Origin of the sequence: Halorubrum ezzemoulense (assembly GCF_004126515.1) — an archaeon.
GTDB lineage: Archaea > Halobacteriota > Halobacteria > Halobacteriales > Haloferacaceae > Halorubrum > Halorubrum ezzemoulense.
This window is the reverse complement of record NZ_CP034940.1, coordinates 1,510,592-1,733,699: the sequence shown is the minus strand read 5'-3', so window position 1 is coordinate 1,733,699 and position 223,108 is coordinate 1,510,592. Positions and strand designations below refer to the sequence as shown.

The 223,108-nt window shown below is 70.0% G+C and carries 224 protein-coding genes, 2 tRNA genes and 1 pseudogene (2 of these 227 cut by a window edge); 132 read left to right on the top strand and 95 right to left on the bottom strand.

What is annotated here, in order from left to right; translation table 11 throughout:
- Positions 1-183: the 3' end of a biotin--[acetyl-CoA-carboxylase] ligase gene (locus EO776_RS08640; protein ID WP_086215570.1), read on the top strand. The gene continues 807 nt to the left of window position 1, outside the view; the window shows 183 of its 990 coding nt (coding positions 808-990); the start codon falls outside the window, past its left edge; it ends in the stop codon at positions 181-183.
- A 120-nt stretch (positions 184-303) separates the two neighbouring features.
- Here EO776_RS08640 and EO776_RS08635 read toward each other — a convergent pair whose 3' ends face one another.
- On the bottom strand, positions 304-846 hold the full coding sequence (locus EO776_RS08635) for a universal stress protein (protein WP_049929361.1): 543 nt from the start codon (positions 844-846) through the stop codon (positions 304-306).
- 118 nt (positions 847-964) lie between these two features.
- Between EO776_RS08635 and EO776_RS08630 the strand changes: the two genes are divergently transcribed.
- Together EO776_RS08630 and EO776_RS08625 are read left to right on the top strand one after the other, a co-directional pair.
- Complete coding sequence (locus EO776_RS08630) at positions 965-1,222, top strand: DUF5789 family protein (protein ID WP_086220050.1); 258 nt, start codon at positions 965-967, stop codon at positions 1,220-1,222.
- Between the two features lie 107 nt (positions 1,223-1,329).
- A complete protein-coding gene (locus EO776_RS08625) occupies positions 1,330-2,532 on the top strand; it encodes a redox-regulated ATPase YchF (protein ID WP_049929363.1) in 1,203 nt (400 codons plus the stop codon).
- 65 nt (positions 2,533-2,597) lie between these two features.
- Here EO776_RS08625 and EO776_RS08620 read toward each other — a convergent pair whose 3' ends face one another.
- Positions 2,598-3,794, bottom strand: a complete 1,197-nt coding sequence (locus tag EO776_RS08620; RefSeq protein ID WP_094495298.1) for a threonine synthase — start codon at positions 3,792-3,794, stop codon at positions 2,598-2,600.
- Positions 3,795-3,906: 112 nt separating this feature from the next.
- On the opposite strand from EO776_RS08620, the gene trpB (EO776_RS08615) reads away from it, so the two are divergent.
- Positions 3,907-5,070, top strand: a complete 1,164-nt coding sequence (trpB, locus tag EO776_RS08615; protein WP_049929365.1) for a tryptophan synthase subunit beta — start codon at positions 3,907-3,909, stop codon at positions 5,068-5,070.
- A 55-nt stretch (positions 5,071-5,125) separates the two neighbouring features.
- On the opposite strand, the gene EO776_RS08610 is transcribed toward trpB (EO776_RS08615), so the two are convergent.
- Together EO776_RS08610 and EO776_RS19335 are read right to left on the bottom strand one after the other, a co-directional pair.
- Positions 5,126-5,722 carry a GNAT family N-acetyltransferase gene (locus tag EO776_RS08610; RefSeq protein WP_049929366.1) on the bottom strand — a complete coding sequence of 199 codons (597 nt, stop codon included), beginning with the start codon at positions 5,720-5,722 and terminating at the stop codon, positions 5,126-5,128.
- Between the two features lie 119 nt (positions 5,723-5,841).
- Positions 5,842-6,159, bottom strand: a complete 318-nt coding sequence (locus EO776_RS19335) for an MBL fold metallo-hydrolase (RefSeq protein ID WP_241897997.1) — start codon at positions 6,157-6,159, stop codon at positions 5,842-5,844.
- A gap of 66 nt (positions 6,160-6,225) precedes the next feature.
- On the opposite strand from EO776_RS19335, the gene EO776_RS19330 reads away from it, so the two are divergent.
- The gene (locus tag EO776_RS19330) at positions 6,226-6,468 is read left to right on the top strand and encodes a hypothetical protein (protein WP_241897996.1); all 243 of its coding nucleotides are present in this window, start codon (positions 6,226-6,228) and stop codon (positions 6,466-6,468) included.
- A gap of 82 nt (positions 6,469-6,550) precedes the next feature.
- Here the strand turns inward: EO776_RS19330 and EO776_RS08600 are convergent, their stop codons facing one another.
- Positions 6,551-7,162 carry a peptide-methionine (S)-S-oxide reductase MsrA gene (locus EO776_RS08600; protein WP_049930071.1) on the bottom strand — a complete coding sequence of 204 codons (612 nt, stop codon included), beginning with the start codon at positions 7,160-7,162 and terminating at the stop codon, positions 6,551-6,553.
- A gap of 162 nt (positions 7,163-7,324) precedes the next feature.
- Here EO776_RS08600 and EO776_RS08595 point away from each other — a divergent pair, with 162 nt between their 5' ends.
- Positions 7,325-8,329 (top strand): Gfo/Idh/MocA family protein, encoded by a 1,005-nt coding sequence (locus EO776_RS08595; RefSeq protein WP_129452387.1) that lies wholly within the window; start codon positions 7,325-7,327, stop codon positions 8,327-8,329.
- Positions 8,330-8,399: 70 nt separating this feature from the next.
- Here the strand turns inward: EO776_RS08595 and EO776_RS08590 are convergent, their stop codons facing one another.
- Complete coding sequence (locus tag EO776_RS08590; protein WP_089307559.1) at positions 8,400-9,131, bottom strand: hypothetical protein; 732 nt, start codon at positions 9,129-9,131, stop codon at positions 8,400-8,402.
- A gap of 102 nt (positions 9,132-9,233) precedes the next feature.
- On the opposite strand from EO776_RS08590, the gene EO776_RS08585 reads away from it, so the two are divergent.
- The 3 genes from EO776_RS08585 (at position 9,234) to EO776_RS08575 (ending at position 16,616) form a co-directional block, all read left to right on the top strand.
- Entirely contained in the window at positions 9,234-11,933 is a 2,700-nt protein-coding gene (locus EO776_RS08585) for a DNA methyltransferase (RefSeq protein ID WP_094521343.1), read from the top strand.
- A 121-nt stretch (positions 11,934-12,054) separates the two neighbouring features.
- Positions 12,055-13,938 (top strand): site-specific DNA-methyltransferase, encoded by a 1,884-nt coding sequence (locus EO776_RS08580; RefSeq protein WP_094521342.1) that lies wholly within the window; start codon positions 12,055-12,057, stop codon positions 13,936-13,938.
- Between the two features lie 2 nt (positions 13,939-13,940).
- Complete coding sequence (locus tag EO776_RS08575) at positions 13,941-16,616, top strand: restriction endonuclease (RefSeq protein ID WP_094494190.1); 2,676 nt, start codon at positions 13,941-13,943, stop codon at positions 16,614-16,616.
- 548 nt (positions 16,617-17,164) lie between these two features.
- Here the strand turns inward: EO776_RS08575 and EO776_RS08570 are convergent.
- Positions 17,165-17,238, bottom strand: a tRNA-Ile gene (locus tag EO776_RS08570).
- A 104-nt stretch (positions 17,239-17,342) separates the two neighbouring features.
- Positions 17,343-17,966, bottom strand: coding sequence for an FxsA family protein (locus EO776_RS08565; protein ID WP_086215581.1), 624 nt, complete (start codon positions 17,964-17,966; stop codon positions 17,343-17,345).
- A gap of 112 nt (positions 17,967-18,078) precedes the next feature.
- Between EO776_RS08565 and EO776_RS08560 the strand changes: the two genes are divergently transcribed.
- Together EO776_RS08560 and EO776_RS08555 are read left to right on the top strand one after the other, a co-directional pair.
- Positions 18,079-18,786: a DUF1405 domain-containing protein gene (locus tag EO776_RS08560; protein ID WP_049929373.1), complete on the top strand. Its 708-nt coding sequence runs from the start codon at positions 18,079-18,081 to the stop codon at positions 18,784-18,786.
- A 59-nt stretch (positions 18,787-18,845) separates the two neighbouring features.
- Positions 18,846-19,892, top strand: coding sequence for a hypothetical protein (locus EO776_RS08555; protein WP_094521341.1), 1,047 nt, complete (start codon positions 18,846-18,848; stop codon positions 19,890-19,892).
- 492 nt (positions 19,893-20,384) lie between these two features.
- Here the strand turns inward: EO776_RS08555 and engB are convergent, their stop codons facing one another.
- Entirely contained in the window at positions 20,385-21,005 is a 621-nt protein-coding gene (gene engB, locus EO776_RS08550) for a GTP-binding protein EngB (protein WP_049929379.1), read from the bottom strand.
- A gap of 53 nt (positions 21,006-21,058) precedes the next feature.
- Complete coding sequence (locus tag EO776_RS08545) at positions 21,059-21,754, bottom strand: DUF4013 domain-containing protein (protein ID WP_094520302.1); 696 nt, start codon at positions 21,752-21,754, stop codon at positions 21,059-21,061.
- Between the two features lie 86 nt (positions 21,755-21,840).
- Here EO776_RS08545 and EO776_RS08540 point away from each other — a divergent pair, with 86 nt between their 5' ends.
- Positions 21,841-22,590: a 5-formyltetrahydrofolate cyclo-ligase gene (locus EO776_RS08540; protein WP_094520303.1), complete on the top strand. Its 750-nt coding sequence runs from the start codon at positions 21,841-21,843 to the stop codon at positions 22,588-22,590.
- 27 nt (positions 22,591-22,617) lie between these two features.
- Here EO776_RS08540 and EO776_RS08535 read toward each other — a convergent pair whose 3' ends face one another.
- Positions 22,618-22,821, bottom strand: coding sequence for a hypothetical protein (locus tag EO776_RS08535; protein ID WP_086215585.1), 204 nt, complete (start codon positions 22,819-22,821; stop codon positions 22,618-22,620).
- 264 nt (positions 22,822-23,085) lie between these two features.
- Positions 23,086-24,180 (bottom strand): archaeosine biosynthesis radical SAM protein RaSEA, encoded by a 1,095-nt coding sequence (locus EO776_RS08530; protein ID WP_086215586.1) that lies wholly within the window; start codon positions 24,178-24,180, stop codon positions 23,086-23,088.
- A 275-nt stretch (positions 24,181-24,455) separates the two neighbouring features.
- Here EO776_RS08530 and EO776_RS08525 point away from each other — a divergent pair, with 275 nt between their 5' ends.
- Positions 24,456-26,348, top strand: coding sequence for a bifunctional metallophosphatase/5'-nucleotidase (locus tag EO776_RS08525; protein ID WP_094520307.1), 1,893 nt, complete (start codon positions 24,456-24,458; stop codon positions 26,346-26,348).
- A 12-nt stretch (positions 26,349-26,360) separates the two neighbouring features.
- On the opposite strand, the gene EO776_RS08520 is transcribed toward EO776_RS08525, so the two are convergent.
- The gene (locus EO776_RS08520) at positions 26,361-26,843 is read right to left on the bottom strand and encodes a VanZ family protein (protein ID WP_394338389.1); all 483 of its coding nucleotides are present in this window, start codon (positions 26,841-26,843) and stop codon (positions 26,361-26,363) included.
- Between the two features lie 278 nt (positions 26,844-27,121).
- On the opposite strand from EO776_RS08520, the gene EO776_RS08515 reads away from it, so the two are divergent.
- Together EO776_RS08515 and EO776_RS08510 are read left to right on the top strand one after the other, a co-directional pair.
- Positions 27,122-29,053 (top strand): aldehyde ferredoxin oxidoreductase family protein, encoded by a 1,932-nt coding sequence (locus tag EO776_RS08515; protein WP_049929384.1) that lies wholly within the window; start codon positions 27,122-27,124, stop codon positions 29,051-29,053.
- A gap of 99 nt (positions 29,054-29,152) precedes the next feature.
- Positions 29,153-29,485, top strand: a complete 333-nt coding sequence (locus tag EO776_RS08510) for a hypothetical protein (RefSeq protein WP_086215587.1) — start codon at positions 29,153-29,155, stop codon at positions 29,483-29,485.
- A gap of 32 nt (positions 29,486-29,517) precedes the next feature.
- Here the strand turns inward: EO776_RS08510 and EO776_RS08505 are convergent, their stop codons facing one another.
- The 4 genes from EO776_RS08505 to EO776_RS08490 are packed head-to-tail and all read right to left on the bottom strand — an operon-like array spanning position 29,518 to position 31,968.
- Positions 29,518-29,874: an AzlD domain-containing protein gene (locus EO776_RS08505; RefSeq protein WP_049929386.1), complete on the bottom strand. Its 357-nt coding sequence runs from the start codon at positions 29,872-29,874 to the stop codon at positions 29,518-29,520.
- Positions 29,871-30,560: an AzlC family ABC transporter permease gene (locus EO776_RS08500; protein ID WP_049929387.1), complete on the bottom strand. Its 690-nt coding sequence runs from the start codon at positions 30,558-30,560 to the stop codon at positions 29,871-29,873. The genes EO776_RS08505 and EO776_RS08500 overlap by 4 nt, the downstream gene beginning before the upstream one ends.
- Positions 30,561-30,562: 2 nt before the next feature.
- Positions 30,563-31,384, bottom strand: coding sequence for an RNA methyltransferase (locus tag EO776_RS08495; protein WP_094520304.1), 822 nt, complete (start codon positions 31,382-31,384; stop codon positions 30,563-30,565).
- Positions 31,381-31,968 carry a hypothetical protein gene (locus tag EO776_RS08490; RefSeq protein WP_094520305.1) on the bottom strand — a complete coding sequence of 196 codons (588 nt, stop codon included), beginning with the start codon at positions 31,966-31,968 and terminating at the stop codon, positions 31,381-31,383. The genes EO776_RS08495 and EO776_RS08490 overlap by 4 nt, the downstream gene beginning before the upstream one ends.
- A gap of 231 nt (positions 31,969-32,199) precedes the next feature.
- Between EO776_RS08490 and EO776_RS08485 the strand changes: the two genes are divergently transcribed.
- From EO776_RS08485 to EO776_RS08475, 3 genes are all read left to right on the top strand, one after another.
- Entirely contained in the window at positions 32,200-32,772 is a 573-nt protein-coding gene (locus EO776_RS08485) for a DUF192 domain-containing protein (protein ID WP_049929391.1), read from the top strand.
- Between the two features lie 405 nt (positions 32,773-33,177).
- The gene (folP, locus tag EO776_RS08480) at positions 33,178-34,440 is read left to right on the top strand and encodes a dihydropteroate synthase (RefSeq protein WP_176455025.1); all 1,263 of its coding nucleotides are present in this window, start codon (positions 33,178-33,180) and stop codon (positions 34,438-34,440) included.
- Between the two features lie 162 nt (positions 34,441-34,602).
- Complete coding sequence (locus tag EO776_RS08475) at positions 34,603-35,328, top strand: 6-hydroxymethylpterin diphosphokinase MptE-like protein (protein ID WP_049929392.1); 726 nt, start codon at positions 34,603-34,605, stop codon at positions 35,326-35,328.
- A gap of 6 nt (positions 35,329-35,334) precedes the next feature.
- On the opposite strand, the gene EO776_RS08470 is transcribed toward EO776_RS08475, so the two are convergent.
- Positions 35,335-36,117, bottom strand: coding sequence for a creatininase family protein (locus EO776_RS08470; RefSeq protein ID WP_099289296.1), 783 nt, complete (start codon positions 36,115-36,117; stop codon positions 35,335-35,337).
- 142 nt (positions 36,118-36,259) lie between these two features.
- Between EO776_RS08470 and EO776_RS08465 the strand changes: the two genes are divergently transcribed.
- The 4 genes from EO776_RS08465 (at position 36,260) to EO776_RS08450 (ending at position 39,768) form a co-directional block, all read left to right on the top strand.
- Complete coding sequence (locus EO776_RS08465; protein WP_049929393.1) at positions 36,260-36,670, top strand: nascent polypeptide-associated complex protein; 411 nt, start codon at positions 36,260-36,262, stop codon at positions 36,668-36,670.
- Positions 36,667-37,407, top strand: a complete 741-nt coding sequence (locus tag EO776_RS08460) for a tRNA (adenine-N1)-methyltransferase (protein ID WP_094520306.1) — start codon at positions 36,667-36,669, stop codon at positions 37,405-37,407. Before EO776_RS08465 ends, EO776_RS08460 begins: the two co-directional genes overlap by 4 nt.
- Before the next feature lie 75 nt (positions 37,408-37,482).
- Positions 37,483-38,562, top strand: coding sequence for a transcriptional regulator TbsP domain-containing protein (locus EO776_RS08455; RefSeq protein ID WP_099289295.1), 1,080 nt, complete (start codon positions 37,483-37,485; stop codon positions 38,560-38,562).
- Between the two features lie 84 nt (positions 38,563-38,646).
- Positions 38,647-39,768: a pyridoxal phosphate-dependent aminotransferase gene (locus tag EO776_RS08450; RefSeq protein WP_094521045.1), complete on the top strand. Its 1,122-nt coding sequence runs from the start codon at positions 38,647-38,649 to the stop codon at positions 39,766-39,768.
- A gap of 25 nt (positions 39,769-39,793) precedes the next feature.
- Here EO776_RS08450 and EO776_RS08445 read toward each other — a convergent pair whose 3' ends face one another.
- On the bottom strand, positions 39,794-40,801 hold the full coding sequence (locus EO776_RS08445) for a hypothetical protein (RefSeq protein ID WP_094521046.1): 1,008 nt from the start codon (positions 40,799-40,801) through the stop codon (positions 39,794-39,796).
- A 182-nt stretch (positions 40,802-40,983) separates the two neighbouring features.
- On the opposite strand from EO776_RS08445, the gene EO776_RS08440 reads away from it, so the two are divergent.
- Positions 40,984-42,186 (top strand): methionine adenosyltransferase, encoded by a 1,203-nt coding sequence (locus tag EO776_RS08440; RefSeq protein ID WP_094521047.1) that lies wholly within the window; start codon positions 40,984-40,986, stop codon positions 42,184-42,186.
- Positions 42,187-42,365: 179 nt separating this feature from the next.
- Positions 42,366-42,818, top strand: coding sequence for a DUF5804 family protein (locus tag EO776_RS08435; RefSeq protein ID WP_049929400.1), 453 nt, complete (start codon positions 42,366-42,368; stop codon positions 42,816-42,818).
- A 19-nt stretch (positions 42,819-42,837) separates the two neighbouring features.
- Here EO776_RS08435 and EO776_RS08430 read toward each other — a convergent pair whose 3' ends face one another.
- The 3 genes from EO776_RS08430 to EO776_RS08420 form a co-directional block, all read right to left on the bottom strand.
- Positions 42,838-43,362: a DUF7109 family protein gene (locus tag EO776_RS08430; protein WP_049929401.1), complete on the bottom strand. Its 525-nt coding sequence runs from the start codon at positions 43,360-43,362 to the stop codon at positions 42,838-42,840.
- A 2-nt stretch (positions 43,363-43,364) separates the two neighbouring features.
- Positions 43,365-44,549 (bottom strand): glycosyltransferase family protein, encoded by a 1,185-nt coding sequence (locus tag EO776_RS08425; RefSeq protein WP_049929402.1) that lies wholly within the window; start codon positions 44,547-44,549, stop codon positions 43,365-43,367.
- Between the two features lie 110 nt (positions 44,550-44,659).
- On the bottom strand, positions 44,660-45,844 hold the full coding sequence (locus EO776_RS08420) for an MFS transporter (protein ID WP_049929403.1): 1,185 nt from the start codon (positions 45,842-45,844) through the stop codon (positions 44,660-44,662).
- A 171-nt stretch (positions 45,845-46,015) separates the two neighbouring features.
- On the opposite strand from EO776_RS08420, the gene EO776_RS18955 reads away from it, so the two are divergent.
- Entirely contained in the window at positions 46,016-46,186 is a 171-nt protein-coding gene (locus tag EO776_RS18955) for an HVO_0758 family zinc finger protein (protein WP_167373059.1), read from the top strand.
- Positions 46,187-46,331: 145 nt separating this feature from the next.
- Here the strand turns inward: EO776_RS18955 and EO776_RS08415 are convergent, their stop codons facing one another.
- The 4 genes from EO776_RS08415 to EO776_RS08400 form a co-directional block, all read right to left on the bottom strand.
- Positions 46,332-47,684, bottom strand: coding sequence for a hypothetical protein (locus EO776_RS08415; RefSeq protein ID WP_094521048.1), 1,353 nt, complete (start codon positions 47,682-47,684; stop codon positions 46,332-46,334).
- Entirely contained in the window at positions 47,684-48,340 is a 657-nt protein-coding gene (locus EO776_RS08410; protein WP_094521049.1) for a hypothetical protein, read from the bottom strand. The genes EO776_RS08415 and EO776_RS08410 overlap by 1 nt, the downstream gene beginning before the upstream one ends.
- Positions 48,341-48,397: 57 nt before the next feature.
- Complete coding sequence (locus EO776_RS08405) at positions 48,398-49,510, bottom strand: aldo/keto reductase (protein WP_094521050.1); 1,113 nt, start codon at positions 49,508-49,510, stop codon at positions 48,398-48,400.
- A gap of 83 nt (positions 49,511-49,593) precedes the next feature.
- Entirely contained in the window at positions 49,594-50,214 is a 621-nt protein-coding gene (locus EO776_RS08400; RefSeq protein ID WP_049929407.1) for a class I SAM-dependent methyltransferase, read from the bottom strand.
- A 269-nt stretch (positions 50,215-50,483) separates the two neighbouring features.
- Here EO776_RS08400 and EO776_RS08395 point away from each other — a divergent pair, with 269 nt between their 5' ends.
- The 8 genes from EO776_RS08395 to EO776_RS08360 all read left to right on the top strand — a co-directional run bounded on the left by EO776_RS08395 (position 50,484) and on the right by EO776_RS08360 (position 60,080).
- The gene (locus EO776_RS08395) at positions 50,484-51,212 is read left to right on the top strand and encodes an SDR family NAD(P)-dependent oxidoreductase (protein ID WP_049929408.1); all 729 of its coding nucleotides are present in this window, start codon (positions 50,484-50,486) and stop codon (positions 51,210-51,212) included.
- A gap of 110 nt (positions 51,213-51,322) precedes the next feature.
- On the top strand, positions 51,323-52,948 hold the full coding sequence (locus tag EO776_RS08390; RefSeq protein WP_094592667.1) for a GMC family oxidoreductase: 1,626 nt from the start codon (positions 51,323-51,325) through the stop codon (positions 52,946-52,948).
- 152 nt (positions 52,949-53,100) lie between these two features.
- Positions 53,101-53,910, top strand: a complete 810-nt coding sequence (gene dacZ / locus EO776_RS08385; RefSeq protein ID WP_049929410.1) for a diadenylate cyclase DacZ — start codon at positions 53,101-53,103, stop codon at positions 53,908-53,910.
- A 3-nt stretch (positions 53,911-53,913) separates the two neighbouring features.
- Positions 53,914-54,702: a mechanosensitive ion channel domain-containing protein gene (locus EO776_RS08380; protein WP_094521051.1), complete on the top strand. Its 789-nt coding sequence runs from the start codon at positions 53,914-53,916 to the stop codon at positions 54,700-54,702.
- Positions 54,703-54,806: 104 nt separating this feature from the next.
- Positions 54,807-55,472 (top strand): GNAT family N-acetyltransferase, encoded by a 666-nt coding sequence (locus EO776_RS08375; protein WP_094495372.1) that lies wholly within the window; start codon positions 54,807-54,809, stop codon positions 55,470-55,472.
- Between the two features lie 123 nt (positions 55,473-55,595).
- Positions 55,596-58,040: a DEAD/DEAH box helicase gene (locus tag EO776_RS08370; RefSeq protein ID WP_089307583.1), complete on the top strand. Its 2,445-nt coding sequence runs from the start codon at positions 55,596-55,598 to the stop codon at positions 58,038-58,040.
- A gap of 71 nt (positions 58,041-58,111) precedes the next feature.
- Positions 58,112-59,662 (top strand): cryptochrome/photolyase family protein, encoded by a 1,551-nt coding sequence (locus EO776_RS08365; protein WP_094521052.1) that lies wholly within the window; start codon positions 58,112-58,114, stop codon positions 59,660-59,662.
- Positions 59,663-59,738: 76 nt separating this feature from the next.
- Entirely contained in the window at positions 59,739-60,080 is a 342-nt protein-coding gene (locus tag EO776_RS08360; RefSeq protein WP_089307585.1) for a DUF6176 family protein, read from the top strand.
- A gap of 27 nt (positions 60,081-60,107) precedes the next feature.
- Here EO776_RS08360 and EO776_RS08355 read toward each other — a convergent pair whose 3' ends face one another.
- Together EO776_RS08355 and mvaD are read right to left on the bottom strand one after the other, a co-directional pair.
- Entirely contained in the window at positions 60,108-60,467 is a 360-nt protein-coding gene (locus EO776_RS08355; protein ID WP_086216754.1) for a hypothetical protein, read from the bottom strand.
- Positions 60,468-60,548: 81 nt separating this feature from the next.
- Complete coding sequence (mvaD, locus tag EO776_RS08350) at positions 60,549-61,547, bottom strand: phosphomevalonate decarboxylase MvaD (RefSeq protein ID WP_049929418.1); 999 nt, start codon at positions 61,545-61,547, stop codon at positions 60,549-60,551.
- A 105-nt stretch (positions 61,548-61,652) separates the two neighbouring features.
- Here mvaD and EO776_RS08345 point away from each other — a divergent pair, with 105 nt between their 5' ends.
- Both EO776_RS08345 and EO776_RS08340 read left to right on the top strand, forming a co-directional pair.
- Positions 61,653-62,159 (top strand): hypothetical protein, encoded by a 507-nt coding sequence (locus tag EO776_RS08345; RefSeq protein WP_089307587.1) that lies wholly within the window; start codon positions 61,653-61,655, stop codon positions 62,157-62,159.
- An 82-nt stretch (positions 62,160-62,241) separates the two neighbouring features.
- A complete protein-coding gene (locus EO776_RS08340; protein WP_049929421.1) occupies positions 62,242-62,577 on the top strand; it encodes a 2Fe-2S iron-sulfur cluster-binding protein in 336 nt (111 codons plus the stop codon).
- 21 nt (positions 62,578-62,598) lie between these two features.
- On the opposite strand, the gene EO776_RS08335 is transcribed toward EO776_RS08340, so the two are convergent.
- Positions 62,599-62,916 carry an ASCH domain-containing protein gene (locus tag EO776_RS08335; protein WP_049929422.1) on the bottom strand — a complete coding sequence of 106 codons (318 nt, stop codon included), beginning with the start codon at positions 62,914-62,916 and terminating at the stop codon, positions 62,599-62,601.
- 210 nt (positions 62,917-63,126) lie between these two features.
- Here EO776_RS08335 and pyrB point away from each other — a divergent pair, with 210 nt between their 5' ends.
- The 3 genes from pyrB (at position 63,127) to EO776_RS08320 (ending at position 65,785) form a co-directional block, all read left to right on the top strand.
- Positions 63,127-64,074: an aspartate carbamoyltransferase gene (pyrB, locus tag EO776_RS08330; protein WP_086216721.1), complete on the top strand. Its 948-nt coding sequence runs from the start codon at positions 63,127-63,129 to the stop codon at positions 64,072-64,074.
- Positions 64,071-64,529, top strand: a complete 459-nt coding sequence (pyrI, locus tag EO776_RS08325) for an aspartate carbamoyltransferase regulatory subunit (RefSeq protein ID WP_049929424.1) — start codon at positions 64,071-64,073, stop codon at positions 64,527-64,529. Before pyrB ends, pyrI begins: the two co-directional genes overlap by 4 nt.
- Positions 64,530-64,924: 395 nt before the next feature.
- Positions 64,925-65,785: a hypothetical protein gene (locus EO776_RS08320; protein WP_094494224.1), complete on the top strand. Its 861-nt coding sequence runs from the start codon at positions 64,925-64,927 to the stop codon at positions 65,783-65,785.
- Positions 65,786-65,980: 195 nt separating this feature from the next.
- Here EO776_RS08320 and EO776_RS08315 read toward each other — a convergent pair whose 3' ends face one another.
- Positions 65,981-67,633, bottom strand: coding sequence for an NADH-quinone oxidoreductase subunit D (locus EO776_RS08315; protein ID WP_094520480.1), 1,653 nt, complete (start codon positions 67,631-67,633; stop codon positions 65,981-65,983).
- Positions 67,634-67,717: 84 nt separating this feature from the next.
- Between EO776_RS08315 and EO776_RS08310 the strand changes: the two genes are divergently transcribed.
- Entirely contained in the window at positions 67,718-68,386 is a 669-nt protein-coding gene (locus EO776_RS08310; protein ID WP_086216718.1) for a helix-turn-helix domain-containing protein, read from the top strand.
- Between the two features lie 151 nt (positions 68,387-68,537).
- Here EO776_RS08310 and EO776_RS08305 read toward each other — a convergent pair whose 3' ends face one another.
- Positions 68,538-69,281 (bottom strand): ThuA domain-containing protein, encoded by a 744-nt coding sequence (locus EO776_RS08305; RefSeq protein ID WP_049929428.1) that lies wholly within the window; start codon positions 69,279-69,281, stop codon positions 68,538-68,540.
- A 110-nt stretch (positions 69,282-69,391) separates the two neighbouring features.
- On the opposite strand from EO776_RS08305, the gene EO776_RS08300 reads away from it, so the two are divergent.
- Entirely contained in the window at positions 69,392-69,607 is a 216-nt protein-coding gene (locus EO776_RS08300; protein ID WP_049929429.1) for a hypothetical protein, read from the top strand.
- A gap of 27 nt (positions 69,608-69,634) precedes the next feature.
- Here EO776_RS08300 and EO776_RS08295 read toward each other — a convergent pair whose 3' ends face one another.
- Positions 69,635-70,021: a TlpA family protein disulfide reductase gene (locus tag EO776_RS08295; RefSeq protein ID WP_049929430.1), complete on the bottom strand. Its 387-nt coding sequence runs from the start codon at positions 70,019-70,021 to the stop codon at positions 69,635-69,637.
- Between the two features lie 218 nt (positions 70,022-70,239).
- Here EO776_RS08295 and EO776_RS08290 point away from each other — a divergent pair, with 218 nt between their 5' ends.
- The 6 genes from EO776_RS08290 (at position 70,240) to EO776_RS08265 (ending at position 75,332) form a co-directional block, all read left to right on the top strand.
- A complete protein-coding gene (locus EO776_RS08290) occupies positions 70,240-71,157 on the top strand; it encodes a PLP-dependent cysteine synthase family protein (protein ID WP_094494226.1) in 918 nt (305 codons plus the stop codon).
- 55 nt (positions 71,158-71,212) lie between these two features.
- The gene (locus tag EO776_RS08285; RefSeq protein WP_100050483.1) at positions 71,213-71,620 is read left to right on the top strand and encodes a hypothetical protein; all 408 of its coding nucleotides are present in this window, start codon (positions 71,213-71,215) and stop codon (positions 71,618-71,620) included.
- Positions 71,620-72,192, top strand: a complete 573-nt coding sequence (locus tag EO776_RS08280; RefSeq protein WP_094520478.1) for an MOSC domain-containing protein — start codon at positions 71,620-71,622, stop codon at positions 72,190-72,192. The genes EO776_RS08285 and EO776_RS08280 overlap by 1 nt, the downstream gene beginning before the upstream one ends.
- A gap of 103 nt (positions 72,193-72,295) precedes the next feature.
- Entirely contained in the window at positions 72,296-73,408 is a 1,113-nt protein-coding gene (locus EO776_RS08275) for a DUF3179 domain-containing protein (protein ID WP_094520477.1), read from the top strand.
- On the top strand, positions 73,398-74,033 hold the full coding sequence (locus EO776_RS08270; RefSeq protein ID WP_094520476.1) for a hypothetical protein: 636 nt from the start codon (positions 73,398-73,400) through the stop codon (positions 74,031-74,033). The genes EO776_RS08275 and EO776_RS08270 overlap by 11 nt, the downstream gene beginning before the upstream one ends.
- An 81-nt stretch (positions 74,034-74,114) precedes the next feature.
- Entirely contained in the window at positions 74,115-75,332 is a 1,218-nt protein-coding gene (locus tag EO776_RS08265) for an MFS transporter (protein WP_049929436.1), read from the top strand.
- A 48-nt stretch (positions 75,333-75,380) separates the two neighbouring features.
- Here the strand turns inward: EO776_RS08265 and EO776_RS08260 are convergent, their stop codons facing one another.
- Entirely contained in the window at positions 75,381-77,492 is a 2,112-nt protein-coding gene (locus EO776_RS08260) for a peroxidase family protein (protein WP_094520475.1), read from the bottom strand.
- Positions 77,493-77,672: 180 nt separating this feature from the next.
- On the opposite strand from EO776_RS08260, the gene EO776_RS08255 reads away from it, so the two are divergent.
- On the top strand, positions 77,673-78,458 hold the full coding sequence (locus EO776_RS08255) for a PHP domain-containing protein (RefSeq protein WP_049929439.1): 786 nt from the start codon (positions 77,673-77,675) through the stop codon (positions 78,456-78,458).
- Between the two features lie 225 nt (positions 78,459-78,683).
- Here the strand turns inward: EO776_RS08255 and EO776_RS08250 are convergent, their stop codons facing one another.
- Positions 78,684-79,922: a mandelate racemase/muconate lactonizing enzyme family protein gene (locus EO776_RS08250; protein ID WP_049929440.1), complete on the bottom strand. Its 1,239-nt coding sequence runs from the start codon at positions 79,920-79,922 to the stop codon at positions 78,684-78,686.
- A gap of 96 nt (positions 79,923-80,018) precedes the next feature.
- Between EO776_RS08250 and EO776_RS08245 the strand changes: the two genes are divergently transcribed.
- A complete protein-coding gene (locus EO776_RS08245) occupies positions 80,019-80,498 on the top strand; it encodes a TRAM domain-containing protein (protein WP_049929441.1) in 480 nt (159 codons plus the stop codon).
- A gap of 39 nt (positions 80,499-80,537) precedes the next feature.
- Here EO776_RS08245 and EO776_RS08240 read toward each other — a convergent pair whose 3' ends face one another.
- Complete coding sequence (locus EO776_RS08240; RefSeq protein ID WP_049929442.1) at positions 80,538-81,662, bottom strand: geranylgeranyl reductase family protein; 1,125 nt, start codon at positions 81,660-81,662, stop codon at positions 80,538-80,540.
- 58 nt (positions 81,663-81,720) lie between these two features.
- On the bottom strand, positions 81,721-83,967 hold the full coding sequence (locus tag EO776_RS08235; protein WP_100050481.1) for a thioredoxin domain-containing protein: 2,247 nt from the start codon (positions 83,965-83,967) through the stop codon (positions 81,721-81,723).
- A 141-nt stretch (positions 83,968-84,108) separates the two neighbouring features.
- Here EO776_RS08235 and purD point away from each other — a divergent pair, with 141 nt between their 5' ends.
- Positions 84,109-85,392, top strand: a complete 1,284-nt coding sequence (gene purD, locus EO776_RS08230; RefSeq protein ID WP_094520473.1) for a phosphoribosylamine--glycine ligase — start codon at positions 84,109-84,111, stop codon at positions 85,390-85,392.
- A 75-nt stretch (positions 85,393-85,467) separates the two neighbouring features.
- A complete protein-coding gene (locus tag EO776_RS08225; protein WP_049929445.1) occupies positions 85,468-86,016 on the top strand; it encodes an acyltransferase in 549 nt (182 codons plus the stop codon).
- Positions 86,017-86,039: 23 nt separating this feature from the next.
- Here EO776_RS08225 and EO776_RS08220 read toward each other — a convergent pair whose 3' ends face one another.
- Positions 86,040-86,339, bottom strand: a complete 300-nt coding sequence (locus EO776_RS08220; RefSeq protein WP_049929446.1) for a DUF5798 family protein — start codon at positions 86,337-86,339, stop codon at positions 86,040-86,042.
- A 127-nt stretch (positions 86,340-86,466) separates the two neighbouring features.
- Between EO776_RS08220 and surE the strand changes: the two genes are divergently transcribed.
- Positions 86,467-87,261, top strand: coding sequence for a 5'/3'-nucleotidase SurE (gene surE, locus EO776_RS08215; protein ID WP_049929447.1), 795 nt, complete (start codon positions 86,467-86,469; stop codon positions 87,259-87,261).
- A 13-nt stretch (positions 87,262-87,274) separates the two neighbouring features.
- On the opposite strand, the gene EO776_RS08210 is transcribed toward surE, so the two are convergent.
- Positions 87,275-87,952 carry a nucleotide exchange factor GrpE gene (locus EO776_RS08210; RefSeq protein ID WP_086216808.1) on the bottom strand — a complete coding sequence of 226 codons (678 nt, stop codon included), beginning with the start codon at positions 87,950-87,952 and terminating at the stop codon, positions 87,275-87,277.
- A 148-nt stretch (positions 87,953-88,100) separates the two neighbouring features.
- On the opposite strand from EO776_RS08210, the gene EO776_RS19625 reads away from it, so the two are divergent.
- The 4 genes from EO776_RS19625 to EO776_RS08190 all read left to right on the top strand — a co-directional run bounded on the left by EO776_RS19625 (position 88,101) and on the right by EO776_RS08190 (position 90,310).
- Positions 88,101-88,247, top strand: coding sequence for a TrmB family transcriptional regulator sugar-binding domain-containing protein (locus EO776_RS19625; RefSeq protein WP_303648461.1), 147 nt, complete (start codon positions 88,101-88,103; stop codon positions 88,245-88,247).
- 145 nt (positions 88,248-88,392) lie between these two features.
- Positions 88,393-89,331: a DUF1028 domain-containing protein gene (locus EO776_RS08200; RefSeq protein WP_100050480.1), complete on the top strand. Its 939-nt coding sequence runs from the start codon at positions 88,393-88,395 to the stop codon at positions 89,329-89,331.
- An 80-nt stretch (positions 89,332-89,411) separates the two neighbouring features.
- Positions 89,412-89,735, top strand: a complete 324-nt coding sequence (locus tag EO776_RS08195) for a BolA family protein (RefSeq protein ID WP_100050479.1) — start codon at positions 89,412-89,414, stop codon at positions 89,733-89,735.
- Positions 89,736-89,782: 47 nt separating this feature from the next.
- Positions 89,783-90,310 carry a hypothetical protein gene (locus EO776_RS08190; protein ID WP_094520472.1) on the top strand — a complete coding sequence of 176 codons (528 nt, stop codon included), beginning with the start codon at positions 89,783-89,785 and terminating at the stop codon, positions 90,308-90,310.
- A 24-nt stretch (positions 90,311-90,334) separates the two neighbouring features.
- Here EO776_RS08190 and EO776_RS08185 read toward each other — a convergent pair whose 3' ends face one another.
- Complete coding sequence (locus tag EO776_RS08185) at positions 90,335-90,967, bottom strand: hypothetical protein (RefSeq protein ID WP_094520471.1); 633 nt, start codon at positions 90,965-90,967, stop codon at positions 90,335-90,337.
- 283 nt (positions 90,968-91,250) lie between these two features.
- Here EO776_RS08185 and EO776_RS08180 point away from each other — a divergent pair, with 283 nt between their 5' ends.
- Positions 91,251-92,660 carry a class II fumarate hydratase gene (locus tag EO776_RS08180; protein WP_086216726.1) on the top strand — a complete coding sequence of 470 codons (1,410 nt, stop codon included), beginning with the start codon at positions 91,251-91,253 and terminating at the stop codon, positions 92,658-92,660.
- 18 nt (positions 92,661-92,678) lie between these two features.
- Here the strand turns inward: EO776_RS08180 and EO776_RS08175 are convergent, their stop codons facing one another.
- Positions 92,679-93,062 (bottom strand): ACT domain-containing protein, encoded by a 384-nt coding sequence (locus EO776_RS08175; protein WP_094520470.1) that lies wholly within the window; start codon positions 93,060-93,062, stop codon positions 92,679-92,681.
- 81 nt (positions 93,063-93,143) lie between these two features.
- Between EO776_RS08175 and sucC the strand changes: the two genes are divergently transcribed.
- From sucC to EO776_RS08150, 5 genes are all read left to right on the top strand, one after another.
- On the top strand, positions 93,144-94,289 hold the full coding sequence (sucC, locus tag EO776_RS08170; protein WP_086220948.1) for an ADP-forming succinate--CoA ligase subunit beta: 1,146 nt from the start codon (positions 93,144-93,146) through the stop codon (positions 94,287-94,289).
- Positions 94,286-95,155, top strand: a complete 870-nt coding sequence (gene sucD, locus EO776_RS08165; protein ID WP_049929456.1) for a succinate--CoA ligase subunit alpha — start codon at positions 94,286-94,288, stop codon at positions 95,153-95,155. The genes sucC and sucD overlap by 4 nt, the downstream gene beginning before the upstream one ends.
- A gap of 78 nt (positions 95,156-95,233) precedes the next feature.
- Entirely contained in the window at positions 95,234-97,780 is a 2,547-nt protein-coding gene (locus tag EO776_RS08160) for a hybrid sensor histidine kinase/response regulator (RefSeq protein ID WP_100050478.1), read from the top strand.
- 80 nt (positions 97,781-97,860) lie between these two features.
- On the top strand, positions 97,861-98,181 hold the full coding sequence (locus EO776_RS08155; protein ID WP_049929458.1) for a helix-turn-helix domain-containing protein: 321 nt from the start codon (positions 97,861-97,863) through the stop codon (positions 98,179-98,181).
- A gap of 84 nt (positions 98,182-98,265) precedes the next feature.
- Positions 98,266-99,588, top strand: coding sequence for a tRNA (N(6)-L-threonylcarbamoyladenosine(37)-C(2))-methylthiotransferase (locus tag EO776_RS08150; RefSeq protein WP_086220498.1), 1,323 nt, complete (start codon positions 98,266-98,268; stop codon positions 99,586-99,588).
- Positions 99,589-99,752: 164 nt separating this feature from the next.
- Here the strand turns inward: EO776_RS08150 and EO776_RS08145 are convergent, their stop codons facing one another.
- From EO776_RS08145 to EO776_RS08125, 5 genes are all read right to left on the bottom strand, one after another.
- The gene (locus EO776_RS08145) at positions 99,753-100,838 is read right to left on the bottom strand and encodes a sensor histidine kinase (protein ID WP_100050477.1); all 1,086 of its coding nucleotides are present in this window, start codon (positions 100,836-100,838) and stop codon (positions 99,753-99,755) included.
- A gap of 60 nt (positions 100,839-100,898) precedes the next feature.
- Positions 100,899-102,971 (bottom strand): AMP-dependent synthetase/ligase, encoded by a 2,073-nt coding sequence (locus EO776_RS08140; RefSeq protein ID WP_100050476.1) that lies wholly within the window; start codon positions 102,969-102,971, stop codon positions 100,899-100,901.
- Between the two features lie 77 nt (positions 102,972-103,048).
- Positions 103,049-104,038, bottom strand: a complete 990-nt coding sequence (locus tag EO776_RS08135) for a DUF7260 family protein (protein ID WP_129452386.1) — start codon at positions 104,036-104,038, stop codon at positions 103,049-103,051.
- Positions 104,039-104,128: 90 nt separating this feature from the next.
- Positions 104,129-104,971 (bottom strand): translation initiation factor eIF-2B, encoded by an 843-nt coding sequence (locus EO776_RS08130; protein ID WP_049929463.1) that lies wholly within the window; start codon positions 104,969-104,971, stop codon positions 104,129-104,131.
- Between the two features lie 79 nt (positions 104,972-105,050).
- Positions 105,051-105,785: a DUF726 domain-containing protein gene (locus EO776_RS08125; protein WP_094519386.1), complete on the bottom strand. Its 735-nt coding sequence runs from the start codon at positions 105,783-105,785 to the stop codon at positions 105,051-105,053.
- A gap of 261 nt (positions 105,786-106,046) precedes the next feature.
- Between EO776_RS08125 and EO776_RS08120 the strand changes: the two genes are divergently transcribed.
- The 5 genes from EO776_RS08120 to EO776_RS19620 all read left to right on the top strand — a co-directional run bounded on the left by EO776_RS08120 (position 106,047) and on the right by EO776_RS19620 (position 110,134).
- A complete protein-coding gene (locus tag EO776_RS08120; protein ID WP_049929465.1) occupies positions 106,047-106,523 on the top strand; it encodes a hypothetical protein in 477 nt (158 codons plus the stop codon).
- Between the two features lie 400 nt (positions 106,524-106,923).
- Positions 106,924-107,862: a methenyltetrahydromethanopterin cyclohydrolase gene (gene mch / locus EO776_RS08115; RefSeq protein WP_049929466.1), complete on the top strand. Its 939-nt coding sequence runs from the start codon at positions 106,924-106,926 to the stop codon at positions 107,860-107,862.
- 21 nt (positions 107,863-107,883) lie between these two features.
- The gene (locus tag EO776_RS08110; protein WP_094519387.1) at positions 107,884-108,411 is read left to right on the top strand and encodes a hypothetical protein; all 528 of its coding nucleotides are present in this window, start codon (positions 107,884-107,886) and stop codon (positions 108,409-108,411) included.
- 78 nt (positions 108,412-108,489) lie between these two features.
- Positions 108,490-109,683 carry a potassium channel family protein gene (locus tag EO776_RS08105; protein WP_049929468.1) on the top strand — a complete coding sequence of 398 codons (1,194 nt, stop codon included), beginning with the start codon at positions 108,490-108,492 and terminating at the stop codon, positions 109,681-109,683.
- A complete protein-coding gene (locus EO776_RS19620) occupies positions 109,667-110,134 on the top strand; it encodes a nuclear transport factor 2 family protein (RefSeq protein ID WP_049929469.1) in 468 nt (155 codons plus the stop codon). Before EO776_RS08105 ends, EO776_RS19620 begins: the two co-directional genes overlap by 17 nt.
- A 15-nt stretch (positions 110,135-110,149) precedes the next feature.
- Here EO776_RS19620 and EO776_RS08095 read toward each other — a convergent pair whose 3' ends face one another.
- Positions 110,150-111,361 carry an iron-containing alcohol dehydrogenase family protein gene (locus tag EO776_RS08095; RefSeq protein WP_049929470.1) on the bottom strand — a complete coding sequence of 404 codons (1,212 nt, stop codon included), beginning with the start codon at positions 111,359-111,361 and terminating at the stop codon, positions 110,150-110,152.
- A gap of 127 nt (positions 111,362-111,488) precedes the next feature.
- Here EO776_RS08095 and gyrB point away from each other — a divergent pair, with 127 nt between their 5' ends.
- The 3 genes from gyrB (at position 111,489) to EO776_RS08075 (ending at position 118,224) form a co-directional block, all read left to right on the top strand.
- Positions 111,489-113,405 (top strand): DNA topoisomerase (ATP-hydrolyzing) subunit B, encoded by a 1,917-nt coding sequence (gyrB, locus tag EO776_RS08090; RefSeq protein ID WP_094519389.1) that lies wholly within the window; start codon positions 111,489-111,491, stop codon positions 113,403-113,405.
- Entirely contained in the window at positions 113,402-115,897 is a 2,496-nt protein-coding gene (gene gyrA / locus EO776_RS08085; RefSeq protein ID WP_089307612.1) for a DNA gyrase subunit A, read from the top strand. Before gyrB ends, gyrA begins: the two co-directional genes overlap by 4 nt.
- Positions 115,898-116,193: 296 nt before the next feature.
- Complete coding sequence (locus EO776_RS08075) at positions 116,194-118,224, top strand: AMP-binding protein (protein WP_049929473.1); 2,031 nt, start codon at positions 116,194-116,196, stop codon at positions 118,222-118,224.
- A gap of 35 nt (positions 118,225-118,259) precedes the next feature.
- Here EO776_RS08075 and EO776_RS08070 read toward each other — a convergent pair whose 3' ends face one another.
- A complete protein-coding gene (locus EO776_RS08070; RefSeq protein WP_049929476.1) occupies positions 118,260-118,730 on the bottom strand; it encodes a redoxin domain-containing protein in 471 nt (156 codons plus the stop codon).
- 149 nt (positions 118,731-118,879) lie between these two features.
- On the opposite strand from EO776_RS08070, the gene EO776_RS08065 reads away from it, so the two are divergent.
- From EO776_RS08065 to EO776_RS08055, 3 genes are all read left to right on the top strand, one after another.
- On the top strand, positions 118,880-119,797 hold the full coding sequence (locus EO776_RS08065; RefSeq protein WP_094519391.1) for a hypothetical protein: 918 nt from the start codon (positions 118,880-118,882) through the stop codon (positions 119,795-119,797).
- Between the two features lie 154 nt (positions 119,798-119,951).
- Positions 119,952-120,227 carry a Sec-independent protein translocase subunit TatA/TatB gene (locus EO776_RS08060; protein WP_049929478.1) on the top strand — a complete coding sequence of 92 codons (276 nt, stop codon included), beginning with the start codon at positions 119,952-119,954 and terminating at the stop codon, positions 120,225-120,227.
- Between the two features lie 52 nt (positions 120,228-120,279).
- Positions 120,280-120,352, top strand: a tRNA-Arg gene (locus tag EO776_RS08055).
- A 163-nt stretch (positions 120,353-120,515) separates the two neighbouring features.
- Here the strand turns inward: EO776_RS08055 and EO776_RS08050 are convergent.
- Positions 120,516-121,214, bottom strand: coding sequence for a DUF1405 domain-containing protein (locus tag EO776_RS08050; protein ID WP_049929479.1), 699 nt, complete (start codon positions 121,212-121,214; stop codon positions 120,516-120,518).
- 108 nt (positions 121,215-121,322) lie between these two features.
- On the opposite strand from EO776_RS08050, the gene EO776_RS08045 reads away from it, so the two are divergent.
- The 8 genes from EO776_RS08045 (at position 121,323) to EO776_RS08015 (ending at position 131,111) form a co-directional block, all read left to right on the top strand.
- Positions 121,323-125,108: a type II/IV secretion system ATPase subunit gene (locus EO776_RS08045; protein WP_100050474.1), complete on the top strand. Its 3,786-nt coding sequence runs from the start codon at positions 121,323-121,325 to the stop codon at positions 125,106-125,108.
- A gap of 27 nt (positions 125,109-125,135) precedes the next feature.
- Positions 125,136-127,172 (top strand): type II secretion system F family protein, encoded by a 2,037-nt coding sequence (locus EO776_RS08040; RefSeq protein ID WP_100050473.1) that lies wholly within the window; start codon positions 125,136-125,138, stop codon positions 127,170-127,172.
- On the top strand, positions 127,162-127,323 hold the full coding sequence (locus tag EO776_RS18950; protein WP_155120022.1) for a hypothetical protein: 162 nt from the start codon (positions 127,162-127,164) through the stop codon (positions 127,321-127,323). Before EO776_RS08040 ends, EO776_RS18950 begins: the two co-directional genes overlap by 11 nt.
- 534 nt (positions 127,324-127,857) lie before the next feature.
- Positions 127,858-128,337, top strand: coding sequence for a DUF7287 family protein (locus tag EO776_RS08035; RefSeq protein ID WP_129452385.1), 480 nt, complete (start codon positions 127,858-127,860; stop codon positions 128,335-128,337).
- Positions 128,331-128,957: a DUF7288 family protein gene (locus tag EO776_RS08030; protein WP_143415417.1), complete on the top strand. Its 627-nt coding sequence runs from the start codon at positions 128,331-128,333 to the stop codon at positions 128,955-128,957. Before EO776_RS08035 ends, EO776_RS08030 begins: the two co-directional genes overlap by 7 nt.
- Positions 128,954-129,877: a DUF7261 family protein gene (locus tag EO776_RS08025; protein ID WP_086216498.1), complete on the top strand. Its 924-nt coding sequence runs from the start codon at positions 128,954-128,956 to the stop codon at positions 129,875-129,877. Before EO776_RS08030 ends, EO776_RS08025 begins: the two co-directional genes overlap by 4 nt.
- Positions 129,874-130,353, top strand: a complete 480-nt coding sequence (locus tag EO776_RS08020) for a DUF7266 family protein (RefSeq protein ID WP_086216497.1) — start codon at positions 129,874-129,876, stop codon at positions 130,351-130,353. The genes EO776_RS08025 and EO776_RS08020 overlap by 4 nt, the downstream gene beginning before the upstream one ends.
- Before the next feature lie 2 nt (positions 130,354-130,355).
- Positions 130,356-131,111: a DUF7289 family protein gene (locus EO776_RS08015; RefSeq protein ID WP_129452384.1), complete on the top strand. Its 756-nt coding sequence runs from the start codon at positions 130,356-130,358 to the stop codon at positions 131,109-131,111.
- A 71-nt stretch (positions 131,112-131,182) separates the two neighbouring features.
- Here EO776_RS08015 and EO776_RS08010 read toward each other — a convergent pair whose 3' ends face one another.
- Complete coding sequence (locus EO776_RS08010) at positions 131,183-132,694, bottom strand: DUF7289 family protein (protein WP_129452383.1); 1,512 nt, start codon at positions 132,692-132,694, stop codon at positions 131,183-131,185.
- Positions 132,695-133,028: 334 nt separating this feature from the next.
- Here EO776_RS08010 and EO776_RS08005 point away from each other — a divergent pair, with 334 nt between their 5' ends.
- The 3 genes from EO776_RS08005 (at position 133,029) to EO776_RS07995 (ending at position 134,869) form a co-directional block, all read left to right on the top strand.
- A complete protein-coding gene (locus EO776_RS08005; RefSeq protein ID WP_086216495.1) occupies positions 133,029-133,823 on the top strand; it encodes an alanyl-tRNA editing protein in 795 nt (264 codons plus the stop codon).
- A gap of 123 nt (positions 133,824-133,946) precedes the next feature.
- Complete coding sequence (locus tag EO776_RS08000; RefSeq protein ID WP_049929490.1) at positions 133,947-134,267, top strand: transcription factor S; 321 nt, start codon at positions 133,947-133,949, stop codon at positions 134,265-134,267.
- 71 nt (positions 134,268-134,338) lie between these two features.
- Positions 134,339-134,869 (top strand): hypothetical protein, encoded by a 531-nt coding sequence (locus tag EO776_RS07995; RefSeq protein ID WP_089307622.1) that lies wholly within the window; start codon positions 134,339-134,341, stop codon positions 134,867-134,869.
- A 7-nt stretch (positions 134,870-134,876) separates the two neighbouring features.
- Here the strand turns inward: EO776_RS07995 and EO776_RS07990 are convergent, their stop codons facing one another.
- The 4 genes from EO776_RS07990 to EO776_RS07980 form a co-directional block, all read right to left on the bottom strand.
- Positions 134,877-135,464 (bottom strand): DUF7332 family protein, encoded by a 588-nt coding sequence (locus tag EO776_RS07990; protein ID WP_094519395.1) that lies wholly within the window; start codon positions 135,462-135,464, stop codon positions 134,877-134,879.
- A 47-nt stretch (positions 135,465-135,511) separates the two neighbouring features.
- The gene (locus EO776_RS07985; protein WP_049929493.1) at positions 135,512-135,892 is read right to left on the bottom strand and encodes a methylglyoxal synthase; all 381 of its coding nucleotides are present in this window, start codon (positions 135,890-135,892) and stop codon (positions 135,512-135,514) included.
- A gap of 118 nt (positions 135,893-136,010) precedes the next feature.
- On the bottom strand, positions 136,011-136,187 hold the full coding sequence (locus tag EO776_RS18945; protein ID WP_176450695.1) for a hypothetical protein: 177 nt from the start codon (positions 136,185-136,187) through the stop codon (positions 136,011-136,013).
- A 67-nt stretch (positions 136,188-136,254) separates the two neighbouring features.
- Positions 136,255-138,180, bottom strand: coding sequence for a beta-CASP ribonuclease aCPSF1 (locus EO776_RS07980; protein WP_049929494.1), 1,926 nt, complete (start codon positions 138,178-138,180; stop codon positions 136,255-136,257).
- Positions 138,181-138,401: 221 nt separating this feature from the next.
- On the opposite strand from EO776_RS07980, the gene EO776_RS07975 reads away from it, so the two are divergent.
- Positions 138,402-138,917, top strand: a complete 516-nt coding sequence (locus EO776_RS07975; protein WP_086219613.1) for a hypothetical protein — start codon at positions 138,402-138,404, stop codon at positions 138,915-138,917.
- A gap of 31 nt (positions 138,918-138,948) precedes the next feature.
- Here the strand turns inward: EO776_RS07975 and EO776_RS07970 are convergent, their stop codons facing one another.
- From EO776_RS07970 to EO776_RS07940, 7 genes and pseudogenes are all read right to left on the bottom strand, one after another.
- The gene (locus EO776_RS07970; RefSeq protein WP_233127158.1) at positions 138,949-139,788 is read right to left on the bottom strand and encodes an SDR family oxidoreductase; all 840 of its coding nucleotides are present in this window, start codon (positions 139,786-139,788) and stop codon (positions 138,949-138,951) included.
- Positions 139,789-139,860: 72 nt separating this feature from the next.
- Positions 139,861-140,336, bottom strand: a pseudogene (locus EO776_RS07965) (GNAT family N-acetyltransferase).
- Positions 140,337-140,390: 54 nt separating this feature from the next.
- Positions 140,391-141,152 (bottom strand): archaeal proteasome endopeptidase complex subunit alpha, encoded by a 762-nt coding sequence (gene psmA / locus EO776_RS07960; protein ID WP_049929499.1) that lies wholly within the window; start codon positions 141,150-141,152, stop codon positions 140,391-140,393.
- A 4-nt stretch (positions 141,153-141,156) separates the two neighbouring features.
- On the bottom strand, positions 141,157-141,636 hold the full coding sequence (locus EO776_RS07955) for an Rpp14/Pop5 family protein (protein ID WP_049929501.1): 480 nt from the start codon (positions 141,634-141,636) through the stop codon (positions 141,157-141,159).
- 7 nt (positions 141,637-141,643) lie between these two features.
- Positions 141,644-142,267, bottom strand: a complete 624-nt coding sequence (locus EO776_RS07950; RefSeq protein WP_094580175.1) for a class I SAM-dependent methyltransferase — start codon at positions 142,265-142,267, stop codon at positions 141,644-141,646.
- The gene (locus tag EO776_RS07945; protein ID WP_094580174.1) at positions 142,248-143,000 is read right to left on the bottom strand and encodes an RNase P subunit p30 family protein; all 753 of its coding nucleotides are present in this window, start codon (positions 142,998-143,000) and stop codon (positions 142,248-142,250) included. Before EO776_RS07945 ends, EO776_RS07950 begins: the two co-directional genes overlap by 20 nt.
- A gap of 123 nt (positions 143,001-143,123) precedes the next feature.
- The gene (locus EO776_RS07940; RefSeq protein WP_049929504.1) at positions 143,124-143,939 is read right to left on the bottom strand and encodes a DUF6498-containing protein; all 816 of its coding nucleotides are present in this window, start codon (positions 143,937-143,939) and stop codon (positions 143,124-143,126) included.
- Between the two features lie 71 nt (positions 143,940-144,010).
- Here EO776_RS07940 and EO776_RS07935 point away from each other — a divergent pair, with 71 nt between their 5' ends.
- The 11 genes from EO776_RS07935 to EO776_RS18940 all read left to right on the top strand — a co-directional run bounded on the left by EO776_RS07935 (position 144,011) and on the right by EO776_RS18940 (position 151,004).
- Complete coding sequence (locus EO776_RS07935) at positions 144,011-144,295, top strand: DUF357 domain-containing protein (protein ID WP_086216485.1); 285 nt, start codon at positions 144,011-144,013, stop codon at positions 144,293-144,295.
- Between the two features lie 81 nt (positions 144,296-144,376).
- A complete protein-coding gene (locus tag EO776_RS07930; protein WP_100050472.1) occupies positions 144,377-145,495 on the top strand; it encodes a M20 family metallopeptidase in 1,119 nt (372 codons plus the stop codon).
- Positions 145,496-145,597: 102 nt separating this feature from the next.
- The gene (locus EO776_RS07925; protein ID WP_004050128.1) at positions 145,598-145,750 is read left to right on the top strand and encodes a 50S ribosomal protein L39e; all 153 of its coding nucleotides are present in this window, start codon (positions 145,598-145,600) and stop codon (positions 145,748-145,750) included.
- On the top strand, positions 145,751-146,029 hold the full coding sequence (locus EO776_RS07920; protein ID WP_049929507.1) for a 50S ribosomal protein L31e: 279 nt from the start codon (positions 145,751-145,753) through the stop codon (positions 146,027-146,029).
- Between the two features lies 1 nt (position 146,030).
- Positions 146,031-146,696: a translation initiation factor IF-6 gene (locus EO776_RS07915; RefSeq protein WP_049929508.1), complete on the top strand. Its 666-nt coding sequence runs from the start codon at positions 146,031-146,033 to the stop codon at positions 146,694-146,696.
- Positions 146,697-146,798: 102 nt separating this feature from the next.
- Positions 146,799-147,776 carry an ABC transporter ATP-binding protein gene (locus tag EO776_RS07910; RefSeq protein ID WP_094580172.1) on the top strand — a complete coding sequence of 326 codons (978 nt, stop codon included), beginning with the start codon at positions 146,799-146,801 and terminating at the stop codon, positions 147,774-147,776.
- Positions 147,773-148,588, top strand: coding sequence for an ABC transporter permease subunit (locus EO776_RS07905; protein ID WP_086219604.1), 816 nt, complete (start codon positions 147,773-147,775; stop codon positions 148,586-148,588). Before EO776_RS07910 ends, EO776_RS07905 begins: the two co-directional genes overlap by 4 nt.
- 126 nt (positions 148,589-148,714) lie before the next feature.
- Positions 148,715-148,891, top strand: a complete 177-nt coding sequence (gene rpl18a / locus EO776_RS07900; RefSeq protein ID WP_049929511.1) for a 50S ribosomal protein L18Ae — start codon at positions 148,715-148,717, stop codon at positions 148,889-148,891.
- Entirely contained in the window at positions 148,891-149,349 is a 459-nt protein-coding gene (gene pfdA, locus EO776_RS07895) for a prefoldin subunit alpha (RefSeq protein ID WP_049929512.1), read from the top strand. The genes rpl18a and pfdA overlap by 1 nt, the downstream gene beginning before the upstream one ends.
- Before the next feature lie 15 nt (positions 149,350-149,364).
- Positions 149,365-150,444 carry a signal recognition particle-docking protein FtsY gene (gene ftsY, locus EO776_RS07890; RefSeq protein ID WP_086219602.1) on the top strand — a complete coding sequence of 360 codons (1,080 nt, stop codon included), beginning with the start codon at positions 149,365-149,367 and terminating at the stop codon, positions 150,442-150,444.
- 101 nt (positions 150,445-150,545) lie between these two features.
- Positions 150,546-151,004, top strand: coding sequence for a hypothetical protein (locus EO776_RS18940; RefSeq protein ID WP_186279028.1), 459 nt, complete (start codon positions 150,546-150,548; stop codon positions 151,002-151,004).
- A 217-nt stretch (positions 151,005-151,221) separates the two neighbouring features.
- Here EO776_RS18940 and EO776_RS07875 read toward each other — a convergent pair whose 3' ends face one another.
- The 6 genes from EO776_RS07875 to EO776_RS07850 all read right to left on the bottom strand — a co-directional run bounded on the left by EO776_RS07875 (position 151,222) and on the right by EO776_RS07850 (position 157,737).
- Positions 151,222-152,256, bottom strand: a complete 1,035-nt coding sequence (locus EO776_RS07875; protein WP_089307628.1) for a tyrosine-type recombinase/integrase — start codon at positions 152,254-152,256, stop codon at positions 151,222-151,224.
- The gene (locus EO776_RS07870) at positions 152,249-152,629 is read right to left on the bottom strand and encodes a DUF5805 domain-containing protein (protein WP_094580170.1); all 381 of its coding nucleotides are present in this window, start codon (positions 152,627-152,629) and stop codon (positions 152,249-152,251) included. The genes EO776_RS07875 and EO776_RS07870 overlap by 8 nt, the downstream gene beginning before the upstream one ends.
- Positions 152,630-153,043: 414 nt before the next feature.
- A complete protein-coding gene (locus EO776_RS07865) occupies positions 153,044-153,949 on the bottom strand; it encodes a hypothetical protein (protein WP_094495704.1) in 906 nt (301 codons plus the stop codon).
- A gap of 100 nt (positions 153,950-154,049) precedes the next feature.
- Entirely contained in the window at positions 154,050-155,936 is a 1,887-nt protein-coding gene (locus EO776_RS07860) for an alanine-zipper protein (protein ID WP_094519761.1), read from the bottom strand.
- Between the two features lie 93 nt (positions 155,937-156,029).
- Entirely contained in the window at positions 156,030-156,863 is an 834-nt protein-coding gene (locus EO776_RS07855) for an MBL fold metallo-hydrolase (RefSeq protein ID WP_094519762.1), read from the bottom strand.
- Positions 156,864-157,083: 220 nt separating this feature from the next.
- Positions 157,084-157,737 carry a potassium channel family protein gene (locus EO776_RS07850; protein WP_049929520.1) on the bottom strand — a complete coding sequence of 218 codons (654 nt, stop codon included), beginning with the start codon at positions 157,735-157,737 and terminating at the stop codon, positions 157,084-157,086.
- Positions 157,738-157,939: 202 nt separating this feature from the next.
- Here EO776_RS07850 and EO776_RS07845 point away from each other — a divergent pair, with 202 nt between their 5' ends.
- The 6 genes from EO776_RS07845 (at position 157,940) to EO776_RS07825 (ending at position 162,468) form a co-directional block, all read left to right on the top strand.
- The gene (locus tag EO776_RS07845) at positions 157,940-159,394 is read left to right on the top strand and encodes an APC family permease (RefSeq protein ID WP_094519763.1); all 1,455 of its coding nucleotides are present in this window, start codon (positions 157,940-157,942) and stop codon (positions 159,392-159,394) included.
- A gap of 4 nt (positions 159,395-159,398) precedes the next feature.
- Positions 159,399-160,052, top strand: coding sequence for a potassium channel family protein (locus EO776_RS07840; protein WP_049929522.1), 654 nt, complete (start codon positions 159,399-159,401; stop codon positions 160,050-160,052).
- A 253-nt stretch (positions 160,053-160,305) separates the two neighbouring features.
- Entirely contained in the window at positions 160,306-160,791 is a 486-nt protein-coding gene (locus EO776_RS07835; RefSeq protein ID WP_086216366.1) for a hypothetical protein, read from the top strand.
- Between the two features lie 136 nt (positions 160,792-160,927).
- Positions 160,928-161,068, top strand: coding sequence for a hypothetical protein (locus EO776_RS18935; RefSeq protein WP_155120025.1), 141 nt, complete (start codon positions 160,928-160,930; stop codon positions 161,066-161,068).
- Positions 161,069-161,190: 122 nt separating this feature from the next.
- Complete coding sequence (locus tag EO776_RS07830) at positions 161,191-161,934, top strand: SDR family NAD(P)-dependent oxidoreductase (protein ID WP_049929524.1); 744 nt, start codon at positions 161,191-161,193, stop codon at positions 161,932-161,934.
- Between the two features lie 120 nt (positions 161,935-162,054).
- Positions 162,055-162,468 carry a universal stress protein gene (locus EO776_RS07825; RefSeq protein ID WP_094519764.1) on the top strand — a complete coding sequence of 138 codons (414 nt, stop codon included), beginning with the start codon at positions 162,055-162,057 and terminating at the stop codon, positions 162,466-162,468.
- A 97-nt stretch (positions 162,469-162,565) separates the two neighbouring features.
- On the opposite strand, the gene EO776_RS07820 is transcribed toward EO776_RS07825, so the two are convergent.
- The 5 genes from EO776_RS07820 to EO776_RS07800 form a co-directional block, all read right to left on the bottom strand.
- Complete coding sequence (locus EO776_RS07820) at positions 162,566-163,939, bottom strand: glutamate-5-semialdehyde dehydrogenase (RefSeq protein ID WP_100050471.1); 1,374 nt, start codon at positions 163,937-163,939, stop codon at positions 162,566-162,568.
- On the bottom strand, positions 163,923-164,798 hold the full coding sequence (gene proB, locus EO776_RS07815; RefSeq protein ID WP_086216369.1) for a glutamate 5-kinase: 876 nt from the start codon (positions 164,796-164,798) through the stop codon (positions 163,923-163,925). Before proB ends, EO776_RS07820 begins: the two co-directional genes overlap by 17 nt.
- Positions 164,791-165,567, bottom strand: a complete 777-nt coding sequence (proC, locus tag EO776_RS07810; protein WP_080508529.1) for a pyrroline-5-carboxylate reductase — start codon at positions 165,565-165,567, stop codon at positions 164,791-164,793. The genes proB and proC overlap by 8 nt, the downstream gene beginning before the upstream one ends.
- A gap of 88 nt (positions 165,568-165,655) precedes the next feature.
- Positions 165,656-166,690, bottom strand: coding sequence for a glycosyltransferase family 4 protein (locus EO776_RS07805; RefSeq protein WP_089307634.1), 1,035 nt, complete (start codon positions 166,688-166,690; stop codon positions 165,656-165,658).
- Between the two features lie 34 nt (positions 166,691-166,724).
- Complete coding sequence (locus EO776_RS07800) at positions 166,725-167,591, bottom strand: hypothetical protein (protein WP_049929532.1); 867 nt, start codon at positions 167,589-167,591, stop codon at positions 166,725-166,727.
- A 119-nt stretch (positions 167,592-167,710) separates the two neighbouring features.
- Between EO776_RS07800 and EO776_RS07795 the strand changes: the two genes are divergently transcribed.
- Entirely contained in the window at positions 167,711-168,724 is a 1,014-nt protein-coding gene (locus tag EO776_RS07795; protein WP_086216373.1) for a lysylphosphatidylglycerol synthase transmembrane domain-containing protein, read from the top strand.
- Positions 168,725-168,733: 9 nt separating this feature from the next.
- Here EO776_RS07795 and EO776_RS07790 read toward each other — a convergent pair whose 3' ends face one another.
- From EO776_RS07790 to EO776_RS07780, 3 genes are all read right to left on the bottom strand, one after another.
- Entirely contained in the window at positions 168,734-169,201 is a 468-nt protein-coding gene (locus EO776_RS07790) for a hypothetical protein (protein WP_094519766.1), read from the bottom strand.
- Positions 169,202-169,264: 63 nt separating this feature from the next.
- A complete protein-coding gene (locus EO776_RS07785; protein WP_094519767.1) occupies positions 169,265-171,001 on the bottom strand; it encodes a DUF2070 family protein in 1,737 nt (578 codons plus the stop codon).
- Positions 171,002-172,066, bottom strand: coding sequence for a glycosyltransferase (locus EO776_RS07780; protein ID WP_089307638.1), 1,065 nt, complete (start codon positions 172,064-172,066; stop codon positions 171,002-171,004).
- A gap of 262 nt (positions 172,067-172,328) precedes the next feature.
- On the opposite strand from EO776_RS07780, the gene EO776_RS07775 reads away from it, so the two are divergent.
- Positions 172,329-173,798, top strand: coding sequence for an NAD(P)H-hydrate dehydratase (locus tag EO776_RS07775; protein WP_094519768.1), 1,470 nt, complete (start codon positions 172,329-172,331; stop codon positions 173,796-173,798).
- On the top strand, positions 173,791-174,327 hold the full coding sequence (moaC, locus tag EO776_RS07770; RefSeq protein ID WP_089307640.1) for a cyclic pyranopterin monophosphate synthase MoaC: 537 nt from the start codon (positions 173,791-173,793) through the stop codon (positions 174,325-174,327). Before EO776_RS07775 ends, moaC begins: the two co-directional genes overlap by 8 nt.
- Positions 174,328-174,357: 30 nt before the next feature.
- Here moaC and EO776_RS07765 read toward each other — a convergent pair whose 3' ends face one another.
- Positions 174,358-175,542 (bottom strand): glycine cleavage system aminomethyltransferase GcvT, encoded by a 1,185-nt coding sequence (locus EO776_RS07765; protein WP_100050470.1) that lies wholly within the window; start codon positions 175,540-175,542, stop codon positions 174,358-174,360.
- A 132-nt stretch (positions 175,543-175,674) separates the two neighbouring features.
- On the opposite strand from EO776_RS07765, the gene EO776_RS07760 reads away from it, so the two are divergent.
- Positions 175,675-176,337: a S26 family signal peptidase gene (locus EO776_RS07760; RefSeq protein ID WP_049929542.1), complete on the top strand. Its 663-nt coding sequence runs from the start codon at positions 175,675-175,677 to the stop codon at positions 176,335-176,337.
- A 189-nt stretch (positions 176,338-176,526) separates the two neighbouring features.
- On the opposite strand, the gene EO776_RS07755 is transcribed toward EO776_RS07760, so the two are convergent.
- Positions 176,527-177,099 carry an NYN domain-containing protein gene (locus EO776_RS07755; RefSeq protein ID WP_100050469.1) on the bottom strand — a complete coding sequence of 191 codons (573 nt, stop codon included), beginning with the start codon at positions 177,097-177,099 and terminating at the stop codon, positions 176,527-176,529.
- A gap of 220 nt (positions 177,100-177,319) precedes the next feature.
- On the opposite strand from EO776_RS07755, the gene EO776_RS07750 reads away from it, so the two are divergent.
- On the top strand, positions 177,320-177,571 hold the full coding sequence (locus EO776_RS07750) for a hypothetical protein (RefSeq protein WP_049929544.1): 252 nt from the start codon (positions 177,320-177,322) through the stop codon (positions 177,569-177,571).
- Between the two features lie 110 nt (positions 177,572-177,681).
- The gene (locus EO776_RS07745; protein WP_094519770.1) at positions 177,682-178,860 is read left to right on the top strand and encodes an inorganic phosphate transporter; all 1,179 of its coding nucleotides are present in this window, start codon (positions 177,682-177,684) and stop codon (positions 178,858-178,860) included.
- 19 nt (positions 178,861-178,879) lie between these two features.
- On the opposite strand, the gene ilvD is transcribed toward EO776_RS07745, so the two are convergent.
- On the bottom strand, positions 178,880-180,667 hold the full coding sequence (ilvD, locus tag EO776_RS07740; protein WP_049929546.1) for a dihydroxy-acid dehydratase: 1,788 nt from the start codon (positions 180,665-180,667) through the stop codon (positions 178,880-178,882).
- A 172-nt stretch (positions 180,668-180,839) separates the two neighbouring features.
- Between ilvD and EO776_RS07735 the strand changes: the two genes are divergently transcribed.
- Positions 180,840-181,250 carry a hypothetical protein gene (locus EO776_RS07735; protein WP_049929547.1) on the top strand — a complete coding sequence of 137 codons (411 nt, stop codon included), beginning with the start codon at positions 180,840-180,842 and terminating at the stop codon, positions 181,248-181,250.
- Here the strand turns inward: EO776_RS07735 and EO776_RS07730 are convergent.
- Together EO776_RS07730 and EO776_RS07720 are read right to left on the bottom strand one after the other, a co-directional pair.
- The gene (locus EO776_RS07730) at positions 181,234-181,662 is read right to left on the bottom strand and encodes a universal stress protein (RefSeq protein WP_049929548.1); all 429 of its coding nucleotides are present in this window, start codon (positions 181,660-181,662) and stop codon (positions 181,234-181,236) included. The genes EO776_RS07735 and EO776_RS07730 overlap by 17 nt on opposite strands.
- Positions 181,663-181,945: 283 nt before the next feature.
- Positions 181,946-182,338, bottom strand: a complete 393-nt coding sequence (locus tag EO776_RS07720) for a VOC family protein (protein WP_094519771.1) — start codon at positions 182,336-182,338, stop codon at positions 181,946-181,948.
- A gap of 241 nt (positions 182,339-182,579) precedes the next feature.
- On the opposite strand from EO776_RS07720, the gene EO776_RS07715 reads away from it, so the two are divergent.
- The gene (locus EO776_RS07715; RefSeq protein WP_129452382.1) at positions 182,580-182,879 is read left to right on the top strand and encodes an SHOCT domain-containing protein; all 300 of its coding nucleotides are present in this window, start codon (positions 182,580-182,582) and stop codon (positions 182,877-182,879) included.
- Between the two features lie 13 nt (positions 182,880-182,892).
- On the opposite strand, the gene purQ is transcribed toward EO776_RS07715, so the two are convergent.
- Both purQ and purS read right to left on the bottom strand, forming a co-directional pair.
- Complete coding sequence (gene purQ / locus EO776_RS07710) at positions 182,893-183,570, bottom strand: phosphoribosylformylglycinamidine synthase I (RefSeq protein ID WP_094495559.1); 678 nt, start codon at positions 183,568-183,570, stop codon at positions 182,893-182,895.
- A gap of 88 nt (positions 183,571-183,658) precedes the next feature.
- A complete protein-coding gene (gene purS / locus EO776_RS07705) occupies positions 183,659-183,910 on the bottom strand; it encodes a phosphoribosylformylglycinamidine synthase subunit PurS (protein ID WP_004595793.1) in 252 nt (83 codons plus the stop codon).
- A gap of 180 nt (positions 183,911-184,090) precedes the next feature.
- Here purS and EO776_RS07700 point away from each other — a divergent pair, with 180 nt between their 5' ends.
- Positions 184,091-185,068 (top strand): formyltetrahydrofolate deformylase, encoded by a 978-nt coding sequence (locus tag EO776_RS07700; protein ID WP_049929552.1) that lies wholly within the window; start codon positions 184,091-184,093, stop codon positions 185,066-185,068.
- A gap of 98 nt (positions 185,069-185,166) precedes the next feature.
- Positions 185,167-185,355: a hypothetical protein gene (locus EO776_RS07695; RefSeq protein WP_049929553.1), complete on the top strand. Its 189-nt coding sequence runs from the start codon at positions 185,167-185,169 to the stop codon at positions 185,353-185,355.
- Positions 185,356-185,408: 53 nt separating this feature from the next.
- Here EO776_RS07695 and EO776_RS07690 read toward each other — a convergent pair whose 3' ends face one another.
- The 4 genes from EO776_RS07690 to EO776_RS07675 are packed head-to-tail and all read right to left on the bottom strand — an operon-like array spanning position 185,409 to position 188,737.
- A complete protein-coding gene (locus EO776_RS07690; RefSeq protein ID WP_089307645.1) occupies positions 185,409-186,182 on the bottom strand; it encodes a class I SAM-dependent methyltransferase in 774 nt (257 codons plus the stop codon).
- Positions 186,179-187,312 carry a glycosyltransferase family 4 protein gene (locus tag EO776_RS07685; protein WP_100050468.1) on the bottom strand — a complete coding sequence of 378 codons (1,134 nt, stop codon included), beginning with the start codon at positions 187,310-187,312 and terminating at the stop codon, positions 186,179-186,181. The genes EO776_RS07690 and EO776_RS07685 overlap by 4 nt, the downstream gene beginning before the upstream one ends.
- Positions 187,313-187,319: 7 nt before the next feature.
- A complete protein-coding gene (locus EO776_RS07680; protein WP_049929556.1) occupies positions 187,320-187,691 on the bottom strand; it encodes a 6-pyruvoyl trahydropterin synthase family protein in 372 nt (123 codons plus the stop codon).
- On the bottom strand, positions 187,679-188,737 hold the full coding sequence (locus EO776_RS07675; RefSeq protein ID WP_100050467.1) for a zinc-dependent alcohol dehydrogenase: 1,059 nt from the start codon (positions 188,735-188,737) through the stop codon (positions 187,679-187,681). Before EO776_RS07675 ends, EO776_RS07680 begins: the two co-directional genes overlap by 13 nt.
- A gap of 166 nt (positions 188,738-188,903) precedes the next feature.
- On the opposite strand from EO776_RS07675, the gene EO776_RS07670 reads away from it, so the two are divergent.
- Complete coding sequence (locus EO776_RS07670; RefSeq protein ID WP_086216580.1) at positions 188,904-189,284, top strand: hypothetical protein; 381 nt, start codon at positions 188,904-188,906, stop codon at positions 189,282-189,284.
- A gap of 34 nt (positions 189,285-189,318) precedes the next feature.
- Here the strand turns inward: EO776_RS07670 and EO776_RS07665 are convergent, their stop codons facing one another.
- Positions 189,319-190,101 (bottom strand): CDP-alcohol phosphatidyltransferase family protein, encoded by a 783-nt coding sequence (locus EO776_RS07665; protein WP_094582886.1) that lies wholly within the window; start codon positions 190,099-190,101, stop codon positions 189,319-189,321.
- 1 nt (position 190,102) lies between these two features.
- Positions 190,103-193,066, bottom strand: coding sequence for an ATP-dependent helicase (locus EO776_RS07660; protein ID WP_100050486.1), 2,964 nt, complete (start codon positions 193,064-193,066; stop codon positions 190,103-190,105).
- 134 nt (positions 193,067-193,200) lie between these two features.
- On the opposite strand from EO776_RS07660, the gene cmk reads away from it, so the two are divergent.
- Positions 193,201-193,815, top strand: a complete 615-nt coding sequence (gene cmk / locus EO776_RS07655; RefSeq protein WP_049929561.1) for a (d)CMP kinase — start codon at positions 193,201-193,203, stop codon at positions 193,813-193,815.
- A gap of 30 nt (positions 193,816-193,845) precedes the next feature.
- Here the strand turns inward: cmk and EO776_RS07650 are convergent, their stop codons facing one another.
- A complete protein-coding gene (locus EO776_RS07650; protein ID WP_100050466.1) occupies positions 193,846-194,859 on the bottom strand; it encodes a hypothetical protein in 1,014 nt (337 codons plus the stop codon).
- 137 nt (positions 194,860-194,996) lie between these two features.
- A complete protein-coding gene (locus tag EO776_RS07645) occupies positions 194,997-195,467 on the bottom strand; it encodes an MGMT family protein (protein WP_089307651.1) in 471 nt (156 codons plus the stop codon).
- A 130-nt stretch (positions 195,468-195,597) separates the two neighbouring features.
- Between EO776_RS07645 and trpC the strand changes: the two genes are divergently transcribed.
- From trpC to EO776_RS07615, 6 genes are all read left to right on the top strand, one after another.
- On the top strand, positions 195,598-196,452 hold the full coding sequence (gene trpC / locus EO776_RS07640; protein WP_100050465.1) for an indole-3-glycerol phosphate synthase: 855 nt from the start codon (positions 195,598-195,600) through the stop codon (positions 196,450-196,452).
- Entirely contained in the window at positions 196,449-197,762 is a 1,314-nt protein-coding gene (gene trpB / locus EO776_RS07635) for a tryptophan synthase subunit beta (protein WP_049929566.1), read from the top strand. Before trpC ends, trpB (EO776_RS07635) begins: the two co-directional genes overlap by 4 nt.
- On the top strand, positions 197,763-198,617 hold the full coding sequence (gene trpA / locus EO776_RS07630; RefSeq protein ID WP_086216587.1) for a tryptophan synthase subunit alpha: 855 nt from the start codon (positions 197,763-197,765) through the stop codon (positions 198,615-198,617).
- Between the two features lie 85 nt (positions 198,618-198,702).
- Positions 198,703-199,494: a 2-amino-3,7-dideoxy-D-threo-hept-6-ulosonate synthase gene (locus tag EO776_RS07625; protein WP_100050464.1), complete on the top strand. Its 792-nt coding sequence runs from the start codon at positions 198,703-198,705 to the stop codon at positions 199,492-199,494.
- 96 nt (positions 199,495-199,590) lie between these two features.
- Positions 199,591-200,763 (top strand): 3-dehydroquinate synthase II, encoded by a 1,173-nt coding sequence (locus EO776_RS07620; protein ID WP_129452381.1) that lies wholly within the window; start codon positions 199,591-199,593, stop codon positions 200,761-200,763.
- A gap of 71 nt (positions 200,764-200,834) precedes the next feature.
- Positions 200,835-201,449: a hypothetical protein gene (locus tag EO776_RS07615; protein ID WP_049929571.1), complete on the top strand. Its 615-nt coding sequence runs from the start codon at positions 200,835-200,837 to the stop codon at positions 201,447-201,449.
- A 47-nt stretch (positions 201,450-201,496) separates the two neighbouring features.
- Here the strand turns inward: EO776_RS07615 and EO776_RS07610 are convergent, their stop codons facing one another.
- The gene (locus EO776_RS07610) at positions 201,497-202,213 is read right to left on the bottom strand and encodes an SDR family NAD(P)-dependent oxidoreductase (protein ID WP_094495568.1); all 717 of its coding nucleotides are present in this window, start codon (positions 202,211-202,213) and stop codon (positions 201,497-201,499) included.
- A gap of 154 nt (positions 202,214-202,367) precedes the next feature.
- On the opposite strand from EO776_RS07610, the gene EO776_RS07605 reads away from it, so the two are divergent.
- Positions 202,368-203,306 carry a carbohydrate kinase family protein gene (locus EO776_RS07605; RefSeq protein WP_100050462.1) on the top strand — a complete coding sequence of 313 codons (939 nt, stop codon included), beginning with the start codon at positions 202,368-202,370 and terminating at the stop codon, positions 203,304-203,306.
- Positions 203,307-203,375: 69 nt separating this feature from the next.
- Here the strand turns inward: EO776_RS07605 and EO776_RS07600 are convergent, their stop codons facing one another.
- Positions 203,376-204,902 (bottom strand): carboxypeptidase M32, encoded by a 1,527-nt coding sequence (locus EO776_RS07600; RefSeq protein ID WP_100050461.1) that lies wholly within the window; start codon positions 204,900-204,902, stop codon positions 203,376-203,378.
- A gap of 146 nt (positions 204,903-205,048) precedes the next feature.
- Between EO776_RS07600 and EO776_RS07595 the strand changes: the two genes are divergently transcribed.
- The 10 genes from EO776_RS07595 (at position 205,049) to EO776_RS07550 (ending at position 217,423) form a co-directional block, all read left to right on the top strand.
- Entirely contained in the window at positions 205,049-206,095 is a 1,047-nt protein-coding gene (locus EO776_RS07595; protein WP_089307655.1) for a threonine aldolase family protein, read from the top strand.
- Positions 206,096-206,254: 159 nt separating this feature from the next.
- Complete coding sequence (locus EO776_RS07590; RefSeq protein ID WP_086215790.1) at positions 206,255-206,611, top strand: DUF2209 family protein; 357 nt, start codon at positions 206,255-206,257, stop codon at positions 206,609-206,611.
- A complete protein-coding gene (hflX, locus tag EO776_RS07585; protein ID WP_086215791.1) occupies positions 206,608-207,966 on the top strand; it encodes a GTPase HflX in 1,359 nt (452 codons plus the stop codon). Before EO776_RS07590 ends, hflX begins: the two co-directional genes overlap by 4 nt.
- A 146-nt stretch (positions 207,967-208,112) precedes the next feature.
- Entirely contained in the window at positions 208,113-210,074 is a 1,962-nt protein-coding gene (acs, locus tag EO776_RS07580; protein WP_100050460.1) for an acetate--CoA ligase, read from the top strand.
- Between the two features lie 296 nt (positions 210,075-210,370).
- A complete protein-coding gene (locus EO776_RS07575; protein ID WP_100050459.1) occupies positions 210,371-212,164 on the top strand; it encodes a bacterio-opsin activator domain-containing protein in 1,794 nt (597 codons plus the stop codon).
- Positions 212,165-212,262: 98 nt separating this feature from the next.
- Positions 212,263-214,257 carry an acetate--CoA ligase gene (gene acs, locus EO776_RS07570; protein ID WP_100050458.1) on the top strand — a complete coding sequence of 665 codons (1,995 nt, stop codon included), beginning with the start codon at positions 212,263-212,265 and terminating at the stop codon, positions 214,255-214,257.
- Between the two features lie 108 nt (positions 214,258-214,365).
- A complete protein-coding gene (locus EO776_RS07565; RefSeq protein ID WP_094519783.1) occupies positions 214,366-214,866 on the top strand; it encodes a DUF4212 domain-containing protein in 501 nt (166 codons plus the stop codon).
- Entirely contained in the window at positions 214,863-216,584 is a 1,722-nt protein-coding gene (locus tag EO776_RS07560) for a sodium:solute symporter family transporter (RefSeq protein ID WP_094495573.1), read from the top strand. The genes EO776_RS07565 and EO776_RS07560 overlap by 4 nt, the downstream gene beginning before the upstream one ends.
- Positions 216,584-217,045, top strand: a complete 462-nt coding sequence (locus EO776_RS07555) for a universal stress protein (protein ID WP_086215797.1) — start codon at positions 216,584-216,586, stop codon at positions 217,043-217,045. Before EO776_RS07560 ends, EO776_RS07555 begins: the two co-directional genes overlap by 1 nt.
- 102 nt (positions 217,046-217,147) lie before the next feature.
- The gene (locus EO776_RS07550) at positions 217,148-217,423 is read left to right on the top strand and encodes a hypothetical protein (protein WP_089307662.1); all 276 of its coding nucleotides are present in this window, start codon (positions 217,148-217,150) and stop codon (positions 217,421-217,423) included.
- A gap of 22 nt (positions 217,424-217,445) precedes the next feature.
- On the opposite strand, the gene EO776_RS07545 is transcribed toward EO776_RS07550, so the two are convergent.
- On the bottom strand, positions 217,446-218,102 hold the full coding sequence (locus EO776_RS07545; RefSeq protein ID WP_089307663.1) for an NAD-dependent epimerase/dehydratase family protein: 657 nt from the start codon (positions 218,100-218,102) through the stop codon (positions 217,446-217,448).
- A gap of 92 nt (positions 218,103-218,194) precedes the next feature.
- Positions 218,195-220,834 (bottom strand): heavy metal translocating P-type ATPase, encoded by a 2,640-nt coding sequence (locus EO776_RS07540; RefSeq protein WP_094579797.1) that lies wholly within the window; start codon positions 220,832-220,834, stop codon positions 218,195-218,197.
- 181 nt (positions 220,835-221,015) lie between these two features.
- Here EO776_RS07540 and EO776_RS07535 point away from each other — a divergent pair, with 181 nt between their 5' ends.
- A complete protein-coding gene (locus EO776_RS07535; RefSeq protein ID WP_004045866.1) occupies positions 221,016-221,210 on the top strand; it encodes a cold-shock protein in 195 nt (64 codons plus the stop codon).
- Between the two features lie 174 nt (positions 221,211-221,384).
- Positions 221,385-221,945, top strand: a complete 561-nt coding sequence (locus tag EO776_RS07530; RefSeq protein ID WP_049929586.1) for a hypothetical protein — start codon at positions 221,385-221,387, stop codon at positions 221,943-221,945.
- Between the two features lie 49 nt (positions 221,946-221,994).
- Here EO776_RS07530 and EO776_RS07525 read toward each other — a convergent pair whose 3' ends face one another.
- Both EO776_RS07525 and EO776_RS07520 read right to left on the bottom strand, forming a co-directional pair.
- Positions 221,995-222,954, bottom strand: a complete 960-nt coding sequence (locus EO776_RS07525) for an oxidoreductase (protein WP_094579796.1) — start codon at positions 222,952-222,954, stop codon at positions 221,995-221,997.
- A 92-nt stretch (positions 222,955-223,046) separates the two neighbouring features.
- Positions 223,047-223,108, bottom strand: the 3' end of a protein-coding gene (locus EO776_RS07520) for a hypothetical protein (RefSeq protein WP_100050456.1). 1,009 nt of this gene lie beyond the right edge of the window; the window shows 62 of its 1,071 coding nt (coding positions 1,010-1,071); its start codon lies off the right edge, out of view; it ends in the stop codon at positions 223,047-223,049.

Sequence of the window (223,108 nt, the reverse complement as noted above, 5' to 3'; positions counted from 1 at the left end):
CTCCCCGCGTGGCGCGAGCGGGCGAGCACGCTCGGGCGGCGCGTCCGGGTCGACACCGCCGAGGGGGTCGTGGAGGGCACCGCGGTCGACGTGACGGAGCCGGGTGCGCTCGTGGTCGACACCGACGAGGGCCGGCGGCGCGTCCACGCGGGCGACTGTGAACACCTCCGCGACGCGGCCTGACCTCCGCGACGCGGCCTGACCTCCGCGACGCGGCCTGACCTCCGCGACGCGGCCTGACCTCCGCGACGCGGCCTGACCTCCGCGACGCGGCCTGACTCCCAGCCGACGCGCCGCGGCTCGCTACCCCGTCTCCGTCGCGTCGGAGACGGACCCGTCCGCGTCGGCCCCGGCGGCGCCCGTCTCGCCCGCGGTCGCGGTCTCGCCCGCGGTCGCCGCGTCCTCGTCGTCGCCGATCCGGACGGTCAACACCGGCACCGACGACCCCCGGACCACCTTCTCGGCGACGCTACCGAGGAGGAGGCGGTCGATCCCGCCGCGCCCGTGGGTCCCCATCACGACGAGGTCGCAGCCCGTCCGTTCGGCGTGGGTGATGATCTCGCGGCTCGGCGAGCCGTCGACGACGGACGTCTCGACGTCGACGCCGCGGTCGGCGGCGAGTTCGCACACCGTCTCGAGCGCCGCCTCGCCGTCGTCGTACAGCAGGTCGCCCACCCCCTCCCACGTCGTCTCCATCGGCATCCCGGCGTACCGCGCGGTGTCGACCACGTATATCGCGCGCACCGACGCCCCGTGGACCGCGGCGAGGTCGAGCGCGTGACACACCGCTAACTCCCCCTCCGAGGAGCCGTCGGTCGGGACCAGAATCCGGTCGTATAGGGGCATGTTCACGTGTAGCATGACGACCGGGACGGATAACCCTTTGTTCTTGCCGGTTTCTCGCCGCCGTCCGGTGGCGTCCGGGCCGAGCGCGCGCTTATGCTCTCTCGCACGACGGGTCGGTATGTCCGACGAGATCAACCGCTCCCGCCTCGAATCGACGCTCGCCGACCGCGCGTACCCCGCCGACCGCGGAGCGCTCGCCGACTCGTTCGCAGGCACGACGGTGTTGTTCGCCGACGGCGACGCCGACCTTGGCGACCTCCTGGCCGAGGTCGACCAGGCGAGGTTCGAGGGCGCCGCCGACGCGCACGCCGCGCTCCAGAACGTCCTCCCGATCGAGGCGCTCGGGGAGCCCGGGCAGTCCGACGGCGACGCGTAGATCGGGCCTCCCGCGACGGCTCGCGGCCGGGCCCCTCCCTCGTCACCGATCCCCACGCCACGGCGCGTCTCGCATCGCTTTTGGCGCCGCGCCGCGCAGCGGTGGTAATGAGCTATCGGATCGGTCTCGTCGGCAAGCCCTCGGTGGGCAAGTCGACGTTCTTCAACGCCGCGACGATGAACGACGTACCGGAGGGGGCGTACCCGTTCACAACCATCGACCCGACCGTCGGCGAGGCGTACGTCCGCGTCGACTGCGCCGCGCCCGAGTTCGACGAGACCTGTACGCCGAGCGTCGGCGTCTGCCGCGAGGGGACGCGGTTCGTCCCCGTGAAGCTGGTCGACGTGGCCGGGCTCGTCCCGGGCGCCCACGAGGGCCGCGGGCTCGGCAACCAGTTCCTCACCGACCTCAACGAGACCGACGTGCTGATCCACGTCGTCGACTTCTCGGGGAAGACCGACATCGAGGGCGAGGCGACCGAGGGCCACGACCCCCGTGAGGACATCGACTTCTTAGAGGAGGAGCTCGACGCGTGGTACCTCGACGTGTTGGAGAAGGGCTTAGAGAAGTTCGAGACGCGGTATCACGGCGCGAACGCGGCCATCGAGGAGGAGCTCGCCGACCAGATGTCCGCGTTCGGCATCGACAAGGACCGGATGAAGCGCGTCATCCTCGCCGAGGGGCTCGAACTCGATCCGGACACCTGGGACGAGACGGACAGAGTCGAACTGGCCCGCGAGATCCGCAAGCGCACGAAGCCGATGGTGATCGCCGCCAACAAGATGGACACCCCCGAGGCGCAGGCGAACTGGGCGGAGATAACGACCGACCCCGACTACGACCACCTCTCGTTCGTCCCCGCGAGCGCTCACGCGGAGAAGGCGCTGAAGAACGCCGACGACGCCGGCGTCGTCGACTACACGCCCGGCGACGACGCGTTCGAGGTCGTCGGCGACGTCTCCGGGGAACAGAAGGCCGGCCTCGACCAGATCGCCGAGTTCGTCGACGAGTACGACGGCACGGGCGTCCAGGGCGCGCTCGAGTCCGCCGTCTTCGACGTGCTGGGCTGTATCGCCGTCTTCCCCGGCTCCGCGAACGGGAGCAAAGACGAGAAGGGAGTCTTCCGCGACTGCTTCATCCTCCCCGAGGGGTCGACGACGGAGGACTTCGCGTACCACATCCACTCGGACATCGGCGAGGGGCTGCTCCACGGCACCGACTGCCGGAGCGGCCGGCAGGTGGGCACCGACCGCGAGCTCTCCCACCGCGACGTGATCGAACTGGTCTCGACGAAGCAGGCCGCGCCGTAGCCGCTCCGACGAGGCCGCCGACCCCGCTGGCCGCTCTTCCGAACGACCTCCGTGCGTCCGGCCGGTCACGATACGATATCGCGGACCGCGTCGGGAACGTCGGCCCGGTCGACCTCCCGAACGGACGAGCCCTCGACCTCGGTCGCTCCGTACTTGTACCCCGACCCCGTCAGGATCGCGGCCACGTCGTCGTCGGGGCCGAACTCGCCCGCCGCGGCGAGCTCTCGCACGGCGGCCGTCGCCACCGCGCACGACGGCTCGACGGAGACTCCGGCGTCGGCCGCGAGCCGGTCAGTCTCGGCCAGCATCGACTCCTCCGAGACGGAGACGACGCCGCCGTCTGTCGCCCGGACGGCGGCCAGCGCGCGGTTCCCGCTCGGCGGGTCGGCGTTGTTGATCGAGACGGCCGCGGTCGGCTCGCCCGCGACGGGTTCGACGCGGGAGTCTCCCCGCCGGAACGCCCGCGCGATCGGGTCACAGCGGGCGGCCTGCGCGAGGTAGATCCGCGGGATCGACGGGAGCACTCCCGCCGCGTCCAGCTCTCGGAGCGCCTTCCAGACGCCGCTCGCCTGTCCGCCGCTGCTGACCGGCAGGACGATCGCGTCGGGCGCGTCGGGAGCGAACGCCTCGCAGATCTCGTACGCCACCGTCTTCTGGCCGGCGACCCGGAGGGGGGCGTCGGAGTTGAGGAAGGCGACCCCGAGGTCGTGGTCGAGCGTGTCCTCGTAGAGCCGCCCGTACTCCCCCCGGACCCGGAACAGGTGCGGGTCGTGCTGGGCGATCATCGCGAGCCGCGAGTCCGGCGTGTCCTCGGCGACGAGGATCGCGGCCTCCCGGTCCAGCGCCGCCGCGTGCGCGGCGACGCTCAGCGCCATGTTGCCGTGCGAGACCGTCCCGACCGGGCCGTCGATGCGGGCCATCCCGACGGCCGTCCCCCGGTCCTTGAAGCTCCCCGTCGGGTTGGTCCCCTCGACCTTGAGGTGGACCCGCGGCCCGTCCGCCGGCTCGATCGACGGCGCGCGGAACAGCGGCGTGCCCCCGGCGGCCGCGGCGAGGCCGCTCGGAACGATCGCCGCGGGTAGGACGGGCTCGTACCGCCAGAGGGAGTCTCGCCCGAGCCGCACGCCACCGCCGCCGCTCGCCTCGGGCCACGAGAACCCGGTCCCGTGCGTGTCGAACCAGAGCGGCTCGCCGCACGCGCAGCGGGCCGCCTCGCCGGCGGGGTACGTCTCGCCGCAGTCGTAACAGACCAGTCGTTCCATACGCCACGGTCTCGGTCGCGACACAAATCGTTGGTCACGGGCGGGCGCCGCGACCGCGGCAGCGCCCGGGGGTTCCCTCGTCTTTTTTGAGTCGCGGCCACACCGGTCACGCATGGGTACGCCAGGCGAGTTCGGCGAGTTCGGCGGCCGACACGTCCCGGAACCGCTGGAGGAACCGTTGGCGGAGCTGGCGGCGGCCTACGAGGAGGCCGTCGCCGACGACGAGTTCATGGCGGAGTTCCGTGACCTGCTCGAACACTTCGCGGGGCGGCCGACGCCCGTCTTCTACGCGGAGACGCTCAGCGAGCGGTACGGCGCGGACATCTACCTCAAACACGAGGACCTCCTCCACGGCGGGGCGCACAAGCTCAACAACACGCTCGGGCAGGCGCTGCTGGCCAAGCGGGCCGGGAAGGACCGCCTGATCGCGGAGACCGGGGCGGGGCAGCACGGCACCGCGACGGCGATGGTCGGCGCCCTGCTTGACCTCGACACGACCGTGTACATGGGCCGGCACGACATGCAGCGACAGGAGATGAACGTGTTCCGGATGCGCCTCATGGGCGCGGACGTGGAGCCGGTCGACCGCGGCAACGAGGGGCTCGCGGAGGCGGTCGACGCCGCGTTAGAGGACTTCGCCGAGAACGTCGACTCGACGCACTACCTCGTCGGCAGCGTCGTGGGGCCCGACCCGTTCCCGCGGATGGTCCGCGAGTTCCAGTCCGTCATCGGGACCGAGGCCCGCGAGCAGATCCAAGAGCGCCACGGCGACCTCCCCGACGCGTGCGTCGCCTGCGTGGGCGGCGGGTCGAACTCGATCGGCCTCTGGCACGCGTTCAAGGATGACGACGTGATGTTCTACGGCGCCGAGCCGGGCGGCACCGACGACGCGAACCACTCGGCCCCGCTCTCGAAGACGAAACAGGAGGAGCCGCGGATCTTCCAGGGGATGAAGACGAAGACGATCGGCGACGACACCGAGAACCACTCCGTCTCCGCCGGGCTCGACTACCCCGCCATCGGGCCGGAGCACGCCGCGCTCCAGGAGATGGGCCGCGCGGAGTACCACGCGGTCTCCGACGACGAGGCGCTGGCCGCGTTCCGCGAACTGAGCGAGGCCGAGGGGATCATCCCGGCGCTGGAGCCGGCCCACGCCCTCGCGCTGACCGCCAAGCTCGCCGAGGAGGACCGACACGACACGCTGTTGGTCAACCTCTGCGGGCGCGGCGACAAGGACATGCAGACGGCGGCGGAGCACTTCGATCTCTCCGGGTGAGGTCACCCCTCCGGGTGAGACTCTCCCGCCCGATTGACCCCTTCCGGCGCGGCGCTCAGAGCTCCTCCTCGAAGTGGACGAGTTCGTACGCGCCGGCGGTCGAGGTGTCCGTCCGCTCGTATCCCCGACTCGCGTAGAAGTCGAGCGCCGCGGGCTGGCGCGTCGAGGTCGTCGCGAGGAGCGTCTCGAACCCACCGGAGGCCGCCCGCCGCTCCAGCTCGTCGAGCAGCGCCCGTCCGTAGCCGCGCCGCTGGTACGGCGGCGCGACGCGCATCCGGTGGAGCTCCGCGGCGCCGGGGCGGTCGCGCTCGTCGCCGTGCCCGGCCTCGTTGGGCACGTAGCCGCCCATCGCGGCGAGCGTCCCGTCGTGGGTCGCCAGTTGGTCCGGGGCCCGTGACGCCGCCGAATCCACCGACTGCCGCTCCGGCGACGGATCGTCCGGCGACTGGTCGGCGTCGACGGCGTCAACGACGCCGACGACGAACGCGCCCCCCGCGTCGAGGTACGACGCCGCCACGGACCGCAGGTCGTCGGTGCCGGGGATGTCGGACGGGTCGACCCCGGTCTCCCGCATCGCCCACTCGTGAAGCGCCCACACGGCCGCGTCGTCCCGCGGGTCGTACGACCGGAGCGAGAGTTCGTTCGCGTCCACGACGAACCGTGACGGCGCGTCCGGCTTGAAGACACGGATCGCGGGGGGCGCGCTCGCTCTCTGAGCGTCGACGTTACCGCATATCCGCGCTCGACGCGTCCGCGCTCAGCGCGTCGGCCCTACTCACCGCCAGCGATCTCTTCGAGGCGCTCCGTCCCGGCCTCGACGTGGCCCCCGTGGAAGCAGACCGTCTCCGCCACGTCCCGGTCGGCGAGGACTGCGACGCTCTCCAGCGCGGTGTCGAGGTCCGGGGTCATCTCCGGGCTGAGCCCGGCGAGTTCGCCGTCGGCGCTGACGAGCAGCTCGGGGCCGGGAAAGTACGCCGACACGTGCCCCGGGCTGTGGCCGGGGGTCGGGACGACCTCCGTCGGACCGGCCGCCGTCGCGAACGTCTCGCCCCCGGTCAGGCGGACGTCGACGGTCGCCGGTTCGATCACCGTCGGCCGCTCCTCGCTCGACTTGACGAGCTCCTCGTCGCCCTCCAGCTACGGGGCCTCTGCCTCGTGGGCGAACACGGCGGCGCCGGTCCGGTCGACCACGGCCGCCAGACAGCCGGCGAGGTCGAGCTCCTAATGCGTGACGAGGACGCCCCGCGCGTCGTCGAGGGACAACCCCTTGTCCGCGAGCGCGTCTCCGAGGACGCCGACCTCGTCGGGCAGGCCAACGTCGATCAGGAGGAGTCCCTGCGGGGTCTCGACCGCGGTGGGAGTGAGTGTCGCTTCCCGGCCGTCCAGCGATACGTGTAGGGAGAGTGCGCGTACGCCCGGCGCGAGTTCCATGGCGAACGCTGGTCGCCGATCGAGTTCGAGCGGGCGAGCCTCGACGGACTCACTCGGGCGCCGGGAGCTCCTCGGCGACGTTCACGTCGTGTCCGGCGACGTACCCGTTCAGCTTGGCGGCGAGCGGCGACTCTCGCAGCTCGGCGCCGTCGTATCCGGCCGCGTCGAACGGCTCAATTAGTGACGAGGCGGACCTGAGCCTGTACTTCTGGTGGTAGTCCTCCGCGGGAGAGAACCGCGACAGCCGCTCGACGCGCGTGTCGATCCCGTCGGCGGTGAGTCCCCGCGCCGAGAGGAACTCGTCGAGGGCCTCCCGCTGGGCCGCGCGCTCGACGAGGACGACGTTCTGGTACTGCGTCTTCCGGGACTGCCGCCGCGGGTCGTGCGCCGCGAACACCCGTTCCAGCACATCCCGGTACGATATCGTTTCGGGGTCGAAATCGACCTGAACCACCTCCGTGTGGTCGCCCAGCGAGTGGTACGTCGGGTCACGTTTGGTCCCACCCGCGTACCCCGCGCGGGTGCGGACGACGCCCTCCACCGCGCCGAACTGCGCGTCCGGGCCCCAGAAGCAGCCGACGCCGAACGTCGCCGTCTCGGTCTCGCCGGCGTCGGCCGCGCGGCGGTCGTACTCGCGTACCTGTGTCCGTGTGAGTTCCATGGGTGCCACCTGTCTGTAGAGCCGCCGGAGCGCGGTTCGCGGGTCGGACCGCATCGCCCGTGTCTCGGGCTCGCAGACGGATACATTGCGCGCCGCCCCACGTCGAGCGTCTCGTTCGGCCGGGACCCAAACCACTTGAGGTGGGGCCGCGTCGCGGCGGACATGAGCGCTCACTCGACCGAACCGGCCCGCCTCGAATTCGGCGTCCTCGGGACCGCGGGAATCGCCGACAAGGCCGTCGTCCCGGCGATCGCCGCGAGCGACCACGCCGTCGACGCGGTCGCGTCCCGGGACGCCGACCGCGCGGCGTCGTTCGCCGCCCGCCACTCGATCCCCCGCAGTTACGGCACCTACGAGGCACTGCTCGACGACGACGCCATCGACGCGGTGTACGTCCCGCTCCCCAACGGGCTCCACGGTGAGTGGACGAAACGCGCCGCGGACGCCGGGCTCGCCGTCCTCTGCGAGAAGCCGCTGGCCGCCGACGCCGCCGAGGCGCGAGCGGTCGCCGACCACTGCGACCGCCGCGGCGTCACCCTGATGGAGGCGTTCATGTACCGGTACCACCCCCGGACCGAGCGCGCCGTCGAGCTCGCCGCGACGGAACTCGACGACGTGCGCACGGTGACCGCGACGTTCCGGTTCCCGCTGTCCGACCGCCCGAACGACGTTCGACTCGACCCGGAGCTCGCCGGCGGGTCGCTGATGGACGTCGGCTGCTACCCCGTCTCGCTGGCTCGCACCGTCCTCGGCGCTCCCGACCGGGCGTACGCCCACACGGGGGACACCCGCGACGCGGGCGTCGACACCGAACTCGCGGGCGTGCTTGCGTACGGCGACGGCCGGTCGGCCCGGGTCGCCTCCGGGTTCGACACCCGCCACGTCGAGCGGTACCGCGTGGACGCGACGAACGGGTGGGTCGCGGTCGAGAACGCCTTCGACGCCCCGGCCGACGAGCGGCTGGACCTGGAGTACGAGATCGACGGCCGTCGCGGGGTCGAGACGTTCCCGGCGGTCGATCAGTACCGGCTTCAGGTCGAGCACTTCGCCGACCGCGTCGCCGGCGACGCGACCCCCGTGACCGACGGCGCGTCGGCCGTTGCGAACATGCGGATCCTCGACGCGCTGTCGGAGAGCGCCGCGAACGGTTCTCCGATCGACCTCTGACTCGGATCGCTTGGGGTGCAGATCGCCGTCGCTCCGGCGGCCGTGGCGCTCGGTTCGACGTTCGCCCCGCCTACGCGACGATCTCGTCGGTGATCGCCGGCGTGTCCATCGCGTTCGCGATCGGGCTGATCACCCGGTACGTCCCCCGTTGGCCACCGTCGGAGGAGTCGTCCCAGTGAGGCGTGAACGGCTTGTCTTCGGCGTGCGGGCTGTCTTCTAGCATCGCTCGGGGCGCACCCCCGGCCAGGTAGACGTCGAAGGAGTTCGACTCGAACTCCGTCCAGAAGTTACTCTTGTGGAACGGGAACAACACGCGGACGTAGTAGTCCTTCCGTATCTCGCGTTTCTTCACCTCGTTGTTGTACCAGCCAATCACGTCGAAGTGGGTACACACCGCCTTCTCCGCGCCCGTGTAGGGGAACGACGACCGGACCTCCACGGCGGCGCTCTCGCCGCGGCCGCGGTCGACGGTGATGTCGACCTGTTCCTGTGGGGTGTCCCACTCGTCGTCTTGGAACACGTCCGCGCCCGTGTCGCGCCGCTCGGCCGTTCGGGTGAGCCAGTCTTTCCACACCCACTCCGCCAGCACTCCCGAGATACCGTCGACGCTCTGCGTGTCGGCCGACCTGCCGCGGGAGCTATCCCGGGCCATCCGTCCGTCGGAGCCCTCAGCGAGACGCTCCCCGTCGTCTCGTAGCTCGTCGAGCAGCGCGCGGTCCTCGCCGCCGTAGTCGAACCGATACCGAACGCAGTCGAAGCCGCCGTGCCCGTCGCAGTCTATCGTTTCCGTCGTGATGTCCATCGACGTTCCGTCTAAACAGTCAGCTATCTTATAGAGATATCGCCGGTCGTGAGGCGGTGCCCTTATCCCCGGCAGCTACCTCCCCCCCGGTAACCGATCGATATGCCTGCGGACGATATCACGGAGCCCCCCGAACACGCCGTCTCCTCGCCGAACACACCGATGTACAACATGGTTCGGTTCTGGGGGCGGAAGCCACAGAACCTCGTCACGAGCTACATCGAGCAGTTCACCGACGAGGGGGAGACGGTGCTGGACCCGTTCTCCGGGAGCGGCGTCACCGCCTTGGAGGCGCTCCGGGCGGACCGTCGCGGTATCTACAACGACCTGAACCCGCTGTTCCGCCACATCGCCCGCACGACCGCCGCTCACGTGGACTTGGACGAACTCGAAGACGGGTTCGACACCGTGATGGAGAACCTCCGGTACCGGCGCCACGAGGTCGGCGGCGCCGACGGCGACGCGCAGCGGTCATTCCGGTGGCTCTACGAGACGACGTGCCGGAACTGCGGCCACGAACGGGCGCGGACGCTCGAAACGACCGCGACTCGGGTGTACTCGCCCAGTCCGGGGCAAGCGAGCGAGCCGATATCCGGCGACGGGACGCTCGATGCCCTCGCGACGGAAATCTACGATCAGCTCAGCGAGGCCGAGCGCCTCTCGCACGACGCGTTGGTGGAGCGCATCGACTTAGACGAGTTCGGCGACGCGCGCAAGTCGGAGATAACGCGGGCGATCAACCAGCGGCTGTTCGAAAACGGGTACATCCGGATCGAGGAGGACGTTCCGAACGAGCTCAAGTACGTCTGTCCGGAGTGCGACGCGAGTGAAACGGTCCCGCTGGACGAGGCGGACGAGGCCAAACTCGACCGGATCGGCGAGCTCTCGCCCCCCTATTACTACCCCGACAACGAGCTGGTGTACCCCAACGGACAGGACTTCTACACGAGTCGTCCGGGGACCGAGCGCGTCGACAAGCTGTTCACCGACCGGAATCTGATCGCGCTGTCTATCCTCCGGCACGAGATACACCGGCTGGAAACACAGGAATTTGACCGGACCGTCGTCGACGCCCTCCTGCTCACTTTCGTCGCCATTCTCGAACACGTGAGCCGGATGCAGCGGCCGAACAAGAAGGGCTGGGCGGCGAAGAACTACGTCATCCACCCGGAGAACCTCGAACTCAACGTCGCGCACGCGTTCCGGAACCGGTTCTCGACCGTGCTCGACGGCATGCGCGAGGCGAACGACGAACTGAACGGGGGCGACCCCGTGGGAGACCGAGGGAGGTTCATCCAGGGAGACGCGCGCGACCTCCCGGTCGACGACCAGTCGGTACAGTACGTGTTCACCGATCCCGAGTACGGCGACGCCGTCCAGTACTTCGAGCTCAGCTACATGGCGAACAGCTGGCTGGACAGCAGCGTCAACTGGGAGGACGAAATCGTCGTCAATCCGCGCCAAGAGAAGCCGCGGGAGCGCTACGAGGAGATGCTCGCGGCGGCGTTCGAGGAGGTGTTCCGAGTGCTCGAGAGCGGCGGACATCTGACGGTCACGTTCCACAGCAGCGAACTCAAATACTGGAACTCCCTGATGCACGCGATCCAGCAGGCCGGGTTCGACTACGTCGACGCGGTCTATCAGGTTCCCGCACAGGAGTACACGAACTGGATCAACCGCCGGAAGCCGGGGACGATGAACGGCGACATCTACATCACGTTCCGGCGACCGGAGACCCGGGAACAGCCCGAACTGGACTTCGGTGACATTCAGGCGGTCCGGGAGTCCATCTTGGAGGAGGCGAAGCGCGTCATCCGGCTCCACGACGGCCGCGCGACGTACGATCAGCTGGTCCGCGGGGTGACGCTGCGGCTCATCGAGGACAACAGGATGCACTCCGAACAGGTGCGCGACTTCGACTATCGCCGCCTCTTCGACGATTACCTCGAACGCACCGCCGACGGCGACGCGTGGACGACCGCCGACTGGGCGGCGACCGACGAGGTCGAGTACATCCCGCTCCAGCGCCGCATCAGGTGGCTGATCGAATCCGTCTACGCGGGGAAGGAGGGGTCCGCCGCCACGCTCGACGAGATCCTCTCGCGGATCTTCACGAGCCTCAAGGACGCGCAGACGCCGGAGAACCAAGAGATATTGGACGTGTTACAGTCGACCGCTGAGCCGGTCGAGAAAGACGGCGTCGTCTACTGGCGGCGACGCGACTCGTACCAGCAGACGCTCGCCGGAAACACCTTGGCCGAGGAGGAGGGCCTGGTCGACACGGAAACGCAGCGCGAGCAGCTGGAACTGGACCACGACCGGATCATCAACCGACTCGCCGAGTTCGGCAAGTCCGTCGGCTACGACGCGTGGATCGGGGACCCGGAGACCGATCGCAGCGAGGTCCTCCGCGATACGCAGACGCGGCTGCGGATACCCGGCGACTTCTCCGACACCGTTCGCGAGCGGCTCAGGAACGTCGACCTGATCTGGTTCGACGGCGAGACGCCGGTCGCGATGTTCGAGGTGGAGCACTCGACGGACCCGCAGGACGGAATCGTTCGCATGGGGAACGCGTACGCGGAAACCGGCGCGACGCCCCGGGCCGTGTCCGTCGTCCCCGACAACCGATACGATCGATGGGAGAAGGCCGTCACGCAGCCCGCCCTCGACGAGTTGACCGACGACAACCCGTTCCGCTGTCTCACGTATTCGAAGCTGATCGAGCTCCTCGGCGGGCGCCGGTCGCCCGCGGAGCGGGGCGAAGAACGGCTGTTCGAACTCGCGACGACGCCGCCCTGACTCGGTGAGCCCCGCCCGCGACGCGAACCGGCGTCGTCGACCGGGCTCTCAACGAGGCTCGGGCCCGATCTCGGTCCCCAGTACGATGGTTTAACCCCGTGTCGGTTCTCTCCGGGTGTATATGAGTGATGAGCGTGACCGACTGGAGAAACCGTCCAACGCGGCCGCCATACGGGCGAAACTCCGTGAGATCGTGCCGAGCGCGTTCTCCGAGGGAGAGCTCGACGCGGCGAAGCTCGAATCGCTGCTCGACGCCGACGGGGAGTCGTCGGGGACGGAGCGGTACGAGCTCTCGTGGGCCGGAAAGCGCGAGGCCACCGCACGCGCCCAGGCGGCGACGGAGCAGACGCTGGTCCCGCGTCCCGACGAGAGCGTCGACTACGGGGGGTCGGGCAACCACTTCATCGAGGGCGAGAACCTCGCGATCCTGAAGACGCTCCAGCGGTCCTACCAGCAGCGAATAAAGATGATCTACCTCGACCCGCCGTACAACACCGGGTCGGATTTCATCTACAAGGACGACTACTCGACCGCGGCCGCCGACTACGAGCGGGAGACCGGCCAGCGGACGGCGGACGGCGACAAGCTGGTGAGCAACCCGGAGACGAACGGGCGGTATCACAGCGACTGGCTGTCGATGATGTATCCCCGGCTGTTCCTCGGGCGGAATCTCCTCCGGAACGACGGGGCGATCTTCGTGAGCATCGATCACAACGAGTACCACAACCTCCGCCACCTCATGGACGAGATCTACGGCGAGGACAACTACGTCGGCACCTTCGTCTGGAAGCGCCGGACCCCCGACGCACGGAACTCGGGCGGGATGTCCATCGACCACGAGTACGTCGTGGTGTACCAGCGGTCCGACGCGTTCGAGATGCGGGGCGTCGAGAAGTCGTTCGACAACTACACGAACCCGGACGACGATCCGCGCGGCCCGTGGGTCGCCGGCGATCTGAAGAACTCGCGGACGAAAGACGAGCGGCCGACGATGTTCTACGAGATCACGGACCCCGAGACCGGCCACACCTATCAGCCGGACCCGAACAGCGTCTGGCGCCTCGGCGAGGAGACGATGCGGCAGTACATCGAGGAGGGTCGGATCCTCTTCCCCGACGACGGCGAGGGCGTGCCCAAGTTCAAACGCTTCCAAAACGAGATCGAGAGCCGGTACAAGCCGCTCTCGTCGTGGATCGAAACGACGACGACCGACGAGGACATCGAGCTGTTCGAGGACGCCTTCGACCGCACCGTCCTCCAGACGGGGATGACCGGCACGGCGACGCGCGAGCTGAAATCGCTGTTCGGCTACAAGGCGTACGACTTCCCCAAGTCGACGGACCTGATCCGGAAGCTGATCCGCCACAGCGTGGACGGCGGCGACATCGTCTTGGACTTCTTCGCGGGATCGGGGACGACGGGCCACGCGGTCATGCAGCTCAACGCGACCGAGGAGTTCGACGACCCCGTCCGGTTCATGCTCGTCCAACTGGACGACGAACTCGACGAGCCGCGGGGGGAAGAGACGACCCACGCGGAGGTCTGCGAGCGGCGCCTGCGGCTGGCGAGCGAGCAGGTCGCCGACGACCACGACCTGCCGGGCGCCGCTCCGGGGCTCGGCTTCGACAAGTACACGCTCGGGGAGTCGCGCTTCGAGCGGTGGGGACGGCCCGACACGGAGTCGGAAGCCCGCGCCGCGCTCGAACGATACGCGGCCGACGCCGGCTCGGCCGTCGATCTGACCGATCCGGACGCCGCGCTGGTCGAGGTACAGCTCCTGCTCGGGTTCTCGCTGGACGCCGCCGTCGAGGCCCTCGCGGACCACACCTATCACCTGTCCGAAGACGACCGCGACGCGGTGGTCACCTTCGCGGAATCGGTGACGTACGAGACGCTCACCGAGTTCGATCTCCCGGCGGACACGCAGTACGTCTGCTTGGACGGGAGCCTCTCCGATACGGACAAGGAACGCCTCAACCGCGACCTCTCGCTCCGAACGATCTGACCATGGAATTCGAATTCGATCCCGACCTCGAGTATCAGCAGGAGGCCGTCGACGCGGTCACCGACGTCTTCGACGGCCAGCCGAACGTCGGCGAGCAGCCCGCGTTCGGGACGCACGGGACGACCGTTCCGAACGAGTTAGCACTCTCCGAGGAGCAGCTCACGGCCAACACGCGAAAGGTCCAGCGGCGTCACGACCTCGCACAGAGCGACGACCTCTATCGGGCGGCCGACGGCGAGACGACCGACCTGTTGAGCTTCAGCGTCGACATGGAGACCGGGACGGGCAAGACGTACGTCTACCTCCGGACGATCCACGAGCTCTACCGGCGGTACGGCTGGCGAAAGTTCCTCATCGTCGTTCCGAGCGTGGCGATCCGCGAGGGCGTCGTGAAAACGATACAGCAGACGCGAGCCCACTTCGACTCGCTGTATTCGCGGCCGCCGTTCAACTGGACCGAGTACGACTCGTCGACGCTGAGCGACGTGATCCGGTTCGGCAGCAGCAGCCAGATCGAGGTCATGGTCATGACGCTCCAGAGCATCAACCGGAGCGACGAGAACGTCATGTTCCGGCCTCACGACAAGCTCAACGGCGACCGCCCGGTCGACCGCATCGCGGCGACCAATCCGATCGCCGTCTTGGACGAGCCGCAGAACATGGAGGGCGAGAAGAGCAAAGCGGCCATCTCGGCGTTGGACCCCCTCTGTACGCTTCGGTACTCGGCGACGCACCGACGGATCAGAAACAAGGTGTACGAGCTCTCGCCCGTCGACGCGCACGAGAAGGGGTTGGTGAAAACCATCGAAGTGCTCTCCGTCGTCCAAGACGAGGACTTCGACAAGCGATACGTTCGACCGCTGTCGTTCGACGCCGGTCCGAAGGCACGGATAGAGCTGTACAAGGACCGGTCGACCGGGGCCCAACTCGGAAAGAAGACGGTCCGCGCCGGGGACAGCCTCTACGCGGCGAGCAACGGCTTACCGCCGTACGAGGGTGTCGAGGTGGCGTCGATCGACGCCCGCCACGAAGTCATCGAGCTCAGCGACGGGACGCGGCTCCACAGCGGGGAGTCCACGGACACCGACATCGAGACGATCCAGCACCGGCAGATCCGGGAGACGGTCCGCGAGCACTTCGAGAAGGCGCTCGACTACCGCCGAGACGGGATCAAAGTCTTGAGCCTCTTTTTCATCGATCGGATCGACAACTTCCGCGGCAGGAGCGGCGACGAGACCGGCCACCTCTGGGAAGCCTTCTGCGAGGCGTTCACCGAGCTGAAGGCCGAAGACCGGTACAGCGATCTGTTCCCCGATCAGTCGCCGGAGGACGTCGCCGGCGCGTACTTCGCCACGACGACGAGCGGCGACATCAAGGTGCGAGAGAGCTCGATCCGGGACGACGTGGAGTCGTACGAGCTCATCATGCGAGATAAGGAAACGCTGCTCTCCGCCGACGAGCCGACGCAGTTCATCTTCTCGCACAGCGCGCTCCAGGAGGGGTGGGACAACCCCAACGTCTTCCAGATCTGTACGCTCAACAATACGGTCAGTTCGGTGAAGAAGCGCCAGGAGATCGGACGCGGCGTTCGACTCCCCGTCTATCAGGACGGGACGCGCCTGCCGCCGGGCGACCGGCGCAATCGCCTCACGGTCATCGCCAACGAGAGCTACGCCGACTACGCCGACGACCTCCAGGCGGAGTACAGTTCGGCGACGGACTACGGCGACGACATGCGCGCGCAGACGAACGATCACCGGGACCGGACCGTCGTCACGCCGCGGACAGAGGTCGTCGACGAGTCCCCCGCGTTCGCGAGGCTGTGGGAGCGGATCGCGCCGAAAACGACGTACACGACGACGATCGATTCGCCGGCGCTCGTCGAGAGCGCGGCGGCCGAACTCGCCGGCGTCACGGTCGACGAGCCGCGGCTCCGCGTCTCCCGCGGAGAGCTATCGATGGACGACGGCGCCGACATCGAGACGGTGGGCATCGCCTCGCAGGTGGAGTCCGTCGACCGCGACGGCCCGCTCCCGGATGTCGTCAGTCATATCGCCGCCGAGACGGGGCTGACGAAGCAAACAGTCGCAGAGATCATCCTCGAATCCGAGACGGTCGACCAGCTACTGAAGAACCCCCACGCGTATCGGGTCGCGGCCCGCGAGACGATCGACGCGGTCAAAACCGAGTACGTGGTCGAACACATCGACTACGAGCGGATCGGCGATGCGCACCCGACGGACATCCTCAGCGAGGTCGAGACCTACGCCGAAAACACCGTCAGCGTGGACAAGAGCGTCTACGATAAGGTTATCTGCGACAGCGAGGGTGAGCGGCGGTTCGCGCGCCGCCTCGACCGGGACGACTCCGTCGCGCTGTTCATCAAGCTCCCGCGCGAGTATCAGCTCCCCACGCCGATAGGGCCGTACAACCCGGACTGGGCCGTCCTCTTCGACAAGGAGACGGCGGTCCGCGCGGACGCGGAAGACCGCCGACTGTACCTCATCAGGGAGACGAAGTTCGGCACCGAAGACGACCTCCGGCCGTCCGAGGCGACGAAGATCGAGTGCGCCCGCGCTCACTACGACGCGCTGAACGTCGACTTCGACCTCGCGACCGACTTTCGGGACGACGATATCATCGAAGACGTCCTCAACATCGACGTCGACGCCGAGTGAGACGCTCACCGAGCGTTGATCGGTCTCGGAGTGGGCCGATATCGCTGCCCTCGCTCACGGCCGGTCTCCTCTCGTCGTCGGACCGTTCGCGTATCGGCCCGAACGCACAGTCAGAGCCGTGTGGGTCGTTGTCAATGGCCTCTGCCAGAGGGCTCTCAGCGAAGGGACGACAACATATTTCAGCAAACTTTTCCGCCTCTAGTCCCTCTAACAGATCGGTGTAACCGGAACACCACGTCAGAGGCAGACCCGCGCATATCTCTCCTCGCTTGCTTCGGGACGGCTTCCAGTTTCACCGTCGTCGATCGCAACTCGATCGATACCGTCACCGGTCCGCGCTCGTCGACGCGGTCGGAGGTCCACGAACGTGGCGCCGTGCGCTACGGCTAGGCTACGACGGGGCTGACCACGTCGCGGTATCCGTGGACACGACGGTCGAATTCTACTGGTACAGAAGGCTCTAACTATCGAGAGTTAGGACGGAATTAGGTGGCTGGGGAGTTCCCGGCCCCTAACACGCCACGGCCGAAGACCGTGGACGTTGTAGGTGGGCCAACACGGATTTGAACCGTGGACCTCCCGGTTATCAGCCGAGCGCTCAACCTGACTGAGCTATTGGCCCAGGTGAGCGCATTCAGTCGTTGCGCGGGTAGGATCTTAAGGGTTTCCTTTCGAAGGCCGCCCCGCCGTGTGGCGGTTTCACGGGGGATCGCGACCCCGGCGCCGTCAGTCGCTTCCCTTCCGCTCCTCCTCTTCGACGGTGAAGTCCACGTCGACGACGTCGTCGTCCGTCGACGCGCCACCGGAGCCCGCGTTCCCTGCGACGCTCTCGTCGGCGTCCGTGCCGCTGCCGCCGTCGAACCCGTCGGGGTCGCCCCCGGGACCACCGGGGAAGCCGCCGCCCATCGAGAACCCGCCCTCACCGTCGCCCGGGAAGCCGCCGACGTAGACGTTCCCCGAGAAGAAGCCGTCCGTCTCGCGTTCGAGGTACGGGACGACGACGTACTTCTTCAGGGCCATTCGGATCGGAACCCGCGAGAGCGGGAGGGCAAGGAGGAACCCGACGGCGTCGGTGACGAGCCCCGGCGTGAGCAGGAACGCGCCCGCGGCGATGAGCAGCCCGCCGTCGAGCAGTTCGTCGGTCGGCGGCGAGCCCCGGGCCAGTTTGCGTTGGATGCGCGCGAGCGTCGCGCGTCCCTCGGCGCGCAGCAGGAGCATGCCGAGGACGGCCGTCAACACGACGAGCGCGACCGTGACGGCCCACCCGAGCCGCGTCGCGACCACGATCAGGAACAGCGCGTCCACGAGGGGGACGACGAGCAGCAGCGCGAGCAGCGTTCGCGGGCGCATACCCCCGCCTTCCCGCCGGGCACGCATAGCCCTTTTCGTCGCGGTCGCCCGCATCGCCGGTCGCGTCCACCGCGACCGCCACCGCTTTGCCCGCCCGGTCCGAGCCCGCGGTATGGACATCGTCGGCGCGCTCGGACGCGACCCGCCGGACCGCGAGTCGCTGCCGCGGTGGGTCGCGCCGCTCCCGAAACGGCTGGAAGACGTCGCCTTCCGGTTCGCGTGGGTCATCGTTGTCATCAACCTCGTCGGCACCGCGTTCGGCTTCTGGTACTACCGGTTCCAGTTCCGCGCCCTCCCGACGGAGATGTGGCTCTTCATCCCCGACAGCCCCGGCGCGACGCTGCTCATCGCGCTCGCGCTCGGCGCGTGGGCGCTCGGGCGGTCGAGCGACACCCTCGCCGCGCTCGCCTTCTTCGGCAACGTCAAGCTCGGGCTGTGGACCCCGTACGTCCTCGTCGTCTTCTGGCCGGAGTTCCTCGCGGTCAACGGCCCCGGGCTGTACGCGTTCCTGCTCGTGAGCCACCTCGCGATGGTCGTCCAGGCGTTCGTCCTCCACCGCATCACCGACTTCCCGCTCCGCGCGGTGGCGATCGCGACCGCGTGGTACACCGTCGACCTGCTGATGGACTACTTTGTCCCCGTGATCGGCGACGTGACACACACCGCGCTGCCGTACGCCGACGGCGAGCCGTGGTTCACGACGACCGTGCTTCAGGTCGCGGCCGCCGGCGCGGTCGTACTTACCGTGATCCCGCTGTTCTGGACGCTCGGAACCCGTATCGCGACGCTCCGACGCCGCGCGGGCGACCTCGGGACGTAGCCAGTCCGACGCCACCTCCCGCTCACCGATTTAAGTGATCGGCCCGCTTCGACTGTGCTATGAGCCACTACGAGCGGATCGCCGACATGTCGGTGACGATCGAGTCCGTCGCCCGCCGGCGGTACGTCGCCGACACGACGAGCGGCTTCGAGCGGACGACGACGGAGTACCGGCTCTCCGGCGACGGCGTCGTGGGGCGCGGCGAGGACGTGACCTACGAGACCGCCGACCACGACGCGCTCGCCGGGACCGACCCGATCGACATCGAGGGCGAGTGGACGATCGACGCGCTCTCCGACCGACTCGACGAGATCGACCTCTTCCACGGAACGCCGCCCGAGAACGAGACCGCACGCAACTACCGGCGCTGGGCGGTCGAGAGCGCGGCGCTCGACCTGGCGCTCCGGCAACGCGAGGAGACGCTGGGCGACCGGCTCGGCGTCGACCCCGATTCAGTTCGGTTTGTCGTCTCCACTCGCCTCGGTGATCCCCCGTCGACCGACCGGGTCGAGGAACTGCTCGCGCGCAACGCCGACTTGGAGTTCAAGCTCGACCCCACCGCGGAGTGGCCGCAGTCGGCGTTCGAAACTCTCCGGAAAACCGACGCCGTGCGCGTCCTCGACCTCAAGGGGTGGTACGAGGGGACCGAGGTCGACGTCGAGCCCGACCCGGAGCTGTACCGCGACGTGTTCGCGGCGTTCCCGGCGGCGGTCGTGGAGGACCCCGCGTTCACGCCCGCGACCAGCGCGCTCGTCGAGCCGCAGGCTGACCGCCTCTCGTTCGACTACCCGATCGACGGCGTCGAGAGTCTCGAATCGCTCCCCGTCGAGCCGGGGTGGTGTAATATCAAACCCTCGCGGTTCGGCACCCTCGAATCGCTGTTCGAGACGATCGCATACTGCGAGCGCGAGGGGATCCGGATGTACGGGGGCGGCCAGTTCGAACTCGCCAGCGGCCGCACCGCGATCCAGACGCTCGCCGCGCTCTGTTACTCGGACGGGCCGAACGACGTGGCGCCGCGCGCGTACAACGACCCCGACGCCGAGCCGCCGTACCCGAAGAGCCCGCTCCGCCCGAGCGATGACGCGGTCGGCTTCGAGTTCTGAAGCGAGGGATTCGAGCCGGGCACTGACGCGGTAGTTTATAAACAAATTCGCGGCGGCGCGTGCCTGCGAGGCCGCTCCGCGGCCGAGCAGCACGCGCGAGGGAGTCGGTCGACCGGAGCGAAGCGGAGGGAGGCCGACGAGGCTGGAGAGGCGTGAGGTGCGGTTGCGGGGTGGGACTCAAATAGACAGTTGCGAGGGCGAAGGCGCGCGACGCGAGCACCGCAGGAGCGAGTGGAGCGAGCGACGAGGAGCGTGGTTCGAGAGAGCAAAGCTCTCTCGTTATCACGAGACGCCTCCGGCGTCTCGAACGACAGCGAGCGCACCGAACCCTCGCGACTGAGTCTTTGGAGCTGTTCACCGTCGATCGTTCGTCAGTCAGGTACAGCCGAGCGACTGGGGTCTGGAGGTGTTTTCCGCCGATCCACAGCTGGCCGATTGTACCAATTCGGCTGAAATCTCTGCGCAACCGACCCCACCGTCTCACACCGATACTTAAGAGACGAATTTCAGTAGGTCGTCGCGGTTGTGGTCGTGGAAGCGCGTTCGGAGACACTCCTCCAGCGCCTCGATGTCGCCGCGCTTCGCGCAGATCGGAGCCACGCGGTCGGACCACTGCTGCCACGGCGGGTAGAGGCCGAGCCGGTCGCAGATCGCGTCGAGCCGCTCGTCGAGGTCGTCGATCTTGTCGGTCTTGTTGACGGCGATGATCGGCTCGACTCCCACGTCTTCGAGGAACCCGAACATCTCCACGTCGTGCGGAATATTCCCCCGCTCGGCGTGACGGTCGATGATGTCGACCGCGGCCTTCCCGTCCATCACGACGACGCCAGCGAGAATGGAGTCCGCGTTGTCCTCTAGGTAGCGGACGATGTCGGTCTTGATCTGCTCGCGGTGCTCCTCCTCGACGCCGGACATGAAGCCGAAGCCGGGTAGGTCCGTGAACATGAAGCTCTCGCTGGCCCAGTCGAAGTGGTTCGGCTGGCGGGTGACGCCCGGTTTGCCGCCGGTCGAGAAGTCGTGGCCCGTCAGCTCGCGCATCAGCGTGGACTTGCCGACGTTCGAGCGCCCCACGAGGACGACCTCGGCGTCGCGGTCCGGCCGGTCTTCGAACATACGCGTACGTGGTCGGTAGAGCGGTTTAAAAGGCGCGTCGCGGCGGCGCGGTCTCAGGCGGTCGCGGCGTCGCCGACGCTCTCCCTCCCGGCGTCGATCCCGTCGGTCCGGTCCGCGAACGCCGCGCCGAACATCCGGAACACGGCGACCTGTCCGTAGAACTGGACGAACGGGACGAGCACCGACCCGACGACGGTCACGAGGAGCACGACGGAGACGACGAACACCCCGATCGCGACGAGAATCGGTGCCAGTACTGCGAGGAGGTAGTCGGCGCTGAAAAGCGTGGGTTTGAGCAGGTCGACGTCGAACGCCGCGCCCGCCCTGCCGCGGACCGCGTACGCCGTGAGGGCCGCCGGGACCGCGTAGTAGACGAACAGCAGCACCGGGAGAAACGCCAGCGCGAGCAGCGCGCCGGTCACCCCGATGAGCGCACCCATATCGCCGCCGACGCCCGACCCGATCCCGGCGACGACGGTGACGAGGACCACGTAGAGGACGACCGGGACGACCGAGTACGCGAGCGCGATCAGCGCCCCGACGACGCCCTTCGCCAGCAGGTCGCCCCAGTCGTCGAACTCCGGCGGCTCGTCGTCCCCCGCGACGGTGCGCTCCAGCACCCGCACGAGATATCCGAACACGAGGAACGTCGGGATCACCAGCACCGAGAGCAGCCCCAATACGCCGCCGACGACCATCCGCCCGACCCAGTCGCCGCGCACGGGATAGGAGAGTCCGTCTTCGATCATACGCCGTGATGACGGCGATCGGGTATATAACTCCCCGCCGTTCGCCGCGTCGCCGACTACTTGTCCGCGAGGGCCGACCGACTCCCATGGACAAAGAGGCTGTCCGCGAGGCGGTGTGGGACGCGTTCGACGAGGGCGATCAGGCGCGGTTCCCGTTCCCGCCGCACGACCGGATCCCGAACTTCGCCGGCGCGGACGCCGCGGCGACGCGGCTCGCGGAGACCGAGGCGTGGGAGTCGGCCGCGACGCTGAAGGCCAACCCCGACGCGCCGCAGCTGCCGGTCCGTCGGGCCGCGCTCCGCGCCGGGAAGACCGTCTACGTCGCGCAGCCGCGGCTCCGCGACCCGAACCCGTTCCTCCGCCTCGATCCGGCCGAGATCCCGCCCGACGAGATCGACGACGCGACGACCGTCTCCGGCATCTCCGAGTACGGGACGCCGACAGCGCCCGATGGCGTCGCGCGCGTCGACCTGATCGTCGTCGGCTCCGTCGGCGTCACGACGGGCGGCGCCCGGGTCGGCAAGGGCGAGGGGTACAGCGACCTGGAGTGGGCGGTGCTCCGCGAACTCGACGTCGTGGATGACGACACGACGGTCGCGACGACGGTTCACGAGCTCTCCGTCCTCGACGGACCCGAGTCGGCGGTCGGAGCCGATGTCGACCTCCAGGAGCCCGACGCTCACGACGTGCCGCTCGACCTCGTCGTCACACCGGAGCGAACGCTCCGGACGGAGACGCCGTACGCGCGACCCGACGGCGTCGACTGGGACGCGCTCGACGCGGAGAAGCTGTCCGAGATACCGGTTCTCGCGGAACGGGCGCCGGAAGAAGGATAACGACGGCTGCGACCCTCGCCGCGGGAATCAGTCGGCGTGCTGCGGCGTCGGTGCTGATCGCGCCGACCGGTGGTCGGCGACGTGGCCGCACTTCGGACAGACGAGCGTCCGCTCGTCGCCGTCGCTGACGACGAGCCACCCGTCCGACAGGGGGCTTTCGAAGCGACACTCCGGACAGAAGAGGACCGACTTCCCGCGGGAGGGCGGGGAACCGCTGGCGTCTGCGTTCATGTTCTACTGTACGGGTCCGAGGTATAAGGGCCTTGTTCGACCTGATCGTTCAGTATGATCGACTTTGCCACGCCGATTTGTGACTCGTTTCCGAATGTTCTGGGCCGTACGTTTACTAAATGAGGGAAATATTGATCGGCATCGTTCACAATCGTTCCGCGGAGACCGGCGGGGGATCGGCGGGTCGCGTCCGGGAGTTTGGCGGGGGCTGTGCTCGCGCGAGGGCGCTCCCCTGCCCGCTCTGGGTCGACGCGCCGACCGCGCTTACCGCGCCAGCGGCATGTTGTAGCTCGTCTCCTCGTCCATCACGTACTCCCAGGTGGCCTCGCACTCGCAGGACACCTGCTCGAACACGCTCGGGTCCTGCCGCCTGTCGAAGTCCTTGATCGCGGTCTGGACGCGGTCGTCGCACTCGCCGCAGTTGTGCGCGCCGCGGTCGGAGCCGTGCCCCACGGGATCGGAGACGACGATGGCGTCGACGTCGGCGGTCTCTTCCAGTACGTGCGCGACCGACCAGAGCCACGGCGGCCGGTAGCCCCCCTCGAAGAACAGCTCGTCGACCATCGTGTACCGCTGGACGTTCGTCGGGTTCATCGAGACCGTGTGACAGCCGTCGACGGCCGCGCAGCGCCGGATCGAATCGATCATGTCGGCGGCGGCCTCGGGCTCCGCGAGGAAGGGCGGCTTCATCAGGAGGTACGCTTTGATCCCCACGTCGGCGGCGAACTCGCCGTCGGCCGCGGCCGCCTCGGCGCAGGCGTCCTCGAAGTCGGCGAAGTCGAAGTACTTGTTCACGCAGTCGTGACGGACGCGGTCGGTCGCCGTCTCCAGCCCGACCGCCACGTCGGTGGCGATCTCGTGGTCCGCGAAGTCGGCGATCTTCTCGCGGTCGACGAAGTCCGGCAGCGATTCGACGACGATCCGGTCGCGGTCCGCGAACGTCTCGGCGATCGCCCGCCGCGTCTCCGCGGGGACCTCGCGCTCGTCGAGGAAGGAGCCGGAGGTGTAGATCTTGATCAGCTCGGCCGGCTCGTCGGCCTCCTCGGCCTCGTGATCGAGGCACGCGTCGATCTGGGTCATGAGGTCCTCGTGCGCGACGCTGCCGCCCTCGACCGACTCCGCGACGTACCCGCACATCGTACAGCCCCCGGCGCGCGCCCACCGACAGCCGCCGGTGTTCAGGATGATCGTGAGGGAGTTCACGACGCCGTCGGGCGTGTTGTCCTCGTCGATCCAGACGCGGGTGGGCTCCGTCGGGTCGTACGTCTCCGAGCGCTCGGCGCGGATGTCGCGCATCACGGCGTTGTGCGCGTCCATCCCGCGCCCCTGCTCGTACGCGTCGGGGCTCGGCTGGCTCATTGTCGGTGGAAGCGGGCGAGCGCGTAAAGCGGTGTCGTCATCGCGGGAACGGCCGGCGCGTCGCTGCGGGTGTGATCGCGTCTGGCCCGCGGGGACACTCTTCCGCGCGCCCACCGCGGTCGAGTCCCTCGCCGACCCGTCTCAGAAGGGTTGTTTGTGAAAGATTCTCAAACATCGCGAATTGATAAACATATACTATTTCATAGAAAGATTTTATACACATCACTAAGTGAAATAATTCGATGTCACGGGACCGTGACTACGGACGGCGTGACGTGTTGCGAGCGGGTGGAATCGTACTCGGCGGGTCGCTCGTCTCGGGATCGGCGACGGCCGCCGACGGCGACGGCGCGACGACGCTCACAGTCCTGTCGTACAACGACATTCAGACGGCTGCGGCGGAGGACAAGAAGTTCCCGCGGCTGGTGACGCTCATCGAACAGCGCCGGGCGGCGGCCGACGGGCCCGTCGTCGTGGTCGGCGGCGGCGACGAGGTGGGGCCGCACGCGCTGAGCCCCGTCTCGCAGTGGCGCGCGCCGGTGGACGTGCTCAACGAGGTCGAGCCGGACGCCGACGTGATCGGGAACCACGAGTTCGACTACGGGCTCGACCCTATCTCGGACGTGACGGCCGACTCCGAGTTCCCGTGGCTCGCGACGAACCTCGTCGACAGCGAGACCGGCGAAGCGTTCGACGGAACGGAGTCCGTCCGAATCGTCGAGCGAGGCGGTGTCAAGGTCGGTCTGATCGGACTCGTCGACGAGGGCGCGACGTTCGGAAAGACGAACATCAAATTCAACGAAGAAGGATTGACCCTCGAAGAGTACACCGAAACCGGCCCCGCCGAAGCGAAGCGGCTCAAGGAGGACGAGGGCGTCGACGCCGTCGTCGCCCTCGCGCACACGGGCATCGGCGACGCGGAGGCGCTCGCCGAGGCCGACGCGGACGACGACATCGACGCGATCGTCGTCGGCGACGACGAGCAGTTCTATCCGCCCGAGGAGGTCGACGGATCGATCGTCTCCGAGGCTCGGGCCCGCGCCCGTTACCTCAGCGAAATCGAACTGACGATCGACGGCGGCGAGGTCACCGCGTTCGACGGGGAGCTGATCGAGGTCACCGACGACATCGAGAAGGACCCGACCGCGTCCGACATCATCAACGAGTACCGCGGAGAGGTGAGCCTGGACTCGGTGATCGTGGAGACGGAGACGCCGCTCGACGCCACGTTCGGCTCGAACTACCACCGCGAGACGAACTACGGAAACGTGGTCACCGACGCGATGCGCGAGCGCGTCGACGCCGACGTCGCGATCACGAACGCCGGCGGCATCCGCTCCGACTCGGTGTACGGGCCCGGCGAGATCACCGGCGGAGACATCTTCAACACGCTTCCGTTCCCGAACACCGTCGTCTCGCTTGAGATCACTGGCGAGGAGCTCGTCGAGACTTTGGAGAGCCAGGTCGTCACGCTGGAGAGCGACACCGGGCAGAACTTCGGCGAGGAGATCTCTCAGCAGACCAGCGGCCTGCGCTTCGAGTGGGTCCCCCACGACGACGCCGACGAACCGATCCGCGACGTGTACGTCGACGGCGAGCCGCTCGACCCCGAGGAGACGTACGAAGTGGCCGTCAACAGCTTCATCGCAAACGGCGGGAGCGGCTACCCGCTCGACGACAAGCCCGTCGAGGACACCGGCGAACTCCAGGCGACGACGGTCGTGAACTACTTAGAGGAGAAAGATACCATCGCTCCGACCGTCGAGGGGCGGATGCAGCGCGTCGACCGCGACCTGCCCGCCGCCGCCGTCACCGTCGACGGGAACGGCAAGGTGGTCTCTCAGTTCGACGCGCCCGACGACGTCCAGTCGGTCGCCGAGGACACCGTCGCCGTGTGGACGCCGGAAGGTGACCACGTCGACGCGGAGAAGGTCGTCTTCGATGAGGAGGACGAGACTCTCGTCGTCCGGGTCGACGACAGCAACTTGGCGGACACGATAGAGGACGCGGACGACGGCGACGAGGTCGCGCTCGACATCTACGCCGAGTACGAGTCTAGCGAGTACGACCATATCTACTTCGAACGCTCTCGGCTGAACGCGGACGTGTCGGCGACCGTGCGCCGCCGCGGTCGGGGCCTCGGCAGCGCCGGTCCGCCGGGACGCTGAACGTAGGCGGGTTTAGCGCTCGTCGTCGCGGTCGCCCGCCGTCTCCGGTCCGCGCCCCCAGGCGACCGCGATCGCCGCTCCGATGACCGCGCCGACCGCGTTGACCGCGGCGTCCCCCCACGCGAAGGAGCGCCACGGGATCGGCGCCTGGACGAGTTCGATGCCGAACCCGAACGCGACCGCGGCGGCGGCCGCGAGGAAGGGGTCGACCCGCCGTCCCCCCGTCGTCGGAACGAGGAGGCCGGCGAGGACCGCGTACCCGACTACGTGGAACGGATCGGTGAGTCCGATTTCGGCGGGGAGAGCGTCGAGGACGCCGCCGAGCGCGCTCTCGCCCCCGCCGGACGATCCGGGCACCGGGACCACCGACGCGACGAACACGGCGAGCGCGAACCCGAACGCCCTCGCTCGCTCACGCCTGATCGACCCTAAGCGGCGCCTGATCTCCCCCGGACGCCGAGCGGTCGCCTCTCCCCGTCCGCCTCGGTCGGTCACGGTCGTGCTTCGAGTCGCCGGCAATTATGGACTGCGTCTTCGCGATATTCGGCGCCCGACCCGTAAGACCGACCGAAACCGGTCGTTTACACTACGCCGCTACCGGACGCTGTGAATCCCTCACACCGCGCCGGAGTCTCCGGATATTCGCGCGGTGAACGCTCGGGCTACTGATAAACGTCGCACCTCGGAGGCGTTCACTTTTGTAACGCTTTACGGTTTCGTACGGAGGTCAACAACTAACACGCTGTGGTCCTTCTATAATGATAGAGCATTACATGACTGAAATGGGCGGCTACCGCGACCGTGTGGCACAGGTCGACCTCAGCGGCGGGGAGGTCAACTACCACGGGATCGACGACGAGGACGCGGAGAAGTACATCGGCGCGCGCGGACTCGGCGTCAAATACGTCTTCGATAAGGGGCCCGACGTGGACCCCCTGGGACCGGAGAACCGACTGGCGTTCATGACCGGACCGCTCACGGGTACCCAGACCGTGATGAGCGGCCGGATCGCCTTGGTGACGAAGTCCCCGCTGACGGGGACCGTCACCGACTCGCACCACGGCGGCTGGTCCGGCGCCCGGCTCAAGTGGGCCGGACTCGACGGCGTCCTCCTCGACGGAGAGAGCGACGAGCCGGTCTACCTGTTCGTCGAGGACGGCGACGTGGAGGTGCGCGACGCCTCCCACCTCTGGGGACAGGGCGTCCACGACACGATCGACCAGATCGGCGAGGAGGTCGACGGGAAGGTCGGCCGCGACGTCTCCGTGATGGCGATCGGGCAGGGCGGCGAGAACCAGGTCCGCTACGGCTGCGTCATCAACGAGGACGACCGCGCCTCGGGCCGCGGCGGCACCGGCGCCGTGATGGGCGCGAAGAACGTGAAGGCGGTCGTCGTGAAGTCGGGCACCAACATGCCGAAGCCCGCCGACCCCGAGACGTTCCAAGAGGGGTACCAGCAGGCGATGGAGGTCATCCGCGAGTCCGACGTGACCGCGCCCAACGAGGGCGGCCTCTCGATGTACGGGACGAACGTCCTGATGAACGCGACCGAGGAGATGGACGGCCTCCCGACGAAGAACGCGAAGTACACCTCGACCGAGGCGTACCACGACGCGGAGGGCGCGGACATCGAGGCGGAGCAGGTCTCCGGCGAGAACGTCCGCGAGAACATCCTCGTCGACGAACCGACGTGCCACTCCTGTCCCGTGGCGTGTAAGAAGGAAGTCGACGTCAACGTCACCCACAAGGGCCAGGAGATGAATGTCCGCACGGAGTCGTACGAGTACGAGTCCGCGTGGGCGCTCGGCCCGAACTCGGGCCACTCCGACCGCGACGAGATCGCCCGCATGTTGGAGCAGTGTAACGACCTCGGTCTCGACACCATCGAGGCCGGCAACATGATGGCGATGGCGATGGAGATGAGCGAGGAGGGCAAACTCGACGGCGTCGGCCACCTCGACTGGGGCGACTCGGAGACGATGATCGACCTCATCGAGGAGATCGGTCACCGCTCGTCCGACCTCGGCGACCTCCTCGCGGAGGGTCCCGAGCGCGTCGCCGACGCGAAGGACGCGCACGGCAACAAGCTCTCCGTGAAGGGCCAGACGATGGCCGCCTACGACCCGCGCTGTATGAAGGGGATGGCGATCGCGTACGCCACCTCGAACCGCGGCGCGTGCCACCTGCGCGGCTACACGCCGGCCGCCGAGATCCTCGGGATCCCGGAGAAGGTCGATCCGTACGAGTGGGAGGGGAAAGGCGAGCTCACCGCCACCTTCCAGGACCTCCACGCGGTGTCGGACTCGTTCGATATCTGTAAGTTCAGCGCGTTCGCTGAGGGGATCGAGGAGTACGTGCTCCAGTACAACGGTGTGACCGGCCAAGACCTCTCGGAGGACGAGCTGTTTGAGGCCGGCGAGCGCATCTACAACCTCGAGCGCTACTACAACAACCTCGCCGGCTTCGAAGGCGCAGACGACACGCTGCCGAACCGGTTCATCGAGGGCCACCCGGACGCCATCCCCGGCACGGGCGCCAGCGAGGGCGAACTCGTCGAACTCGACCAGTTGAAGGCCGAGTACTACGAGAGCCGCGGCTGGGTCGACGGCGTCGTCCCGGACGAGAAGCTCGCCGACCTCGGCATCGACGTCGGCCCCGGCACCGGCGTCTCCGCCGGCGACTCCGCGGCCCCCGCCGACGACTGAGCGGGAACGCGTCCCGAGCGAGGGCGAGAGCGCTCGCGCGTCGACGCCTCTCGCCGCTTCGTGTTTATTTTTAAGTGAGCTCCGCCGGAAGCTCCGCGTATGGCACACGACCCGCTCTCGCCCTCCGAGGCCCTCCGCACGCGCGTCGGCATCACGCTCGCCGCCGTGAGCCTGTTCGTGTTCGTCTACTCGCTGCTGATCCTCGGACAGATACTGCTCGGCGTCTGGACCGTCCTCGTCCTCACCGTGGGACCGTACCTCTCGTACCGGCTGTTCGCCGCGCTCGACTCGCTCGCCGACGCCGCCCAGCGGATCGCCGCCGCCCGCGAGCGCGAGGTCGACCGCGACGCCCGGTCCGGCCGCCCCGTCGACCGTGAGAGCCCGGACGGGAGCGAGCGCCGGTCGGAGCGCGCGACCGAGCGCGATCGCTGACGGCGGCCTCGCTCGTCTCTATTACTGCCCGCTCACGCGAACACGACGAACCGGAAGACCCACAGCGTTCCCATCCCGGTCGCGATGGTCGCGAACACGTTTTCGGTCCGCCACGCGACCGCGCCGGCGACGGCGCCCGCGATCAGCCGCTCGTCGAGGAAGGTCGCGGTGACGGACGGCCCGAGCGTCACCAAATCGGGGAGGACGAGCGCCGCGAGGACGGCCGGCGGGACGTACCGGAGCGGCCGCTGGAGGCGCGTCGGGACGCCGTCGATCCGCCCGAACAGGTGGATGAAGGAGAGCCGGATCCCATAGGTGATGACGCCGATGACCGCGATTGCGACCCAAGCGCGCGGGGAGGCGGCGAGGGCGCCGAGACCACTGCTCACGACACCCTCACCTCCGTCACGAGGCCGGCCGCGACCCCGCACAGCGCGCCGACGAGCAGGCCGAGGTTGAGCGGGAGCCCGGCCGCGACGACCGCGACCGCGCCGCCCGCGACGCCCGCGACGGTGGTCGGTCGGTCCTTCATCGCGGGGACGAGGAGCGCGAGGAAGACGAGCGGCACCGCGAAGGTGAGCCCCCACGCGTCGGGGACGCCCGCGCCGAGGACGACGCCGACGACCGTCCCGATCTGCCAGACGATCCACAGCGACGCGGCCGCGCCGAGGTAGTAGCGCCACCGGCTCCGGTCCGGGTTCTCATCGAACTCAGCGACCGAGAGGGCGTACGCCTGGTCGGTGAGGAGGTAGGCGAGCCCCGCGCGGAGCCGGCGACCGTAGTCGGCGAAGTGCGGCGCGATGGAGGCGGAGTACATCAGCATCCGGAGGTTGATCACGGCCGCCGTCCCGACGACGACGGCGAGGGGCGCGTTTTCGCCGAGCAGTTCGAGCGCCGCGAGCTGGGAGGCGCCGGCGAACACGATCACGGACATCCCGACCGCCTCGGCGAGACCGAGCCCGGCGTCGACCGCCGCGATCCCTGCGACGAGGGCGAACGGCGCGACGCCGAGCATGAGCGGCGAGACGTCGCGCACGCCGGCTAATAGGTCCTCGTCGAAGACGCCCCCGCCCACGGCTACTCCTCCCGCGGGTACGGCGGCTCGTCGTACTTCGCCGCGAGGTGGTCGGCGTGGTCCAGCTTCGCGTTCGCCTTCCGGAAGGCGCCGAGCAGCGAGTGGATCTCACGCTCGGTCGGGTGCGCGCGCCCGAGCAGCCGGCGCATCAACAGCGCGTTCTTCTCGCGGACGTGGTCGCGCTGCCCCGTCGCCGCGAGGAACTCGTCGAAGAACTCGTGGAAGCGCTCGAGGTCGGCCTCCGGAGCACGGGTCACCTCCGTGTCGGGCAGCTGCGTCTCCTCGACCGTGAGATCGCGAAGCTCGTACAAGAGGACCGTCGCGGCCTGCCCGAGGTTCAACACGGGGTAGTCGTCGTCGGCCGGGATCGAGCACACCTCGTCGAGCCGCGAGAGCTCCTCGTTGTTGAGCCCCCGTCCCTCGCGGCCGAAGACGATCGCGGTGGGCGCGTCGACCGTCTTCAGCGACTCGCGCAGCTCGACCGGGGTCTTGAACGGGAACCGCTCGTGGCTACGGTCGTCCTCGCCGGTGATCGCGGTCGTGCCGACCGTGTGGTAGTTCGCGACGACCTCGTCGAATGTGACCTCGTCGGCGTTCGGAAGCACGTCCTCGCGGGCGTGTCCGGCGAAGCCGTACGCCTCGCCGTCCTCCGCGATCTCCGGCGGGTTCACGAGCTTGAGGTCCGTGAGCCCGAAGTTCTTCATCGCTCTCGCGATGGTGCCGATGTTGCCCGGCGTCTCGGGCTCGACGACGACGACCACGGGCTTCCGTCGACCGCTCGCGGGCGTTTCGACCGCGTCGACGTCAGACTCCTCGTCGCTCATCGGTCCGACGGGTAGTCGGTCGAGAGGTCGAGGTCGGACTCGGCGAGCTCCTCTTCCGTCAGCTCCTCGTCCGAGCGCTCCTTGCCGGCGAGTTCGACGATGTCGATCCGCTCGCCCTGGAAGTCCTCTTCGAGCCGCTCCTGGACCTCCTGCTGATCGGGCAGGTCCGGGAGGCCGTCGGGGTCCTCGTCGACGTGCTCGACCGAGCCGTACCCCTCCGGCGCCTCGTTGCCGGCGGCGACCCACTCGTGGAACCGGTCGGCGAACTCGACGGACCCCTTGTACTCGCTGCCGCCCGCCTCGCGGAACCAGTAGAGCAGGTCGGGTTCGTGCTCGGCGCAGAGCAGCACCTCGCCCTCCGGTTCGCCGTACACGATCTCCGCCTGCCTACAGCGGTTGATCTCCTCGTCGCCGTGCTCGAGGTAACAGACATCGCAGGGCTCTTCGACGAGGGTGACGAGCCGCACGAGTCGCTCTCGCGGATCTTCGGGGATCTCGTTGAGGGGCTTCAGCTCCTCGTCGTCGGTGAATATCTCGTCCTCCTCGAAGCGCCACCCGCGGAGGCCGATGCTCACTTTCGCCATGTCTCACGCTACGCTCCGGCGGCGATAAAAGCGCGTCCTTCCCGGCACGAGGGGTCGCTACGCCGCGGCGAGGTCGAAGCGGCGGCCGCGAGCGAGAGTTAGACCGCGACGGGGAGTGGACGGAGAGTTCATACGGGTCGTGGGCGCACCGAGTGACATGCCCCTCCCCGGACCCGTGACGGCGCGACGCCGACGCCGCCGTTTATCACTCCGGCCCCCCTCGGCGCAGACATGAGACGGCGGCGACTCCTCGGGCTGGCCGCGGCCGCGACGACGGGCGCCGCGGCGGGCTGTCTCGGGGGCGACGACGCGACGAGCGACGGCGGCGATTCGACCGACGGCGACGCGGGTGGCGGGCCGGACGGCGCGAACGGCGGAGCCGACGACGCAGACTGGCCGACCGGAACGTACGCCGACTACGAGACGACGACCGTGACCGTCGAAGGTCCGGACGGGGGAGCTCGGGGGTCGGTGACGGCGGCAATCGCGGACACCCGTGACAAACGAATCCTCGGCCTCAGCGGCGCCGAGTCGCTGCCCAACGGGGGCGGGATGTTATTCGTACACGACTCGCCCGGCCCCCTGACGTACGTGATGCGCGAAATGGACTTCGGCATCGACATCGTCTACGTCGACGGCGACCGAGAGATCACCTCGATCCACAACGCGCCCGAACCGGGACCGAACGAGGACGGTGAAGATCAACGGTATTCCGGCTCCGGGCAGTACGTGCTGGAGGTCCCCTACGAGTGGACCGACCGCCACGAGGTCGCGGTCGGCGACTCGGTGCGGTTTAATCTATAAATGGGGTTCGGAGGCGTGTGCGATCAGTTATAACCAGCCGATCGTGGCCCTGCGACGAACACCTCCAAACCCCCAGTCGCGAGGGGGCGCACGCTCGCTGTGTTCCTCGGTCGCTCACTCCGTTCGCTCCCTGCGGTGCTTGCGTCGCCTGCGCCCCCTCGCGACTGCCCCTTCGAGTCCCACCCGACCGCGACCGCACCTCACGCCTCCCCAGCCTCGTCGCTCACGCCTTTCGGGCGTTCGCGACTCCCTCGCGCGTGCCCCTCGCGGCCTCCGCTTCGCTCCGGCCGCTCGGTCGCACGCACCACCGCCCGCCGACCATTTATAAGCGATTGCGAGGGCAGTTCTCCGGCGAGCGCCTCGGGTACTCGCCCCGTTTATGTCGCTCGCGCCCGTGGTGATCGTATGCGAAACGTGGACGCCGCGGGGCTCGGGATCGGCGACGACCATCCGCCCCGGATCATGGGCGTGCTCAACGTCTCAGAGGAGTCGCCGTACGACCCCAGCGTGTACGACGACCCCGGCGAGGCCGCCGCGTACGTCGACGAGGAACTGATCGGCGAGGGCGCCGACATCGTGGACGTGGGGCTTGAGTCGGCGAACAAGGACCTCGACGTGCTCTCGGCCGAACAGGAACTCGACCGCCTCGACACCGCGGTCGAGACCCTCGAATCGACCTCCGGCGACGCCGTCTGGTCGATCGAGACGCGCTATCACGAGGTCGCGGACGAGGCGCTCTCGCGCGGGTTCGACATGGTCAACGACATCTGCGGGTTCGCCGACCCCGAGATGCCCCACGTCTGTCGCGAACACGACGTGGCGGTGTCGAAGATGGCCTCGCCGCCGGACCTCAAACGCCCGGGCGCGGTCGAGGACGTCGACGACATCTACGAGGCGCTCTCGATGAACGGCCTCACCGACAAGACGATCCTCGACCCCGCGTTCGGCGGCTGGTCCGAGGCCAAGACCCACGAGGACGACCGGGAGACGTTCCACCGGCTCCGGGAGTTCCGGGGGTACGGCCGCCCGCTGCTCGTCTCGATCAACCGCAAGAGCTTCCTCAAGACCATCGCGGGCCGCAGCACCGAGGAGGCGCTGCCGGTCTCGCTCGCCGCCACGTCGATGGCGGTCGAGCGCGGCGCGCACGTGATCCGCACCCACGACGTGGCCGAGACGCGCGACGCGGCGCTCGTCGGCGCCGAGTTCGCCCGCGACCGACACGACTCTCGCGGCGACTCCGACGCGGTCGGAGTCGAGGAGCTCGACGTGACGACGGTCCCCGAGGCCGAGCGTCACCTCGACCGGATCGGCGCGCCGGAGGCCGCTCGGGGCGACCGCGGCGCCGCCGACACCGCCGTCGTTCGTACCTACAAACTCACCGGGCTCGACGACCCCGCCGTCGGTGCCCTCCGCGCCGCGACCGTCGGCGACGACGCGACCGGCGCGACGTTCGCGCTGGGCGATCCGAACCGGGCGGCCGCGGCGACCCCGTCCGCGACCGACGGCGGCACCGGCGGGGCGTCGTCAGGCGGCGACGACCCCGCTGACGGCCGCCGCGGGCTCCTGATCGCGACGCCCGCGGCGCTCGACTCGGTTAGAGAGGCGGTATCCGGCGCTTCACGGGCGCTTGACGCCGCGATCGACGGTATCGACCGACACGTGAGTTAAGAGAAAGTTTATGCCCTCGTGTAGACAACCGATCGACCGGACGCCGGAGGGGCACGCGGGTAGGGGTACTCTGTGCCACTCCGGCCCATACCATATCTCGCCCGCTGAGCGGCGGCGCCGATCGACGGGCGCCCAGTCGCGCGTCCCGAGGGGGGCCCGCACGTGAACTTCGCGACCTTCGAGCCCGTCTACGAGGCGATCCTCGCCGACTTCGGGTTCGACCGGGCCGACGACGAGCGCGTCCGCGATACTGCCGCCGACCTCGCGACTCCGTTTCCGCTCGGCCGCCTCGGTGACTGGGCGGACGAGACGGTCGCCGTCGCGGGCGCGGCCCCCTGTCTCGCCGACGAGGTCGAACTCGCCCGCGACGCCGATGTCGTCGTCGCGGCCTCGACCGCGGCGGACGCGCTCGCTGACCGCGGCGTCGCGGTCGACTGTATGGTGACAGACCTCGACAAGAACCCGGAGACGGCCGCGGAACTGACGCGCGATGGCGTCCCAGTCGCCGCGCACGCCCACGGCGACAACCTCCCGGCGGTCCGCGAGTGGCTCCCGCGCTTCGCCGACGAGTGGACGCTGGCGACGACGCAGGCGGCGCCCGTCGGGCCGCTCCGCAACCCCGGCGGGTTCACCGACGGCGACCGCGCGGCGTTCCTCGCCGACCACCTCGGGGCCGGCAAACTGGTCTTTCCGGGGTGGGAGTTCGACGACCCCACGGTCGACCCGATGAAGGCGCGGAAGCTCGACTGGGCGGCCAGACTGCTGCGCTGGCTCGAACGCCGCCGCGACGAGCGGTTCGCGGTGCTCGACGGGCGGCGTGCGGACGCCGACGCGGCGCTCCGAGAGATACTCGGCGAGGCGTTCGCCCGAGACGCGGCCGACCAGTAGCCCGCGTCAGTCCGACCGCTCCACGCGCGGCTCGGGGAACAGCTCGCTCTCGTCGCGCTCGCCGATCCACTCGGCCAGCTGGACGAGCTGGTCGGCGGCCGCCTCGAACAGGCGCTCGGCCTTCTCCGGCGTCACGTCGGTCGGGTCGCCGAACGCGCCGTTCGCGGAGTTGTCGACCGCGTCGTAGAAGGTTCGCGCGCCGTGGACGGTCGTCTCGGCGCTTTCGAGGTCGACGAGCCCGCCGTCGCGCGCGTCCTCGAGCCGGTCCTCGCGGACGAGGTCGGGCGCGAGGTGGGTGACCATCGCCGTCTCCTTGGGGCCCGCGTGGGGGCCGTTGCGCTCGAAGAGGTCGTCGACCAGCTCCGGGATCGACTCGTCCCACATCCACTCGACAGCGTAGCCGACCTCGTCCTCGTGGAGCCGGCGGCCGACCTCTCGGAGGTGCTGGACGTTGCCGCCGTGGGCGTTCACGAACACCACGCGGTCGATCCCGTGGTACGCGAGGTTCCGGGCGAACGACTCGACGTAGTCGCGGAACTCCGGCGGGTCGACCCACATCGTCCCCGGGAACTGGCGGTGGTGGGGACTAACGCCGACGTTGATCGTCGGCGTCCGGAACGCGTCGGATCGGTCCGCGGCCGCCGTCGCCAGCCCCTCGGCGATCAGGTGGTCGGTCCCGAGCGGAAGGTGCGGGCCGTGCTGTTCGGTCGAGCCGAGCGGGACGAGCGCGACGGAGCCGGGAGCCAGCGCGTCGCCGAGCTCCGGCCAGGAGTGGTCCGCGAGGTACATATCACCGCCTCGCGCGCGACACGTATCAACCCCGCTCTCTCGGTCCGGTTCGCCGCGATCGGGACCGGCGAGCGTCCGCGACGCGCCGTTGCTTCGACCCGTGTCGACACCCTTTTTGTGTCGTCCGGCCGAACCGGTGACCATGTTCGGAGGCGGCGGCATGAACCCGCGGAAGATGAAACAGATGATGAAACAGATGGGGATCGACGTCGAGGAGCTCGACGCCGAGCGGGTCGTCATCGAGACGGCCGACGGCGACGACCTCGTCTTCGACGGCGCGCAGGTCACCAAGATGGACGCCCAAGGGCAGGAGACGTACCAGATCGTCGGGTCGCCCGACGCGGTGGCCGACGCGGGCGGCGCGGCCGCAGTCGAGGGCGGTGCGGACGCGAGCGCGATCGAAGCCGAGGACGCGGCCGACGAAGACGATGGCATTCCGGAGGAGGACGTCCGGCTGGTCGCCGAGCAGGCTGGCGTCTCGAAGGACGACGCCCGCGAGGCGCTGGAGGCGGCCAACGGTGAGCCCGCGCGGGCGATCTCGGACCTCCAGTGACGGACGCCGCGTACCTGCTCGTCCACGCGGACCGCGAGTACCTACTGGAGCCGGGCGAGGAGTTCGGCACCGACCTCGGCGTGATCGAGGTCCCCGAGGACGTCTCGGCCGGCGACGAGGTCGAGACGCACCTCGGCACCGTCTTCGAGGTCCGCGCGCTCCGCGGCCCGGACCTGTTCAACCACCTCGAACGCACCGGCGCGCCGATGATGCCCCGCGACGTGGGCCTCGTGATGGGGCATACAGGCGCGTCCGGCGGCGACCGCATCCTCGACGCCGGCACCGGGACCGGGATCCTCGCCGCGTACCTGGGGCGCGCTGGCGCCGACGTGACCACCTACGAGATCGACCCCGAGTTCGCCGACGTCGCTCGCGAGAACATGGCGACGGCGGGCGTCTCCGACCGCGTCGACGTCCGGACCGGCGACCTCACCGACGAGCTGGACGCGCTCGCCGACGGCGAGCCGTTCGACGCCCTGACGCTCGACACCGGCGACGCTCCCGCGGTCGTCGAGCGCGCGGACGACCTGCTCGCGCCCGGCGGCCGCCTCGCCGTCTACTCGCCGTTCGTCGAGGGGACCCGCGAGGCGGCGCTCGCGGCCCGTGAGGCCGGCTTCACCGAGGTCGAGACGTTAGAGACGATCCAGCGCGAGATGGACTTCTCCGACCGCGGCTCGCGCCCCTCCACCGCGGGCGTGGGCCACACGGGCTACCTCGTGTTCGCCCGGGCCCCCTGACCCCGCCGCCGACACCTCTCTCCTCCCGACCCCGGTCGGCGCAACGCTCTTTCGGATCGCGACGGTCGAAACGCTATGGGCGCGGACGACGCTGAACCCGAGGCCGACGCAGCCGCCGGAAGCGACGGGTCCGGGCCGTCACGCACCCCCGAGGACGCCGGAAGCGACGGGTCCGCCTCGGCAGGTGCTCCTGCCGCTGCCGACCCCGACTGCGTCGGCGACGCGACGGAGGTCGCCGACGCCCTTCCGCGTCCCGACGACCCCCTGACCGAGTCGATCGAGGCCGCGTTGGCGGGGCGTTCCGGGGTCGTCGCGGTCGGCGTCCCGCTCCGACTCCTCCCGGCGGTGCTCGCGGCCCGCGAGCGATCGCCGGGACCGCTGTGGCGGGTCGCGTGTCGCCCCGGCGTCGTCGACGCGCTCGCTCGCGCGCCGGTCCTCGGCACCGCGGTCGCCGAGGCGGTCGAACGCGACGAAATACGAGTCCGGACCGGCGACCCGCTCGGGCACGGGACGGGTGGGACGCTCTTCGCGACCCCGGAGCGCGCCGACGCCGTGGTCGGTCCCCGCGGGGACCGCTCGCTCGCGACGACGGCGGCCGGTGCCCGTCCGGAGGCGGTCGGCGCCGCCCGCGCGACCGCTGCGGCGCGGTTCGACGCCGCGACGGTCGAGCCGGTCGAGATGCCTTCTCGGCGGCGACTGCTCGCGGTGGCGCGGGAGATCCTCGACGACCGCTTCGCCGACGACCTCGCGACCGTGCTGGAGTCGCTTCCGCCGGGCGAGTTCGGCCGCGCGACGGAGCCGTCGGACCGGTCGCTCCTCGTCGCGCTCGCGGCCCGACACGACCATCTCTTCCGCGACCTCCGGGCGTGGGCCGGCGCCGACGGCATCGGGATCGCCCCGGCACAGGAGTTCACCGGCGACCGGCAGGCCCTCGTCGAGCGGGAGCTGATCGAGTCGATCAAGGTGCCGGCGGGACCGGGGCGGCCGATGCTCCGCCTCCGCGCGGTCGACGACGCCCTGTTGCGCGCCCGCGCCGAGGAAGTGCCGAGCGTCCTCGAAGGGCGGTTCGATCTGCCGACCGACGCGGACGGGCGGACCCGACACGACGCCGGCCGCGGCGAACGCCGGCCGGTCTGGGAGCGGAAGCGTCGGTGAGTGCGGGCCCGCGACTCGCCGTCGGAGGCGGCCCGTCGATCCGACGTGACAAGAACTAACTCGCGGCGGCGCCCTCAGAACGGTATGACGACGTTCTCCGACAGGGTCGAACGGATCTCGATAAGCGGGATCCGCGAGGTGTTCGAGGCGGCCGGCGACGACGCGATCAACCTCGGGCTCGGACAGCCCGACTTCCCGACGCCGCCCCACGCCCGCCAAGCCGCCGTCGACGCGATCGAGTCCGGAAAGGCGGACGCGTACACCGAGAACAAGGGGACCCCCGCGCTGCGGGAGGCGATCGCCGAGAAGCACCGCGCCGATCAGGGGATCGACCTCGACCCCGACAACGTCATCGCGACCGCGGGCGGCAGCGAGGCGCTCCACGTCGCCTTGGAGGCGCACGTCGACGCCGGCGACGAGGTGCTGATCCCGGACCCCGGGTTCGTCTCCTACGACGCGCTGACGAAGTTGGCCGGCGGCGAACCCGTCCCTGTGCCGCTCCGCGACGACCTCACGATCGACCCGGCCGCGGTCAGGGCGGCGATCACCGAGGACACCGCGGCGTTCGTCGTCAACTCTCCAGGGAATCCGACCGGGGCGGTCTCCTCCGAGGAAGACGTCCGGGAGTTCGCGCGCATCGCCGACGAGCACGACGTGCTCTGTCTCTCCGACGAGGTGTACGAGTACACCGTCTTCGACGGCGAACATCACTCGCCGATCGAGTTCGCCGAGACGGACAACGTCGTCGTCGTCAACTCGGCCTCGAAGCTGTTCTCGATGACCGGCTGGCGGCTCGGCTGGGTGTACGGCGCCGAGGGGCGCGTCGAGCGCATGCTGCGCGTCCACCAGTACGCGCAGGCGTGCGCCTCGGCGCCGGCGCAGTACGCCGCCGAGGCCGCGCTGCGGGGCGACCGCGGCGTGGTCGACGAGATGACGGCGTCCTTCGAGCGCCGCCGCGACATCGTCTTGGAGGGGTTCGCGGAGATCGGCCTCGACTGTCCCACCCCGAAGGGGGCCTTCTACGCGATGCCGCGGGTGCCCGAGGGATTCGTCGACGAGTGTCTCGACCGCGGCGTGGTCGTCGTCCCCGGCGAGGCGTTCGGGGAGAACGGCGCCGGTCACGCGCGGGTCTCGTACGCGACCGACGAGAGCGACCTGCGCGAGGCGCTCGACGTGATGGCGGAAGCGTACGAGGCGGCCCGCTGAGGCGACGGCGAAGCGCCTCGGCCGATCAGTTCCCCCCGTCGTTCACGATCCGGAGGTACCGCTCGTAGTACTCGTCGCCGTGCCGGATCATCGCTTCTTCGGTCTCGCGGACGCCGGCGTCCTTGCGAACGTTCCCGTCGAGGTAGTGGCGCGCGTCGATCGCGCGGAGCAGTTCGGCGTACGCGTCGGAGTACGGGTGCGTCTCGCCGTACTCCTCTGCCTCGGCCCGATCGACGATCCGTCCGGCCTCCGCGGAGAGTTCGTCCTGCTCGACCCTCGGACCGACGAGCGCCGCCCGGAGGATCGACTCCACTCGCTCGGGGCTCTCGGCGACCGCCTCGGCGGTCGGCCGGTGGACGGCCTCGTGAAACCGCTCCCGTTCGATTTCGACCCGGTAGGTGGTGTCTCGGTAGGTCACGTAGTCGGGACCGTCGTCGTCGAGCAGCGCGCTCTCCGCGCGCGAAGCTTCGGCCCGATACGCGTAGCCGCCGCGCTCGACCAGTCCGACGGGATAGCCGCCCACGCCACCGCGGGCCCGCGCGGCAAAGTGCGCGATGTGGACGGCCCGCTGGTCGGCCTCCGGGAGATCCCCGTCTTCGCCGCCGTCGACCGGCGACTCGCCGTCGCCGGCTGACGCTCCGTCGCTCTCGGCCTCGAAGAGCCGGAGAACCGGGTAGGTCTCGGCGACCTCGTCGACGATCACCGACCCGAGCCGGTAGTAGGTCCCCTCGAAGCGGGCGTACGCGGGGTCGTCCGGCTCCGCGAAGAACGGCTTCCGGTGTCGGATCGTGTACGGCTCCCCCGCCAGCGCGGCGTCGAGCGCCGCCCCGTCCCACCGCTCGGGCGGGGCGTCGGGGTCGCGAACGTACCGGTCGCGCAGCGAGCCCTCGACCCGCGAGAGCGAGAGCCGCAGTTCCGGCCCGTCGTCTGACTCGTCGTCGCTATCGGTCCCGAGACAGCCGGCGGCGGCGCCGATGCCGCCCGCGAGCGCACCGGCGAGCAGTCGACGGCGGGAGGGCGCGAGTTCGTCCATACGGGGCAGTCGCACTCGCCGCGGCAAAGTCCTTGCCGAAACTCAAGCGCCCGCTTGTGTCACCCGGCGCGACGCGGGCCGGGCCGGGGCCGCCGAAGCCGCCTATGAATAACTACAGGTTATTCACTACCGGTGGAGAGTTTCCGCAAGTTATAGTGCCGACGGCGCAGTATCGGTGCGTAATGGACCGGAACATACAGGTCAGCCGCCTCGACCGGCAGGCGGTCGAGGACCAGGAGGTCGAAATCGTCGAGCGAAAGGGGATCGGTCACCCAGACTCGATCTGCGACGGCGTCGCGGAGTCGGTCTCGCGGGCGCTCTCGCAGCTCTACTTGGACCGCGTCGGCAAGGTGCTCCACTACAACACCGACGAGACGCAGCTGGTCGCCGGCCGCGCGGCCCCCGCGTTCGGCGGCGGCGAGGTCGTCGAGCCCGTCTACATCCTCATCGTCGGCCGCGCCACGAAGGAGTACGACGGCGAGCAGCTCCCGGTCGACTCGACCGCGCTCGCGGCCGCCCGCGACTACCTCGCCGAGGCGATCCCTGAGCTCGAGTACGGCACCGACGTGGTCGTCGACGTGAAGCTCGGCGAGGGCTCCGGTGACCTCCAGGACGTGTTCGGCGAGGAGACGCAGGAGGTTCCGATGGCCAACGACACCTCCTTCGGCGTCGGCCACGCGCCGCTCACCGAGACGGAGACGATCGTCCGCGAGGCCGAGCGCGCGCTCAACACGACCTACCACGACGACCACCCCGAGCTCGGCCCCGACGTGAAGATCATGGGTAAACGCGAGGGCGACCGGATCGACATCACCGTCGCCGCCGCGATGGTCGACGCCTACGTCGACGGGCTCGACGAGTACGACGACGCGGTCGCGTCCGTCCGCGAGTACGTCGACGACCTCGCCCACGAGTACACCGACCGCGAGGTCAACGTCGACGTGAACACGGCCGACGACTACGACGAGGGCTCCGTCTACCTGACTGTCACCGGCACTTCCGCCGAGCAGGGCGACGACGGCTCCGTCGGGCGCGGCAACCGCGCCAACGGCCTCATCACCCCGAACCGCCCGATGTCGATGGAGGCGACCTCCGGGAAGAACCCCGTCAACCACATCGGGAAGATCTACAACCTGCTCTCCACCCGCGTCGCCGAGTCCGTCACCGAGGAGGTCGACGGGATCCGCGACCTCCAGGTCAGGCTCCTCTCGCAGATCGGCCGGCCGATCGACGAGCCGCACGTCGCGGACGCGCAGATCGTCACCGAGGACGGCGTCACGCTGAGCGACATCGAGGCCGACGTCGTCGACATCGTCGACCGCGAGCTGGCCGACGTGACGGACGTGACCCGCAGCGTCATCGAGGGCGACGTCTCGACGTTCTGAGCCGGGCGCCGCCGGTCGCGATCTCTCTCCTCCACCGCCCGCCGGTCGCGATCTCTCTCCTCCACCGCCCGCCGGTCGCGATCTCTCTCCTCCACCGCCCGCCGGTCGCGACCCCCTGCCGCGCCCTCCACGGCTCGCCGACCGCAACGGATTTGCGCCGGCCGGTCCGACGTGGGACCATGACGCGGGTGTGTCTCCTCGGCGACCCCGACGTGGAGCTCTCCTACGAGCTGCTCTCCCGCGAGACGGCTCGCGACGCGCTCGCGACCTACCGAATCGAGGAGCCGTTCGAGAACAGCGTCGCCGTCGACACCGTGAGCCTCGGCGCCGCCGTCTCGCTCCTCAACGACCTCGACTGGTACCTCGTCCGATTCGTCGAGGAGGCGCTCGTGTTGGAGCCCTCCGTCGCGTCCGACGAGTGGCTCTCCCGCGACCTCGCCCGCGAGGTCCGCGACGGCGACGTGCCGCCCGAGGAGACCGACCAGCGATTGAAGGTGTTCGGTCTCGTCGACGGTCTCCCGGTCGAACCCCTCTACGTCCGGCGGCGACAGGGCGAGACGCCCGAGTACGACCTCCGCGATGTCGACGAGACGCTCGTCGTCCGCGTGAGCGAGTCAGAGTTCTCGGGGTAAGCTCCCGAGTCCGACGCCGTCACTCGTCCACTTCGGCGAGGATCCGCGTCCGGACCGGGCCCACGTCGACCGGCGCCCACGCCTCCACGTCGTAGGTCACGTCCGCGAGCGTTTCCAGTCGCTCGGCGTCCCCCTCGTCTATCGCCGTCACCGCCTCGCGGCGGAGCCGGTCGAGGACCGCGTCCGCGAGCGCCTCGCGGTCGACGCCCCGGTCGGGCACGTCGAGGATGTGCGGGAGGTCCTCGGCGCCCTCCGGGAGCGTCGGGAACGCGGCGGGACCGACCGCGAGCGCGGTCGATTCGGCGGTGTGGCCCGTCACGTCGTCCCCGGAGAGCGCCCCGTCCGGCGCCGGCACGAGCGCGTACTCGTCGACCGCGAGGTCGATCGCGGCGTCGATGGCGGCCTCGTCGGCCTCGGTCCGCTGTTTGAACGCCAGCTCTGAGAGCGCCCGCGAGAGCTCGGCGCGGGTGAGCCACTCGAACAGGTCGACGACGCCGGCGAGGTCGTCGCGCGCGGCCACGCTCGGCCCGCTCCCGTGCGCCATCGTCAGTCCTCTCCCGGCGCGGGCCCCGTCTGTCCGGCGTCGGTCGCGGGGCTGCCGCCGGCGCCGGTTCCGCCGTCCGTGCCCCCGCCCCGAGCCCCGTCGAGGTCGGCGGTCGCGGCCTCGAAGACCTCGTCGGGGTCGACGGGAGCGTTCCGCCAGGCCGGGAGTCGAGTGTCCGGCCCGGGCTCCCCCAGCGCCTCGGCGTACGTCGCCACCTGTGACCGCTCGTCGGCGGCGTCGTACGAGAGCCCGTTGAACGCCGCGTCGGTCGCGTAGCCGTCGACCAGCGTCTCGGCGGCCTCGCGGTAGCGCTCGGCGAGGCCGTCGTAGTCGACGTCGACGCCGGCGTCTTCGACCGCGCGCAGGGTCGCCTCGCCGACCGCCCGGCTCATGTCCGCGAGGCCGGTCGGCCCCTCGACGGAGCGGTGGTCGTGCTCGTAGCTCCCCAGGTCAACCTGCGCGCTGTCGGCGAACCCGGCGCGGTCGAACGCCTCACCGAGCGTGCCGACCTCCAGCCCCCAGCCGCGCTGGACGCGGAGCTCGGAGACGAGCTCGCTCGTCGCCGCGAACTCGCCGGCGAGCGCGTAGCGGAACGCCGAGAGGTACGCCAGCACGTCCGGCTCCCGCCCCGGCGCGGCGTCGCCGAGCGCGCGGACGAGCGGCCGGAAGAACAGCCTGAACAGCCGCCCGTACAGCGAGCCGTCCTCGACGCGGGCGTAGTACCCCTTCGAGAACGCGTACCCTTCCCCGAGCGGGAACAGCAGCCGGTTCACGAACGCCGGCGAGTAGGTCTTCGTGTCGGCGTCGTGGACGACGACGAACTCCTCGTCAAGCGCGCGACCGAGGGCGAGCCACACGTCCCGACCCTTGCCGCGGTCGCCGTCGAGCCCGCGCGCTTCGAGCAGCGAGGCGAGCTCGGGGCCGTCGCACCACAGCGTCTCGACGTCGAGGTCGAACCCGTCGAGCCAGTCCGCGAACGGGCCGGCGCGGTCGGGCGACGCCCGGAGCGGAACGATCACGCGGGCGGGGTCGACCGTCTCTAGCGTCGAGAGCACGCGCTCGGCCGCGAGCGTCCCGTACTCGCGCTCGGTCATCGGCACGACGACCGCCGCGCGGTCCGTGGGGGCGTCGGGCCGGTGGTCGGTCAACGCGTGGAGGGTCGTCACGCGCTCCTGAACGTACTCCATTTACCGATCACACGGGAGCGACGACCAAAACAGGTGCGGTGCCCCAACCCGGCGTCGGTCCCCGAGCGGGGGGTCGGCCGGGCCGCGAGGTCGGCGCTCGGGGCGTCGCCTCAGACCCTCCGCGTCGCGCCCGCTGCCCCCCCGGGAACGCGTCCGAGGCGGTACAGCACCGCGTACGCCGCGACGAGGAGCGCCAGCCCCCCGGCGAGTGAGAGGAAGACGGCGTCGTACGTCGCGCCCGCCTCGATCGCCTCGCCGACGGCCCAGGAGCCGGCCGCCTGCGTTGACATCATCCCGGCCGAGAACATCGCGTACGCCGACGCGCGGGACTCGTCCGGCAGCGACGCGAGCAGGTACGTGTCGCCAGCGGGGAACAGCATGTGGATGGCGAACCCCACGACGACGCTCGCGGCGATCACCGCCGCCAGCCCCTCGGCGACGACCACGAGGACGACCCCGCCGACGAACGCCGTGACGATGCCGAGCAGGTACGGGACGTGGGGAAGCCGGTCGGCGAGGTCGCCCGAGACGAGGAAGGCGGGCACGCCGGCGGCGAAGATCACCGTCAAGAGGTTCCGCGCGGTCGACCGCGTCAGGTCCTTGTCGATCATGTACAGCTCATAGAAGTTGAACAGGCCCTGCCAGACGAAGCTCGTGAGGCCCATCAGCACGATGCCCGCGAGGATCAGCTTCCACTCGCCGCGGGCGGCCCCGAGGAAGTCGGTGTCGCTCGCGCCGGCGTCCGGGAGGTCAGTCCGCCGCGCGAGCGCGACGAACACGACCGTGCTGGCGGCCGCGGCGAGCGCGAGCGCGTAGAAGGCGTACCGCCAGTCGTACCACAGCGCGACGGTGACGGCGGGCGCGGCGATGACGGCGGCGAGCTGGCTGGCCATGCCGTGAACGCCCATCACGCGTCCGACGCGCTGCGGGAACAGCTCCGCGATGAACGGGTTCGCGGCGACGAAGTAGACGCCGGAGGCTAAGCCGATCGCGAAGGCGGCGACCATCAGCGCGAGCACGCTCGGCGCGAGGGCGACGCCGAGCGCCCCCGCGGTCAGCATCGCGCCGGAGACGAGGATGACGCGCCGCCGCGCGAAGCGCGTGAGCGCCCAGCCGGCCGGGATGCGCGGCGCGGCCGAGCCGAGCCACGCGAGCGTGACGATGAGCCCGGCGGTCCCCTCGCGGATCCCGAACGCGTCGATGAACTCTCCCACCAGAGGGGCGAACACGACGCGCGCGAAGTTGACGAGGAACACCAGCGCGCAAAGCGATCCGAACAGCCGGGTCCGTGACACGGCGGCGCTTCTCCGCGCCCGGACACAAGCGTTGCGGAAGCGCACGCACCCGGATCTCGGGAGCCGCTCGCGGGCTGCGGCCGCGTCCCTCCGCCGGGTGCCGATCTCGCTCGACGCGTCAGACCGATGTCGTACGGGGTTTTTATCCGCCCCGACGACGAACGGCGGAGTATGAAATCCACGCGCAAGGGACTCCGCGACGGCGACCTGATGAAGGACACCTACGAGCGGCTGAACTGTGCCGACTGCGAAAAGGTGTTGAAAAAGGAGAACGACCCCGACGAAGTGTTCTCCGTCCGCATCTGTCCGGAGTGCGGAAGCCGGTTCAAGGAGCTCCGCTGACCGTCGTCTCGCCCGTCGCCGCACCGCACCGGCCTCCGCGCCGCACCACTCCGCTCCGAATCGCTCTCCCCCGCACCGCACCGGCCTCCGCCGCGCTGCCGGACTTCGACTACCGCTCGCGCCTCTCCTCGCTGACCGTCGCCGTTCACGAATCGATCGCCGTCGCGACCGACTCCGCCACCGCCCCCGCCTCGTCCGCGACGATCTCGATCCACCGGTACTCGGCGTACGCCGTGGCGGCCGAGAGCGCGCTCCGCTCGTCGGCCGCGAGCGCGTCGTCCTGCTCCGCGAACAGCGGCAGGAACTGCGTCGCCAGCCACCGCGCCAGCGGGTTCTCGCTCTCCGCGAGCGCCGCGGCGGACTCGACCGCCGCGCCGCGCGCCGCGCCGATCGCCGCGGCCTCGTCCGGGAACATCGTGTCGCCCGCCTCGACGCGCGCGGCGACGGCGTCGACCGCTCGGAGCCGGGTCTGGACGAGCGCGGTCCGGGTCAGCCCGGTCGCCGGGTGGTCGGGCTCGTAGTCGCCGACCGCGACCGGGTCGAACCACAGCCCGTCGAAGCTCCGGTAGACCGCGCTCGACAGGAGGTCGGCGCTCGGCGCGTCCCGCGCGACGGCGCGCTCGTCGACGAAGGCCTCCGGGCCGGGGTTCTCCCTGAGGTCCTCGACCCCCTCGCCGTGGAGCTCGCGGAGCCGGTCGCCGACCGCGCCGCCGAGGCGGTCCATTTCGCGGCGGATCGGTTCGGCGACCGGCTGCGGGTCGGCGAGCGAGGCCGCGTACCGGTCGCCGAGGTACCGTCCCGCCTCGACGTACGACTGGACCCGCTCGACGTCTCCGACCGCCTCTCCCGCGCGGATCGGGTTCGCCTCGTCGGCCGGACTCCCGCTGCCGACCAGCGTCCGGCGGAGCGCCTCGTCGTACCACCGCTCGATCGGGCCGTAGACCGCGGCGCCCGCCAGGGGGTCCGCGGCGGGACCGGGGAGCGCGTCCAGCGTCTCAGACGCGCGCTGACGCACCGCCCCGACGTCGGGCGCCACCGCTCCCGGATCGCCCTCGACGGTCACGCCCGCCCACGTGCCGACGGCGCTCGCGGCGTGATCGCGCGCCGTTGAGTACCGCTCAACCGCTTCCAGCGGAACGAGCGGCTCGTCGGGTCCCGGCAGCGCCTCGCGGGCCGCCGCCCGCTCCGCCTCGATGCGCCCGCGGAACCCGCCGTGCGGGAGCCGCTCCGCGGTCAGGGGGTCCGGGATCGGGCTGAGCAGGCGGTCGACGCGGTCCGCGAACGCGGCGGCGACCTCCGGCTCGAAGCCGACGGGGACGATCCGCGGCCGAGCCGGGACGGAATCGTCGAACTCGCGTGGAACGGCGTCGACGTCGAGCGACGGCGGGTCGTCCCAGAACCGCCGCTCGCTCCCCCGGCCCGAGCAGCCGGCGAGCGAGCCGAGCGCGGCGGCGCCGGCGGCGGCGAGCGCGCCGCGCCGGGTGAGCCCCCGCGGCATCAGAGCTCACCCCACTCGTCGGTCGCCGTGGCGTTCCCGGGGACGGTCGCGTTCCCGTCGATCACCGCGTACTCCGTGTCCGTAGTCCGACACGGCGACCTACCGCTGGAGCCGGACCCGGTGAGCCGGTCGTCGAGGACGACCGGAAGCCGGAAGAGGAGGGCGAGCGCGACCCGCGCGTCGGCCTCGCAGGCCTCGTCCGGCGGCCTGAGCTCGCGGCAGTACTCGAACTCCACGTGCCCGGGATCCCACGAGACGGACTCGATGTGGAGTCGTTCGCACGACTCGATGCCGGCGGGCGACACGTACACCGTCTCCGCGTCGTAGTCGGTCTCGTCGAGGAACGACCGGATCCGATCGCGGTCCGCCTCGGCGACATCCTCGGCCACGAGCAGATCGGCCGCCCGCTCGGCGCTCGTGACGAGCTCGCGGTCGATCGCGACGGGCTCTCCGGCGCCGTTGGTCGCGCTCCCGTCGAGGAGGACCGGGTCGCCGCTCGGGTTCCGCGGCTTCAGGACGGTCGGGTCCGTGTCCGTCCCGGAGACCTGCCGTCGGACCGACTCCGATCCTGTGCCGTCCGCGCCGGAGCAGCCGGCGAGCGCGGCGATAGCGCCGATGGCGCCGCCGCGGAGGAGGGCTCGTCGGGTGGGGGACATAGGAGGCGATACCGTCGGTCCGGGTAAACCTCTTTTGGGGCCGGTCGTCGTCCGCGGTCACTCGAAGACGGCGTCGAACGCCGACGCGCCCAGCGGGTCGAAGGTGCCGGCGGCGACGTTCTCGCGGACGTGGTCGGGGTCGGTCGTGCCGACGAGCGACGAGGTGACGCCCGGTGCGCTCCGCGCGAAGTTGAGCGCGCGCTGGGCCGGCGTCTCCCCGGCGAGCGTCGCGTCGACGTCGGGCGGGACCGCGCCCTCGACCGCGAGGTCTCCCTGTCCGATGCTCGCGCTCGTCACCACAGAGAGCCCGGCCTCGTGGGCGAACGAGAGCGCCGAGACGGGCCCGTCCGCGTCACCCTCGGACGGCGCGCGGTGGTTCCGCCGGGTGAACGCGTCCGCCATCGCGACGTTGAAGGGGAGCTGGACCGCCGCGAGCCCGTGGTCGTCGTCGGGGCTGACCGCCTCGCCGGCGGCCTCGGCCCGCGAGAGCACCTCCGCGAGCGAGAGGTACCGGTCGCCGTCCTCCGCAACGCGGAACGCGTCCCACGTCGCGACGCCGTAAGCCCCGACGTCGCCCGCGGCGCGCCGGCGTTCGAGCGCCTCGAACGCGGCTTCGAGCGCGTCGTACACGTCGCCACGCGACCTGACAGCGAGCTGCGTCTCGGGGTTGTGGACGTAGAAGCAGTCGACCGCGTCGAGGCCGAGCCGGTCGAGCGAGCGGTCGAGCGACCACTCCAGGAAGTCGGGGGTCATCGCGTGCGCCCCGTTCGCGAGGTCGTCGGGGTCGACGATCCCCGGCTCGACGAAGCGCTCGCGGACGTACGCGCTCGGGTCGCTCGGTCGCTCGCCGTCGAACGGGAGGAAGCCGCCCTTCGTGGCGACGACCACCGACTCCCGGTCGAGGGGGGCGTCCCGGAGCGCCTCGCCGACGACGCGCTCGGCGCGGCCGCAGCGGTAGTTGGCCGCGGTGTCCACGTGGTTCACGCCGGACCGGAGCGCCAGCTCGATCGACTCGCGCGAGGCCTCGTCGACCGCGGGCGTCGGGTCGCCGAGGTACGTCCCGATCCCGACGCTGGAGACGACGCCGGGACCGAACCGCCGGAAGTAGGTGCGCCCGAAGGCGTCGCCGAACCGGTTCCGGTACCCCCAGAGGGCCTCGCGAGTCGCCATGTGTCCGGAGTTGTCGGCTCGCGGGTAAAAGTCGCGCGGGAGACCGCCGGTCGCGCTCACACCGCGTCAGGAACGGGCGTCTGTCAACGGGACGCGCGGAAGGTCCGCGTGGTGTCTCGCTTCCCGCGGGTGACGTCGACCTCGACGAGCCCGAGCGAGGTGAACACCTCGCCCCAGTCCCGGTAGAACAGCGGCGTCCCCTCGTCGACGTAGTTCACGTCCGGCGGAGCTGACGCCGACCCCTGCGTCGGGGCCTCGATCTCGGCCGTGATCAGAAGCTCGTCGGTGATCCGCGCTATCTCCTCGAAGGCCGGCTCGGCGTCCGGATGGAGGTGTTGTAGCGTCTCGACCGAGAACACCGCGTCGAACGCGCCGTCGTCAAACCCGCCGACCACGTCCTCTATCGCGCCGCAGTGAAAGGTCCCGTCGGCGGCGAGCTCGGGGTAGGCGTCCCGCATCTCGTCGAACGCCCCGGGGTTGATGTCGACGCCAGAGAGGTCCTCGAAGCCGTGGGTTGCGAGGTGGTCGAGGTGCCGGCCCGACCCGCACCCCAGCTCGAGGACGGCCGCGTCGCGGTCGAGGCGCGCGTCGAGGCCCTCACGGATCAGCTCGCTCGTCTTGTTCGGCCCGCGGTGGGCGTAGTACGCCGGCGAGTATTCGCCCGTCCGGTTCGTCCAGGAGTCTCGGACGGTGTTGATGTTCACGGATAACGATTCTGGCAGCGAGGCATAACGCCGTCGAACGGCGCGCGGTGTGCGCCGACGCCGCCGCGGCCCGCTCGGACGCGTTAGGCGCCGACGGCCCTCCGACGTTCGTACTCCGTACGCGGCCGTTATCGCGCGTTTAAACCCGTTGGTACGGTCGTAGCGGACTTCAAACGCCCGGCGGATTCCCGGTACAACGAAACGAGGGAAGTACATATCAGTATCAACATTCCGAAAGAAATACAAAATATACACACAAACGAGTAAATATGCTCGACGGAAAGACCGCTATCGTCACCGGCGGCTCGGCCGGCATCGGGAAGGCCATCGCTGCGGAGTTCGTCGATCAAGGGGCGTCGGTCGTGATCGCGAACCGGACCGAGGAGGCGGGACGAGAGACCGCCGAGGAGCTCGGCTGTTCGTTCGTCCAGTGCGACGTCTCGTCGTACGAATCCGTCGAATCGCTGGTCGAACAGACGGTCGAGGAACACGGCGGGTTGGACATCCTCGTGAACAATGCCGGGATCGGGCTCACTGGAACGGTCGAGGAGACGTCGCTCGAGGACTGGCACAAGTTGTTAGAGGTCAATCTCAACGGCGTCATCTACGGGACGCGAGCAGCCATGCCGTACCTGCGCGAGTCCTCGGGGGCGGTCCTCAACGTCGCGTCGGTGTTCGGACTGGTCGGGGGACCGCAGACGGCCGCGTACGCGACCGCGAAGGGCGCTGTCGTCAACTTCACCCGAACAACGGCCGTCGATTACGCCGACGCCGGCGTCCGGGTGAACAGCATCTGTCCCGGCTTCGTCGAGACCGAGATGACTGCGTCAGAGCTTAATGACGACTCTTTCTACGAGTTCGTCCTCAGTCAGACGCCGATCGGCCGCATCGCCGAACCGGAAGAGATCGCAGAACCGGCGGCGTTCCTCGTCTCGGACAAGGCCTCGTACATCACCGGAGTCAACCTCTCGATCGACGGCGGGTGGACGACGCACTGACGCGCGGCCCCGTCGGCTTCGACCCCGGTCTGTCCAGTCATATTCGGCGTGACCCGAGCGACCTCGTAGTCGCTGATCCGTTTAAATACTAGTCTCTCACATGCTAGTCTATGACAGACACGGAATACGACTTCGTCGTCGTCGGGGCGGGCTCTGCGGGCTGCGTCCTCGCGAACCGACTCACCGCGGACCCGGACAGGAGCGTGCTGCTCCTCGAAGCGGGCACACCCGACGACGACCGGAACATGCGGATCCCGGCGGGCTTTCCGGAGCTGTTCGAGAGCGACGCGGACTGGGAGTACTACACCGAGCCGCAGGACGGCTGCGGCGGTCGACGGCTCTACTGGCCGCGCGGTAAGACGCTCGGCGGGTGCTCCTCCACGAACGCGATGATCTACATCCGCGGCCACCCGTCGGACTACGACGACTGGGCGGCCCTCGGCAACAACGGCTGGGGGTACGAGACCATGCTGGAGTACTTCAAGCGGGCGGAGACGTTCACGCCGTCGGGATCGCCCTACCACGGGTCCGCGGGGCCGCTCAACGTGACGGACCAGTCCTCGCCGCGACCGGTCTCCCAGGCGTTTGTCGACGCCGCCGCGCAGGCGGGCTACGACCGCACGGACGACTTCAACGGGGCGGCACAGGAGGGCGTGGGGATGTACCACGTCACGCAGAAGAACGGGGAACGCCACAGCGCCGCCGACGCGTACCTCAAGCCCGCCCTCGACCGACCGAACCTCACTGCCGAGACCGGCGCGCAGGTGACCGAGGTGACCATCGAGGACGGTCGCGCGACGGGAGTTCAGTACAGCCAGGACGATCAGAGCCGGTCCGCGGGGGCCGCCGAGGAGGTCCTCCTCAGCGCCGGCGCGGTCAACTCCCCGCAGCTCCTCATGCTCTCGGGCGTGGGCGACCCAGACCACCTCGCGGACCACGGCATCGATGTCGAGACGGCGTCGCCCGGCGTCGGTCGGAACCTCCAAGATCACCTGTTCGCGTTCACCGTCTACGAGACCGACGGCGACATCAGCACGCTCGACGACGCCGGCGGCCTGCTGGACGTCTTCAACTGGTTCCTCCGCAAGCGCGGGAAGCTGACCTCCAACGTCGCCGAGGCCGGCGGGTTCGTCCGCACCGACGGCGCCGATTCCCGGCCCGACCTCCAGTTCCACTTCGCTCCCTCGTACTTCATGGACCACGGCTTCGCGAACCCCGAGACCGGGCGGGGGCTGTCGATCGGCGCGACGCAACTCCGGCCGGAGAGCCGCGGGCGCGTCACGCTTCGCTCCGCCGACCCGTTCGACGACCCTATCATCGACCCGAACTACCTCGACGCGGACGCGGACCTCGAAACGCTCGTGGACGGGGTCAAGCGCGCCCGCGAGATCGCCCGGCAGGACGCGCTCGCCGGGCACGTCGGGCGCGAGGTGTGGCCCGGCGAGGACGCCGAGACCGACGAGGCGATCGCCCGGCACGTCCGCGACACGTGTCACACCGTGTACCACCCCGTCGGCACGTGCGCGATGGGGGACGACGAGGCGGCGGTCGTGGACGAGGAGCTTCGGGTTCACGGCGTCGAGGGGCTCCGCGTCGTCGACGCGAGCGTGATGCCCACGCTCGTCGGCGGCAACACGAACGCCCCGACGATCGCCGTCGCCGAGCGGGCGGCGGACCTGATCCGCGACCGACCGACGCCGAGCGCGACGGAGCCGGCCGCGGCCGCCGACGACTGACCTGGTTCGGGCCCGCACCAGCGGCCGCTTCGTTCCGGACCGCGCCCCGCTGGCCGCTTCGCTCCGGATCGCGCCGCCACTCTCGCTCGGCGTCAGACGCACGCACGACGCCGACGCAACGACTATACGGATTCCTCGTGTCAGTTGCGTCAATGGACTCGCTCACCGACCACCTAGCGGACCTCGTCGCTGACGTCGACGCCGCGCTGCTGTTCTCTCCGACGAGCTCCTTCTACGAGCGGTTCGCGAACGGCGGGAGCGAGGTCGTCGTCGTCGCGCCCGACAACGACGTCGACGCTGAGACGTTCGTCGATCTCCCGCTCCCCTTCGACAACGTGAAAGACCGGATCCGGTTCGGCATCGAGGGCGCGATGGACGCGGACCTCGTCTCCGAGGGCGACGAGGTCGCGTGCGTCGCCTCCGTCTTCGAGGGCGGCTCGGACGCGGTCGTCCGGGTCACCGTCGACGAGAGTATCCACACCGGCATCTTCGACCTGTTCGCCAACTCCCGCGCCGAGCCGAGCGTGATCCGCGACGTGTTCGAGGTCGCGATCGAACTCGGTCAGAAGGGACAAAAGGGGAAGCCGGTGGGCGCGCTGTTCGTCGTCGGCGACGCGGGGAAGGTGATGAACAAGTCGCGGCCGCTGTCGTACAACCCATTCGAGAAGAGCCACGTCCACGTCGGCGACCCAATCGTGAACGTCATGCTCAAGGAGTTCTCGCGGCTGGACGGCGCGTTCGTCGTCTCCGACTCCGGGAAGATCGTCTCGGCGTACCGTTACCTCGAACCCGCTGCCGAGGGGGTCGACATCCCGAAGGGCCTCGGCGCGCGCCACATGTCCGGAGCCGCGATCACCCGCGACACCAACTCGACCGCGATCGTCCTCTCCGAGTCGGACGGGCTCGTCCGGGCGTTCAAGGCGGGCGAACTCGTCTTGGAGATCGATCCGGAGGAGTACTGACTCATGTCCGCGGTCCAGATCACCGTCCCAGAGTTCCTCCTGAACGTGCGGTACCGGATCTGGCTGGCGCTGGCGGTGCTCCTCTTCGGTCTCGCGCTGGCGTACCTCACCGGCGTGATCAACCGCCGGCTGCTCCGCCGGGCGGGCGTCCCCGAGGTGATCGAGGGGACCACCTTCGAGCGGACGGCCCGCGAGTTCGACACCTCGACGGTGCGGATCTTGGCGCAGCTGTCGAGCTACTTCATCGTCGCCGTCGCGGTCATCGTCGCCCTCACGGTCGCAGACGTGAACTACCTCGAACAGTTCTGGTCCGGCGTCGCCGCCTTCCTCCCGCGGCTGTTCGTCGCCGCCGTCGTCGTCATCGTCGGCGTCGTCGTCGGCGACAAGGCGGAGCTGCTCGTCGCCGAGCGCCTCCGGGGGATCAAGCTCCCCGAACTCGGCGTCCTCCCGACGGTCGTGAACTACAGCGTCGTCTACGTCGCCGCGCTCATCGCCCTCGGACAGGTGGGCGTTCAGACGCTCGCGCTCATCGTGCTGCTCGCGGCGTACGCGTTTGCGGTGGTGCTGTTCGCCGCGCTCGCGACGAAAGACCTCGTCGCGTCGGCCGCCGCCGGCGTCTTTCTCCTGCTCCGACAGCCGTACAGCATCGGCGACGAGGTCCGCGTCGCCGGCGAGCGCGGCGTCGTTCAGGAGGTCGACCTCTTCGTCACCCACATCGAGACCGACGGCGAGGAGCACGTCCTCCCGAACCACGTCGTGTTCCGCGAGGGGATCGTGCTGATCCGGGAGTAACCCCCGATCCGACCACGTTGCGGCCGACGCCGACTCCGTTACCGATTCTCACGCTGTGAAAGTCGTTGTCACCATATAACACGACCCGACGCCAACGTTGATACATGACCTCCGGTACCGCGAGCGCCGCTTGCGACGGCTGGGACGGGAGCGAGTGCGAGGGGACGCCGCACTGCCCGCCGCGGTGTCCGCGCTTCGTCGACAAGGAGGGCGCGCGCTGGACGATCCGGCCCGCGACCGACGCGGACGAGCCGTTCCTCGCAGAGATGTACGAGCGGTTCGGCCGCCCCCACCGCGCGCAGGGGCTCCCGCCGGTGAGCCGGCGCCGGCGCGTCGACTGGATCCGATCCATGCTGTCGGAGGGGAACAACGTCGTCGCCGAGCGGGACGGCGAACTGTTCGGCCACGCGATGTACACCCCGACCGACGCCGACACCCCCGAACTCGCCGTCTTCGTCCACCCGGACGCGCAGGACCGCGGCGTCGGGACGGAGCTGTGCCGTCACGTGATCGCCAACGCCGCGGCCGCCGGCCGCGACGGGATCGAACTCCACGTCGAGACCGGGAACCGCCCCGCGCGGAGCGTCTACCGGACGGTCGGCTTCGAAGTCGTCGAGCGGCGCGGCGACCTCCGGATGCGGGTCGACCTCGACCAGCCGATCGCGACCGAGGTCCGCTGGCCGCCGCTCGCCCGCGAGGGCCCCGCGGAGCCGGCGGTCGACCTCTCACCGACCGACGGCGGGCCCGAGCGATCGCCCGCGGACGACTGAGCGGCACGGCGCTCCTGCGGGCGACTGGCCGCCACAGCGTTCCCGCAACCGCCCGGTCGACACCGCACTCTCCTCGGTGCCACCGCAACCGTTAGGCCCCGCCGACCCGAGGGTATCGTAACCGTGGACGACGCCATCGAGTGGCTGCGAGACCGCCCCTTCTACGAGGGACAGATCGCCGACCAACGGCGGCTCCCGGCGCGCGAGCCGGAGTTCGCCGATGTCGACCTCGAACCGCGGCTCGCCGACGCGCTCGCGGACCGCGGCATCGAGCGGCTCTACCGGCATCAGGCCGACGCCATCGGCGCGGTCCGCGACGGCGACGATGTCGTGCTCGCGACCGAGACGGCCAGCGGCAAGTCGCTCGCGTACACCGTCCCGGCGTTCGAGGCCGCGATGGACCACGGCGGGCGCACGCTGTACATCGGCCCGCAGAACGCGCTGATAGCCGACCAGGAGGAGTCGCTGTCCGAGCTCGCGGCCGACCTCGGCTTCGGCAGCCGCGTGTCGGTCGACTCGTACACCGGGCGGCTCTCGCGGGCGGAGAAGCGCGACGTGCGCGACCGCCGCCCAACCGTCCTCCTCTCGAACCCGGACATGCTCCACTACGCGCTGCTCCCGTACGCGGGGCGCCTGTGGGACTGGTTCTTCTCCTCGCTGGAGCACGTCGTAATCGACGAGGTCCACAGCTACCGCGGCGTGTTCGGCTCGCAGGTCGCGCTGACCCTCCGCCGGCTCGCGCGAACCTGCGAGCGATTCGGCTCCGCGCCGCAGTTCGTCTGCTGCTCGGCGACGATCAACAACCCCGTCGACCACGTCGCGACCGTTACCGGCCGCGACCCCGACGGGATCGCCCTCGTCGACGAGGACACCTCGGGGCGCGGGCCGCGCGACTGGGTGCTGTGGAACCCGCCCGAGTACGACGACGACTGGCAGGAGCGCGGCAGCGGCCGCCGGAAGTCGAGCCACACGGAGAGCAAGCGCCTCTTCGTCGACCTCGTCACGGCGGGCCAGCAGACGCTCGCGTTCACCCGCGCCCGCCAGACCGCCGAGCAGTACGCGACCGACAGCGCGAGCGACCTCCGCGAGCGGGGGGAGCGCGACCTCGCAGGGAAGGTCGGCGCGTACCAGGCGGCGCTCACCGACGACCGACGCCGCGAGATCGAGGCCGACCTCCACGCGGGCGACCTCCGCGGCGTCTGGTCGACGAGCGCCCTCGAACTCGGCGTCGACGTGGGCGGGCTCGACGCCGTGGTGCTGGACGGCTACCCCGGCACGCGGATGTCCGCGCACCAGCGCGCGGGGCGGGCCGGTCGCGGCGACGACCCGGCCACGGTCGTCATGGTCGGGGGCGAGGACCAGCTCGACCAGTACCTGATGCGCAACCCGAGCGACTTCTTCGACGCGCCGCCGGAGGACGCGATCTGCGACCCGGAGAACGGGCAGCTCATGCCCGGCCACGTCGCCTGCGCGGCCGACGAGAACTGGCTCTCTCCAGACGACGAGCGCTTCTTCGGCGACACGTTCCCGGGCGTCGTCGCCGGCCTGACCGAGGCGGGCGCCCTCGAACGGCGCGAGGCCGCGAAGGGCACGCGCTGGGTCCACGCCGGCGACGGAAGCCCCCAGCAGTCCGTGAACCTCCGCACGGCCGAGGAGCGCGAGATATCGCTGATCGAGCGGTCGAGCGGCGAGACGGTCGCGACGCTCGGCTTCGCGGACGCGCTCCGCGACGCCCACCCGGGCGCGATCTACCACCAGCAGGGCCGCACCTACGAGGTGGTCGAGCTGGACCTCGACCGCGACGTGGCCGAGCTCCAGCAGTCGTGGGCGGACTACTACACGCAGGTGCGCTCCGACAAGGACATCGTCGTGAACGAGGACCTCGACGAGCGGGCGCTCTCGGCGCGCCCCGACGTGCCCGTCCGGTTCGCGGACGTCACGGTGACCGAGCAGATCACGGGGTTCGTGCGGAAGGACGCGGCGACCGGGGAGTCGCTCGGCGAGTCGACGCTCGACCTCCCGGAGACGACGCTACGGACGAAGTCGTTGTACTTCCCTGTGCCCGCGGACGTCGAGCGCGAGATGCGGCGACTCGGCGACGCGCTCGACGATGGGGACGCCGGAGATCCCGAGGTCAGCGCCGACGGAGGTGCGCCCGATTCGGGCGTCGATGTCGACGGCGAGCCGATCCCGGGCGGCGAGTACGCGTTCAACGGCGGGATCCACGCCGCCGAACACGGGATCATCTCGCTGTTCCCTTTCCACCTGCTGTGCGACCGGGCCGACGTGGGGGGGATCTCGACGCCCCACCACCCGCACACTGAGGGGCCGGCGGTGTTCGTCTACGACGGCTACCCCGGCGGCGTCGGACTCACGCGCCGCGGCCACCGGCGGATCGAGGAGCTGATGACCCGAACCGCGCGTCTGATCGACACCTGCGGCTGCGAGGGTGGCTGCCCCGCCTGCGTCCAGTCGCCCCACTGCGGGAACGGGAACGACCCGCTGGCGAAAGCGCCGGCCGTGCGACTGCTCGAATCGCTCACGGGGGCCGACGCGGACGCCCGATAGGACCTGCTCGGAGCCAGTCAAGCCTCCGCCGGTCCCGGTGGTTTCACGGTGGACGCGTCCGTGCGGATCCCATGGAGCTGTTCTGGCACCGACGGGACCTCAGAGTCGCGGACAACGTCGGCTTAGCGGCCGCCGCGGGGGCCGGCGACGGAGACGCGAGCGAAGACGCCGACCAGGGGCCCGCCGCGCCCGTCTTCGTCTTCGACCCCGACGTGCTCGACCACGCGAGCGACGTGCGGGTCCGCCGCCTGCTCGACGGGCTCGCGGCGCTCCGCGAGGCGTACCGCGAGCGCGGGAGCGACCTGATCGTCGCGCACGGGGACCCTGAAGCGCTGCTCCCGCGCCTCGCCGAGGCGCTCGGCGCCGAGCGCGTCGTCTGGAACCGCGACTACTCGGGGCTCGCCCGCGAGCGCGACGCCGGGGTTCGACGCGCGCTCGACGCGGCCGGCGTCGCGCGAGAGGCCCACCACGACGCGGTCCTCCACGACCCCGACGCGATCCGGACGAACGCCGGGGACCCGTACTCCGTGTACAGCTACTACTGGAAGAAGTGGACCGACCGCGCGAAGGACGACCCCCTTTCCGCGCCGACCGGCGCTGCGCTCGCCGCCGCCGACCGACTGACGGACGCGGTCGACGCTATCGACGGGACCGACGCGGGCGACGCGACGGTGGCCGACGCCGGCGTCGACGCGCTCCCCGTCGCCACGGTGGGCGACCTCCCGACGCCCGCCGACCTCGGCTTCGCCGAGCCGGACGCCGATGTCGGGCCGGCGGGGACCGCTGCCGCGCGCGAGCGCCTCTCCGACTTCCTCGACGAGGCGGTGTTCGCCTACGAGGCCGAGCGCGACTACCCCGCCGAGGACGCGACCTCGCGGCTGTCGACCTTCCTCAAGTACGGGGAGATCGGCGTCCGCGAGGCGTACGCGGCGACCGAGGAGGCGATGGCCGAGGCGGCGTCGGACGCGCGGCCCGACGACGCCCCCGAGCAGGTCGAGGAGTTCCAACAGCAGCTGGCGTGGCGGGAGTTCTACACGCAGGTCCTCTTCCACAACCCCGAGGTGGTGACGGCGAACTACAAGGAGTACGAGGAGGGGATCGACTGGCGCGACGACCCCGACGAGATCGCGGCGTGGAAGCGCGGCGAGACGGGATATCCCATCGTCGACGCCGGGATGCGCCAGCTGCGCGAGGAGGCGTTCATGCACAACCGCGTGCGGATGATCGTCGCCTCCTTCCTCACGAAGGACCTGCTCGCGGACTGGCGGCACGGCTACCACCACTTCCGCGAGCGGCTGGCCGACCACGACACCGCGAACGACAACGGCGGCTGGCAGTGGGCAGCCTCGACGGGGACCGACGCGCAGCCGTACTTCCGCATCTTCAATCCCATGACGCAGGGCGAGCGATACGACCCCGACGCGGAGTACATCACGGCGTACGTCCCCGAACTGCGCGGCGTCGAGCCCGACCTCATCCACGAGTGGCACGAGCTGTCGCCGACACAGCGCGCGAACGCGGCCCCGGCGTATCCCGCGCCGATCGTCGACCACTCGGAGCGCCGCGAGGAGGCGCTCGCGATGTACAAGCGGGCGCGCGGCGAGGACCCGGAGGAGGACTGACTCCCGCCGTCCGAGAGCGTGCCAACAGTTAACAAAGGCGGACAACCGTTAGGTGAAACGGGCGCGACCCGGCCGTATGGTCGACGTCGTCCTCACGAAACAGCGGATCGAGTCCGGAGCGACCGAGCGGCTCGAAGCGTGGGCGCGAGAGATTCGGGATCGAGAGTCCGAGGCGGTTGAAACCCTGCGCAACGAAGGGATGTACTCCGAGACCGCGTTCGTCGAGCACGCCGACGACGGGGACTACCTCGTTTACTATATGAAAGCCGAGGACATCGACGCGGTCTACGAGGCGTACGAGGAGTCGTCCCACGACATCGACGAGGAGCACGAGCGCGTGCTGAGCGAGGTCCTCGAAACCGGCGAGAACGTCGGCGAGTACGACCTCCTCTATCACCTCGAAAACCCCGACCGCTAACGCCCGGGAACCGGTTCCGCCGCGCGGTCACTCGGTCGTCGCCTCAGAGACCGCGCTCACCAGCTCGTTCACCGGGAAGGACTCGTCGTAGTCGAACGACGCGAACACCGCGTCGTATCGGTTCGACGGGAAGAGGAACACCACCAGGTCGTCGAAGAACAGCGTCTGCGCAGCGTACCGACTCTTCCCCACGAGGCGCTTGAAGTCGTCGCCCGTGATCTGGTTCGACATCACCAGCTGGTACGCCTCGTCGAGGTCGGCGTCCGAGTAGCGGTCCTCCACGTCCTCGCGGACGTGTTCGACCTCGAACGACACGCTCCGGAGATCGGCGACGACCCGGGGCGCGGGCCCGTCGAACGCGAGGATCGCGTCGGCGATCGGTGACATGTCACTTTCATTCATTCCGCGGGCTCATAAATCACTGCGACAGACTCCGCCAGCGCCGGTTCTGCCCGCCCGTCCCGCCCCTCAGAACAGCGCCTCGCTCTCGTCGAGGACGCGCGCCGGACCGCCGACCTCCCAGACGTCGGTGTCGACGCCGATCTCGGCGATCCGGCCCTCGACCTCGTCGACGTGGTCCGCGAGCGTGTTCACGTACACCGAGGCCCCGGTGTCGGTCGAGAAGTAGACGGGGACGCCCGACTCGCGGAGTTCGCGCACCGCGTTGAACACGGCGATCGTCTCGGGCTGCCAGTACACCCATCCCGCGGGGCCGGTCATCGTCGTGGCCGTCAGGGACAGCGAGTCGTGCTCCGCCGTCTCGAAGATCCGGTCGAAGTCGCCCGTGCGGAGCGCGTCGGTCATCTCGACTAGCTGGTCTTGGACGTGCGCGGTCCGCGCCTGCATCATGTGGCTCGCGGCGGCCTCGCGGTGGGCCTCCTCCGTCTCCTTGTACGCGGGGACGTGTGCGGCGACGATTCGGAGGTCCTCCTCGGGGTCGAAGCCGTCCTCGCTCACCCCCACGTCGAGCCGGGAGGAGCGACAGTCCTCGTCGTTGAGCCCGGCGTCGAGCCGCGAGTACGCGCCCGTCACCGAGCGGGCGGCAGAGGAGGAGCCGCGGCGGGCGACCGTCGAGACCTCCGGGAGAGACATGTCGAGGCCCGCGGCCTCCACGAGGGCGAGTGCGGCGGCCGCGAAGCCCGACGAGGAGGAGCCAAACCCGATGTTCGACGGGAAGGAGTTCTCGCTCTCCAGTCGGACGGCGGCGTCGACGCCGGCCAGGTCGCGGACGTGGTCGACGACCATGTCGATGCGCTCGGCCGCGCGGCCGTCGACCGCCTCGCCGCCGATGACGTATGCGTCCTCGCTCGCGTCCGGCTGCCACTCGACGGTGGTCGTCGTGGCGGTCGGCGCGGTACAGAGGCTGATGCTGTCGTGGTACGGGAGCCGCAGTTCCTCGTCGCGCATCCCGTGATACTTGACGAGCCCCTGAATCGGGTGGGCTCGCGCGGTGGCCTTGCCGGTCATGTCTCGGGAAGCGTCCGGCGGGGGATTAGTCGTTGCGATAGGTGGGAGGCGGTGCGCGACCGTTGTCGGAACAAGATATTACTGAGATGCGACGCAGGGCCCGACATGGTCCGCCGCGACGCGCTCCTCCGCCGGCCGCGAGCGAAGCCGTACGCCCTCGCCGCCGTCACGGCGGGAGTGGTGTTCCTCGAAGCCGTGACTCGGTCCCGCCAGTACGCGATACGGGAGGGACAGCCGGTGACCGCCCGAACGCCGCTCGACCTCGTGGTCGACGTCGCCGGAACCTACCTCGTGGTGCCGGGGCTTCTGTTCGTCGCGTTCTACGCGCTTATCGCTCCCGGCTCGCGGATTCCACTGACCGGCCGGTCGTTACTCGCGCTCTTCGCGGGCGCGCTCATCGGCGGGCTCGCGGGACAGTACGTCGGAGTCGCTCCCCACTCGCTCAGGACCCTGCTGTGGTCGGGGACCTTCGCGGCCGACCCGCAGATCCTGCGCCTGTGGGTCGACGTGTTCGGATCGATCGGTCGCGACTTCCTCGTCGCCGTCGGCGTGTTAGTCGTGGCGCGGACCGTTCGTGACAGGCGGAACGAGCGCTCGGACGCCGCCGCGTAGCGACCGAGCGCTCGCTTCCGTCCCCGCGCCGGCGACGGGATAGAGGGAACCCTTTTTGACCGGTCGGCGGGTACTCCGCGCCATGACAGAGTACACCGTCGAGTTCGTCGGCACCGACGAGACGATCGAGGTGGCCGACACGGAGACGATCCTCAGCGCCTGCTTCGAGGAGGGGATCGCTCAGGAGTACTCCTGCCGCGTCGGGATGTGTCTCGCCTGCTCCGCCGAGATCGTCGAGGGCGAGGTGACACAGCCCGCGGCTCGCGGCCTCTCCGACGAGGAGGCCGAGCGGTACGCGCTCACCTGTATGGCCCGCCCGCAGTCCGATCTGAAGCTCGACCGCGGGAAGTACCCGCCGAGCATCGAGGACGACGCGGCGACCGCAGCGGGCGACGGCGCGGCCGCGGACGACGACTGAACTACCTCATCATCTCCGGTCCTACTCGGCACGCTCGAACCGGTGTCTGACCACGTCGGCGTCGTCGTCCCACTCGAAGTTCCCGCCGTGGGCGCGGACCATTCGCTCCTTGTACGCCGACAGCGACGGCGACCCCTCGCGTTTCGCGTCCTCGTCGGTCATGTCGCCGAGCGTGCGCTCGGTCACCTCGACCAGTTCGAAGGCGACGCCGTCGATCTCGAAGGTGTCGCCCTCTTCGCCGTATCGGTTCCCGCGGTGGAGCTGCGTCACCTCGCCGTCGAGGGCCGCCTGCTTCACGCGGTCGTTCGGGAGCAGGTCGGCCGGGTCGTTGTCTGCCATGCGATCCGCTTCGGTCCGCGGCGGCTTATGTACGGCGGCGAGGGGCCGGCACGGCGGCGAGTCTTCGACTCTGTCGCGCCGATCCCGGACCGGTTCGGGGCGCGTTGCGGATATCGAAACGGCGACCCGAGCGGGTACGCACGTCCGTGAACACCCGCGCTGCGCCCCGAGCCGAGGGATTCAAGATACTGCCGACACCCATCTCTGACGATGCGACAGGACCACCTCATCACCGCGACCCAGCTCTCGCGGGATGACATCGAGGCCGTACTCGACCGGGCCCGGGCGGTCGCCGACGACCCCGCCGCCTACGCGGACCGGCACGCCGGCCGCGTGCTCGCGCTCTGCTTCTTCGAGCCGAGCACGCGGACCCGGATGAGCTTCGACAGCGCGGCCAAGCGCCTCGGGATGAACACCATCGACATGGGCGACGTCGACTCCTCGTCCGTCTCGAAGGGGGAGTCGCTGTCCGACACCGTCCGCGTCATCGAGGGGTACGCGGACGCCCTCGTCCTCCGCCACCCCAGCGAGGGTGCCGCGACGCTCGCCGGGGAGCGCGTCGACGTGCCGGTCGTCAACGCGGGCGACGGCGCCGGACAACACCCCTCCCAGACGCTCCTCGACCTCCACACGATCCGCGAGGACCACGGGCTCGACGACCTCACGATCGGGGTCATGGGCGACCTGAAGTACGGCCGGACGGTCCACTCGCTTGCGGCCGCGCTGACGGAGTTCGACGCCAACCAGCACTTCATCAGCCCCGAGTCGCTGCGGCTCCCGCGCTCCGTGCGCTTCGACCTCCACGAGACGGGCGCGCAGATCCGCGAACACGACGATCTCGAACCCGTCCTCGACGAGCTCGACGTGCTGTACGTCACCCGGATCCAGAAGGAACGGTTCCCGGACGAGAACGAGTACCACCGCGTCGCGGGCGAGTACCAGATCGATGCCGAGACGCTGGCGGACGCCCCCGACGACCTCACCGTGATGCATCCGCTCCCGCGCGTCGACGAGATCGCGCCCGACGTCGACGAGACCGACCACGCCCGCTACTTCGAGCAGGCGCACAACGGGATCCCGGTGCGGATGGCGCTGCTCGACACCCTGTTGGAGAACGCGAACCCCGACGGCGACGAGGGGACGGAGGTGGGTCGATGAGCGATCACGAGCTGCGCGTCTCGAAGATCCGCGACGGCACCGTTATCGACCACGTCGAGGGGGGCCAGGCGCTGAACGTCCTCGCAATCTTAGGCATCGACGGCTCCGAGGGGTTGGGCGTCTCCGTCGGGATGAACGTCCCCTCCGACCGGCTCGGCCGCAAGGACATCGTGAAGGTCGAGGACCGGGAGCTGTCGCAGTCGGAGGTCGACGTGCTCTCGCTCATCGCGCCCGAGGCGACGATCAACATCGTCCGCGACTTCGAGGTCGTCGAGAAGAACCGGGTCACCCGTCCCGACGGCGTCACCGGCGTGCTCTCCTGTCCGAACCGCAACTGTATCACCAACGCCGGCGAGCCGGTCGAGACGCGGTTCGACGTGGTCGCCGACGGCGTGCGCTGCGACTACTGCGCGACGATCCTGCGGTCCGACATCGCCGATCACATCGACGTCTGAGACGGCCGGCGCCGCGGGTCGCTCCGCTCGGGGCAGCCTGTTTTCGGTCCGTCCTACTCGGGGCGACCTGTCTTGTTCCGACCTATTCGGGGCGACCTGTTCTCGGTCCGGTAGGTTTTACCGCCCACCGTTCCAACCGGCAAGTATGAGCAAGAAAGCCAAGCTCGTCCTCGTCCTGTCGCTCGTCGCGCTCGCGTACTTCCTGTTCGCCGGCGACAAACAGCCGGTCGAAGTGGAGTAACCGCGAGACGCCGCGCTCGCGCTCTCCGCTCGACGCCGCGCTCGTCACACCACTCGCCGCACGGCACGCCGAATTAGACTCCGCGTCGACTCGCCTCCCCGATCGACCACCCCGATACCGTCCGTTTTTACCGACCAGTCACGTATACAACTCCATGTACGGGGTCGTCACGCGCAACGCCGACGAGGTCGCGATGGAGCCGTTCGACCTCGGCTTCTACGAGGTGAAAGACGTCACGGGGCGGGCGGCCGAGCCCCTGCCGGACGCCGTGAACATGGTGTCGTGCTTCGGCGACAACGCGGCCGCGAGCGAGGACGACGACCTCGTCCCGGTCGACGAGCGCGGCGAGCCGGCGACCCGCGACCGCGACTACTTCGACTGGGCGTACATCTGCCCGACACACCCGGAGTACCGCGAGGGACTCTTGGAGATCATCGCGGACTGCGCCGCCGAGAACGAGGACGTGCGCCTCGACGACGTGGGGTTCCCCCGCGAGGGGTTCTGTCACTGCGACCGCTGCGAGCGCCTGTTCGCCGAGAGCGACCGCGAGGAGTTCGCCGACTGGCGCGCGGACGTGATAACCGACTTCGTCGCCGAGGCGGCCGATCTGGTCCCCGGCCGACTCCTGCTGACGCTGTATCCCGACCCGTACCCCGACCACCTCTACGAGCGGGCCGGCCTCGATGTCGACCGCCTCGCCGCCCACGTCGACGAGTTCGTCGTCCCGCTGTACGACACCGAGTACGCGACGACCTACTGGCTGGAGACCATCGCGCGGGGGTTCCGCTCGATGCTCGGCGGCGACTACTCCCTCCACGGCGCGCCGCCGGAGACGCCGTTCTCGCTGGAACTGTACGCGGTCGAGGTCGACGTCGACGACCTGATCCACGCGACCGAGGTCGCCGAGACGTACGCGAAGGACGTGTTCTTCGGCTACGACGCGAACAACGCGGCCGCCGCGGTCCGCCGGAAGGACGCCGACTCGCGCGACGGCGAGGTCCACCGGCCGGAGTGACCGGGCGCGTCGGCCGTCCGCTTGCGACTCCGTGGACGAGGGTTTAAATACGCCCGCGGTCGACTGCTACTCGACCGGCCGCCGGCGTGCGACACAACCGGTCGTCTCGCGTTCGCGCGAGGCGATCGCCTTTCAACGTCCGCGCCGTAGCGGCGGTCGTCCTACACCGATGAGCCGCCGGCTCGCCGCGCCGCCTCAGCGGTCGACCTCTCCCATGATCGTGTCGAGACTGCCGAGCGCGGCGATCAGGTCCGGTATCGACTCCCCCTCGGCCATCTCCGGCAGCGTCTGGAGGTTCGAGAACGAGGGCCCGCGGATCTTGAACCGGGCGGGCTTGTCGGTGCCGTCGGCGCGGATGTAGATGCCGAGTTCGCCCTTGGCGCCCTCGACGGCCCGGTAGATCTCCGTGTCGTCGTCCGGCCGGATCGTCCGCGGGACGTTCGCCTGAACGGTCCGCTCGTCCTCGGGCCAGTCTTCGAGCAGGTCGACGCACTGCTCGATGATCTTCGCGGACTCCTCGACTTCGCCCATCCGGACGAGCAGGCGACTGTAGTTGTCGCAGCCGTCTTCGGTCACCACATCCCAGTCGAGCTCGTCGTAGTAGCCGTACGGGTCGTCGCGGCGGAGGTCGTAGTCAACCCCCGAGCCGCGGACGACGGGGCCGGTCGCGCCGTAGCTCTTCGCGACCTCCGGCGGGAGGGTTCCCGTGTCCACTGTGCGGAGCTGGAGGATCTCGTTCCGGGTCAGGAGGTCGTGGTACTCCTCGATGCGGCGCGGGAGGCCGTCGAGGTACTCGCGGACGCTCCGCAGGAACTCCTCACGGGGTTCGGGGAGGTCCCACGCGACGCCGCCGAGCCGGAAGTAGTTGAACATCAGCCGCTGGCCCGTCAGGTCCTCGACGATGTCCTGAACGCGCTCGCGCTCCTGTATGGCGTACATGAACGTCGCCGTGAAGTCGCCGATCACGTCGAGCGCGTACGCGCCCATCGCCAGCATGTGCGAGAGGATCCGGCTGAACTCCGCGGCCATGGTGCGGACGACGTGCGCGTACTCTGGCACCTCGATGTCGGCGAGGTCCTCGGCGACCCGGGCGTACGCCCACTCGTTGAGCAGCCCCGCGCCGCCCCAGTCCCAGCGGTCGGGGTACGGCATGATCTGGTGACGGTACGTCCCGGACTGCGCCATCTGCTCCTCGCAGCGGTGGATGTAGCCGATGTCGGGCTCCACGCCGACGACCGTTTCGCCGTCGAGGGTGACCTGGAGGTGTAAGACGCCGTGGGTCGCGGGGTGGTGCGGCCCGATGTTGAGCAGCATGGTGTCGCTGCCGGTCGCGGTCGACGACCCGGGTTCGATCGGCTCGTTCTCGGAGAGGGCGGCGATCTGCGGCTGATCCTTATCGTAGTCCATCGACAGGGGGTGCCCCTGCCACGTCTCGGGGAGCAGGATCCGGCGGAGGTCCGGGTGGTCGTCGTACTCGATCCCGACGAGGTCGTACGCCTCGCGCTCGTGCCAGTCCGCGGTGCGGAACACGGACGCGGCGGACTCCGAGACCGGGTCCTCCTTGTCGGTGGGAACCACGACGCTGAGCTCTCGGGTCGGGTCGTCGTAGGAGCGCAGGTGGTAGATCGACTCGTACCGGTTCTCGTACTCCTGTGCCGTGACGCAGGCGAGGTGGTCGTACCCCGCCTCGTCTCGCAGCGTGGAGAGCGCTTCCTGAACCGCGTCGGGTCGGACCCTCGCCGCGGGGGCGTTCAGGTGGCTCTCACGCCCCGTGATCAGCCCGCGGACGGACGAAAACGCGTCCGCCGTCTCCTCGTCGTCGCGCTCGCGCAGCAGCTCTGTCGACATACCGGAAGAGACGCGAGCGCACGACCCGAGGCTTCTGCCGGCTCAGTACGGATATTTATAAAACCGCCGTCGTCATTGTCCGCCGTGAAGTATCTGCGCCTCGAACTCCGGTACCCGCCGGAACTCATGCATCCGATGCACCGACTGGTCGACGAGTCGGACGCCATCGGTCGGGACGTGCTCCTTCACGGCAGCCTCTTCGACGAGACCGCCGACACCTTCCTGTTCTACGTGGAAGGGGACATCGACGTGTACGTCGACGCGCTGCGGTCAGTCGACCGCATCCGGGAGTTCGAGGTCACCCGGATCGACGGGACGGGCTACTACGTCTTCCTCACGCAACGGCGCGACGCCGTCGACGACGCGATGTTCGGGTCGCTCCGGCGGACCGGCATCGTCGTGGTCCCGCCGATCGACTTCCGTCCGAGCGGCGTCGCGAGGCTGACGATCCTCGGGGATCACGAGCCGCTCCGGGAGGGCCTCGCCGCGCTCCCGGAGCGGATCGAAAGCGAGGTCCTCCGCATCGGCGAGTACGACTGGCGCCAGCACCTCTTCGACCCGGGACTGACCGACCGGCAGTTCGACGCGGTCGCGGCCGCCGTCGAGTGCGGCTACTACGAGTCCCCGCGCGCGGCGTCCGTCTCGGATGTCGCCGAGCGGATCGGCGCCTCGCCGAGCACCGCGTCCGAACACCTCAGGAAAGCCGAATCGGCCATGATGAACGCGTTCATGCGACTGCGCGACGTGGCCTGACAGCGGGTGGCTGACGGCGTTCTCGCCCGACGATGCGCCAGGCCGACGACGCGTCCGTCCGACGACGCGCCCGTTCGACGACGCGTCCGTTCGACGACGCGTCCGTTCGACGACGCGCCCGTTCGACGACGCGCCCGTTCGACGATTCTCCTCAGTGAACGGTCCGGTCGTCGCTCGTGTCGATCTCTTCTCTCGGGTCCGCGTTGCCGAACTCGGGCGTCGGCCCGTCGCCAGGCTCCGCCCAGCCGACCGCGTTCCGGAGCACCCGTCGGACGTCCTCGTCGTAGTAGATCGGGTACGTCTCGTGACCGGGCCGGAAGTAGAACACCCGCCCGTTCCCGCGGCGGTAACAGCAGCCGGAGCGGAACGTCTCGCCGCCCTCGAACCAGGAGGTGAAGACGAGCGTGTCCGGCGCCGGCACGTCGAACCGCTCGCCGTACATCTCCGTCTCGTCGAGTTCGATCGCCTCGCCGATCCCGTCCGCGATTGGGTGGCTCGGCTCGATCGCCCAGAGCCGTTCGCGCTCGGCGGCCTCACGCCACTTCAGCGAGCAGCTGGTCCCCATCAGCCGCCTGAATATCTTCGAGTAGTGGGCGGAGTGGAGGACGAGGAGGCCCATCCCGTCGAGGACGCGCTCGTGGACGCGGTCGACGACCGCGTCGCGCACCTCGTCGTGAGCGGCGTGGCCCCACCAGACGAGCACGTCGGTGTCGTCCAAGACCGCTTCAGTGAGCCCGTGCTCCGGTCCCTCATCGAGGGTCGCGGTGCGGACCTCGTGGCCCCCCTCGCGGAGCGCGTCGGCGACGACGGCGTGGATGCCGTCGGGGTACACCTCGGCGACGGCGTCGCTCTCGCGCTCGTGGCGGTACTCGTTCCAGACCGTGACGCGTGCCATGCCCGGGGTCGACGCCGCACCGACTTGAGCGGTCGGCCTCGCCCTGGCGCGCGGACTCGGCGATAGGCGCCCACCCGAAGGTACTTGCTCCGCGCGCGAGACCACGGCATATGGCTGGTCCCCGACAGTTGTACCGCCGGGCCGACGACTGGGCGCGCGGCCTCTCGCGGCTGCGCTACGCCCTCTTCACCGGCGCCGTGGTGACGGCGTCGGTGCTCGCGGTCGGCGTCGCTCTCGGGGCGTCGACGACGGTTCAGGCAGTCACGATGGGCGTCGTGATGGCCGCGCTCTACTACGCCGGCGACGTGAACGCCGAAGACGGTTGAGTCCGTGTCGCGGCCCCGAACGTCGACTCAGGCCGTCGCTTCGACGTCCGCGAGCCGGTCCGCGAGGTACTCAGCGATGGAGACGGCCTCCTCCTCGACGAACCGCGCGACCTCCTCGCCCTCTGGCGACTCGACGACGACGGTTGGGATAAGCCCGATCTCGTACGCCTCGACGAGTTCGCCCTCCTTCCCGTCCGGGCCCTTCGTCACCGGGAACGACTCGATGCGGTCGTCCGGGACGCCGGCGGCGGCGAGCGCGGCACCGAACTCGGGGAGCTGTCGCTGGCAGTCGATACACCAGTCGCCGCCCCACACTTTGAACACGTAGTCGTCCGCCGCGAGCGCGTCGAGAACCGAGTCGTCGAACGCGTCCGCGTCGAGGTCGTCCGCGGGCGCGAGCGTTTCGAGAGTCATTGGGATCGATAGATCACGGAGGCACGTAAACGGCGCGTCGGTGGCAAGAGCACATTCGCTTCGGGTCCGTCGACGACACCTCGTCGAGTTCGCAGACACACCTGATTTCTGTCCTCGGCTACAGACCGACTGCTGACACCCCCGAAGCCCCAGCCGCGGGCGACATCGATTGCCGGAGTCCGCGGGGCCTTTGGGTCACGACCGCCTCGGTTCGGGTAATGGACGACGACATCCTGTCGACGCTCGGCTCGCCGCTGGTGCGGGTCGACGCGCCCGCGGGGACGACGGTCGCGGCGAAGGTCGAGTCCCGCAACCCGGGCGGCTCGGCGAAGGACCGCCCCGCGCTGTACATGGTCGAGGCCGCCGAGGATGCGGGCGAGATCGAGCGGGGCGACCGCATCGTCGAGCCCACGTCGGGCAACACCGGCATCGGCCTCGCGATGGTCGGCGCGGCGCGCGACTACGACGTCACCCTCGTGATGCCCGAAGGGAAATCGATCGAGCGCCGCCGACTTATGCGGGCGTACGGCGCCACTGTCGAGCTCGTCGACGGCGACATCTCCGACGCGAAGGACCGCGCCGACGAGCTGGAGGCGGAGCCGAACACCGTCCAGCTCCGCCAGTTCGAGAACTCCGCCAACCCCCGCGCGCACTACGAGACGACCGGCCCGGAGATACTCGATCAGGTGGGCGACCGCACCGTCGACGCCCTGGTCGCCGGGGTCGGCACCGGCGGGACGATCACCGGGATCGGCCGCCGTCTCCGAGAGGCGTTCCCGGACGTCCGGATCGACGCCGTCGAGCCCGCGGACAACGCCGTCCTCTCGGGCGAGGAGCCGAGCGCCGACGACTTCCAGGGGATGGGGCCGGGTTTCGTCTCGCCGAACCTCGAGGTGGACCTGATCGACGAGGTCCACACGGTCGAACTCGGCGACGCCGAGACCGAGTGCCGCAGGCTCGCTCGCGAGGAGGGGATCCTCGTCGGCCAGTCGTCGGGCGCGTCGAACCTCGCGGCGAAGGTCGTCGCGGCCGAACTGCGCGAGAGCGGCGCGTTCGTCGGCGAGGAACCCCTCGTCGTCACCGTCTTCTGGGACAGCGGCGAGCGGTACTTGACGGCGGGGACCTTCGGCGAGTGACCGCGCCGCGGCGGTCGACCCCGGTGTTGATTAGCGTTCGGCGCCCAGATCGGGCGTGAACACGCGCGCCGAATCGGAGACGGAGCCGCCCGACCGCGACCCGGCCGACGGCGGTCCGACGGGGGGCTCGGACCGCCGCTTCGACGGACCGTGGCTCGCCGCGATAGCGGCGACCGTCGGAGCATGGACGGTCCTGTACGCGGTCGACTGGGCGCTGCTGACGCCTGCGACCCCGGTTGGACCGGTCGTCGCCTTCGCGCACAGCTACCTGCTCGCGCCCCTGGCGACCGCAACGATCCTGCTCGACGCGCTCTCGCTCGCCGAGCGACGCGTCGCCGACCTGGGCGTCTTCAAGTGGATCTACGCGCTGGCCGCGCTCCCCGCGCCTCCGGTCGCCGCGCTCTACTACGCGCACCGCGAATGGCTGAAGCCGGACGACACGACGCTTCTCGGGGAGCCCTGATGCCGGCCGATCGGCGACCCGAATCGAACGATGCGGACGCGGGCCCCGGCGCGGTCACTGCGCTCGTGACGGCCCCCGAGGGCGGCGCCCCGCCGGTCCGTCGCGAGGCGGTCGAGGTCTGTCCCGACGGCGTGGAGGGGGACCGCTACCGCCGCGGCGACGGCCACTTCCAACTCGACGGCTGCGCGGTCACGCTCGTCGCCGGGGAGGCGCTGACCGCGGTCCGTGAGGCGACCGGCATCGACGTGCGCGACGGCCGTCACCGTCGCAACGTGGTCGTCGAGGGGTTCGGCGCGGAGATGGACTCGCTCCTCGGCGCGACCGTCGCGGTCGGCGACGCCCTCCTGCGACCGACCCGACGGAGACCGCCGTGTGCGCACCTCGAGGAGCTCGCCGGCGAGGACGGCCTCGCGTCGGCGCTCCGGAACCGCGGCGGCCTCTGCTGTGACGTGGTCGAACCGGGGTCCGTCGCCGTCGGCGATCCGGTGACGGTGCGGGAGGCCGACCCGCGGACCGCCGGCGCGGCGATCGCCGACCGGTTGCGGGAGCGATCGTCGAGCGGTCACGAGTAGCGACCCCGCCTCGTCGGGCATCGGACTGCCGCCGGAGATCGGCTGTGCGTGTGAATTACACCTGCGCTGCGGATTTTATACGCTCGAAGCCGGAGACGACGACATGTACCGAACCCGTCGCGCGGCGCTGGCCGGGATCGCGGCGGTCGGCGGGGCGTCCCTCACCGGCTGCCTCGGGGGCCGAGCGACGGACTCCGTCACCGGAGGCGCTGAGGACACGGGTGCCGGAGCTCCCCCGCCGACCGTCGACGCCGGCTATCACCTCGCGTACGAGGCCGACACCCTCGTCTCCGAGTCGCTCGACGGCGGCGTCGGCAAGGATGGGATCCCTTCCGTCGACGACCCCGCGTTTCGGCCGATCGCGGAGGCGGATATGGCTGGCAACGAGCCGGTGTTCGGCGTCGTCCGCGGCGGCGAGGCGAAGGCGTATCCACGTCGCATCCTCTCGCACCACGAGATCGTCAACGACGAGGTCGGCGGCGAGTCGGTCGCGATCACCTACTGCCCGCTCACCGGGACGGCACAGGGGTTCCGTCGCGGCGACACGACGTTCGGCGTGTCGGGCCGGCTCGTGAACTCGAACCTGATCATGTACGACCGCGCCACCGACAGCTGGTGGCCGCAGATGCTCGCCACCGGGGTCGACGGGTCGATGGCCGACGAGACCCTCGACGAGTTCCGCGTCGTGTGGACGACCGCCGGCGAGTGGGCGACGCGACATCCCGACGCTTCCCTCATGACCGAGGAGACCGGCTACGTCCGCCGCTACGACAGCGACCCGTACGGGAGCTACGCGCCGCTGAGCGGGTACTACGTGCGGGACGGGACCAGGTTCCCGCCGCTCGCGTCCCCCGAGGACGGCCACGCGAAGTCCGTCGTCATCGGGGCGCGGACCGCGACGGGCGCGGTCGCCTTCGACAAGACCACGCTGCTCTCGGAGCGAGTGCTGACCGGGAACGTCGGCGAGGGCGGCCCCGCCGTCATCGCCGTCGCCGACCCTGCCCTCTCGACGGGGTACGTCTACCGGAACCCCGACGAGGTCGCGGTCGAACCGGACGGCGACGAGTACCGAGTCGACGGTGAGGGCGGGTTCGAGGCTGCGGACCTGCCGCTCGAACGGCTGCTCGCGTTCGACGCGATGTGGTTCGCCTGGTACGGCTTCTACCCGGACACCGCGTTCGTCGGGGAGCACACGCGGGCGGGCTATGGGGGCTGAGACCGCCGCGCCGGCCGCGTCGCCGCGCGCGTGGCTCGCCGGACTCGTCCGCCGGACGGTGTTCGCCGTCCGCGCCGCCCTCGGTCGGCGCGACGGCCGGGCGACCGCGGGTGCCGTCACCGGCGCCTATCTCATTGCCTACCACCTCGGACTCGGCCACCTCGGTCTGCGCGCCGGCGCGGTCGAGTCGGCCGGGACGCCGCGGTTCGACCTCGTCGTCGCCGCCGACCCGGTCGCGCTCGCGACCCGGCGCGTCGCGCCGTTCCAGTACGAGCCCGTGGCGCTGCTCTCCGCGGGACCGGTCGAGTACCTCTTCGCTCCCGTCAACGCCGCCCTCGGGCTCGCGCTCGCGGTGCTCGTCGGCGTCACGCTCGCCGTCTCGGTTGTCGCGTGGCGCGGCCCCTCGGCCTGTCGGATCGGCGCCGGCGCGGGGGTCGCCGCGGGCCTTCCGGGGATCCTCTCCGGGGTCGCCTGCTGCGGCCCCGCGTTCCTGGCGGTGATCGGCCTTCAGGCCTCGGCGGGACTGCTCGCCGCGTTCCGGTGGTTCATGCCGGCGTCCGTGGCCGGGCTCCTCCTCACGCTCCTGTGGGTCGGGAGCCGGGTCGACCCGGGGGCCGTGGGCTGACCTCGCCCGACCGGCTCACGGCCTGCTGGAACCGAAAGTGTTGACGGCCGACCGCCCCGATGAGTCGCCCGTGACTGTCGGATGAACTGGCGGTACCGCCACACGGTGTTGACGCTGTGTATGCTGGCGTTCTTCGTGACGTACTTCGCGCGGCTGGCGATCAGTCCAGTCGTCCCCCTCATCATCGACGACTTCGGTGTCTCGAACACGGCGGTCGGGGTGGCGCTCTCGGGGATGTGGTTCGCCTACGGCCTCTCGCAGTTCCCGAGCGGGATCCTCGCAGACCGGTTCGGCGAGCGTCGGGTGATCCTCGTCGCCGTCGGCGGCACGACCGCGATGAGCCTCGCGCTCGCCGTCGTACCGGTCTTCCCCGCGTTCGTGCTGGCGGCGGTGCTCCTCGGGCTCGTGGCGGGGCTCCACTACGCGGTGGCGACCACGCTGCTCTCGCGGACGTTCGACGACCTCGGCACCGCGGTCGGGATCCACTCGCTCGGCGGCCCGCTCGCCGGGCTCGTGGCGCCGGTCGCCGCGACGTGGGTCGGCGTCCGCTACGGCTGGCGGCCCGGGGTCGCGCTGGCCGCGGTCGTCGGGGTTCCCATCTTCCTCCTGTTCGCGCGGCGGGTCCGGCCGACCGAGCCGCGGCGCCCCGACCAGCCGATGGCGGAGCGGCTCCAGGTCGGCCCGCTGCTCGAACTGGTCGGGCGCCGTGAGGTGCTCGTCCCGCTCGTCGTCGCCACGCTCGGCACGTACGTCGCGCAGGGCGTCATCTCTTTCCTGCCGACGTTCCTCGTGGAGCTCCGGGGGTACGACCCCGCGTTCGCCGGCGGCGTCTTCTCGGCGTTCTTCGTCGTCCGCGCCGGCGCGCAGGTCGGGCTCGGCCGGCTCTCCGACCGGCTGGGCCGCGACGCGAGCATCGCCGCGGCCCTCCTCAGCGGCGCGCTCGGCCTCGGAGGGCTGGTGGCGCTCCCCGACCTCGTCCGGCTGCCGGTCCCGGTCGGGCTACCGGCGCTGCCGACGGTCGGCGGGCTCGGGATCGTCGTGCTGCTCGCCGGGCTCGGGTCGAGCTTCTTCTCCGCCATCGACCCGCGATTCATGGACGCCCTCGGCGACGCGGAACGAGGCGCCGGGTTCGGCCTGATACGGACCGTCTACACGGTGATCGGCTCGGCCGGCTCGGTCGGCGTCGGGCTCGTCGCGGACCTGTTCGGCTGGGGCGCGTCGTTCGCCGTCATCGCCGGCATGTCGGGGGTCGCGTTCCTCGTCATCTCCGCGAACGCGCTCGTCGGCGAGCGGCGGTGAGGGATGGCGCCTCGCCGACGTACTGCCCGTTAGCCGACGTACGGCCGCCTAACCGACGTACCGCCGCCTCGTCGTGCGCTCGCCGTCGGGGGCGTACACGGTGACGACCTCGCCCTCGTCGTCGAGCGCGGGCGCGTCGCGGCCGAGGTAGTGGTCGGTCGCCGTGTCCGCGCCGGCGCCGACGTGAACCGTCAGGGTCTCGTCGGGCCCGAGCGTCGCGTCCGGGAGGTCGTCGCGCTGGCCGTCGAGGTCGATGACGTACCCGGTCAGGCCGATCGGCTCCGCCGCGGCGTTCCGCAGGGTCACCGACTCGTCGAGCGCGTCGCCGGTCACGTCGCCGGCGTCACCGTTAGCTCCCGCATCGCCGCCGCTCCCCGGGCCCGCGTCGACGGCCTCGATCACCAGTCCGTCGGGGTTCGCCTCGGCCGCGAACGCCGTGATGTCCGCCAGCGTGTACCCGTCGGTCGCCGTCGGCTGCGGGAGGCTCGGCTCCCAGCCGTCGGGCGCGGCGTTGGGGTAGGCGGTCTCGTCAGCCTCGATCAGCCCGATCAGTGTCTCGGCGACGATCCGACTGCCGACCGCGCCGAGTCGCTCGCCGTCCTGCTGGTAGTCCGCCTCGGCGAGCACGTAGTACCAGAGCGGCGAGTCGGGGTCTGCGCCGCGACCGTGCGCCCGCAGCGTCTCCATGATCGCCGATTCGTCGCCGAACGCCTCGTTGCGGATCGGATCGTACCCCATCCGCGCGGCGACGTCCTGTCCGGAGGCCAGGCCGAGCGCCTTCCCGCGCCGGAGGTTCCGGACGGCGAGCGAGGAGTCCCCGGCGATCGGGAGGTTGAACAACGTCGGCGCGAGGAGGGGCTCGATCTTCCGCGAGGGCTGGTAGTCGCCGTCGCCGGTGTCGAGCAGCCGCGACCAGTCGACGACGAGGTCGCTCGGGACCGGTCGGCCGCCGCGGAGGTTCCGCCCGTCCCCGGGGCCGGTCGGGAACAGCGGCACCTCGCCGACCTCGTCGTTGACGTCGAACGCGTGTCGGATCATGCTGTGGCCGAAGCGGTACGCGGCGCCTCCGAACTCGACCGGGATCGCCGGCGTGCGCCCCGGCGGCACGAAGTGTTGTCGGCCCCGCTCCTCGATGTCGGCCAGGACGTAGCGGTCGCAGATCCGGGGGAGGAAGTCGCGTCGCACGACCCACTGGTAGTGCCACCTGACGAGTCGCTGCGCGGCTTCAAGGACGGACTCGCCGTCCTCGACGAGCGACGATCCGGGACCGCGGAGGTGGTCGACGACGCGGTTGTGGAAGTTCACGAAGGCGAGCTCGAGCTGCGAGACGACGACGTTCTCGTCGTTCCGCGGGTCGCCGATCAGCGCGATCCCCTGCTCGTTCCGCTGGAGGTCCGTCCCCGGGAGCCCCGAGAGCCCGCCGCCGTCCTCGGCGTCCGGCGCGACCGCGTCGCCGGTGAGAAGCTTTCGCTCGTCCGTCTCGTGGTCGTAGAGGAACGGCGCCGCCTCCGCGTTCGTCCGGTACAGCGAGTCGAGGTCGAGCGCCGGCGTCCGGAAGTTCCGCAGCGCGGCCGGGTCGTTGCGCCGGTCGATGTCGGAGGTCGGGTCGAACGTGAGGTCGTGGTCGACGAACTGACCGAAGATGCCGTAGCCGGCCGGCGTCTCGGCGTCCCCGACCGGGTCGTCGGGCGACTCCATCATCGGCGCCCCCGCCTCGCCGTCGGCGCCGCCGAGCGTCCGGAGTAACTCCTCGTCGCGGTCGTACGGGTCCAGCTCGGGGAACTGCGTGTGGAACCGGTGGCTCCGGACCGGGCCCGCGGCCGTACACGCGGCCTCGTTCATCCCGCGGTGGTCGCTCCCGCCGTGGAGGGCGACGCTGCGCGCGTTCACCGAGAGGTGGAGCGCCGCCTCGCTCCCGTCCGGTCGTCGCCGCCGTCGGACCGGCTCCTCGGTCCCGCCCCGCGCGGGGTTCCGCACGGTGAACGAGACCTTGTCGAGGTCGGCGCCGCCGTCCGCTTCGAGGACGAAGTTCCCGTCGTCCTCGGTCATCCAGTGGCCGATGCGGTCGCCGTCCTCCCGTTCGCCGATGACTATCCGCCCCGCCAGCGGCCGGGAATCGCCGTCGACGACGCGACATGTTATCTTGTCGGTAGCGCCCATGGGTTGATGTGACACACATAAGTATCAAAAAATTATCTAAATGAACTTTCAACTCGTTTCCCGGATTATATTGCTGGCTTCGCTCCCGTCGGTCGGGCGACGCGCGCTTGACGGGCCTCCGCACGCCAGCCGTTCGCACGCGACCCGAACATTCGAGTCCGCCCGAGACGAACTGCCGTCGTGTACGACTACCACGCCCACACGAACTACTCGGACGGGGCGTTCCTCCGGTGGATGGTCGAGGCCGCCGCGGACGCCGGGCTCGACGGGATCGGGCTCGCAGACCACTGTAACGTCTCGCCGGCGCCGAACGCGCGGGAGCACAAGCGCGCGTTCGGGTTCAACCTCGACCTGACCTACGAGCGGCGCCGCGACGCGATCGAGTCGGTCCGCGACGACGTCGACGTCGACGTGTTCGACGCGGCGGAGATGGACTACGACCCCGAACACGCGGACGCGATCGCCGAGTTCCTCGACGAGGCGGACTTCGATTACGCCGTCGGCAGCGTCCACGACCTCGACGGCGTCAACGTCCACACGCGCTCGCACTTCGCCGACAAGCCCGAGGCGGAGCGCCGCGAACTCGTCGACCGGTACTTCGAGAAGCTGGTCGCCCTGGTCGAGTCGGAGCTGTTCGCGATCGCCGCGCACCCGGACTTGGTCGAGCGCAACCCCCACCTCCGCGGGTTCGCGACCGAGGACCACTACGCCGCGGTCGCCGAGGCGTTCCGCGACTCGCGGACCGTCCCGGAGATCAACGCCGGGCGGCTGCTCGACGGCTACGGCGAGTTCCACCCGGCCCCCGCCTTCCTCGACCGCCTCGTCGACGCCGGCGTCGACGTGAGCGTCGGGACCGACAGCCACGAGCCCGACGTGATCGATCCCCGGGTACAAGAGATCGAGACGGAACTCGACCGTCGCGGGCTGGAGCCGGTCCCCCTCGACCGGATCGTCGCGGACGCCTGACGCGGTCGCTCACGCCCTCGAGAGAGCGACCTTCGAAAACGCAGCTATTTCCTCGTTTGATTTCGGCTTACGCCTCGTCAAACAGCGCAGCGCTTCGCGCTGCTGGCTCGCCCCGGCTTACGCCGGATCGGACGACGGGAATCGGAGATTCGCTCGCCCGACGAAGCTACGCTTCGTCGAACACCGATAGGCTCGCTCCGCTCTCCTATCGAGTTCGACTTCGGCTTACGCTTCGTCGAACAACGTCTCGCCCTCGACCATGTGGTCCTCGACGGCGTCCATGTCGAGCGTGACGCCGAGGCCCGGCTCTTCCGGCACCTCGATGTACCCGTCCTCGATCACACTCTCCTCGACGAGGTCCTCCCACCAGCCGAGCTCGTAGGAGTGGTACTCGATGGCGAGCGAGTTCGGGATGGCGGCGCCGACGTGCGCCGCGGCCATCGTCGCGACCGGCGAGGCGACGTTGTGCATCGCGACCGGCACGTAGTACTGGTTCGCGATGTCGGCGATCTTGCGGGTCTCGCGCATGCCGCCGACCTTCGGCAGGTCGGGCGCGACGATGTCGACCGCCTGGTTCTCGATGAGCCGGCGGAGCTCGGTGACGCGGTAGCGGTTTTCGCCGACCGCGATCGGCGTGACCGTGTTCTTCGTGACCTCCTCCTGGACTTCGAGGTTCTCCGGCGGGACGGGGTCTTCGAGCCACCACACGTCGTACTCCTCGATGGCGTCCGCGAGGCGCTTCGCGGAGCCGCCCGAGAACGTCCAGTGGCAGTCGAAGGAGACGTCCGCCTTGTCCTTCACGCGCTCGGTGACCTTCTCGACGATCTCCGCCTTGTGGCGGATCTCGCCGGGGCGGAGGTGGCGATTCGCGCGGTCCTTCTCGTGGCCCGAGGGGACGTCGAGGTCGAACTTCAGCGCGTCGTAGCCGAGTTCGTCGACGACGCGCTCGGCCTCGTCGGCGCAGGCCTCGGGGTCCGCCTCGTCCTCGGTGTGACAGTCGCAGTAGACGCGCATCTCGTCGCGGTACTTCCCCCCGAGCAGCTGGTAGGCGGGCACGTCGAGAATCTTGCCGGCGAGGTCGTGGAGCGCGACTTCGATGCCGGAGATGGCCGTGACCGTGACGCCCTCGACGGAGCCCTCGCCGGACATCTTCTGGATCAGGTGCTCGTAGAGGCGGTCGATGTCGAGCGGGTTCTCGCCGATCACGAACGGCTTCATGCGCTCGATCAGCTCCGGGACGCCGGCGCCCCAGTACGCCTCGCCGGTGCCGACCACGCCCGCGTCGGTGTAGACGCGGACGAGCGTCCACGGGAAGTTCCCGTCGACCATCGTCGTCTGGACGTCCGTGATCTCGACGTTGCGATCGCCGCCGCGCGTCCCCGTGGTCCCCATCGTCTCGGCGGAGAGCTCCCGCATCGTGTACTCCGCGTTCGGGTCGTGGAGCGACTCGTAGTTCCGGCTCATACCCCCCAATTTATTCGGAACAGGGTAAACGTTTACCATCGGGCGTGGGACGCCTGAACAGGTGGCTTTTCATCCCCGTGCGCGCAACGGGTGGGCATGGTCGAAATCACGGATTCTCTCGCGTGTCTGTACACGGGTCGGGTCGAGTCCCGCGGCGACGACTACGTCGTCACCGTCCCCGCGTCGGAGATCGAACACGGAAGCGTCAGCGTCGGCGAGACGTACCGGATCGCCGTCCTCGACCGCTCCGACGGCGAGCCGTCGGCGGCGGCCGACGACGGGGCCGCGTCGTCCGTTCCCGACGCCGACGCCGACGCCAGCGGCCCCCCGTCCGACGGGGGCGATCGACCCACCTCTCGCGGGGCCGCCGGGGCCGTCCAACCCGACCCGCCCGTCTCGGAGGGAGAGGTCCGCGAGGTGACGATCGAGACGCTGGGCGACAAGGGCGACGGGATCGCGAAGATCGAACGCGGTTACGTCGTCATCGTCCCCGACGCCGAGCCCGGCGAGGAGCCGACCGTCGAGATCACGAGCGTCCGGGAGAACGTCTCGTTCGCGAACGTCGTCGAGGAGTAGCGCCGCGCTGCGAGGTCGCGAGACCCTTCGAGTCCGCCGTCACGCGTCTCTCTCTACGCGGCCTTCCTCGGGCGGCTCGGCCCGCGAGAACAGCGCCCGGAGGTTCGACGGCGAGAAGAACGAGGACGGCTCGTCCATGTGGACGCCGATCTCGCCCGAGAGCGCCCGCAGCCCGACCCGCTGGACCGGCTCCGGCAGCGAGTAGCACCGCCGTATCGCCTTCCCGAGCCGGATCTCCGTCGACAGCTCCTCGCGCCACTGCGACTCGTAGTCGGCGAGCGTCGCCGGGTCGCGCGGGTCGATCGCCGCCGCGGCGACATCGGCCGCGCGCATCCCGTATAAGATTCCGCCTCCGGTGAACGGCTTCGTCTGCGCGGCGGCGTCGCCGATCAGGAAGCCGCGGTCGCTCGTCGTCCGCGCCGGCGGTCCCACGGGGATCGCGCCCGAGCAGCGACGGTCCGTCGTCGCGCCGTACGCGTCCGTGAGCCGGTCGAAGCCCGCCGACACGTCCTCGCTCGGCGGCGCCGCGAGCCCGTACTCGACGCCGGCGTCGCCGCGGGGGATCCGCCACGCGAAGAACGTCGGCGCGGTGAGGTGGACGTCGACGTAGTCGCCCGCGTCCGCCGCGTCGTCGAACGCGAGGACGCCGTGGAGCAGTTCGTCCGGCTCCGGGAGGTCGAGCGCGCGGCGCACCCGCGAGGTCGGACCGTCGCACCCGGCGACCATGCGCGCCTCGAAGCGCTCGGTGGCGCCGTCCGCGAGGCTAGCCTCGACGACGACGCGGTCGCCGCGCTCGTCGACCGAGACGACGGTGTGGCCCTCCCGGAGGTCCGCGCCCGCGTCCTCGGCGAGGTCCGCCAAGGTCCGATCGAGGCCGACCCGGTCGATCACGTTCGACACGGGCTCCCGCTTGTAGAACGGATAGGGGGCCGACTCCGGCCCGCCGACGTGGAACCGCGCGCCGAACACTCGGTTCTGCCGGAGCCGGTCTACCGCCCCGTCGTCGACGTACTCCCAGAGGTCCGTCGAGACGTGGCCGGAGCAGGCCAGCGGTTCGCCGACGGTCCCCGACTCCAGCAGGAGGACCTCGCGTCCCGCCTCGGCGGCCCGGCGCGCGAACCGCGACCCGGCCGGCCCCGCTCCGACGACGACGAAGTCGTACACGCCCGTAATCACCGTCCCGAGACGGCTAAACGGTTCCGGCTCCCGACCGGTTCGCGGATCACTCGTCGCCGCCGAGCCACGCGAGCGCCGCATCGAGGTCGGTCCGGGGCGGCGAGCAGGCGAACCCCTCGCAGACGTAGGCGGTCGGCTCGCCGTCGGTCGCGTCCCGGTCCGCCCAGATCGGCGGGGCCTCGACCATGTCAAGGCGGTCGAGCCACTCGTCAAGGCCCGCGTCCGTGGCCGGGCGCGGCGCGACGAGCGCGCCCGGCAGGTACCGCTCGCCGAGCGTCTCGCGCCACTCGTCCGGCACCTCGTCGGCGGCGACCGTCACCTCGATCCCCCCGGTCTCGACGAGGTCCGCGGCCCGGACGAGCGAGGCGTGTTCGAGCGGACCGCCGCGGATCCGGTCGGCGTGGGTCGTCACGACGCGCTCGGCGATCTCCCGGAACTCCCCGCCGGTCCGGAACCCGTCGAGGAGCGCGAGCGTCTCGGCCGCGACGCCGAGGCTCGACGGCGTCGACCGGTCGGTGAACTCCTGCGGCCGGGCGATGAGCGGGCCCGCGTCGGCGCGCTCTCCCGCCCCGCCGGTCCCGTCCCCGTCGAGGTCGCTCGTGAAGTATATCGTATCGTCGTCCGCGTCGTAGAACTCCGCGACGAGCGCGTCGGCCAGATCTAAGGCGAATCCGAGCGCCTCCGGGTCGCCGGTCGCGGCGTAGGTGTCGAGCGCGCCGCGGGCGAGGAACGCGTAGTCGTCAAGGTACCCCGGCCCGCGCACGTCGCCGTCGAGCCAGCGCCGGGCGAGCGCGCCGGTCTCGGCGTCGGGGTCGTAGAGCCGGTCGCGGCAGAAGTCGAGTGCCTCGCGGGCGCTCTCGGCGTACGGCTCGCCGAGAGTGTCCCCGGCCCGCGCGAACGCCGAGATCGCACGCCCGTTCCACGCCGCTAGCACCTTCTCGTCGCGGGCGGGCCGCGGTCGCGACTCGCGGGCGTCGAACAGCGCCGTGCGCGCCTCGGTCAGCGTCTCGCGGACCGCCTCGGGCGACTGCTCGCGGTCCGCGGCCAGCTCCGCGACCGACGCCGCGACCGTCGGGACCGTCGTGCCGCGCTCGAAGTTCCCGCCGGGCCGGATCCCGTACCGCTCCTTCGCCAGCGACGCCGCCGGCTCGTCGAGGACGGCGTCCACCTCCTCGGGCGTCCAGACGTAGAAGGCGCCCTCCACGTCCTCGCCGTCGCTCGCGCCCTCGCCGTCTCCGCGGCTCGCATCCCCGTCGTCCCGGCGGCTCGCGGGCTGTCGGCTCCGCGCGTCGAGCGTGCTGAAGAAGGCGCCGCCCTCGTGTCGCAGCTCGCGGTCGAGGAACGCTAGCGACTCGCTCGCGACGCGAGCGTACCTCGGGTCGCCGGTGAGCCGGTAGCCGTCGGGGTAGACCATCGGTAGTTCGGCGTTGTCGTACAGCATCTTCTCGAAGTGGGGGACGGTCCACTCGCGGTCGACCGCGTAGCGGTGGAACCCGCCGCCGATCTGATCGTACATCCCCCCGTCGGCCATCCCGTCGAGGGTTCCGGTCGCGGCCGACAGGAGCGCGTCGCGGCCGCGGCCGGCGTACGCCCGCATCAGGAGGTCGATCCGGCCCGGCATCGGGAACTTCGCGCCGCCGCTCCCGAAGCCGCCGTGTTCCTCGTCGTAGCCGCGCAGCGCGGCCGCCGCGGCCGTGTCGAGCAGGTCGTCGCCGGGCGGCGAGGCGCCCCCCTCCTCCGAAGCCGGCGGTTCCGGCGTCGGCACCGACTCCAGCTCGTCGCGCGCGCTCTCGGCCCACTGGTCGGCGCGCCGCTCCATCTCCTCGCGCTGCTCGGGGTCGCTCCACGAGTCGGCGATGCGCTCGCAGAGCTCGCGGAACCCGGGCTGGTTCCGCCGCGGCTCGGGCGGGAAGTACGTCCCGACGTAGAACGGCTTCCCCTCGGGCGTACACCACGCCGAGAGCGGCCACCCGCCCCCGCCGGTGACGAGCTGGGAGACGGTCATGAACGTGCTGTCGACGTCCGGGCGCTCCTCGCGGTCGACCTTGATCGGGACGAACGAGTCGTTCACGACCGCCGCGACCGACTCGTCCTCGAAGCTCTCCTCGGCCATGACGTGACACCAGTGACACGAGGAGTAGCCGATGGAAACGAACACCGGCGCGTCGTGCTCGCGGGCGCGCTCGAACGCCGCGTCCCCCCACGGCTGCCAGTTGACGGGGTTGTCGGCGTGCTGTCGGAGGTAGGGACTCGCCTCCCCGTCGAGGCGGTTCCGCTCGGTCGGCTGTGACATGGGCCCGGTTCGGCCCGGCGCGACAAAAGGCGTCCGGGGCGCGCCGAGCGCCGCCGCCCGCGACACGGGTATCCACGAACAAGCACATATCGGGCCGCGGAGAGAGTAAGGTTTACACTACCGTGCGGTCACCCGTCGGGCATGACGGAGACCGTGCTGCTTGTGGGGGGCGGCGGCCGCGAACACGCGCTCGCCCGAGCGGTGGCTGACGACTGCGCGCTGTACGCCTGCGCGAGCGTCCGGAACCCGGGGATCCGGCGCCTCGCGGACGGGTTCGAGTCGATCGACGAGACCGACGCCGAGGCCGTCGCCGAGTACGCGACCGCGGTCGGCGCGGACCTTGCGGTCATCGGCCCGGAGTCGGCGCTGGAGGCCGGCGTCGCGGACGCCCTCGACGACGCCGGCGTCTACGCGTTCGGTCCGCGGGCCGCGGAGGCCCGCCTGGAGACGGACAAGGCGTACCAGCGGGAGTTCATGGAGCGGAACGCGATCCCCGGCTGCCCGGACTACGCCGTGTTCGACGACACCGAGGCGGCCTGCCAGCACATCGACGAGTACGACGGCGACCTCGCGGTCAAGCCCGCCGGGCTCACCGGTGGCAAGGGCGTGAAAGTGATCGGCGACCAAGTGACGGCGGCGGAGGCCAAGGCGTACCTCCGCGACTCCGACTACGACCGCGTCGTCCTCGAGGAGCGGCTCGTCGGCGAGGAGTTCACGGTTCAGGCGTTCGTCGCGAACAGAGACGTGCGGACGACCCCCGCGGTCCAGGATCACAAGCGCGCCTACGAGGGCGATGAGGGGCCGAACACCGGCGGGATGGGGTCGTACACCGACACCGGCCGCTCGCTCCCGTTCATGGCCGAGGGCGACTACGAGGCCGCGGTCGACGTGCTGGAGGCCGTCGTCGACGCGCTCCCCGACTACAAGGGCGTCCTCTACGGACAGTTCATGCTCACCGACGAGGGGCCGAAGGTCGTCGAATTCAACGCGCGGTTCGGCGACCCCGAGGCGATGAACACGCTGCCCGTCCTCGACACGCCGTTCGTCGACGTGCTCGCCGCCGCTCGCGGCGGCGACGCGCTCCCGGAGCTCGACTTCTCCGGCGAGGCGACCGTCTGTAAGTACGCGGTCCCCGACGGCTACCCGACCGACCCTGACGCGGGCGCGGCGATCGCGGTCGACGAGGAGAGCGCGGGGGACGCGCTCCTCTACTACGCCAGCGTCGACGAGCGCGACGGCGGGCTGTACACCACCACCTCGCGGGCGTTCGCCGTCGTCGGCCGCGGTGACTCGATCGCGGCCGCCGAGGCGCAAGCGGAGGACGCCCTGGCCGCCGCGGGCGACCGCGTCCGCATCCGCCACGACATCGGGACCGCCGACCTCGTCCAGCGCCGGATCGACCACATGGACGAACTGCGACCCTGAACCGGCCCGGCCGCTCGGTCGGCGGGTCGGCGGCCCGGAGCGACCCTTTTATCCTCCCCGTCCGAACGGCGTGACGTGACAGACGACGACCCAGACGCGACGCGCGAGGATTTGTCCCGAAGCGACCGCCTCGACAGGTTCCCGACGCCTGGCGTCCGGAACTCCCTGTGGTCGTGGCCGGACGCGAAGTCGCCGCTCGCGGTCGTCCGCAACTACGTCGTCATCGTCCTCGCGCGGATCTGCCCGAGCCTCCGGCTGAAGAACTGGCTGCTCCGGCGGATCGGCGTCGCGGTCGGGGAGGGCGTCTCGTGGGGACTGGAGTCGACACCGGACGTGTTCTGGCCGGAGCGGATCCGGGTCGACGACGACGCGATAATCGGGTACGACGCCACGCTGTTGTGTCACGAGTTCCTCCACGAGGAGTACCGGCTCGGCGACGTTGTCGTCGAGGAGCAGGCGATGATCGGCGCCGGGGCGGTCGTACTCCCCGGCGTCACGATCGGTGAGGGCGCGCGCGTCGCCGCGAACTCGCTCGTCGCGGAGGACGTGCCGCCGGGCGCGACCGTCGCGGGGGTCCCGGCCGAGGTCGTCTCGCGGTCGGACCCGGCCGCGAGCGACGACTGACCGGGGGGCTACGCGGCAGCGGTTTACACGGCGTCGTCGTCCGCGTCGCCGCCGTCGCTCGCGGTCCCTTCCTCCTCCGCGTCGGTGATGTGTGCCTCGGTGCTCACCCGTTCGAGGTCGACGCCGACCTCCTCGGCGACGGCGTCGAGGACGGCCCGCTGCTCGGCCATCTCGTTTTCGAGCGTCTTGACGCGCTCAGAGGTGTCTATCACCGTCTCCTGCGTCTCGTCGACCTCGTCGCGGAGCTCGCTGATCTTCTTGTAGGTGCGCTCCGCGCGGTCGGCGAGCGTCTGGATCTTCTTCGCGGTGTCCCCGAATCCCATACCGACGCGTCGGTCCGGCGATACGTGTGCTTTTCCGTTCGGTGCGGCCCTCCCGAACCGTCGGTTCGCCGACCGCCGCGGCCCCGACCGACGGTGGACTTTTGCCCGACTCGCCCCTGATACGGGTATGAGCGTGGACCGGATCCTCCTGACCAACGACGACGGCGTCGACGCCGCGGGACTGCGCGCGCTGTACGACGCGCTCGCCGAGGAGTACGCGGTGACCGTCGTCGCGCCCGCGGCCGACCAGTCGTCCGTCGGCCGTCTGCTCTCCGAGGACGTGGCCGTCGAGGACCACGAACTCGGATACGTCGTCGACGGCACCCCCGTCGACTGCGTCGTCGCGGGGCTCGACGAGCTCGTCCCGGAGGTCGACGCGGTCGTCGCGGGCTGTAACGAGGGCGCGAACCTCGGGGCGTACACGCTCGGGCGGTCGGGGACCGTCTCGGCGGCGGTCGAGGCGGCGTTCTTCGACGTGCCCGCGGTGGCGGCCTCGATGTACGTGCCCGGCGGCGACGATTGGTGGAAACGCGAGTTCGAGGGCGCCGACTTCGCGCACGCGGCCCGGGCGACGCGGTTCCTCGTCGACGAGGCGGTCGAGGCGGGCGTGTTCGACCGCGCGGACTACCTCAACGTCAACGCGCCGATCGCGGACGAGGACCGCGCGCCGCTCCGCGTCACGACCCCCTCGACGTGGTACGGGCTGCGCGCGGAACGGAACGGGGACGGTCGCGTCGGGTTCTCCGATCCGATCTGGGGCCTGATGAACGACGACGACGTCCCGGACCCCGTCGGCACCGACCGGCGCGCCGTCGTCGACGGCGAGGTGTCCGTCTCGCCGCTATCGGTCCCCCACGCCGCCGAGCCGGAGGCGGGCCTCGACGAGCTGGCGGAGGCCTACGAGGCGACGGTGCGGTCGTGAAAAGCGGGCCGCGCTACTCGCCGTCGCCGGTGCTGACGGTCACCTTCGCCTCGCTCAGGACGCGGTCGCCCATCTCGTAGCCGGGCTCGTACACCTCGTGGACGGTCCCCTCCGGGCGCTCGCTATCGACGCGGAGCATCACCTGATGGCGCGCGGGGTCGACCTCCTCGCCCGGCTCGGGGTCGATCGCCTCGACGCCCTCCTCGGCGAGCACGTCGTCGAACTTCTCCAGCGTCGACTCGACGCCGGGGCGGAGGTCGCTCCCCTCGTCCTGGTCGAGCGCGCGCAGCAGGTCGTTCCGGACCGGCGTGAGCCGCTCGACGAGCGCCTCGGAGGCGCGCTCCCGGATGTCCTCCTGCTTCCGCTTCGCGCGCTCCTTGTAGTTGCTGAAGTCGGCCTTCACGCGGGCGAGCTTGCTCGTCAGCTCTTCGACCTCCTCGTCGCGCTCGCGGAGCGCCTCGCGGGTCTCGGCGAGGTCCGCCTCCAGCGCCGCCACCTCGCGGGCGAGCGCCTCGTCGTGCTCGGCGACGGCCGCGGCCAGCGCCTCGCTCTCGGCGCGGGCGCCGCCGTCGTCGCCGGCGGCCGACTCCCCGCTCGCTCCGTCGGCGGTCGCCTCCGCCGTGCCGTTCGCTCTCGCCGCGTCGCCCTCGTCGTCGGCGGACTCGACATCGACGGCGTCGTCGTCGCTCATACCCGATGGAAGTCGGTCGGCGGGGATAAGCGTTCAGAACCGCGGCGAGATCGACCCAGCGCTCCGCGATCTCGTCGGCGAGGTCGTCAACGCCGAACACCTCTCCGACGCCGCGGTCGGCGCCGACTAGGCCCCGAGCGTCACGGCGCTGACGGGGATCGCCTCCATCGCCGTCGACGACGGCGACGAGCGGTGGACCGTCGGCGGGTGGGGCGCGGCCTACGAGGACGTGGAGGCCGACCGGATCCACGTGACCGGCGCCGCGGCCCCGACCTGGGCCGAGCTAGCGGAGTGACGCGAATCTGGGCGGCGGAGTGACGCGAATCGGGGCGGCGGGGGCGACGCCGATCGAAGTGGCGACGTGACGCCGCCCGAAGCGCTCGACTCTGGCTCGCGCGACGGGCGGATTTATGCTCGTCGCCACCCACGATCGGTTCCGTATGCCACCTCGACCCTCGACGTTCTCGATCGCCGCGCGCGATCCGGAGACGGACGCGGTCGGCGTCGCGGTCCAGTCCAAGTTCGTCGGCGTCGGCGCCGTCGTCCCGTTCGTCAGCGCCGACGCGGGCGCGGTCGCCACACAGAGCTTCGCGAACGTCGCCTACGGCCCCGACGGGCTCGACCTGCTCCGCGAGGGGCACGCCCCCGCGGAGGCGATCGACCGGGTCACGGGCGCCGACGACGAGGCGCCCTCGCGGCAGGTGGGGATCGTCGGCGTCGACCCCGAGGAGCCCCCGGCGGCGTTCACGGGCGACGAGTGTCACGACCACGCGGGCGACCGACAGGGTGACCATTACACGGTCCAGGGGAACATCCTGGAGAACGCCGACACCCTCGACGCGATGGCCGCGGCGTTCGAGGAGACCGACGGGGGGCTCCCGGAACGGTTGATCGCCGCGCTCCACGCGGGCAACGAGGCCGGTGGCGACAAGCGCGGCGAGCAGTCCGCGGCGCTGTACGTCGCGAAGCCCGAGGGCAGCTACGACGGCAGGAACGACCGCTGGGTCGACGTGCGCGTCGACGACCACGAGCGGCCGATCGACGAGTTGGAGCGCGTGTTCAAGATATACGACGTGACCCTCCTCGAACGCGAGGCGCCCGACGAGACGCGGGAACTGGCCGGCGAGACGGCGGTCGCTGTCGGGTCGGCGCTCGCCGACCTCGGCTTCTACGACGGCGAGCCGACCGCGGAGTTCGGCGAGGACGCTCGCGACGCGCTGGAGTCCTTCCGCGGCATGAACAACTTCGAGAACCACTCGCTCGCGGTGTTGGAGGACGCCGTCGCACGCGGGTGGGAGGAGACGGCCCCCGGTGACGACGCCGAGTCGCGGCTCGTCGACGCTATCTGGAACGGGCTCTCGCGGCTCGACCGCGTCTGAGCGCGCTCCCCTTGCCAGAGCGCGTTCGCCCCGCCGGACGTGGCCGGTCGACTTTTGCCCCTCCGCAACCGAGCGGGACCATGTCGATCGAACCCGACAAGGTGGCCGACCTCATAGAGGCGGACCTCCCCGACGCGGTCGCCCGGGTCACCGCGCCCCGGATCCACAACGACGAGGACGAGGACGCCCACTTCGCGGCCGTCGTCGTCTCGCCGGCCTTCGAGGGCGAATCGCTCGTCGACCAGCACCAGCGCGTGTACGACGCGGTCGGCGATCACATGACGCAGTCGGTCCACGCGTTGGAAATCAAGACGTACACGCCCGAAGCGTACGTGGAGCACGGCGACGGTGCGCTCGCCGGTGACCTCCGCGATGCCGGGCTGCTCCCCGTCGACGAGGCCTGAAACTGCGCCGCGTTTTCGCCGACTTCCCGCTTCCACCCTCCACGCTGATGCGATCCGAACTCGTCCGCGCCGTCCGCGGGGTCCTCGCCGCGGTCTCGCTGCTGGCGTTCGTCGCGCTCTTTCTGGCCGTCGAGGCGCGCGTCACCTCTGCGACCGTCCTCGGCGGACTCGCCGCGGTCGCGGTCGCGGCGCTGTTCGCGGCCGCCGGCCGCTCCGGGATCCGGCGGCTGCTCGGCCGGGGGGATTCGGGTCCCCGTGGAACAGCGGAACGGACCGCCGAAGGCGACGCGTGGCTCGACGAGCCGGTCGACGATACGGCGTGGACTGACCGATCCGACCGTGCTGGCGACGACCCCGAGACCGACCGGCCGCTCGCGAGGCTCGAACCCGCGCTCGACGACGCCTGGAACCGGTGGTCGGACGCCGCGCTGACGCTCGGGCTGGCCGCGCTGGGAGTCGGCGCGCTCGTGCTGCTCGCGACTTATCCGGGCGACGATCCGCCGCTCGGGCTGCTGTTGCTGGTCGCGTTCGGGATCAACGGGGCGCTCGTCACGCTCCCGTTCGTTTTTAAATAAGGGAGTGCGGCGTCGGCGTTTCGGTCAGCCGTCCTCGCCGGTCTCGCTCGCAGTCGGCTCGTCGAATTCGGCCGCGGAGTCGTCGACCTCGTCGTCGTCGTCGCCGGCACCGTCGTCATTTGCGGCGCCGGCGCCGCCCGCGACGCGGTCGGCGACCAGTTCAGCGAGCGGGTCGACCGTGACGGTCAGGCGGGCGACGAGGAACACCACTGGGACGAGCGCGACGAACAGGAAGGCGGCGTCGTACGCCCACGCGGCGCCGTTCAACACGGGGACCGCGACGCCCGCGAGCCCGCGGTACGCGGCGAGTACCGCCCCGAAGACGACGAGCCAGTGGACCACGCCGCCCGCGTTCTCGGCGATCCGGTCCGGGCGAGCGTCCCCCTCCGCGTCGGCCTCGCCGAGCGCCAGGCGCGTCAGCAGCGCGAACTTCGGCGCGGCGTACAGGAGGATTCCGGCCACCGCGAGCGCGACGACGCCCGTCGCGACCGCGGCGAACGTCACCGGCGCGAACGGGACGAGCCGGTCTACCCCCGGTAGCAGCGTCACGAGCGAGAGCACGCCGACGACCGCCAGCGCGCCGATCAGCAGTCTGCTCGTCGACCGGACCGTGTCGCGGTCGAGCGCCGTTCCGATCGCTGAGTCGTTCGAGCTCATTGGCGCTCGGCCGTTGCCGCCGGACCGACATATAACGGGAACGCCGTCGCCCCGAGTTGAACCGGTTTTAGTCGAGTTAAATTCCCGGCCGAGAGCGGCCGATACATCTCAAGTGTGGCGCCACAGGCGGTTTCGTGGCGGCGCTCGCCCCATCGGGCCAGTCGACGGAACCCTCGTAAAAGTCGTGCTTCTCGGTGGCAATTGTGTTGCTACCGTACCGCACGATTTCACGTGGGTGACGCCTTCCAGTACCTTTTACAGCGTCTCGCGGGAAGGCCGAGGCATGGGAGACGACTACCGCACGGAGGAGGACAGCCTCGGCGAGATGCAGGTGCCGGCGGACGCCTACTGGGGCGCGCAGACCCAGCGCGCCGTCGAGAACTTCCCCGTCTCGGGGATCGGGATGAGCCGGCGGTTCATCCGCGCGCTCGGCGTCGTCAAGAAGGCGGCCGCGCAGGCCAACCGCGACCTCGGGCTCGTCGAGGACGACACCGCGGAGGCGATCGTCGCCGCCGCCGACGAGGTGATCGCGGGCGAGCACGACGACCAGTTCCCGGTCGACGTGTTCCAGACCGGCTCCGGCACCTCCTCGAACATGAACGCTAACGAGGTGATCGCCAACCGCGCCGCCGAGATCGCGGGCGCGGAGATCGGCGACCGGGTCGTCCACCCCAACGACCACGTCAACTACGGCCAGTCCTCGAACGACGTGATCCCCACGGCGATGCACGTCGCCGCGCTGGAGGCCGTCGAGAAGGACCTCGTGCCCGCGCTGGAGACGCTCCACGCCGAGCTGGAGGCCAAGGAGACCGAATTCGACGGTGTCGTCAAGACGGGCCGGACGCACCTCCAGGACGCCACCCCCATCCGACTCGGCCAGGAGTTCGGCGGCTACCGGACGCAGGTCTCGAAGGGGATCGAGCGCGCCGAGGCCGTCCAGTCGAACCTCCGCGAACTCGCCCTCGGCGGCACCGCGGTCGGGACCGGGCTCAACACCCACCCCGAGTTCCCGGAGCTGGCCGCGGAGTACATCTCCGACGAGACCGGGACGGAGTTCCGCGAGGCGGAGAACCACTTCGAGGCGCAGGCCGCCCACGACGCGATGGCGGAGGGCCACGGCGCCCTCCGAACGATCGCGGGTAGCCTCAACAAGATGGCCAACGACCTGCGGCTCCTCGCCTCCGGCCCGCGCAACGGGCTCGGCGAGGTCGAGCAGCCGGAGAACCAGCCCGGCTCCTCGATCATGCCCGGGAAGATCAACCCCGTCGTCGCCGAGTCGGTCAACCAGGTCCACAAGCAGGTCGTCGGCAACGACGCCGCCGTCTCCGCGGGCGCCGCGCGCGGCGAGATCGACCTGAACCTCTACAAGCCGGTCATCGCGCACAACTTCCTCGAATCCGCGAAGCTGATCGCGAACGTCGCCGAGACGTTCGGCGAGCGCTTCGTCGGGAAGCTGGAGGCGAACGAGGAGTTCGCGCGCGAACGCGTCGAGCAGTCGATGGCGCTGGCGACCGCGCTGAACCCCGCGATCGGCTACGATAAGGCCAGCAAGGTCGCGAAGACGGCCCTGAAGGAGGGGAAGAGCGTCCGCGAGGCCGCGGTCGAGGCCGGCTACCTAACCGAGGAGGAGGCCGACGAGGTGCTCGCCCCCGAGGCGATGACCCACCGCGTCATCCTCGGCGACGAGGACTGAGCCGCCCGCTCGGCGACCTCAGTCGGTGACTTCGCAGCCCAGTGCTTCCAGCCGCCGGACGGGCGCGGCGCGGTCGTCCCGCTTGACGAACACGTGGTCGGTCGCGTACGACGAGACGACGAACACCGAGGCGTCGACCTCGGCGAGCGCCGTCGCGACCGCCGCGAGGAACCAGACCAGCTCGAAGGGGAGCTCGGGCTCGAAGGTGAGGCGCTTCCACCCGGGCTCGACCGCGTCGGTCGCGACGGCGTCCGCCTCGTCCTGGTCGACCACCACCGTCGTCTCACCGACCTCCCGGACAGTCGCGAACGCGCCGGGGTGTTCGCCGTCGGTCCGGCAGACCGCGTACGTCTCCGCCGGGACGCTGACCGTCCCGTTCCGGAGGAGTTCGGCGGGATCCATGGGGGTAGCAGACGCCCGATGCCAAAGGAGGCGCGCCGAATCGGAACCATTTAAGCCGGTGTCGGTACCGATCCCACACGGATGAAACTTCACGAATATCAAGCGAAGTCTCTCTTCGCCGACGCCGGGATCCCGGTTCCGGACTCCCGGCTCGCGACGAGCGTCGACGAGGCGCTCGACGCTGTCGACGAGATCGGGTACCCGGCCGCGATCAAGGCGCAGGTCCACGTGGGGGGCCGCGGCAAGGCCGGCGGGATCAAGATCGCGACGGACCGCGAGGAGGCCGAGCAGTACGCCGACGAGATCCTCGGGATGGACCTGAAGGGATACACCGTCGATCAGGTCCTCGTCGAGGCCGGCGTCGACTTCGTCGACGAGCTGTACGTCGGCGTCACGATGGACCGCGGCGAGGGGAAGCCGGTCCTGATGGTGTCGACCGAGGGCGGCGTCAACATCGAGGAGGTCGCCGAGGAGAACCCCGACGCGATCGCGCGCGAACACGTCGACCCCGCGTTCGGCCTCCACCCGTACCAAGCCCGGAAGGTCGTCTACGAGGCCGGCGTCGACGCCGACGTGGCGCTCGACGTGGCCTCGATCCTCTCGACACTGTACGACCTCTACGAGGAGAACGACGCCTCCGAGATCGAGGTCAACCCCGTGATGATCACGGGCGACCGCGACGTGATCGCCGCGGACGCCGTGATGAACATCGACGAAGACGCGCTGTTCCGCCAGTCCGACCTGGCCGACATGGCCGAGGCGTCCTACGAGGACGACCTCGAACGCAAGGCCGGCGAGTACGGCTTCGACTACGTCCGCCTCTCCGGGAACGTCGGCATCATCGGCAACGGCGCCGGGCTCGTGATGACGACCCTCGACCTCGTCGACTACTACGGCGGCGCGCCCGCGAACTTCCTCGACATCGGCGGCGGGGCGAAGGCCGAGCGCGTCACGCAGGCGCTCGACATGGTGTTCTCCGACGACAACGTCGACGCCGTCGTCTTCAACATCTTCGGCGGGATCACCCGCGGCGACGAGGTCGCCAAGGGGATCAACGAGGCCCTAGAGCAGTTCGACGAGATCCCCAAGAAGGTGGTCGTCCGGCTCGCCGGCACGAACGCCGAGGAGGGGATGGATATTCTGAACACCGACCTCGTCGAGGTCGAGAAGACGCTGGAGGACGCGGTCCAGCGCGCGGTCGCGAACGCGGAGGAGGTGACCCAATGAGCATTTTCGTCGACGACGACACCAGAGTGGTGGTCCAGGGGATCACCGGCGGGGAGGGGAAGTTCCACGCCGGCCAGATGATCGAGTACGGCACCAACGTCGTCGCCGGCGCGGTGCCCGGCAAGGGCGGACAGGAGGTCGACGGCGTCCCCGTCTACGACACCGTCGACGAGGCCGTCGAGGCCGAGGACGCGGACGCCTCCGTCATCTTCGTGCCGCCGGCGTTCGCCGCCGACGCGATCTTCGAGTCGCTGGACACTGACCTCGACCTCGCGGTCGCGATCACCGAGGGGATCCCGACGCAGGACATGGCGAAGGTGAACAAGCGCCTGAGCGAGACCGACACCCGTCTCATCGGTCCGAACTGCCCCGGGATCATCACGCCCGGCGAGGCGAAACTGGGCATCCTCCCCGGTAACATCTTCTCCGAGGGGAACGTCGGGCTGGTCTCTCGATCCGGCACCCTCACCTACCAGGTCGTCGACAACCTCACCGAGCGCGGGCTCGGCCAGTCGACGGCGATCGGCATCGGGGGCGACCCGATCATCGGCACGTCCTTCGTCGACGCCCTCGAAGCGTTCGAGGCCGACACCGACACCGACGCGGTCGTGATGTGCGGCGAGATCGGCGGCGAGGACGAGGAGCAGGCCGCGAAGTTCATCGGCGAGCACATGGACACGCCGGTCGCCGGCTTCATCGCCGGGCGCACCGCGCCGCCGGGCAAGCGGATGGGCCACGCGGGCGCCATCGTCTCCGGCTCCGGCACCGGCACCGCGCAGTCGAAGATCGACGCGCTCAACGACGCCGGCGTCCCCGTCGGTGACACCCCCGAGGAGGTCGCCGACCACGTCGAGGACTTCCTGTAAGGGCCCCGCGGTCGGCGGGCTTTTCAATTTCGGTATCCGGAGCGAAAGCTAAAACTACCGGTAGGGGAACACACGCACATGAATTCTGAACCCGGCGACGCCTCTGCGGGGACCGGAGCGGCCGCGTCCGACGCGCCGGGATCGAACGCCGACTCGTCCCGATGTGTCCTGTTCGTCGACGACGAGCCGGGGGCGGCTGACCTCGCGGCCACGCACGTCGATCGGCTCGTGGACGGGATCGAGACGCTGACGCGGCTGTCGCCGGACGAGGGGCTGGAGGTGGTCCGCGACGGCCGCGTCGACTGCGTCGTCAGCGACTTCGACATGCCGGGATCAAACGGGCTCGAGTTCCTCGAATCGGTCCGCGATGTCGACCCCGGGCTCCCCTTCGTGCTGTTCACCGGGAAGGGGAGCGAGGAGATCGCGAGCGACGCCATCTCCGCTGGGGTGACGGACTACCTCCAGAAGGGGGCCGGTCGCGACCGCTACGAGATGCTCGCGAACAGCGTCGCGAACGCGCTCGGCCGCCGCCGGGCAGAGCGGGACCTCCGTGAGGTGAACGCGAAGGTCACGGCGATCCACGAGTTCGCGGCGGAGCTGGCATCGGCGACCGACGTTGCGACGGTGTTCGACCGGACGGTCGACGCGGCCGAGGACATCTTGGAGTTCGACCGCTGCGTCACCGCCCGCCGCCGCGGCGATAAGGTCGTCCCGGCCGTCCTCTCCGAGAGCGTCAGCGAGGAGGAGGTCCGGGCGTTCGACATCGGCGAGGGGGTCGTCGGGACCACGGTCGCGGAGCAGGAGACGATGGTGGTCGACAACCTCAGCGTCGACCCAGCGGACCCGGACGAACTGGAGGACCCCTCGTCTCCGGGTCGGTCGTCGGTCGGAGCCGACCGCCGGACCGGGTCGGAGGTGGCGGACCCGGTCGCCGACGACATCCGGTCGGCGATCAGCGTCCCGATCGGTTCCCACGGGGTGTTACAGGCCGTCTCGAACGGGCACGCCGCGTTCGACGAGCGCGACGTCGAGTTCGCGGAGCTGCTGGCGGCCCACGCGGCCAACGCCATCGAGCAGATCGAGACGGAGAACGCGCTCCGCCGGGAGCGAGATCGGCTGACGGCGCTGTTCCACGACCTCCCCCTCCCGGCGGTGCGCACCGTCGCCCTCGACGGGGGCGGCCGTCGCCTCGACGCCGCCAACGAGGCGTTCCGGGAGACGTTCGGCTACGGCGCCGACAGCGGGTACGAGGAGGTCTGCGACGAGGTCATCCCGGACAGCGCCGAGCGGTTCGAGCCGGAGGCGGTCCTCGAACGCGGCGAGCCCTCGCGGCTCGAAGTGCGCCGGCGGACCGTCGACGGGATTCGCGATTTCATCCTCCACGTCATCCCCGTCAAGCAGTCGGACGAGACGGTCCTCTACAGCGTCTACGCCGACATCGACGACCAGAAACGCATCGAGCGGACGCTTCGGCGGCTCCACGCGACGACCCGCGAGATGTTCGGCGGCGACTCGCGGGCGGAGATCGCCGAGGTGGCCACCCGCGCGGCGATCGACACCCTCGGGTTTCCGAGCAGCGGGGTCCGGCTGTACGAGCCGGAGACGAACGTCCTCCGCCCGACGGCGATAAGCGAGGAGGCCACCGCGGCGTTCGGCGACCGCCCCGCGTTCGGTCCGGGCGACGGCCGCGTCTGGGAGGCGTTCGAGTCCGGCCAGCCGATCGTAGTCGACGACCTCGACACGGTCGACACCGCGGTCGGGTACGGCGAACACCGGAGCCTCCTCGTCGTCCCGCTCGGCGAACACGGGGTGATGCCGTTGGGGTCGCGGGAGCCGGAGTTCTTCGACGCGACGGACGTCCAGTTGGCCCGCGTCCTCGCCGCGAACGTCACGGTCGCGCTCAACCACGCCGAGCGGACAGAACAGCTGCGCGAGCGGGACGCGGCGCTCCAGCGGGAGATAGACCGGCTGGAGAAGTTCGCCGGGCTGGTCTCTCACGACCTCCGGAACCCGCTCAACGTCGCGGCCGGCCGGACGGACCTGGCTCGGGCGCTGACCGACGACGCGGCGGTCCTCGATGAGCTCGATCGGGTGGAAGACGCCCACGACCGGATGACGCAGCTGATAGACGACCTCCTCGCGCTGGCGCGGCAGGGTCGGACGGTCGACGACATCGAGCCCGTCCCGCTGGACGAGGCGGCCGAACGCGCGTGGCGCACCGTCGACACGGCGGGCGCCACGCTCGACGCGTCGGCTGCGACGGACGCGGTCGACGCCGACCCGGAGCGGCTCCGGACGCTCCTCGAGAACCTGTTTACGAACAGCGTGGAACACGGTTCCACGAGCAGTCGGGCAACGCCCGACGACGGCGTCGAGCACGGCTCGGGCGACGCCGACGACCTCACGGTCTCCGTCGGATCGCTCCCGGACGGCTTCTACGTCGCGGACGACGGACGCGGTTTCGACATCGACCCCGAGGCGGCGACGGAGTACGGGCGATCGAGTACCCCGGACGGGACGGGGTTCGGCCTCGCGATCGTGCGAGAGATCGCGGCCGCTCACGGCTGGGAACTGTCGGTCGACGACAGGGACGGCGCGCGGTTCGAGTTCCGCCCTGAATCATAGTATATAAAAAGACGGTTGGCGTGCGCAGGGTGCGCACAGGCGGGCCACGGTTATGCGCGATTCGCCCCTGTAAGTAACGTATGGACGACGGAACCCGCGAGCTGCTCGAACCGCTCCCGCCGAGCGCCAAACTGGTCTACTACGTGCTCGACGCGGAGGGCCGGTTCGACCAGACCGGCCTCGCCGAGGAGACCCGCCTCTCGACCCGCACCGTCCGGTTCGCGGTCGAGAAGCTCACCGAGGTCGGCCTCGTCGAGGAGGGGCTGTGCCCCCGCGACGCCCGCCGGTCCGTCTACCAAGCGGTTCCGCCGGCCGAGCGCGACCCCGTCGACGAGCCGGAGGCGACCGCCGACTCGGCCTCCGAGGCCGACGCGCCGACTGCCGCGGTCGCGGAAGACTGACGCGGAACGGGGCCGACTCGCCGGGCCGCCGACGCCCCGATCCGTCGCGCTTTTGCCCTCGGGACCGATAGTAAGGACACTCCGATGGCGACGTACCACATCGAAACGTACGGCTGTAGCTCGAACCGGGGAGAGAGCCGGGAGATCGAGCGCGCCCTCCGCGACGGGGGGCACCGCCCGGCCGACGGCCCGGACGACGCGGACGTCGCCATCCTCAACACCTGTACCGTCGTCGAGAAGACGGAGCGGAACATGCTCCGCCGCGCCGAGGAGCTGTCGGAGACGACGGCCGAACTCGTCGTTACCGGCTGTATGGCGCTGGCACAGGGCGAGATGTTCGCCGAAGCCGACGTCGACGCCGAGATCCTCCACTGGGACGAGGTCCCCTCGTACGTGCTCAACGGCGAGTGCCCGACGGTCACGCCCGACGCCGAACCGGTCCTCGACGGCGTCGTCGGTCTCCTCCCGATCGCGCGCGGCTGTATGAGCAACTGCTCGTACTGTATCACCAAGTTCGCCACCGGCCGGGTCGACTCCCCGTCGGTCGAGGAGAACGTCGAGAAGGCCCGGGCCTTGATCCACGCCGGCGCGAAGGAGATCCGTGTCACCGGGCAGGACACGGGCGTCTACGGCTGGGACGACGGCGACCGGAAGCTTCCCGAGCTGCTCGACCGCATCTGCGACATCGACGGCGACTTCCGGGTGCGGCTGGGGATGGCGAACCCCGGCGGCATCCACGGCATCCACGAGGAGCTGGCCGACGTGTTCGCCGAGAACGAGGAGCTGTACGACTTCATCCACGCGCCGGTCCAGTCCGGTTCCGACGACGTGCTCGAAGACATGCGCCGCCAGCACCGCGTCGAGAAGTTCCGCGAGGTCGTCGACACCTTCGACGACCGGCTCGACCACTGGACGCTGTCGACCGACTTCATCGTCGGGTTCCCCACAGAGAGCGAGGCCGACCACGAGCGCTCGATGGACCTGCTCGCCGAGGTCCGGCCCGAAAAGATCAACGTCACCCGCTTCTCGAAGCGTCCCGGCACCGACGCGGCCGACATGAAGGGGCTCGGCGGGACCGTCAAGAAGGAGCGGTCGAAGGCGATGTCCGAGCTGAAGATGGAGGTCGTCGGCGAGGCGTACGAGTCGATGGTCGGCGGGACGTTCGAGGTGCTCGTCGTCGAGGAGGGGACGGGCGACTCGGTCAAGTGCCGCGACGGCGCCTACCGACAGATCATCGTCCAGAACGCGACCGATCGCGGCGTCGAGGTCGGCGACTTCCTCACCGTCGAGGTGACCGGCCACAACACGGTGTACGCGTTCGGCGACCCCGTGACGGAGTCGACACCGGCCGACGGCGACTCGGTCGAGCGCGACGAACAGCCGGAGTCCACGCCGTCGTCGGCCTAACGCCACGCGAACGGCGCGCTTCTCCCACGCCTAACGAACTGACCGCGACCTCGGTGTCCAACGAACGGCTCGCGCCGCCACGCGGTCGACGCGGCGCCCGAACCGACCGAGATCGCTCCCGCCCGGGTCGCACGGCCGCTACTCCGAGGCTTCCGACCTCACTCTCACCGCCGATCCTCTCCGGAGTCGACGCCGGCCGAGCCGTCCGAATCCGGCCGATCGGGGAGGCGGATCCGGACCGCCGTTCCCCCCGGCTCGTTCTCCGCGAACTCGACCGTTCCGCCCGCCCGGTTCACGGCCCAGTAGATCAGCCACAGCCCGACGCCTTCGGTGTGTTCGAGCGGGGTCTCCTCGGAGTTTCGAAGCGTCCGCCGCTCGATCCGCGGGATGCCGCGTCCGTCGTCCGCGACGACGAGGTGTACCGCATCGTCGCGCCACACGCGCACCGTCACGGTCACGTCGTCGTTATGTTCGACGGCGTTCCGCAGCGCCTCTTCGAACGCGACCCGGACGGACGGATGCGTCCGGACGACGCAGCGCTCCGGCAGCTCCGTGCGGATCGTCGCGTCGGGCGCTTCGGCGGTCAACTGCGCCACCTCCTCCTCGACGACGGTGACCAGGTCCACCGAGCAGCGCGCGTCGGTCTGCCAGATCGACGCGAGCCGTCGCGTCCGCTCGCTCGTGTCGAGGAGCGACTCCAAGTGGTCGCGGATCGTCGCCACCTGCGCTCGGGTCTCCGGGCTGTCGTCCGCCGCCTCGATCTCGGTGAGGTACCCGAGCGCCACCGAGAGCTCGTTCCGGATGTTGTGGCGCAACACCCGGTCGTTGATCGAGAGCAGCGTCGCGAGCTCCTGCGCCTCGGTGAGCTGTTCGTCCGCCTTCACCGCGTAGAGGCTCCCGCGAGACCCGACCGCCGTGCCGAGGCTGGCAGCGAACGAGAGCAGAAAGGGGAGCTTGAACGCGTGGTGTCCGATCAGCCAAATGAGCCAGACGACGGCGGCGAGCCCGGTGAACCCGAGCGCGGTCCCCGCGCCGATCCGGACCGCTCGCCACTGGCCGGAGCGAGAGATCCCCCAGCGCGGGAGGTCGCGAACGGTGTAGAAGGCGACGCCCGAGAGGCCGAGTATCAGCACCGATTCGAGTGCGATCCCCACGGTCGGGCCCGCGTGAGTCAGGTGGAGCACACCGAGGCCGAAACAACACCCCCCCAGAGCGGCGAAGCCGTATCGGGGCGGTACGTGGGGACCCATCGCCGAATTTACTCTCTCGCGACGGATATCGGTTTCTAGTTCTGCCCGGTTCCGGCCGCTCTACTCCTCGTAGATGACCTCGACCTCGTCGGCGAATCGGTCTAAGATGTTCCGTCGCTTCTTCTTCATCGTCGGCGTGAGCAGGTCGTTCTCCTCGGTGAACTCCTCCTCGACGAGCCGGAACTGCTTGATCTTCTCGTACGACTCGAACTCCTCGTTCACGCGGTCGACTTCCTCCTGAATCCGCTCGCGGACGCGGTCGTCGCGGCAGACCGCGGCGCGCTCCGCGGGCAAGTCGATCCCGTTGGCCTCGGCCCACGCCTCGACCCTCTCGAAGTTCGGCACGATGAGCGCCGAGACGAACTTCCGGCCGTCGCCGAGGACGACGCACTGCTCGACGAACTCGTTGGCGGCGAACCGGTCCTCGATCGGTCCGGGGGCGACGTTCTTCCCGGTCGAGAGCACGAGCAGCTGCTTCGCGCGCTCGCGGAACGCGACGTAGCCGTCGGGGCGGAGCTGGACGATGTCACCGGTGCGAAACCACGGCTCCGCGGCGGCGGCCTCCGCGTCTCCGGGGCCGTCCCCGCCGACGCCGACGCGGTCGTCGGCCGGGGTCCCGGCGGTGACGGCGTCGGTCGGGAGGTCGTCCGCGTCGACGAACGCGTCTGCGGTCGCGTCCGGCCGGTTCCAGTAGCCGTCCGTCACCTGTGGCCCCCGGACGAGCAGTTCGCCGACGTCGCCGGCCAGGTCCGCGACCTCTTGTCCCACCACGGAGCCGTCGATCGCGATCTCGGTGTCGACCACCGGCGGCCCGATGGTGCCGACCTTCGGCTTCTCGGGCGGGTTGACGCAGATGACGGGCGACGTCTCCGTCAGGCCGTATCCCTCCAGTATCGGCAGGTCCATCGCGTGGTACAGCGCGCACAGCTCCGCCGACAGCGACCCGCCGCCCGAGATGAAGAAGTCGATGTTCCCGCCGATCGCCTCCCGGACCGACGAGAAGACGAGCCGATCGGCCACCGCCCGCTTGGCGTCGAGTAGCGGACCGGGGGCGTCGGCCTCGTGGTGGTCGCGGCCCACGTCGACCGCCCACTCGAAGATGCGCTCCTTCACCGGCGACTCGCTCGCCTGCTCCCGGATCGCGTCGTACAGCTTCTCGTAGACGCGCGGGACGCTGGTGGTCGTCGTCGGGCGGACGAGCCCGAAGTCCTCGCGGAGCGTGTCGGGGCTCTCCGCGTACGCGACCGTCGCCCCCGCCGCGAACATCATGTAGTGGCCGGCCATCCGCTCGAAGACGTGCGCGAGCGGGAGGAACGACAGCGTCGTCGACTCGGCGGAGATGCCGGGCACCTCCGGGTCGCGGTCGGGTCGGTCCGCGAACCGCCGGTAACACTGGGAGACGTTGTCCCGGAAGTTGCCGTGGGTGAGCCTGACCCCCTTCGGCTTCCCGGTGGTCCCGGAGGTGTAGATCAGGCTGGCGAGGTCGTCGACGCCGACCGCGTCGAGCCATCCCTCGTAGGCCGCCTCGTCGAACGCCGCGGCGCCGCGCTCGTGGACCTCGCCGAGGGTGTACACGTCGTCCACGTCAGCGTCGGCATCGTCCCCGAGGTCGTCGGTGTCGACCTCGTCGAGGGTCACGATCGCGTCGAGGTCGTGTTCGAGGTCGCCGCGCACCGCGAGGACTTCGCGGAGCATCTCGCGGTTCTCGGCCACGACCACCGTCGCCTCGGGGTCCTCCAGCAGGTAGCACAGCTGGCTCGGGGACGACGAGGCGTACACGGTCGTCACGACGGCGCCAGCGGCCAGCGCCGCGAAGTCGGTCTGAGCCCACTCCATGCGGGTCTGCGAGTACATCGCCAGTCGCGTGTCGTCGTCGACGCCCAGCTCGCGCAGCCCGGTCGCGAGGTTCCGGACGATCCCCCGCATCTCCGCGTACGTCACGTCGGCGTACTCGCCCGCGGGGGCCTCCGGAACCACCCCGGACGCGACGAGCGACCGGTCGTGGACTCCCCCCTTGTACCGCTGTGCGATCCGGTCAGCGTGCCGCTCCGCGGTGCGTTCGAACGTCGCGGGGAGCGTCTCTCGGGCGATGGCGTCGTCCGTGAACGCTCGTTCCGCCTCCTGCCAACTCATACCCCCCCAGACCCGCCCTACCTTCATAAACAATCCGGTAGTTTGGAGTTTCCGCCGGTCCGGGGCGCCCGGGAGAGTCAGCGGCCGCGGGCGATTCGTCCCCCGACGCGGTCCTTATCGGCGCGGATCCGGTCTGCGACCTCCGCGATCTGGGCCAACACCGGGTACCGCGGCCCGTCGGTCGGGCCGTAGAGGTAGGCGTAAAACGGCCGTTCGCGGTCGGCGTCGAGCGGCGTGCGCGGCGTCAACGGGGGATCGTCTAACGAGCGCTGTCGGTCGGCGGCGAGGTCGTCGCACTCCCCTTCGAGTTCCGTCAGCCGGCTCCAGACGTCGACGGCGGCCTCGGCCTCGCAGCCGGGTCGGACCCCGTCTAAGTGACCGAGCAGCCGGCGGCGACGGCGGTCGATCGCCGACAGCGCTGACTCCCTGTCGCCGATCGCGTCGATCTCTTCGTCGATCGCGTCGGCGAGGCGTTCGCGTGCGTCGACGGCGCGGCGGCTCCGGTCGACGAGCGCCGACTGCGCGGCGCCCGAGAGCCCCCCGTCCGACGCCAGCGCGGTCACGGCGTCCGGACCGAGTTCGGCCGCCAGGCTCTCCGCGGGCGTCTCGTCGTACTCGGCCCGGTAGTGGGGGAGCGACAGCACGGTGTCGTCGTACGCGGCCATCACCCGTCTGAGGCTGACGCTGCTCCCGGGCGATCCGCCGCCGGGGCCGCGCGCCCCGTCGCCGGGAGCGCCCATTCCGCGGAGCGAGCCGGCCGGCACGCCGGACGGCGTCGAGTCCGTCGCGGCCGAGATGGTGTCGATGTCGGCCACGCGGTCGGCGAACGACTCGAACGCGTCCCGCTCGTCGAGGACGCGGCGTCGCTCGCGGTGACAGGCCGCCTCGGCGTCCCGGACGTACGCGAACGCGACCAGCGCGGCGAGACCGACGATCGCGACCGCCGTCAGCACGCCCGGATCGGTCGCGACCGCCCACAGGTCGCACCAGCCGCTCGAACACCCCGCCGCCGTCACCCCCTGATCGGGGATCTGAAACACCGTCGTCGAACCCGTACGAATGCTCATTACGCCTGTTAACACGGTACACACACAAAGCGCTTTTGTCCGCTCGACGGGGTTCGCCGGCAGCGCTCGTCTTCTCGCCTCGTCGGGCCCTCAGTCCCGGACGCCGTCGTCGGTGATCACGGTGTCGATCATCCCGATCGGGGTGGCGTCGTAGCTCGGGTTCTCGATCTCGACGTCCTCGACGGGTTCGCGCATCACCTCGACGGCGTCGCGGAACTCGTTCTCGAACCGGAACTCCTCGATCGTCTTCGCGCCCGAGCCGACCGCGGTGACTGGGACGCCGAGCTCGCGCGCCGTGACGACGAGGGGGAACGTGCCGATCCGGTTGTAGTAGGTTCCCCCGGTAATACAGGTGATACCGAGCAGGACGCGGTCGCAGTCGCGGAGCGCGTACCCCATCGCGCTGTCGACGACCATGCGGACGTCGACGCGGGACACCCCGGCGAGAATCCGCGCGGTCTTGCGGCCGAGCGTCCGCGGGCGCGCCTCGGTGACGTAGACGGTCAGGTGCGCCCCGTCGCGCGCGGCGTTCTCGATCGCCTCCAGCACCGTCGTGGAGTAGTCGTGGACGAGCAGCGTGTCGCCGTCCTCGATGTGCTCGGCCGCGTTGGCGGCCGCCTCGCCCTTCGCCGTCTCGATGTCGTCGACGACGCGGGCGATCACGTCCTCCAACAGCTGCTTCGCGCCCTCGACGCTCGTCGCCTCGCCGACGATGGATCGCTCGACCTCGCGCATCGCGTTGTGGAGCGCGGCGTGGGAGGGGTTCGACCGGCGCAGCACGCCCGCGTTGTGTTCGAGGTCGCGCTCGAACTCGTCGACGGTCACGTACTCCCGGTCTAACAGGTCCGCGAGCGACCGCGTCGCCTTCACGGCCACCGCGGACGTGCTGTGGGTCCGCATCGCCCGGATCTCGGCGACGGTCTCGTCGATCATGCCCGAAGGGTCGACCGCGCCGGTAAAAGGGGTTCCGGGGGCGAGTCGGCGGCGAGGCGCCCCGGAGTGCGCCGTCGCACTACTCGAACCCGATCCGGCCGATCGCGCGCGACAGACAGCCCGCGTCCGGTTCGAGGTACGAGTAGTGGTCCGCCACCAGATCGCTGACGTCGATGTCGGCGTAGCCGTCCGGCGCGGTCGCGGCGCCGGACAGCCCGCCGTGGCCGACCGCCCGGGTCCGGTCGGAGGCGCGGTACACCCACCCGAGGACGCGGTCGTTCCGGCTGTGGAAGTTGTAGAGGGGCGCGTCGAGCGCCCCAATTGCCGCCCCGTACGCCCCGTCGGTCCCGACGCTGTCGTGCGGGATCGCCCCGCCGAACAGCGACACCGACGCGAGGGCGTCCGTCCGCCCCCTGTCCGCGAGTTCGCGCAGCGCCGCTCCGGTCACGCGAGCGCCGAGCGAGTGCGCGAACAGGTGGACCGGACGGCCGTCCTCGTCCGCCCACGCCGTCAGCCAGTCGGCGAGCGGGGCGGCGTTGGCGTCGGCGGTGCGCTTCGCCGGTCCCCAGTCGTCGTTCGACGACCACGAGTAGCCGATCACGGGCGGGACGCTCGCCGCCGCGTCGTCGCCGCCCGCCGAGTCCGACGCCGCCGCCAGCCCCAATCGCGCCGCGTACGCCTGATCGCGGGCCGACTCTGCGTCCGCGCCGAGGCCGTGGACGTACAGGACCACCGCGTCGCTGCCGCCGAACTCCCACGACCCCGAGCGCGTCGTCGGCTCGTCGGCGTCGAGCCGCCGTCGGGTGGAGACCATCGGCTGTGACTCGGGCGCCTCGTACCCGCCGAAGTCGCCGTCGAGCGCGTTGGCGACGTACAGTCCGCCGCCCCCGAGGAGACCGACGCCGCCCGCGACGCCGTAGAGGAGCCGGCGGCGGGTAACGGGGCCGGACGAGTCGTCCGATGCGTCCGAGCTGTCAGGAGTGGTATCGGATGAGATGTCGAATCGTCGGCCCGAGCGATCAAATAGCTGACGCGGCGGCGACGGCTGTTTATAAACGGGTCCCCTACGAGACGTATGAGCTACCCGGTCACGTACTACTGTCCCCACTGCGGGACGCTCGTCGCGCTCGAACGCGAGGGGTACCTCGCGGACAAGTCGGTGACGCCGTACCCGCTGGAGGGGTGGACGTACGTCGCGCCGACCGAGCCGTTCGACGCCGACGAGGCGACCGAAGACGGCGACACCGCCGACGCCGACGGCGTCCGGTTCGTCTGCGGCGAGAGCGACGGCGTCGAGTGGGACCCGCACGACGGCGTGCGCGGCACCGACGTCGGCGGCGACGAGCCGTACCGCGAGCCGGACGCCGAGGGCGTCGGCTGCGGCGAGGCGTTCTACCTCTCGTTCGTCCGCTACGACGAGGGGCGCGAGATCGACCCGCGGGCTGAGTCTGCCCCCGTCGAGATCAACCCCGATCCGAGACCGAGCGGGCCCCGCGGTCCGAGCGGCCCCGGCGAGGCCGGCGGCCCGAGCGACTCCGACGGCTTCTGGTGACGACTCGGAACGCTCGCTTATATCCGGCTCACGAAGCATTTCGGTCGAACGCTCCCGAAATCGCGCTCGCTCAATTCTAAATAGTCGCTGGTGGACCGGCGACGGACACCGGCAAAGCCCCACCGGAAGACGTTCCTGCTCGCTTTGCTGCGCGGGCTGCGACTTCCGTGCTCCCGCTCGCTTCGCTCGCGGGAACGCGCAGCACCGCAGCCTCACACCTCCCCAGCCGCGTCGCTCGCCGCGGGCGAGCGACTCCCTCGCGCGTGCTCCTCACGCCCTGCGGGCGTTCGGAGGCACGCGCCACCGCCTCGGTTGTTTATAAGTAACGTCCACCGGATCTCTTGCGACGCCCCGAGCCGAACAGCCAAACCCCTTAAACGGGGAGCGAGTACGCTCGTTTATGGAAAGCATCAATCGGACTGCGATCGAGCTGGTCGACGAGGCGCTCGACTTCGCCGGCGAGCTGGATGTCGTCGGCTACGAGCTGGACAACGGCGCCACCGTCGTCGACTTCGGCGTCGACGCGGCCGGCGGCGTCGAGGCGGGACTCCTGCTCGCGGAGATCCAGACCGCCGGGCTCGCGAACCTCCAGACGCGAATGGGCCGGCTCGCCGGCGCGCCGCGCCAGTACGTCGAGCTGTCGACGGACCACCCCGCGGTCGCGCTGCTCTGCTCGCAGAAGGCCGGCTGGGAGCTGACGACCGAGGGCGGCTTCGAGGGGCTGGGTTCCGGCCCCGCCCGCGCGCTCGTCGGCCGCGAGACCGAGTTCGAGCGCGTCGGCTACTACGACTCCTCCGAGTTCGCCACGCTGGCGGTCGAGTCGACGGCGCTCCCCGACGAGGAGGTCGCCGAACAGGTCGCCGAGCTGGCTGAGGTCGACACCGACGGCGTGTTCCTCCCGACGTTCGCCACCGGCTCGACTGCGGGCTCCGTCACCACCGCGGCCCGCGCCGCTGAACTCGCCGTCTTCCGCCTGTTGGAGGTCGGCTACGAGCCCACGGACGTGCTCCACGCCTCCGGCTCCGCGCCGCTCGCGCCCCCGACCCGCGACGAGACCGAGGCGATGGGCCGGACCAACGACGCCTTGGCGTACGGCGGCGAGGTCCACCTCCAGGTCGCGCGCGACGACGACCGCTTCGGCGAGATCGTCTCGACCGCGGGCGAGGAGTACGGCACCCCCTTCGTTGAGGTGTTCGAGGACGCCGACTGGGACTTCTACGACGTTCCCGAGAGCGTGTTCGCCCCGGCGCGGGTCACCGTCGACGTCGTCGACGGCCCCGTCTACACCGTCGGTGAGACCGACGAGGAGCTGCTCGCCGAGTCGTTCGGCTACCGCTGACGCCGCGAGCGTCCCCGACTGATGCGACTCAAACCCGTCCCCGAACCCCCGGCCGACCTCGACGCCCTCCGCGAGTACCAGCGCGCGGTCCCGCTCGTCCCGGGTACCGCCGACGACTGCTGCGCCCGCCTCCGGCGGCGACGCGACCTCCCCGACCGTCAGACCGCGAACGACTGGCTCGCGTTCCTGCGCGCGCTCAACCTCGCCGAGGACACCTCTCGGGGGTTCGTCCGCGCCGACGCCGAGCCGACGCCGGAGCGCGTCCGCGAGGGGCTCCGAGAGGAGGTCCTGTTCGGCCCCGAGGCGCTCGCGGCGCTGCGGGAGGCCTCGACCGACGACCCGCTGACCGCCCCCGACCTCTTCGCCGCGACCCGCGACCGAGTTCCGCGGCACGACAGGGCCCGCGATCCCGACTGGGAGGCGACGTGGCGGGGCCGCGCGGCCCGGCTGCTGGGATGGCTCGCGCTCGTCGACCTCGCCGCGCCCGTCGGCGACGGCACGGAATCGCCAGAGGATGCGCCGGGCTACGTCGCCGGCGACGCGCTCTGACGCGGCGGTCGTCTCCTCCGCTCCGACCGTTCGAATTCCCGCAACAAGCCTTTTACTCGGTGCCGGAGAGGGAGTCATATGGGACGATTCGACGAGCGCACGGTCCGCTACGAGCCGACGAGCGTCAAGGACCTGCTCGTCGAGATGAAGGACACCGCGGAGCTGTTGATCGATCTGTCTTATTCGGCGGTTCTCCACGCGAGCCCGACGGTCGCGCACGAGGTCGTCGAGCTGGAACACCGGATGGACGTGCTCCAGATGCGCGCCCGGATGAGCCTGATGCTCGCCGCGCGGAACCCGAACGAGGCGGAGACGCTCGCGCCCGTGCTCGGCGTCATCGCGGCCGCCGACAAGGTCGCCGACGCCGCGGGCGACATCGCCAAGATCGTCACCGAGGAGATCGGGCTCCCCGAGGCGATGCGGGGCGCGCTCTCCGCGGGCGTGGAGACGCTCGTCCGCGGGACCGTGCGGGGCGAGTCCGCGTACGCCGGCCGGACGCTGGACGATATCGACCTCGAATCGGAGACCGGCGTCCGCGTCATCGCGGTCCGGCGCGACGAGGACTGGATCCTCAACCCCGGACCGACCACCCGGTTAGCGCCCGGCGACGTGACTCTGCTTCGGGGGCCCGAAGCGGGCGTCGAGGACGTGTACCCCGAGCTGAGCGGCGACCCGTTCGAGCCCGAGCCCGCGCCCGAGCCGGCGATCGACGACTTGGAGCGCGCGGTCGACTCGATCGTGTTGATGAAGAACCTCTCCGAGCTCGCCGTCGACCTCGCGTACGGGTCGGTCCTCTTCGACAACGAGGAGCTGGCCGAGGAGGTGAGCAACCTCGAGATCGAGGTGGACGCGCTCCAGTCGCGGTTCGAGGCGTGGACGCTCCGCGCCGCGGCCGAGGCCGACGACCCGGTGTCGCTGCGGGGACTCATCCACCTCGGCGTCGCGACCGAGGAGATATCCGACGCCGCGCTGGCGATCACCGAGGGAGTCCTCCGCGACCTCGACGTCCACCCGGTCGTGGAGATGGCGGTCCAGGAGTCCGACGAGATAATCACCCGGACCGTCGTCGTCGAGGGGAGCGAACTCGACGGGACCGCCGTCGCCGACGGCGTGCCCGCGACCGACATCTCGACGAGCGTCCTCGCGATCCGCCGCCCGGACGAGGGGTGGCTGGTCGGCCACGACATCGACACCACGCTGCGGGGCGGCGACGTGATCATCTCGAAGGGAACCCGGACCTCAGCCGAGGAGTTCGATGCCCTCGCGGCGTGAGGCGGACGACGCAGAGCGCGGAGCGAACGCCCCCGACAGCGGAGCGAACGCCGACGCGGACAGCAGAGCGAACGCCGACGCGGATAGCGGAGATCCGGCGGGCGAAAGCGCCGACCCCGCCGCGCTCGCCCGGGCCTACTACGACGCGATCGACGCCGGCGAGTACGAGCGGCTCGCGTCGCTGCTCGACCCCGAATTCGTCCAGCGGCGCGGCGACAGGACGTTCGAGGGACGCGACCGGTTCGTCGCGTTCATGCGAGACGGGCGGCCGAACACCGACACGACCCACGCGGTCGACCGCGTCTATCCGTCGGGTCCCGGCGTCGCGGTCCGCGGCCGCCTCCGTGACGCTGACGGCGACGTGCTGTTCGCGTTCGTCGACGTGTTCGAGACCGAGGCCGGGCGGTTGACCTCGCTTGAGACGTACGGGGCCGAGTCGTCCGACGGATAGGCCGTCTCCCCGGCCTTACCACGCCGCCCGCAACACGCCGAGGATCTCCTCGGGAGTCGCGTCGAGGTCGGCCGGCGCGCGCTCCATCGGCGGGTCCTCGGCGACGAACTCGGCGATCGCCGGGAGGTCGTCCTCGTCGGTCTCGGGGAGATCCCGGAGGCGGCTCGGGACATCGAGCGCGTTCCGGACCTCGGCGACGGCCGCGACGACATCCTCGGCGATCGCTGCGTCGTCGCGGCCGCCGGTCCGGATCCCGAGCCCGGCGGCCAGCGCCCGCCGGCTCGCGTCGACCTCGTCGAAGAGGTACGCCAGCGCGTGCGGCGCGACGACGGCGTGGATCGCGCCCTGCTGAACCTCGTATCGCCGCGCGAACCCGTGGCCGAACGCGTGGATCACGCTGATCTTGGAGTCGAGCTGGACGAGCAGCGACCCCACGACCGCGCGGTCCATCGCGTCCTCGCCGCCCGGTCGGTCGCCGGCCACGCGGGGGAGCGCGTCCGAGAGGAGGCGGAGTCCGTGGACCGCGGCCGCGTCGCTCACCGGGGAGGCGTCGCGGGCGTACGGCGTCTCGATCCCCTTGTCGAACCCGTTCATCGCCGACCCGGCCAGCACCGAGGCCGGCGTCGTCTCGAACAGCGCCGGGTCGGCCACGTCGACGATCGGCCACGCGCCGCTCCCGCTGACGGTCACCGGCTGTCCGGTCGGCGACTCGTCGGCCGAGAGGACCTCCAGCGAGCCGCCTGTCGAGACGTCCGCGCCCGCGAATGTCGTCGGCACGACGACAGCCGGGAGGGCGGGGCCGCTCTCAGGCGCCAGGTCGCCGAGCGCGTCTGCGCCGGCCTCCGCGTCGCCGCGGAGGGCGTCGAGATCCCGGCCGTCGGCCGCGAGCAGCGTCGCCTGTCTCGCGACGTCGAGGCTGGCGCCGCCGCCGACCGCGACGAGGACGTCCGCGTCCGCCTCGGCCCGCGCGTCGAGGAGGTCGTAGGCGGTCTCGACCCGCTTGTCTGGCGTTGTCCCGTCGAAGACGCCGACGAGTCGGTCGCCGAGGCCGTCTCGGACCGGATCCATCAGGGCGTTGTTCGCGCCGGTGTTCGAGCCGCAGACGACGAGCGCGCCGTCGAGGCCGCGATCGCCGAGCCAGGCGCCGAGGTCGGCGACTCGTCCCCGCCCGTACCGGATCTCGCAGCCGCGGTGAACGTGGTCGAAGGAGTCCGCGATCGGTAGCATCGGCGACGGGTACGCGAGGGCGCGGTTTGTAGCTGTGGGAGAGCTAGGCACACGTCGCCGTCGGGGGCTCACACGCGCGCGTGCGCCGGGTTTATAACCCGACAGCGACTAGCGAGTGTAAGTTCCTATGTCAGAGCAGAGCGAATACGGAGCCGGCCAAATTCAGGTCCTCGAAGGCCTGCAGGCCGTCCGTAAGCGACCGGCGATGTACATCGGGTCCACGGACGGTCGGGGGCTCCACCATCTCGTCTACGAGGTCGTCGACAACTCCATCGACGAGGCCCTCGCGGGCTACTGCGAGGAGATCGAGGTACGGATCCACGACGACGGCTCCGTCTCCGTCAGCGACGACGGGCGCGGCATCCCCGTCGACACTCATGAGGAGTACGACCGCCCCGCGCTCGAGGTCATCCTGACGGTCCTCCACGCCGGCGGGAAGTTCGACTCCAAGTCGTACCAGGTCTCCGGCGGGCTCCACGGCGTCGGCGTCAGCGTCGTCAACGCCCTCTCCGAGCGGCTCGAGGTCGAGGTCAAACGTGACGGCGGCGTCTTCCGCCACCGGTTCGCGCGCGGCGAACCCGACGAGGACGGCTTCGAGCGCGTCCGCGACATGAACGCCGGCGAGTCGACCGGGACCGAGATCCGGTTCTGGCCCGACGAGGAGATATTCGAGACGACGGAGTTCCAGACCTCCACGCTCGCGAACCGACTCCGCGAGCTCGCCTTCCTCAACTCCGGTGTCGAGATCCGCCTGGCCGACGACCGCGACGACAGCGAGGAGACGTTCCGCTACGACGGTGGCATCCGCGAGTTCGTCGAGTACCTCAACGAGACGCGCTCGCCGATCCACGAGGAGGTCATCTACTTCGAGGGCGAGACCGACGGCGTCCACGTCGAGGTCGCGATGCAGGCGACCGAGGAGCTCCAGGGCTCCGTCCACGCGTTCGCCAACAACATCAACACCCGCGAGGGCGGCACCCACCTCACCGGCTTCAAGACCGCCCTCACGCGGACCGTCAACGACTACGCCAACGAACAGGGACTCGTCAACGACCTCGACGCCAACCTCAAGGGCGAAGACGTCCGCGAGGGGCTCACGGCGGTCGTCTCGGTGAAACACCCGGACCCGCAGTTCGAGGGGCAGACGAAGACGAAACTCGGCAACAGCGAGGTCCGCGGCGTCGTCGAGTCCGCGACCCACGAGAAGCTCGGTACCTTCTTCGAGGAGAACCCCGACACCGCCGAGAAGGTCGTCCACAAGGCCGCGGAGGCGGCGCGCGCCCGGAAGGCCGCGAAGAAGGCCGAGGAGCTCACCCGCCGCAAGTCGGCGCTGGAGTCGACCGCGCTCCCCGGTAAGCTGGCGGACTGCCAGACCCGCGACCCGACCGAGGCGGAGCTGTTCGTCGTCGAGGGCGACTCCGCGGGCGGCTCGGCCAAGCAGGGCCGGAACCGCGAGAACCAGGCGATCCTCCCGCTGAAGGGGAAAATCCTCAACGTCGAGAAACACCGCCTCGACCGCATCCTAGAGAACGACGAGATCCGCGCGCTGATCACCGCGATCGGCGCGGGCATCGGCGAGGAGTTCGACCTCGACGACGTCCGGTACAACAAGATCATCCTGATGACGGACGCCGACGTCGACGGCGCCCACATCCGGACGCTGCTCCTCACGCTCCTCTATCGGCACATGAAGCCACTTCTGGAGGCCGGCTACGTGTACGCGGCCCAGCCCCCGCTGTACCGCGTCCGGTACCGCGGCGAGACGTACGACGCCATGACCGAGGCGGAGCGCGACCGCATCATCGAGGAGGAGTGCGACGGCAACCCCACGCAGGTCCAGCGGTTCAAGGGGCTCGGCGAGATGAACCCCGACCAGCTGTGGGACACCACGATGGACCCGACGAACCGCCGGCTCAAGCGCATCACCATCGACGACGCGGCCGCCGCGGACCGCATGTTCAACGTGCTGATGGGTGACGCGGTCGAGCCGCGCAAGCAGTTCATCAAGGAGCACGCGACCGAAGCGGAGTGGGTGGACATATGAGCTCGGAGACTCCCGACGCCGACCCCGGCGACGTCCGCGCAGCGCAGGTGACGAACGCCCGCATCGAAGACGAGATGGAGCAGTCGTACATCGACTACGCGATGTCCGTCATCGCGGGTCGCGCGCTCCCCGACGTGCGCGACGGGCTCAAACCCGTCCACCGCCGGATCCTCTTCGCGATGAACGAGGCGGGCGTAACGAGCAACTCCGCGCACCGCAAGTCTTCCTCCGTCGTCGGCGAGACGATGGGCGATTACCACCCGCACGGCGACAGCGCCATCTACGACACCCTCGCCCGGATGGCGCAGGACTTCTCGATGCGCTACCCCTTGGTCGACGGGCAGGGGAACTTCGGCTCCGTCGACGGCGACCCGCCGGCCGCGATGCGGTACACGGAGGCCCGGATGGCCCCCATCGCCGAGGAGCTCATGGCGGACATCGAGCGCGACACCGTCGACTTCCAGGCGAACTACGACGACCGCCTCGAGGAGCCGGAGGTGCTGCCCGCGGCGTTCCCGAACCTGCTCGTCAACGGCTCGTCGGGTATCGCCGTCGGGATGTCGACGAACATCCCGCCCCACAACCTCGGCGAGGTGATCGACGCCACCGTCGAGCTGATAGAGACCCCCGACGCGACCGTCGAGGATCTGATGGAACACGTCAAGGGGCCGGACTTCCCGACCGGCGCGAACATCGTCGGGCGGAACGCGGTCCACAAGGCGTACAAGACGGGGCGCGGACGGATCCGCGTCCGCGCGGAGTTCGAGGTCCACGAGGAGGAGGGACGGATCGTCATCAGCGAGCTCCCCTTCCAGCAGAACAAGTCGCGGCTCGTCGAGCGCATCGCCGAGGACGTCAACGAGGGCGCGATCGAAGGGATCCGCGACCTGCGCGACGAGTCGGACCGCGACGGGATCCGGATCGTCGTCGAGCTCAAGCGCGACGCGATGGCGGAAGTCGTCAAGAACCAGCTGCTGGAGAGCCACCTCGAACGCACGTTCGGCGTCATCAACCTCGCTCTGGTCGACGGCTCGCCGCAGGTGCTGGACCTCAAGCAGACGCTCGAACACTACGTCGACCACCGCCGCGAGGTGGTGCGCCGGCGCTCCGAACACGAGCTCGCCGAGCGCGAGGACCGCGCACACATCCTCGAAGGGCGGCTGAAGGCCCTCGACAACGTCGACAGCGTCGTCGAGACGATCCAGGACTCCGACGACCGCGACGCCGCGAAGGCCGCGCTGGAGTCGGCGTTCGACTTCACCGAGGCGCAGGCGGCCCACATCGTCCGGATGCAGCTTGGCTCGCTCACGTCGATGGAGACGGCGGAGATCGAGTCGGAGTACGAGGAGGTGAAGGCGCGTATCGAGCGGCTGGAGACGATCCTCGCCGACCCCGCCGAGCTCGATCAGGTGATCGTCGACGAGCTTCAGGAGATCAAAGCCGAGTACGACGACGAGCGCCGGACGAGCTTCATCGAGGACGCGGGCGACGTGACCCACGAGGACCTCATCCCGGAGGAGGAGTGCGTCGTCGTGATGAGCGAGGACGACTACATCAAGCGGATGTCGCTCGACACGTTCCGCGCGCAGAACCGCGGCGGCAAGGGGATCATCGGCACGGGGCTCAAAGAGGGCGACCGCGTCTCCTCGGTGTTCGCGGCCAACTCCCACGACTACCTCCTCGTGTTCACGAACCACGGTCAGATCTACGAGCTGAAGACCTACGAGATCCCGGAGATGTCCCGCACGGCGCGCGGGAAGTCCGCGGTCAACCTCCTCGACCTCGACGACGGCGAGGAGATCGAGTCGGTCGTCAACACCGAGGACTTGGACGACGACGAGTACCTCACGATGGTCACCCGCGGCGGCTACATCAAGCGGACCGCGGTCGACGAGTTCGGGAACATCCGCTCGACCGGGATCCGGGCGATCCGGCTGGAGGACGGCGACGAACTCGTCGACGTCGAGGTGACCGACGGCGACACGGACATCGTCATCGGCAGCCGGGACGGGATGGCGATCCGGTTCGAGGAGTCCGAGGCGCGCGCCATGGGTCGGACGGCCCGCGGCGTGATCGGCATCGACCTCCGCGAGGGCGACGCCGTCGCGGGCGTCGCCGCCATCGACGACGAGTACCACAACTGGGTGCTCACCGTCACCGAGAACGGCTACGGGAAGCGCTCCGACCTCGACGAGTACCGCCCGCAGTCGCGGAACGGGAAGGGGCTCGTCGACATCAAGACCGGCGACCGGAACGGCGAGGTCGTCGCCATCGAGGCGGTGACCCACGGCGACCACCTGATCGCCATGAGCGCCGACGGTCAGATCATGCGGACCCGCGTCGAGGAGGTATCGACGGTGAGTCGCAACACGAAGGGCGTCATCGTGATGAACCTCGACCCCGACGACGAGGTCGCCTCCGTCGACATCGTCCCCGAGTCGATCCACGCCGCCGCGGACGGCGACGACGAGGCGGAGACGGACGACGAGTAGGCACCGCGCTCGGCGGCGTCCGTTCGCTTTCCAGGCGCTACCGGTCCTCTGTGCGGGCTTGAACTTCCGTTGCGACGAGCGATGCCCACGGAACGACGCAGCGACCTCGCCGGCGCGACTGCCGGCTGCCTCGGACGGAACAGTGCCGAGCCGAGCCGCCTCGACCTGCCGGTCCGCGACGACGGCGACGCACCGGTGGACGTGGCGGGACCGTCGAGGTCGCGGGCGAGTACGCACACCTCCGGCGAGTCCTTCAGGAAAGTTACTTACTGTCGCCGCGAAAATCACCGAGCGAGATGGACGAGTACGAGGGGATAGACGAGGTCGTACACGAACCGAGCGAGGCGTTCGCCGAGTCGACGAACGTCGCCGCGTTCATGCGCGAGTACGGGATCGACGACTACGAGGAGCTCATCGAGCGCACCACCTCGGAGGTCCCGGGCGAGCCCGCGTCGGGCGTCGACTGGTTCTGGGACGAGATCGTCGACTATCTCGACATCGAGTTCTTCACCGACTACGACGCGGTCCGGGACGACGCCGACGGGCCGCAGTTCTCGGACTGGTACCTCGGCGGCGAGGTCAACGTCGCGCACAACGTCGTCGACCGCCACGCTGCCGTCGACTCGCCGAACCGCAACCGCGTCGCGCTGATCTGGGAGGGCGAGCCCGGAGACGTCCGGGAGATCACGTTCCACGAGCTCCGCCGGCAGAGCGACCGCGTCGCGAACTACCTGACCGAGGCGGGGATCGAGACCGGCGACACCGTCGGGCTGTATATGCCGATGGTGCCCGAGGTCGTCTCGATCCTCTACGGCTGCCTGAAGGTCGGTGCGATCGCCGTGCCGATCTTCTCCGGGTTTGGCCGCGAGGCGACCGCGACGCGGATCGACGACGCGGAGCCGTCTGTCCTGTTCACCGGCGACGGGTTCTACCGCCGGGGCGACGGCGTCCGGCTGAAGGGGACCGCCGACGAGGCCGTCGCCGACGCGGGTCACGTCGAGGACGTGGTCGTGTACGACCGGCTGGGGGCGACGCCCGCGGCCGACTCCGCTGACAGCGGGAGCGACGTCGACCCGGTCCCGTGGAACGACGAGCGCGACCGAACTTGGGACGAGGCGGTCGGCTCGCAGCCGTCGTCGTTCGAGACGAAGCGGCTCCCGAGCGACCAGGAGTCCATGCTGCTGTACTCCTCGGGGACGACGGGCGAGCCGAAGGGGATCGTCCACACCCACGCCGGCGTCCTCACGCAGTGCGCGAAGGAGATCCACTTCGGCTTCGACCAGAAGCCCGCTGACCGGTTCTTCTGGGTCTCCGACATCGGCTGGATGATGGGGCCGTGGACGCTGATCGGCAACCACGCGTTCGGCGGCACGGTGGTGATGTACGAGGGCGCGCCCGACCACCCGGAGCCCGACCGCTTCTGGGAACTGATCGACCGGCACGGGATCACGCAGTTCGGCATCTCGCCGACCGCGATCCGCGCGCTCCGAAAGCACGGGGACGAGTGGGTCGACGAGCACGACCTCTCCTCGCTCCGTATCCTCGGCTCTACCGGCGAACCGTGGGACCCAGAGTCGTGGCGTTGGTTCCACGACGCGGTCGGCGGGGGCGACTGCCCGGTAATCAACATCTCCGGCGGGACGGAGATCTGCGGCTGCTTCCTGATGCCGATGCCGAACCAACCCCTCAAGCCCTGTACCCTCGGCGGGCCGGGACTCGGGATGGACATCGACATCGTCGACGAGTCGGGCGAGTCGGTGCGGGAGTCGGGCGAGCGCGGCTATCTCGTCGCGCGCGACTCCTGCCCGTCGATGACGAAGTCGCTGTGGTCGGGCGACGAGCGCTACCTGAACGAGTACTGGTCGACGTGGCCCGACCTGTGGGACCACGGCGACTTCGCGCAGAAGGACGAGGACGGCTTCTGGTTCCTCCACGGCCGCGCCGACGACGCGCTCAACGTCGCGGGGCGGAAGGTCGGCCCGGCCGAGATCGAGGGCGTCCTCATCGACCACGACGCGGTCAATCAGGCCGCGGCCGTCGGCGTCCCCGACGACACCACCGGGACCGCGGTCGTCGCGTACGTCGTCCTCGAACCGGGCGCCGACCCGAGCGACGACCTCCGCGAGGAGCTCCGGGCGCTGGTCGGCGACGAACACGGCAAGCCGTTCCGGCCGCGCGAACTCCTGTTCGTCGAGGCCTTCCCGAAGACGCAGTCGGGGAAGATCATCCGTCGCGCGATCGAGTCGGTGTACAACGACGAGGACCCGGGCGACCTCTCGTCGATGGAGAACCCCGAGGCGCTCGACTCGCTGCGCGACCCGGCCTGAGCGCGACCCGCCCGACCGCTCGGTTCGCCCTCCGGTCAGGCGGCCGCGTCCGCCACCGCCTCGGCGAGCGCGTCGTAGTCCGGCTCCTGCCCGGCGTTGTCCGCGAGCCAGCGATACGTCACAGTCCCGTCGGCGTCGATCACGAAGACCGCGCGCTGCGCGACGGTCTCCACGCCGTAGTGTGCGAAGTCCTCGACGACGTCGTACGCCTCGACCGCGCGGTGGTCCGGGTCGGCGACGAGCGCGAACGGGAGGTCGTACTGAACGCGGTAGGCGACGAGCGCGTGCGGGAGGTCGGTGCTCACGCCGAACAGCGTACAGTCGTCGCGGTCGAACCCGTCCCGTAGCGCCTCCATCTCGTCGGTACAGGTGTTCGAGAAGGCGGCGGGGAAGAAGGCGAGCACGACCGGCTCGTCGCCGACGTGCTCGGAGAGTTCGAACGGCTCGATGTCGCCGTCCACGACCGATCCGGTGAAGTCTGGGGCGTCGTCGCCGACGTCTGGCATACCGGGTCGTCGTCGGCCGGGCGTATCACCGTTTCGGCGGCGGCACTCGGCCGCCGGCTCGGGTACCGACTCGCGTCGTGTGACGCCGGAGGGCGCCAGATCGGCGAGCCGGGGGGAGAATTAAGTGTACCACCGACGCAGGACAGGTGATGTCCGGCCCTCCACGCCGCCTCTCACGTCGAACGGTGGCACTGCTCACGGCGACCGCATCGCTGACGACGCTGTCGGGCTGTTTCACGGACGACGGCGGAGACGCCCCCCGCACGGAGACGGTGCTCAGGCTCGACGAGGCCTCGCTGGTCGGCGTCTCAAACGAGTTTAGCACCCCAGTCGACTTCGTCGGACACGCGGGACGGACGGCCGTCCGGACCGCGATCGACGGCGGAGAAGGGACCGTCGACGGGTACTACGGGCCCGGCGTCTCGGCACCGTACGTCGTCACCGACGGCCCCGAGTACTACCGGATCGAAACCGAGACGGTCGATTCCGTCGCGGCACCGGGCTACGCGTACACGGTGGAGGTCGACGCCGTCGACTCCTTCCTCCTCGGTCCCCCGTCGAGCGTCCCCTTCGCGGATCTCCCGGACCACGACCGGGACACGGTCCTCGACGCGCTCGGGGACGCGTCGCTCGTCCACGCCCCGCACTACCCGCCGTTCGGGGTCAAGTTCGCGTACGCGTCCGCCGAGCGGCGAGAGCGCTCGCTGTTCGTCCCCGGGAACGACGACCAGCGGGTCGAGTGGGACGGCGAGCTGCTGCGGTTCGCGTTCGACGGGGAGCGGTCGGTCGAGGTGCGGACCGTCGCCGTCCGCGCCGACCGCGTCGCCTCGTCGCAGCGCGACTTCCGCCGGGCCGTCGGCGAGGAGCGCGGCCGATCGATCGACGACCCGACCGCGGACCAACGCGCGGTCCTCGACGCGGCGATCGACTCGGAGCACGCGGAGGCCCCGCCGCACTCCGACGCGTTCGCGGCCGTCATCGACGCGATCGCGACGGAGGAGAGCGTCGCTCCGCTCGTCCGCTACGACGGTGACTGGTACTTCGTACGGCTCGTGCGTCCCGACTGATTCGGTCCTCTCGGGTGCTGACGACAGATCTCAGCCATTCGCTTACCGAGCGGCGGCGCCGTTCGCTCGCGTTCGCTGCGGCCGTGCGCGGCGCCCGCGCCGACCCGATAAGGCAAAAAGACTATAGTCGCCACAGGGCTAGAGCGGAGTAGAGATGATAAGTGCGATTCCACTGATCGGCGGCATTCCGGCGGGCCCGGAGCTCCTCATCATCCTGCTCGTTCTGGTCCTGCTGTTCGGGGCGAACAAGATCCCGAAGCTCGCGCGGTCGACCGGCCAGGCGATGGGCGAGTTCCGGAAGGGGCGCGAACAGGTCGAAGAGGAGCTGAAAGACATGCAAGATGGCGAGCAGGCGGACTCGACGCTCGACGACGAGGACGACGAGTTCGACGACCTCGAGACCGAGACCGACAAAGAAACCAGCGCGTAAGTCGTCCCCGACGCCGACCGATCACCGCGGTCCCGTTTTCTCCTCCCGTCTTGGGCGCGTGGCCTAGCGGACAGGGCGAGAGGTTCCTAACCTCTCGATCGCGGGTTCGAATCCCGTCGCGCCCGTTCCTTCGCCTCGCTCGGCTACGGGCGCGACTGGCTCCACGCTTGCCCACTGCGTTCGCTCGCGTGGATCCCGCCGTGCCCTTTCGTACCGCTTGCGCTCGGATCAGCGTATCCTGTTTGTGATTTAACACCGTGTAGGGGATCTACCGTTTCAGACGATGTACTACGCCGGTCCCTTACCCACCCGACAGAACGAGCGCGCCGCGAGCGTGACGGCACCGACCGCGATTGCGAGCGTCGCGGCGGTGAGGCCCGGGCCGGGCTCGTACAACAGGGGCGGGTGATATCCGAGTCCGTAGTCGACGACGGCGTTCGCGACGCCGAGCCCCAGCGCGGTCGCGAGCGCCCCGCGGGTCGTGCGGCCGAACGCAGGGAACAGGAGCGCGAGCCCGACGAACAACAGGTGCGTCCCGATCACGCCCCAGTAGTAGATCAGCGCGTCGGGCGCGGAGACGTACTGACCGACGGCGAGGTTGAGCGACACCAGCGGCCAGAGCCCGAACTGGACCAGCCAGACGAACGCGACCGTGTGGAGGTACGCGAGTCCGCGAGAGGTGGGCGCGTCCGCGGTGACGCTGCCGCCGCGTCGGACGGTCGGGACGACGCTGGCGAGGACGCCGCCGCCGAGCGCGACCGCGACCGCGGAGTCCGCGTACAGCGGCCAGAGGACGACCGGCACCTCGTCCGCGGTCGGCGCGTAGTACCCGACTCCCACCGCGAACATGAACGCGGTAAACGCGCAGACGACGGCGAGGCTCCGCGGGGTTCCGAGCAGTTCCTCGGCGATCGCCGCCCGGACGCGCCGCCTGACCGCGCGCTGACGCAGTCGGCGGAGTCGCGGGAACCTGTCGGAGCGTGACACGACGGAGGGTCGGCGCGCGGGGGACTAAAATCCGCCCGTCCGCGGTCGATTATCAATCGCGGTGTTTTGCGAGACACCTTTTTCAACGGACCGCGCGTTCCCGGAACTATGAGCGACGAGGATGTCGAACGATCCGCCCTCCAATCCGACACCGGGGGCGGTCGATCGGCGTCCGACGGGTCCGGGTCAGCCGATTCGGACGCGGACCCTGCCGAACCGGAGACGCGAGGCGCTGAGGAGGTATCGACGGACGAGACGGGCGAGGCGGACGAAACAGACGAAACGGACGACCGAGCGTTCGAGAACGTGATTTTCGAGGAGGGGGACGGACCGAACGACTGCTCGCCGGTCGTCACCGACCGGTACACGTGGCGGACGCTACTCGCTGATCGCGGGGACGAGGACGCAGCGGCGCGGGTGTACGCGGACGTGCCGGACGCGCCGGTAGTCCCGGCGGACGCCGTCGCCCTCCACCTGCCGGACGGCGTCGACGGGGTTATCCGAACCGCCGGGGTCGACGAGCCGTTCGCGGCGGACGGCGAGACGGCCGTTCCCGGACACGGCACTCCGGATCGAGGGACGCTCGTCGTCGGTCCCGACGCGGTCGTTCTTAGCGGTGCCGCCGTCGTGCCGACCGGCGATCGGCGGGCGACCCCGCCCGCAGCCGCCGCGGGTGAGGACGAGACCGAAGGCGGGGGAGACGGTGCCAACGGCGACGGGAGAGGCGGCGACGGCACCGACGACGCAGAAAGAGAGGGGGTCGATGCCGACGCTGACCCGGACGACGCGACGTTCTCCTTCGAGGACGAACGCGACGGCGTGGAGGCGACATCGAGTCCCGGTGCCGAGACCGCAGCGGCCGCGGAACCGATCCCACGAACCGTCTTCGACCGGTCGGTCGGTCGCGAGGGCGTCTCCGGCGTCGTCGTTGCGCATGGAGCCGATGTCGAGTCGGTCCCGTCCCGCCCGCCGACCCCCGAGGAGTGGGACCGAGTCGCGTTCGATCCGGCGACGCTGCTCGGCTTCGACCCGAGTGAGACGGACTACCGCTTCCGCGCCGCCGCGGCGGTCGGCGACGCCCTCTGGGACCTGTGCGCGGCCCGTTACGACCCCTACTCCGTCCCCGTGTTGAAAGGGTACTACACCTGGGACGACTACCGCGAGGAGTTCTTCCTCGACGAGGACGGGAACCGGCCGACCGAGGAGAACGAGGAGGGAGAGGACGAGCCGCTGTCGTTCACCCACGAGGACAAGACGGAGGCCTTGGGTTTCGACCCCGACCGCACGGAGGAGCTACTCGGCGCGGGCGGCGAGGCCGCGGCCGACCTCGCGGACCTCGTCGACGAGCGCACCGTCGACGTCAACCCGGATCTCGACGAGGACGCCTTCTTCTCGACCGACGGGGGTCACACCACCCTGACGAACCGGTACGACCTGGAGAAGGCGGTGCCGATACAGAAGAAGACGCACTTCCGCGAGGAGGAGCGCTACTGGGTGAACAAGCCGTACGCGTTCGTCATCGTCTTCCGGTCGCGGAAGGAGAACGAGGCGAAGTACTACGTCGTCCAGCCGTACCGGACCGAGATCGAGGCGGACCTCACGGAGTTCCTCACCGGCAAGCTCCGGACCTCGATCAAGTACGCCGACGAGTCGATCGCCGGCGGCGACGAGTCGTTCCGCGAGGAGGTGATAGTCGAGGAGGCGCGCACGCTGCTCGACCGCTACGGGCTCTACGAGGACGAAGGCGACGAGCGGGGGATCGCGGACACGCTGGTTGACCGGTTCGGCATCGACCCGACAGAGGGGATCGCCGGGCGGATCGCGGAGTCACTGGGGTACGAGCCCCCGGTCGAGTCGCCGGCGAACCCGCCGGAGATCAGCGCCCGCCCCGAGCCGGCCGTCCTCGCGGAGGACGCCCGGACCCTCTCGGCGCACCAGGTCGAGAAGCTGTTGTACTACCTCAAGCGGGACTTCGTCGGCTACGAGCGCATCGACCCGATCAAGTACGACATCAACGTCGAGGACATCTCCTGTGACGGTTACAACTCCCCCGTCTTCGTCTACCACTCCGAGTACGAGCAGATCATCTCGAACGTCCACCACGGCACCGACGAGCTGGACGACTTCGTGGTGAAGCTCGCCCAGCGGTCAGGAAAGGGGATCTCGAAGCGCCGGCCGCAGGTAGACGCCACCCTCCCGGACGGCTCGCGCGCGCAGCTCACGCTCGGGAGCGAAGTCTCCGACCACGGGACCAACTACACGATCCGCCAGTTCAACGACGTCCCGTTCACCCCGATCGACCTGATCAACTGGAAGACCTTCTCGCTCGACGAGATGGCGTTCCTCTGGCTCTCGATCGAGAACCACAAGAGCCTGATCTTCGCCGGCGGTACCGCCTCCGGGAAGACGACGAGTCTGAACGCCGTCTCCCTCTTTATTCCCTCGAACGCGAAGATCGTCTCCATCGAGGACACTCGCGAGGTGGAGCTCCCCCAGCGCAACTGGATCGCCTCCGTCACCCGTCCCTCCTTCTCCGACGACGACAAGGGCGACATCGACGAGTTCGACCTGCTGGAGGCCGCGCTCCGGCAGCGACCGGACTACATCGTGATGGGCGAGATTCGCGGCGAAGAGGGGCGGACCGCCTTCCAGGTGATGTCCACGGGGCACACCACCTACACGACGTTCCACGCCGACTCCGTGGGCGAGGTGCTCAAGCGGTTCACCACCGACCCGATCAACGTCTCGAAGACGATGTTCACGGCGCTGGACCTGGTCTCCATCCAGACCTCCACCCGCGTTCAGGGCAAGAAGGTGCGCCGGAACAAGTCGATCACCGAGATCAACCACTACGACGCCGAAAACGACGAGATCAACGTCCAAGACGTGTTCCAGTGGCAGGCAGAGACGGACGAGTTCCTCCAGATGGGCGACTCGAACACGCTCGAAGACATCATGTTCGACCGCGGTTGGAGTCGGGCGATGCTAGACGAGGAGCTTCGCAAACGTCGGGTCGTGTTGGCGTACCTCATCGACCGCGGACTCAACAGCTACGCGCAGGTGGCGGCGACGTTTCAGGCGTTCATCAACGACCCGGAGACGGTGCTGGCGCTGATGGCCAACGACGAGCTGGAGCGGTCGCTGGAGGACCTCCGCGAGATGGAGTCGGTGCTCATCAACGTCGACCGCGAGAAGGAGAAGCTGGTCCCCCGTCCGACGCCGGACGCGGCCGGCGAGAAGGAGGCCGCGGAGATACTCGACGCGGCCGAGGACCTGTTCGAGACCTATCGGGGCGACGTGCCGGACTCCGTCGCGGACGCGCTCCTCGAGATGGACCACGCCCGCGACATCGAGGCAGAGTCGACGGGCGACCGCGAGGCGCTCGCCGAGGCGGCCACGGAGGCGACCGCGGCCGATGGAGCGCCGAGCGGCTCGGACTCGGGCCGAAGCGATCCCGTGGAGACGGACCCCGACCCCGCCGCCGACTCCTCGCCGGAGCCGCCTACCGACCCGAGTCACGCCGATTTCGAACGGACTCCAGAAGCGAGCGCCGCTCCCGCCGACGACGGCTCCGGCGCGCCGGGGGACATCGACTTCGGCGAGCCGTTCGATGACGGGGTCGACGTACTCTCGGCCCCGTCGGCGCGGTCCGAGGGGGACGCGTCGGCCGACGTGGGCGAGGGGTTCAGCGCCGCCGACCCCGAAACGGACGAGACCGCCGACGCGGAGGCCGACGGCGGCGCGGTCGGTTCCGGCGGCGAGGCGGACTCCGATGACCGTGAGGCGGAGTCCGACGACGCGGAGAGCGCCTCGGCCGACGACGCCGACGGCGCGGCGACCGACGACATCGACGACTGGGGGTTCGGCGCCGTCGAGCCCGCGGAGGAGGGGTAGCGCCGTGTCCGTCGCGAGGGCCGAGCCGTGAGCCTCGACGTGGACGCGGGCGACGGCGGCGTGGACGCGAACGTGCTCGCAGAGCTGTGTTACCCGATATTCGAGCTGCTGTTCGACGCCGACGGCGACTTCGTCGCGGACGTGGAGCGCAAGCTGGCGGAGGCGCGGATGCCGGACCAGGTCGAGATGTACGTCTCGCTGGCGCTGGCCGTCGGCCTCCTCGTCGGCGGGGCGCTCTGGGCGCTCGGCACGCTGGTCGGCTACGGCGTGTTCTCGCTCGGGCTGATCGATCCGGAGGCGCTCTCGCTCGGGATCCCCGCGCCGACGCCGGGCGTTCAGGCGACGCTGCGCTCGCTCGTCGTGCCGACGGCCGTGCTTCTCAGCGGGCTCGTCTTCGGCTCGATCGGCTTCGCGGTGGGATTCGGGGGACTCGTCGCGGTCCCGTACTCGCGGGCCTCCTCGCGGAAGCGCGAGATCAACCTCCTGCTCGCGGATTCGGTGTCGTTCATGTACGCGCTATCGGTCGGCGGGCTCAACCAGCTCGAGATCCTCCGCGCGATGGCGACCGCCGAGGACACCTACGGGGAGGTGTCCCGCGAGTTCCAGAGCATCGTCAACGAGACGGAGTACTTCGGGACCGACTACCGAAACGCGATCCGCCAGCAGTCGCTGGAGACCCCCTCCGACGAGCTCTCGCAGTTCCTCGCCGACATGCTCTCTATCGTCAACTCCGGCGGCGACATGGAGGGCTTCCTGAGGGACAAAAAGGAGAAACACCTCCGCACGTCGAAACAGGAGCGCGAGATGACCTTAGAGACACTGGAGCTGTTCGGCGAGATGTACATGACGCTCTCCCTGTTCCCGCTCCTCCTCATCATCATCCTCGTCATTATGGGGATGATGGGCGAGGCCGACGACCGGCTCCTGTACGTCACGGTGTACCTGCTCATCCCGCTCGTCGGCGTCGGCTTCCTCGTCTTGGTCTCGACGGTGAAACAGGACGACCCGGGCGACGGTTACCTCCAGCCCGACGGCGGGAGCGAGCGGCTCCGGCAGACGAGTCGGGAGGGGCTGCTCCACTTCGGGCTCGTGGAGTCGTTCGTCGGGAGCTTCGGGGTCTTCGACCGCATTCGCGACCGCGAGGGGACCCACAAGACGAGGGAGATCCTCTCGGCGCCGCACATCTTTCTGCGCGAGAACCCCCTGTACACCCTCGCGTTGACCGTGCCGGCGGCGCTCGCATTGGTCGGCGTCGCAGTCGCCGCCGGCTCGGCGCCGACGACGGTCGACGGTTGGATCGCCCGGCCGGTGTGGTCGGCGTTCGTCTGGCTCTACGTGCCCGCCTACGTCGTGATGATCCCGCTCGGGGTATTCTACGAGTGGCACCAGCGCTCGCGGCGGGCGGTGACCGGGAAGCTCTCGGAGACCCTCCGGAAGCTCTCTTCCGCGAACGACACCGGGCAGACGCTGCTCGAATCCGTGCGCACGGTCTCGGACACGTCGACCGGGAAGCTCGCGGAGGAGTTCGAGGTGATCCACGCGAAGGTGAACTACGGCATGAGCCTGCGCGACGCCTTAGTGGAGTTCAACAACTCGTACGCGGTGCCCCGGCTCGCCCGGACGGTGAAGCTGATCGCCGAGGCGCAGGAGGCCTCCTCGCAGATCACGGACGTGCTGACGACGGCCGCGCAGGCCTCGGAGAACCAGGACGACATCGAGCGCGAGCGCAAGTCGCGCACCCGGATGCAGGTGGCGATCATCGTGATGACGTACATCACCCTGCTCGGCGTGATGGCCATTCTCCAGACCCAGTTCATCGACGTGATGGGCGATCTGGTCTCCCAGAGCGACGGCGGCAGGAGCGCCGGCGGGGCGGGGTTCGGCGGCGGCGGCGGCGTCGACCCGGACGTGCTCTCGATGCTCTTCTTCCACGCGGTGACGATCCAGGCCATCCTCTCGGGGTTCATCAGCGGCTACATCCGCGACGCGGAGCTCGTCTCCGGCGTCAAGTACGCCGTGGTCCTGATGACGCTGGCGCTGGGGGTGTGGATCTATGTCGGGTGACCGCGCGCAGACGGTCCTCGACTTCGTCGTCGGGATGTCGGAGAACGAAGACGGCGCGGGGGGATCGGCCTCGAAGCGGCCGACCTCCTCAGCCATTTATACCATCTCCTTGGGCGAGTCGATCGTCATGCGGTACGACGCATCGGGATGAATCTGGAGACAACGGAGGAAAGCAAGTACGTAGTCAACGAATTGACCGCCACCATCCTGGGGAGGGGAGGGGGGTAGATTCGCCTCTATCGCCGGGAACTCTTCGAACAACCGACACAACCTCCTCGATAAAACGGGAAATTTGGGTGGTAAGTGACAAGAGTCTCGCGCTTCAGCCCCTCTGAGTTAGTGCTCTACCTCGCTGCTGTATGGCAATTTAACACGCCTCCCGACGGGGTACCGACATTTACCGATGGGACGGTCACAACGGGAAATGCATCCTCTACTCGGGTCTCCACAAACTTCTCGCAGATGTGAGATCGCCCCGAGGGCGTTGTCTGTAATTTACTAGAATTAATAATTTAAACGCGGTTTTTATATATCGACTCTGTCCGAATACTAGCTAATGTCCTATCTCGTACAGAGCCACTCTCTCCGAGGTCGGTCCTCTGTCCGACCGAAATCGGATGTATAACACCAGCGACCATCCCGCGGAACGCACACACCCTCCGTAACGATCGTAAGGTAACTCGAAGTGACCCCACCTCGCAAATCGAAGCGACTCACGTCGGATCGTCGCGGCCAGACGCTCCAAGACTACGTCATCGGGGTGTCGATATTTCTCCTCACGACTGCGTTCGTCGTGGGATTCATCCCGACTCTCTTCACACCGTTTACGGCGCCTGTTGACGCTTCACAGACCGCACAGGCCGATAGGTACGCCGCCGAAGTCCTCGCGGAGATCACTCAACCAGACTCGAAGAACGTGCTCGACGGCGCTGGCACTGACTCGTTTTTCGCGAACGAGTCTAACTTAGACGGAATACCGACGGCCGAACAGAGTGAGGTGAACGTGACGCTCGTCGACGGAAACGGGACGGTCCAACATACAGTCGGTCCACCGTATCAGGGCGAGTCCACGGCCGCTGCGACACGCGTCGTCGTCCCGAAGTCGGGCTACGTAGGGAACCACACCTGTACGGCCACCTGTCGTATCGAGGTGCGACTATGGTAGCCGGTCCGCCGAAACGGCGACCGCCGTCCGACGCGGATCGCGGGCAAGCGTACACTCTCGAAGGCGTTATTTCCGCAGTCGTGATCCTCACGGCGCTACTGTTAGCGACGACTGCGGTGGTAATTACCCCCACAACGGCCGGAACGATCGATCGCGACACAATGGCACAGTTGGGGACGCAGACGGACGACGTTCTCGCGACCGCTCACGAGCGGGACGCGCTTCGTGAAGCCGCACTGTACTGGGACTCCCAAGACGGACAATCGGGGTGGCCGACCGCGTACCAGCCCGGCGATGACTGCCCCGACACGATAGCGGACGAGCCACTCACGCTGTGCCTTCTCCTCGAAGAGACGTTCACTTCCCGGTTCTATCGGTACAACGTCTATCTGGATTATCAGACGCAGGGGAAGACGACGGAGACGGAGCCGCTGTTCGTCCAAGGAACTCCCGGTCGAAACGCGGTCACCGCGACCCGTTCGATAGCGCTTCACGACGGGATGGAGTTGACACACAGTCCCGGCGGTACCCTCGGGGGGAACGTCTCGAAGTTCTACGCCGAGGACCTCGACGACCCGACCTTGGTAAACGTGGTCGAAGTTCGGGTGATCGTCTGGTGATCCCGAAACTCGACGACCGCGGTCAACTGATGCTCGTGGGGGCGGTCGTGATGGCAGCGAGCCTATTGGCACTCGTCGTCGTGCTGAACTCTACAATCTACACCCAAAACACCAATCCCGGAAATTCTCTCGGGGAGATGAACGAGGTAGAGCGACAGTTGGAAGTCGTTCGAACGGATGTCGACCGCCTCACCGACCGGCTTGAACAACGAGACGGCTACGTCGACATCCACGAGTTGAACGCGACGTTGACCGTTTACAGCGATCGGAAGGCGGAGCAGATCGTCGACCGGCGGCCGGCGTATCTTGATGTGACGTTGAACGAGAGCGCGTCCGAACTCGAAAGGGAGGTTCTTCGGCAGCGCAACCGCTCACGAGCCGTCCTCTCGCGGGCGAACCAAAGCCACTGGACCCTCGTGGAGGACGCGACGTTCAACGAATCCACCCCGTTCGAGCTCGTCATAGAACCGCGGAGCCCGACGCCGACGACGTTCATCGCCAGGGGTGAAGACGGCGGCGATTGGCGCCTCAACGTTAGCCAAGGCCCGTCGAATACCGTCAGCGTCGACGTCACGTACGACAACGGAACCACGGTCAGTGAGTCGGTCTCGGGGAACGCGACTCGGGTGAACGTCACTGGTGGAGCGATCAACGGGACCCAGCGCTTCGCGTTCGCTCCAGGACTGAACGCCCCGTACGACCTTCGCGTTGAAAACGGTCACCGGTCCGACGGTGCGTATCATCTCCTCGTCGACGAGGCCAGCGACGTCGATTCCGGGAACTTCCACACCGACCCGGGTGACGGTCAGCCGTACGTGAGCCGCGAGCTGTCGACTGCCGTCGTCGATGTCGAATACGTGAGCGACAAAGTGTCTGCGGAGTCGCAGATAACGGTTCGGATCGGTGGTGATTCGGAATGAAAGGCATCGGTGTAACAGACCGGCTTCGCGGCGACCGGCGGGGAGTTTCGGTCGCGTTGACACACGTTCTCACGATGGGGATTACCTCCGTGCTGATCGCCGGGCTTATCATCACTGCGGGCGGCGCGGTCGAGACGCAGCGTGAGCGGGCGGTAGAGGGCGAACTCACGACGATCGGAGAACGGATCGGGACCGAACTCACGGCACTGGACCGCGTCGCCGACCCGACGAACTCGACGATGACCGTCGAGACGTCACATCCCGAGCGGGTCGTGAACTCGCGCTACCGAGTGCGACTGACATCGAATTACGGAGACTGTCGGTCGGACGCCTGCCTCGTGCTCGAATCGCGGGCGATCGAAGCCCCGGTCGTGATCCCCGTCCGCGACGACATCGACACCGTCGAGTCGACCGCCTTCGGAGGGGAGATCAGACTCGTTCACAACGGGACCGCGGTCCGCGTGGAGCGTGTGTAGCCATGACTGCGAACGAGCGCGCCGTAAGCGATATGGTCGGATTCGTCCTCTCGTTTTCACTCATCCTACTCGCTGTCAGCGCCGTGTACACCGGCGGATTCGCCGCTATCACCGAACAACAACAGGAGGAACAGATACACAACACCGAGCGCGCGATGTCGGTGCTCGCGGAGAACTTTCACGACATCGAGCGGGGAAACGCCCCGACACGGGCGGGCGAGTTCCGACTCTCGGGAGGCACGCTATCGCTGGACCGTACCGCGAGGTTCACCGTGTCTGTTGGACTCGATAACGGGACGTTCGCGGAGACCGTCCGAACCGGGTCACTCTCGTACACGAAAGACGAGACCGAGATAAGCTACGAGAACGGGGCGGTCCTACGGACGAACGACGGCTACGGATTCGTGTCACGCCCACCGACCGTGACGTGTCGAGACGGGGAGGCGATCATCTCGTTGGTCGAGATCGATCCGCGCGGTAACGTCACATCGACGAGTGTGGACGGATCGGTACTGGTCACGGTCGCGAAGCAGGATTCCGGAATATACTATCCGAGGCGGGAAAACGGGACCGTCGTCAACGAGGCCGACGTGGCCCAAAACGTAACGATCCAGGTCGAGGAGTCACGCCACGAGAAAGCTTGGGAAGGGTGGTTCGCCGAACGCGAGGGATGGAACCAGACGGCGGCGGGCTACACGTGCGAGGCCGATACCGTATTCGTTCGGACGACCAAGGTGACGGTGGGGCTCTTGCCGTAACAGGCCCGTGACGGCAGGGCCCGGTCAAGTCCGAGACGAGCGGTTCGATTTCGATCGGCTGAGCGATTCACTCACTTGTCGGCGGTCTCGATGATGACCTCGTTCGTCGTCAGTCTGATCTCGAACCCGCCGGCGACCTCCTTGCCCTCCTGGTCCTCTATCTCCAAGAGTGCGATCGCGTCGTTGTAATTGGGATCGCCGATATCGTCTTTCGCGCTCTCCCACGTGGCGTCCGGGTCAGTGATCTCGAAGAGGAACACCACTTGGTTGTCCTCTAGCTGTAGGTGTCCCGTCTCGTTGAGCAGTGGGCCGAGAACTTCTTCGGCGTTGCGTTGCCGGTACCTCGTCTCTATCACCGGCATCTCGTCGCCGTTCTTGAGCACTCTGACGTTCTCCGGGTTCTCACCCGCCGACGCGTCCGTGCGGAGGTTCACCGAGCCGAGATCGTCGCAGTTGTAGTGATACCACGTCGTTCCGTCGTACGTGTCCGCCCCAGCGTAGTCGTAATCGGCACACGACCACTGCGTCGCTCGGATCGACACTGTCGCTCCCGCCTCGACTTCGAACTCGTGAGTCCACTCGGAGAGCTGGGTCTCTCGGTCGTTGAGGTTCTGTTCGGCGGTGACGGGGTCACCGGGATCGTACGGTCCGTCGGGCCACGGCCGCATCTGTTCGTCGTCGGTTACGACTCCCATCGTAACCGGGGCCCAGTATTTTCGCATACCGCCCCACCAGATGGGTGTCTGACTGGACACCTCCGTTCCCAGGACCGTCGTCGAGACAGTCGCGTTCTCCGAGACGCTGATTTCGCTTTCATTCCCCCCGACGCCGAAGTCCACGCCTTCGGAGATCGTTACCGTCACCGAGTCGTCGTCGGGATCGGCGTTGTCGAGGTCGTACGTCGAATTCGTCGAGACTTCACTTTCGAGGTATTCGCCCCACACGTCGGCGTAGCGGCTCTCGACGGTAACGGTCATTTGCGACGCGTTCGAACAGTTCGCCATCAGTTGAGAGTACTCGCGAGACCGTTCACGAGAGTATTCGAGGTTCTTGGTTGCCTGGAGCGTCTCCACCTGTCCGCCGGCGCTGCCGTTGATATTCACAGACGGAAACGTCAGCGTTCCGTCCTTGTACTCCATATCGGGGGGTGAGATCATCTCGTTGCCGCTCGGCGTCCCTTTCCAGATCCCACCGCCCTGATAGGTGACGGTCGAGTAACCGTCGCTCTCGTAGTGAAGCGATCCCATCGGAATCACGAACGGGGTACAGCTCGGGCCGCCGTCGAGTTCGATTACCATCTCCGCGTTGTCGGCGACGCGTACCGATTGCCCCTCGCTGGGGTCGAAAGCGAGCGTGTGTTCGAGGTTGTCGCTGAACGCGACCTCACTCAGCCGGGAGTCAATCTCCCGCATCGTCTGTTCCGCGTCTTGCCCCTGAATTTCGCCCCTGAGATCGCCCATCATGGCCGTTCCGAAGTAGAGAGTTACCGACGCTGCTATGACAATCATCCCGATCAACAGGACGAACCCGATGAGGGTCGACTGCCCTCGTTCCCGTCTTCGAGGTGTGGTGGGCGGTGTCATGGGTATTCTCGACGAAGCAGCATCAAGTGCCCCGGCAGGATGTTATGAAAACGTCGTCAATCTGAAATTGATAAGCTTTCGGTCAAAGTATTGCGTATGATAACTACTGGTGTGGATCAGGCCCCAGTACCCTGTGAAGGTCGAACTGGACTCTCCCATTTCAACCCCCCTTTATTTAGCGGCTCACCCCGCTGCTGTCTGGCGATTCAACACGGCCGCTCAGAGACATGAGGGTGCCCAACTCTGCCGCCGCGGGATGGCTTTCCGGCCGGTGCGTTCCGAAGCGGCCACGGCGAGCCGTGGATATATTTCGGCGGCGACCTTTCCTGTATCCGTGACCGAGCGACTCTACCTCGCGGACGACGCGGTGACGACGTTCGAGGCGACCGTCGAGCGCGTCCTCTCGGACCCGGCCCGGATCGTCCTCGACCGGACCCACTTCTACCCGACCGGCGGCGGGCAACCGCACGACACCGGGACGATCCGGGCGACCGACGGCGACGGGGACGCTCCATGGCGCGTCGTCGACACCGAGATGGCGGACACGGTCCACCACGAGGTCGAACCGACCGGAGACGCTGGTAGTTCGGACGAGGCACCCGCGCTCCCGGAGCCGGGAACCGACGTAACCTGCGAGATCGACGCCGACCGCCGCGTGGCGCACTCGCGGTACCACACCGCACAGCACCTGCTGTCGGCGCTGCTGCTCGACGAGTTCGACGCGCAGACGACCGGGAACCAGCTGTACGCCGACCGGGCGCGTCTCGACGCGGCCTACGAGCGGTTCACCGACGACGACCTCGACCGGATCGAGGCGCGGCTCAACGAGCTCGTCGCCGACGCGCGACCGGTGTCGAGCTACACGATGGACCGCGAGACCGCGGAGGCGACGCTCGACACCGACCGGACGCGGATCGACCTCCTCCCCGACTCGATCGAGGAGCTCCGGATCGTCGAGATAGCTGGCGCGGACGAGGGCGACGAGCCGTACGACCGCACCGCCTGCGCGGGGACGCACGTCGCGAACACGTCCGACATCGGCGAGGTCGTCGTCACCGGTCGAGAGACGAAGGGGCCCGAGGAGGAGCGCGTCCGCTTCGCGCTCGCCGAACACGTCGACGTGGAATGACGGGGGAGACGCCGGCGGCCCGGTCGGCGTCCGCCCGCGACTCTCCCCGGCGCTCGCCAACGCCTCCACCCGGCGTCCGTCTGCGATCCCGCCGTTTATATACGATCCGCGGTAGGTTCGGGCATGAAGTTCTGCGACGAGTGCGGATCCATGATGAAATCCGGCGCGGGCGAGGACCACTGGGTGTGCGACTCCTGCGGGTACGAGATCGGGCGCGAGGACGGCGACGACGAGTGGACGACCCAGTCGCAGGTCGAGTCCGAGATCGTCGACGTGAGCGACGCCGAGGACAAGGGGCTCCCGACGACGACCGCGCAGTGTCCCGAGTGCGACAACGATCAGGCGTACTGGTACATGCAGCAGATCCGCGCGGCCGACGAGTCGGAGACCCGGTTCTTCGTCTGTACCGAGTGCGAACACAAGTGGCGCGAAGACGACCACTGACCGGCTCTTCGACCCTCTGACCGCCTCCCGCTGCCCGTCCGTTTTATTCCCGTCCGGAGAGATACGAGTCCATGGAGCCACCGGTCGTCCCCCGCGACCGCCTCGACGGTTGGACGCTCGTCGCGGAGGCGACGGAGCGCCCCTTCGAGGCGGGACCGGTCTCGGTCACCGCGGGCACGGCGCGCTACGAGCGCGAGACCCCGCCGCCGCGGCCGTTCCTCTTCGCGAGTCGACTCCGCGTCTCGCCGGAGACCGGACCGAACCCGGCGCTCACGCGGCTCGTCGAGTCGCGGGCCAGCGAGGGGTTCCGCGACCGCCTCGCCGAGCGGGACATCACCGACCTCGCGCGGCGCGACGAGCGACGCATCGACGTCGACGATCCGGACGCGTCGCGCGCGACGCTCACCGTGTCCCACGGGCGCTGCGAGGTCGACGGCGAACGCGTCTCGGTGGAGGCGCTGCTCGCGGTGTGGGAGGCCGGAGAGTACCTGCTGGCGGGCGGCGCGTACCCGAGCGGTGACGACTTCGAGGCGACCCGACGGGAGGTGTTGTCGCTCGTCCGCGGGGTTCGTCCCCCGGACGACGACGCGGTCGAGCGGTAGGGACCCGTCAGCAGTCGACCGCGCCGGCGCTCGAACCGATCGGCGATCCGTCGTCCTCGTAGTCGGCGTCGCCCACCGACCCGGTGAACATCGGGAACCGTAGCTCGTAGGTGTACAGCACGTCGAACGCCGCGAACGGGTCTCCGTCAGCGATCGCCTGCCGCGCGGTCAGTCGCACGCCCGCGGCGAGCGTCACGATCGGTTCGCCGCCGAGTCGCCCGACTGTCTCGACGCCGAACTCGTTGCCCGCGGCGGGGTCGGTGAGTACGGAGAGGTGGATCACCGTCTCCATCGTCGCGCTCCCCTCGTCGCCGCCGATCGCGATCGGGTACCCTGTTCCGGCGAAACACCGCGTGATCGGGCCGACCCGACTCCCGCTCGCGTTTGCTTCGGCGCCGACGGTCCCCGGACCGCCCGCGGCCCCCGCGACCGACGCGTGGGCGCCCGCCGCCGCCAAGCGAACGACCGTTTCCGACCCTGCGGCGTGCTCCGACACCGCGGGCTGGCCCGCGGCCGCGCCGGCGCCGACGGTCGCGAGGAGGAGCAGCAACGCGAACGCGAGGGCGCGGACGCGGGTTCCTGCGGGGCGAGTCATCTGTCGACCCTTGGTTCGGCCGGGTTAAATCTCCGCGGTCGGCGGTATCAGTCGAGAGAATCGCCGCCGAGCAGCCCGTCGACGAGCATCTCCGCGGACGCGACGTTCGTCGCCAGCGGTACGTCCTTCACGTCGCAGACCCGCAGCAGCGCCGAGATGTCCGGCTCGTGCGCCTGCGCGGTCAGCGGGTCGCGGAGGAAGACGACCCCGTCGATCTGGTCGCCCGCTATCATCCCGCCGATCTGGAGGTCGCCGCCGAAGGGACCGGAGGCCTGCCGGTTCACGGAGAGGCCCGTGGCCTCCGCGATCCGCTTTCCGGTCGTCCCGGTGGTCACCAGTTCGCACTCGCCGAGGGCGTCGGTGTGCGACTCGACGAACGCGACCATCTCGTCTTTCAGCTCGTCGTGAGCGATGAGCGCGAGGCGCATACAGGGGAGTCGCGGGGGCGTCGCTTAAGCGCTGGCCTCGTCGCCCGAACCGTCCCCGCCGCGGGCCGTCCCCGCCGCGGGCCGTCCGACCCGCGCCGGAGCGACCGAGCGTCACCGGCTACGCGCCGGCGACCGCCGGGACCGGCGCTCCGTCCGCGAGCGTCGTCCCCGACCACACCGGGACGAACTGCGGCATCGCGCCCGCGATCGTCACGCACACCCACGCGGTCAACAGCAGGTGGACGAGACCGCCGAGTCCCGGCGCCGCGTCGATGTCGCCCGGAACTACTCCCATACGCGGGAGGCGGAGCGCGTCCGCCCTCCGGCTGTCCCCGAAGACGCTCGCCCCCCTCGCCGCGCGCCTACTTGAACCGGAACGTCTCCAGGTTCTTCGGCGCGAACGTCCGCATGTTGTAGTCGTGGTACAGCGACGAGGAGAGGTCCTGGACGGAACTCTCGTCGCCGTGGACGCACAGCACCTTCTCCGGGCGGGGGTTCATCGTCTTCACGAAGTTCTCTAACCCCTGCCGGTCGGCGTGGCCGGAGAAGCCGTCGACGACCTCGGTGCCCATCTCCAGTGTGAGCGTGTCGCCGCGGCTCCCGCCGCCCCAGCCGTCGACCGGGATCTCGTCCCAGCCGTTCTGGATCCGGCGCCCGAGCGTTCCCTGCGCCTGGTAGCCGACGAAGACGAGGTTCGAGTCCGGGTCGGGGCCGATGTGGCGGAGCCACGACATGATGGGCCCGCCCTCGATCATCCCCGAGGTAGAGATGACGATACACTCGTCCCCGTCGGCGACCTCCTGCCGCTCCTCCTCACCGGCGTCGATGTGGTTGAACTGGTCGGCGAGGAACGGGTTCTCGTCCTCGTGGAAGATGCGGTCTCGGAGGTCGTCGCGGAGGTACTCGGGGTAGGTGGTGTGGATCGCGGTCGCCTCCCAGATCATCCCGTCGAGGTGGACGGGCATCTCGGGGATCTCACCCTCGCGCATCGCCTCCTCTAAGACGAGCATGATCTCCTGTGAGCGCCCGACCGCGAAGGCGGGGATGACGACCTTCCCGCCCTGCTCGTACGTCTCGTTGATGACCTCCTTGAGCGCCTCCTCGGAGTCCTCCTGGTCGGTCTGGTAGTCGTTGCGGCCGCCGTAGGTGGACTCAAGCACGAGCGTCTCCACGCGTGGGAAATCGTTGACCGCGCCGTTGAACAGGCGGGTATCCTCGTAGTGGATGTCGCCCGAGAACGCGACGTTGTAGAGGCCGTCGCCGATGTGGAAGTGGGTGACCGCGCTGCCGAGGATGTGGCCCGCGTTGTGGAACGTGAGCTTCACGTCCGGGGCGACATCCGTCACGTCGCCGTACTCCAGCGGGATGGTGTGTTTGATCGCGTCGCGGACCTGTGCGGACTCGTACGGCGGCGTCCGCCCGTCCTTCGCGGCGACGTCGAGGTAATCGAGCGTGAGCAGCCCCATCAGGTCGCGGGTCGGCTCCGTCGTGTAGATGGGGCCGTCGTAGCCGTACTTGAACAGGAGCGGGACCAGCGCGGAGTGGTCGAGGTGGGCGTGGGTCAGGATGACCGCGTCGAGGGTCGCCGCGCCCGCGCCGAGCGCTTCGGGCACTTGGAGGTACGGCACCTCGCCCTCCGCGCCGGGCTTGTCGCCGCAGTCGATGAGGATCCGGGTCTCGGGCGTCGAGAGGATGAATGCCGCCCGGCCGACCTCGCGGCAGCAGCCGAGCGTCGTGATCCGGACCCACTCGTCGTCGGACATCTCCTCGCGGTGGATCTGCCGGCCGACCCGTTCGAGGATGTCGCGGCGCTCCTCGCGCTCGTTCTTCAGGAAGCCGCGGACGTTCGAGACGGTCGAGGACTCTATCGGCGGCGTCCGAACGACCTCTGGGGTCCACCCGACCTCCTGGGTGATCTCGCGGAGCGTCGAGCCCCGGCGGCCGATCACCATGCCGGGCTTCTCGGCCTCGATGACGACCTCGCCGGTGTCCTCGTGGAAGTCGAGGTCTGTCACGCCGGCCTCTTCCGGGATCACGTCCCGGACCTCGTCTTCTGCCCGCGCCGGCGGCGAGAGGGCGCTCGGGTCCGGGCGGACCGTGATCCGCTTTCGGAGCTTCGAGGCCAGCCGTCGGATCAGGTCGCCGTCGCCGGCGAACCGCTTGGGGTCGCGCGTGTACACGACCAGCTCCGGTCCCTCGTATTTCACGTCGGTGACCGTGATGTCGTTCGGAATCTCCTGTTCGATCTCTGATTTCAACGTATCGAGTTGCTTGTCGACTTGACTCATATCTCACTGCGGGTCGTCGGGGCCGCCGTCGTCGAATCGCGCCGCGGGTCGCGCCGCGACACGCCGCCGATCGGTCGACCGTGACGGGTAGGCATAGTGGAAGTACTGTCCGTAGTGTTCCGTGCGGGAACAGCCAGCGAAAACCCGCTTGTCTCAGGCTACTGCCCCGCCGTTATAAAAGCCTTCGCAAAGGGCAAGCCCCGGGCGGCCGAACGCCGCCCATGCGCGTCACCCCGCAGACGGTCCGCGACGAACACGCCTGGGTCCGCGACCGCGCCGACGTCGTCGTCCCGGTCCTCAACGACACCCGCGACCGCCTCGGTCGACGGTTCGAGACGACGGTGGACGAGGTGGCGCCAGACGCCTACCGCCGCGAGGTCGACGCCGTCTTCGCCGACGGCGAGGTCGCGGTCAACGTCGCGGCCTGCGTCGGGCTCCTCCGCGACCTCGACGTGGCGGGCGACTACCCGGGCTTCGTCGTCGACGAGGTCCTCGGGCGCGAGCTGGCGGCGACGATCGCCGGCGGCCGTCCCCTCTCGCTGCTCGCGCAGGCGACGTTCCACGTCGCGGACACGCACGTGGACCGCGACGCGGCGGCCGAGGCGGACGGGGCCGGCGCCGGAACGGCCGGCGCCGACGACCTCGACGCCGCGCTCGCGGCGGGGTTCCAGACGCGGCTCCCCGGCTGGAACTGGCGGGAGGGGGAGAGCCCGTTCGCGGTCGACGCGGACGGGTGACCCGCCGCCGCTCGACCGGAGCGCGCCCGCGCTACGAGGTGAAGCTCCGAATGAACCCGTAGGCCTTGTCGATCAGGGCGTCGGGGAGGAACCGCGCGAGGACGCCGACGCTCGCGACGGTGCCCGGCTGGACCCGCGCGGGCGGCTGCGTCGCGCTCGCGGCGTCGTAGATGGCGTTCGCGACGAGTTCCGGCTCGACCGAGCCGGGGCCGTCGCCGCCGATCAGCTGCGCGTCCTCGAACATCGCGTAGAACTCGTCGTACGCCTCGGTCCGCTCGATCCCCTCGCGCTCCTCGGGGTCGGCTTCCGACTCCGCGCGCTTCGAGAAGTTCGTCCGCACGGGCCCCGGCTCGACGACGACCACGTCGATGCCGAGGTCGTCGACCTCGTTGCGGAGCGCGTCCGACATCGCCTCCAGGGCGAACTTCGACCCGCTGTACACGCCGCCGCCGGGGATCGACACCCGCCCCGCGACGGAGGAGACGTTGACGATGGTCCCGTCGCGCTCGCGGCGCATCGACGGGAGGACCGCCCGGATCAGTCGGTGCGGCCCGTACACGTTCACGTCGAACTGCTCGTGGACCCGCTCCGTGGTCACGTCCTCGACCGGGCCGAACTGGCCGTAGCCGGCGTTGTTGATCAGGGCGTCGATCGCGCCCTCCTCGTCTAAGATCCGCTCGACCACGCGGTCGATGTCGTCCTGATCGGTGACGTCGAGCGTGGCGAGCTCGCAGCCCGCCTCGCCGAGCGCTTCGATGTCCGCCGGGTTCCGCGCGGTGGCGTACACGGTCCATCCCTCGTCGAGGAACGCGTGCGCCGCGGCGCGACCGATGCCCGAGGAACAGCCGGTGATGAGTGCCGTCTTCTGCACGCGTTTCCGGTCTGTCTCCGACGCAATAACTCTCCCGACGCGGGCGCGGCCGACCCGCCGCGTCCCGGTTGGCTACAGCTCCTCGGTCCGGATCCCCATCGCCTTCGACGCCGGCGCGGTCCGCTCGAACCCCCACCGCTCGTAGAATCCGTCGACGTCCGCGAAGCGGTTGACGTACGCGCCGTCGGGGGCGTTCGCGCGGAGCCACGCGACGAGCGCGCCGACCATCGCCGTCCCGATCCCCCGGCCCTGATGCGGCGGCGCGACCGCCGTGTCCGAGAGGTGGAACACCGACCCGCCGTCGCCGACGAGCCGCGCCATTCCGACCGTCGACCCGGACGCCGTCTCGACGACGTGGACGCCGAACGTCGTGTTCGGGAGCCCGCGCTCGACGGCCTCCCGGACCGGTCTGTCATGCCCGCCTCCCGCCGGAGCCGGCGGAACGCCTCGACGGAGGGGGTCGTCTCGCGGAGCTCGTACCCGTCCGAAAGCGGTGACTCGCCGAGTCCCCGGTCGGCGTCGGCAACATCGACCGCGTCGTCGCTCATGTGTCGGCGTTCGCGGCCGCAAAAGTAGTCGCTTCGGTGCCGCGCTGGCCCGCGCTACTCCTCGTCGTCGGCCTCGTCCTCGTCGGTCGCGAGCAGGTCGCGCTCGTCGAGGATCGACTCGATCTCGTCGACCGGCCGCTCGGCGTACTCGGGGTCGTCGACGGTGATCGTCGCGACGCCGACGCCGTCCGGGGACAGCTCGCCGTCGTTCGACTGCGCGAGGGTGTCGAGCGCGAGCCCGACCGCCTCGTCCGTCGAGATGCCCTCCTCGTACTCCGTCTCCAGGTAGTCGCGGAGGTCGCTGCGGTCGGAGCCGATCGAGAGCGCCTGCCACTCGTACGGCGTGCCCGACGGGTCCGTCTCGAACAGGCGCGGCTCGCCGTTCTCGATGCCGCCGACGATGAGCGCGACGCCGAACGGGCGCGCGCCGCCGACCTGCGTGTACTGCTGGATGTGGTCGGTGATGTTCTTCGTCAGCGTCTCGATGCCGACGGGCTCGCCGTAGCGGAGGCGGTTCACCTGCGCCTGCCGGCGAGCGAAGTCGATGAGCTGGCGCGCGTCGGCGACGTGGCCCGCGCTCGCGACGCCGACGTGGTCGTCGGCCTTGTGGAGCTTCTCGATGCTCTCCGGCTCCATCAGCGGGGAGCGGGCGCGCTTGTCGGCCGCGAGGACGACGCCGTCCTCGGCGCGGATCCCGACGCTCGCCGTCCCTCGTTTCACCGCCTCCCGGGCGTACTCGACCTGGTAGAGTCGGCCGTCCGGAGAGAAGATTGTGATGCCGCGGTCGTACGCCTGCTGTTGGGATTGGCCCTGCATGATATCACTCGGTGTCGAACGTCGTCGCGCCGACGCGGTCCGACTCGGTCTCCACGTCGCACGCGTCTCCGCGCACGACCGCGGGCCGCTCGGACCCCTCGAACGCGACGTCTCGCTGTGTCGAACTGGCGGTCGCGCGACCCATATATCTTTCCTCACAGGCACGTACCGTCCCCGAAATCCCCCGCACGCGGATTCCGACCGGCTCGCCGTCGACCTCGCTCACGCAGGCCACCGCCGCGCGCGCCTCGTCGACGTGGCCGTGTCTGACCCGGACGACCGCCTCCCCGGTCCCGTCGGCGTGCGCGAACGACAGAAGCGTGAGGTCCGCGTCGGCGCTGCCGGCGTCCCCGAGGAGGTTGCCGGCGCTGTACCACAGCGCGCGCTGGAACGCGCGCCGCCCGACCTCGGCGTCGGGCCACGTCTCGATCCCGACGGCGAGGTACCGCCACCGCGGCCGGAGGTGTTTGGGGAGGTGCTTCACGGCGAGATCACGCCGGGAGTTCGCGGACGCGCTCCGCGACGATCACCGCGACCTGGTCGTGAATGCGCTCGACGGCCGTCACCGCGAACCCCTCGTCGGTGAACGCCTCGACCAGCGTGCCGACCGTCGCGGGGTCGTCGACCTCGGGGCTGTAGAACGGAGCCTCGGGGTCCGACTCCTCGAAGAAGGCGACGTCGCCGAGGACGATCCGCCGAGGGCCCGTCTCGCTCATCACGCGGATCGCCTCGCGCTTCTCGTCGTCCGCGAGGTGGTGGAGCGCGAAGTTCGAGGTGACCACGTCGACCGGTCGGTCGGCGTCGATCCCGGGGTCGCGGAACTCGCCGTACGCGAACTCGACGTTTCCGAGGCCGCGGTCGGCCGCCTTCCGCCGCCCCTCGTCCATCATCCCCTCGCTGATGTCGCGGGCGAGGACGCGCTCGGCGTCCTCGGCGAGCGCCAGCGCGATGGCCCCGGTCCCGGCTCCCAGATCGAGGACCACGTCGTCCGCCCCCGGCGACGCGTGGTCGATCACGAGGCTCGCGCAGGCCTGGTACTCGTCGCTCTTCGAGTCGTCGTACGACGCGGCCTTCTCGGAGAACCGTTCGGCGTGTTCAGCGACCGTCTTCTTCATACCTGCCACGTCGGACCCCCGGCTCTATGAAGCCCTCGGAGCGCCGCTCTCGGTTACGCTCGACGAGGTCGCCCCACGCCCGGAGCCCCGCGCGGACGGCCTCGGCGTCGAAGCCGATCGCCTCGCCGACCGCGACCAACTCGCGGGGCGCGCGGAGTCCGAGGTGCGACCGCGCGTTCGCGCTCACGACGTACGGCGCGTCGTAGTGGGCGACGATCTCCCGGAGCTTCCGGAGGTCGGCGAGCGCCCGAACCCGCTTCCCGCCGGTCTCGCGGAGCGCGGGGCCGAAGTCGAACTCGACCCGGACGCCGTTGTCCCGTGCCGCCTTCGCGAGGACGTGGTTGAAGTCGCCGCCGCCCGCCATCGGCCGGACGAGGACGTCGACGCGGGCCTGCTCGACCGCGAACCGGTTCAGCGCGTCGTCGCCGCCGACCACGCAGACCACGGTTCGGTCGGACCGGTAGTTTCCGACCGCGCCCGAGGCGCTCGTCGGATCGTCGGCGTCGATCTCGACCGCGTCGACGACGTCGATCCCGTACTCCTCGCGGAGCGCCTCCGGGTCGCGAGCCGGGCTCTCGCCGCGGTCCGCAGCGCTCAGACCGCCGTCCCCGGCCGCCGTCAGCGCGTCGCGCGTCCGCACCACGATCCCGTCGTACCCGTGCCGGGCCGCGGTGGCGGCGTGGCGCGCGACGGTTGCCTCCCCGTCGGGATAGGCGTGAACGGCCTCGTACATGCCCCGCCGTTTCGCGGCCGAGCGTATCGGCGTTGCGCTTTCGGCACCGCGACGCCGGCCGCGTCCTGTCTCCTCGCCGCGTTCGCTTCCCTCCCATCGCCGACGCGACCGCGCCCCGCGTCGTCAGGCGTCTCCGACGGACTCTTCGTCCTTCTTCCAGTCGCGCCTGGCGTCCTCGCCGGTAAACCACGTCGCGATCCCGTCCGGGTCGTCCTCCTGGAAGGCGCGCCGCCGGCTCCATTCGACGGTCGCCTTCCCGAGCGCGATCGGGAGGAGGTACGGAACGAGGAGGACCGCGTCGGCGACGCCGTCGAGCAGCCCGGGAGCCAGTACCACATCGATCACGGCGATTCCGAATGTCACCGAAACGACCGTCAGTATCGCGACGACGAAGTAGAAGAAGACGACGCGCTGGGCGGCCTCGACCACCATGTACGGCGACTGGTCCTCGTAGGCGCGCTCGGCGAAGAACTCCCGACGCACCTCCCCGACCTGCGCGCCGCAGACGCCGAGCGTCGCCACTCCGACCGTGGGCGTGAGGTACGAGAGCGCCTCCCAGCCGACCGCCAAGAGCGGAAACATCATGAACGCGAACACCCCGAGCGACCGGCGGACGACGCGGAAGTTCCGCCGGTAGATCGGCGGGAGCCACGAGACGAGGTGAACCGGCTCCGCGTCGGTCTCCCACACCTCGTCTCGCTCGGCGTCCTCGTCGTAGCCGGTGATGTAGAACGAGCGGTCTTCGAGCCGGATCGGTCGCTCGGCGAACATCGCGGCGGCGGCGTGGGCGATCACGAGGGCGGCGACCTCTATCCAATACACCGCGAGCAGTTCACCGACGCGCCAGCCGAACCCGACGACGCCGGCGAGCGGGAGGAGGTTCGTCGCGACCACGAGGGCGAGGGCCGATCGGCCCCCTGCGGGAGGGCGGGACTTCATCAGTCCAGTGTAACGGGTCGCGAGCGCAAAAATACCCGACCGCTTTTGTCCGCCCGACGGAACGCTCTGACATGCCCGCCGATCTTGAGGAGAAGACGGACCGCTACGAGCGGATGCTCGCGGACGCGCTGGCCGTCGCGGAGCCGCGCCCGCCGGCGGACACGCCGCTGGGCGAGGCCGCGGCGGACGTGACCGAGATGGCGGAGTCGTACCTCGACGACGGCCGCCACTTCCGCGACGACGGCGACCCGGTGAACGCGCTCGCCTCCTACTCGTACGGCTACGGCTGGCTCGACGCCGGGGTCCGGCTCGGGCTGTTCGCGGTGCCCGACGACACGGAGCTGTTCACGACCTGAGCGCCGGCCCGCTCCGGGGCCCGCGCTCGCCGCGCCCGACGTGAGGGACGCGCTTATGCGGCGACGGCCGTCACTGAGTCCATGGACGAACTCGCGGACCTCACCGAGCGGCTCGTCTCGATCCCATCGCACGAGGACGAGACGGCAGCGGGCGACGCGATCGAGGAGTGGCTGCGCGCGGAGACGGACGCGACCGTCGAGCGCGACGACGCCGGCAACGTGCTCGCGTTCAGGGGCGCGACCGACGACCCCGATGCCGACTCGCTCGCGCTCGTCGGCCACCACGACGTCGTCCCGCCCGCGCCCGAACAGACGGCCGGCGAGGGGACGGAGGGCGAGTACGTCGTCGAGCGGCGCGACGGTCGGATCTACGGCCGCGGCACGGCCGACATGAAGGGGTCGGTCGCGGCCGCGATGCTCGCGTTCCGGGACGCGACGCCGCCGGAGGGCAGGGAGCTGATCTTCGCCTCCTTCGTCGGCGAGGAGGTCGGCGGCGACGGGGCTCGCCACGCGATCGACGCGGGGTTCGCCCCGGAACGCGCGGTCGTCGCCGAGGGGTCGACGAACTACTCGAAGCCGGGCGTGACGGACGTCGCCGTCGCCCACCGCGGCCGCCGCGGGTCGCGGCTCGTCGCGCACGGGGAGGCGGCCCACGCCTCGGAGCCGGAGGCGGGCGAGAACGCGATCTACCGCGCCTGCGACGCGATCGACGCGGTCCGCGGGCTCGACGCCCCGGAGGCGACGGTCCTCGGGAACGACGTGTCGGGGTCGCTGGCGGTCACGATCGTCGACGGCGGCGAGACGTGGAACGTGATCCCGGAGCGCTGCGAGGCGACCGTCGACGAGCGTACCGTTCCGGGCGACCGAGCCGATCTGGCTGGCGTCGCCGACGCGACGGCCGGGGTCGAGTTCGTCGTCGATCAGGACCTCCCGCCGATGGCCTGCGGCGACGCGGCGTTCGCGGACGCCGCCCTCGACGTCGCCCGCGCAGTCCACGATGAGTCGGGTTTCGACGCGCCCGAACACGTCACCAAGCCGCACGCGACCGACGCCGGCTGGCTCGCGGGGGCGGGGACCGACTGTCTCGTCTGCGGGGCCTCCGAGCCGGGCGAGGCACACACCGACACCGAGAGCGCGAGCCTGGAAGCCCTCGACCGCTGTCGTCGGATCTACATGGGGGTCGCCGAACGGGAACTGTAGCGGCCGCGAGGGGGAGGCCCCGGACGGAGCGGGGACTCGCGGGCGCCTCGCGCGACCCGTATGGAAGGGGTTTTATGCGCCCCGCGGAAAGTGTGTGCCACTATGGGAGACAAGTCGAAGGCTCAAAAGAAGCGTCTGGCGAAGGCGGAGCGCCAGAACACCCGCGTCCCCGCGTGGGTCATGATGAAGACGGACATGAACGTGACGCGAAACCCCAAGCGGCGCAACTGGCGCCGGAACGACCTGGACGAGTAAATGTCGACGAACGACTTCGAGGAGCGCGTCGTCACCGTCCCGCTCCGCGACGCCAAGGAGAAGCCCGTCCAGCAGCGCGCCGACTACGCGATGAAGATCACGCGGCAGCACCTCGCGAAGCACTTCTCCGTCGACGAGGGCGACGTGATCATCGACGGCTCCGTCAACGAGGCCGTCTGGGCGAACGGGCGCCAGAACCCGCCCAGCACGGTGCGGGTCCGCGCGGCTCGGTTCGTCGAGGACGGCGAACCGGTCGTCGAGGCCGAGCACGCCGAGTAACGTGTTACGGGCGACCTTCACCGGCTCGTCGTACGTGGGCGTGTTCGCCCGCGCCGTCGACGACCTCCTGTTGATCCGACCGGACGTCGACGAGGCGCTCGCCGAGGACCTCGGGGCGGAACTCGGCGCGGAGCCGCTGCTGACGACGGTCGGGAGGTCCAACACGGTCGGATCCCTCGCGACGGGCAACGAGAACGGGATCCTCGTCTCCTCGCGCGCGACCGAGCGCGAGAAGGAGCGGATCGCGGACGCCGCCGGCGTCCCGGTGCGCGAACTCCCGGGCGAGATCAACGCCGCCGGGAACGTCGTCCTCGCGAACGACTACGGCGCGTACGTCCACCCGGACCTCTCGCGCGAATCGATCCGGACGATCAAAGACGCGCTCGACGTTCCCGTGACCCGGGGCGATCTCGGGGACGTCCGGACGGTCGGAACCGCGGCGGTCGCCAACGACACGGGCGTGCTGTGTCATCCACAGTCGACGGAGTCGGAGCTTCAAGCGGTCGAGGAGGCGCTCGACGTCCGCGCCGACCTCGGCACCATCAACTACGGCGCGCCGCTCGTCGGCTCCGGCCTCCTCGCCACCGACGAGGGGTACGTCGTCGGTGACGACACGACCGGACCGGAGCTCGGCCGCATCGAGGAGACGCTCGGCTTCATCGACTGAACCGCGCTCCGCCTTCTCCCCGCCGCCCCCTCGTCGCCGCCCCCGCTTCGCTTCGCGAACCTCACTCCCACATTTAAGAGCTACAGCGGAGTTGAGGACGGTATGCCCGCTATCGAGTGCCGCGGCCTCTCCAAGTACTACGGCGACGTCCGGGGGATCGAAGACGTCTCCTTCACCGTCGAGGACGGCGAGGTGTTCGGCTTCCTCGGCCCGAACGGCGCGGGGAAGACGACCGCGATCCGCACGCTGTTGGGGTTCCTGTCGCCGACGGACGGCGGCGCGACGCTCCTCGGGCGCGACGCCACGGACCCGGTCGCGTCGCGTCGCGCACGCGAGCGGATCGGGTACCTCCCCGGGGATCCGGGGCTCGACCGCGACCGTACGGCCGGCGCGTTCTTAGACCACCAAGCGGCGCTCCGCGGGGAGTCGAGCCGCGACCGCCTCGTCGAACGCTTCGGGCTCGACGAGTCGCGCCGCATCGGCGACCTCTCCCGGGGAAACCGGCAGAAGGTCGCGCTGGTGGCCGCGTTCATGCACGACCCGGAACTCCTGTTGCTCGACGAGCCGACCTCCGGACTCGATCCGCTGCTTCAAGAGGAGTTCGCGGGCCTCGTCCGCGAGCGCGTCGGCGACGGGGCGAGCGTCCTCCTTTCCTCCCACGTGCTGGGCGAGGTGGCGGCGTTGTGCGATCGCGTCGGCGTCCTCCGAGAGGGGCACCTCGTCGCGGTCGAGTCGGTCGCAGACCTCCGCTCTCGCGGCGGCAAGCAGGTGCGGATCCGCGTCGCCGAAGACGTCGATCGCGGCGACTTCGAGCTCCGCGGGATCATGAATCTGCGCGTCGGAGAGACCGTCTCGTTCACGTGGACCGGCGAGTACGACGCGCTGGTCGACCTGCTCTCGGGGTACACCGTCCTCGACCTCGACGTCGTCGATGCGCCGCTCGAAGAGGCGTTCATGACGTTCTACGACGGCGACGTTCCGGGACCGATCGGCGGCGGCGAGCGTCAGGAGGCCGAGGCGTCGACCAACCGCGGAGCGCACGCGGATCCGACCGCCGAATCGGGGGGTGACGAGCGATGAGCGACCGCGCGACCCCGTGGCTCGCGATCGCACGGTACGACGCCGCCGGCCGGGCCCGCGGAACGGTCGTGCTGACTGGCCTGCTCTCCTCGTTCCTGTTGGTGTTCCTCGCGTTCTTCCCGTCCCTGGCGACCGCGGACGTCGACCTCGACGCGTACGTCGAGGCGTTCCCGCCCGCGGTCCGGGAGGCGTTCGGGATCATCGCCATCTCATCTATCGAGGGCTTCCTCGCGGTTGAGTTCTACCAGTTCGCCTGGCTCCTGCTGGTCGGGCTGTACCTGGCGTACCTCGCCGGCGGGACGATAGCGGGGGACATCGCCTCCGGTCGCATGGACCTGACGCTGTCGGCGCCCGTCGCGCGACGTGACGTCGTGATCGGTCGGTTTCTCGGACTGGTTCCGCTCGTCGTCCTCCTCAATGTCGTGCTGCCGGTCGTCGCGTACGTCGGCGTCGTCGCGGTCGGCGAGACGATCGCGGTCGAACGCCTCGCGGCGGTCCACGCGCTCGCGGTGCCGTATCACGTGGCGTGCGTCGCGGCGGGTATCGCCGTCTCGACGCTGCTCTCGCGGCCGGGGGTCGCTCAGCGGGTCGCGCTCGGGGGACTGTTCGCGCTGTTCATGTTCGACTCCCTCGTCGCCAGCACCGACTACGCCGCGGCCGGGAACGTCAGCCCGACGGCCCACTACGACCCCTCCGCGGTGTTGGTGTTGGGCGAGTACGACCTCACGGGCGCCGCAGTCCTGCTCGCCGCGACGGCCGTCCTCCTCGCGATCGCTATCGTCCGATTCCGCCGCGCGGACCTCTCGGGATGACCTCCCTCGGCACACGATTTCCGTGACGCGACGCCGTGACGGCCGTCGTCGCGGGCGGTCCGCGATGACGCGGCCGCCTGTCGCCTTTTAGGAAGATACTTCCCTGTCCCTGCCGGATCGGGGAACATGAGTACCTACACGGTGAGTGGACGGTTCCAGAGCCGAGACGGCGACCAGCCGTTCACGAAGGACATCGAGGCGGAGAACGAGGACCTCGCCCGCGAGCGGATCTACACCACGGTCGGGAGCCAGCACAACCGGAAGCGCACCCAGATCGAGATCGAGGAGGTGTCCGAGGCATGATGGGCGGCGGACAACAGCAGCTCCAGCAGCTCTCACAGGAGATCCAGGCGCTCGACGAGGAGATCGAGGCCCTCGAAGGCGAAATCGCCGACTACCGCGAGGAGAAGGCCGACATCGACGACGCCGTCGAGGCCATCAAGACCCTCGACACGGGCGCGACCGTTCAGGTCCCGCTCGGCGGCGGCGCCTACCTCCGCGCGGAGGTCCAGGACATCGACGAGGTCATCGTCTCGCTCGGCGGGAACTACTCCGCGGAGCAGGAGCAGGGCGACGCGATCGACGTCCTCCGGCGCAAGCAGGAGGCGCTCGACGACCGGATCGAGGAGACGCAGGAGGAGGTCGACGAGCTGGAGTCCGAGAGCGACGAGCTCGAACAGCAGGCCCAGCAGATGCAACAGCAGATGCAGCAACAGCAGATGCAGCAGATGCAGCAGGCCGAGGAAGGCGACGGGGAGTAAGACGGAGACTATACCGTGTTCGACGGACTGAAAGACAAGCTCTCCGGCTTCCGCGAGGACGTCGAGGAGTCGACGGAGGCCGAGGAGGACGAGGCCCCGCCCGAGGAAGCGACGACCGCTGAGAGCGGCGCCGACGCGACCGCGGAATCCCCTTCGGCGGTCGACGGCGACGCGGGCGGTTCGGACGAGTCGTCGAACGACGACGAGCCGAGTACCTTCCAGCGCGCGAAGGCGTTCGCGACCGGGCGCATCATCATTGAGGAGGAGGACCTCGAGGAGCCGCTGTGGAACCTCGAGATGGCGCTGCTCGAGAGCGACGTGGAGATGAGCGTCGCCGAGCAGATCCTCGACAGCGTCCGCGAGAGCATGCTCGGCGAGTCCCGCAAGCAGGTCGAGACGACCGGCGAACTCGTCGAGTCTGCGCTCCACGACGCCCTCCTCGACGTCATCGCCGTCGGACAGTTCGACTTCGAAGAGCGGATCGCCGAGGCCGACAAACCCGTCACCATCGTCTTCACCGGCGTCAACGGCGTCGGGAAGACGACGAGCATCGCGAAGCTCTCCGAGTGGCTCGGTGACCGAGGCTACTCATCCGTCCTCGCGAACGGCGACACGTACCGCGCGGGCGCGAACGAGCAGATCCGCGAACACGCCGACCGGCTCGGCCGCGACCTGATCAGCCACGACCAGGGCGGCGACCCGGCGGCCGTCATCTACGACGGCGTCGAGTACGCCGAGGCGAACGACGTCGACGTCGTCCTCGGCGACACGGCGGGGCGGCTCCACACGAGCGACGACCTAATGGCCCAACTGGAGAAGATCGACCGCGTCGTCGACCCGGACATGACGCTGTTCGTCGACGAGGCCGTCGCGGGGCAGGACGCGGTCAACCGCGCGAAAGAGTTCAACGACGCCGCCGCGATCGACGGCGCAATCTTGACGAAGGCCGACGCCGACTCCTCCGGTGGTGCCGCCATTTCGGTCGCGTACGTCACCGGGAAACCGATCCTCTTCCTCGGAACCGGGCAGGGGTACGACGACATCACGCGATTCGACCCTGAGGCTCTCGTCGAGAGCCTCCTCGACGAGGAGTGACCGTCGGGCGGACCGCGCCCACTCTTTCCTTTCGGTCGCCTGAGCCGTTCTCCGCGCTCACCGCACCCGGAGCGCCAGCTCTCGAAGTGGGCGCTCGCGGGGTGGTAGTCTGGTTCGACGCCCGGCGGCTCCGGCGGTACGGGGCCGCCGCCGCTCCCCGCGGGCGAGAGCTTCTCGTACCAAGGCCCGGCCGGGCCGCGGTACGTGTCGACGCAGTCGACGAACCGGTTGCGCCGCTCGCGGAATCGCTCGGCGGCTACGTCGGCGCCCCGGTCGCGGGCGCGCTCCGCGAGCGCCGCGGCCGCGCCGGTCCCTTCCGCGAGCGCCCAGCCGTACCGCTCGCCGGAACCGGGTACCGGCTCGCGGTCCGCCGGCGCCGCCGCGAGGTACGGGGCCACGTCGCGAGAGCGGTCGCCGAAGCCGTTCGCCGCGCGGGACAGCCGTCGGGGTCCGACACAGAGGATGGCGGTGACCGCCGTCCCGGCGAGGACGGACAGGCCGGTGAGGGCGGCACTCTCAGGAGCGCCATCGCCGTTGCTTCACCGTCTTCCGACATGTGAGTGACACGGTGCTTCGCCGTCAGTCGACACGCGGACCGTTCGAGCGGCCGGCCGCGCCGTCGACTATTTTCGGAAGGGTTCAGCCCACCGTGCTCGTGTGCGACCACCCCGGTATCTTCGCGACCGGCCCCACAGTTTGGATATAGCCACATACGATTTACGTGGCTGCGCTCGAACGAAACGAGTCGCTACTGGGACGACGAAATTGGAACCACTCTCACGCGAAGAGTCGGTAGACGTTCGCCTCGTAAACCTCCCGGACCTGATCCCCCCAGTTGTGCGTGTACGTGTCGATCACGTCGTCGGCGACATCGCCGCGGAGGTACTTCACCACTCCGCGGTCGCCGGTTCTGTCGCGGAGGTGCGTCGTGAAGAAGTGGCGGAAGTAGTGGGGCGTGACGTTCTCGTCGGCGCCGCCGCCGGTCCGGTACCACCCCTCCTCGCGGGCGTGCCGCTCGACGACGTGTCTGACCGCCTGCGGTTCCAATCGTTCCCCCCATCCCTCCGCGGTGCCGACGAACAGCGGCTCAGCCGGCGACGGCGAGTCCGGACGCACCGCGAGCCACGCCTTCAGCGCTCTGCGGAGTTCGTCGTCGACCGGGATCACCGTCCCGCGCTTCCGTTTGTTCGCGGCCGTTCGCACCTCCCCGTTCAGCTCCTCGCCGACGGTCGCCTCGGCGGTCACGAAAATCGAGTCCGGCCGTTCGGACAGCGCCGGGCGTCCCCCGAGCGAGTACGCCGCGTTGAGGAGGTCCGGGTCGCTGACCGACAGGTCTCGCAGGTCGAGGTTACACAGCTCGCCGACCCGCATGCCGGTCTTGAGGAGCGTCACCACCAGCGCGCGGTGGAGCGGGTGCCGGATTCCGGCGACGAACGAGCGCATCGCAGGGACCGAGACGTCGCGGCGGGCCGGGTCCTTATCGACGGTCTCGTCCATTTCCTCCATCACCAGCGTCATCGGGTTACCGTCGAAGGCCTTTACCTCCGTCATGTACCCGTAAAACCGGTGGAGGTACGCCGCGTACGTCGCGACCGTGCTGTCGGCGACGTCACCCCGCAACGAGTGGACGAACGCCATACAGTCGCGGTGCGTCGCGGCCTCCGGATCAACGTCGTCCAGGAACGCCTCGAACCGCCGGAGGACGCGCTCGTACGCCGCCCTAGTCCGGTCCGTCTTTCCGTGGTAGGTGAGGTCTTCGAGGAAGTAGCCGACGGGGTCGTCGGGGTCCGGAGACGCTCTCGCGCTACTCATCGGTCAACACGTACCCCCCTTCTCGGCCGCTGTACCGAATCCGATTGCGCTCCTGTAGCTCGTCGAGGGTCTCCTCCAGTTCGTCCTCCACGTCGCCGACCACCGCTTGGACGAGTTCGTCCCACGAGCGGGGCCCCGATTCGAGAGCCGCGTGGACGCGCTTTTCGAGGTCGCTACCCCCGGGGTCAGCGCGCTCGGAAGGGGACTCCTCCCGACCTTCCGATCCGGTCGGCGCGAACCCCCTCCGCCCGGCCTGAACCATCGTCCTGACGAACTCGCTCAGCGACATGTCGAGCTCGTCGGCGTGGTCGCGCCACACGTCCTTCTGTTCCGTCGGCACGTACGTCTTCACCGACTGTCGATCGCCTCCCATCGTTCTCGGACGACCGTTCTCGCTGCCGTGACTTCAATCTATCCTAGATTTCTGGATAAGTGACCTTATCTCAGTGAGCAGGACCACATTTTGGCCGGGTTGAGTTTATTATCCAACTCTCTAGCACCATCAGTTCCAACCACTAGTTATACAATCCAAGATATTCGATTGGGACACGCGATGCCCAACGGACGGCAATGTGAATCTGATCGGCCCCGGATGTCGTCCGTCGGCTCAATCGCTTTCCCCGCTCTGCGCGAGCCGTTCGGTGCGGCGACGAGAGTCGTAGTGCGAGAACGCTGGGGTAACTGGCGATAGTACTCGGCGGGTGCCGGTTCGAAACGGCACACATCGGCGCCGGACGTCGTCCCGACTCGAACGCGTACATCTCATGCCGCTATACTATCTCTGGTATCAGACGCGGATCTCCGAGTCGGCCGCCTCTCGTTCGAGCGCCCGGAGGACGCGGGAGACCGAATCGTCGGCCTCGGCCGCGTTACGCATCAGGACCGTCTCGCTCGGGAAGAGGTGTTCCCCGACGGCGAGTCCGTGTTCGCGCGCCGTCGAGCCGGTGACGGTGAGGTAGACGCCGAGACCGACCCTGGCTATCGCCGCCTCCTCCTCCTCGTCGGCCTCCGGGTAGACGAACTCCACCCCGTCGAGCGCGTCGGTCCCTAACACGGCAGTGACGAGGCGCTCGTACCGCGGCGAGATACACAGTGACCCCTCGTAGTCGGCCAGATACGCGCGGTCGTACGTCTCTCCCGGTCTGCGTCGGTCCTCGCGTCCCATCAGCGTGTGGTACACCGTGTCACCGAGACCGGTCACCACGCGCACGTCGGTGTCGACCGGGTCGATCCGGTCGTTGATGTCCGAGATGTCGCCGAGTCCGCCCCCTCGGATCCCGACGACCTCCTCTAAGACGAGGTCGGCGGAGTCGAATCCGAGCGCGAACTCGTGGGTTCGGAGCGCACGGAACGGTTCCTCGCGGCCGACGAGCTTGACCGTCACGTCGCCGAGATCCACCGTGGCGGCGTCGAACACGATTCGCCGCGGCTTGCCGTCCCGGTCGTCGCGCAGCAGCGTGTACTCCGGTTCGGCCGCCGTCGTCGGGTCAGAGTACTCCGCGAGCCGCTCGTACGGGCCCTCGTCGGCGTCGACCGACCCCTTCGTGACGGCCTTCTCGTATCGGAGCGTGTTGCTCACGCCGTCCGCGAGCCGGTCGAGGCGGTCGTCGCTCGCGACGGTCGCGATCCGCTCTAAGACCGCTTCGAGCGGGCGCCCCTTCCGGGGCACGGCGACCGGGACCGGGTCTGTCATTGCCCCATCTGCGACCGCGCGCGTAAAACGGGTTGCGTTTTTCAACCGGGGTGCCGCCGACGGCGTTCGGCGTCGCCGCTCGATCGTCGAAACGGAGCGGCTACGGGCCGAACGCCTCGTTGAGCCGGGTACGGAACTCGTCGAGCTCGTCGAGGTGGTCGTTGATCTCATCTAGCTCGGCGGCAACGTCGTCGAGGTCCTCTCCGAGCCGGTCCTCGATGTCGGTGAGCCGGCTGTCCACCTCCGCGAGGTCGTCCCACAAGTCGTCGAATTCCTCGTCGAAGCGGTCGAGTCCGGACTCCACGTCGTCGACGCGCTCCGCGACGCCGGCCGCGCGGTCCTCGGCGCTTTCGGCCCGCTCTTCGGCGTTCTCGGCCCGTTCGGCCGCCCTGTCGACCTCCTCGTACAGCGTCTCCACGTCGTCGCCCAGGTCGTCGACCGTCTCCGCGGCGGCGTCCGCCGTCCCCTCCACCCGGTCGACGTCGTCGGCGAGGTCCTCGACGTCGCTCTCGACGGCCGCGACGCCGTCTCGGACCGACTCGACGGTTTCCTCGACGGACGCGACCTCGTCCTCCACGCCGCGCACGTCACCTTCCACGCTGCGAACGTCGTCTTCGACCGCCTGTACGTCGTCTTCCACGCCGCGCACGTCGTCTTCGACCGCATCGAGGTCGGTCTCGACGGTCTCCACGCGCTCGTCGACCGCATCGACCGCGTCGGAGGTCGACGCGACCGCGGAGTCGACGCGGGCGACGTCCGACTCGATCTCCTCGCGATCGTCTTCCGCGTCGTCGAGGCGATCGTCGAGGGCGTCGACCTCGGACTCGACGGCGTCCACACGCTCGTCGATCCCGTCGAGGATCTCTCGGGCGGTCCCCTCGCCGTCGATGAACTCCGCGAGCGCGTCGGCGTACGCCTCGATGTCGGCCACGCTCGACTGGAGTCGAGCGATCCGCACGTCGACGCTGCGCGGCACGCTCGCGTCGAACGCCCTCTCGATGGTCTCGATGTCCTCCTCGTCGGCCGCCCCGGTGCGGATCTCGGCCGCTAACGCGGCCGCGAGACCGCCTTCGCCCGGAAGACTCGCCTCGTCCGTCTCGTCGGTTTCGTCGAGTTCGTCGGCTTCCGTTCCGTCTTCGTCGGCTTCCGTTCCGTCTTCGTCGGCTTCCGTTCCGTCTTCGTCGGCGACTTCCGGCTCGTCTTCGACGGCCGACTCGGCGGCTGTGTCGTCTGTTTCGGGCGTTTCGTCGGGCTCATCGGCAGGGGTTGTCTCTTCGGCTCCGGCCTCGGGTTCGACCGCGGCGCCGACCGATTCCCCCTCATGTGGGGACACCGCGGCCGTCCCGTCGTCGGCGACCGTTCGCGGCTCGGGGGTGTCGGGCTCAGGATCGGCCTCGGTTTCGCGGCCGGCGGCGGCTTCCGTGGCGCTCTCTGCCTCCGGTTCCGGTTCCGCCGCGGGTTCCGGGCCGGGATCGCGGGCCGAGGCGCCCTCACCGGACTCCGCGGGGTCTCCCGCCAACAGTTCGTCCTCTTCCGCCATTCCGGGGAGCGTCGCGCGGTCGCCGGAGAGCACCTCTCGGACGGCGTCCGTGTCGCCGGCGCCGAGGACGTCTTCGATCTCCTCGCCGACCGGCACGTGTTCGATCACCGGCGTGCCGAGGAACCCGTCGAGGTCGGGGTCGTCGTCGCGGATCCCGAACACCGTCTCGACGGTCTCGTCGGGGTCTATCACCCGTTCGAACTCCACGCGGTGGTCCTTGTACGCGGTCCAGTTCTCGCTCTCGTACTCCGGGTGGAACCCCACTCGGTCCATCGGGAACGACTCCGGGATCCGGTCGACGATACGCACCCGTACGGGGTCCTCACGGTGTGAGGAGAGGGTGTACATCACCGCCGGCACGGGGAACGCGTCGTCCGTGAAGGATTTCTCGACGCGGATGCCGTCCTCGTCGACGGTCGTGGCCGCCTCCGCCGTCCGTTCGCTCATACTCCACGGTCCCGGAGCAGGGGCTTAAATTCCACGGGCCGGGTTTCGCCGGTGATAACCGATACGCCGCGAAAACGGCCGTTCAGCTCCCGTCTACAGGTCTATTCGATCGCCGATCTCCACGATCTCCAGCCGATCCGGAGACTCGTAGCTCCGCACGTGGTCGTGGAGCGCGGTCGGGTCGGCGGTCAGCCCCTTCCACATGTCCCAATGGGTCGGGACGAGGCGGTCGAGGCCGAGGTCGTTCGCGGCCGTCGCGATCTCGTTCTCGTCGCTGTACCACTTCGTCTGAACCGGTTCGCCCGTCTCCTTGTCCGGTATCGTGCCCTCCGAGCCGAACGCCAGGATGCCGAGGTCGATGTCGAACCGCTCCGCGAGCCCCTCGAACGTCGGCGACGGCTTGCTGTCCCCGGCGTGGAACACCGTCCCGGCGTCGTGTTCGATCACGTAACCCACCGGATGCGTGGCGTCCGCGTCGCGGGTCTCGACGACGTGAACGGTGAACTCGCCGATCCGCAGCTCGTCGCCCTCCGTCACCTCGGTGAACTGGGCGTCGTCAACCGCGTACTCGTCGGTCCACCGCTCCTCCTCGCGCGCGACCGCGAGCGAGTCGTCGGGCGCGACGAGGTCAGCGTCCGCGTTGGCGAGGATCGGCGCCTGCGAGGGCCCGTGAACGTGATCCGTGTGCTCGTGGGTGGCCAACACCGCGTCCGCGACCTCGACGTCCTCGGGGTCGAAGGGAATCGGGATCATCCGTACCGTCCGCGGCGGGTCGCCCGTGCCCACGTACGGGTCGATCCAGAGGACGGTCCCCCCGCTCCCCTTGATCGCGAAGCCGTTACAGCCCAGGTACCACAGCGCCACCGTGTCGGGGTCGGCGTCCGCGACCGCGCGCGGCAGCCAGTCGCCCCAGTCGGAGTCTGTCATACCCCGTGCTGCGTGAGCGCCGGGGGTAATAATTCCGGAGTGGGTCGGATTCGCTCGGGTGCGTCCAAATTTGTCGGACGCGCGAAGCCGGAATGTCGTTTGAGACGGAACTCGTAAATCGTATATCGCTATATCAAATCTGGGCGACGAGCGACGAGAAACACCCAGTCACGAACGGGCCCTGAGCGGTCGCGACGGCGGTCGCGGCCGTCGGGCGAGGTCACCCGCGAAAGAGTTTGACGACCTCGTCGACGACGTCCGACTCGACGGCGAGGATATACTGTTCTGACGGTTCCAGCAGCGTGTCGGGACCGGCGAGCGACTCTCGGTCCGACGTGGAGATGAGGAGACTCCCGGCCGGAAGGGCGATCTCGTCGAGCCGGCGTCCCGCGACGGGGGCGGACTCGGAGACGGTCACCTCGATGATGTCGAGGTCGGCGGTGGGGAACACGAGCGTTCGGATCTCTTCGCCGGTGAGCATATCGGCCGCGTGGTCGCCGCCGAGCGACTGCGGTAGCAGCGTGGCGTCGACGACCTCGCCGTGTTCCTGTTCGGTCCGCGACTCCGACCTGGCCAGGGTCCGGATAGCCGGCGCGAGGTGGTGCGCGGTCATACAGATATCCGTGTTCGTCTCCGTCTCGTCGGTCAGCGCCGCGATAGCGTCGGCGTTTCGGAGGTCCGCCTGCCTGAGGATCGACTGCTCGGTGGCGTCGCCGTGGATCACGGGGCCGAGGTACGCGTCGGACAACTTCTCGACGCGGTCCGCGTCCACTTCGATCAGCAGCACCTCGTGGCCCTGTTCGGTGAGGTTCTCCGCGGTCTGGAGTCCGACTCGCCCGCCGCCGGCGATGACGAATCGCTTTGACTGGGTCATCGTGTCGTCCCTCGGCTTCCGACGGCTTTAATCCGGGCCGGATTCCGGCCCTCTGGAACAACTACCAGCGCGCTGCCGCCGGGCGGGCGTATCAGGCCCCGCCACGATTCCGCGACTCCCGAATTCACCCGGGGTATAAAGTGACGAGAGTACCAGTTTCGGGGCGTACGATGGACGATACGGGACGCGGCTTTCACGACCGATGAGCGGAAGCGAGACTCGTTCTCCGGAAGCCGAGCTCGGACTGCTCGACGCGACGATGATCGGCATGGGAGCGATGATCGGTGCCGGCATCTTCGTACTGACCGGACTGGCCGCGGAAATCGCCGGGCCGGCGGCGATCGTCGTCTTCGCGCTCAACGGGGTCGTCACCGCGTTCACCGGCCTGTCGTACGCCGAACTCGCCAGCTCGATCCCGAAGAGCGGCGGCGGGTACGCGTTCGTCCGGGAGATATTCGACGACCTCTCGTCGTTCATCATGGGCTGGATGCTCTGGTTCGCGTACATGATCGCCGGGGCACTCTACGCGCTGGGATTCGCTCCGAACTTCCTCGAACTGCTCCACGTCTACGGGGCCGTCGCTCCGCCGGAGGAGGTCGGTGACGTCATCCTTCCCGTCGTCGGCGCGCAGGTCAGCCCGGGCTTCCTGCTGGCGTTCGTCGCCGTCTTCGTGTTGGTGGCGCTCAACGCCGTCTCAACGGCCGCCAGCGGGAAGGCAGAGACGGTGTTCACGATAATCAAGGTGAGCATCCTCGTGGTGTTCGTCGCCTTCGGGCTGGCGTCGCCGATGTTCTCGGGCGCCGAGTTCCAGCCGCTGTTCCCCGCGGGCGGCGGAGCGGGAGCGGTCCTGCCGGCGATGGGGCTCACGTTCATCGCCTTCGAGGGGTACGACCTCATCACGACCGTCACGGAGGAGGTGAAGAATCCCCGGGAGAACATTCCGAAGGCGATCTTTGTGAGCCTCGCCGTGACCGTGGTCGTCTACCTGGCCGTGGTCACCGTCGCCGTCGGAACGCTCGGGGCAGAGGGGCTCGCGGAGGCGGGGGAGGCCGGGATCGCCGCGGCGGCGACCTCGTTCATGCCGACCGGGCTCCCGATCATCCGGAACGGCGGCGCGCTGGTCGTCTTCGGCGCCGTGTTCTCGACGCTGACGGCGCTAAACGCGGTCGTGATCGCCTCTTCGCGGGTCGCGTTCTCGATGGGACGCGAGGGGCAGTTGCTCCCCTCGTTCGGCCAGATCCACCACCGATACGGGACGCCGTTCGTCGCGATCCTCGCGAGCGCCGTGGTCATGTTGGGCTCCGTCGCGCTGCCGACGCAGAGCGCGGGGAACATGTCGAGCCTCTTCTTCCTGCTCTCGTTCGTCATCGTCAACGTCGCCGCGATCAGGCTGCGACGCGAGCGACCCGACATGAACCGTCCATACGAGATGCCGTTCTATCCGGCCCCGCCGCTGATCGGCATCGCGCTCAACCTGGTCTTGACCGGGGTGCTCGTGGAGTACCTGCTGCGGACGGACCCGTTGGCGCTAGCGCTCAGCGCGGCGTGGATCCTGCTCGGCGGCGCCGCGTATCTCGCGCTCAACAGACTGCGGGCGGAACCGGACGCGGACTCGGCGGCGGCAGACGCGACAGCCATTCCGGAGACGGAGGACTGAATCCATGACGAGTTCACTCGACATCGTGATCGCGGGCGGCGGACGTGTCGGCTTCCAAACGGCTGAGCTACTCGCAGACCACGGCCACGAGGTGACGATCGTCGAGCGGGACGAAGACGTCGTCTCCGAGATCGCAGACGAGTACGTCGCCACGGTGATCCGCGGCGACGCGACGAACCCCGACATCATCGAGCAGGCCGGCGTCGAACGGGCGGACGTCGTCGCGGCGCTCACCGGGGAGACGGGGCTCAACCTCGCGGTCTGTCTGGCCGCCAGGGAGCTCTCTCCGGGGACTCGGACGGTGGCTCGCATCGACCGGGCCGCCGGCGAGGCGTACACGCGGTTCGTCGACGCGGTGTTGTTCCCGGAGCGAGCGGGTGCCCGCGTGGCGGCGAACGAGATCGTCGGTGACGACGTCCAAGCGCTGACGGACGTGACGGGCGACCTCGACATCATGCTCGTCCGCATCGCGGAGGGAGCGCCGGCCGCCGGGAAGTCGCTCACGCAGGTCCGGTTTCCGGACGGTACCCTGGTCGTCTCCGCCGCGGACGCCCAACAGGTCGCCCGTCCCGACACGACGCTCACGCCGGGGAAGCGCTACGTCGTCGCCGTCGAGCCCGGCGTGGCCGACGAGGTGATGAACCTCCTTCAGGGGTGAGCAGGACCGACGTGTACGCCGGCTCCCAGTGACACTCTCTCCACGGGGACGTTCGGGCGGCGCGTGTGTCGTTGCGGCGACGGCCCTCTCGGGTCGCTGTCAGCGTGGGCGACGGATTGAAGCGCCGTCTGACCGTTGCTAGGCTGTATGCGTGACGACGACCTCGGAGCAGGCGGAGCGGCCGCCGACGCCGCGACCGACCCGGCCGAACCTGCCCGTCACACGACCGTTCGGGACGCCGAGTGAGCGTCCGATGGCAGTCCGTGCGCTACGTTCTCTCGTCGCTATCCTCGTCGGACCGCACGAGCTCGCGCACGCGGCGGTGGCGCGACTGGCCGGCATGACCCCCGAGATCACGCTTCTCCCGGAACACGCGAGCGGGATTCCCCTGGGGCAGTTCGACGCGACGATTCCGCCGTCGACGTCGACGAGCGTCATTCGGGTCTGCGCGCTCGCGCCGCTCCCGATCAACCTCGCCGTCGCCGTCGGAGTGGGGACCGCGCTGCCGGCGGACTCCCCGCTCGCGGTCGCGTTGTTTCCGCTGATCGCGTACTGGGCCACGCTCTCGGGCGGGGACGTGGCCGTCGCGGCGAACCCGGTGGCGGCGCGGAACGCGGGTCGGTTTCGCGCGCCGGGACGGTGGTGGCAGACGGTCGCGTCGCTCCTGCTCGTGCCCCCAGTGGCGGTCGCCGTCGCGGTGTCGCTGCTCGTCGACCTCCCACCGCCGGTCTCCCCCTAGCGGCCACTCCGCCGGACCCGCGTCGGCACCGGTCGCGTAACGAGCGGTCGGCCGGCTGCGAGGGCCTTTCGCGGTCGATACGGGCCGATCGCGACCGAGGATTTAATCCTCCGCAATCAGTATGTTATACTGTACTATGTGTCACGGACGCACTCCGCGAGAGTGGACGCGAGACGAAGAGGCGACGACCGAGGAGACCGCCGAAGACCCGTCGCTGTCCGAACCCGACGAGGCGACGGACGTCGAGATCCTCACGGACGGCGGCGACGACGAGTAACCCGGCGGTCGACTCGCCGGTCGCCGTCGCGCCACTGCTTTTTCGAGGCGATGCCGACCACCGACCGCCGACGCCGCGATCCGTGAGGAACGCTTAGGAGCGATCCGGTACATGGATCCCGCATGGAGCTACGCCCCGACCTGAGCGGACGGACCGCCCTCGTGACCGGCAGCGCGAAGCGCGTCGGCCGCGAGCTATTGCTTTCGATCGCCGACTGCGGCGCCGACGTCGTGGTACACTACAACGAGAGCGAGGCGGCGGCGACCGCCACCGCCGAGGAGGTCCGCGAGCGAGGCGGGACCGCAGTCACCGCTCAAGCCGACATCACCGACCCGGACGCCGTCGACGAGCTGTTCGACACGGTGGAGGCCGAGGTCGGGTCGGTCGACATCCTCGTCAACAACGTCGGCGACTTCGACGCTCGCCACTGGAGCGACATCGAGTGGGAGTCGTGGCGGAACGTGGTCGAGACGACGTTCTACGGCACGGTGCTCTGCTCGCGTCGGGCCCTGCCCGCCATGCGCGACCAGGGGTGGGGCCGAATCGTGAACCTCGGCTTCGCCGACAGCGACCGGATGCACGCCCACCCCGTGAACTTCCCCTACTTCGTCGCGAAGACGGGCGTGCTCATGTTCACGCGGATGCTGGCGGCGGACACCAGCGACGACGGGATCACGGTCAACGCCGTCTCGCCGTTCGCCGTCTCGAACACCGAGGCCGGCGTCGAGGACTTCCCCCGCGGCCGCCCGGCGGGCTTCGAGGACGTCGCCGCGCCGCTCCGGTTCTTCCTGAGCGACGCCGCCGCGTACGTCAGCGGCGAGAACGTCGCCGTCGACGGCGGGCGACTGCCGGAGTTCGACGCCTGACTGGGAGGACTCCGGCCCGTCACGGTGGCGCCCGCGCCTCCGGCGGGCGACGAGCGGGGCGAACGGACGACCGACCTCGACCGGAGCAACGGTTAATATTATCTGACACGTGAGAGGCGTATGGCTATTCTCGCTGCCATCAGCGACGACGACCGCTACGAGGCGGTGATCGAGACCGCGGCGCGGCTGGCCCAGGCGACCGGTCAGTCGCTGACGGTCGCCCACGTCATCAGCAACGCGACCGCGTCTGGGGCGGAGCGGAGCTTCCGCGACGAGATCGAGTCGTTCGTCGAGGATATCGGCGTGGGGACGACGGTCACGCTCGAACATCTCGACCGGAGCGGGCTTCGGTCCGGAACGGCGGTCGGGAAACAGCTCGTCGATATGTCGGACGACGTCGCCGTCGAGCACATCGTGATCGGCCACCGGTCGAAGGGCCAGTTGGCGTCGCTCCGAGAGGGGAACACCGCGTTCGCCGTCGCCGAGGGAGCATCGGTGCCGGTGACGATCGTCCCCGGCGCGACGGGCGAGTGAGCGACTGGCACGGGTCGGCTGCCCGCCCCTCGCGGTCCGCGCAGTCACGGGCCGACCGACTGGCGGCGATCGGACCGACGGGGTATCGGCGCCGTCGCTATCGCGTCGACAGCGAGCCCGGCGTCCACTCGGCGCCGTCGAGCTCGCGGTGCGTGAACGGGACCGCGTCCTCGCCGCTGTAGCTCGCGACGAGGTGGCCGTCGCCCTCGAGGTAGTACTTGTACGTGGTGAGCCCCGCCAGTCCGACCGGCCCGCGGGCGTGGATCTTGCCGGTCGAGATGCCGACCTCGGCGCCGAGCCCGTAGCGGTAGCCGTCCGCGAACCGCGTCGACGCGTTGTGGAACACGCTCGCGGCGTCGACGCCGGTCATGAACGTCTCGGCCGTCTCGGCGTCCTCGGTGAGGACCGACTCGGTGTGTTTCGATCCGTGGTCGTTGGCGTGTTCGACCGCGGCGTACACGTCGTCGACGACGGCGATCGACAGTTCGAGGTCGCCGTACTCGGTGTCCCAGTCGTCGTCGGTCGCGGGCTCGATGTCGACGACCTCGCGGGTCCGCCGGTCGCCGCGCAGCTCGACGCCGGCCGCCTCGTACCGCTCGACGAGACCGGGGAGGAACGCGTCGGCGACGGACTCGTGGACGAGCAGCGTCTCGACGGCGTTACACACCGCCGGGTACTGGACCTTCGCGTCGAAGGCGACGGCTTCGGCCATCTCCAAGTCGGCCGCCTCGTCGACGTAGACGTGGCAGATCCCCTCGGTGTGTCCCAACACGGGGATCTGGGTGTTCTCCTGGATGTAGGAGACGAACTCCGAGGAGCCGCGCGGCATGACGAGGTCGACGCGGTCGTCGAGTTCGAGCAGGCGGTCGACCTCCTCGTGCGCCTCGATGAGCGCGGCCCAGCCGTCGGGCAGGTCGGCGGTCGCCTCGACGATCGCCTCGTACAGCACGCGGTTCGACTCGCTGGCCTCGCTGCCCCCTTTGAGGACGACGGCGTTGCCGGACTTCAACGCGAGCGCCGCGATCTGGACCAGGGCGTCGGGCCGCGACTCGAACACGGTCGCGACGACGCCGATCGGCACGGCGACCCGGTACAGCTCCAGGTCCTCGTCGAGCTCGCGCGCCGCGAGCGTCTCCCCGAGCGGGTCGTCCTGTGCGGCGACCGACTCGACCATCGAGGCGATCTCCTCGATCTTCGTCTCGTCGAGCTTCAGGCGGTCGACTAAGGCCTGCGTGTACTCCCCCTCGGCGAGCATCCGCTCCGCCTCCTCGACGCCGACCGCGTTCGCGTCGAGTATCTCGGACTCGCGCTCGCGGATCGCGTCGGCGATCGACCGGAGCGCCTCGTTCCGCGTCGCCTCGTCGGCGTTCGCGAGCCGGAGCGCGGCGCGTTCGGCCCGCCGGGCCAGCTCGTCGGTGTCGGCCTCCACGTCGGTGTCCGGTTCCGTGTCGGTGTCACTCATCGTCGTCACCAGTCTCTGGCACGAATAGCGTGCCCGTCGGCTTACCCGCTACGATCCGCGCTAACACGTCGCGCTCGGCGGAGCCCGCGATGATCGCTGGGATCCCGTTGCGGCTCACGTCGTGGGCGCCCTCCACTTTCGTCCGGATCCCGCCGAAGTCGGTCGCGGTGCCGTCGCCGACGATCTCGCGGAGCCGCTCGTAGCCGTCGTCGACCGCCTCGATCAGCTCGGCGTCCGCGTCGCGCTTCGGGTTCCCGGTGTAGACGCCGTCGACGTCGGTGAGCGTCACGAGGAGGTCGGCGTCGAGACCGATCGCGATCGACGCCGACAGCATGTCGTTGTCGCCGATCCGGAGCTCGTCGGTCGCCACCGCGTCGTTCTCGTTGACCACGGGGACGACGCCCCACGACAGCAGCTTCTCGACGGTGTTGGTGAAGTTGTCGAACCGCTCCGGCGCGTCGAGGTCCGTGCCCGTCACGAGGATCTGCGCCACGTCCTGGTCGAACCGCTCGAAGCTCTGCGTGTAGTGGCGCATCAACAGCCCCTGTCCGACCGTCGAGAGCGCCTGGCTCTCGGCGATCGAGTCGACCCCGTCGCGCGACTCCGGTCCCACGTCGAGCCGTCCGGTGCCGGCGCCGACCGCCCCCGAGGAGACCAACACGACCTCGGTGCCGCGCTCGCGGAGGTCCATCACGTCGGCGACGAGCTTGTCGAGCTTCACGCGGTCGAGCCGGGAGTCCGCGTCGGTCAGGGAGTTCGTTCCGGCCTTGACGATCACCCGGTCCGCGCCGGCCGCCTCCCGCCGAGCGGCCTCAACGCGCTCGGGGTCTGCCGTGCCGACTCGCTCGACGCTCGCGTCCTCAGGCATCGTCGAAGGCCTCGGCGAGCTCTCGGGAGCGACGCTCCGCGGCCGCGACGGCGTCCTCGACCGCCTCGTCGGCGTCGCTGTCCCAGAGCACGTCCATCCCCTCGATCGTCGTCCCGTTGGGCGAGCAGACCGCGTCGATCAGCTCGTCGACGCTGCGGTCGTCGCGCAACACCGTCTCCGCGGCGCCCTTGAACGTCTGGGCGGCCAGCGTCTCCGCCTGCTCGGGGTCGAGTCCGCTGTCGATCCCGCCCTGCTTCATCGCGTCGATCAGGTAGAAAGCGAACGCGGGGCCGCTGCCGTTGACGGCGGTCGAGACGTGCATCAGCGACTCGTCGACCTCGACGAACTCCCCGACCGCGTCGAGCATCTCGCGGACCTCGTCGGTGAGGCCCGCGTTCGTCGCCGCCGCGGCCATGTCGCCCGTCTCGGCGGCGAGGTTGGGCATGATCCTGACGACCGGCGCGTCCGTGCGCTCGGCGACGAACTCGCGTGGGAGCCCCGCCGCCAGCGTCACGAGCTGCTGGTCCGCCCGGAGGTCGAGGTCGTCGAGAACCGCCGGCGCCACGTCGGGCTTCACCGCGAGGACGACGATGTCGGCGTCGCGCGCCGCCGCCACGTCCTCGGTCGTCTCGTCGACGGCGTCTTCGATCGCGGCGAGCGCCTCGGGGTCGAGGTCGATCGCCGTGAGGTGGTACCCCTCCGCGCGGGCAAGCCCCCTGAGCAGGGCGCCGCCCATGTTCCCGCAGCCGATAACGCTCACACGAGTCATTTGGCTCTACGGAGTCGACCGGAGGACATACCAACTGCGGTTTTCGCAAGTTTCCGCGAACGGCCGCCGATCGGCCGCTCCGGACCGCTCAAACGAGATCCGCGTACAGCGAGCGGTACCGGTCGGCGATCGCGTCGAGCGAGAACTCCTCGCTTCGCGCCGCGGCGTTGGCGCCGAGCCCCGCCCGGCGGTCGGCGTCGCGGAGCTCGTCTAGCGCGTCGACGAAGCCCTCGACGTTGTCTCCGGGGGCGTCGGTGACGTCCGCGCTCGCGGCGCCGTCTCCACCGCCCTCGCTGCCCACCTTCAGACATTCCTCGCCGTCTTCCAGCCACGAGAACGTCTCGATGTCGCGCACGACGAGGGGTTTCCCGGCCGCCATCGCCTCCAGCAGCGCGATCCCCTCGTTCTCCTCGTGGGTCGGGAAACAGAACACGTCGCCCGCGGCGTACGCGCCTCGGATGTCGTCGACGAACCCCGTGAACGTACAGTTCGACGGCGCCTCGTCGATGAGCCGCTTCGTCTCGCGGCCCTTCAGCGATCGGTCGACGTGGCCGAACCACGCGAAGTCGACGTCCGGCATCCGATGGGCCGTCTCGACGAACGTCTCTAACCCCTTCCGCTTGATCACGTGGCCGACCATGAACACCGTCGGCGGGTCGAGGTCGTAGCGCTCGCGGTACTCCGCTTCCAGCGACTCGAAGCCGTCGAGCTTCTCGCGGTCGACCCCGTTCGAGACGACCGTCGTCGGCACGTCCGCGTACCCGCGGATCACGTCGCGGTTGTACTCGGAGGGACAGACGAGCCGGTCTGCGAGCCCGTACGCGCGCCGGAGGTACGGCTTCAGCGGTCGCGCGAGCGCGTTCGTGAACCGGAAGCTGTCGCCGAAGTCCTCGGCGGTGACGTGGGTGTGCGCGACGACGGGCACGCCCGCCTTCCGGGCGCGCCGCGCGTACCAGACCGAGCGCGGGCCCATCAGATTGAGGTGGAGTACGTCGGCGTCCAGCGTCGGCTCCGTGGTGTACTCGATCCCGACCCGGTCGAACATCTTGCGCTGGTGGTCGACGGACGCGGCCATCCCGCCGGTGACGTGCTCCTCGAACTCGAAGTAGTGGCTGACCTTCATCGGAGACACCGGCGGTGGACCCGGTTGGAGCCGATCACTCGACTTCCAGCCACGGGACCTCCATCAGCGCGGGGATGTACGTCTCGATGTGGTGTTCCCAGACGCCCTCCTCGCCGAACGCCTCGCCGTGGTCGGCGGTGACGACGACGTCGCCGTCGAGTTCCTCGACGAGCTCCGAGACGCTCTCCAAGGCGATCCGGAGGTTCTCCTCGTACATCGACAGCGCGGTCACGCGCGTGCCGTCCGTCACGAGGTCCTTCGGGTCGAGTTCGAGCCACAGCCCCGCCTTCTGGGCGAACTCGCTGTCGTCCAGCCGGCTCTCGATCTTCGGCCGGACTGTGTCGCTGAGCGAGGAGAGCAGTCCGCCGTCGTCGTCGCCGCCGTCGCTCGCCTCCTCTTCCCCCTGCTCTCTGATCCCCTTCTGGATCTGCTTGAGCTTCTGCCCCTTCCCGCGGGAGAGGTAGGGAGCGTGCGGCTGCATGTAGTGGAGGACGGTGCGGTCGGCGCGCTCGACCGCGTCGAGGTTGTTCCGGTACGCCCGGGTGAGCCCCTCCGGCGGGACGGTGCCGAGATCGTCGTCCCACTGGGTCTTCCAGACGTCGTGGATGTCGCTGATGTGCTCGGAGGCGGTCCACTCGTAGTCGCAGCTGGCGCCCCACTTGAGCTCGTTCAGCGGGATCCCGAGGTCGTTGATGAACGGGTTCCCGGAGAAGTACGCGATGTCGTGTTCGCCCGTGAACGTGCGGTAGGCCCACTCCGGCGTCGACGACCCGACGCTCTCGCGCTTTTCGAGCGTCCCGTCGAGGTACTCGTCGTACACGTCGGCGAACACGTCGTACCGGCACGCGTCGAGCACCAGACAGTAGTCCCAGTCCGACTCGAGGAACCGCTGATCTTCCATTGGGTGAGTCGTCGGCCCGCCGGTACGTATGTATTCCCATTCGGCGCCTCCGGGGTCGAGAGGGCCGCGCGGCGGCCGCGAAGCAGACGTTTCAAGTTCGCTACCGACCCACCCCGTCTATGGAAGGCCCACAACGGCGCGCGCTAATCTTGGGGGCTGGCGGCGCGGTCCTCCTCCTCGCGGTGCTTTTCGTCGTCGTCGGGGTCGATCGCGTCGTCGACGCGCTCGTCCGCGCCGACCCGGCGCTCGTCGCCGCGGCCGCCGGACTGGGGCTCTGCTGGCTCGCCGCGTGGAGCCTCATGCTGCGCGCGGTGTTGGGTGCGCTCGACGTCGAGATGTCCGTCCCGACCGCGTTCCTCGTGTACAGCGGCGCCGCGTTCGCCAACAACGTCACCCCGTTCGGGCAGGCCGGGGGCGAGCCGGTCGCCGCCGCGCTCATCTCGAAGGTGGGTGAGGCGCGCTACGAGACGGGGCTCGTCGGCATCGCGAGCGTCGACGTGCTCAACGTCGTCCCCTCCGTCTCGCTCGTGTTCCTCGGCGTCGGGTCGTACGCGGCCACCACCGCGGTCGGCGACCGCGTCGGGTTCGCCGTCGCGAGCGCGGTCGGCCTGATCGCCGCGATCGTCACGGCGATCGCCTTCATCTGGCGCTACCGCACCGCCGTCGTCGACCGCGTCCCCGGCGCCGTCGGGCCGTTCCTCGGGCGGTTCGAGCGCTTCGACGCCGAGACGATCGAGGCGGGGCTCGCCGACCGGCTGGGGAACTTCTTCGCCGACATCGAGCGCGTCGGCACGGACCGGCGGCGGCTCCTCGGCATCGTCGCCCTCTCGCTCGTCGGGTGGCTGTTTCAGGCGGCCGCGCTCACCGTCGCGTTCGCCGCGGTCGGGCACCCGGTCTCGCCGTTGATCCCCGTCTTCGTCGTCCCGCTGTCGTACGTCGCGGGCGCGACGCCGCTCCCGGGCGGACTCGGCGGCATCGAGGCCGCGCTCGTCGGCCTCCTCGTGCCCACGACCGGGGTCGCCGCGTCCGCGATCACCGCCGCGGTCCTGGTCTTCCGCGGCGCGGTCTACTGGCTCCCGATGGTGATCGGCGGCGCGTCGGCCTCCGCCCTCGGGGTCAAGGCGTTCGAGTAGCGCGGGTCGTCACGGCCGATCCGTCCGTCTGCGCACCGCCGCGCCGGCGACGAATGCCGCGCTCCCGAGCGTGAGAGCGACCACGAGAGCGACGACCGGGCCGATCCGGAGCCCGGTCAGCAGTTCGGCGCGGGGACGCAGAGCGACGACGGACGGACGCGGGACCGCGTACCCGCCGTCGCCGAGCGTATCGCCGCGGGCGAGCGCAGCGAGCGGCGGGACGACGAAGACCCAGACGGTCGCGAGGAAGACGGCTCCCCAGCCCACGAGGAGGCCGCCGCGACGTCGTCCGGCGTCCCCAGCTGCGCCGGCCGCGACGGCGATGAGGGCCGCCCAGAGGGGATAGCGTCCGGCGGCTCCCGTCGGCTCCCACGGGAGGACGACGAGGAGCGAGGCGGCGACGAACGCGGCCGCGACGACGCCGAGGGCGCGTTTCGGCGTCCGATCGGTGCTGAGGAGGAGGGCCCGGGAGACCATATCGAGGTCTCGGAGCGAGCGCACAAAAACGGCGGGTGCGGCTTCGCCCGGAGTACCCCAGTCTCAGAAGAAGAGCCACAGCACGAGCAGCACGTACAGCGTCACCAGGGCGATGATCGTCAGGCGGATGAGGATGTTGACGCTGAACACGAGCCCGTTATAGTCATTTTTCAGCAGCTTCACCGGCTCCGTCCGTCGGCTCGCGAACCCCACGGTCGCGGGCGCGACGTCGTCGACGGCGCGGTCGACCGCGCGCTCGATGGCGTCGAGGTCGGACTCGCGCATGTTGGCCAGCTCGTGGATCGACGCGTGGGTGTCCGTCGAGAAGGGGATCACGGCGTCGAACTCGTCGCGGTACGCGTCGGCGGTCGCCCGCACGTCCGGGGTGAGGCCGTTCGTGTCGACGCCGATCCAGAGCACCTCCTGTCCGTCGACGGACTCGACCATCGCCAGCGCGTTCTGTGCGGTCCGCGTCACCGCGAAACCGGCGGCGTAGCCGTCGGCGAGGTCGGCCGTCGCGAGCCGGTCGCGGAAGTCGTCGAACGCGCGCTTCAGCCGGTCGGCCTCGGCGGAGCCGTACTGTATCTCCACCTCGGGGCCGTTCTGGATGTCGTGTCTGTGCTGGTCGATCAGCAGCACCTCGTCGTGGTCCACGTCGCGCATGAACACGCCGGTGTCGTAGTCGTCGATCCCCTCGCCGTGGAGGACGATCACCTGCCGGTCGCCGATCCGTCGGCCGTGGAACCTGACGTCCGCGTACCCCTCCCGCTCGCCGTACGACTCGGTGACGAGCCGCGAGACTCGCTCCGTCCGGTCCGGGTCCGCGACCGCGTCGAGGATCCGCTCCGCGTCCGCCGGGTCCGAGAGGTCCTCCTTGTGGGTACACGGGACGTGGAAGAAGAAGCCGGCGTCGCCGTCCGCGGCGGCTCCGCCGTCGGCCGCGACCGCGGCGCGGTCGGTCGCGCCGTCCTCGCCCTCCCGACCGCCGTTCAGCGCGTCGATCAGGTTCCCGCTCAGCTGGCCGCCGCCGAACCCGCCGAGCGGACCGGGGTGGACCCACGGCGCCGCGACGGTGAGCCGGTCCCCGTTGTCGACCGCGAACGTCTCGACCGCGGGGCGGGCCTCGACGCCCAAGTCGAGCGACTCGCGGTCGTTCCGGAGCAGCCCGGAGGTGAGCGCGAACGCGGAGACGTCGGTGTTGCTCCGGATCAGGTAGTCGACGACGAGGAGCACCAACACGAGGAACCCGGCCGCGATGAGCAGCGACGCGAACGCGAACACGTGGCGGTACGTCGAGAAGCCGAGCTCGCTCCCGCCCAGCGCGTAGAAGGCGGCGATGAGCAGGGCCGGCTCGGCGAGCGACGCGAGGAGGATCCGGTCGGAGCGGTCGATCCCCGTCGAGACGACGAGCACCAGGATGTTGAGCAGGTACAGCGTGATGAAGCTCAGCCAGATGATGCTCCACGCGTTCCCGACGTTGTCCGCGCCGGAGAGCACGAGCGCGTACACGAACAGGACGAACTGCGAGGTGAGCGCGAGGAAGTAGCTCCACGACCGCGGGTAGCCGTCGAGGACGCGGGGGAACAGCTCCGCGGCGACGACGAACGGGACGAGGAAGATGAGGACCGCCACCGGCACGATCCGCGACGGGTCCAGAGCGAACGGCGTGAAGACCGTTATCGCCGCGACCGTGGCGACGCCGTACACCCCGCTCAGAAGGACGAGCGCGGCGGCCTGAACCCGGAGCCGCGGCACCGAGAACACGAGCCGCTGGAAGGCGTCGACGTTGTCCGCGCCCATCTAGCCGGTCACCCCGTAGATCGATTCGAGCTCGTCGACGGTCTGCTCCACCGAGAACCGCTCGACCGCGGCGCGGGTGTCCCTGTCGCCGTCGAGGCAGTCGCGGACCGCGCGCTCCATGTCGTCGAGGTCGTCCAGCGCGAACCGCGCGCCGTTCTCCGGACCGATCGTCTCGTCGAACGGCGCCACGTCGGCGGCCGCGACCGGGGTGCCGCAGGCGTTCGCCTCCAGCGTCGAGAGCCCGAGCGTGTCGCAGGTCGAGGCCGTGACGAAGACGTCGAGCGCGGCGTAGAAGTCGGGGAGTTCCTCCCGCGGGAGGAAGTCGTGGAACCGGACGTTCGCCGGGGCGTCCGCCTCCAGCTCCGCCCGGACCGGCCCTTCGCCGACGAGTTCGAACCGCGCCTCGGGGAGCCGCGCCGCGAGCCGGAGAATCTCGTCGACGTTCTTCTTGCGGGTCATCCGACCGCTGTACCCGACGACGGGCCGGTCGTCTCCGTTCGGTCCCCCGTCGGCCGCCAGCGAGTCCGCGCCGGCGTTCTCGCGGGGGCGGAACCGGTCCATCTCGATGCCGACCGGGAGCCGGTACGGCTTCACGTCGCGGCGGATCCGCGAGGTCGAGGCGGTGACGCAGTCGAACGCGTTCAAAAAGCGGTTCTCGTAGGCGACGTACGCCCGTCCCGCGAGCGCGGCGAGCCGTTCGGACTTGAGCCCCTGGACGAAGTAGTCCTCCACGGGGGTGTGATGGGTGTACACCGAGGTGGCGCCGTACCGCTTCGCGTACCGGAGCCCCATCAACCCAGTCGACGCCGGGCCGTGACAGTGGACGACGTCGAGGTCGGGGAGCGTCGAGAGGCGGCGGTAGGTGGGGAAGCGGTACTGCCGGTAGAACGGGTTCGGCAGCGAGCGGACCGGGATCTCGCCGTCGTCGGGCTCGTGGCTGCTCGCGGGGTAGACGACGTACACGTCGTGGCCCCGCGCTTCGAGGCGCTCGCGCCACGCCTGTATGGTGTAGGTGACGCCGTCGATCCCGGGGAAGTAGCTGTCTGTGAAGAAGCCGATGTTCATGGTGGCGTCTGTCGGTCGTGCGGTCGCGGTCGGCCGCGGCCGCCGGGGCGGACTCGGCGCGGAGGGGACGAGCCGGGTACGTCGGCCGCGGAGGGGGTTGCCGGGGCGGCCGGGCCGACGAGGGGTACCGATGCCACAGTTATTCGCCGAGTTCTCCACCTGACCGCTTCAACATTTTCATTTCCGAAGCGCGGCGGGCGCAGCGCTGTCGAGGTGGCTCTGACCCCGACCGCTTAATCCCCGGGCGCTCGAACCGCCGAGCATGATCACGACCGACCGCATGGCGGCCGTCGACGCCAACGCGGCCGCGCTCGGCGTCCCGCGCAAACAGCTGATGGAGTCGTCCGGCAACGCCGTCGCCCGCGAAGTGCGGGCCGTCGCGGACCCGGGTGCCGCCGTCGCGCTCGTCTGCGGCCGCGGGAACAACGGCGGCGACGCCCTCGTCGCGGCGCGGTTCCTGAAGCGGTACGACGTGACGGTCCACCTGCTCGGACGCCCCGCGACGATCCGGACCGACATCGCGCGAGAGAACTGGGCGGCGGTTGAAGCGACGGAGATCACGACCGAGACGGTCACCGACTCCCGCGACTTCTCCCTCGCCGCTCCCGACGGCGACGGCCCGGACGTCGTCGTCGACGCGATGCTCGGCTCCGGGGTCTCCGGCGGCCTCCGCGAGCCGGAACGAACCGCCGCCGCGGCGATCAACGCGACCGACGCGACGGTGATCGCGGTCGACGTGCCCTCCGGGATCGACGCCGACACCGGCGAACCGACCGGCGAGGCGGCGACCGACGGTCCGGCCGACCCAGTCGCCGTCGACGCCGACCGCGTGGTGACGTTCCACGACGAGAAGCCCGGACTCGACGCCGCCGGCGTCACGGTCGCGGACATCGGGATCCCGGCCGCCGCGGAGTGGTTCACCGGCCCCGGCGATCTCCTCGGGCTCGACCGCGATCCGGACTCGCACAAGGGGGACAACGGCGAGGTGCTGGTGGTCGGGGGCGGACCCTACACCGGGGCGCCGACGCTGTCCGCGATGGCCGCGCTCCGCGCGGGCGCCGACCTCGTCCGCGTGGCGTGCCCCAAGTCGGTCGCCGGCGCGGTCCAGGGGTTCTCGCCGAACCTCATCGTCCGCGCGCTGCCCGGCGACCGCGTCGAGCCCGCCCACGTCGACCGGGTCGCGTCGCTCGCGGCCGAAAGCGATGTCACTGTCCTCGGCCCGGGCCTCGGCGGCGGCGACGGGGCTCGGGAGTTCGTCCGCGAGTTCCTGACGGGCTACGACGGACGCGGCGTCGTCGACGCCGACGCGCTCCGGGTCGTCCCCGAGGTCGACACCGACGCCGACCTGATCTGTACGCCGCACCAGGGCGAACTCGTCGACATGGGCGGCGAGAGGGCGTCAGACCCGGACGAGCGCGCGGAACTGGTCGACGAGTTCGCGGGCGGGCTGGGCCACACGCTGCTCGTGAAGGGCGCTGTCGACGTGGTCGCCGACGGCGACGAGACACGGCTCAACCGCACCGGGAACCCCGGCATGACGGTCGGCGGGACGGGCGACGTGCTCGCGGGGACGGTCGGCGCGCTGGCGGCCGTGACGGAGCCGTTCCGGGCGGCCGCGGTCGGCGCGTACGCCGTCGGCCGGGCCGGCGACGCGGCCGCGGAGGCGAACGGCGCGGGGTTGGTGGCGACGGACTTACCCGATCGGCTGCCGGAGGCGATGCGTGATGAGTGAGGAGGACGCGGTCCGGTCCGGCGACGGGAGCAACGGAGGCGACGGCAGCCCGGACGACCTGACACACACCGACGACGCCGGCGACGTCCAGATGGTCGACGTGGGCGCGAAGCCCGACAGCAGCCGGCGAGCGGTCGCCCGCGGGGAGATCCGGCTGACGCCGGGGACGATCGCGGCGGTCGAGGCCGACGCGGTCGAGAAGGGCGACGTGCTCGCGACCGCCCGGATCGGCGCCGTTCAGGCGGTGAAACACACCTGGGAGACGATCCCGATGTGCCACCAGATCCCGATCACGAACGTCGACGCCGAGTTCGCGGTCGGCGACGACCGGATCGAGCTGACGGTCGCGGTCGAGACCACCGGCAAGACGGGCTGTGAGATGGAGGCGCTGGAGGGCGTCACGACCGGGCTCAACACCGTCTGGGACATGGTGAAGGCCGCGGAGAAGGACGCCGACGGCCAGTACCCCGACACGCGGATCGCGGACGTGAAAGTGGTCGACAAACGGAAGGAGACGGTCGACGCGTAGCCGCGGCCCGGGGGGCCGCCGCGGTTCGCCTCAGCGGTCGAGGAACGGCGGGACCACGACTTCGGCGCGCTTCTCGTCGCCGCGCACGACGACGCTCACCTCGGTGCCGGCGTCGGCGTACGACTCGTGGAGGTACCCCAGCCCAATCGGCTCGTCGAGCGTCGGGCTCATCGTCCCGGAGGTGAGCTTCCCGACTCTGGTGAGGTCCCCGTCGGTGACGGCGTACCCGCCGCGGGGCACGCCGCGCTCCGAGAGCCTGACGCCGACGAACTTCTCGTCGACGCCCTGCTCCTTCTGGACCTCCAGCGCGTCGCGGCCGACGAACTCCGTGTCGAGCTTCACGACGAAGCCGATCCGCGCCTCGTACGGGGTCCGGGGCTCACCCTCGGGATCGAAGTCCTGTCCGGACAGCAGGAACCCCATCTCGGTGCGGAGCGTGTCGCGCGCGCCGAGGCCGCACGGCTGCGCCTCGCGGGGCGCGTCGACGAACGCCTCCCAGACGGCGCCGGCGTCGGCGGCCGGGCACATCACCTCGAAGCCGTCCTCGCCGGTGTAACCGGTGCGCGCGACCCAGCTCTCGACCCCCGCCACCGCCGCCACCGCCGCCTCGAACTTCGAGAGGCCGACGACGCGGTCGCGGGGCGTGGTCTGGTCGAGGGCGTCGGCCGCGTCGGGGCCCTGGACCGCGAGCATCGCCCAGTCCCCCGTGGCGTTCGCGACGGTCGCGTCGAGCCCCCACTCGTCGCGGTGCGCGGTCCAGCGGTCGGCCATCTGTCCGTCGTGGCCCGCGTTCGGTACGAAGAGGTACGCCGGGTCGCCGCTCGGCGCGTCGAGGTCGCCGCCGTGGTCGCTCTCCAACGCCGCGAGCGACGCCGCCCCTTCCCCGGCCGGAGTCCCGTCGGGGAGCCGGTAGACGACCGTGTCGTCGAGCATCACGCCCTCCCCGTTCGTGATCGCGGCGTACTGGGAGTCCCCGGGGTCGAGCGCGCGCACGTCGTTGGTCGTGAGTCGGTTCATCAGTTCGGTCGCGTCCGGGCCGGCCACCTCGATCTCGCCCATGTGGGAGACATCGAAGACGCCGACCGACTCGCGGACCGCCGCGTGTTCGGTCCGGATCGAGTCGAACTCGACGGGCATCTGCCAGCCGCCGAAGTCGGTGAACTTCGCACCGCGCGCGTCGTGGGCGTCGTGGAGCGGAGGGAGACGGTCGGTCATACGCGCACCCTCTCCCGGGCGAGCCTAAGGTGTTGTGACAGCGGCGGTCCGCGCGTCCGCGGCGGGCCCGGCCGCGTGGCCCCGACCACCTCGAGCGACAGCCTCAAGCGGTCGCCGTGCCGTCTCCCGACCGTGAGCAGTTCCCGTCCCGACACCGCCGCCGCGGTGGCGCCCGCGGTCGCCGTCCTCCTCGTCGCGGTCCTGCTCGGCGCCGTCGTGGGCACGTGGCCGCCGTTCGTCGCGGTCGAGAGCGGCAGCATGACTCCCGGCGTCGAGCGCGGCGACCTCGTCGTCGTCACGGCCGCCGACCGAACGCCGTGGGGCGACCTCTCGAGCGCCGCCGACGCGGACGCGCCGACGCGGCTCGGCGGACCGGGAGACGTGGTCGTTTACGCCGTTCCGGGCGCCGGGGGTCGCCCGGTGTTCCACCGCTTGGCGTTCCCCGTGGAGGCGGGCGAGGACTGGACGGAGCGGGCCGACCCGGACCTGCTCTCAGGCGACTGCGGGGAGCTCTCAACCTGTCCGGCGCCGTACGACGGGTACGTCACGCGCGGGGACGCGAACGGGCTGTACGACCAGAGCGCGGGCATCGCCCCGGTCGTCCCCGAGGAGTGGATCGCCGGCAAGGCGCTGTTCGCGGTGCCGAACCTCGGCTGGACACGGGTGGCGATCGACGCGGCGGCCGCGCGGTACGGCGGGGTCGCGACCGGAGTGGTCCTCGTCGGTCTCGCGGGACTGGCCGGCGGACTCGGCGCGCTGCTCTTGGGACGGCTCGGTCGGGGACGGCGGCGGTGAGTTGTCTCGGCGGGAGCGATTCTCTCATGAAAGCTCGCGACCGCCGGTAGCCGTCTTTTATACAATTCGGTGCGGCCGGCGCGAGGAGCGCGTGGGAGGTAGCGGTGAGGGAGGGGCGACCGCGGGGAGCCCCGAGCGAACCGCGAGGTCGGCGTTCAGCTATACGCGGCCGCCGGCGTCGCCCGACCGCTATCGCGTCGAGGGCGATCCGGCGTCCGTCTCGTCGTCGTCGCTCCCGGCGGCGTCGCTCTCGTCGCTGTCGAGCGTCACGGAGCCGTTGGCGGCGTTGCGGAGCGCGTCCGAGCGCCCGAACTCCCCGGGCGCGATGGCGAGCGTCCGGATCCCGTAGCCGTTGGCGGTCTCGACGACCGGCTTGAAGTCCGTGTCGCGCGAGGCGATCGCGAGGGTGTCCATTCGGTTCTCGGCCGCGAACCGCGCGGCGTCGACCGCGAGCTTCACGTCCACGTCGCCGCTCGTGATCACGACCTCGAAACCACGGGCCTCCGCGGCCTGAATCAGCCCCGGCGTCGCGTGCTCGTCGAGGTAGAGCCGGGTCGTCACCAGCGGGCCCTCGGCCTCGGCGGCCAGCCGCACGTCGTCGAGGTCCACGTCGAACTCCTCGCGCAACACGTTCGGGCCGTCGACGAACAGCGCCACGCCGTCGGTGTTCGCGTCCGTCGCGCGCTCGCCGGTCGTGCCATCGCTGCGGCCCGCCTCGCCGTCAGCGGTCGTCTCGCCTTCGGGCCCGTCGCCTCGGTCCATGAGCGGGCTTCGCCGCGGCCGGAAATAGGTATGCTGATTCGCGAGCGCTCCCGACGAACGCCTCCCGCCCGGTCTCGGTGTGTCGTCTGCCCAGTTATCCCCGGCAATTCGCCCGACCGACTTGGCGCTTCAACACCTTATATCCGTATTACGACCTGCCTCACGTCCGTAGTGAATATACGGAGACTTGAAATAGGATGTCCAAGAATAACGAGATAAGATGTCTCAATCAAACGCGTACACCGTCATTTCCGCACAGAACGATCACGATTGTACCACTGTACGTGCCCATCCACGCAACGAGACGTTCCACGTCGTCGACTACGCCGACGAGGACGCCCGCGAGCGCGTCGCCGACCTGCCGGTAGGGTCGGTCGTGAAGATGGAACTCTCCCGCGCCGGGCGTCGGAGCAACGTCTGGCGCGCCGAGTCGGTCAAGACCGCGCAGACCGACGGCGGCGAGTCCCGCTGACGCCGGACCGGCGGCCGCACCGGAACCGCGGCCGCAACGCCGTCAGTTTCGAGCCCGAATCGTGACCGATTACGACACTTATATGCCTCGTATGGCGGTACCACGATTCGATGGTGGAAACGCTCCTGGCGGTCGGGGTCGTCGCGTCGGCGTTCGTCGGCTTCAACATCGGCGGCTCCTCGACCGGCATCGCGTGGGGACCTCCCGTCGGGGCCGGCATCCTGAAGAAGACGACCGCCGCGGGACTCATGACGGCGTTCGTCTTCCTCGGCGGTTGGACCGTGGGGCGAAACGTGATGGACACGCTGAGCGGCGGGATCATCACGACGGAGCTCTCGCTCTCGGCGGGCGTCGCCGTGTTGTTCTTCATCGGACTCGGGATCCTCATCGCGAACATCTTCGGGGTCCCCGTGCCGACCTCGATGACGACCGTCGGAGCGATCGCCGGCCTCGGACTGGCGACCGACACGCTCGACTATGCGACGGTCTCGCGGATCGTCTCGTGGTGGATCGTGACCCCGATCATCGGGTTCTGGGTCGGCGTCGTGATCGGTCGGTACGTCTACCCGGCGGTGAACCGGCGGGTCCACATCGAGAAGTCCCCCGGCCCGCTGCTGCGACTCGACCGGGAGGGCGGGGTACCGAAGCCGGAACTCGGCCCGAACACGACGGTGACGGAGCTCATCAGCACGGTCGTCGTCCTCCTCATCGGCTGTTACATGTCGTTCAGCGCCGGCGCGAGCAACGTACCGAACGCCGCCGCGCCGCTGGTCAGCGGCGTCGGAGGGCTTCCGGAAAACACCGCTATCGGGATCGCCACGCTCGCGATCGGACTCGGCGGCTTCACGATCGCCCGCCGCACGATGGAGTCGGTCGGCGGCGAACTGAGCGACATCCCCCTGCTCGCGGCCCTCTTCGTGATGACGACGGCCTCGACGATCACGACGGTCCTCTCGTACCTCGGGATCCCGATCAGCCTCGTCATGGGCACGGTGATGACGATCGTCGGCATCGGGTGGGGACGCGCGACGCGGCCGGTCACCGTTCAGGAGGCGGTCACCCGGAACACCGGGGACAACGAGATCGTCCCCGGCGCGATAACCGTCTCGGAGGACGAAGAGGAGCGGTCGGCGCCGATCGGCGAGGCGGAACCGGAGGCGGTGTTGGAAGCCGGCGACCTGTTCAACCCCCGAGCGGTGCTGAAGTACATCTCGATGTGGATCATCGGCCCGTCCGTGTCGACCCTGCTGGCCTACGGGTTCTTCGTCCTCGTTCCGGGTGTCGCCTGACGGCGCGCGAACCGCCCGTTCAGTCCCGCGTGAGCCGCGGGTTCGTCACCGCGCCCTCCGCGGCCGAGGCGAAGTCGCGGCCGTACTTCGCGAGGATGCCGCCCTCGTAGGGCGGTTCGGGCGCGTCCCACGCCTCGCGGCGCTCGTCGAGCTCCTCGTCGGAGAGGTCCACGGTCAGGTCGCGCTCGGGGATGTCGACCGTGACGTGGTCGCCGTCCTCGATGAGCCCGATCGGACCGCCGACGGCGGCCTCGGGCGCGACGTGGCCGATCATCGGACCGCGGGTGCCGCCCGAGAAGCGGCCGTCGGTGAGCAGCGCCACGTCGTCCTCGTGGCCCGCGCCGACGACGGCGGCGGTGACGCCGAGCATCTCGCGCATGCCGGGGCCGCCGCGGGGCCCCTCGTTGCGGATGACGATCACGTCGCCGGACTCGATCGCCCCCGACTGGACGTACTCCATCGCGTCCTCCTCGTTCTCGAACACGCGGGCGGGGCCCTCGTGGTAGAACTCGTCGTCGCCGGTCACCTTCAGCACCGAGCCGTCCGGCGCGAGGTTGCCGTCGAGGATCTTGATGGCGCCCTCCTCCTCCTTCGGGTCCTCGACGGGGTAGAGGAAGTCGGCCTCGATATCGTCGTCGGCCGGGAGTTCGCCGCGCTCCTCCAGGGCCGCGATCTCCTCGGCGAGCGTCCGGCCCGTCACGGTCATCGCGTCGCCGTGGAGCAGGTCGGCCTCAAGTAGGCGGCGGAGCACGACCGGCACGCCGCCGACCTCGTGGAGGTCGTTCATGACGCGGCTCCCGCCGGGCTGGAGGTTCGCGATCTTCGGCGTGCGCCGGGAGATCTCGTCGAAGTCCTCGATAGAGAGGTCGACGTCGGCCTCGCCCGCGAGCGCGAGCAGGTGGAGGACCGCGTTCGTCGAGCCGCCCATCGCGGTCTGGGCCGCGATCGCGTTCTCGAACGACTCGCGCGAGAGGATGTCGGAGGGGCGGCGGTCGTTCTCGATACAGTCCATCGCCAGCTCGCCGGCGCGCTCGGCGACCGCGTAGCGCGCCTCGTCCTCCGCCGGCGGCGAGGCCGATCCGAGCGGCGCCAGCCCGAGCGCCTCCGACAGCGACGCCATCGTGTTCGCGGTGAACATCCCGCCACAGGAGCCCGCGCCGGGGCAGGCGTGCCGCTCTAACTCGTCGAGTTCGTCGGCGTCCATGTCGCCCTGCGCGTACGTGCCGACACCCTCGAACACCTGGACGATCGTCACGTCGCGGCCGTCGTGTTGCCCGGGCATGATCGAGCCGCCGTAGAGGAAGACGCTGGGGAGGTCCGTCCGGATCGCGGCCATCATCATCCCGGGGAGGTTCTTGTCGCAGCCCGCGACCGTCACGAGGGCGTCCATGCGCTCGCCGAAGGAGACGAGCTCGACGGAGTCGGCGATCACCTCCCGCGAGATCAGGCTCGCCTTCATCCCCTCCGTCCCCATCGAGATGGCGTCGGAGATGGTGATCGTGCCGAACTCGATCGGCATCCCCCCCGCCGCGTCGATGCCGTCGAGCGCGGCGTCCGCCACGTCGTCGAGGTGGACGTTACACGGCGTGATGTCGGCGGCCGGGTTCGGCACGCCGACGATCGGCGACGAGAGGTCCTCGTCGTCGAACCCCATCGCGCGGAACATGGCGCGGTGCGGCGCCTTGTCCGGCCCCTCTGTCACCTCGCGGCTCGGCAGGTCCTCGTCTTTCGTCCCGGCGAATCGGTCCGCGTCCTCCCGGCGACGACGCCGCTCGCCGTCGTCCGATCTCGACTGCTGTTCGCTCATACCCGACCCTGTCGCTCGGGGGTCTTAAACCGCCGCGTCGGGGCGAGGGTTGCTCGGCGGGGATCGCGGTTCCCCCCGCACGGAGTCGGCTTCCGGAAGCGGGGCTCGACACCCGTTATTCGACAGACGATAACGTATTGAACTCGCCCCTCGTCGTCGGTCGCGTATCAGCATGTCCGTCGCAAGCGCGGCCCGTCGCGTCGACGAGGATGACAGCCAGTTCCCCCCGCACGGGCCGGTTGAGGCATGTCTCGGCTACCTCCTGTTCTACATCCTCGTCATTCGCGTGACCCCGGCGGTCGTCGCGACGTCGGGCGACGCGGCCCTAAGTCTGCCGTCCTCGTTCGTCCGGTTCGGGCTCGCGGCCGCGCTGTGGTTCGTGCTCGTCGTGACGGCGGTCGACCAGGCGCGGCGGCTCGCGGCGCTCGGGGTCGGCACGAACGACGACCCCGGACTGCGCGTGCGGTCGCGCGTCGTACCGTCGTCACCACGAACCACGGGGTATCTGCTCGCGCTGATCGCGGACACCGCCGTCGCCATGGTAACGTTCGACGGAGCCGCTCTGGTCACCGAACGATCGTGACCGGGACCGGCGACCGCCTGGCGACCGTTTCGGCCACGTTCCCCACGAGGAACCGGCGCGTCATGCGGCGGCGGTCCGCCCCGTGAGCGCCGATCACGACCGTGTCGTAGTCGCCCGCCCGATTGATGATGTTCCGGGCCGGGTGGCCGATACCCACGACCGTGTCTATCTCTCGCCCCCGCTCGGCGGCCGCCGCGCGCGCCCGCTCAAAGGCGGGCTCGGCGCGTTCGGCGGCGGCCTCGTCGATGTCGTCCGCAAGGGCGAGGTCCGTCGCTTCGCCGAACATCGAGGAAGGGACACCGACGACGTGTAACACGGTGACGTCGGCCTCCGGAAAGCTGTCGAGCGCGTACGCGAGGGCCTCCACCGAGTGGTCGGAGTCGTCCATCGGGACGAGGATGCGTGAGACCATACCGTAGGTCAGACCGCCTACCCACCTAAGTCTCTTCCTCAGACGACGCCCGGGACGAGCCGATGGGATCCGTGGCGCCGCCCCGTCAACTCCCCGACACATCGGTCACGGACCTGCTTCCGCCGCGACGGCGTCGGAGTCGAACGACCAGACCGTCGACACCGCGGCCGCGCCGGCCGCGCCGGCCGCGTTGCCCGTCGCCACCAGTTCCCCGAGATCCGAGACGCCCCGGCCCCTCGCGGCGATGACCGCACCGGCGAACGCGTCGCCGGGCTCCGGCGGCTCACACCCGCGCTTTCAGCTCCACTCGGTAGCCGAACGGGTCCCTGACGTACACCGCGCCGGCCTCGCCGGTCGCGCCGAGCGGGGAGTCGAGCCGATTTTCGACCTCGACGCCGGCGTCGGCCAGCTCCGCTTCGATCTCCTCGACCGACTCCTCGACGACGACCGCGACGTGGTCGTAGTTCGTCCTCGCCGGCCGCTCGAACTCGGCGGTCGGCCACAGGTGGATCACCGCGGTCGCGGAGAGCCGCACGTCGAAGAAGGGCTTCTCTCCGGCCGCGTACAGCGCGTCCTCGATGCCGAAGCCGAGCGCCTCGCCGTAGAACTCGCGGGCCGCGTCGGCACCGCCTTCCGGGATGCGGAGGTTGACGTGGTCGATATGGCGTGCCTTCACGGGGGAGTGTTCGGCGTCCGGGCGCAAAAGTCGTCGGGCCGGGTACTGCCGGTCCGCGTCCGGCCGGAGACGTGGCGGTCGGCGACGGCGGGACGGTCCTGCGAACTGCGAACGTCCGCGGCACACTTATACACAGTCATGTAAACATCGCGCATGTCAGTGCTCGAACTCCCCGCGGCGACACTGCTCATGGGCGGGATAGCGGGGTCGGAACGGCGGGCGGCATGGGGGGATAGGCGGTATGGGCGGCGCGACGGGGCTCGTTTCGCTCGTCGCCGTCCTCGCGGTCGCGGCGCTGCTCGGGGCGAGCGTCGTCGGCGTCCTGGCGTTGGCTCGTGACGCCGACGGAGAATCGAAGTCGGACGGAGCGGACGAAACTGCGGTCGAACGCCTCCAGCGACGGTACGCGGAGGGCGAACTCACGGAGTCGGAGTTCGAGCGGGCGCTGGAACGCGAACTGAGGAGCGACGGGACGACCGAAGCCGGGGCGGGGCCGGTGGGCGAACCGGACTCGGCGCGGGAAGCGAAGCGGGCGCGGTAGTGTCGGGGCGCGGTCAGGCGAACGCTTCGAGGATCCCCGCGCCGTCCGTGCTGCGGCCGAGGTCCGGGAGCGTGGCGCGTTCCGGGTGCGGCATCAGCACCGCGACTGTCTCGCGCTCGCCGAGGACCCCGGCGACGTTGTCGGTCGAGCCGTTCGGGTTCGCGGCGTCGGTGACGTTCCCGTCGGCGTCGCAGTACCGGAAGAGGACGCGGTCGTCGCCGACGAGGTCGGCGTGGGCGTCCGCGCTTATCTCGAAGCGCCCCTCGCCGTGGGCGATCGGGACCTCGATCACGTCGCCCTCGTCGTAGGCGGCGGTCCACGGCGTGTCAGCGCGCTCGACGCGCAGGTGGACCGGCTCACACTGGAAGCGCGCGGAGGCGTTTGTGGTGAACGCGCCGGGCGTCAACCCGGACTCCGAGCCGATCTGCGCGCCGTTACAGACCCCGATCACGGGGACGCCCTCGTCGGCCGCCTCGCGGACCTCCGTCATGATCGGATCGCGCGCCGCCATCGCGCCGGCGCGGAGGTAGTCGCCGTAGGAGAACCCGCCGGGGAGGACGATCCCGTCGGGGTCGTCGGGGAGGCCGTCCGCGTGCCAGACGCGCTCGGCGTCGACGCCGAGGTGGTCCAGCGCGCGGACCGCGTCGCGGTCACAGTTGGAGCCGCCGAACTGGACGACGGCGACCGTCACGCCGCCCACCTCGCCTGGGCGGCCGTGACCGTCGGGTCGGCGCGGGTCGCGCCGGTGACGATCGGCGTCGTCTCGACGACGGCGACCGTCATCGCTCCGCGACCGCCACGTCGTAGTCGTGGATCGTGGGGTTCGCGAGCAGCCGCTCGGCCATCTCGTCGGCGCGGTCGGCGGCCTCGTCGGCGTCGGCGGCGTCAAGGTCGACCTCGAACCGGTCGGCCGAGCGGAGGTCCGACAGCTCGAACCCGAGCCGTTCGAGCGCCTGCTGGGTCGTCTCGGCCTCCGGGTCGAGGACGCCCCGCTTCAGCCGGACCGTCACCGTCGCCGTGTATGCTGTCATGGTCGTTGGTGCGGAGTCGTGTGTAAAAACCGTTTTGGAACGCCGTTTATACGCACATTTGTGGATACATGCCGGTCTTTCGTGCGGGAAGCAGAAACGGCGCGGAACGAAAGGGGCAAACCCCTCCGCCTTCTCCACCGGGTGTATGCAGCCGCTCGAACCCGCGGAGGTGATCGTCGCATGACCCGCGAACTGACCGAGATCACGGTCGTCGGAGGAGACAAGACCGGACTCATCGCGCGGGTCACCTCCCTGCTGTTCGAGCGGGGAATCAACATCGAGGACCTCGACCAGGCGGTCCGCGAGGGCGTTTTCCGGATGACGACTCGCGTCGACACCGCCGAGATGGAGACCTCGCGCGGCGAGCTCCGGCGCGCGCTCGCCGAGCTCGGCCGCGAGCTCGACGTCGACATCCAAGTCCGGTTCCCGAGCGACCGCGACGCGCGCCGCGTCGCGCTGCTCGTCACGAAGGAGACGCACGCCCCCGAGGCTCTGTTAGAGGCGGAGGAGCGCGGCGAACTCGCGGACGACGGCGAGGCTGAGATCCCGGTGGTCATCGGCAACCGCGGCGACCTGCGGTCGCTCGCGGAGCGCTACGACAAGCCGTTCTACGACGTGGGCGACGGCAACGGCAACACCGACGAGGGCCGGCTCCTCGACCTGCTCGCCGAGTACGACGTGGACCTCATCGCGCTGGCGCGCTACATGCGCATCCTCTCGCCGGAGGTCGTCTTCCGGTACGAGGGCCGGATTATCAACGTCCACCCCTCGCTGCTCCCGGCGTTCCCCGGTGCCGAGGCGTACCGACAGGCGAAGGACGCGGGCGTCCGAATCGCTGGCGTCACCGCCCACTACGTCACGACGGACCTCGATCAGGGCCCGGTGATCGCCCAGCGCGCCTTCGACGTGCCGCCGGGGGCCGAGGTCGACGAGATCAAGCGGCGCGGGCAGCCACTCGAGGCCGAGGTCCTGCTCGACGCTGTCCGGCTCCACCTCGCGGACGCCATCGCGGTTCACCGCGGCACCGTCCACGTCCGCGAAGACGTCGATGTCGACGCCCAACTCGGGCTGAGCGACGCCGCGGTGAACGCGAACCCGGACGAGCCGGTCGACGGCGAACCGCTCGGCCGATCGCCGCCGTCACCGTCTGACGACTGAGCGACCGCGACCGAGCCGGACCGGCGGGTCGGCCCGATCGGCGCCGTCCGAACGGTCCGCAGGGCAGTTTTAACTAAGCGCGTGCGCAACTGAGTCCAATGCCCGAGTGTCGCGCGCTGACGGCGTTTCTCGCGGACACCGCCGGGGTCGTCCGCAGCGACGAGCGCATGATTCTGCTTTTCCTGCTGCTGCTGTCGATCGCGGCGCTGGCCGTGTTCCTCCACTACACGACGCTCGTGCTCGAGGGGCTCCCGGAGCCGATTCCGACCGAGCCGATCGGCCCATAGTTCGTCCCCCGACAAGGATAGACCGGGCCGGACTCCTCCGCCGATCGAGGGCGTCAGTCGAGGCGGACCAGCAGGTCCCGGTTCGCGGCCTCGTAGCGGAGCCGCCCGTCCTTGAGCGCCGCTCGCCGCCGCTCCGCCCAGTCGCTCGCGTCGTATCCGGTCTCTCCGACCGCCTCTTCGACCGTATCGAGCAGGTGCGCGAGGACCGTCCGCTCGCCGGACTCGTAGGGGGGCTCGATCCGCCACGGAGACGGCCCCTCCGCGATCACGGTCGCCTCCCGAGCCAAGGCCGCCGCGCCGTCCGGGCCCCCGGCCCTGAACTCCCGCATGTGTCGGTGGTAGCGGTCGAGGACGGCGTCGTCGTCGGGGTCCGCTGGCGCGAAGCGCGTCTCGCCGTCGTAGGTTATCGGCGCGTACGCGACGGGGGCCACGTCCGCGAGGGCGGCGACCGCGGGCGCCGCGTCGACCACGTCGAAGAACGCGCAGCCAACGACGGCGTCGAACCGGTCTCCCGCGGCCACCGCCTTGCTCACAGCGTCGAAGGCGTCGGCGACGCGGTACTCGACGGCCACGTCGCCCACCGCCTCCCCGACCCGGGCCTCGCCCGCGGCGAGCGCGGCCTCGTGGGCGTCGACCGCTACCCACCGGCCCCCCTCGATCACGCCCCAGTCGACGAGGCGCTCGACCATCGTCGCCGTCCCGGCGCCGACTTCGAGTATCTCCGGCTCCGGCGGGAGTTCGGCGGCGAACCGATCGAGGACCTCGCGGTTCAGAGAGCGGTCGTCGAGCGCCCGCTTCGCGTCGAGGTACGTCGCGTGGTCGGTCACGCGGCGTCACCCCGCGGCCTCTCGCTACCGGTCGCCGCCAGGAAGTCGACGACGCGGTCGAGCGTCTCGGGCCACCCCGGGCGCGCCTCGTAGTCGCGGCGCGCGGCGATCCCCATCTCCGCCAGCCGGTCGCGGTCGTCGAGGTCCCGGAGCGCCCGGGACACGGCGCGGGGGTCGCCAGGCGGAACGAGGACCCCGGAGTCGCCGTCGCGGACGAACTCGCTCGCCCCGCCCGCGGTCGTCGCCAGCGGAACGCAGCCGAACCCCATCGCTTCCAGGTACACCATACCGAACGGCTCGTACTGCGAGGGCACCGCGAGGACGTGGCTCTCGCGCAGCCGCGCCGCGACGGTCGCGTCGTCGAGTCGGCCGGCGAACCGGACCCGGTCGCCGATCCCGGCCTCGGCGGTCATGCCTTCCACGCGCTCGACGTGCTCGGGCGCGATCGTCCGATCGCCGACGACGGTCAGCCGCCAGTCGACCGCGGCGCGGTCGAGCCGGGCGACTCCCTCGACGAGCGTATCGAGCCCCTTCCGCGGGACGACGTTGCCGAGGAACGTCACCTCCAGCGGGCCGGATCGCGCTCGCTCGCGGATCTCCGAGGCGGAGACCACCGGTTCGAAGCGGTCGCCGGCCGGCGGCGCGACCACGCTGCGCGCCGGCCCGCCGAGCTCGGCCGCGTCCCGGCGGGTCGTCTCGGCGTTGTACACCGCGGCGTCGACCCCGCGGAGGAATCGGCGCTCGATCGCCGCGACCCCGCGCCGACCGAGTTCGGCGCGGACCCGCTCGCCGGCTCCCGTCCCGCTCGATCGCACCCCTTCAGCCGCCCGCGCACGCCACGCGATCATGTGGACGAGCGCGACCGACGGCGCGTCGAGCCGTCGGTTGGCGCACAGCACGGAGGGGTGCGCCAGCCCGTCCTCAACGACGACGTCGAACTCCGAGAGCCGGTCGGCGAGCCGGCGGGCGCGAAGGTTCGGCGCGAGTCGCTCCCGGTACGAGCCCCGCGGGAGCGAGACGACCTCGACCGCGTGCCCGCGCTCGCGGAGCCGGTCGCGGAGCCGCCGGTCGTAGTAGAACCCGCCGGACTCGGACTCGATGTCGCCGGCGAGGACGAGCGTGACGCGCATCGGACGGTCACCGCAGGTCGCCGGTGAACGAGACGCTCGCCACGTCGTCCTCGCGGACGGTCACCGTCAGCTCCGTCGCGGCCGGGGCGTCGACGGTCGCGAGCGCGTCGAACAGCGCCCGGGCCAGACGCTCGGCGCTCGGGTTGCCCTCTAGGTGGTCGTTGAGCGTCTCGTCGCGGTAGCGCTCCGCGGCGTCGCTCAGGGCGTCGAGCGCGAGGTCGATATCGAGCAGGTAGCCGTACTCGCCCAGTTCCGGGCCGCGGAACGTCGCCTCCGCGGTGAACACGTGAGAGTGAAGCGCCGCCTCGTCGGCTGGCGGGTTGGGGACGGTGAGGTAGTGCTGTGCGACGAACGACTCGGTGACGGTCAGTTCGTACATGGGTAAGTGAAGAGGAGTTGGAGGGTCGGCTCGGTCTCGTCGGCGAGCCGGCGGTACGCGCTCGCCGCCCGGCCGACCGGGACGCGGTCGGTGACGAGGCGGTCCGTCACGTCGAGGTCGCCGTCGAGTCGGCGGAGCTCGCGCCAGGCGGTCTCGCGGCGGCGGTCGCGGTCCCAGCGCCCGCGGAGCTCCGGCGCGATGGTGGTGACCTGACTGCTGCGGACGGTGACGCGCCCGCGGTGGAAGTGGTCGCCGAAGCCGAGGTCGGCGCGCTTGGTCCCGTACCACGATCCGACGAGGACCCGGCCGTCGAACCGCGTCGTCTCGACGGCCGTTTCGAGCGTCTCGGGCCGGCCCGACACCTCGACCGCGAGGTCGACGCCGCCCGTGTGCTCGCGCACGGCGTCGACGACGCCCCCCCGCCCGCCGTATCGGCTCGGGTCGACGACGGCGTCGGCGCCGAACTCGGCCGCGAGCGACCGGCGGCGGTCCTTCGGCTCGACCGCGACGACGGTCTCGGCGCCGCTCCGCGCGAGCAGCGCGGTCGTGAGCAGCCCCACGACGCCCTCGCCGAACACCGCGACGCGCTCGCCGATCCGGGGAGCGGCGTCGAGCGTCAGCGTGACCGCGGTCTCGGCGTTCGCGAACAGCGTCGCCGTCTCCGGGTCGATCCCGTCGGGGACCGGACGCAGGGCGTCCGGGGCGACGGCGAACCGGGTCTCGTGGGGGTTGAACGCGAAGACGGTGCGACCGCGCCACGCGGGGTCGATCGCGTCGCCGACCGCGGTCACGCTCCCGACGACCGCGTAGCCGTAACGGAGCGGGTACGAGAGGTCGCCGTCGAGCGCGGGCAGCTCCTCGTCCGCGACCGTCTCCGGGTCGAGTTCGCCGCGGTACGCGAGCAGCTCCGATCCGGCGCTCACCGCGGAGACGGTGGCGTCGACGACCACTTCGTCGGGACCGGGGACGGGCGCCTCCGTCGGGACAACCTCGACGCGCTCCGGACCGACGAACTCTACGGCCCGTCCGGCGTCGCCGTCGCTCACGCGGACTCACCCGTCCGCGGTCGACGACTGAGACGATGTGGCATTGGCGATTACACGGACCGATCCGTCATAAACCCACGGCGGCGACGGTCGGCGCCCCCTCGTCGGCCGTCGATTCGGGGGCGGGAGTAGACATAAGCCGACCGAGTCCGTGGGTCGCACATTCATGACACGCACCGACACCGGCGTCGACGTCGAATCGTTGACCCCCCTCCACTGGATCGGAATCCTCGCCGCGACCGTGTCCGGGATCGTCCACGTTGCGCTCGGCTTCCTGGTCGGGGGGGCGTTGGGGATCTCGTTCTTCTTCGCGACTCTGGGCTTCGGCGCGGGCGTGACGGCGATCGTCTCGGGGTACCGCCGCCGGCTGGTGTACGCGCTCGGAATCCCGTTCACCGCCGGACAGATCGTCCTGTGGTACGTCATCAACTTCGTCTTCGGGACGTACTCGTTCCCGGCCGACGTCGGCGTCTACGGCGCCGTCGACAAGGTCGCGCAGGTCGCGCTGATCGCCGTCCTCGCGGTCCTGTTGTCCCGAGAGTCCTGAGGCTCTCCGCGCGCAGACGGCGGGAGCGTTTCGGTCACTCGCGGTTCGCGGTCGGCGGGTCGTCGCGGCCGAGCCGTCCCGTCGCGGCCGCCCAATCGCGAGCGAAACTCGCCAGCAGCGCCGCGAGCGCGACGCCCGCGAACGCGGCGAGCGGGGAGGCCACCCGAGCGCCCCCGACGCCCGGCACGAGCGCGACCGCGACGGCGGCGAACTGCGCGGTGCCGACGAACGGGCGGACCCGGCTCGGCGGGAGTTCGTACACCAGCGCGCCGGTCCGCCGCCGCCACCACAATGACCCTGCGTAGGCGTACCAGACGCCGCCGGCGAGGAGGTACCACGCCGGGAGCGCCCCGAGCGCGACGGCGACCGCGGCCCCGACGAGGACGGCCAGCGCGTCGGTCGCGCCGTCGAGGCGAGCGCCGAGGATCGTCTCCCGGGTCCGGCGGGCGACCGCCCCGTCGACCGCGTCGAGGCTGACCGCGCCCGCGAACAGCGCGGCGGGGATCCACGGGTGCGGCGGGGCGGCCGCCAGCGCGCCGGCGAGGACCGACGCGAGCCAGCCGCGGAACAGCGTGATCGCGTTCGCCGGGCCGAGCCGCGGGCGCGGCCCGTCGACGCCGGGTCGGTGGTTCGCACCGAGGTGGGTCCACGCGTACGCCGCCAGGTACGCGCCCGGTCCGGCCGCGGCGAGGACCCACGCGGTCCCGAACGTGCGCCACAGCGCGGCGAGCCCGAGCGCGCCGAGCGTTACCGCGCCGGCGAACCGGAGCCGGAGCCGGGAGCGCGGCGACGCCGTCGACGGCGCGGGCTCCGCCATCTCAGTCGCCCTCCCGGTCCCCGGGCGGTTCGGCGTCGCGGTCGGCGCTCCGCGGCCCGTCGCCGATTTCCTCCATGACGCGGGCGTGGAACTCCCGCAGGACCGCGGACTCGTCGTCAGCGATGACCGTGTCGGAGTCGACGAGCGTCGCCAGCCCGAACGCGAGCGGGCTCGGCGAGTCGACGACGCGGTGTTCGACCGCGAGGTCGCCGCCCGCGATCCGACCGACGGCCTCGCGGATCCCGCCCACGTCGAGGCGGTCCTCCAGCAGTTCGCGGTACGTCTCCTCCAACACGGCGAACTCCTCCAGATCGGCCGCGAACGACAGCAACATTTCGGCGGAGACCTGCTGTTCGGCCGCCGACTTCTCGTACCCCTTGTACCGCTTCAGGATGAGCAGCGCGCGCCCGGCGTTGATCCGGAAGTAGCGCTGGAGCAGGTCGGTCCCCTGAACGGCCTCGCGGAGGTCCTCCCGGACCGTCTCCGGGTCGAGGTCGGCGAGGATACCCGCCACGTCGACCTTGCGGTTGAGCGGGAGCGCGAGGCTGAACCCGCGATCCGCGACCGCGACCGCGACGTTGGCGTCGGTCCGGTTCGCCACCGCCGCCGCGACGAGCCGCGAGAGGCCGTCGTTGAACCGGCGCCCGTACGTCGAGTGGACGTAGAAGCGGCGCTTGTACTCGCTCCGGTCGAGCTCCTCCTCGACGACGAGGCGGTCGGGCGTCGAGACGGCCTCGGCGCCGGCGTACCGGACCTGCTCGTCGTACATCCGGGCGAGCGCGCGGACGGCGTTCCCGTCGAGGGGGAACTCGCGGAGCCACGCTCGGACCGCGGCGGGGCCGGCGCTCGGGTCATCGCCGGCCAGCCGGTCGAGGAGTTCGGCCTGGAACGCCAACACCTCGCGGGCGAGGTCCGCCGAGAGGGGAAGGCGCTCGGCGAACCACGAGGGGACGGTCGGGCGCTCGCTCGTCCGGTCGGCGTACACCTTCGAGCCGCGGCGGTAGCGGAACGCGAACCGCTCGCCGCCAAGCGCGAACACGTCGCCGGACTCCAGCGTGTCGAGATACGACTCGTCGAGCGTGCCGACCCACTCGTCGTCGCGCGTGAACACGTCGCAGGTGAACGAGTCGGGGATCGTCCCTACGTTCGTCATGTAGATGACCCGCGCGAGCCGCCCGCGCTTCCCGACGAGCGTCTCGCCGACCGGGTACTCGGGGTAGTGGTGCTCGCCGTCGGGCGGGTCGTTGCCGTCGCGCCACACCTTCGGGTAGACGTTCTTCTCCTCCAGTCCGTCGTAGTCGCCGGTGAGGTACCGGAACAGCCGCTCGTACGCCTCGTCGTCGAAGCCGCGGTACGGGTGCGCGCGGCGCAGCACCTCCCGGACCTCGCGGTCGGGGCGGATCCGGTTGATGGCCATTCCGTACACGTGCTGGGCGGCAACGTCGTAGGCGCCCTCGGGCGGGAACACCCGGTCCACGAACCCCTCCTCGGCGCGCGCGAGCAGCGTCGCGCACTCGATCAACTCGTCCCGGTCGAGGGCGAACACCCGTCCCTCGACGGTCTCGCCCGGGCTGTGGCCCGCCCGGCCGACGCGCTGGAGCAGCGCCGCGACCGACTTCGGCGAGCCGACCTGAACCACGAGGTCGAGGTGCGGCATGTCGATGCCGAGCTCGAGGCTCGTCGAGGTGGTGACCACGTCGAGATCGCCCGACTTCAGCCCCTCCTCGACCCGCGTTCGCTGCGTCTCGCCGAGGCTCCCGTGGTGGACGCCCGAGTCCGACTCGTCGTAGTCGAACCGCTGGCGGAGCTCCTGAAGGGTTCGCTCGGCGCCAGACCGTGAGTTCGTGAACACGAGCGTGTTCTTGTGGGCCTCGACGAGGTCGTGAAGCGACTCGTAGAAGCGGTCGGTCACCGCCGACCGCGGCGTGTGGATGAGGTCGGCCGCCGGCGTCCGGAGTTCGAGGTCGAACTCGCGGGCGAACCGCGCGTCGACCACCTCGCAGGGGCGCGTCTCGAACCCCTCGAACTCGCCGACAGCGCCCGCGGCGCGCTCGCGCCCCACGAGGAACGAGGCGATCCCGTCGAGCGGCTCGACCGTCGCCGAGCAGCCGATCCGGGTGATGTCGCCGGGCGCGTGCGGCGCCGGGCCGCCGGCCGATTCCCCTGCGTCCGAACCCTCGTTGCGCGCCAGTTCCGTCAGTCGCTCCAGCGACACCGCGAGGTGGGTACCGCGCTTGTTCGCCGCCAGCGAGTGGATCTCGTCGACGATCACGTACTCGACGGTCCGGAGCTTCTCCTTGAACTTCGGCGAGTTGAGCAGGATCGCCAGCGTCTCCGGCGTGGTGTTGAGGACGTGCGGCGTCTCCGAGAGCATCGCCTGTCGGTCCGCCTTCGAGGTGTCGCCGTGGCGGATCGCCTGCCTGACGCCGGGGTCGTAGGCGCCGTCCGAGGCCGCCCCGTCGTCGCCGTCGCGGGTCGCGCTCTCCGCCTCCGCGGCGGCGACCGCCTCGCCGATCCCCGCCAGCGGGGTTTCGAGGTTGCGCTCGATGTCGTTCGCGAGCGACTTCAGCGGCGAGACGTAGAGGCAGTAGACGGAGTTCTCGAGTTCGCCGTCGCGGTCGCGGGCGAAGAGGTCGTCGAGGACCGCGAGGAAGGAGGCGAGCGTCTTCCCGCTGCCGGTCGGGGCGGCGACGAGGCAGTTCCGGCCGTCGTCGACGTGGGGGATCGCCTCGCGCTGCGGTGGCGTGAAGAAGCCGCCGTTCTCGCCGACGTACCCGCCGAAACGTTCGACCCACCAGCGACGGACCGGCGGCGAGAGCCGGGCGAGCACGTCGGCGTCCGCGATCGGGACCGACTCCGGGTCGAAGTCGGGGTCGGCGATCGCGCCGCGCTCGACCGCGTCGCGGAGGAGCGCCCGCGCGGCGGCCTCGTCGCCGCGGTCCGTGGTTTCGCTCACGGCGATCACGAGGGCTCCGGACGGGAAATCGGTTGCGTCGAACCGCATCGCCCGCCCGGCGGCGAGACGGCCCGCCCGGCCGGTCCGGCGGGCGTTCCCGCAACCGACCCGTTTATCCGACGGCCTTCCGTGGCGCAACACGCATGAGCGGCACCTCGCCGGAGCCCGACAGACGGATCGACCGGAACCTGTTCGTCACCGTCTCCGGCCCGCCGGGCTGCGGGGCCACGACGCTCGTCGAGGGGATCGCCGACGCGCTCGACTGCGGCTACGTCTCCGGGGGCGAGCTGTTCCGCGAAATCGCGGCCGAGCGGGACATGAGCCTCTCGCAGCTCATCGCCGAGACCGGCGAGTCCGAGGAGATCGACCGGGCGCTCGACCAGCGGCTCCGTCGCATCGCCGAGAAGTGGGGAACCGCGAACAAGGCGTTCGTGCTGGAGTCGCGGCTGGCGGGCTGGCTCGCCGGCAACCGCGCCGACATCCGGATCTGGCTCGACGCGCCCGACGAGGTCCGCGCGGACCGCACGGCCGACCGTGAGGAGATGACCTCGGAGATGCAGGTCCGGGAGGTAATCGAGGAGCAGCGGTACAAATCCTACTACGGGATCGATCTGTCCGACCGCTCTATCTACGACCTCGCGATCAACACGGGGCGGTGGGACGCCGAGGCGACGCTCGACGTCGCGCTCACCGGGATCGAGCGCTACGACGTCGACGCCGACGAGGGCGCGTTCGACACGCCCGACTTCGAGATCTGAGCCGGCCGGTCGGCCGGGCTGCCGTCGCGGTCAGAACTGGAAGACCGCGCTGAACTGGTTCACGTGCCAGGGGCCTGGGTAGACGCCCCACACCTGGTCGTCGTAGTGGAACGCGCCGACGAAGTGGATCTCGTCCTCCTCTCGCAGGTCGTTCGCGATCTCGCTGAGTCGGTCCGCGCTCTGCTCGTAGTCGTCGGCCTCGCCGACGAACGGGTATCCCGGCTCGTTGAACCCGGGGATCCCGGTCAGGTCGCCGCCCTCGTTGAAGACGCGAATCCCGCCGTCGCCGTTCTCGTCGACCGTGAAGTCGTTCTCCGAGTCGCCGTCGTCGCCGAACTTCTGGCCGAGGTTGTGGAAGCCGACCAGCCCGTTCCCGGCGGGCGTCACGAACGGGTCGCTCGGGCTGAGGTCGCTGTCGTCCGCGAGCGCGGCGAACTTGACGACCCAGATCGTGTACTGACCGTTCGGCAGCGCGTTCTCGACGTTGATGTTGACGCGCGTTCCTGTCGCGCCGCCGTTCCCACTGCCGTTCCCGCCGTTCCCGTTGTCCGGCTTCACGCCGCCGACGGTCGCCGTTCCGCCGACCGCGCCGTATTCGCCCCACGTCACCGGGGCCCACGAGCCGTCGTACCCCTCCTCGCGGTCGTACCCCGCCGGCGGTCGGACGACCTGATGCTTCCCGTCGTTCAGCGAGCGACCGAGCGTCGAGTCGTACTCCTCGCTTCCCTCGATGATCTCGTCGAGCGGGATCGAGACCGGCGCCGGATCGAACAGTTCAACGTCCGGGTCGAACGGCGGGACCTCCCCGGCTGCGTTCGTGATGAAGTTCGGGTTCGGTAAGACGTTGATCTCCGCGCTGGCACCGTTGCCGCCCCCGCCGTTTCCGTTTCCGCCGTTTCCGTTACCCTTCCTCTGCTTCGCGCTCGCGGTCGTGCTCGACAACCCGGCGAACCCGGCAACTCCGAGGAAGCCGAGCGCCCCCCGACGCGACATCGCAGTCATCGGTCCGTCCGTCTCCGCTCCCGTTCGCTTCTCACCGTTCATATCGAATCACCAACGACAGTTGTAACGGCCCGGGCGCGGCGGTATTAGAGCTGGCTCGGTCGTGTATCTATAATGAACGATAACAAAGAGTTCTTATACGCGATACGCCGGTCGCGCGCGCTGACGCCGGGGTGCCGTTACCGAGAGACTCCCTCGACGCGCCGGAGCTCGCTCCGCACGTCGCTCGGCGTCGCGTACGGTCCGCCGCTCACCCGGTGGTCCGGCAGCAGGACCGGGATCGGGTTGTCGGCGAGCGCTCCCGTCACGACCTCCAGGTCGTCCGGGTCGTCGGGGTCGAACCCGCCGAGCCGCGCGAGTCGGCTCACGGAGACCTCCTCGCCGTACGGGACGCTCCGGAGCGCCTCCAGCGCCTCGCGCCGGTCCGTCGGAACCGTGAGGCCGAGCGCGACCTCGGCGAACTCGTCGCGCTCGCCGCCGAGGTACGCGTCGATCCTGTCTAACAGGTCGTGGTCGCCGTCGGCGTCGCCGGGGTGCTCGGCGGGGAACGACACCGAGATGACGCGACCGCCGGCGAACCCGATCTGGACGGTCCGACCGATCTCGTCGAACTGCCGGGCGAAGACGCCGGACGTACCGGACAGGCTCATACCCTTCGTTGGAAGGGTGAATCACTTAAGTCATCGGCACGGGAACGTGTTCGGCTTCTCTGTGAGAAGCTACGGCGTCCCGGCCGCCCCCGCAAGTCTTATGAACAGATACGTACATTAGTGTATAGTAATGGACGATCCAGACGAGCTGGCGCCGGCGGTCAGGTCGATCCTGTCCGGCGCCCGGGAGCGGGCGAGCGCGGCCCGGGGAGCCGACGGGGACATCTCGGTCTCGCCGCGCGACCTCTCGGCCGCGTTCGAACGGGCCGACGCCGAGGACCGCGTCCCGCTTATCGCCGAGGTGAAGCCCACGAGCCCGACGACCGAGGGAAGCCGCGAGGACGACCCCGTCGCGCTCGCGGAGGGGATGGTCGCCGGCGGGGCGGCCGCGCTGAGCGTGCTCACCGAGCCGGGGCACTTCGGCGGGAGCGTCGACACCCTCGAGCGCGTGCGCGACGCGGTGGACGTACCGGTCCTCCGGAAGGACTTCGTCGTCGACGAGGCGCAGCTCGACGCCGTCGAGAGCGACGTGGTCCTGCTCATCGCCCGCTTCGTCGGCGACGACCTCCCGACACTGCTCGAGGCCGCCCGAGACCGGGGATTCCAGGTCCTCGTCGAGGTCCACGACCGGGAGGAGCTGGAGCGCGCGCTCGACGCGGGCGCGACGACGATCGGCGTGAACAACCGCGACCTCGCGGAGCTAGTCGTCGACCTCGGAACCTTCGAGTCCGTGGCGCCCCACGTCCCGGACGAGGTCACGCTGATCGCCGAGAGCGGCATCGGATCGCCCGCCGACGTCCGCCGGATGCGGGCCGCGGGCGCCGACGCGCTGCTCGTCGGGAGCGCGATCATGGACGGCGACGTGGCGGCGAACACCCGCGAACTGGTGCGGACGGAGGCCGGCGGCGACGAGGCGACCGTGGACGGCGATGACGCGGCGGCCGCGGACGACGACGCGACGGAGACAACGGAGACACCCACATGAGCGAGACCGACACGCGGACGACGGAAGCAACGGACGGCGCGGTGCCCTCGCGGCGACCGGGCCGCGAGCGCGGGCGCGACGACGGGAAGTTCGGCCGGTACGGCGGCCAGTACGTCCCGGAAGCGCTGATGCCCGCCATCGAGGAGCTGGCCGACGCGTACGAGCGCTACGTCCTGAACAACGAGGACGGGTTCATGGACGAGTTCCGCGAGCGGCTCGCGGCGTTCGGCGGGCGGCCGACGCCGCTCCAGCGCGCCGACCGGCTCTCGGAGCGCTACGACACGGAGGTGTTCCTCAAGCGCGAGGACCTCCTCCACGGCGGCGCCCACAAGCTGAACAACGCGCTCGGGCAGGTCCTCTTGGCGAAGTACATGGGCAAAGAGCGCATCATCGCGGAGACGGGCGCCGGCCAGCACGGCACCGCGACGGCCATGGCGGCCGCGCACCTGGACATGCCCTGTACGATCTACATGGGCGAGCGCGACATCAACCGCCAGCGCCCCAACGTGTTCCGGATGAAGCTCAACGGGTCGGAGGTCAAGCCCGTCACCACCGGGCGCGGCACCCTCAAGGAGGCCATCTCCGAGACGATGCGCGACTGGGCGGAGACCGTTGAGGACACCCACTACGTGATCGGGTCGATCGTCGGCCCGCACCCGTTCCCGGTCATGGTCCGCGACTTCCAGGCGGTCATCTCCGAGGAGGCGCGCGAGCAAGCGATCGAAAAGACGGGCGGGCTCCCGACCGACGTGGTCGCCTGCGCGGGCGGCGGGTCGAACACGATGGGCACGTTCGCCGACTTCGTCGACGACGAGTCCGTCGCCCTCCACGCGGTCGAGGCGGGCGGCTCCACCCTCGAAGTCGACGAGGAGGAGGGCGTCGCGCCGAACTCCGCGTCGCTGTACGCGGGCGACGAGGGCGTCCTCCACGGGGCGCGGACGAAGCTGCTCCAGGACTCGGACGGGCAGATCATGGAGAGCCACTCCGTCTCCTCCGGGCTCGACTACGCCGGCGTCGGTCCGGAGCTCGCGTACCTCGTCGACGAGGGCCGCGTCGACCCGGTCGCGGTCGACGACGACGCCGCCTTGGAGGGGTTCCACCGGCTCTCGAACACGGAGGGGATCATCCCGGCGCTGGAGACGGCGCACGCGTTCGGCTACCTCGAGGAGCACCACGAGGACCTCGGCGAGCGCGTGATCGTGAACGTCTCGGGGCGCGGCGACAAGGACCTCGACGCCGCCATCGAGGAGACCGACCAGCGGGACGTGCCGAACGCGCCGGACATGTCGATGTTCACGGAGGGAATCTGAATGGGGGAGCCCGCCAACTCCTCGGCGATCGCCGCGGCGTTCGCGGACGGCCCGGCCTACGTCCCGTACCTCGTCGTCGGCGATCCGGACTACGAGTCGTCGAAGGCGTACGTCGAGGCGCTCGACCGCGGCGGCGCGGACGTGATCGAGCTCGGCCTCCCCTTCTCCGAGCCGATCGCGGAGGGGTCGACGATACAGGAGGCGCTCGTCCGCTCGCTCGACGCGGGGATGACGCCGGAGCGGTTCTTCGCGTTCGCGGAGGACCTCGACGTGGACGCCGCGTTAGTCTGTATGACGTACTACAATCTCATTTACCAGTACGGTGAGGGCGAGGGACCGCGGCCCTTCGTCGAGCGCGCCGCCGCGGCCGGGATTCAGGGCCTCGTCGTCCCCGACCTGCCGGCCGAGGAGGCGGACCCGTTGCGCGAGGCCTGCGACGAGTTCGGGCTCGACCTCGTCTTCATCGTCGCGCCGACGACGCGCGCGGACCGCCTCGACCGGCTCATGGAGCGCGTCTCGGGCTACGTGTACGTCCAGGCCCGGCTCGGGACGACCGGCGCCCGGGACGACGTCTCAGACCAGACCACGGCGAGCCTCGACCGGCTCCGCGAGTACGACGTGCCGAAGGCGGTCGGGTTCGGCATCTCGTCCGGCGAGCACGCCGAGCGGATCGTCGCTGGCGGCGCCGACGGGATCATCGTCGGCTCCGCGCTGGTCGACATCGTCGCCGAGGGCGTCGCGGAGGACCTCCCGACCGCGGCGGTCGCCGACCGGCTGGAGGCGCTCTCCCGCGAACTGACCGAGGGCGCGGAGCGCGGCCGCCGCTCGCGGGCCGAGGCGACAGAGTCGGTCTGATCCCGGCGCCTCGGAGCCAATACGTCCCCGAACGAAACCCACTTACCTACGATTGCCACACTCTCACACAACGACCCACCCCACTATGACAGCAGGACTCTCGGCACGACTCGACCGCATCTCCACGAACGACCGCTACCTGATCGTCCCGATGGACCACGGGATCACGATGGGCGCCGTCGAGGGGCTCGTCGACATCGAGTCGACGATCGACGGCGTCACCAGCGGCGGGGCGGACGCGGTGCTCACCCAGCGCGGGATCGCGGAGCGCGTCCACTCGAACAAGAACGACGCGGGGTACATCGTCCACCTCAACGGCTCGACGACGATCGGCCCCGACGAGAGCGACAAGCGCGTCACCGGCACGGCGGCGGACGCGGTCCGGGCCGGCGCCGACGCCGTCTCCTTCCACATCAACGTCGGCTCGGAGTACGAGCCGAACCAGATCGAGGACCTCGCGGAGCTGACCGCCGACGCGGAGCGGCTGGGGCTCCCCGTCCTCGCGATGGCGTACGCCCGGGGCCCGGGCGTCGACGAGTCCGACCCGGAGGCCCTCGGACACGCCGTCAGGCTCGCCGAGGAGCTCGGCGCCGACGTGGTGAAGACCGGGTATTCGGGCGACGGCGACTCGTTCGCCCGCGTGACGGAGTCGACGCGGCTCCCCGTCGTCATCGCCGGCGGCTCGAAGGGCACCGACCGGGAGACGGTCGAGATGGTACGCGGCGCGATGGACGGCGCCGCCGCCGGGGTGTCGATGGGGCGGTCGATCTTCCAGCACGACGACCCGGAGGGGATCGCGAGAGCGGTGTCGGCGGTCGTCCACGACGACGCCGGCGTCGACGAGGCGCTGCGGGCGGGCGGGTTCGTCGAGGCCTGAGGGCAGGCCGAGCGCCCGCGGTCGACCGTGCGAGATCCGGTCGGACTCCCTGTTCCTTTCGCAGTTTTCAAGCCGCCGCGCCGTGAGGTTCCGACAATGACACGCACGGTCTGGGTCAAAGCCGACGGCGCCGTCGGCGACTGGGAGGCGCGCAAGCGACGGGTCACCGCCGCCATCGAGGCCGGCGCGGACTGGGTGCTCGTCGACGAGGGGGACGTCGGCCGGGTCCGGGAGCTGGGCGACGTGAACGTGGCCGCCTTCCGATCGGACGCGGACGTGATCGACGACGCCGAGAGCGACGCCGAGGCCGACGCGTACTTCGTCGGGAAGGGTGGGGAGGGCGACGGGACGATCGACATGCCGGAGGACCTCTCCGGGTCGGCCGACCTGACCACGCTGCGCCGCCGCGACGACCGCGCGCAGGGCGCATACGTCCGCATCCTCGGCACAGGGTACGAGGCGTTCGCCGAGGCCGCCGCCGACGACGCCGAGTTCACCGTGATCGTGGGCGAGGACTGGTCGATCATCCCGCTGGAGAACCTGATCGCCCGCGTCGGCGAGGAGACCCACCTCGTCGCCGGCGCGACGACGGCCGCGGAGGCCCGGACCGCCTTCGAGACGCTGGAGATCGGCGCCGACGGCGTCCTCCTCGACGCCGACTCACCCGACGAGATCCGCGGCGCGGTCCAGGCCCGCGACGCCGCGGACCGCGAGACGCTCGATCTCCGCTACGCCGAGGTGACCGAGATCGAACAGACCGGGAGGGCCGACCGGGTCTGTATCGACACGGGGTCGCTGATGGACGACAGCGAGGGGATGCTCGTCGGCTCGATGTCTCGCGGGCTCTTCTTCGTCCACGCCGAGACGGCGGAGTCGCCGTACGTCGCCTCGCGGCCGTTCCGCGTGAACGCGGGGGCGGTCCACGCCTACGTCCGCAACTCGGAGGGCGGCACCAACTACCTCGCCGAACTGTCGAGCGGCGACGAGGTCCAGGTCGTCGACACAGACGGCCACACCCGCGAGGCGGTCGTGGGCCGGGTAAAGATCGAGAAGCGCCCGATGTTCCGGATCCAAGCGGAGATCGAGACGGAGGACGGGACCGACCGGATCGAGACGCTCATCCAGAACGCCGAGACCGTGAAGATCGCGACGGGCGAGGGCCGCAAGGCCGTCACCGAGGTCGAGCCGGGCGACGAGGCGCTCGTCTACTACGAGGACGTCGCGCGCCACTTCGGCGAGGCCGTCGAGGAGAGCATCATCGAGAAGTGACCGCCGCGGCGGAAACCGGCCGCGTTCGTGTCGACCAGAACGCATTTTAGAGTTGATTGTTATCAGACGGCATGGCAGTCGCTAACGAGACCGATCGCCGCATCGTCGAACAGGGGTTCGTCGATCGAGTCCAACACCTCGCCCGGGCCGCGAATCCGGCGTTCGCGGCCGGGAGCCTCCTCGTCCCGCTGGCGTTCCTCGGGGCGAGCCTCGCGCTCGGGAGCACCGAACTGCTCTTCTACACGCACGTCGCGGCCGGGGCGGTCTGGTTCGGGTTCGCGCTGATCTTCCCGGCGATCATCGGTCCGACGCTCGGTGGTCTCGGCGAGGAGGCGTCGGCCGCGGTCACGACGACGCTGGTGCCGAAGGCGGTCTTCTTCCTCGTCGGCTTCTCGCTGACGACGGTGCTGTCCGGAACGGTGCTGTTGACGCCCGACCTCGGCCTCGGCTACGGCTTCGGCGGCGCGTGGTCGGGGGCCGCGCTCGCGCTCGGCTGGGGGCTGTTCGCGTTCGGGATCGCCGTGCCGCACCGGCTCCAGCTCAGCGCCTACTACGAGACGCTGTCGCCGGATCCGGACGCCTCGCGGCTCGAATCGATCGAGAAGAAGAACCTCGTCGTCGGACTGTTCGAGGGAGCGATGATGCTCGTGCTCATCGTCCTGATGACCGGGTTCCGGCTGGGATAAGCGCGGAGCGAGTGCGGGGACGGCCCCTCGGGGCGTCCGCGTCGCCCTCACCAAGGGACCCGCTCGCGGTCCTTCCAGAGTAGTCCCCCCGGGCTCCCCGGTGCGAACCTGGCGAGCCACACCGGGGTCTCGGCCCCCTTCGACGGCGGGCGGGGCGCACCGTCCCCGCCCATGTCAGTCCGAACCCACCCGGGGGAGGCGGCGTTGGCGATGAGTCCCCGATCGCCGTACTCCCCGTCGAGGTAGGCCGTCAACCCTCCGAGACCGACCTTCGACAGCCGGTACGGCGGATACTCGCCCTCCATTCGTCCCTCCGTGAAGCGTCCGAGGCCCGACGACATGGAGACCACGCGCCCGCCGGGGCCGTCCAGAAGCAGCGGCAGCGCCCGCTTCGTCAGCAGGACCGGGCCGCGGAGGTTCACGGCCATCGTCCGGTCGAAGTCGGCCTCGTCCATCTCGTGAAGCGGTCCCGACCGGGAGAAGATCCCGGCGTTGTTCACCAGAACGTCCAACGACCCCCGCTCTCGTTCGATCCGGTCGACTGCCGCCCGGATCTGCCCGTCGTCGGTCACGTCCAGTTCGACGGCGCGCTGGTCCGCCGCGGTGACGTCGTTCGGGTCTCTGGCCCCGGCGTACACGGTCGCTCCCAGTTCCGCGAGACCCGCGGCGATCTCGGCTCCGATACCGCGGTTCGCGCCCGTGACGAGGGCGACGTCGTCGGTCAGGTCCGGCTTGAGGTCGATCTCGGGCTGCGGCTGCGACATATGGATCGGGGACGCCCTCCGGCCGGAAATATCCCACAGCCGGACGCACGCTCGGTCTCGGCCACGGGTGGCCGGATCGCGGGCGCGGCTGAGGGGGAATCGAGTGGATAGATTCATGCGGGTACCGCTACAGCGTAGCGAACACGGTGCGACAGTGAGTGACAGCGACCGAGGAGTGGCGGTCGTCGGCGACACGACGGTCGACCTCTACCCCACGGACGGCGGACCGATCGCGCCCGGGAGCGGCTTCGAGTGGCACGTCGGCGGCACGGCGACGAACGCCGCCCGATGGGCCGCTGCGGCCGGCTGCGAGGTCGACCTCGTCACGAACGTCGGGACCGACGTGCTCGGGGCGGCCGCCGCCGGGGACCTCGCGAACGGCCCGGTCGGCACGGAACGCCTCGCGCGGGTCGACGCGCCGTCACCGCTGACGCTGTACGCCGGGGCGGCGGGCGACGAGGAATGGAACGCGTGGGTGGCCGGAAGCTGTTACGGGTTCACACCGCCGGAGGATCCAGCGTCGTTCGCGGCCTCGTACGAGTGGATCCTGCTGGAGGGAGTCACGCTGCCGGCCGCGGTGAACGGGGCGACGGTCCGCCGCCTCGCCGCGGCGGCCGCGGAGCGCGGCACCCGCGTCGCGTTCGACCTCAACGGGCGTCCGAACCAGTGGTCGGGCCCGGAAGAGTACCGAGACGCGCTGCGAGAGGTCCTCCCGCGCTGCGACCTACTGTTCGCCGGGACGGACGACCTCGGGGTGGCCGGCGTCGAGCCGACGCCGGCGGGCCTGCTCGAACTGCTCCCGGCGGACCACTCCGCGACGGCGTTCGTCACCGACGGCGGCGACGCGACGCGGACGATACGGATCGACGACGGGGCCGTCACGGAGCGCCTGACCGTCGCTCCCCCCTCGGCGACGGTTGCCACACCGGCCGGCGCCGGCGACGCGTTCGCGGGCGCTGTCCTCGCCGCGCGGCACGGCGGCGCGTCGGACCTCCGCCGGCTGGCGACGGTCGGCAACGCCGCGGGGGCGGCCGCAGTGGAGACCGTCGGCGCGTTCGACGCGGACGCCGCCGCGACGGACCGGTCGTTCTGACGCACGAGCGCGTCCCGCCGAGGACCGTCAACGGTGGAAAAAAGCGGGTTCGGAGCGCTCGACGGCGCCTCAGATCCCGTACAGCTCGCCGTACTTCTCGTCGACGTAGTCGAGGAAGGCGTCGGCGGAGAAGTCCTCGCCGGTCGCGCGCACCACCAGTTCGTTCGTCTCGTAGCGGGCGCCGTGCCGGTGGACGTTCTCGCCGAGCCAGTCGCGGAGGTCGCCGAACTCGCCCTCGGCGATCTTCGCGTCGAGGTCGTCGATCTCGGCCTCGGCGGCCTCGAACAGCTGCGCGGCCATCACGGAACCGAGCGAGTAGGTCGGGAAGTAGCCGAAGTTGCCGTGGCTCCAGTGGATGTCCTGGAGACACCCCTCCGCGTCGTTCTCGGGACGGATACCGAGGTACTCCTCGTACTTGTCGTTCCAGACCTCGGGCACGTCCTCGACGTCGAGGTCGCCGCGGATCAGGTCGCGCTCGATCTCGAACCGGACGACGATGTGGAGGTGGTAGGTGAGCTCGTCGGCCTCGACGCGGATGAGATTGTCCTCGTACACCTGGTTGAACGCCTCGTAGGCGTCGCGGACCGTCGCGTCCTCGGTCTGCGGGAAGTGCTCCTGGAAGACGGGGAGGAACTCCTGCCAGAACGCCTCGCTCCGGCCGACGTGGTTCTCCCAGAGTCGCGACTGCGACTCGTGGACCGAGAGGTCGCGCGACGTGCCCAGCGGCGTGCCGAAGTGCTCCTGCGGGAGCCCGAGGTTGTACTGCGCGTGGCCGAACTCGTGGATCGTCGAGCCGACCGCGCCGAGCGGGTCGGTCTCGTCGAACCGGGTCGTCACCCGGCAGTCGAACTGGTTCCCGGACGTGAACGGGTGTGAGGAGACGTCGAGACGGCCGCGGTCGAAGTCGTAGCCGACGACCTCGAGCGCCTCTCGCGAGAGCGACTCCTGCTCGTCCTCGGGGAAGGTCCCCTCGAAGGTGTCGACGGCGAGGTCGACATCGGACGCGCGGATCTCCTCGATCATCGGGACGAGCGCCTCGCGGAGCTCGGTGAGGATCGACTCCGCGCGCTCCATCGAGAGGCACGGCTCGAACTCCTCGAAGAGGACCTCGTAGGGGTCCCGGTCGGGGTCGATGTGCTCCGCGTACTCCCGCTTCAGCTCGACGTGTTTCTCCAGGTACGGCGCGAAGGTCTCGAAGTCGTTCTCGGCCTTCGCCTCCTCCCACGCCTGAAGCGCCTCGGAGCCCGTCTCGGAGATCTCCTCGACGAGTTCGACCGGGACGGCGTCGGCGCGCTCGTACTCGCGGCGGACCTCCCGGACGACCGCGGCCTGCTCGTCCGTGAGGTCGGCGTCGTCGAGTTCGTCGAGCAGTTCGCCCGTCTCGTCGGCGGTGACCATGTCGTGGTGGACCGAGGAGAGCGCCGAGAGCTGCTTCGACCGCGCGGGCGTGCCGCCCTCGGGCATCATCACCTGCTGGTCCCAGCCGAGGACGCCGGAGGCGCTCCCGACCGCGTTCCACCGCTGGACGCGGTCGAGGAGCGCGCCGTAGGCGTCCGGTGCGTCGGCTGCGTCGTCTGTCGCGGCTTCCGTTGCCATACGTCACGGATCGATCCCGGTCAATAAGAAGGGACCGAACGCGGAACCGACCGCGCCGAGCGCGGATCTCCCGCCCCGCGTTCGCTGCGCCGCTCGCTCGCCGAGCGCGGGATATATGCCCGGCGCCGCGGTAGGGCCTACAACAGATGTCCGACGACGAGTTCATCGACCTGCGGTCCGACACCGTCACGACGCCCTCCGAGGAGATGCGCGACGCGGCCGCGACCGCCGAGGTCGGCGACGACGTGTACCGCGACGACCCGACGGTCAACGAGTTAGAGCGCCAGGCCGCCGACGCGGTCGGCACCGAGGCCGCGCTGTACGTCCCCTCTGGGACGATGGCCAACCAGATCGCGGTCCACGCGCACACGGAGCCGGGCCAAGAGCTCCTCTTGGAGCGCGAGTCGCATATCTACCGCTGGGAGCTGGCGGGGGCGGCGAAGCTCTCCGGCGTCCAGACGCGGACGATAGACGCCGGCGAGCGGTGCGTCCCGACCCCCGAGGCGGTCCGCGAGGGGCTCGTCGACGAGGACCTCCACCGCCCCGGGACCGGTCTCCTCACCGTGGAGAACACCCACAACTACCGCGGCGGGATCGCGGTCCCGGTCGACCGGATCGCGGCCGCGGCCGAGGCCGCCCGCGAGGCCGACGTGCCGGTCCACCTCGACGGCGCGCGTGTCTTCAACGCCGCGGTCGCGCTCGGCGTCGACGCGAGCGAGATCGTCGCCCACGCCGACAGCGTCACGTTCTGTCTCTCGAAGGGGCTCGGCGCCCCAGTCGGCTCGATCCTCGCCGGCGACGAGGCGTTTATCGAGGACGCCCGCCGGGTCCGCAAGCTGTTCGGCGGCGGGATGCGCCAGGCCGGGATGATCGCCGCGCCGGCGCTCCGCGCGCTGGAGAACGTCGACCGCCTCGCGGAGGACCACGCAAACGCGGAGCGGCTCGCGGCCGGCCTCGACGCGCTCGACGGCGTCGACGCGCCCGCGCCGGACACGAATATCGTCGTTGCGGACACCGAAGCGGCCGGCATCCCGGCCGAGTCGCTCTACGCGGCCTGTAAGGACGCCGGCGTCGGCTGCGTCGAGTTCGACGACTACACGACGCGGTTCACGACTCACCTCGACGTCGACGAGGGCGACGTCGACGAGGCGGTCGACCGCGTCGCGGACGTCGTCGACAGCCTCCGGAACTGACCGTGCCGTTCGGGCCGCCGGGCCGCTCTGCGCGGCGACCCACGAAAACGTTCAATTCGACGGCCCACGTACGGCCTCGCATGGACGCACGAGCAGTCGACGCGAACGCGCGCGCCGGTCGAACGGTGGTGGACGGTTCCCGCCCCTGAGGTCGTCGGCGTGGACATCAGCGGCCGTCACGAGGAGGACGGCGAGTACCTGATGGTCGCGGCCGCGGTCCACGCGCGGATCGACTCCTCCCGGATCCGCTCCGTGGAAGGGATGGGGTTCGCCGCCGCGCGCGAGGGGCCGACGCTGGAGGCGACCGTCGCGCTCGCCGCCGACGCGGTGGGCGACCTCCCCGCGCCGCCCGACGGTCCGATCGTCGCCGAGGGCGGCGAGTTCTACGAGGAGCCGGCCGACCGCGTCGGACTCAGCTTCCAGCCCGAGTTTAAATACGTCGAGAGCATAGGCGAGCGCGAGACAGTGCAGGCAGCACACCACGCCGCGTACGCGGTCCGGGACCTCCTCCGATGAGCGACGGCGCCGGAGTGGGGGCGGCCGACGCCGACTCAGGAACCGACGGACGCCGAGCGGTCGTCGCCAAACGCGTCGACTCCGGTGCGGCCGACCTCTCCGAGATCCGTCAGTTAGCGGCGGCGGCGGGCTACGACGTGGTCGGCGAACTCACCCAGACCCGGACCGAGGACGCCGCGTTCATGTTCGGCGAGGGGAAGGTTGCGGAGCTGCGAGACCTCGTCCGGCGCGCCGACGCTGACGCGGTGATCATCGACAACGACGTGGGGCCGTACCAGACGTTCAACGTCGGCGGGAAGCTCCCCGAAGGCGTCGAGGTGGTCGACCGATTCACGCTCATCCTCGAGATATTCGGCCAGCGCGCGAACACGCGGAAGGCGCAGCTCCAGGTCGAGCTCGCGGAGCTTCGCTACGAGCTCCCCCGGGCGGAGGCGAAGGCGAGCCTCGCGAAGCGCGACGAGCGCCCCGGGTTCATGGGGCTCGGCGAGTACGACGAGAGCGTCGAGCGCGACATCAAACGACAGATATCCGAGATCCGCGACGAGCTGGCGTCGATCGCGGAGAAGGAGGAGGCGCGCCGCGAGCAGCGCCGCGACTCCGGCTTCGACCTCGTCGCGCTCGCGGGGTACACCAACGCTGGGAAGTCGACGCTGATGCGCCGGCTCGCGGACGAGCTGGCGGTCGACGAGAACGCCGAGCGTCACCGCGACCTCGACACCACCGCGGAGTCGCAGGACATGCTGTTCACGACGCTCGGGACCACGACGCGCCGGGCCGAGATGGAGAAGCGCGACGTGCTGCTGACGGACACGGTGGGGTTCATCGCGGACCTCCCCCACTGGCTCGTGGAGTCGTTCGAGTCGACGCTCGACTCGGTGTACCGCGCCGACCTCGTCCTTCTCGTCGTCGACGCGAGCGAGCCGGTCGAGGCCATGCGCGAGAAGCTCGTCACGAGCCACGACACCCTCTACGAGCGCAACGAGGCCCCGGTCGTCACCGTGTTCAACAAGATCGACCGGCTGGAGCCGGGAGCGCTCGCCGACAAGCGCGCCGCGCTCTCCGGCGTCGCGCCCGACCCGATCGCCGTCTCGGCGAAGACGGGCGCCGGGGTCGCCGAACTCCGCGACCGGGTCGAGGACGAACTTCCCGACTGGGAGCGCGAGCGGCTCGTCCTCCCGGTCTCCGACGAGGCGATGAGCCTCGTCTCGTGGGTCCACGACCACGGGTACGTCGCCGAGGAGACGTACGCGGGCGACCAGGTGACCGTCGACTTCGAGGCGAAGCCCTCGATCGTCGCCCGCGCCCGGGCGAAGGCTGCCGAGATGGCGGCGGCGCCCGCCGAAGAGTCGGCCTGACCGCCGCGGGTCGGGCGCTCGCCGAAGACCGTCCGACCGCCGCCCGGCCCCGCGCAGACCGCTCCGGCCGGACCGTCCTGCCCGGACCGTTTCGCCCGGCGAGCGGTCGGACAAAGTATACGTTCCTCCGCGGGCCATCACGTGGTATGGACGACTCCGGTGGCGGGGGGCGGCTGACAGACGGCGACGAGGACGTCGTCCCGCCGCCGGCCGACTTCCTGGAGCGAGCCGCCGCCGATGACCCGGGTGTGTACGAGCGGTTCGAGCGGGAGGGGCCTGACGCGTGGCGCGCGGCGGCCGACCTCCTGACGTGGGACCGCGAGTACGAGACGGTCCTCGACGACTCCGAGCCGCCGTTCTACGAGTGGTTCCCGGACGGGCGGCTCAACGCCGCGGCGAACTGCGTCGACCGCCACCTCGACGACCGCCGGAACCAGCTCGCGATCCGGTGGTTCGGCAAGCGCGGCGAGCGCCGGTCGTACACCTACCTCGACCTCCACCGCGAGGTGAACGCGGTCGCGGCCGGGCTCCGCGACCTCGGCGTCGAGGAGGACGACGTGGTCACGCTGTACCTGCCGATGGTCCCGGAGCTACCGATCGCGATGCTGGCGTGCGCTCGCATCGGCGCGCCGCACAACGTCGTCTTCGCGGGGCTGTCCGCGGAGGCGCTCGCGACCCGGATCGACGCGGCCGACTCCGAGTACCTGATCACCTGCGACGGCTACTACCGCCGTGAGGACGCGTTCAACCAGAAATCGAAGGCGGACAACGCCCGGATCCGCGCCGAGAGCGAGCTGTCGGCCGCCGTCGTCGTCGACCGCCTCGGCGACGAGCTGGCCGTCTCGCTCGGCGACGACGAACACGAATACGGCGCGCTCGTCGACGCGCACGACGGCGAGACCGTCGAGCCGGTCGCCCGGGACGCGACGGATCTGCTGTTCGTGATGTACACCTCGGGCACGACCGGCCGGCCGAAGGGGGTCGAGCACGCGACGGGCGGCTACCTCGCGCACGTCGCGTGGACGACGCGGAAGGTCTTGGACGTGCGCCCGGACGACACCTACTGGTGCGCCGCCGACATCGGCTGGATCACCGGGCACTCCTACGGGGTGTACGGCCCCCTCGCGACCGGGACGACCACGGTGCTGTACGAGGGATCGCCCGACTACCCCGACCGCGACCGCGTCTGGGACCTGATCGAGCGCAACGCGGTGAGCGTCTTCTACACCTCACCGACCGCGATCCGGTCGTTCATGAAGTGGGGCGCGGAGTACCCCGAGTCGCACGACCTCTCGTCGATCCGCCTGCTCGGGACGGTCGGCGAGTCGATCACGCCGAAGGCGTGGCGCTGGTACCGCGATCACGTCGGCGGCGGCGACGCGCCGGTCGTCGACACGTGGTGGCAGACTGAGACCGGGGCCATCGCGCTTGCCACCCTCCCCGGGATAACCCCCATGAAACCGGGGAAGGTCGGCCCGCCGCTGCCCGGGATCGACGCCCGCGTCGTCGACGAGGACGGCGAGCCGGTCGATCCCGGCGAGTCCGGGTACCTCACGCTCGCGTCGCCGTGGCCCGGAATGTTGCGCGGGCTCCGGGAGGGCGACGAGCGCTACCTCCGGGAGTACTGGCTCAGGGGCGAGGACGGCTGGCGCTACCGGACCGGCGACGGCGCGACCGTCGACGAGGACGGCTACGTCACGATCCTCGGTCGCGTCGACGACGTGATCAACGTCCGCGCCCAGCGGTTCAACACCGGGGAGCTGGAGGCGGCCATCGTCGACGCCGACGGCGTGACCGAGGCCGCCGTCGTCGGCGACGGCGACGGCCGCATCGTGGCGTACGTGACGACGAAGAGCGGCGTCGAGCCCGACGAGGGGCTCCGCGACGCCGTCGCCGACCGGCTGGCGGGGGCGGTCGGCGACGTGGCCCGCCCGGACCGGATCGTGTTCACCCCGGAACTCCCGAAGACGCGCTCCGGGAAGATCATGCGACGGTTGCTGGAGGACATCGCCCGCGGCGAGGAGTTCGGCGACGTGAGCGCGCTCCGGAACCCGGAGGTCGTGGGCGAGATCGAGTCGACCGTCAGAGACGAGAACAGCCGGCCGTAGCTTCGGTCGCCGCCACCCGCCCGCGACGCCGGCGAACGTTCCGCACCGGTCGGCTTCCGTCTGCTGCCACCGACCGTACAGCCCCTTTTGCCGCGTCGGCGTGTCGGGATGTCGGGGCGGGATCGCGTTGGCGAGGGTGCGGGCGGAAGTATTTCGGGAATGCGAGCAGATGCGAAGTACTTCTCCGGAACATCGTTTCCGAACGGAGGAATCTCGCCACGACGCGGTAGCTCAGGGACCGAGATCCGCGTTTCCGGAACAGTTTTGTTTCGGCTTCTTGTTGGTTCCCGAAACGAATGGTCGACGGACTCGACGCGGACGCCTACGACGCGCTCGTCACCGCCGCGGAGACGTATCGAGCGGCGCTCGTCGTCAGGCTGGCGGGCGAGGCCGGCCTCCGGACGGAGGAGGTAACCCGCGTCGCCCCGCGACACCTCCACGAGGCGGAGTCGGGCGCCGGCGCGCGGCTCCTCGCGGTACCGGCGGCCGAGGACCGCGAGCGTGAGGACGGAGACGGGGCGCCGCCGGCCGACATCGACGAGCGGATCGACCGCGAGACCGTCGTTCCGGCCTCGTTGGCCGCCGACCTCGACCGGTACGCGACGAGCGAGGGGCTCGGCGCGGACGACCCGTACGTCGACGTCTCGCCCCGCCGGGTCCAGATGATCGTGCGCGAGACGGCGGCGCGAGCGGCGAATCGCACCGACGCCGCCCCCGAGGAGCGGGTCACGCCGAGCGCCCTCCGGAAGACGTTCGCCAGACGGCACCTCGTCGACCGAGATGTCGACCCGCGCGCCGTCCGCGACGCCGGCGGCTGGGAGTCGCTCGGCACGCTCGACCCGTACCTCGACCCGCTCGACGGGGAGGCGCTGGCGGCCGCCCTCGCCGTCGACGCCGGCGCCGACGCCGACGCCACCGTCGGGCGGACCGGGACGACCGTCCTCCCGGGGTTCGAGGCGCTCACCGAGTCCGGGCCGTCAGACCCCGTCGCCGCCGTCGCCGCCGGGCTGACCGAGGCGGACCGCTGGACAGAGGCGTGGTTCGCCCGTCGGGCGGTCGGGGGCGAGCGGGTCGAGATCGCCGCGACCGCGGGCGTCGACCGGGCGACGCTCGCGGAGCGCGACGTGTCCGCGCGGGGCCCGTGGCAGGACGCGATAGCCGACGAGGCGCCGGTCTCGACCGACGGCCGACAGGAGACCGGCGGCCGGCCCGCGGTCGCGGTGCCGGCGGCCTACGAGGGCGCGGTCCACGGCGCGCTCTGCGTCGTCGCCGCCGCCGCAGACCCGGTCGACGACGCGGAGACGCGTTCGCTCGCGGTCCTCGGACGCTGCCTCGGTCGGCTGATCACCGCGGACCGGTGGCGGGAGCTGCTCCACTCCGACGCGGTCACCGAGGTCGAGTTCCGCGCGACCGACGACGGCGCGTTCCTCGCCCGGGCGAGCGAGCGGCTGGACTGCCGGATCGAACTGGCCTCGACCGTCGACGTCGACGACGAGGTCTCCCGGGCGTACCTCTCCGTCGACGGGGCCGGTCCGCAGGAGTTCGCGACCGTCGTCGAGGAAGTCAGGGGCGTCTCCGACTTCCGCGTGATCGAGACCCGGGAGGACGGGTGTTCGGCGTCGGTGCGCCTCGCGGGCGGGTCGCTCGTGAGGGCGCTCATCGACCACGGGGCGACGGTGCGCGACGCGTCGGCCGCAGACGGGCGGGTCCGCGTCGTCGCCGACTTCCCGGAGGGAACGAACGTCAGGCCCGTCGCCGACGGGCTCCGCGACCGGTTCGCGGGCGTCAGGCTGGCGAGCAAGGAGTCGGTCGCGCGCTCGCCGCGCACGGAGTCGGCGCTGCGGGACGGGATCGCCGACCGGTTCACCGACCGCCAGTGGGCCGCGCTGTCGGCGGCGTACCACGGCGGGTACTTCGACTGGCCGCGCGGCAGCACGGCCGAGGAGGTCGCCGACGCGATGGACGTCTCCTCCCCGACGTTCCACAACCACCTCCGAAAGGCCCAGCGCGCCCTGCTCGACGGCGTCTTCGAGGAGGACGGAGATCGGGCCTCCCGCGAGGACGGGAGGATCGTCGGCGCCGACGAGTAGGGGCCGTCGAGCAGGGCGCCTCGCCGGGGTATCCATCACGATTTTTCGTATTTAGCGTCAGCGTTTATATGGTGATATTGGTTGGATACGACCGTACCATGACAGAGGGAGACGGCCAACTGGAAGCGAGATTAGCGGAGCAAGAGGTGTTCGAGCCGTCGGAGTCGTTCGTCGAGCAGGCGAACGTCTCCGACCCGGAGATATACGAGGAGTTCGAGGAGAACTGGCCGGAGTGTTGGGAGACGGCCGCCGACCTGCTGGAGTGGGAAACCGACTACGACCGGGTGCTCGACGACGACGATCCGCCGTTCTACGAGTGGTTCACCGGCGGCGAGCTGAACGCGTCGGCGAACTGCCTCGACCGACACCTCGACGACCGCGGCGACGAGGTCGCCATCGAGTGGGTCGGCGAGCCCGTCGACGAGGACGACCGCTCGTACACCTACGAGGAGCTCCACCGCGAGGTGAACGAGTTCGCCGCCGCCCTTCGGGAGCAGGGCGTCGAGGAGGACGACGTGGTCACGATGTACATGCCGATGATCCCGGAGCTGCCGATCGCGATGCTGGCGTGCGCTCGCATCGGCGCGCCCCACAGCGTCGTGTTCGCCGGGTTCTCGGCCGACGCGCTCGCGACGCGGATGAACGCCGCGGAGTCGGAGTACCTCGTCACCTGCGACGGCTACTACCGCCGCGGCGACCCGCTCGACCACCTCGACAAGGCGAACGAGGGGCTCGCGGGCGTCGACTACGACACCACGACCGTCGTCGTCGACCGGCTCGGGCCGAACGGCGACGACTTCGGTCACGACCTCGGCGGCGACCAGCTCGACTACGGCGACCTCGTCGCGGCCCACGAGGGCGCCGAGGTCGAGCCCGTCACCCGGGACGCCGAGGACATGCTGTTCCTGATGTACACCTCGGGAACCACCGGAAAGCCGAAGGGCGTGAAACACACGACCGGCGGGTACCTCTCGTGGGTGTCGTGGACCTCGCAGTCCGTCCTCGACATCAAGCCGGATGACACGTACTTCTGCTCGGCCGACATCGGGTGGATCACCGGTCACTCCTACATCGTCTACGGGCCGCTCTCGCTCGGCACGACGACGATGATGTACGAGGGGACGCCCGATCACCCCGAGCAGGACCGGCTCTGGGAGATCGTCGAGGAGTACGAGGCGACCCAGCTGTACACGGCGCCCACGGCGATCCGCGCGTTCATGAAGTGGGGCGCCGAGTACCCCGACCGCCACGACCTCTCCTCGCTGCGCCTGCTCGGCACGGTCGGCGAGCCGATCAACCCGCGCGCGTGGAAGTGGTACTACCAGCACATCGGGGACGAGGAGTGCCCGATCGTGGACACGTGGTGGCAGACCGAGACCGGCGGGATGATGGTGACCACGCTGCCCGGCGTCAAGGACATGAAGCCCGGCGCCGCGGGACCGCCGCTGCCGGGGCTTGACGTTCAGATACTCGACACGCTCGGCGAGGAGGTCGAGCCCGGGAAGGCGGGGTACCTCACGGTACAGAAGCCGTGGCCCGGCATGCTCCGGACGCTGTACAACAACGACGAGCGCTACATCGAGGAGTACTGGGCGGAGTACTCCGACACCGACAGCGACGACCCCGACGACTGGGTGTACTTCCCGGAGGACGGGGCGAAGATCGACGAGGACGGCTACATTACCGTCCTCGGCCGCGTGGACGACGTGCTCAACGTCTCCGGCCACCGGCTGGGGACGATGGAGATCGAGTCCGCCATCGTCGGGGTCGAAGGGGTGGCGGAGGCGGCCGTCGTCGGCGGCAATCACGACATCAAGGGCGAGGCGGTGTACGCCTACGTGACGACCGAGGACGGCTACGAGGGCGACGACGAGCTCCGCGACGCGATCGTCGCGGGCGTCGAAGACGCCATCGGCCCGATCGCCCGACCCGAGCAGGTCGTGTTCACGCCCGACCTGCCGAAGACCCGATCCGGGAAGATCATGCGCCGCCTGCTGGAGAACATCGCCGACGGCAAGGAGCTCGGGAACACGAGCACGCTTCGGAACCCCGAGATCGTCGAGGAGATCCAACAGAAGGCCGACGCCGAGTAGCGCTCGGCGCACCGTTTTCGATCCGTCTCAGCCACGACCACGACGGACGACGCGACGGCAACTATCACGAAAAACTCAGATAAACAAACTCACGACTCACGCCAAAACATGACAGATAATACCTCACGCGAACGGGACGACGCGGTCACCGACGGGGGCCGCGCATCCGACGACGCGGTCACCGACGGGGGCCGCGCATCCGACGACGCGGCCACCGACGGGGGCGTCGCCTCTGCCGGAGCCGCACAGACGCACAGGGACACCGACTACCTCAGCGAAGAGGTGAACCTGCTGAAACCGAGCACCGCGTACATGCGGGACCATCTCAGGATCGTCTGGACCGGATTCATCGTCTGGGCGCTTGCCGTCTTCGGCCCGGTGACACTGACGATGCTCGCTCCGGGGCCGATGACGACGACGACGGTACCGGTGCTCGGGTTCCCCCTCCACTACTTCCTCGTCGCCTTCGGAGCGCCGACGAGCGCCCTCGTCTTGGCGGCCGTCTACGCCCGTCAGCGCGACAAGTTGGACGATAAGTACGGCATCGAACACACCGCCGCGGAGCCCGCGGACTCCGGGAGCGTCGACGACGGGGGGCAGCAGGGATGATGGCCCCGCTTCAAGCCGAGGCGCTCGACATCTCGTTCAAGCTCCTCCCGGCGATCATCGTCTTCCTGATGATGGCCTCGTTCCTCGTCATCGGGTTCGTGTTCAAGGTGGCGGACGCCGAGGGCATGTGGGTCGCCGGCCGGGGTATCGGCAACATCGAGAACGGGATGGCGATCGGCGCCAACTGGATGTCGGCCGCCTCGTATCTCGGCCTCGCGGGGCTAGTCGCGCTGTCCGGATTCTACGGGCTGGCGTTCATCGTCGGCTGGACCACCGGGTACTTCGTCCTGCTCATCTTCCTCGCGGCGCAAATGCGCCGGTTCGGGAAGTACACTGCGCCGGACTTCGTCGCGGACCGGTTCAACTCCCCGATGGCACGCGCGCTGGCCGCGTTCACGACGCTGCTCATCGCGTACGTCTACTCCGTGGGCCAGGCCCGCGGGATGGGGCTCGTCGGCCAGTACGTCTTCGGGCTCGACATCGTCCCGATGATCGTCGTGATGATGACCATAACGGTCGGGTACCTCGCGCTCTCCGGAATGCTGGGCGCGACGAAGAACATGGCCGTCCAGTACGTTATCCTCATCATCGCGTTCCTCGCGGGCGTCTACGTCGTCGGCTTCTCACAGGGCTACTCCACCATACTCCCGCAGATCGAGTACGGCACCCTGTTCAGCGAACTCAGCCGGCAGTTCTCCGAACCGTTCATCGGCGGGAACAGCTACTACCTCTGGGTCGCGACGGCGTTCTCGCTCATCGTCGGGACCTGCGGACTCCCGCACGTCTTGGTCCGGTTCTACACGGTCAAAAACGAGCGCACGGCCCGGTGGTCGACGGTCTCGGGGCTGTTCTTCATCATGCTCCTGTACTGGGCCGCGCCGGCGATGGCCGCCTTCGGCGTCGACCTGTTCGCCGCGGTCAACAACCTCTCCCCGGACGCCGTCTACAGCGGCCAACAGGCGATGTCCGGCGCGGAAGGGGACGTTATCGTCGTGCTGGCCGCCCAGTTCGCGAGCCTGCCGCGCTGGTTCGTCGGCCTCGTCGCCGCCGGCGGGATGGCCGCGGCCATCGCGACGACCGCCGGACTGTTCATCACGGCCTCTTCGGCCGTCGCACACGACATTTACTCGGAGCTCATCAACCCCGACGCGACCCAGCGCCAGCAGGTGCTCATCGGGCGGGCGACCATCATCGGCATCGGCGCCCTGGTCACCGTCACCGCGTTCAACCCGCCGGCGCTCATCGGTGAACTCGTCGCCTACGCGTTCTCGCTCGCCGGCACCGTGCTGTTCCCGATGTTCTTCCTCGGGCTCTGGTGGGAGAACACCAACCGCCAGGGGGCCTTGGCCGGGATGTCCGTCGGTCTCCTGCTGTGGATCACTTCGATCATCAACAGCGTCCTGCCCGCCTACCTGGGCTTCCTCGCCGACATCGCCGGTGGCTCCGGACAGGCGATCGTCCCGATCTACGCCCAGTACGTCCCGCCGATCGGCGCTGCTTTAATCGGAACGCCGCTCGTGTTCCTCGTCACGATTGTCGTCTCGATGGCGACGCCGGAACCGCCATTGGAGACCAAGCGGATGGTGCGCCAGTGTCACAGCCCCGAACCGATGGGGCAACAGCAGACCGCCGAGGACGTGGTCGCCGACGGCGGTGAAGACGTCGCGACGGACGGTGGTCGCGCAGTTGACGACGAGACGACGGAGGAGGAGCGATAATGTACGACCGCATCCTCGTTCCCACCGACGGCAGCGACGTCGCGGAGGCAGCGGTCGACCACGCCCTCGACCTCGCGGAGAAGTACGACGCCGAGGTCCACGCGCTGTACGTCGTCGACATCGACTCCGTGAACATCAGCCTCGGGACCGAACAGGTGGACCGAATCAAGCAGGGTCGGTTCGACGAGATGGACGAGCTGAAAGAACAGGCCGAAGCGGCGACCGGCGTCGTCGCCGACCGTGGCGCCGAGCGCGACGTCGACGTCGTCGAACACGTCGCGGGCGGGCGACCCCACAAGGTGATCGCCGACTACGCCGAGAATCACGATATCGACATCATCGTGATGGGGAGCCACGGCCGCGCGGGTGTCCGCCGCGCCCTGCTCGGCAGCGTCACGGAGCGTACCCTGCGCTCGACGCACGTCCCCGTCCTCGTCGTCGACTACCTCGACGAGGACTGAACCCCGAGGTTCGGTTCCTCGCCGACGGACGGATCGACTCGCCGCGCGGTCGACGCCGCGCGATTCCGCAACACCGACGTATCCCCCTCAGCCACTCACCATATGCCCGACTCGGACGCCGCGGAGACGCCGGACGACGAGCTGACCGACCCGAGCGTCGCCGACCGCGCCCGGCACGTACTCAGCGAGAACGGCACCGGAATGTTACAGGACCTGCTGTTCGCGCTCGTGTGGGTCGGGCTCGCGTCGTCGCTGTACAACGTCGCCTTCTCGGCGGCCCCGCAGTGGGTGCTGTACATGTTCATGCTCGCGGGGATCCCCGCCTACTTCGGCTTCTTCATCTCGCTGGAGATCGCCAAAGAGCAGAGCGCGCGCTAACGCGCCCGATTACTCTCGCCGTTCACCCGGCGAGTTCGCGAATATCACCGACGTCGAGTAACCGCTCGTCCGGATCCAGCGCGGCGCGGTACGTCGCCCGCGCGACCGTGTCCACGGAGAGCGGCCGCGACTCGCCGAGCCGGGACGCGATCGGCCGCGCGCTCGCGACGAACCGGAGGAGGCGGTCGACCACGCCGGGAACGTGCGGCTGTCCCTCCCCGTACACCGGTCCCGGTCGGAGGGTGACGGCGTCGAGGTCGAGGTCGGCGATCCCGGTCTCGGCGCGTCGCTTGGCCGTCAGGAAGGCGTTCCGGACGCCGGGCGGCTTCCCGGCCGCGGAGAGGAAGACGAACGCGTCGACGCCGGCCCGCTCCGCCTCCAGCGCCGCGAGGAGGGCCGCGTCGCCGTTGACGCGCTCGAAGGTCACGCCGTCGGTCGGCGCCTCGGTGAGGGTCCCGACGGCGTGAACCACGGCGTCGACGCCGTCGAGGCGATCGCGCCACGCGTTCGGCCGGAAGAGGTCGGCGCTCGTCCACGAGACGTCGTCGACCCAGTCGGCGGCGAGGTCCGGGCGGCCGCCCCGCGAGACGCTGCGGACCTCGTGGCCGTCGCGGACCGCGAACCGACAGACGCCGCGTCCGATGAACCCGCTGCCGCCGACGACGAGGAGGGTGGACATGCGCCGTCGTACGCTCCGCGCCGTCTTGGGACTTCGGGACGGCGAGCCGAGAGAGTCGGGGAGAGAGCCCGACGAGGGACCGTCGGTGGCGTTCAGCGCCGCAGGAACCCGAGGAGCGCGTAGTCTCCGTCGGGATCGTACCGGCGGAAGGCGAGGCTGTTCGTCAGCACCGACACCGACGAGAACGCCATCGCCCCGGCCGCGAGGGCGGGCTGGAGCAGCCCGAGCGACGCGAGCGGGATCATCGCGGTGTTGTAGCCGAGCGCCCACACGAGGTTCTGTTTGATCTTCCGGAGCGTCGCGTCGGAGACGCGGATCGCCTTCACCACGTCGAGCGGGTCGTCGCGCATCAGCGTCACGTCGGCGGCCTCGATCGCCACGTCGGTCCCGGAGCCGATCGCGGTGCCGACGTACGCGACCGCCAGCGCGGGGGCGTCGTTGACGCCGTCGCCGACCATCATCGCCCGACGGCCGTCGCTCTGGATCGCCTCGACCGCGTCGGACTTGTCCTCGGGGAGGACGCCGGCGCGGACGTTCTCGGGGTCGATGCCGACCTGCTCTGCGACCGCGCGGGCCGTGCGCTCGTTGTCGCCCGTGATCATCATCACGTCGACCCCGCGCTCGCGGAGCTGGCTCACCGCGTCCTTTGCGCTCGGTTTCACCGTGTCCGCGTCGGCGACGACGCCGAGGAGCTCCCCGTCGCCCGCGCCGGCGGGGACCCGCGCGACGAGCATCGCCGTCTTCCCCTCGCGTTCGAGCCGCTCCATCGCGTCCGCCGCGGGCGAGGGGTCGATCCCGGCGTCGCGCAGCAGCTTCCGGTTGCCGACGAGTACCTCGTCGCCGTCGACGGTGGCTCTGACTCCGTGCCCCGGGACGTTCTCGAACGACTCGGGCTCGCCGAGGTCGAGGCCGCGCGCCTCGGCACCGTCGACGATCGCCCGGGCGAGGGGGTGTTCGCTGCCGCGTTCGGCGCTAGCGGCGAGCCGGAGGATCTCGTCTTCGGCCGTCGCCGTCGCGTCGTCCGTCGCCGCCGCGTCGCCGCGCTCGGCGACCGCGCCGCCGTCGGGGACCTCACCGGTCGCGACCACGTCGGTGAGCTCCATCTCGCCCGCCGTGAGCGTTCCCGTCTTGTCGAACACGACCGTGTCGACGTCTTTCGCGCGTTCGAGGACGTCGCCGCCCTTGAACAGGACGCCGTTCCGCGCCCCGATGGTGGTCCCGACCATCGTCGCGGCCGGGGTCGCGAGCCCGAGCGCGCAGGGACACGCGATGAGCACCGACGAGGCGAACACGACGACGGCGAACTCGAACACCGAGATGGTCCCGCCGGTCGAACCGGGTCCGCCCGCGACCTGCCCCCACAGCGGGAGCGAGTCGACGAAGCCCGCGAGCGCCTCGGGGAAGAGGAACCAGACGACGCCCCAGAACAGCGCGTTCGCGATGACCGCGGGCACGAAGTACGCGGAGATCCGGTCCGCGAGGTTCTGGATGTCGGGCTGGCGGGACTGCGCCTCCTTCACCGTCTGAACGATCTGCTGGAGCGCGGTGTCCGCGCCGACCTTCGTCGCCTCGACGACGAGGAGGCCGTTCTCGTTTATCGTCGAGCCGACGACCTCGTCGCCCTCGCCCTTCTCGACCGGGACAGACTCCCCGGTCACCATCGACTCGTCGACCGCGGACTGTCCCTCGACGACGACGCCGTCGGTCGGGATCTGCTCGCCGGGGCGGACCTTCATCCGGTCGCCGACCGCGACCTCGTCGATCGGGACCTCGCGCTCGGTCCCGTCCTCGTCGACGAGGGTCGCGGTGTCGGCCTCCATCTCCAGGAGCTTCCGCAGCGCGTTGCCGGCCTGTCCCTTCGAGCGGGCTTCGAGGTAGTTGCCGAGCGTGATGAAGACGAGGATCAGCGCCGCCGTGTCGAAGTAGACGCTCCCGGCGACCAGATCGAGGAGGACGGCGACGGAGTAAACGTACGCCGTCGACGACCCCAGCGCGATCAGCACGTCCATGTTGGCGCGGCCGTTCGTGACGAGCGCCTTGTACGAGTTCCTGTAGAACGGCCGCCCGAGCACCAGCTGGACCGGCGTCGCGAGCGCGAACTGGACCCAGCCGATCTTGACGCCGAGGACCCGCTCCGGGACGACGGCGCCCCCGAGGAGGAGCTTGTCGGCCATGAAGAACAGCAGCGGCGCGGCCAGCGCGGCGCCGAACAGCGTCAGCCGAAGCTGCTTTCTGATCTCCGCGTTCCGAGCCGCGTCGCGCGCGCTCTCGCCGGAGTCGCCGTCCTCCCCCTCGCCGTTCGAGTCCTCGTCCTCGCGGACCGGCGAGTAGCCCGCGTCCTCGACGGCGTCGTACAGCGCCGCCCGCGAGGTCTCGGCGGGGTTGTATCGGACCTGCGCCTCGTCCGTCGCGTAGTTCACGTCGGCGTCGACGACGCCGGGCACGGACTCGAGGGCGTCGCGGTTGGCGTCCGCGCAGTTCGCGCACGACATGTCGGTGATGGCGACGGTCGCCGTCTCCGAGACCGCCCCGTAGCCCGCGTCCTCGATCGCGTCGTAGATCGCCGCGAGCGACGTCGCCTCCGGGTCGTACTCGACGCTCGCCTCGTCGGTCGCGTAGTTCGCGTCCGCCCGCGAGACGCCGTCCAGCGACTCGACGGCGTCGCCGACCGCCGCCGAGCAGTTGGCGCAGCTCATCCCCGTGATGTCGAGGTGGGTCGTTCTGGCACTCATCTTGGGTACTACTACGGGATACTCCCTTAGTGCGTTTTCCCATTCGAAACCAAAGCCTGAGAAGGGAGGAAATTTAGAATCCGAAGCTACCGGAGGGGCTTCGCCCGAACTCGACCCTATTTCATCCCCACGAACGCGGCACACAACACTTATCACCTCGTCGGGCGACAGTTGATCCGCGATGGCGACAGGCAAGGTCGACTTCTTCAACGACACCGGCGGCTACGGATTCATCGAGACTGACGACGCTGACGAGGACGTGTTCTTCCACATGGAAGACGTCGGCGGCCCGGACCTCGAGGAGGGACAGGAGGTAGAGTTCGAGATCGAGGAGGCGGACAAGGGTCCGCGCGCGACGAACCTCACTCGGCTGTAACTCGTCCGGCGGCATCCGCTACCGGCGAACTCGGACAGCTCTCGAAACGCGTTCCGTGTATATTACGCACCGCGAGCGACGGCGCCGTCGTTCGTCCGTCGGCCGACGCCCTCGCCGTCTCTCCCTCCCGCCGGCGGCGTCGCCGTTTTACTCGCCGAGCGACGAGCTTTCTACATGGAGGCCGACGACCCTAACAGCCACCTCGACGACCTCGACGCGTTCGTCGCCGAGAACCTCGACCGCTACGCCGAGACGCAGGGCGTCCTCCCGGAGCGGCTCGACGAGTTCGGCGAGCGGTACCGCTCGCAGGGGCACCTGACGCGGGATCAGCTGTACGAGATCGCCTACGAGTCGTCCACGCGGAGCGCGTACCACGTCGAGAAGAACCCCGAGGCGCGCTGCCGCGAGGTGACGCGCAACGCCCGCGCCGTCGACGGCGACTTCTCGTCGATCCACCTCATCACCGGCCTCGCCGGGTTCAAAGCGGCGACCGCGTCGTGCGTGGTGGCCGCGCTCGACGGCGATCGGCACGCCGTCGTCGACACGCGGGTCTGGGCGTCTCTGGAGCGGCTGGGTTACCTCGACGGGCGCAAGGAGTCGTTCGACGCCGCCGACTACGTGACGATGATCGAGCCGATCCGCGCGATCGCCGACGAGACGGGCTACCGGCCGGTCGACGTGGGCTACGCGCTGTTCGCGCACGACGCCCACGTCCGAGACGGGACGCTTCACTGAGGGACGGACCGAGCGAGCCGCGGCCGCGCGAGCGGCGCGCGAAAACCGCCTACACCGGGTACTCGACGCCGGTCGCCTCGGTCGAGTACTCCCAGAGCTTCCGGGCGTCGTCCCGGTCGTAGGAGGCGTCGTTCGACCGCCCGACGGTCGGGTGCCCGCGCATGTTCATCAGGCCGCCCGGCTCGACGTACGCCCCGCCGTCGACGTCGGCGGTGGCCGCGTACAGCATCGGCTCGACGCCGATATCGGCGTCCTGCCCGAGGACCGCGTTCGCGGCCTTCATGCCGACCTTCATCAGCGGGTTCCCGCTCTCCTCGGCGGTCCGCATCTGGAGGTTCGTGTCGGTGTAGCCGGGGTGGCAGGCGACGCTGCGGATCCCCGGGTCGCCGTCCTCGTCGCTCGCGGCGTCGAGCCGGCGCTGGAGCTCGTAGGCGAACAGCAGGTTCGAGAGCTTGCTGCGTCCGTACGCCTGCCACTTCCCGTACGACCGCTCCCAGTTGAGATCCGAGAAGTCCATCTCGCCCTGCTCGTGGGCCCCCGAGGACTGCGTGACGACGCGGGCGTCACCGCCGATCCCCTCGGCGGCGTCGAGGAGGTCGAACAGCCGTCCGGTGAGCGCGAAGTGGCCGAGGTGGTTGACGCCGAACTGCGTCTCGAAGCCGTCCTCGGTCTCGCTACGCGGGATCGCCATCACGCCGGCGTTGTTACAGAGCACGTCGACGGCGTCGTAGTCGTCTCGCAGGCCCTCGACGAACGCCTCCACCGAGTCGAGCGACGCGAGGTCGCACTCGCGGACGTCGAGGTCGCCGTCGAGGCCGCCCCTGGCGTCCGCCCGGACCTCGTCGGCCGCCGCCTCGGCGCGCTCGACGCTCCGACACGCCATCACGACGGTCGCGCCCCTCGCGGCGAACTCCCGGGTCCCCTCGAACCCGAGTCCGCTGTTCGCCCCGGTGACGACCACCGTCTTCCCGTCCAACCGCGGCATCTCGTCGGCCGTCCATCCTGACATGGACGGAGGAAGGGGCGTCACGGGGAGAAACCTGTCGGCGGCCGAACCGTCGCCCGAGAGCGTCCCCGGGACGGGGCGGCGACGCTCCGAAATCAGGTCTCCTCGAACCCGCGCAACACGACGGCCACCGCGTCCGCGGACGGAACGTCGCGGA

Coding starts and splice junctions, on each gene's coding strand:
- EO776_RS08635 (WP_049929361.1), bottom strand. CDS start 846: ATGCCCCTATACGACCGGATTCTGGTCCCGACCGACGGCTCCTCGGAG.
- EO776_RS08630 (WP_086220050.1), top strand. CDS start 965: ATGTCCGACGAGATCAACCGCTCCCGCCTCGAATCGACGCTCGCCGAC.
- EO776_RS08625 (WP_049929363.1), top strand. CDS start 1,330: ATGAGCTATCGGATCGGTCTCGTCGGCAAGCCCTCGGTGGGCAAGTCG.
- EO776_RS08620 (WP_094495298.1), bottom strand. CDS start 3,794: ATGGAACGACTGGTCTGTTACGACTGCGGCGAGACGTACCCCGCCGGC.
- trpB (WP_049929365.1), top strand. CDS start 3,907: ATGGGTACGCCAGGCGAGTTCGGCGAGTTCGGCGGCCGACACGTCCCG.
- EO776_RS08600 (WP_049930071.1), bottom strand. CDS start 7,162: ATGGAACTCACACGGACACAGGTACGCGAGTACGACCGCCGCGCGGCC.
- EO776_RS08595 (WP_129452387.1), top strand. CDS start 7,325: ATGAGCGCTCACTCGACCGAACCGGCCCGCCTCGAATTCGGCGTCCTC.
- EO776_RS08590 (WP_089307559.1), bottom strand. CDS start 9,131: ATGGACATCACGACGGAAACGATAGACTGCGACGGGCACGGCGGCTTC.
- EO776_RS08585 (WP_094521343.1), top strand. CDS start 9,234: ATGCCTGCGGACGATATCACGGAGCCCCCCGAACACGCCGTCTCCTCG.
- EO776_RS08580 (WP_094521342.1), top strand. CDS start 12,055: ATGAGTGATGAGCGTGACCGACTGGAGAAACCGTCCAACGCGGCCGCC.
- EO776_RS08575 (WP_094494190.1), top strand. CDS start 13,941: ATGGAATTCGAATTCGATCCCGACCTCGAGTATCAGCAGGAGGCCGTC.
- EO776_RS08565 (WP_086215581.1), bottom strand. CDS start 17,966: ATGCGCCCGCGAACGCTGCTCGCGCTGCTGCTCGTCGTCCCCCTCGTG.
- EO776_RS08560 (WP_049929373.1), top strand. CDS start 18,079: ATGGACATCGTCGGCGCGCTCGGACGCGACCCGCCGGACCGCGAGTCG.
- EO776_RS08555 (WP_094521341.1), top strand. CDS start 18,846: ATGAGCCACTACGAGCGGATCGCCGACATGTCGGTGACGATCGAGTCC.
- engB (WP_049929379.1), bottom strand. CDS start 21,005: ATGTTCGAAGACCGGCCGGACCGCGACGCCGAGGTCGTCCTCGTGGGG.
- EO776_RS08545 (WP_094520302.1), bottom strand. CDS start 21,754: ATGATCGAAGACGGACTCTCCTATCCCGTGCGCGGCGACTGGGTCGGG.
- EO776_RS08540 (WP_094520303.1), top strand. CDS start 21,841: ATGGACAAAGAGGCTGTCCGCGAGGCGGTGTGGGACGCGTTCGACGAG.
- EO776_RS08535 (WP_086215585.1), bottom strand. CDS start 22,821: ATGAACGCAGACGCCAGCGGTTCCCCGCCCTCCCGCGGGAAGTCGGTC.
- EO776_RS08530 (WP_086215586.1), bottom strand. CDS start 24,180: ATGAGCCAGCCGAGCCCCGACGCGTACGAGCAGGGGCGCGGGATGGAC.
- EO776_RS08515 (WP_049929384.1), top strand. CDS start 27,122: ATGACTGAAATGGGCGGCTACCGCGACCGTGTGGCACAGGTCGACCTC.
- EO776_RS08510 (WP_086215587.1), top strand. CDS start 29,153: ATGGCACACGACCCGCTCTCGCCCTCCGAGGCCCTCCGCACGCGCGTC.
- EO776_RS08495 (WP_094520304.1), bottom strand. CDS start 31,384: ATGAGCGACGAGGAGTCTGACGTCGACGCGGTCGAAACGCCCGCGAGC.
- EO776_RS08490 (WP_094520305.1), bottom strand. CDS start 31,968: ATGGCGAAAGTGAGCATCGGCCTCCGCGGGTGGCGCTTCGAGGAGGAC.
- EO776_RS08485 (WP_049929391.1), top strand. CDS start 32,200: ATGAGACGGCGGCGACTCCTCGGGCTGGCCGCGGCCGCGACGACGGGC.
- folP (WP_176455025.1), top strand. CDS start 33,178: ATGCGAAACGTGGACGCCGCGGGGCTCGGGATCGGCGACGACCATCCG.
- EO776_RS08470 (WP_099289296.1), bottom strand. CDS start 36,117: ATGTACCTCGCGGACCACTCCTGGCCGGAGCTCGGCGACGCGCTGGCT.
- EO776_RS08465 (WP_049929393.1), top strand. CDS start 36,260: ATGTTCGGAGGCGGCGGCATGAACCCGCGGAAGATGAAACAGATGATG.
- EO776_RS08455 (WP_099289295.1), top strand. CDS start 37,483: ATGGGCGCGGACGACGCTGAACCCGAGGCCGACGCAGCCGCCGGAAGC.
- EO776_RS08450 (WP_094521045.1), top strand. CDS start 38,647: ATGACGACGTTCTCCGACAGGGTCGAACGGATCTCGATAAGCGGGATC.
- EO776_RS08445 (WP_094521046.1), bottom strand. CDS start 40,801: ATGGACGAACTCGCGCCCTCCCGCCGTCGACTGCTCGCCGGTGCGCTC.
- EO776_RS08440 (WP_094521047.1), top strand. CDS start 40,984: ATGGACCGGAACATACAGGTCAGCCGCCTCGACCGGCAGGCGGTCGAG.
- EO776_RS08435 (WP_049929400.1), top strand. CDS start 42,366: ATGACGCGGGTGTGTCTCCTCGGCGACCCCGACGTGGAGCTCTCCTAC.
- EO776_RS08430 (WP_049929401.1), bottom strand. CDS start 43,362: ATGGCGCACGGGAGCGGGCCGAGCGTGGCCGCGCGCGACGACCTCGCC.
- EO776_RS08425 (WP_049929402.1), bottom strand. CDS start 44,549: ATGGAGTACGTTCAGGAGCGCGTGACGACCCTCCACGCGTTGACCGAC.
- EO776_RS18955 (WP_167373059.1), top strand. CDS start 46,016: ATGAAATCCACGCGCAAGGGACTCCGCGACGGCGACCTGATGAAGGAC.
- EO776_RS08415 (WP_094521048.1), bottom strand. CDS start 47,684: ATGCCGCGGGGGCTCACCCGGCGCGGCGCGCTCGCCGCCGCCGGCGCC.
- EO776_RS08410 (WP_094521049.1), bottom strand. CDS start 48,340: ATGTCCCCCACCCGACGAGCCCTCCTCCGCGGCGGCGCCATCGGCGCT.
- EO776_RS08405 (WP_094521050.1), bottom strand. CDS start 49,510: ATGGCGACTCGCGAGGCCCTCTGGGGGTACCGGAACCGGTTCGGCGAC.
- EO776_RS08395 (WP_049929408.1), top strand. CDS start 50,484: ATGCTCGACGGAAAGACCGCTATCGTCACCGGCGGCTCGGCCGGCATC.
- EO776_RS08390 (WP_094592667.1), top strand. CDS start 51,323: ATGACAGACACGGAATACGACTTCGTCGTCGTCGGGGCGGGCTCTGCG.
- dacZ (WP_049929410.1), top strand. CDS start 53,101: ATGGACTCGCTCACCGACCACCTAGCGGACCTCGTCGCTGACGTCGAC.
- EO776_RS08380 (WP_094521051.1), top strand. CDS start 53,914: ATGTCCGCGGTCCAGATCACCGTCCCAGAGTTCCTCCTGAACGTGCGG.
- EO776_RS08375 (WP_094495372.1), top strand. CDS start 54,807: ATGACCTCCGGTACCGCGAGCGCCGCTTGCGACGGCTGGGACGGGAGC.
- EO776_RS08365 (WP_094521052.1), top strand. CDS start 58,112: ATGGAGCTGTTCTGGCACCGACGGGACCTCAGAGTCGCGGACAACGTC.
- EO776_RS08360 (WP_089307585.1), top strand. CDS start 59,739: ATGGTCGACGTCGTCCTCACGAAACAGCGGATCGAGTCCGGAGCGACC.
- EO776_RS08355 (WP_086216754.1), bottom strand. CDS start 60,467: ATGTCACCGATCGCCGACGCGATCCTCGCGTTCGACGGGCCCGCGCCC.
- mvaD (WP_049929418.1), bottom strand. CDS start 61,547: ATGACCGGCAAGGCCACCGCGCGAGCCCACCCGATTCAGGGGCTCGTC.
- EO776_RS08345 (WP_089307587.1), top strand. CDS start 61,653: ATGGTCCGCCGCGACGCGCTCCTCCGCCGGCCGCGAGCGAAGCCGTAC.
- EO776_RS08340 (WP_049929421.1), top strand. CDS start 62,242: ATGACAGAGTACACCGTCGAGTTCGTCGGCACCGACGAGACGATCGAG.
- EO776_RS08335 (WP_049929422.1), bottom strand. CDS start 62,916: ATGGCAGACAACGACCCGGCCGACCTGCTCCCGAACGACCGCGTGAAG.
- pyrB (WP_086216721.1), top strand. CDS start 63,127: ATGCGACAGGACCACCTCATCACCGCGACCCAGCTCTCGCGGGATGAC.
- pyrI (WP_049929424.1), top strand. CDS start 64,071: ATGAGCGATCACGAGCTGCGCGTCTCGAAGATCCGCGACGGCACCGTT.
- EO776_RS08320 (WP_094494224.1), top strand. CDS start 64,925: ATGTACGGGGTCGTCACGCGCAACGCCGACGAGGTCGCGATGGAGCCG.
- EO776_RS08315 (WP_094520480.1), bottom strand. CDS start 67,633: ATGTCGACAGAGCTGCTGCGCGAGCGCGACGACGAGGAGACGGCGGAC.
- EO776_RS08305 (WP_049929428.1), bottom strand. CDS start 69,281: ATGGCACGCGTCACGGTCTGGAACGAGTACCGCCACGAGCGCGAGAGC.
- EO776_RS08300 (WP_049929429.1), top strand. CDS start 69,392: ATGGCTGGTCCCCGACAGTTGTACCGCCGGGCCGACGACTGGGCGCGC.
- EO776_RS08295 (WP_049929430.1), bottom strand. CDS start 70,021: ATGACTCTCGAAACGCTCGCGCCCGCGGACGACCTCGACGCGGACGCG.
- EO776_RS08290 (WP_094494226.1), top strand. CDS start 70,240: ATGGACGACGACATCCTGTCGACGCTCGGCTCGCCGCTGGTGCGGGTC.
- EO776_RS08280 (WP_094520478.1), top strand. CDS start 71,620: ATGCCGGCCGATCGGCGACCCGAATCGAACGATGCGGACGCGGGCCCC.
- EO776_RS08275 (WP_094520477.1), top strand. CDS start 72,296: ATGTACCGAACCCGTCGCGCGGCGCTGGCCGGGATCGCGGCGGTCGGC.
- EO776_RS08270 (WP_094520476.1), top strand. CDS start 73,398: ATGGGGGCTGAGACCGCCGCGCCGGCCGCGTCGCCGCGCGCGTGGCTC.
- EO776_RS08265 (WP_049929436.1), top strand. CDS start 74,115: ATGAACTGGCGGTACCGCCACACGGTGTTGACGCTGTGTATGCTGGCG.
- EO776_RS08260 (WP_094520475.1), bottom strand. CDS start 77,492: ATGGGCGCTACCGACAAGATAACATGTCGCGTCGTCGACGGCGATTCC.
- EO776_RS08250 (WP_049929440.1), bottom strand. CDS start 79,922: ATGAGCCGGAACTACGAGTCGCTCCACGACCCGAACGCGGAGTACACG.
- EO776_RS08245 (WP_049929441.1), top strand. CDS start 80,019: ATGGTCGAAATCACGGATTCTCTCGCGTGTCTGTACACGGGTCGGGTC.
- EO776_RS08235 (WP_100050481.1), bottom strand. CDS start 83,967: ATGTCACAGCCGACCGAGCGGAACCGCCTCGACGGGGAGGCGAGTCCC.
- purD (WP_094520473.1), top strand. CDS start 84,109: ATGACGGAGACCGTGCTGCTTGTGGGGGGCGGCGGCCGCGAACACGCG.
- EO776_RS08220 (WP_049929446.1), bottom strand. CDS start 86,339: ATGGGATTCGGGGACACCGCGAAGAAGATCCAGACGCTCGCCGACCGC.
- surE (WP_049929447.1), top strand. CDS start 86,467: ATGAGCGTGGACCGGATCCTCCTGACCAACGACGACGGCGTCGACGCC.
- EO776_RS08210 (WP_086216808.1), bottom strand. CDS start 87,952: ATGAGCGACGACGACGCCGTCGATGTCGAGTCCGCCGACGACGAGGGC.
- EO776_RS08200 (WP_100050480.1), top strand. CDS start 88,393: ATGCCACCTCGACCCTCGACGTTCTCGATCGCCGCGCGCGATCCGGAG.
- EO776_RS08195 (WP_100050479.1), top strand. CDS start 89,412: ATGTCGATCGAACCCGACAAGGTGGCCGACCTCATAGAGGCGGACCTC.
- EO776_RS08190 (WP_094520472.1), top strand. CDS start 89,783: ATGCGATCCGAACTCGTCCGCGCCGTCCGCGGGGTCCTCGCCGCGGTC.
- EO776_RS08185 (WP_094520471.1), bottom strand. CDS start 90,967: ATGAGCTCGAACGACTCAGCGATCGGAACGGCGCTCGACCGCGACACG.
- EO776_RS08180 (WP_086216726.1), top strand. CDS start 91,251: ATGGGAGACGACTACCGCACGGAGGAGGACAGCCTCGGCGAGATGCAG.
- EO776_RS08175 (WP_094520470.1), bottom strand. CDS start 93,062: ATGGATCCCGCCGAACTCCTCCGGAACGGGACGGTCAGCGTCCCGGCG.
- sucC (WP_086220948.1), top strand. CDS start 93,144: ATGAAACTTCACGAATATCAAGCGAAGTCTCTCTTCGCCGACGCCGGG.
- sucD (WP_049929456.1), top strand. CDS start 94,286: ATGAGCATTTTCGTCGACGACGACACCAGAGTGGTGGTCCAGGGGATC.
- EO776_RS08160 (WP_100050478.1), top strand. CDS start 95,234: ATGAATTCTGAACCCGGCGACGCCTCTGCGGGGACCGGAGCGGCCGCG.
- EO776_RS08155 (WP_049929458.1), top strand. CDS start 97,861: ATGGACGACGGAACCCGCGAGCTGCTCGAACCGCTCCCGCCGAGCGCC.
- EO776_RS08150 (WP_086220498.1), top strand. CDS start 98,266: ATGGCGACGTACCACATCGAAACGTACGGCTGTAGCTCGAACCGGGGA.
- EO776_RS08145 (WP_100050477.1), bottom strand. CDS start 100,838: ATGGGTCCCCACGTACCGCCCCGATACGGCTTCGCCGCTCTGGGGGGG.
- EO776_RS08140 (WP_100050476.1), bottom strand. CDS start 102,971: ATGAGTTGGCAGGAGGCGGAACGAGCGTTCACGGACGACGCCATCGCC.
- EO776_RS08135 (WP_129452386.1), bottom strand. CDS start 104,038: ATGAGCATTCGTACGGGTTCGACGACGGTGTTTCAGATCCCCGATCAG.
- EO776_RS08130 (WP_049929463.1), bottom strand. CDS start 104,971: ATGATCGACGAGACCGTCGCCGAGATCCGGGCGATGCGGACCCACAGC.
- EO776_RS08125 (WP_094519386.1), bottom strand. CDS start 105,785: ATGGTCTCCACCCGACGGCGGCTCGACGCCGACGAGCCGACGACGCGC.
- EO776_RS08120 (WP_049929465.1), top strand. CDS start 106,047: ATGAGCTACCCGGTCACGTACTACTGTCCCCACTGCGGGACGCTCGTC.
- mch (WP_049929466.1), top strand. CDS start 106,924: ATGGAAAGCATCAATCGGACTGCGATCGAGCTGGTCGACGAGGCGCTC.
- EO776_RS08110 (WP_094519387.1), top strand. CDS start 107,884: ATGCGACTCAAACCCGTCCCCGAACCCCCGGCCGACCTCGACGCCCTC.
- EO776_RS08105 (WP_049929468.1), top strand. CDS start 108,490: ATGGGACGATTCGACGAGCGCACGGTCCGCTACGAGCCGACGAGCGTC.
- EO776_RS19620 (WP_049929469.1), top strand. CDS start 109,667: ATGCCCTCGCGGCGTGAGGCGGACGACGCAGAGCGCGGAGCGAACGCC.
- EO776_RS08095 (WP_049929470.1), bottom strand. CDS start 111,361: ATGCTACCGATCGCGGACTCCTTCGACCACGTTCACCGCGGCTGCGAG.
- gyrB (WP_094519389.1), top strand. CDS start 111,489: ATGTCAGAGCAGAGCGAATACGGAGCCGGCCAAATTCAGGTCCTCGAA.
- gyrA (WP_089307612.1), top strand. CDS start 113,402: ATGAGCTCGGAGACTCCCGACGCCGACCCCGGCGACGTCCGCGCAGCG.
- EO776_RS08075 (WP_049929473.1), top strand. CDS start 116,194: ATGGACGAGTACGAGGGGATAGACGAGGTCGTACACGAACCGAGCGAG.
- EO776_RS08070 (WP_049929476.1), bottom strand. CDS start 118,730: ATGCCAGACGTCGGCGACGACGCCCCAGACTTCACCGGATCGGTCGTG.
- EO776_RS08065 (WP_094519391.1), top strand. CDS start 118,880: ATGTCCGGCCCTCCACGCCGCCTCTCACGTCGAACGGTGGCACTGCTC.
- EO776_RS08060 (WP_049929478.1), top strand. CDS start 119,952: ATGATAAGTGCGATTCCACTGATCGGCGGCATTCCGGCGGGCCCGGAG.
- EO776_RS08045 (WP_100050474.1), top strand. CDS start 121,323: ATGAGCGACGAGGATGTCGAACGATCCGCCCTCCAATCCGACACCGGG.
- EO776_RS18950 (WP_155120022.1), top strand. CDS start 127,162: ATGTCGGGTGACCGCGCGCAGACGGTCCTCGACTTCGTCGTCGGGATG.
- EO776_RS08030 (WP_143415417.1), top strand. CDS start 128,331: ATGGTAGCCGGTCCGCCGAAACGGCGACCGCCGTCCGACGCGGATCGC.
- EO776_RS08020 (WP_086216497.1), top strand. CDS start 129,874: ATGAAAGGCATCGGTGTAACAGACCGGCTTCGCGGCGACCGGCGGGGA.
- EO776_RS08015 (WP_129452384.1), top strand. CDS start 130,356: ATGACTGCGAACGAGCGCGCCGTAAGCGATATGGTCGGATTCGTCCTC.
- EO776_RS08010 (WP_129452383.1), bottom strand. CDS start 132,694: ATGACACCGCCCACCACACCTCGAAGACGGGAACGAGGGCAGTCGACC.
- EO776_RS08000 (WP_049929490.1), top strand. CDS start 133,947: ATGAAGTTCTGCGACGAGTGCGGATCCATGATGAAATCCGGCGCGGGC.
- EO776_RS07995 (WP_089307622.1), top strand. CDS start 134,339: ATGGAGCCACCGGTCGTCCCCCGCGACCGCCTCGACGGTTGGACGCTC.
- EO776_RS07990 (WP_094519395.1), bottom strand. CDS start 135,464: ATGACTCGCCCCGCAGGAACCCGCGTCCGCGCCCTCGCGTTCGCGTTG.
- EO776_RS07985 (WP_049929493.1), bottom strand. CDS start 135,892: ATGCGCCTCGCGCTCATCGCTCACGACGAGCTGAAAGACGAGATGGTC.
- EO776_RS18945 (WP_176450695.1), bottom strand. CDS start 136,187: ATGGGAGTAGTTCCGGGCGACATCGACGCGGCGCCGGGACTCGGCGGT.
- EO776_RS07980 (WP_049929494.1), bottom strand. CDS start 138,180: ATGAGTCAAGTCGACAAGCAACTCGATACGTTGAAATCAGAGATCGAA.
- EO776_RS07975 (WP_086219613.1), top strand. CDS start 138,402: ATGCGCGTCACCCCGCAGACGGTCCGCGACGAACACGCCTGGGTCCGC.
- psmA (WP_049929499.1), bottom strand. CDS start 141,152: ATGCAGGGCCAATCCCAACAGCAGGCGTACGACCGCGGCATCACAATC.
- EO776_RS07950 (WP_094580175.1), bottom strand. CDS start 142,267: ATGAAGAAGACGGTCGCTGAACACGCCGAACGGTTCTCCGAGAAGGCC.
- EO776_RS07945 (WP_094580174.1), bottom strand. CDS start 143,000: ATGTACGAGGCCGTTCACGCCTATCCCGACGGGGAGGCAACCGTCGCG.
- EO776_RS07940 (WP_049929504.1), bottom strand. CDS start 143,939: ATGAAGTCCCGCCCTCCCGCAGGGGGCCGATCGGCCCTCGCCCTCGTG.
- EO776_RS07935 (WP_086216485.1), top strand. CDS start 144,011: ATGCCCGCCGATCTTGAGGAGAAGACGGACCGCTACGAGCGGATGCTC.
- EO776_RS07930 (WP_100050472.1), top strand. CDS start 144,377: ATGGACGAACTCGCGGACCTCACCGAGCGGCTCGTCTCGATCCCATCG.
- EO776_RS07925 (WP_004050128.1), top strand. CDS start 145,598: ATGGGAGACAAGTCGAAGGCTCAAAAGAAGCGTCTGGCGAAGGCGGAG.
- EO776_RS07920 (WP_049929507.1), top strand. CDS start 145,751: ATGTCGACGAACGACTTCGAGGAGCGCGTCGTCACCGTCCCGCTCCGC.
- EO776_RS07910 (WP_094580172.1), top strand. CDS start 146,799: ATGCCCGCTATCGAGTGCCGCGGCCTCTCCAAGTACTACGGCGACGTC.
- EO776_RS07905 (WP_086219604.1), top strand. CDS start 147,773: ATGAGCGACCGCGCGACCCCGTGGCTCGCGATCGCACGGTACGACGCC.
- rpl18a (WP_049929511.1), top strand. CDS start 148,715: ATGAGTACCTACACGGTGAGTGGACGGTTCCAGAGCCGAGACGGCGAC.
- pfdA (WP_049929512.1), top strand. CDS start 148,891: ATGGGCGGCGGACAACAGCAGCTCCAGCAGCTCTCACAGGAGATCCAG.
- EO776_RS07875 (WP_089307628.1), bottom strand. CDS start 152,256: ATGAGTAGCGCGAGAGCGTCTCCGGACCCCGACGACCCCGTCGGCTAC.
- EO776_RS07870 (WP_094580170.1), bottom strand. CDS start 152,629: ATGGGAGGCGATCGACAGTCGGTGAAGACGTACGTGCCGACGGAACAG.
- EO776_RS07865 (WP_094495704.1), bottom strand. CDS start 153,949: ATGACAGACCCGGTCCCGGTCGCCGTGCCCCGGAAGGGGCGCCCGCTC.
- EO776_RS07860 (WP_094519761.1), bottom strand. CDS start 155,936: ATGAGCGAACGGACGGCGGAGGCGGCCACGACCGTCGACGAGGACGGC.
- EO776_RS07855 (WP_094519762.1), bottom strand. CDS start 156,863: ATGACAGACTCCGACTGGGGCGACTGGCTGCCGCGCGCGGTCGCGGAC.
- EO776_RS07850 (WP_049929520.1), bottom strand. CDS start 157,737: ATGACCCAGTCAAAGCGATTCGTCATCGCCGGCGGCGGGCGAGTCGGA.
- EO776_RS07845 (WP_094519763.1), top strand. CDS start 157,940: ATGAGCGGAAGCGAGACTCGTTCTCCGGAAGCCGAGCTCGGACTGCTC.
- EO776_RS07840 (WP_049929522.1), top strand. CDS start 159,399: ATGACGAGTTCACTCGACATCGTGATCGCGGGCGGCGGACGTGTCGGC.
- EO776_RS07835 (WP_086216366.1), top strand. CDS start 160,306: ATGGCAGTCCGTGCGCTACGTTCTCTCGTCGCTATCCTCGTCGGACCG.
- EO776_RS18935 (WP_155120025.1), top strand. CDS start 160,928: ATGTGTCACGGACGCACTCCGCGAGAGTGGACGCGAGACGAAGAGGCG.
- EO776_RS07830 (WP_049929524.1), top strand. CDS start 161,191: ATGGAGCTACGCCCCGACCTGAGCGGACGGACCGCCCTCGTGACCGGC.
- EO776_RS07825 (WP_094519764.1), top strand. CDS start 162,055: ATGGCTATTCTCGCTGCCATCAGCGACGACGACCGCTACGAGGCGGTG.
- proB (WP_086216369.1), bottom strand. CDS start 164,798: ATGCCTGAGGACGCGAGCGTCGAGCGAGTCGGCACGGCAGACCCCGAG.
- proC (WP_080508529.1), bottom strand. CDS start 165,567: ATGACTCGTGTGAGCGTTATCGGCTGCGGGAACATGGGCGGCGCCCTG.
- EO776_RS07805 (WP_089307634.1), bottom strand. CDS start 166,690: ATGAAGGTCAGCCACTACTTCGAGTTCGAGGAGCACGTCACCGGCGGG.
- EO776_RS07800 (WP_049929532.1), bottom strand. CDS start 167,591: ATGGAAGATCAGCGGTTCCTCGAGTCGGACTGGGACTACTGTCTGGTG.
- EO776_RS07795 (WP_086216373.1), top strand. CDS start 167,711: ATGGAAGGCCCACAACGGCGCGCGCTAATCTTGGGGGCTGGCGGCGCG.
- EO776_RS07790 (WP_094519766.1), bottom strand. CDS start 169,201: ATGGTCTCCCGGGCCCTCCTCCTCAGCACCGATCGGACGCCGAAACGC.
- EO776_RS07785 (WP_094519767.1), bottom strand. CDS start 171,001: ATGGGCGCGGACAACGTCGACGCCTTCCAGCGGCTCGTGTTCTCGGTG.
- EO776_RS07780 (WP_089307638.1), bottom strand. CDS start 172,066: ATGAACATCGGCTTCTTCACAGACAGCTACTTCCCCGGGATCGACGGC.
- EO776_RS07775 (WP_094519768.1), top strand. CDS start 172,329: ATGATCACGACCGACCGCATGGCGGCCGTCGACGCCAACGCGGCCGCG.
- moaC (WP_089307640.1), top strand. CDS start 173,791: ATGAGTGAGGAGGACGCGGTCCGGTCCGGCGACGGGAGCAACGGAGGC.
- EO776_RS07765 (WP_100050470.1), bottom strand. CDS start 175,542: ATGACCGACCGTCTCCCTCCGCTCCACGACGCCCACGACGCGCGCGGT.
- EO776_RS07755 (WP_100050469.1), bottom strand. CDS start 177,099: ATGGACCGAGGCGACGGGCCCGAAGGCGAGACGACCGCTGACGGCGAG.
- EO776_RS07750 (WP_049929544.1), top strand. CDS start 177,320: ATGTCTCAATCAAACGCGTACACCGTCATTTCCGCACAGAACGATCAC.
- EO776_RS07745 (WP_094519770.1), top strand. CDS start 177,682: ATGGTGGAAACGCTCCTGGCGGTCGGGGTCGTCGCGTCGGCGTTCGTC.
- ilvD (WP_049929546.1), bottom strand. CDS start 180,667: ATGAGCGAACAGCAGTCGAGATCGGACGACGGCGAGCGGCGTCGTCGC.
- EO776_RS07735 (WP_049929547.1), top strand. CDS start 180,840: ATGTCCGTCGCAAGCGCGGCCCGTCGCGTCGACGAGGATGACAGCCAG.
- EO776_RS07730 (WP_049929548.1), bottom strand. CDS start 181,662: ATGGTCTCACGCATCCTCGTCCCGATGGACGACTCCGACCACTCGGTG.
- EO776_RS07715 (WP_129452382.1), top strand. CDS start 182,580: ATGGGCGGCGCGACGGGGCTCGTTTCGCTCGTCGCCGTCCTCGCGGTC.
- purS (WP_004595793.1), bottom strand. CDS start 183,910: ATGACAGCATACACGGCGACGGTGACGGTCCGGCTGAAGCGGGGCGTC.
- EO776_RS07700 (WP_049929552.1), top strand. CDS start 184,091: ATGACCCGCGAACTGACCGAGATCACGGTCGTCGGAGGAGACAAGACC.
- EO776_RS07695 (WP_049929553.1), top strand. CDS start 185,167: ATGCCCGAGTGTCGCGCGCTGACGGCGTTTCTCGCGGACACCGCCGGG.
- EO776_RS07685 (WP_100050468.1), bottom strand. CDS start 187,312: ATGCGCGTCACGCTCGTCCTCGCCGGCGACATCGAGTCCGAGTCCGGC.
- EO776_RS07680 (WP_049929556.1), bottom strand. CDS start 187,691: ATGTACGAACTGACCGTCACCGAGTCGTTCGTCGCACAGCACTACCTC.
- EO776_RS07670 (WP_086216580.1), top strand. CDS start 188,904: ATGACACGCACCGACACCGGCGTCGACGTCGAATCGTTGACCCCCCTC.
- EO776_RS07665 (WP_094582886.1), bottom strand. CDS start 190,101: ATGGCGGAGCCCGCGCCGTCGACGGCGTCGCCGCGCTCCCGGCTCCGG.
- cmk (WP_049929561.1), top strand. CDS start 193,201: ATGAGCGGCACCTCGCCGGAGCCCGACAGACGGATCGACCGGAACCTG.
- EO776_RS07650 (WP_100050466.1), bottom strand. CDS start 194,859: ATGAACGGTGAGAAGCGAACGGGAGCGGAGACGGACGGACCGATGACT.
- EO776_RS07645 (WP_089307651.1), bottom strand. CDS start 195,467: ATGAGCCTGTCCGGTACGTCCGGCGTCTTCGCCCGGCAGTTCGACGAG.
- trpC (WP_100050465.1), top strand. CDS start 195,598: ATGGACGATCCAGACGAGCTGGCGCCGGCGGTCAGGTCGATCCTGTCC.
- trpB (WP_049929566.1), top strand. CDS start 196,449: ATGAGCGAGACCGACACGCGGACGACGGAAGCAACGGACGGCGCGGTG.
- trpA (WP_086216587.1), top strand. CDS start 197,763: ATGGGGGAGCCCGCCAACTCCTCGGCGATCGCCGCGGCGTTCGCGGAC.
- EO776_RS07625 (WP_100050464.1), top strand. CDS start 198,703: ATGACAGCAGGACTCTCGGCACGACTCGACCGCATCTCCACGAACGAC.
- EO776_RS07620 (WP_129452381.1), top strand. CDS start 199,591: ATGACACGCACGGTCTGGGTCAAAGCCGACGGCGCCGTCGGCGACTGG.
- EO776_RS07615 (WP_049929571.1), top strand. CDS start 200,835: ATGGCAGTCGCTAACGAGACCGATCGCCGCATCGTCGAACAGGGGTTC.
- EO776_RS07610 (WP_094495568.1), bottom strand. CDS start 202,213: ATGTCGCAGCCGCAGCCCGAGATCGACCTCAAGCCGGACCTGACCGAC.
- EO776_RS07600 (WP_100050461.1), bottom strand. CDS start 204,902: ATGGCAACGGAAGCCGCGACAGACGACGCAGCCGACGCACCGGACGCC.
- EO776_RS07595 (WP_089307655.1), top strand. CDS start 205,049: ATGTCCGACGACGAGTTCATCGACCTGCGGTCCGACACCGTCACGACG.
- hflX (WP_086215791.1), top strand. CDS start 206,608: ATGAGCGACGGCGCCGGAGTGGGGGCGGCCGACGCCGACTCAGGAACC.
- acs (WP_100050460.1), top strand. CDS start 208,113: ATGGACGACTCCGGTGGCGGGGGGCGGCTGACAGACGGCGACGAGGAC.
- EO776_RS07575 (WP_100050459.1), top strand. CDS start 210,371: ATGGTCGACGGACTCGACGCGGACGCCTACGACGCGCTCGTCACCGCC.
- acs (WP_100050458.1), top strand. CDS start 212,263: ATGACAGAGGGAGACGGCCAACTGGAAGCGAGATTAGCGGAGCAAGAG.
- EO776_RS07565 (WP_094519783.1), top strand. CDS start 214,366: ATGACAGATAATACCTCACGCGAACGGGACGACGCGGTCACCGACGGG.
- EO776_RS07560 (WP_094495573.1), top strand. CDS start 214,863: ATGATGGCCCCGCTTCAAGCCGAGGCGCTCGACATCTCGTTCAAGCTC.
- EO776_RS07555 (WP_086215797.1), top strand. CDS start 216,584: ATGTACGACCGCATCCTCGTTCCCACCGACGGCAGCGACGTCGCGGAG.
- EO776_RS07550 (WP_089307662.1), top strand. CDS start 217,148: ATGCCCGACTCGGACGCCGCGGAGACGCCGGACGACGAGCTGACCGAC.
- EO776_RS07545 (WP_089307663.1), bottom strand. CDS start 218,102: ATGTCCACCCTCCTCGTCGTCGGCGGCAGCGGGTTCATCGGACGCGGC.
- EO776_RS07540 (WP_094579797.1), bottom strand. CDS start 220,834: ATGAGTGCCAGAACGACCCACCTCGACATCACGGGGATGAGCTGCGCC.
- EO776_RS07535 (WP_004045866.1), top strand. CDS start 221,016: ATGGCGACAGGCAAGGTCGACTTCTTCAACGACACCGGCGGCTACGGA.
- EO776_RS07530 (WP_049929586.1), top strand. CDS start 221,385: ATGGAGGCCGACGACCCTAACAGCCACCTCGACGACCTCGACGCGTTC.
- EO776_RS07525 (WP_094579796.1), bottom strand. CDS start 222,954: ATGTCAGGATGGACGGCCGACGAGATGCCGCGGTTGGACGGGAAGACG.